The sequence below is a fragment of the Bradyrhizobium sp. ISRA430 genome (assembly GCF_029909975.1).
In the GTDB taxonomy this organism is placed as follows: domain Bacteria; phylum Pseudomonadota; class Alphaproteobacteria; order Rhizobiales; family Xanthobacteraceae; genus Bradyrhizobium.
Genome location: NZ_CP094516.1, coordinates 1,618,756 through 1,841,986 on the forward strand (window position 1 = coordinate 1,618,756; position 223,231 = coordinate 1,841,986).

Annotated in this window: 217 protein-coding genes, 1 tRNA gene and 6 pseudogenes (2 of these 224 running past the window's edge); 84 read left to right on the forward strand and 140 right to left on the reverse strand. The window is 64.3% G+C overall.

Annotation, left to right across the window (positions count from 1 at the left end; translation table 11 throughout):
- Together MTX21_RS08325 and MTX21_RS08330 are read left to right on the forward strand one after the other, a co-directional pair.
- Positions 1 to 151 carry the 3' portion of a ribokinase gene (locus MTX21_RS08325; RefSeq protein ID WP_280964319.1) on the forward strand. Its footprint begins 767 nt before the window's first position, so 151 of the gene's 918 nt are visible here — the last part of the coding sequence; the start codon falls outside the window, past its left edge; it ends in the stop codon at positions 149 to 151.
- A gap of 332 nt (positions 152 to 483) precedes the next feature.
- Entirely contained in the window at positions 484 to 1,212 is a 729-nt protein-coding gene (locus MTX21_RS08330) for a sulfite exporter TauE/SafE family protein (protein WP_280964320.1), read from the forward strand.
- 8 nt (positions 1,213 to 1,220) lie between these two features.
- On the opposite strand, the gene MTX21_RS08335 is transcribed toward MTX21_RS08330, so the two are convergent.
- The gene (locus MTX21_RS08335) at positions 1,221 to 3,290 is read right to left on the reverse strand and encodes a GGDEF domain-containing protein (protein ID WP_280971005.1); all 2,070 of its coding nucleotides are present in this window, start codon (positions 3,288 to 3,290) and stop codon (positions 1,221 to 1,223) included.
- Positions 3,290 to 4,444 (reverse strand): ABC transporter substrate-binding protein, encoded by a 1,155-nt coding sequence (locus MTX21_RS08340; RefSeq protein WP_280964321.1) that lies wholly within the window; start codon positions 4,442 to 4,444, stop codon positions 3,290 to 3,292. The genes MTX21_RS08335 and MTX21_RS08340 overlap by 1 nt, the downstream gene beginning before the upstream one ends.
- A 225-nt stretch (positions 4,445 to 4,669) precedes the next feature.
- Between MTX21_RS08340 and radA the strand changes: the two genes are divergently transcribed.
- The 6 genes from radA (at position 4,670) to MTX21_RS08370 (ending at position 11,922) form a co-directional block, all read left to right on the forward strand.
- Positions 4,670 to 6,115 carry a DNA repair protein RadA gene (gene radA, locus MTX21_RS08345; protein ID WP_280964322.1) on the forward strand — a complete coding sequence of 482 codons (1,446 nt, stop codon included), beginning with the start codon at positions 4,670 to 4,672 and terminating at the stop codon, positions 6,113 to 6,115.
- A gap of 168 nt (positions 6,116 to 6,283) precedes the next feature.
- Positions 6,284 to 6,913: a CvpA family protein gene (locus MTX21_RS08350; RefSeq protein ID WP_280964323.1), complete on the forward strand. Its 630-nt coding sequence runs from the start codon at positions 6,284 to 6,286 to the stop codon at positions 6,911 to 6,913.
- Positions 6,914 to 6,936: 23 nt separating this feature from the next.
- Complete coding sequence (gene purF / locus MTX21_RS08355) at positions 6,937 to 8,448, forward strand: amidophosphoribosyltransferase (protein ID WP_280964324.1); 1,512 nt, start codon at positions 6,937 to 6,939, stop codon at positions 8,446 to 8,448.
- Positions 8,449 to 8,607: 159 nt separating this feature from the next.
- Complete coding sequence (locus MTX21_RS08360) at positions 8,608 to 9,348, forward strand: SDR family NAD(P)-dependent oxidoreductase (protein WP_280964325.1); 741 nt, start codon at positions 8,608 to 8,610, stop codon at positions 9,346 to 9,348.
- Positions 9,349 to 9,423: 75 nt separating this feature from the next.
- Positions 9,424 to 10,572 carry a hypothetical protein gene (locus MTX21_RS08365; protein WP_280964326.1) on the forward strand — a complete coding sequence of 383 codons (1,149 nt, stop codon included), beginning with the start codon at positions 9,424 to 9,426 and terminating at the stop codon, positions 10,570 to 10,572.
- 123 nt (positions 10,573 to 10,695) lie between these two features.
- On the forward strand, positions 10,696 to 11,922 hold the full coding sequence (locus tag MTX21_RS08370) for an ABC transporter substrate-binding protein (RefSeq protein WP_280964327.1): 1,227 nt from the start codon (positions 10,696 to 10,698) through the stop codon (positions 11,920 to 11,922).
- A 138-nt stretch (positions 11,923 to 12,060) separates the two neighbouring features.
- Here the strand turns inward: MTX21_RS08370 and MTX21_RS08375 are convergent, their stop codons facing one another.
- The 9 genes from MTX21_RS08375 to MTX21_RS08415 all read right to left on the reverse strand — a co-directional run bounded on the left by MTX21_RS08375 (position 12,061) and on the right by MTX21_RS08415 (position 21,680).
- Complete coding sequence (locus tag MTX21_RS08375) at positions 12,061 to 13,311, reverse strand: TCR/Tet family MFS transporter (protein WP_280964328.1); 1,251 nt, start codon at positions 13,309 to 13,311, stop codon at positions 12,061 to 12,063.
- Positions 13,308 to 14,687 (reverse strand): ribosome biogenesis GTPase Der, encoded by a 1,380-nt coding sequence (der, locus tag MTX21_RS08380; RefSeq protein ID WP_280964329.1) that lies wholly within the window; start codon positions 14,685 to 14,687, stop codon positions 13,308 to 13,310. Before der ends, MTX21_RS08375 begins: the two co-directional genes overlap by 4 nt.
- A 49-nt stretch (positions 14,688 to 14,736) precedes the next feature.
- A complete protein-coding gene (locus MTX21_RS08385) occupies positions 14,737 to 15,300 on the reverse strand; it encodes a hypothetical protein (protein ID WP_280964330.1) in 564 nt (187 codons plus the stop codon).
- Between the two features lie 41 nt (positions 15,301 to 15,341).
- Complete coding sequence (locus MTX21_RS08390) at positions 15,342 to 15,995, reverse strand: tetratricopeptide repeat protein (RefSeq protein WP_280964331.1); 654 nt, start codon at positions 15,993 to 15,995, stop codon at positions 15,342 to 15,344.
- 162 nt (positions 15,996 to 16,157) lie between these two features.
- Positions 16,158 to 17,753 (reverse strand): class I adenylate-forming enzyme family protein, encoded by a 1,596-nt coding sequence (locus MTX21_RS08395; RefSeq protein ID WP_280964332.1) that lies wholly within the window; start codon positions 17,751 to 17,753, stop codon positions 16,158 to 16,160.
- An 11-nt stretch (positions 17,754 to 17,764) separates the two neighbouring features.
- Positions 17,765 to 18,586, reverse strand: a complete 822-nt coding sequence (panB, locus tag MTX21_RS08400) for a 3-methyl-2-oxobutanoate hydroxymethyltransferase (RefSeq protein ID WP_280964333.1) — start codon at positions 18,584 to 18,586, stop codon at positions 17,765 to 17,767.
- 2 nt (positions 18,587 to 18,588) lie between these two features.
- The gene (locus tag MTX21_RS08405; protein ID WP_280964334.1) at positions 18,589 to 19,173 is read right to left on the reverse strand and encodes an NnrU family protein; all 585 of its coding nucleotides are present in this window, start codon (positions 19,171 to 19,173) and stop codon (positions 18,589 to 18,591) included.
- A gap of 105 nt (positions 19,174 to 19,278) precedes the next feature.
- Positions 19,279 to 19,845, reverse strand: coding sequence for a hypothetical protein (locus MTX21_RS08410; protein ID WP_280964335.1), 567 nt, complete (start codon positions 19,843 to 19,845; stop codon positions 19,279 to 19,281).
- A 215-nt stretch (positions 19,846 to 20,060) separates the two neighbouring features.
- On the reverse strand, positions 20,061 to 21,680 hold the full coding sequence (locus tag MTX21_RS08415) for a peptide chain release factor 3 (RefSeq protein WP_280964336.1): 1,620 nt from the start codon (positions 21,678 to 21,680) through the stop codon (positions 20,061 to 20,063).
- 157 nt (positions 21,681 to 21,837) lie between these two features.
- On the opposite strand from MTX21_RS08415, the gene sugE reads away from it, so the two are divergent.
- Complete coding sequence (gene sugE / locus MTX21_RS08420; protein WP_280964337.1) at positions 21,838 to 22,152, forward strand: quaternary ammonium compound efflux SMR transporter SugE; 315 nt, start codon at positions 21,838 to 21,840, stop codon at positions 22,150 to 22,152.
- On the opposite strand, the gene MTX21_RS08425 is transcribed toward sugE, so the two are convergent.
- The 7 genes from MTX21_RS08425 to MTX21_RS08455 form a co-directional block, all read right to left on the reverse strand.
- Positions 22,145 to 23,149 carry an inorganic phosphate transporter gene (locus MTX21_RS08425; protein WP_280964338.1) on the reverse strand — a complete coding sequence of 335 codons (1,005 nt, stop codon included), beginning with the start codon at positions 23,147 to 23,149 and terminating at the stop codon, positions 22,145 to 22,147. The genes sugE and MTX21_RS08425 overlap by 8 nt on opposite strands.
- Positions 23,150 to 23,163: 14 nt before the next feature.
- Positions 23,164 to 23,808, reverse strand: coding sequence for a DUF47 domain-containing protein (locus MTX21_RS08430; RefSeq protein ID WP_280964339.1), 645 nt, complete (start codon positions 23,806 to 23,808; stop codon positions 23,164 to 23,166).
- Positions 23,809 to 23,963: 155 nt separating this feature from the next.
- Positions 23,964 to 24,932, reverse strand: a complete 969-nt coding sequence (locus MTX21_RS08435; RefSeq protein WP_280964340.1) for a branched-chain amino acid ABC transporter permease — start codon at positions 24,930 to 24,932, stop codon at positions 23,964 to 23,966.
- A 1-nt stretch (position 24,933) separates the two neighbouring features.
- Positions 24,934 to 25,797: a branched-chain amino acid ABC transporter permease gene (locus MTX21_RS08440; RefSeq protein ID WP_279370353.1), complete on the reverse strand. Its 864-nt coding sequence runs from the start codon at positions 25,795 to 25,797 to the stop codon at positions 24,934 to 24,936.
- A gap of 72 nt (positions 25,798 to 25,869) precedes the next feature.
- Positions 25,870 to 27,093 (reverse strand): ABC transporter substrate-binding protein, encoded by a 1,224-nt coding sequence (locus tag MTX21_RS08445; RefSeq protein WP_280964341.1) that lies wholly within the window; start codon positions 27,091 to 27,093, stop codon positions 25,870 to 25,872.
- 37 nt (positions 27,094 to 27,130) lie between these two features.
- The gene (locus MTX21_RS08450) at positions 27,131 to 27,877 is read right to left on the reverse strand and encodes an ABC transporter ATP-binding protein (protein ID WP_280964342.1); all 747 of its coding nucleotides are present in this window, start codon (positions 27,875 to 27,877) and stop codon (positions 27,131 to 27,133) included.
- Positions 27,870 to 28,625, reverse strand: coding sequence for an ABC transporter ATP-binding protein (locus tag MTX21_RS08455; protein WP_280964343.1), 756 nt, complete (start codon positions 28,623 to 28,625; stop codon positions 27,870 to 27,872). The genes MTX21_RS08450 and MTX21_RS08455 overlap by 8 nt, the downstream gene beginning before the upstream one ends.
- A 317-nt stretch (positions 28,626 to 28,942) precedes the next feature.
- Between MTX21_RS08455 and MTX21_RS08460 the strand changes: the two genes are divergently transcribed.
- Positions 28,943 to 29,170, forward strand: coding sequence for a hypothetical protein (locus MTX21_RS08460; RefSeq protein WP_280964344.1), 228 nt, complete (start codon positions 28,943 to 28,945; stop codon positions 29,168 to 29,170).
- 9 nt (positions 29,171 to 29,179) lie between these two features.
- The gene (locus MTX21_RS08465; protein ID WP_280964345.1) at positions 29,180 to 29,623 is read left to right on the forward strand and encodes a hypothetical protein; all 444 of its coding nucleotides are present in this window, start codon (positions 29,180 to 29,182) and stop codon (positions 29,621 to 29,623) included.
- 3 nt (positions 29,624 to 29,626) lie between these two features.
- Here MTX21_RS08465 and MTX21_RS08470 read toward each other — a convergent pair whose 3' ends face one another.
- Positions 29,627 to 29,986: an ArsC family reductase gene (locus tag MTX21_RS08470; protein WP_280964346.1), complete on the reverse strand. Its 360-nt coding sequence runs from the start codon at positions 29,984 to 29,986 to the stop codon at positions 29,627 to 29,629.
- Positions 29,987 to 30,098: 112 nt separating this feature from the next.
- Here MTX21_RS08470 and MTX21_RS08475 point away from each other — a divergent pair, with 112 nt between their 5' ends.
- From MTX21_RS08475 to MTX21_RS08485, 3 genes are all read left to right on the forward strand, one after another.
- Positions 30,099 to 30,470 carry a tRNA-binding protein gene (locus MTX21_RS08475; RefSeq protein ID WP_280964347.1) on the forward strand — a complete coding sequence of 124 codons (372 nt, stop codon included), beginning with the start codon at positions 30,099 to 30,101 and terminating at the stop codon, positions 30,468 to 30,470.
- A 208-nt stretch (positions 30,471 to 30,678) separates the two neighbouring features.
- Complete coding sequence (locus MTX21_RS08480; protein ID WP_280964348.1) at positions 30,679 to 31,311, forward strand: TetR/AcrR family transcriptional regulator; 633 nt, start codon at positions 30,679 to 30,681, stop codon at positions 31,309 to 31,311.
- 17 nt (positions 31,312 to 31,328) lie between these two features.
- Complete coding sequence (locus MTX21_RS08485) at positions 31,329 to 32,111, forward strand: sulfite exporter TauE/SafE family protein (RefSeq protein WP_280964349.1); 783 nt, start codon at positions 31,329 to 31,331, stop codon at positions 32,109 to 32,111.
- A 2-nt stretch (positions 32,112 to 32,113) separates the two neighbouring features.
- Here MTX21_RS08485 and MTX21_RS08490 read toward each other — a convergent pair whose 3' ends face one another.
- The 8 genes from MTX21_RS08490 to MTX21_RS08525 all read right to left on the reverse strand — a co-directional run bounded on the left by MTX21_RS08490 (position 32,114) and on the right by MTX21_RS08525 (position 39,848).
- The gene (locus MTX21_RS08490) at positions 32,114 to 32,818 is read right to left on the reverse strand and encodes a glutathione S-transferase N-terminal domain-containing protein (RefSeq protein WP_280964350.1); all 705 of its coding nucleotides are present in this window, start codon (positions 32,816 to 32,818) and stop codon (positions 32,114 to 32,116) included.
- Between the two features lie 102 nt (positions 32,819 to 32,920).
- Positions 32,921 to 33,220, reverse strand: coding sequence for a hypothetical protein (locus tag MTX21_RS08495; RefSeq protein ID WP_280964351.1), 300 nt, complete (start codon positions 33,218 to 33,220; stop codon positions 32,921 to 32,923).
- On the reverse strand, positions 33,192 to 33,857 hold the full coding sequence (locus MTX21_RS08500; protein ID WP_280964353.1) for a DUF429 domain-containing protein: 666 nt from the start codon (positions 33,855 to 33,857) through the stop codon (positions 33,192 to 33,194). The genes MTX21_RS08495 and MTX21_RS08500 overlap by 29 nt, the downstream gene beginning before the upstream one ends.
- A gap of 14 nt (positions 33,858 to 33,871) precedes the next feature.
- Positions 33,872 to 35,056, reverse strand: coding sequence for a serine hydrolase domain-containing protein (locus MTX21_RS08505; RefSeq protein WP_280964354.1), 1,185 nt, complete (start codon positions 35,054 to 35,056; stop codon positions 33,872 to 33,874).
- An 89-nt stretch (positions 35,057 to 35,145) separates the two neighbouring features.
- Complete coding sequence (locus MTX21_RS08510) at positions 35,146 to 35,838, reverse strand: GNAT family N-acetyltransferase (protein WP_280964355.1); 693 nt, start codon at positions 35,836 to 35,838, stop codon at positions 35,146 to 35,148.
- Between the two features lie 6 nt (positions 35,839 to 35,844).
- Positions 35,845 to 36,192, reverse strand: a complete 348-nt coding sequence (locus MTX21_RS08515) for a Lin0512 family protein (protein ID WP_280964356.1) — start codon at positions 36,190 to 36,192, stop codon at positions 35,845 to 35,847.
- Positions 36,193 to 36,216: 24 nt separating this feature from the next.
- Positions 36,217 to 38,043: a chloride channel protein gene (locus MTX21_RS08520; protein WP_280964357.1), complete on the reverse strand. Its 1,827-nt coding sequence runs from the start codon at positions 38,041 to 38,043 to the stop codon at positions 36,217 to 36,219.
- 134 nt (positions 38,044 to 38,177) lie between these two features.
- Entirely contained in the window at positions 38,178 to 39,848 is a 1,671-nt protein-coding gene (locus MTX21_RS08525) for an acetolactate synthase large subunit (protein WP_280964358.1), read from the reverse strand.
- A gap of 469 nt (positions 39,849 to 40,317) precedes the next feature.
- Here MTX21_RS08525 and MTX21_RS08530 point away from each other — a divergent pair, with 469 nt between their 5' ends.
- The 6 genes from MTX21_RS08530 to MTX21_RS08555 all read left to right on the forward strand — a co-directional run bounded on the left by MTX21_RS08530 (position 40,318) and on the right by MTX21_RS08555 (position 46,646).
- Complete coding sequence (locus MTX21_RS08530; RefSeq protein ID WP_280964359.1) at positions 40,318 to 40,608, forward strand: hypothetical protein; 291 nt, start codon at positions 40,318 to 40,320, stop codon at positions 40,606 to 40,608.
- Positions 40,609 to 40,724: 116 nt separating this feature from the next.
- Positions 40,725 to 42,467: a type I secretion system permease/ATPase gene (locus MTX21_RS08535; protein WP_280964360.1), complete on the forward strand. Its 1,743-nt coding sequence runs from the start codon at positions 40,725 to 40,727 to the stop codon at positions 42,465 to 42,467.
- Positions 42,464 to 43,786 (forward strand): HlyD family type I secretion periplasmic adaptor subunit, encoded by a 1,323-nt coding sequence (locus tag MTX21_RS08540; protein WP_280964361.1) that lies wholly within the window; start codon positions 42,464 to 42,466, stop codon positions 43,784 to 43,786. Before MTX21_RS08535 ends, MTX21_RS08540 begins: the two co-directional genes overlap by 4 nt.
- 15 nt (positions 43,787 to 43,801) lie before the next feature.
- Positions 43,802 to 44,755: a hypothetical protein gene (locus tag MTX21_RS08545; RefSeq protein WP_280964362.1), complete on the forward strand. Its 954-nt coding sequence runs from the start codon at positions 43,802 to 43,804 to the stop codon at positions 44,753 to 44,755.
- 280 nt (positions 44,756 to 45,035) lie between these two features.
- Positions 45,036 to 45,719: a VOC family protein gene (locus MTX21_RS08550; protein ID WP_280964363.1), complete on the forward strand. Its 684-nt coding sequence runs from the start codon at positions 45,036 to 45,038 to the stop codon at positions 45,717 to 45,719.
- Positions 45,720 to 45,773: 54 nt separating this feature from the next.
- Positions 45,774 to 46,646, forward strand: a complete 873-nt coding sequence (locus MTX21_RS08555) for a bifunctional helix-turn-helix transcriptional regulator/GNAT family N-acetyltransferase (protein ID WP_280964364.1) — start codon at positions 45,774 to 45,776, stop codon at positions 46,644 to 46,646.
- 123 nt (positions 46,647 to 46,769) lie between these two features.
- On the opposite strand, the gene MTX21_RS08560 is transcribed toward MTX21_RS08555, so the two are convergent.
- The 4 genes from MTX21_RS08560 to MTX21_RS08575 form a co-directional block, all read right to left on the reverse strand.
- Positions 46,770 to 47,990 (reverse strand): MFS transporter, encoded by a 1,221-nt coding sequence (locus MTX21_RS08560; protein WP_280964365.1) that lies wholly within the window; start codon positions 47,988 to 47,990, stop codon positions 46,770 to 46,772.
- 354 nt (positions 47,991 to 48,344) lie between these two features.
- On the reverse strand, positions 48,345 to 48,848 hold the full coding sequence (locus tag MTX21_RS08565) for a hypothetical protein (RefSeq protein ID WP_280964366.1): 504 nt from the start codon (positions 48,846 to 48,848) through the stop codon (positions 48,345 to 48,347).
- An 11-nt stretch (positions 48,849 to 48,859) separates the two neighbouring features.
- On the reverse strand, positions 48,860 to 49,693 hold the full coding sequence (locus tag MTX21_RS08570; RefSeq protein WP_280964367.1) for a methyltransferase domain-containing protein: 834 nt from the start codon (positions 49,691 to 49,693) through the stop codon (positions 48,860 to 48,862).
- A 37-nt stretch (positions 49,694 to 49,730) separates the two neighbouring features.
- Entirely contained in the window at positions 49,731 to 50,693 is a 963-nt protein-coding gene (locus tag MTX21_RS08575; RefSeq protein WP_280964368.1) for a crotonase/enoyl-CoA hydratase family protein, read from the reverse strand.
- A 79-nt stretch (positions 50,694 to 50,772) separates the two neighbouring features.
- Between MTX21_RS08575 and MTX21_RS08580 the strand changes: the two genes are divergently transcribed.
- Together MTX21_RS08580 and MTX21_RS08585 are read left to right on the forward strand one after the other, a co-directional pair.
- The gene (locus tag MTX21_RS08580; protein ID WP_280964369.1) at positions 50,773 to 51,747 is read left to right on the forward strand and encodes a LysR family transcriptional regulator; all 975 of its coding nucleotides are present in this window, start codon (positions 50,773 to 50,775) and stop codon (positions 51,745 to 51,747) included.
- Positions 51,748 to 51,816: 69 nt separating this feature from the next.
- Positions 51,817 to 52,278: a cupin domain-containing protein gene (locus tag MTX21_RS08585; RefSeq protein ID WP_280964370.1), complete on the forward strand. Its 462-nt coding sequence runs from the start codon at positions 51,817 to 51,819 to the stop codon at positions 52,276 to 52,278.
- Positions 52,279 to 52,295: 17 nt separating this feature from the next.
- Here the strand turns inward: MTX21_RS08585 and MTX21_RS08590 are convergent.
- Positions 52,296 to 52,391: pseudogene (locus MTX21_RS08590) on the reverse strand (DUF308 domain-containing protein); the annotation flags it as partial.
- A gap of 37 nt (positions 52,392 to 52,428) precedes the next feature.
- Between MTX21_RS08590 and MTX21_RS08595 the strand changes: the two are divergent.
- The gene (locus MTX21_RS08595; RefSeq protein WP_280964371.1) at positions 52,429 to 52,926 is read left to right on the forward strand and encodes a peptide deformylase; all 498 of its coding nucleotides are present in this window, start codon (positions 52,429 to 52,431) and stop codon (positions 52,924 to 52,926) included.
- 93 nt (positions 52,927 to 53,019) lie between these two features.
- On the opposite strand, the gene MTX21_RS08600 is transcribed toward MTX21_RS08595, so the two are convergent.
- Together MTX21_RS08600 and MTX21_RS08605 are read right to left on the reverse strand one after the other, a co-directional pair.
- On the reverse strand, positions 53,020 to 53,406 hold the full coding sequence (locus tag MTX21_RS08600; RefSeq protein ID WP_280964372.1) for a RidA family protein: 387 nt from the start codon (positions 53,404 to 53,406) through the stop codon (positions 53,020 to 53,022).
- A 241-nt stretch (positions 53,407 to 53,647) separates the two neighbouring features.
- Positions 53,648 to 54,322, reverse strand: coding sequence for a TetR/AcrR family transcriptional regulator (locus tag MTX21_RS08605; protein WP_280964373.1), 675 nt, complete (start codon positions 54,320 to 54,322; stop codon positions 53,648 to 53,650).
- A 103-nt stretch (positions 54,323 to 54,425) separates the two neighbouring features.
- On the opposite strand from MTX21_RS08605, the gene MTX21_RS08610 reads away from it, so the two are divergent.
- Together MTX21_RS08610 and MTX21_RS08615 are read left to right on the forward strand one after the other, a co-directional pair.
- The gene (locus MTX21_RS08610) at positions 54,426 to 54,791 is read left to right on the forward strand and encodes a VOC family protein (protein WP_280964374.1); all 366 of its coding nucleotides are present in this window, start codon (positions 54,426 to 54,428) and stop codon (positions 54,789 to 54,791) included.
- Complete coding sequence (locus MTX21_RS08615) at positions 54,788 to 55,297, forward strand: hypothetical protein (RefSeq protein ID WP_280964375.1); 510 nt, start codon at positions 54,788 to 54,790, stop codon at positions 55,295 to 55,297. Before MTX21_RS08610 ends, MTX21_RS08615 begins: the two co-directional genes overlap by 4 nt.
- 91 nt (positions 55,298 to 55,388) lie before the next feature.
- On the opposite strand, the gene MTX21_RS08620 is transcribed toward MTX21_RS08615, so the two are convergent.
- On the reverse strand, positions 55,389 to 56,195 hold the full coding sequence (locus MTX21_RS08620) for a helix-turn-helix transcriptional regulator (protein WP_280964376.1): 807 nt from the start codon (positions 56,193 to 56,195) through the stop codon (positions 55,389 to 55,391).
- A 138-nt stretch (positions 56,196 to 56,333) separates the two neighbouring features.
- Between MTX21_RS08620 and MTX21_RS08625 the strand changes: the two genes are divergently transcribed.
- A complete protein-coding gene (locus tag MTX21_RS08625) occupies positions 56,334 to 57,872 on the forward strand; it encodes a carboxylesterase family protein (RefSeq protein WP_280964378.1) in 1,539 nt (512 codons plus the stop codon).
- A gap of 201 nt (positions 57,873 to 58,073) precedes the next feature.
- Here MTX21_RS08625 and MTX21_RS08630 read toward each other — a convergent pair whose 3' ends face one another.
- Together MTX21_RS08630 and MTX21_RS08635 are read right to left on the reverse strand one after the other, a co-directional pair.
- Positions 58,074 to 59,219, reverse strand: coding sequence for an alpha/beta hydrolase (locus tag MTX21_RS08630; protein WP_280964379.1), 1,146 nt, complete (start codon positions 59,217 to 59,219; stop codon positions 58,074 to 58,076).
- A 13-nt stretch (positions 59,220 to 59,232) separates the two neighbouring features.
- Positions 59,233 to 59,661, reverse strand: a complete 429-nt coding sequence (locus MTX21_RS08635) for a hypothetical protein (RefSeq protein ID WP_280964380.1) — start codon at positions 59,659 to 59,661, stop codon at positions 59,233 to 59,235.
- Between the two features lie 162 nt (positions 59,662 to 59,823).
- Here MTX21_RS08635 and MTX21_RS08640 point away from each other — a divergent pair, with 162 nt between their 5' ends.
- Positions 59,824 to 60,729, forward strand: coding sequence for a LysR family transcriptional regulator (locus MTX21_RS08640; RefSeq protein WP_280964381.1), 906 nt, complete (start codon positions 59,824 to 59,826; stop codon positions 60,727 to 60,729).
- A gap of 388 nt (positions 60,730 to 61,117) precedes the next feature.
- Here MTX21_RS08640 and MTX21_RS08645 read toward each other — a convergent pair whose 3' ends face one another.
- A complete protein-coding gene (locus tag MTX21_RS08645) occupies positions 61,118 to 62,029 on the reverse strand; it encodes a LysR family transcriptional regulator (RefSeq protein ID WP_280964382.1) in 912 nt (303 codons plus the stop codon).
- A 65-nt stretch (positions 62,030 to 62,094) separates the two neighbouring features.
- Between MTX21_RS08645 and MTX21_RS08650 the strand changes: the two genes are divergently transcribed.
- Positions 62,095 to 63,183: a dienelactone hydrolase family protein gene (locus MTX21_RS08650; RefSeq protein ID WP_280964383.1), complete on the forward strand. Its 1,089-nt coding sequence runs from the start codon at positions 62,095 to 62,097 to the stop codon at positions 63,181 to 63,183.
- A gap of 114 nt (positions 63,184 to 63,297) precedes the next feature.
- Complete coding sequence (locus MTX21_RS08655) at positions 63,298 to 64,200, forward strand: SDR family oxidoreductase (RefSeq protein WP_280964384.1); 903 nt, start codon at positions 63,298 to 63,300, stop codon at positions 64,198 to 64,200.
- Between the two features lie 53 nt (positions 64,201 to 64,253).
- Here the strand turns inward: MTX21_RS08655 and MTX21_RS08660 are convergent, their stop codons facing one another.
- Complete coding sequence (locus MTX21_RS08660; RefSeq protein ID WP_280964385.1) at positions 64,254 to 64,886, reverse strand: TetR family transcriptional regulator; 633 nt, start codon at positions 64,884 to 64,886, stop codon at positions 64,254 to 64,256.
- A gap of 95 nt (positions 64,887 to 64,981) precedes the next feature.
- On the opposite strand from MTX21_RS08660, the gene MTX21_RS08665 reads away from it, so the two are divergent.
- The 4 genes and pseudogenes from MTX21_RS08665 (at position 64,982) to MTX21_RS40055 (ending at position 67,924) form a co-directional block, all read left to right on the forward strand.
- The gene (locus MTX21_RS08665; protein WP_280964386.1) at positions 64,982 to 65,638 is read left to right on the forward strand and encodes a class I SAM-dependent methyltransferase; all 657 of its coding nucleotides are present in this window, start codon (positions 64,982 to 64,984) and stop codon (positions 65,636 to 65,638) included.
- 95 nt (positions 65,639 to 65,733) lie between these two features.
- A complete protein-coding gene (locus tag MTX21_RS08670; protein WP_280964387.1) occupies positions 65,734 to 66,591 on the forward strand; it encodes an SDR family oxidoreductase in 858 nt (285 codons plus the stop codon).
- Positions 66,592 to 66,810: 219 nt separating this feature from the next.
- Positions 66,811 to 67,398: pseudogene (locus MTX21_RS40050) on the forward strand (MFS transporter); the annotation flags it as partial.
- Positions 67,399 to 67,693: 295 nt separating this feature from the next.
- Entirely contained in the window at positions 67,694 to 67,924 is a 231-nt protein-coding gene (locus MTX21_RS40055) for a hypothetical protein (RefSeq protein WP_341510383.1), read from the forward strand.
- A 119-nt stretch (positions 67,925 to 68,043) separates the two neighbouring features.
- Here the strand turns inward: MTX21_RS40055 and guaA are convergent, their stop codons facing one another.
- On the reverse strand, positions 68,044 to 69,642 hold the full coding sequence (guaA, locus tag MTX21_RS08680) for a glutamine-hydrolyzing GMP synthase (protein ID WP_280964389.1): 1,599 nt from the start codon (positions 69,640 to 69,642) through the stop codon (positions 68,044 to 68,046).
- Positions 69,643 to 70,052: 410 nt separating this feature from the next.
- Here guaA and MTX21_RS08685 point away from each other — a divergent pair, with 410 nt between their 5' ends.
- Together MTX21_RS08685 and MTX21_RS08690 are read left to right on the forward strand one after the other, a co-directional pair.
- Positions 70,053 to 70,385: a DHCW motif cupin fold protein gene (locus MTX21_RS08685; RefSeq protein WP_280964390.1), complete on the forward strand. Its 333-nt coding sequence runs from the start codon at positions 70,053 to 70,055 to the stop codon at positions 70,383 to 70,385.
- Between the two features lie 269 nt (positions 70,386 to 70,654).
- The gene (locus tag MTX21_RS08690; protein WP_063700132.1) at positions 70,655 to 70,864 is read left to right on the forward strand and encodes a cold-shock protein; all 210 of its coding nucleotides are present in this window, start codon (positions 70,655 to 70,657) and stop codon (positions 70,862 to 70,864) included.
- 294 nt (positions 70,865 to 71,158) lie between these two features.
- On the opposite strand, the gene MTX21_RS08695 is transcribed toward MTX21_RS08690, so the two are convergent.
- Together MTX21_RS08695 and MTX21_RS08700 are read right to left on the reverse strand one after the other, a co-directional pair.
- Entirely contained in the window at positions 71,159 to 72,460 is a 1,302-nt protein-coding gene (locus MTX21_RS08695) for an RsmB/NOP family class I SAM-dependent RNA methyltransferase (protein WP_280964391.1), read from the reverse strand.
- A gap of 35 nt (positions 72,461 to 72,495) precedes the next feature.
- A complete protein-coding gene (locus MTX21_RS08700; protein WP_280964392.1) occupies positions 72,496 to 72,918 on the reverse strand; it encodes an MAPEG family protein in 423 nt (140 codons plus the stop codon).
- A gap of 190 nt (positions 72,919 to 73,108) precedes the next feature.
- Here MTX21_RS08700 and MTX21_RS08705 point away from each other — a divergent pair.
- Positions 73,109 to 73,947 (forward strand): annotated as a pseudogene (locus MTX21_RS08705) (metallophosphoesterase).
- Positions 73,948 to 73,956: 9 nt separating this feature from the next.
- On the opposite strand, the gene MTX21_RS08710 reads toward MTX21_RS08705, so the two are convergent.
- From MTX21_RS08710 to guaB, 3 genes are all read right to left on the reverse strand, one after another.
- On the reverse strand, positions 73,957 to 74,253 hold the full coding sequence (locus tag MTX21_RS08710; RefSeq protein WP_280971006.1) for a hypothetical protein: 297 nt from the start codon (positions 74,251 to 74,253) through the stop codon (positions 73,957 to 73,959).
- A 172-nt stretch (positions 74,254 to 74,425) separates the two neighbouring features.
- Complete coding sequence (locus tag MTX21_RS08715; RefSeq protein ID WP_280964393.1) at positions 74,426 to 75,448, reverse strand: NADP-dependent oxidoreductase; 1,023 nt, start codon at positions 75,446 to 75,448, stop codon at positions 74,426 to 74,428.
- Between the two features lie 260 nt (positions 75,449 to 75,708).
- Complete coding sequence (gene guaB, locus MTX21_RS08720) at positions 75,709 to 77,205, reverse strand: IMP dehydrogenase (RefSeq protein ID WP_280964394.1); 1,497 nt, start codon at positions 77,203 to 77,205, stop codon at positions 75,709 to 75,711.
- 545 nt (positions 77,206 to 77,750) lie between these two features.
- On the opposite strand from guaB, the gene MTX21_RS08725 reads away from it, so the two are divergent.
- Positions 77,751 to 79,244, forward strand: a complete 1,494-nt coding sequence (locus MTX21_RS08725; RefSeq protein WP_280964395.1) for an MFS transporter — start codon at positions 77,751 to 77,753, stop codon at positions 79,242 to 79,244.
- 104 nt (positions 79,245 to 79,348) lie between these two features.
- Here the strand turns inward: MTX21_RS08725 and MTX21_RS08730 are convergent, their stop codons facing one another.
- Both MTX21_RS08730 and MTX21_RS08735 read right to left on the reverse strand, forming a co-directional pair.
- Positions 79,349 to 80,035: an RlmE family RNA methyltransferase gene (locus tag MTX21_RS08730; protein WP_280964396.1), complete on the reverse strand. Its 687-nt coding sequence runs from the start codon at positions 80,033 to 80,035 to the stop codon at positions 79,349 to 79,351.
- Position 80,036: 1 nt separating this feature from the next.
- Positions 80,037 to 81,116, reverse strand: coding sequence for a Ppx/GppA phosphatase family protein (locus MTX21_RS08735; protein WP_280964397.1), 1,080 nt, complete (start codon positions 81,114 to 81,116; stop codon positions 80,037 to 80,039).
- Between the two features lie 210 nt (positions 81,117 to 81,326).
- On the opposite strand from MTX21_RS08735, the gene MTX21_RS08740 reads away from it, so the two are divergent.
- Positions 81,327 to 83,696 (forward strand): xanthine dehydrogenase family protein molybdopterin-binding subunit, encoded by a 2,370-nt coding sequence (locus MTX21_RS08740; RefSeq protein ID WP_280964398.1) that lies wholly within the window; start codon positions 81,327 to 81,329, stop codon positions 83,694 to 83,696.
- Between the two features lie 458 nt (positions 83,697 to 84,154).
- Here the strand turns inward: MTX21_RS08740 and MTX21_RS08745 are convergent, their stop codons facing one another.
- Positions 84,155 to 84,955 carry a hypothetical protein gene (locus tag MTX21_RS08745; protein WP_280964399.1) on the reverse strand — a complete coding sequence of 267 codons (801 nt, stop codon included), beginning with the start codon at positions 84,953 to 84,955 and terminating at the stop codon, positions 84,155 to 84,157.
- Between the two features lie 121 nt (positions 84,956 to 85,076).
- On the opposite strand from MTX21_RS08745, the gene MTX21_RS08750 reads away from it, so the two are divergent.
- The 3 genes from MTX21_RS08750 to MTX21_RS08760 are packed head-to-tail and all read left to right on the forward strand — an operon-like array spanning position 85,077 to position 88,464.
- Positions 85,077 to 85,568 carry a YaiI/YqxD family protein gene (locus tag MTX21_RS08750; RefSeq protein ID WP_280964400.1) on the forward strand — a complete coding sequence of 164 codons (492 nt, stop codon included), beginning with the start codon at positions 85,077 to 85,079 and terminating at the stop codon, positions 85,566 to 85,568.
- Positions 85,569 to 85,570: 2 nt separating this feature from the next.
- Entirely contained in the window at positions 85,571 to 87,382 is a 1,812-nt protein-coding gene (locus MTX21_RS08755) for an ATP-binding cassette domain-containing protein (protein ID WP_280964401.1), read from the forward strand.
- 2 nt (positions 87,383 to 87,384) lie between these two features.
- Positions 87,385 to 88,464, forward strand: coding sequence for a D-TA family PLP-dependent enzyme (locus MTX21_RS08760; RefSeq protein WP_280964402.1), 1,080 nt, complete (start codon positions 87,385 to 87,387; stop codon positions 88,462 to 88,464).
- On the opposite strand, the gene MTX21_RS08765 is transcribed toward MTX21_RS08760, so the two are convergent.
- Positions 88,461 to 89,363, reverse strand: a complete 903-nt coding sequence (locus MTX21_RS08765; protein WP_280964403.1) for a LysR family transcriptional regulator — start codon at positions 89,361 to 89,363, stop codon at positions 88,461 to 88,463. The two genes, MTX21_RS08760 and MTX21_RS08765, sit on opposite strands and share 4 nt — an antisense overlap.
- A gap of 91 nt (positions 89,364 to 89,454) precedes the next feature.
- On the opposite strand from MTX21_RS08765, the gene MTX21_RS08770 reads away from it, so the two are divergent.
- Entirely contained in the window at positions 89,455 to 90,672 is a 1,218-nt protein-coding gene (locus MTX21_RS08770) for an MFS transporter (RefSeq protein WP_280964404.1), read from the forward strand.
- Positions 90,673 to 90,721: 49 nt separating this feature from the next.
- On the opposite strand, the gene MTX21_RS08775 is transcribed toward MTX21_RS08770, so the two are convergent.
- The 8 genes and pseudogenes from MTX21_RS08775 to MTX21_RS08810 all read right to left on the reverse strand — a co-directional run bounded on the left by MTX21_RS08775 (position 90,722) and on the right by MTX21_RS08810 (position 100,131).
- Complete coding sequence (locus tag MTX21_RS08775; protein ID WP_280964405.1) at positions 90,722 to 91,954, reverse strand: TIGR03862 family flavoprotein; 1,233 nt, start codon at positions 91,952 to 91,954, stop codon at positions 90,722 to 90,724.
- 178 nt (positions 91,955 to 92,132) lie between these two features.
- Entirely contained in the window at positions 92,133 to 93,050 is a 918-nt protein-coding gene (locus tag MTX21_RS08780; protein ID WP_280964406.1) for an SDR family NAD(P)-dependent oxidoreductase, read from the reverse strand.
- A 229-nt stretch (positions 93,051 to 93,279) separates the two neighbouring features.
- Complete coding sequence (locus MTX21_RS08785) at positions 93,280 to 93,759, reverse strand: MaoC family dehydratase (protein ID WP_280964407.1); 480 nt, start codon at positions 93,757 to 93,759, stop codon at positions 93,280 to 93,282.
- Positions 93,760 to 95,475 carry an AMP-binding protein gene (locus MTX21_RS08790; RefSeq protein ID WP_280964408.1) on the reverse strand — a complete coding sequence of 572 codons (1,716 nt, stop codon included), beginning with the start codon at positions 95,473 to 95,475 and terminating at the stop codon, positions 93,760 to 93,762.
- Positions 95,475 to 96,380: pseudogene (mmsB, locus tag MTX21_RS08795) on the reverse strand (3-hydroxyisobutyrate dehydrogenase); the annotation flags it as partial. The gene MTX21_RS08790 and the pseudogene mmsB, both read right to left, overlap by 1 nt.
- 19 nt (positions 96,381 to 96,399) lie before the next feature.
- A complete protein-coding gene (locus tag MTX21_RS08800) occupies positions 96,400 to 97,470 on the reverse strand; it encodes an enoyl-CoA hydratase/isomerase family protein (protein WP_280964410.1) in 1,071 nt (356 codons plus the stop codon).
- Positions 97,467 to 98,612, reverse strand: coding sequence for an isobutyryl-CoA dehydrogenase (locus MTX21_RS08805; protein ID WP_280971007.1), 1,146 nt, complete (start codon positions 98,610 to 98,612; stop codon positions 97,467 to 97,469). The genes MTX21_RS08800 and MTX21_RS08805 overlap by 4 nt, the downstream gene beginning before the upstream one ends.
- Positions 98,613 to 98,634: 22 nt before the next feature.
- On the reverse strand, positions 98,635 to 100,131 hold the full coding sequence (locus tag MTX21_RS08810) for a CoA-acylating methylmalonate-semialdehyde dehydrogenase (protein ID WP_280964411.1): 1,497 nt from the start codon (positions 100,129 to 100,131) through the stop codon (positions 98,635 to 98,637).
- A gap of 100 nt (positions 100,132 to 100,231) precedes the next feature.
- Between MTX21_RS08810 and MTX21_RS08815 the strand changes: the two genes are divergently transcribed.
- Entirely contained in the window at positions 100,232 to 101,140 is a 909-nt protein-coding gene (locus tag MTX21_RS08815) for a LysR family transcriptional regulator (RefSeq protein ID WP_280964412.1), read from the forward strand.
- 107 nt (positions 101,141 to 101,247) lie between these two features.
- On the opposite strand, the gene MTX21_RS08820 is transcribed toward MTX21_RS08815, so the two are convergent.
- Entirely contained in the window at positions 101,248 to 101,874 is a 627-nt protein-coding gene (locus tag MTX21_RS08820; RefSeq protein ID WP_280964413.1) for a TetR/AcrR family transcriptional regulator, read from the reverse strand.
- Positions 101,875 to 101,932: 58 nt separating this feature from the next.
- On the reverse strand, positions 101,933 to 102,472 hold the full coding sequence (locus tag MTX21_RS08825) for a PaaI family thioesterase (RefSeq protein ID WP_280964414.1): 540 nt from the start codon (positions 102,470 to 102,472) through the stop codon (positions 101,933 to 101,935).
- A gap of 157 nt (positions 102,473 to 102,629) precedes the next feature.
- Between MTX21_RS08825 and MTX21_RS08830 the strand changes: the two genes are divergently transcribed.
- The 3 genes from MTX21_RS08830 (at position 102,630) to MTX21_RS08840 (ending at position 106,300) form a co-directional block, all read left to right on the forward strand.
- A complete protein-coding gene (locus MTX21_RS08830) occupies positions 102,630 to 103,400 on the forward strand; it encodes an enoyl-CoA hydratase (protein ID WP_280964415.1) in 771 nt (256 codons plus the stop codon).
- A gap of 292 nt (positions 103,401 to 103,692) precedes the next feature.
- Positions 103,693 to 104,889 carry an acetyl-CoA C-acyltransferase gene (locus MTX21_RS08835; RefSeq protein WP_280964416.1) on the forward strand — a complete coding sequence of 399 codons (1,197 nt, stop codon included), beginning with the start codon at positions 103,693 to 103,695 and terminating at the stop codon, positions 104,887 to 104,889.
- Between the two features lie 115 nt (positions 104,890 to 105,004).
- Positions 105,005 to 106,300: an MFS transporter gene (locus tag MTX21_RS08840; protein WP_280964417.1), complete on the forward strand. Its 1,296-nt coding sequence runs from the start codon at positions 105,005 to 105,007 to the stop codon at positions 106,298 to 106,300.
- Between the two features lie 174 nt (positions 106,301 to 106,474).
- Here MTX21_RS08840 and MTX21_RS08845 read toward each other — a convergent pair whose 3' ends face one another.
- Entirely contained in the window at positions 106,475 to 108,040 is a 1,566-nt protein-coding gene (locus MTX21_RS08845; RefSeq protein WP_280964418.1) for a winged helix-turn-helix domain-containing tetratricopeptide repeat protein, read from the reverse strand.
- 163 nt (positions 108,041 to 108,203) lie between these two features.
- On the opposite strand from MTX21_RS08845, the gene MTX21_RS08850 reads away from it, so the two are divergent.
- Entirely contained in the window at positions 108,204 to 109,124 is a 921-nt protein-coding gene (locus MTX21_RS08850) for a DUF1127 domain-containing protein (RefSeq protein WP_280964419.1), read from the forward strand.
- Positions 109,125 to 109,204: 80 nt separating this feature from the next.
- Here MTX21_RS08850 and MTX21_RS40060 read toward each other — a convergent pair whose 3' ends face one another.
- The gene (locus MTX21_RS40060; protein ID WP_348637475.1) at positions 109,205 to 109,546 is read right to left on the reverse strand and encodes a hypothetical protein; all 342 of its coding nucleotides are present in this window, start codon (positions 109,544 to 109,546) and stop codon (positions 109,205 to 109,207) included.
- A gap of 608 nt (positions 109,547 to 110,154) precedes the next feature.
- Between MTX21_RS40060 and MTX21_RS08860 the strand changes: the two genes are divergently transcribed.
- Complete coding sequence (locus tag MTX21_RS08860; protein WP_280964421.1) at positions 110,155 to 110,388, forward strand: hypothetical protein; 234 nt, start codon at positions 110,155 to 110,157, stop codon at positions 110,386 to 110,388.
- A gap of 473 nt (positions 110,389 to 110,861) precedes the next feature.
- Here the strand turns inward: MTX21_RS08860 and MTX21_RS08865 are convergent, their stop codons facing one another.
- Positions 110,862 to 112,421 (reverse strand): carboxyl transferase domain-containing protein, encoded by a 1,560-nt coding sequence (locus tag MTX21_RS08865; protein WP_280964422.1) that lies wholly within the window; start codon positions 112,419 to 112,421, stop codon positions 110,862 to 110,864.
- A complete protein-coding gene (locus tag MTX21_RS08870) occupies positions 112,351 to 113,325 on the reverse strand; it encodes a helix-turn-helix domain-containing protein (protein ID WP_280964423.1) in 975 nt (324 codons plus the stop codon). The genes MTX21_RS08865 and MTX21_RS08870 overlap by 71 nt, the downstream gene beginning before the upstream one ends.
- Positions 113,326 to 113,367: 42 nt before the next feature.
- Between MTX21_RS08870 and MTX21_RS08875 the strand changes: the two genes are divergently transcribed.
- From MTX21_RS08875 to glsA, 4 genes are all read left to right on the forward strand, one after another.
- A complete protein-coding gene (locus tag MTX21_RS08875; RefSeq protein WP_280971365.1) occupies positions 113,368 to 113,643 on the forward strand; it encodes an acetyl-CoA carboxylase biotin carboxyl carrier protein subunit in 276 nt (91 codons plus the stop codon).
- Positions 113,644 to 113,789: 146 nt separating this feature from the next.
- On the forward strand, positions 113,790 to 114,953 hold the full coding sequence (locus MTX21_RS08880) for a TAXI family TRAP transporter solute-binding subunit (RefSeq protein WP_280971366.1): 1,164 nt from the start codon (positions 113,790 to 113,792) through the stop codon (positions 114,951 to 114,953).
- A gap of 41 nt (positions 114,954 to 114,994) precedes the next feature.
- Positions 114,995 to 117,070 carry a TRAP transporter permease gene (locus MTX21_RS08885; protein ID WP_280964425.1) on the forward strand — a complete coding sequence of 692 codons (2,076 nt, stop codon included), beginning with the start codon at positions 114,995 to 114,997 and terminating at the stop codon, positions 117,068 to 117,070.
- Positions 117,071 to 117,092: 22 nt separating this feature from the next.
- Entirely contained in the window at positions 117,093 to 118,940 is a 1,848-nt protein-coding gene (gene glsA, locus MTX21_RS08890; protein WP_280964426.1) for a glutaminase A, read from the forward strand.
- A 15-nt stretch (positions 118,941 to 118,955) separates the two neighbouring features.
- Here glsA and MTX21_RS08895 read toward each other — a convergent pair whose 3' ends face one another.
- From MTX21_RS08895 to ugpC, 14 genes are all read right to left on the reverse strand, one after another.
- Entirely contained in the window at positions 118,956 to 119,258 is a 303-nt protein-coding gene (locus MTX21_RS08895; RefSeq protein WP_280971009.1) for a nucleoside triphosphate pyrophosphohydrolase family protein, read from the reverse strand.
- Between the two features lie 25 nt (positions 119,259 to 119,283).
- The gene (locus MTX21_RS08900) at positions 119,284 to 119,811 is read right to left on the reverse strand and encodes a carboxymuconolactone decarboxylase family protein (protein WP_280964427.1); all 528 of its coding nucleotides are present in this window, start codon (positions 119,809 to 119,811) and stop codon (positions 119,284 to 119,286) included.
- A 495-nt stretch (positions 119,812 to 120,306) separates the two neighbouring features.
- Positions 120,307 to 120,672: an OB-fold domain-containing protein gene (locus MTX21_RS08905; RefSeq protein ID WP_280964428.1), complete on the reverse strand. Its 366-nt coding sequence runs from the start codon at positions 120,670 to 120,672 to the stop codon at positions 120,307 to 120,309.
- Positions 120,669 to 121,805 (reverse strand): thiolase family protein, encoded by a 1,137-nt coding sequence (locus tag MTX21_RS08910; protein WP_280964429.1) that lies wholly within the window; start codon positions 121,803 to 121,805, stop codon positions 120,669 to 120,671. The genes MTX21_RS08905 and MTX21_RS08910 overlap by 4 nt, the downstream gene beginning before the upstream one ends.
- A 176-nt stretch (positions 121,806 to 121,981) precedes the next feature.
- The gene (locus MTX21_RS08915; RefSeq protein ID WP_280964430.1) at positions 121,982 to 123,181 is read right to left on the reverse strand and encodes a CoA transferase; all 1,200 of its coding nucleotides are present in this window, start codon (positions 123,179 to 123,181) and stop codon (positions 121,982 to 121,984) included.
- Positions 123,182 to 123,305: 124 nt separating this feature from the next.
- Entirely contained in the window at positions 123,306 to 123,506 is a 201-nt protein-coding gene (locus MTX21_RS08920; protein ID WP_280964431.1) for a hypothetical protein, read from the reverse strand.
- Between the two features lie 123 nt (positions 123,507 to 123,629).
- Positions 123,630 to 124,799 (reverse strand): acetyl-CoA acetyltransferase, encoded by a 1,170-nt coding sequence (locus MTX21_RS08925; RefSeq protein ID WP_280964432.1) that lies wholly within the window; start codon positions 124,797 to 124,799, stop codon positions 123,630 to 123,632.
- A 56-nt stretch (positions 124,800 to 124,855) separates the two neighbouring features.
- On the reverse strand, positions 124,856 to 125,506 hold the full coding sequence (gene eda, locus MTX21_RS08930; RefSeq protein ID WP_280964433.1) for a bifunctional 4-hydroxy-2-oxoglutarate aldolase/2-dehydro-3-deoxy-phosphogluconate aldolase: 651 nt from the start codon (positions 125,504 to 125,506) through the stop codon (positions 124,856 to 124,858).
- A gap of 10 nt (positions 125,507 to 125,516) precedes the next feature.
- Complete coding sequence (locus tag MTX21_RS08935) at positions 125,517 to 126,491, reverse strand: sugar kinase (protein WP_280964434.1); 975 nt, start codon at positions 126,489 to 126,491, stop codon at positions 125,517 to 125,519.
- Between the two features lie 29 nt (positions 126,492 to 126,520).
- Entirely contained in the window at positions 126,521 to 127,507 is a 987-nt protein-coding gene (gene denD / locus MTX21_RS08940) for a D-erythronate dehydrogenase (protein WP_280964435.1), read from the reverse strand.
- Between the two features lie 91 nt (positions 127,508 to 127,598).
- A complete protein-coding gene (locus MTX21_RS08945) occupies positions 127,599 to 128,525 on the reverse strand; it encodes a carbohydrate ABC transporter permease (protein ID WP_280964436.1) in 927 nt (308 codons plus the stop codon).
- The gene (locus MTX21_RS08950) at positions 128,518 to 129,471 is read right to left on the reverse strand and encodes a sugar ABC transporter permease (protein WP_280964437.1); all 954 of its coding nucleotides are present in this window, start codon (positions 129,469 to 129,471) and stop codon (positions 128,518 to 128,520) included. Before MTX21_RS08950 ends, MTX21_RS08945 begins: the two co-directional genes overlap by 8 nt.
- Positions 129,472 to 129,536: 65 nt before the next feature.
- The gene (locus MTX21_RS08955) at positions 129,537 to 130,856 is read right to left on the reverse strand and encodes an ABC transporter substrate-binding protein (RefSeq protein ID WP_280964438.1); all 1,320 of its coding nucleotides are present in this window, start codon (positions 130,854 to 130,856) and stop codon (positions 129,537 to 129,539) included.
- Between the two features lie 48 nt (positions 130,857 to 130,904).
- Complete coding sequence (ugpC, locus tag MTX21_RS08960; protein ID WP_280964439.1) at positions 130,905 to 131,972, reverse strand: sn-glycerol-3-phosphate ABC transporter ATP-binding protein UgpC; 1,068 nt, start codon at positions 131,970 to 131,972, stop codon at positions 130,905 to 130,907.
- Between the two features lie 203 nt (positions 131,973 to 132,175).
- On the opposite strand from ugpC, the gene MTX21_RS08965 reads away from it, so the two are divergent.
- The 5 genes from MTX21_RS08965 (at position 132,176) to MTX21_RS08985 (ending at position 137,260) form a co-directional block, all read left to right on the forward strand.
- Positions 132,176 to 133,252, forward strand: coding sequence for a LacI family DNA-binding transcriptional regulator (locus tag MTX21_RS08965; RefSeq protein WP_280964440.1), 1,077 nt, complete (start codon positions 132,176 to 132,178; stop codon positions 133,250 to 133,252).
- 148 nt (positions 133,253 to 133,400) lie between these two features.
- Entirely contained in the window at positions 133,401 to 135,230 is a 1,830-nt protein-coding gene (locus tag MTX21_RS08970; RefSeq protein WP_280964441.1) for an IlvD/Edd family dehydratase, read from the forward strand.
- A gap of 128 nt (positions 135,231 to 135,358) precedes the next feature.
- Positions 135,359 to 136,090, forward strand: coding sequence for an SDR family oxidoreductase (locus MTX21_RS08975; protein WP_280964442.1), 732 nt, complete (start codon positions 135,359 to 135,361; stop codon positions 136,088 to 136,090).
- Between the two features lie 23 nt (positions 136,091 to 136,113).
- Entirely contained in the window at positions 136,114 to 136,860 is a 747-nt protein-coding gene (locus MTX21_RS08980) for an SDR family NAD(P)-dependent oxidoreductase (RefSeq protein WP_280964443.1), read from the forward strand.
- Between the two features lie 7 nt (positions 136,861 to 136,867).
- Positions 136,868 to 137,260 (forward strand): GFA family protein, encoded by a 393-nt coding sequence (locus MTX21_RS08985; RefSeq protein ID WP_280964444.1) that lies wholly within the window; start codon positions 136,868 to 136,870, stop codon positions 137,258 to 137,260.
- A 10-nt stretch (positions 137,261 to 137,270) separates the two neighbouring features.
- Here MTX21_RS08985 and MTX21_RS08990 read toward each other — a convergent pair whose 3' ends face one another.
- Entirely contained in the window at positions 137,271 to 138,182 is a 912-nt protein-coding gene (locus tag MTX21_RS08990; RefSeq protein WP_280964445.1) for a DMT family transporter, read from the reverse strand.
- A gap of 90 nt (positions 138,183 to 138,272) precedes the next feature.
- On the opposite strand from MTX21_RS08990, the gene MTX21_RS08995 reads away from it, so the two are divergent.
- From MTX21_RS08995 to MTX21_RS09005, 3 genes are all read left to right on the forward strand, one after another.
- Positions 138,273 to 139,139: a LysR family transcriptional regulator gene (locus MTX21_RS08995; RefSeq protein ID WP_280964446.1), complete on the forward strand. Its 867-nt coding sequence runs from the start codon at positions 138,273 to 138,275 to the stop codon at positions 139,137 to 139,139.
- 75 nt (positions 139,140 to 139,214) lie between these two features.
- The gene (locus MTX21_RS09000; RefSeq protein WP_280964448.1) at positions 139,215 to 139,895 is read left to right on the forward strand and encodes a site-2 protease family protein; all 681 of its coding nucleotides are present in this window, start codon (positions 139,215 to 139,217) and stop codon (positions 139,893 to 139,895) included.
- Between the two features lie 62 nt (positions 139,896 to 139,957).
- Entirely contained in the window at positions 139,958 to 140,380 is a 423-nt protein-coding gene (locus tag MTX21_RS09005) for a hypothetical protein (protein WP_280971010.1), read from the forward strand.
- Positions 140,381 to 140,404: 24 nt separating this feature from the next.
- Here MTX21_RS09005 and MTX21_RS09010 read toward each other — a convergent pair whose 3' ends face one another.
- The 7 genes from MTX21_RS09010 to MTX21_RS09040 all read right to left on the reverse strand — a co-directional run bounded on the left by MTX21_RS09010 (position 140,405) and on the right by MTX21_RS09040 (position 149,122).
- Positions 140,405 to 141,169, reverse strand: coding sequence for a TonB family protein (locus MTX21_RS09010; RefSeq protein ID WP_280964449.1), 765 nt, complete (start codon positions 141,167 to 141,169; stop codon positions 140,405 to 140,407).
- 16 nt (positions 141,170 to 141,185) lie between these two features.
- Positions 141,186 to 141,659: a TonB system transport protein ExbD gene (gene exbD, locus MTX21_RS09015; protein ID WP_280964450.1), complete on the reverse strand. Its 474-nt coding sequence runs from the start codon at positions 141,657 to 141,659 to the stop codon at positions 141,186 to 141,188.
- 3 nt (positions 141,660 to 141,662) lie between these two features.
- Entirely contained in the window at positions 141,663 to 142,694 is a 1,032-nt protein-coding gene (gene exbB, locus MTX21_RS09020; RefSeq protein ID WP_280964451.1) for a tonB-system energizer ExbB, read from the reverse strand.
- Entirely contained in the window at positions 142,691 to 143,380 is a 690-nt protein-coding gene (locus tag MTX21_RS09025) for a Fe2+-dependent dioxygenase (RefSeq protein WP_280964452.1), read from the reverse strand. Before MTX21_RS09025 ends, exbB begins: the two co-directional genes overlap by 4 nt.
- 20 nt (positions 143,381 to 143,400) lie before the next feature.
- Positions 143,401 to 145,944, reverse strand: a complete 2,544-nt coding sequence (locus tag MTX21_RS09030; protein WP_280964453.1) for a TonB-dependent receptor — start codon at positions 145,942 to 145,944, stop codon at positions 143,401 to 143,403.
- Positions 145,945 to 146,234: 290 nt separating this feature from the next.
- Complete coding sequence (locus MTX21_RS09035) at positions 146,235 to 148,649, reverse strand: TonB-dependent receptor (RefSeq protein WP_280971011.1); 2,415 nt, start codon at positions 148,647 to 148,649, stop codon at positions 146,235 to 146,237.
- A gap of 233 nt (positions 148,650 to 148,882) precedes the next feature.
- Positions 148,883 to 149,122 carry a hypothetical protein gene (locus MTX21_RS09040; protein ID WP_279370469.1) on the reverse strand — a complete coding sequence of 80 codons (240 nt, stop codon included), beginning with the start codon at positions 149,120 to 149,122 and terminating at the stop codon, positions 148,883 to 148,885.
- Positions 149,123 to 149,510: 388 nt separating this feature from the next.
- Between MTX21_RS09040 and MTX21_RS09045 the strand changes: the two genes are divergently transcribed.
- From MTX21_RS09045 to MTX21_RS09055, 3 genes are all read left to right on the forward strand, one after another.
- Positions 149,511 to 150,692, forward strand: a complete 1,182-nt coding sequence (locus MTX21_RS09045) for an efflux RND transporter periplasmic adaptor subunit (protein WP_280964454.1) — start codon at positions 149,511 to 149,513, stop codon at positions 150,690 to 150,692.
- Positions 150,689 to 153,835 carry a multidrug efflux RND transporter permease subunit gene (locus MTX21_RS09050; protein WP_280964455.1) on the forward strand — a complete coding sequence of 1,049 codons (3,147 nt, stop codon included), beginning with the start codon at positions 150,689 to 150,691 and terminating at the stop codon, positions 153,833 to 153,835. Before MTX21_RS09045 ends, MTX21_RS09050 begins: the two co-directional genes overlap by 4 nt.
- 69 nt (positions 153,836 to 153,904) lie before the next feature.
- Complete coding sequence (locus MTX21_RS09055) at positions 153,905 to 154,471, forward strand: invasion associated locus B family protein (protein WP_280964456.1); 567 nt, start codon at positions 153,905 to 153,907, stop codon at positions 154,469 to 154,471.
- A 38-nt stretch (positions 154,472 to 154,509) separates the two neighbouring features.
- Here MTX21_RS09055 and MTX21_RS09060 read toward each other — a convergent pair whose 3' ends face one another.
- The 5 genes from MTX21_RS09060 to MTX21_RS09080 all read right to left on the reverse strand — a co-directional run bounded on the left by MTX21_RS09060 (position 154,510) and on the right by MTX21_RS09080 (position 159,151).
- Positions 154,510 to 155,229, reverse strand: coding sequence for an ABC transporter ATP-binding protein (locus tag MTX21_RS09060; RefSeq protein WP_280964457.1), 720 nt, complete (start codon positions 155,227 to 155,229; stop codon positions 154,510 to 154,512).
- A complete protein-coding gene (locus tag MTX21_RS09065; protein WP_280964458.1) occupies positions 155,226 to 155,993 on the reverse strand; it encodes an ABC transporter ATP-binding protein in 768 nt (255 codons plus the stop codon). The genes MTX21_RS09060 and MTX21_RS09065 overlap by 4 nt, the downstream gene beginning before the upstream one ends.
- Positions 155,983 to 156,957 carry a branched-chain amino acid ABC transporter permease gene (locus tag MTX21_RS09070; protein WP_280971367.1) on the reverse strand — a complete coding sequence of 325 codons (975 nt, stop codon included), beginning with the start codon at positions 156,955 to 156,957 and terminating at the stop codon, positions 155,983 to 155,985. Before MTX21_RS09070 ends, MTX21_RS09065 begins: the two co-directional genes overlap by 11 nt.
- Positions 156,958 to 156,967: 10 nt before the next feature.
- Positions 156,968 to 157,831: a branched-chain amino acid ABC transporter permease gene (locus tag MTX21_RS09075; protein WP_280964460.1), complete on the reverse strand. Its 864-nt coding sequence runs from the start codon at positions 157,829 to 157,831 to the stop codon at positions 156,968 to 156,970.
- 66 nt (positions 157,832 to 157,897) lie between these two features.
- The gene (locus MTX21_RS09080) at positions 157,898 to 159,151 is read right to left on the reverse strand and encodes an ABC transporter substrate-binding protein (protein WP_280964461.1); all 1,254 of its coding nucleotides are present in this window, start codon (positions 159,149 to 159,151) and stop codon (positions 157,898 to 157,900) included.
- A gap of 94 nt (positions 159,152 to 159,245) precedes the next feature.
- On the opposite strand from MTX21_RS09080, the gene MTX21_RS09085 reads away from it, so the two are divergent.
- Positions 159,246 to 159,380, forward strand: a complete 135-nt coding sequence (locus tag MTX21_RS09085; protein WP_280964462.1) for a hypothetical protein — start codon at positions 159,246 to 159,248, stop codon at positions 159,378 to 159,380.
- 141 nt (positions 159,381 to 159,521) lie between these two features.
- Here the strand turns inward: MTX21_RS09085 and MTX21_RS09090 are convergent, their stop codons facing one another.
- The gene (locus tag MTX21_RS09090; RefSeq protein WP_280964463.1) at positions 159,522 to 159,884 is read right to left on the reverse strand and encodes a DUF1428 family protein; all 363 of its coding nucleotides are present in this window, start codon (positions 159,882 to 159,884) and stop codon (positions 159,522 to 159,524) included.
- Positions 159,885 to 160,143: 259 nt separating this feature from the next.
- Here MTX21_RS09090 and MTX21_RS09095 point away from each other — a divergent pair.
- Positions 160,144 to 160,217 (forward strand) — tRNA-Gln (locus MTX21_RS09095).
- 28 nt (positions 160,218 to 160,245) lie between these two features.
- Here the strand turns inward: MTX21_RS09095 and MTX21_RS09100 are convergent.
- Positions 160,246 to 160,464, reverse strand: a complete 219-nt coding sequence (locus MTX21_RS09100; RefSeq protein ID WP_280964464.1) for a hypothetical protein — start codon at positions 160,462 to 160,464, stop codon at positions 160,246 to 160,248.
- Between the two features lie 95 nt (positions 160,465 to 160,559).
- Between MTX21_RS09100 and MTX21_RS09105 the strand changes: the two genes are divergently transcribed.
- On the forward strand, positions 160,560 to 161,282 hold the full coding sequence (locus MTX21_RS09105) for a DUF72 domain-containing protein (RefSeq protein ID WP_280964465.1): 723 nt from the start codon (positions 160,560 to 160,562) through the stop codon (positions 161,280 to 161,282).
- Between the two features lie 12 nt (positions 161,283 to 161,294).
- On the opposite strand, the gene MTX21_RS09110 is transcribed toward MTX21_RS09105, so the two are convergent.
- The 7 genes from MTX21_RS09110 to MTX21_RS09140 all read right to left on the reverse strand — a co-directional run bounded on the left by MTX21_RS09110 (position 161,295) and on the right by MTX21_RS09140 (position 167,721).
- On the reverse strand, positions 161,295 to 161,468 hold the full coding sequence (locus MTX21_RS09110) for a hypothetical protein (RefSeq protein ID WP_280964466.1): 174 nt from the start codon (positions 161,466 to 161,468) through the stop codon (positions 161,295 to 161,297).
- A gap of 46 nt (positions 161,469 to 161,514) precedes the next feature.
- The gene (locus tag MTX21_RS09115) at positions 161,515 to 161,865 is read right to left on the reverse strand and encodes a hypothetical protein (protein ID WP_280964467.1); all 351 of its coding nucleotides are present in this window, start codon (positions 161,863 to 161,865) and stop codon (positions 161,515 to 161,517) included.
- Positions 161,866 to 161,943: 78 nt separating this feature from the next.
- Positions 161,944 to 162,144 (reverse strand): hypothetical protein, encoded by a 201-nt coding sequence (locus MTX21_RS09120; protein ID WP_280964468.1) that lies wholly within the window; start codon positions 162,142 to 162,144, stop codon positions 161,944 to 161,946.
- A 1-nt stretch (position 162,145) separates the two neighbouring features.
- Complete coding sequence (locus tag MTX21_RS09125) at positions 162,146 to 162,352, reverse strand: hypothetical protein (RefSeq protein WP_280964469.1); 207 nt, start codon at positions 162,350 to 162,352, stop codon at positions 162,146 to 162,148.
- Positions 162,353 to 163,058: 706 nt separating this feature from the next.
- A complete protein-coding gene (locus MTX21_RS09130; protein ID WP_280964470.1) occupies positions 163,059 to 163,274 on the reverse strand; it encodes a hypothetical protein in 216 nt (71 codons plus the stop codon).
- 539 nt (positions 163,275 to 163,813) lie between these two features.
- The gene (locus tag MTX21_RS09135) at positions 163,814 to 164,560 is read right to left on the reverse strand and encodes a Crp/Fnr family transcriptional regulator (protein WP_280964471.1); all 747 of its coding nucleotides are present in this window, start codon (positions 164,558 to 164,560) and stop codon (positions 163,814 to 163,816) included.
- Entirely contained in the window at positions 164,560 to 167,721 is a 3,162-nt protein-coding gene (locus tag MTX21_RS09140; protein ID WP_280964472.1) for a CheR family methyltransferase, read from the reverse strand. The genes MTX21_RS09135 and MTX21_RS09140 overlap by 1 nt, the downstream gene beginning before the upstream one ends.
- Before the next feature lie 180 nt (positions 167,722 to 167,901).
- Here MTX21_RS09140 and MTX21_RS09145 point away from each other — a divergent pair, with 180 nt between their 5' ends.
- Positions 167,902 to 168,162, forward strand: coding sequence for a hypothetical protein (locus tag MTX21_RS09145; protein ID WP_280964473.1), 261 nt, complete (start codon positions 167,902 to 167,904; stop codon positions 168,160 to 168,162).
- Positions 168,092 to 168,391 (forward strand): hypothetical protein, encoded by a 300-nt coding sequence (locus MTX21_RS09150; RefSeq protein ID WP_280964474.1) that lies wholly within the window; start codon positions 168,092 to 168,094, stop codon positions 168,389 to 168,391. The genes MTX21_RS09145 and MTX21_RS09150 overlap by 71 nt, the downstream gene beginning before the upstream one ends.
- Here MTX21_RS09150 and MTX21_RS09155 read toward each other — a convergent pair.
- The gene (locus MTX21_RS09155) at positions 168,350 to 169,357 is read right to left on the reverse strand and encodes a chemotaxis protein CheB (RefSeq protein ID WP_280964475.1); all 1,008 of its coding nucleotides are present in this window, start codon (positions 169,355 to 169,357) and stop codon (positions 168,350 to 168,352) included. The genes MTX21_RS09150 and MTX21_RS09155 overlap by 42 nt on opposite strands.
- Before the next feature lie 80 nt (positions 169,358 to 169,437).
- Between MTX21_RS09155 and MTX21_RS09160 the strand changes: the two genes are divergently transcribed.
- On the forward strand, positions 169,438 to 169,842 hold the full coding sequence (locus MTX21_RS09160; protein WP_280964476.1) for a response regulator: 405 nt from the start codon (positions 169,438 to 169,440) through the stop codon (positions 169,840 to 169,842).
- A gap of 527 nt (positions 169,843 to 170,369) precedes the next feature.
- Here the strand turns inward: MTX21_RS09160 and MTX21_RS09165 are convergent.
- A pseudogene (locus MTX21_RS09165) lies at positions 170,370 to 170,441 on the reverse strand (cysteine hydrolase); the annotation flags it as partial.
- An 87-nt stretch (positions 170,442 to 170,528) separates the two neighbouring features.
- Between MTX21_RS09165 and MTX21_RS09170 the strand changes: the two are divergent.
- Entirely contained in the window at positions 170,529 to 170,810 is a 282-nt protein-coding gene (locus MTX21_RS09170; protein WP_280964477.1) for a DUF3551 domain-containing protein, read from the forward strand.
- Positions 170,811 to 170,879: 69 nt separating this feature from the next.
- On the opposite strand, the gene MTX21_RS09175 is transcribed toward MTX21_RS09170, so the two are convergent.
- Complete coding sequence (locus MTX21_RS09175) at positions 170,880 to 171,482, reverse strand: TetR/AcrR family transcriptional regulator (protein ID WP_280964478.1); 603 nt, start codon at positions 171,480 to 171,482, stop codon at positions 170,880 to 170,882.
- A 200-nt stretch (positions 171,483 to 171,682) separates the two neighbouring features.
- Between MTX21_RS09175 and MTX21_RS09180 the strand changes: the two genes are divergently transcribed.
- Together MTX21_RS09180 and MTX21_RS09185 are read left to right on the forward strand one after the other, a co-directional pair.
- A complete protein-coding gene (locus tag MTX21_RS09180; RefSeq protein ID WP_280964479.1) occupies positions 171,683 to 172,921 on the forward strand; it encodes an efflux RND transporter periplasmic adaptor subunit in 1,239 nt (412 codons plus the stop codon).
- Positions 172,922 to 173,093: 172 nt separating this feature from the next.
- Positions 173,094 to 176,282, forward strand: coding sequence for a multidrug efflux RND transporter permease subunit (locus MTX21_RS09185; RefSeq protein ID WP_280964480.1), 3,189 nt, complete (start codon positions 173,094 to 173,096; stop codon positions 176,280 to 176,282).
- Between the two features lie 64 nt (positions 176,283 to 176,346).
- Here MTX21_RS09185 and MTX21_RS09190 read toward each other — a convergent pair whose 3' ends face one another.
- The 7 genes from MTX21_RS09190 to MTX21_RS09220 form a co-directional block, all read right to left on the reverse strand.
- Positions 176,347 to 176,841: a hypothetical protein gene (locus MTX21_RS09190; RefSeq protein ID WP_280964481.1), complete on the reverse strand. Its 495-nt coding sequence runs from the start codon at positions 176,839 to 176,841 to the stop codon at positions 176,347 to 176,349.
- A gap of 95 nt (positions 176,842 to 176,936) precedes the next feature.
- Positions 176,937 to 177,383: a MaoC family dehydratase gene (locus MTX21_RS09195; protein ID WP_280964482.1), complete on the reverse strand. Its 447-nt coding sequence runs from the start codon at positions 177,381 to 177,383 to the stop codon at positions 176,937 to 176,939.
- A 448-nt stretch (positions 177,384 to 177,831) separates the two neighbouring features.
- Entirely contained in the window at positions 177,832 to 178,254 is a 423-nt protein-coding gene (locus tag MTX21_RS09200; RefSeq protein ID WP_280964483.1) for a hypothetical protein, read from the reverse strand.
- 12 nt (positions 178,255 to 178,266) lie between these two features.
- Positions 178,267 to 178,488, reverse strand: coding sequence for a hypothetical protein (locus MTX21_RS09205; protein ID WP_280964484.1), 222 nt, complete (start codon positions 178,486 to 178,488; stop codon positions 178,267 to 178,269).
- Between the two features lie 113 nt (positions 178,489 to 178,601).
- On the reverse strand, positions 178,602 to 179,420 hold the full coding sequence (locus MTX21_RS09210; RefSeq protein ID WP_280964485.1) for a lytic murein transglycosylase: 819 nt from the start codon (positions 179,418 to 179,420) through the stop codon (positions 178,602 to 178,604).
- A 126-nt stretch (positions 179,421 to 179,546) separates the two neighbouring features.
- Positions 179,547 to 180,356, reverse strand: coding sequence for a shikimate dehydrogenase (locus tag MTX21_RS09215; RefSeq protein WP_280964486.1), 810 nt, complete (start codon positions 180,354 to 180,356; stop codon positions 179,547 to 179,549).
- Positions 180,357 to 180,361: 5 nt separating this feature from the next.
- Positions 180,362 to 182,218, reverse strand: a complete 1,857-nt coding sequence (locus tag MTX21_RS09220; protein ID WP_280964487.1) for an NAD(P)/FAD-dependent oxidoreductase — start codon at positions 182,216 to 182,218, stop codon at positions 180,362 to 180,364.
- Between the two features lie 174 nt (positions 182,219 to 182,392).
- Here MTX21_RS09220 and MTX21_RS09225 point away from each other — a divergent pair, with 174 nt between their 5' ends.
- The 3 genes from MTX21_RS09225 to MTX21_RS09235 all read left to right on the forward strand — a co-directional run bounded on the left by MTX21_RS09225 (position 182,393) and on the right by MTX21_RS09235 (position 186,486).
- Positions 182,393 to 184,018, forward strand: coding sequence for a long-chain fatty acid--CoA ligase (locus MTX21_RS09225; RefSeq protein ID WP_280964488.1), 1,626 nt, complete (start codon positions 182,393 to 182,395; stop codon positions 184,016 to 184,018).
- 107 nt (positions 184,019 to 184,125) lie between these two features.
- Positions 184,126 to 185,244, forward strand: a complete 1,119-nt coding sequence (locus tag MTX21_RS09230; RefSeq protein WP_280964489.1) for a glycoside hydrolase family 172 protein — start codon at positions 184,126 to 184,128, stop codon at positions 185,242 to 185,244.
- 30 nt (positions 185,245 to 185,274) lie between these two features.
- Positions 185,275 to 186,486 carry an acyl-CoA dehydrogenase family protein gene (locus MTX21_RS09235; RefSeq protein ID WP_280964490.1) on the forward strand — a complete coding sequence of 404 codons (1,212 nt, stop codon included), beginning with the start codon at positions 185,275 to 185,277 and terminating at the stop codon, positions 186,484 to 186,486.
- 679 nt (positions 186,487 to 187,165) lie between these two features.
- Here MTX21_RS09235 and MTX21_RS09240 read toward each other — a convergent pair.
- From MTX21_RS09240 to MTX21_RS09255, 4 genes are read right to left on the reverse strand one after another with little or no spacing between them, the layout of a single operon-like run.
- A complete protein-coding gene (locus MTX21_RS09240) occupies positions 187,166 to 188,032 on the reverse strand; it encodes an HlyD family secretion protein (RefSeq protein ID WP_280964491.1) in 867 nt (288 codons plus the stop codon).
- Positions 188,029 to 188,235 carry a DUF1656 domain-containing protein gene (locus tag MTX21_RS09245; RefSeq protein ID WP_280964492.1) on the reverse strand — a complete coding sequence of 69 codons (207 nt, stop codon included), beginning with the start codon at positions 188,233 to 188,235 and terminating at the stop codon, positions 188,029 to 188,031. Before MTX21_RS09245 ends, MTX21_RS09240 begins: the two co-directional genes overlap by 4 nt.
- Positions 188,232 to 190,283: an FUSC family protein gene (locus MTX21_RS09250; RefSeq protein WP_280964493.1), complete on the reverse strand. Its 2,052-nt coding sequence runs from the start codon at positions 190,281 to 190,283 to the stop codon at positions 188,232 to 188,234. Before MTX21_RS09250 ends, MTX21_RS09245 begins: the two co-directional genes overlap by 4 nt.
- A 2-nt stretch (positions 190,284 to 190,285) precedes the next feature.
- Positions 190,286 to 190,759 carry a MarR family transcriptional regulator gene (locus MTX21_RS09255; protein ID WP_280971012.1) on the reverse strand — a complete coding sequence of 158 codons (474 nt, stop codon included), beginning with the start codon at positions 190,757 to 190,759 and terminating at the stop codon, positions 190,286 to 190,288.
- Positions 190,760 to 190,850: 91 nt separating this feature from the next.
- On the opposite strand from MTX21_RS09255, the gene MTX21_RS09260 reads away from it, so the two are divergent.
- Positions 190,851 to 192,077 carry an MFS transporter gene (locus MTX21_RS09260; RefSeq protein WP_280964494.1) on the forward strand — a complete coding sequence of 409 codons (1,227 nt, stop codon included), beginning with the start codon at positions 190,851 to 190,853 and terminating at the stop codon, positions 192,075 to 192,077.
- Between the two features lie 10 nt (positions 192,078 to 192,087).
- Here the strand turns inward: MTX21_RS09260 and MTX21_RS09265 are convergent, their stop codons facing one another.
- Together MTX21_RS09265 and MTX21_RS09270 are read right to left on the reverse strand one after the other, a co-directional pair.
- Positions 192,088 to 192,996, reverse strand: coding sequence for an amino acid ABC transporter substrate-binding protein (locus tag MTX21_RS09265; RefSeq protein WP_280964495.1), 909 nt, complete (start codon positions 192,994 to 192,996; stop codon positions 192,088 to 192,090).
- Between the two features lie 113 nt (positions 192,997 to 193,109).
- A pseudogene (locus tag MTX21_RS09270) lies at positions 193,110 to 193,256 on the reverse strand (amidohydrolase); the annotation flags it as partial.
- A gap of 102 nt (positions 193,257 to 193,358) precedes the next feature.
- Here MTX21_RS09270 and MTX21_RS09275 point away from each other — a divergent pair.
- A complete protein-coding gene (locus MTX21_RS09275; protein WP_280964496.1) occupies positions 193,359 to 194,615 on the forward strand; it encodes an amidohydrolase family protein in 1,257 nt (418 codons plus the stop codon).
- Between the two features lie 72 nt (positions 194,616 to 194,687).
- On the forward strand, positions 194,688 to 195,893 hold the full coding sequence (locus MTX21_RS09280) for an amidohydrolase family protein (protein WP_280964497.1): 1,206 nt from the start codon (positions 194,688 to 194,690) through the stop codon (positions 195,891 to 195,893).
- Positions 195,894 to 195,925: 32 nt separating this feature from the next.
- Here MTX21_RS09280 and MTX21_RS09285 read toward each other — a convergent pair whose 3' ends face one another.
- The 8 genes from MTX21_RS09285 to MTX21_RS09320 all read right to left on the reverse strand — a co-directional run bounded on the left by MTX21_RS09285 (position 195,926) and on the right by MTX21_RS09320 (position 203,128).
- Complete coding sequence (locus tag MTX21_RS09285; protein WP_280971013.1) at positions 195,926 to 196,849, reverse strand: DUF1932 domain-containing protein; 924 nt, start codon at positions 196,847 to 196,849, stop codon at positions 195,926 to 195,928.
- A complete protein-coding gene (locus MTX21_RS09290) occupies positions 196,846 to 197,715 on the reverse strand; it encodes a hypothetical protein (protein ID WP_280964498.1) in 870 nt (289 codons plus the stop codon). Before MTX21_RS09290 ends, MTX21_RS09285 begins: the two co-directional genes overlap by 4 nt.
- Positions 197,716 to 197,745: 30 nt before the next feature.
- Complete coding sequence (locus MTX21_RS09295) at positions 197,746 to 198,429, reverse strand: 4-carboxy-4-hydroxy-2-oxoadipate aldolase/oxaloacetate decarboxylase (protein WP_280964499.1); 684 nt, start codon at positions 198,427 to 198,429, stop codon at positions 197,746 to 197,748.
- The gene (locus MTX21_RS09300) at positions 198,426 to 199,139 is read right to left on the reverse strand and encodes a PIG-L deacetylase family protein (RefSeq protein ID WP_280964500.1); all 714 of its coding nucleotides are present in this window, start codon (positions 199,137 to 199,139) and stop codon (positions 198,426 to 198,428) included. The genes MTX21_RS09295 and MTX21_RS09300 overlap by 4 nt, the downstream gene beginning before the upstream one ends.
- Before the next feature lie 64 nt (positions 199,140 to 199,203).
- Positions 199,204 to 200,508: a C4-dicarboxylate transporter DctA gene (dctA, locus tag MTX21_RS09305; protein WP_280964501.1), complete on the reverse strand. Its 1,305-nt coding sequence runs from the start codon at positions 200,506 to 200,508 to the stop codon at positions 199,204 to 199,206.
- Entirely contained in the window at positions 200,505 to 201,389 is an 885-nt protein-coding gene (locus MTX21_RS09310; RefSeq protein WP_280964502.1) for an amidohydrolase family protein, read from the reverse strand. The genes dctA and MTX21_RS09310 overlap by 4 nt, the downstream gene beginning before the upstream one ends.
- Positions 201,389 to 202,345 (reverse strand): amidohydrolase family protein, encoded by a 957-nt coding sequence (locus tag MTX21_RS09315; protein ID WP_280964503.1) that lies wholly within the window; start codon positions 202,343 to 202,345, stop codon positions 201,389 to 201,391. Before MTX21_RS09315 ends, MTX21_RS09310 begins: the two co-directional genes overlap by 1 nt.
- Before the next feature lie 72 nt (positions 202,346 to 202,417).
- Positions 202,418 to 203,128: a TetR family transcriptional regulator gene (locus MTX21_RS09320; RefSeq protein WP_280964504.1), complete on the reverse strand. Its 711-nt coding sequence runs from the start codon at positions 203,126 to 203,128 to the stop codon at positions 202,418 to 202,420.
- A gap of 118 nt (positions 203,129 to 203,246) precedes the next feature.
- On the opposite strand from MTX21_RS09320, the gene MTX21_RS09325 reads away from it, so the two are divergent.
- Together MTX21_RS09325 and MTX21_RS09330 are read left to right on the forward strand one after the other, a co-directional pair.
- Positions 203,247 to 204,224: a tripartite tricarboxylate transporter substrate binding protein gene (locus tag MTX21_RS09325; protein WP_280964505.1), complete on the forward strand. Its 978-nt coding sequence runs from the start codon at positions 203,247 to 203,249 to the stop codon at positions 204,222 to 204,224.
- Positions 204,225 to 204,237: 13 nt separating this feature from the next.
- Positions 204,238 to 205,044, forward strand: a complete 807-nt coding sequence (locus MTX21_RS09330; protein ID WP_280964506.1) for an ABC transporter substrate-binding protein — start codon at positions 204,238 to 204,240, stop codon at positions 205,042 to 205,044.
- Positions 205,045 to 205,058: 14 nt separating this feature from the next.
- Here the strand turns inward: MTX21_RS09330 and MTX21_RS09335 are convergent, their stop codons facing one another.
- Positions 205,059 to 206,201 (reverse strand): mechanosensitive ion channel domain-containing protein, encoded by a 1,143-nt coding sequence (locus MTX21_RS09335; RefSeq protein ID WP_280964507.1) that lies wholly within the window; start codon positions 206,199 to 206,201, stop codon positions 205,059 to 205,061.
- Positions 206,202 to 206,328: 127 nt separating this feature from the next.
- On the opposite strand from MTX21_RS09335, the gene MTX21_RS09340 reads away from it, so the two are divergent.
- Positions 206,329 to 207,573, forward strand: coding sequence for a DUF763 domain-containing protein (locus MTX21_RS09340; protein WP_280964508.1), 1,245 nt, complete (start codon positions 206,329 to 206,331; stop codon positions 207,571 to 207,573).
- Positions 207,574 to 207,617: 44 nt separating this feature from the next.
- On the opposite strand, the gene MTX21_RS09345 is transcribed toward MTX21_RS09340, so the two are convergent.
- The 8 genes from MTX21_RS09345 to MTX21_RS09380 all read right to left on the reverse strand — a co-directional run bounded on the left by MTX21_RS09345 (position 207,618) and on the right by MTX21_RS09380 (position 211,554).
- Positions 207,618 to 207,863 carry a hypothetical protein gene (locus MTX21_RS09345; RefSeq protein ID WP_280964509.1) on the reverse strand — a complete coding sequence of 82 codons (246 nt, stop codon included), beginning with the start codon at positions 207,861 to 207,863 and terminating at the stop codon, positions 207,618 to 207,620.
- 33 nt (positions 207,864 to 207,896) lie between these two features.
- Positions 207,897 to 208,160, reverse strand: a complete 264-nt coding sequence (locus tag MTX21_RS09350; protein ID WP_280964510.1) for a hypothetical protein — start codon at positions 208,158 to 208,160, stop codon at positions 207,897 to 207,899.
- 17 nt (positions 208,161 to 208,177) lie between these two features.
- Positions 208,178 to 208,405, reverse strand: a complete 228-nt coding sequence (locus MTX21_RS09355) for a hypothetical protein (RefSeq protein ID WP_280964511.1) — start codon at positions 208,403 to 208,405, stop codon at positions 208,178 to 208,180.
- A gap of 3 nt (positions 208,406 to 208,408) precedes the next feature.
- Positions 208,409 to 208,609, reverse strand: a complete 201-nt coding sequence (locus tag MTX21_RS09360; RefSeq protein ID WP_280964512.1) for a hypothetical protein — start codon at positions 208,607 to 208,609, stop codon at positions 208,409 to 208,411.
- Between the two features lie 14 nt (positions 208,610 to 208,623).
- Positions 208,624 to 208,809: a hypothetical protein gene (locus tag MTX21_RS09365; RefSeq protein ID WP_280964513.1), complete on the reverse strand. Its 186-nt coding sequence runs from the start codon at positions 208,807 to 208,809 to the stop codon at positions 208,624 to 208,626.
- Positions 208,810 to 208,959: 150 nt separating this feature from the next.
- On the reverse strand, positions 208,960 to 210,234 hold the full coding sequence (locus MTX21_RS09370; RefSeq protein ID WP_280964514.1) for a cytochrome P450: 1,275 nt from the start codon (positions 210,232 to 210,234) through the stop codon (positions 208,960 to 208,962).
- Positions 210,235 to 210,347: 113 nt separating this feature from the next.
- Complete coding sequence (locus MTX21_RS09375) at positions 210,348 to 210,674, reverse strand: hypothetical protein (RefSeq protein ID WP_280964515.1); 327 nt, start codon at positions 210,672 to 210,674, stop codon at positions 210,348 to 210,350.
- Between the two features lie 106 nt (positions 210,675 to 210,780).
- Positions 210,781 to 211,554, reverse strand: coding sequence for a ferredoxin--NADP reductase (locus MTX21_RS09380; protein ID WP_280964516.1), 774 nt, complete (start codon positions 211,552 to 211,554; stop codon positions 210,781 to 210,783).
- A 158-nt stretch (positions 211,555 to 211,712) separates the two neighbouring features.
- Here MTX21_RS09380 and MTX21_RS09385 point away from each other — a divergent pair, with 158 nt between their 5' ends.
- Positions 211,713 to 212,909, forward strand: a complete 1,197-nt coding sequence (locus MTX21_RS09385) for an amidohydrolase family protein (protein ID WP_280964517.1) — start codon at positions 211,713 to 211,715, stop codon at positions 212,907 to 212,909.
- A gap of 164 nt (positions 212,910 to 213,073) precedes the next feature.
- On the opposite strand, the gene MTX21_RS09390 is transcribed toward MTX21_RS09385, so the two are convergent.
- The 8 genes from MTX21_RS09390 to MTX21_RS09425 all read right to left on the reverse strand — a co-directional run bounded on the left by MTX21_RS09390 (position 213,074) and on the right by MTX21_RS09425 (position 221,298).
- Entirely contained in the window at positions 213,074 to 213,529 is a 456-nt protein-coding gene (locus MTX21_RS09390) for a MarR family winged helix-turn-helix transcriptional regulator (protein WP_280964518.1), read from the reverse strand.
- Between the two features lie 13 nt (positions 213,530 to 213,542).
- The gene (locus MTX21_RS09395) at positions 213,543 to 214,247 is read right to left on the reverse strand and encodes an ABC transporter ATP-binding protein (protein WP_280964519.1); all 705 of its coding nucleotides are present in this window, start codon (positions 214,245 to 214,247) and stop codon (positions 213,543 to 213,545) included.
- On the reverse strand, positions 214,244 to 215,035 hold the full coding sequence (locus MTX21_RS09400) for an ABC transporter ATP-binding protein (protein WP_280964520.1): 792 nt from the start codon (positions 215,033 to 215,035) through the stop codon (positions 214,244 to 214,246). Before MTX21_RS09400 ends, MTX21_RS09395 begins: the two co-directional genes overlap by 4 nt.
- Positions 215,032 to 216,921, reverse strand: coding sequence for an ABC transporter permease (locus MTX21_RS09405; protein ID WP_280971014.1), 1,890 nt, complete (start codon positions 216,919 to 216,921; stop codon positions 215,032 to 215,034). Before MTX21_RS09405 ends, MTX21_RS09400 begins: the two co-directional genes overlap by 4 nt.
- Before the next feature lie 199 nt (positions 216,922 to 217,120).
- Entirely contained in the window at positions 217,121 to 218,326 is a 1,206-nt protein-coding gene (locus MTX21_RS09410; RefSeq protein WP_280964521.1) for an ABC transporter substrate-binding protein, read from the reverse strand.
- A gap of 21 nt (positions 218,327 to 218,347) precedes the next feature.
- Positions 218,348 to 218,932 (reverse strand): amino acid synthesis family protein, encoded by a 585-nt coding sequence (locus tag MTX21_RS09415; RefSeq protein ID WP_280964522.1) that lies wholly within the window; start codon positions 218,930 to 218,932, stop codon positions 218,348 to 218,350.
- A 15-nt stretch (positions 218,933 to 218,947) separates the two neighbouring features.
- Positions 218,948 to 219,844: a UPF0280 family protein gene (locus MTX21_RS09420; RefSeq protein WP_280964523.1), complete on the reverse strand. Its 897-nt coding sequence runs from the start codon at positions 219,842 to 219,844 to the stop codon at positions 218,948 to 218,950.
- Positions 219,841 to 221,298, reverse strand: a complete 1,458-nt coding sequence (locus tag MTX21_RS09425) for a 6-hydroxynicotinate reductase (protein WP_280964524.1) — start codon at positions 221,296 to 221,298, stop codon at positions 219,841 to 219,843. Before MTX21_RS09425 ends, MTX21_RS09420 begins: the two co-directional genes overlap by 4 nt.
- A 254-nt stretch (positions 221,299 to 221,552) precedes the next feature.
- On the opposite strand from MTX21_RS09425, the gene MTX21_RS09430 reads away from it, so the two are divergent.
- Positions 221,553 to 222,035, forward strand: a complete 483-nt coding sequence (locus MTX21_RS09430; RefSeq protein WP_280964525.1) for a (2Fe-2S)-binding protein — start codon at positions 221,553 to 221,555, stop codon at positions 222,033 to 222,035.
- On the forward strand, positions 222,035 to 223,231 hold the beginning of the coding sequence (locus tag MTX21_RS09435; RefSeq protein WP_280964526.1) for a molybdopterin cofactor-binding domain-containing protein. It continues 2,331 nt past the right edge of the window; only the first 1,197 of its 3,528 coding nucleotides appear in the window; its start codon is at positions 222,035 to 222,037; the stop codon falls past the right edge of the window. The genes MTX21_RS09430 and MTX21_RS09435 overlap by 1 nt, the downstream gene beginning before the upstream one ends.

Consider the following 223,231-nt stretch of genomic DNA (forward strand, 5'->3'; position numbering starts at 1 on the left):
CTTTGTCGGCGCATTCGCTGCCATGCTGAGCGAAGCCATGCCTCTGCAAGCCGCGATGCAGGTCGGATGCGAAGCCGCAGCGCAAAAATGCCTCAAGCCGGGCGCGCAGGCCGGCATGCCAGTTCGGGCCGAGATTCCGTCCCTCACCTGATCGGTGCACTGCTGCCGATACTTCGTCATTGCGAGCGCAGCGAAGCAATCCAGAATCGTTCCGCGGTGATAGTCTGGATTGCTTCGCTGCGCTCGCAATGACGACGTTGAAGCAATTTCGTATGATGTTCCTCAACGTCGTCCTGACGAAAGCCGGGACCCATTACCCCAGGGAGTGGTTTGGCAAAGACTGATAACCACCATCTCGCGCCACAATTCAATCCTGTGGTTGTGGGTCCCGGCCTTCGCCGGGACGACACTGAATCTTTGGTACGATCATTCGCCCTTCTCGCCTCCTCCGGCTACACTCTGTCGATTCCCGGAGCGCATCTCTTGGCCTTCCTCTTCGTCCTCAGCGTCGGCCTCCTCGCCGGCACCATCTCCGGCATCGTCGGCACGGGATCGTCGATCATGCTGATGCCGGTGCTGGTGTACGCTTACGGCCCGAAGGAAGCAGTGCCGATCATGGCGGTCGCGTCCGTGATGGCGAATTTTTCGCGGATCCTGGCCTGGTGGCGCGAGGTCGACTGGCGGGCCTGCGCGGCCTATTCGGTCACGGGAATACCGGCCGCAGCCCTTGGCGCGCGCACGCTGCTGGCGCTGCCCTCGCACGCCGTCGATCTCTCCATCGGCCTGTTCCTGATCGCGATGGTGCCGGCCCGGCATTATCTCGCGCGGCACCACCTCAAGGCCAATCTATGGCACCTTGCGATCGGCGGCGCCGTGATCGGCTATCTCACCGGCATCGTGGTCTCGACCGGCCCGCTCAGCGTACCGCTATTCCTGTTTTATGGCCTCACCAAAGGCGCCTTCCTCGCGACCGAGGCCGCCGCCTCGCTCGGTCTCTACTTCGCCAAATCAGTGACCTTCGAACGCTTCGGCGCGCTGACGCAGGATGTTTTCGTCAAGGGCCTGATCGCGGGCTCCTCGCTGATGTCAGGCGCGTTCATTGCAAAGCGTTTCGTGCTGCACCTGAAGCCGGACGTGTTCCGCATGGTGATGGACGCGATCATGATCGCGGCCGGGCTGTCCATGCTCTGGAACGCGACACAGTCACCGTAACGCGGCGCTCACGCCGCGAATTCGGGCACGACCGACGGGCTGTCGGCAAGCGCGAGGCTCTCGCCGGCCGCCTCTCCATCAAGCCATTGCAGCACGGCATCGAGCGGCTGCGGTCTTTGATAGAGGTAGCCCTGCCCGAACCTCACCCCGATCTCGCGCATGGCCTGCGCCTGCTCGGCCCGTTCGATGCCTTCCGCGATCAGGGTGAGTCCCAGCGTGTCCGCGAGCGACGCGATGACGCCGACGATCGCCTTGTCCTCGGCGCTTGCCGGGATCTCGCTGATGAACGCCTTGTCGATCTTGACCTTGTCCAGCGGAAAGCGGCGCAGATGGGCGAGCGAGCTGTAGCCAGTGCCGAAATCGTCGAGCGCGATCGTGGCGCCCAGCCGCCGCAGGCGGCGCAAGGTCTCGGACGCGCTGGCGATGTTGTTGATCAGCGACCCTTCCGTGATTTCGAGCTCGAGGGACGAGGCGGCAACGCCGAAGCGCGCGCAGGTCTCGCGGATCTCGCCGGCGAGCGAATGGTCCGCCAGCTCTGACGGCGGCAGATTGATCGCGATCCGGATCTGCGGTTTGCCGGCCACAGCGAGGCGCTGCAGGGCGCGGCAAGCATCGGTCAGCACATAACGCGTGAGCCGGGCATTGTTGCCGCTGCGCTCGATCAGCGGAAGGAACTCGCCGGGGCCGATGAGGCCGTGCTCGGGATGGCGCCAGCGGATCAGCGCCTCCAGGCAGGCGACGCCCTGGCTTTCGAGGTCGACCTGGCTCTGGTACCAGACCTCGAACTGTCCTTCGGCAAAACCGGCCGGAATGGCCAATTCGAGATCTCTGCTCCGACGGTAATCGTGCTGAAGCGTCTCGTTCAGCACCGCGATGGTGCCCGGCGCCTTGCTCTTGGCGTGGTAGAGCGCGATGTCGGCGAGCGCCGGCAGATGCGACAGTTCGGGATCGTCCGCGTGGCGCACGGCAAGGCCGATGCTGGCGCGCGGCATGACGAGCTTGTCGTGCAGGCGTATCGGCTCGGAAATCGCGTCCAGCAATCGCCGTGCGAACGCCTGCGCGGCCGCCACGTCCGTCACCTCGGGCCGAATGACCACGAATTCGTCGCCGCCGAGCCGCGCGACCCAATCCTCCGGTTCGACCGCACTGCGAAGCCGCTCCGAAATGTGAACCAGGAACTTGTCGCCGGCATCATGGCCGAAGGTGTCGTTGATGCCCTTGAAGTCGTCGAGATCGATGAAGCAGAACGCGACCAGCGCGTCGTGTGCGCCGGCATCGCTGCTCAGGACGATCAGGCGCTCGGTCAGAGAGCGCCGGTTCGGCAAGCCGGTGAGCGGATCGTGCGAAGCCATATGGCCAAGACGGTCGAGCGCGCCGGAGGTCGTATGCTGCATGGCGTTGAAGGCGCGCGCGAGCTGGCCGAACTCGTTCGAGGACCGGACATCCGCGGGATAGGCGCGGCCGTCCTGCTTGCTGCGCTGGATCGCCGACATCATGGCGGCGAGCGGCCGGCCGATGAAGACGTTCGCCGAGATCCGCATCGCGATCACGGTCGCAAGCGTTGCGAGCACGCCGACGACGAGAAGCAGCTTCAGCCGGCTGCCCGTATCCGCATAGAGGGAAGAATAGGAATAGGCGATCGCGATCCGACCGGCTTGAACGGCCATGTTGCCGTTGCTGTACCTGATGGGACGGGAGACCTCGGCGACCGACTGCCCCGTCGACCGCGCCTCAACGCGGGCAATCGCAACGCCGGTGTCGTCATAGACGGTCGCCGCAGCGATCGACTCGTCCTGCATGACCTCGTTGAGCACGCTCGTGACCTGGTCGTAGCGCATCTTCCACAGCGGCTCGGCAATCAGCTCGGCGCGACTGTCGGCAACCCGGGCGATACGGGCGTCGAGCTGCCTGATCTGCGACCAGAAGCTCGAGACCTCGACGCCGGCCGAGGCGAGGAGCTGAACCAGCAGCAGCACCGGCACCGTGGCCCAGATCATCGCGCGGACGACCGAGCGCGACGTCGCGGGCTTCGCCAGCCCGGTCCGATCCGGTTCGCTCATCCCGTCATCTTTCTTCATCATTCACCGGCGCCGTTCAGGGGCGACAGCGACGAGATGAGCGCGTCGATGGAGAAGTCATAGTGACCGCAGGCGCCAGCCTTCGCCCTGAAGCGCGCGAAGTCTATCCGGTCGAAGGCGCGATTCCTGATCAGGTCGCGGACGGAGACGAGGTTGTCGCGCGTGATCGCGGACGTCTTGACCTCGATGTGGGTTGAAGCGGCCGCGAAGTCGCAGCCATCGGCATAGTCGCGCAAAAGGACAATCGACCAGCCGCCGAGCAGGAAGTGACCGCCGTCGCTCAGGAGGAGGCGACCCGCCTTGATCTCGCGCAGCGCTTCCTCCGACCAGTTGAGGCCGACCACCTCGATGTCCCGGCCCGGCGCGAGGCCTGCGGCAGTTGCCGCGCGCAGCGCTCCCAGCGCCATCGGATCGTTTCCGGCCCATATGCCTGCCGGGCGGATGCCCTTGCGGGACGCCCAGCTCAGATAATTGGCCGTGACGTGCTCGGCCTCCGATTTCGTCCAGTTGGCGAACAGCATCCGGTCCACTACCACGTCGGGCGCGGCGGCCACGGCAAGATCGAGACCCACGTTGCGCGCGATCGAGGCCGGCGTGATCTCGTCGCCGCCGATTCCGAGAATGTGGATTTTGCCGTCCTGGCTCTGCCATTTTTCGGCTCGTGCCGCGCCGATCAGTGCATTCGCCATCCGCGCGCCTGCCGTCGTGAGGTCGGTCGTGATGTCACCGAGCCACGTCTTGAGCTTCTGGCGCGGCGGCCCCAGACGCGCGGCGTCCTCGCCGATCAGCGTGTTCGACAGCAACAGCGTCTTGACGCCCGCGGCTTCGGCCGCCTCCACGATCGGCACCGCCGCGGATTCTTCGTTCGACAGAATGAGGAAATCGGGCTTCTCGGTACGGGCGAGCACACCAAGGCCGAGCTCCTGCATGATCCGGTAATTTCTCTCGCTGGTCAGCACCTCGATGTTCGCGTTGAGCTTGCGCCCGGACGCCTGCATGGTCTGCGAGACCATGTCCCAGAAGACCTCGCCGGTCTTGCCCGGATTGACGAAGACGATGTTGAGGCGCCTTGCCTCGGCCGCAATGCCGCTGCTGGCCGGCGCAAGGACGCCGCAGGCCAGGCTCGCGGCCAGCAATATGCGCAGGAATCTCATTGTTCTCTTCGCCACCCCCGATTGGTTCCGAGGGTGGACCGGCGTCCGCTAACACTTCGCAAAATCCGGCTGGCCACGGCGGCGCAGGGCTAACAAAGGGTGTATCCGATCCCCTGAATTGCGATATTGACCGGCGCGGGTGGCGCCGGATCGCCGGCCGGCGAAGCTCTCCCGCCTTCCCGTTCCGTGCTATCAGCAAATCTGAACCCCCGACTCGCTCTCGACATGGCCAAGAACACGCTTTCCTTCGTCTGCCAGAACTGCGGCGCGGCCTATAACCGCTGGCAGGGCAAATGCGACGCCTGCGGCGAATGGAATACGCTTGCCGAGGAGGACACGACCGGCAGCGTGCCGGTGTCGATCCGCTCGAAGCGCAAGGGACGGACATTTGCGCTGGAGAGCCTCGCTGGAAAAAGCCCGGACGCTCCACGCCTCTCCTCAGGGATGACCGAGCTCGACCGCGTCACCGGCGGCGGCTTCGTGCGCGGCTCGGTGCTGCTCGTCGGCGGCGATCCCGGCATCGGCAAGTCGACACTGCTCACGCAGGCGACCAGCATGCTGGCGCGGGCCGGCCACCGCATCGTCTATATCTCCGGCGAAGAGGCGGTCGCGCAGGTGCGCTTGCGCGCCGAACGGCTCGGGTTGTCGGATGCGCCGGTGCAGCTCGCCGCCGAAACCTCGGTCGAAGACATCGTTTCCACTTTGTCGGAAGGCGCAGTCCCCCGGCTGATCGTGATCGACTCGATCCAGACCATGTGGACCGACACGGTGGAATCCGCGCCCGGCACGGTGACGCAGGTGCGCGCCTCCGCGCAGGCGCTAATCCGCTTCGCCAAGAAGACGGGAGCCGCCATCATCCTGGTCGGCCATGTCACCAAGGACGGCCAGATCGCCGGCCCGCGCGTGGTCGAGCACATGGTCGACGCCGTGCTGTCTTTCGAGGGCGAAGGCTCGCAGCAATTCCGCATCTTACGTGCCGTGAAAAACCGCTTCGGCCCGACCGACGAGATCGGCGTATTCGAGATGACGGGCCTCGGCCTGCGCGAGGTCACCAACCCGTCGGAGCTGTTCCTGTCGGAACGTGATCTCGGCACCCCGGGCACGGCGGTGTTCGCCGGCATCGAGGGCACACGGCCCGTGCTCGTCGAGCTGCAGGCGCTGGTGGCTCCGACCTCGCTCGGAACTCCGCGCCGAGCGGTGGTCGGCTGGGACCCGAGCCGGCTCTCGATGGTGCTAGCGGTGCTGGAGGCCCATTGCGGGGTGAAGCTGTCGGGCCATGACGTCTATCTCAACGTCGCCGGGGGCTTACGCATCCACGAGCCCGCGGCCGACCTCGCCGCCGCGGCTGCGCTGGTGTCCTCCCTGGTTAATGCGCAGTTACCCACGGATGCGGTCTATTTCGGTGAAATCTCGCTCTCCGGCGTGGTCCGCCCCGTTGCCCAGACGCCGGCCCGGCTGAAGGAAGCGGCCAAGCTCGGTTTCAGCCGCGCCGTGCTGCCCGAATCGGCCCGGGGCGAGGCCGGCGGGGACGCCGGGCTGGCGCTCAATGCCGTCGGCAGCCTGACCACATTGGTGGCCGAGATCGCCGCCCGCGGCTCCCGCCGGGGCGACGCGAACGCACCGGCAGAGAAAAATGCCACACCGGCAAGATTCCGCCGTGGGGAGGGCTAGCCGGAGGTGACGTCCTGCGCCCCCGCCGCTATACACCCGTCACAAAAGCAGCATGGGATTGCGTGGTTCCGGCCTTGCCGGACGCGCCGTCGGCCCGTCATTTAGGGCGGCGGCCAAGACACCGATTCGCTGAGCACCTTTGAGAGTACGAGCGGACCTGACCAGCCGATGCCGATTACACTCCTCGACCTGATCCTGCTCGGTGTGATGCTGATTTCGGGCCTGCTCGCCATGGTCCGCGGCTTCATGCGCGAAATCCTGTCGATCGCAGCCTGGGGCGCGGCCGCGATCGTGACGCTGTACTCGTTCTCCAAGCTGCTGCCGACCGCAAAGACCTATTTCAACAACGATACAGTCGCGAGCGTGGTCGTGGTCGCCGGCGTGTTCGTGGGCACCCTGATCGTGGTCTCCGTGATCACGGTGCGCATCTCCGACATGATCCTGGACTCGCGGATCGGCGCGCTGGACCGCACCCTCGGCTTCCTGTTCGGGCTGGCTCGCGGCCTTTTGATCGTGGTGGTCGCCTTCCTGTTCTTCACGTGGCTGGTGCCGGACAAGCAGCGCCCGGACTGGGTCACCGGGGCCAAGTCCCGGGTGGTGCTCCAGGGAACCGGAGATTGGCTGATGTCGCTCTTGCCGGATGACCCCGAGAACACCATCTTGAAGAGATTCAAGAAAAACAAACCAGATGATGATCAAGCTGATTCCGAGCAGCAGCCTTCGGGCGGCGGCGACGGATACAGTAAACCGGCTCGTGACAGCCTGAAAAAGCTGATCGAGAAACCCGCGGCGCGTTGAGCCCAGAGAGAGGCGCGAACGAGATGCGAAACCCTGACCAGGACGCCCAACTTGATCTCGATCTCGGCCCAGCCGCGCTAGAGCTTCAGGACGACCTGGAGGGAGATACGCTGCGCGAGGAATGCGGCGTGTTCGGCATCTACGGCCACCCTCAAGCCGCCGCTATCACCGCACTCGGCCTCCACGCCCTTCAGCACCGCGGCCAGGAAGCCGCCGGTATCGTCTCCTACGACGGCAACCGCTTTCATTCCGAACGCCGGCTTGGCCTCGTCGGCGACACTTTCTCCCGCCACGAGGTGATCGACCGCCTCCCCGGCAATGTCGCGGTCGGTCATGTCCGCTACTCCACGACCGGCGCCACCATCCTGCGCAACGTGCAGCCGCTGTTCGCCGAGCTCAATGCCGGAGGCCTTGCCGTCGCCCACAACGGCAACCTCACCAACGGCCTGACGCTACGCCGCGAGCTCGTGAGGAACGGCGCGATGATGCAGTCGACCACCGACACCGAAGTGATCCTGCACCTGGTCGCACGCTCCAAGCGTAACCGCTTCATCGAACGCTATATCGACGCGCTGCGCGAGATCGAAGGCGCCTATGCGCTGGTCTCGCTGACCAACAAGAAGCTGGTCGGCGCGCGCGATCCGCGCGGCATCCGCCCGCTCGTGCTCGGCGAGCTCGACGGCTGCCCGATCCTGACCTCGGAGACCTGCGCGCTCGACATCATCGGCGCGCGCTTCATCCGCGACATCGAGCCCGGCGAAGTCATCGTGTTCGACGAGAACGGCCAGGACGTCCACAAGCCGTTCCCGCCGATGGCACCGCGCCCCTGCATCTTCGAATACATCTATTTCTCCCGTCCGGATTCCGTCGTCCACGGCCGCTCCGTCTACGAGGTGCGCAAGGCCTTCGGCGCCCAGCTCGCCAGGGAAAGCCACGTGCCGGTCGACGTGGTGGTGCCGGTGCCTGATTCCGGCGTGCCCGCCGCGGTCGGCTACAGCCAGCATTCCGGCGTGCCGTTCGAGCTCGGCATCATCCGGAACCACTATGTCGGCCGCACCTTCATCCAGCCGACGCAGGCGATCCGCGAATCCGGCGTGCGCATGAAGCATTCGGCGAACCGCGCCGCGATCGAAGGCAAACGCATCATCCTGATCGACGACTCGCTGGTGCGCGGCACCACCTCGAAGAAGATCGTGCGCATGATGCGCGATGCGGGTGCGACCGAAGTGCACTTCCGCCTCGCCTCGCCCCCGATCCTCTATCCGGACTATTACGGCATCGACCTGCCCGATCGCGGCGGCCTCCTGGCCGCGACGCATTCGCTGGAGGAGATGCGCGAGATCATCGGCGCAGACTCGCTTGCCTTCCTGTCGATCGACGGCATGTACCGCGCCATGGGCGAGCCCGGCCGCGACCCGGCCAATCCGAAGTTCTCGGATCACTGCTTCACCGGCGCCTATCCGACCCACCTCACCGACCAGACCCAGACCGAGCCGCAGCCGCGGCAATTGTCCCTGCTGGCGGAAGCGAGCTGACGCCGAAGGCGTTATCCCGGGGCGATGCGAAGCATCGAACCACAATGCGCAATTGCGCATTGTGGGATCTTGAGATTCCGGGTTCGGTCCTGCGGACCGCCCCGGAATGACGGGCTCATGAGGGCTTGTCCCGGACGCTAACGCCTGTAAAACCCAGCCATGACAAAACCCCTCGCCAATCGCATCGCTCTCGTCACCGGCGCCTCGCGCGGCATCGGCTTTGCCACCGCCAGGGCGCTGGCGAAGGCCGGCGCGCACATCGTGGCGGTGGCGCGCACGCAAGGAGGGCTCGAGGAACTCGACGACGAGATCCGCAAGGACGGCGGCACCGCGACGCTAGTGCCGCTCAACCTCACCGATTCCGACGGCATCGCCCGGCTCGGCGCCGGCTTGCACGAGCGCTACGGCAAGCTCGACATCCTCGTCGGTAATGCCGGCGTGCTCGGCCCCTCCTCGCCGCTCGGCCATATCGAGCTGAAGACCTTCAACGACGTGATGGCGGTCAACGTCTCCGCGAACTTCCAGCTCATCCGCTGCATGGAGCCGCTGCTCAGGCAATCCGACGCCGGCCGCGCTCTGTTCATCACCTCGGGCGCGGCCAACAAGGCCACCGCCTATGTCGGCCCCTATGCCGCCTCCAAGGCCGCGCTCGAGACGCTGGCGCGCGCCTGGGCACAGGAGACCGCGAACACGGCGCTGCGCGTCAACCTGTTCAACCCGGGTCCGATCCGCACCCGCATGCGCGCCACGCTGATGCCGGGTGAGGATCCGATGACGCTCGATACGCCCGAGCAGGTCGCCGAATTCATCGTACCGATGTGCGCACCGGATTGGACCGAGACCGGTAAGTTCTACGATTACAAGACCCGCACCCTGATGAGCTTCCGCTCCCCGGCCTAATTGACTTCGCAACCTTCCCGCGATTGACTGCCGCGCTCAAGCGGCAGCAAGCCGCAGAAAAAATGGGAGGTCGCCATGGCGCCATGGCATGATCGCGCAGGCCTTATGCGTGCGCTGGCACGTCTCTCTCACTCCATTTCAATCCTCATCGTGGCGATGATGCACGCGCTGCCCGGCGCAGCGATTGCGGGCGGCGTCCCGACATTCGCGGTCGATGCATCCTGGCCAAAGCCGCTGCCGAACAACTGGATCCTCGGCCAGGTCGGCGGCATCACCGTCGATTGGCAGGGCCACATCTGGGTGATCCATCGGCCGCGCTCGCTGACGGATGACGAGAAAGGCGCCACTCTCAACCCGCCGCGCTCGAAATGCTGCGTGCCGGCGCCGCCAGTCCTCGAATTCGATACCGACGGCAATCTGCTGCGCGCCTGGGGCGGTCCCGGCGAAGGCTATGAATGGGTCGGCCGCGAGCACGGCATCGAGGTCGACGAGCGCGGCTTCGTCTGGATCGGCGGCAATGCCGACAACGACAACGCCATTCTGAAATTCACGCTCGACGGCAAGTTCGTCGCGCAGATCGGCAAGATCGCGCCGAGCCTCGGCAGCAACGACACGACCCAGCTCGGCAAGCCTGCCGAAACCGCGATCGACAAGGAGGCGAACGAGATCTACGTCGCCGATGGCTATGGCAACCACCGCGTCATCGTCTTCGATGCGAGCACGCTCGCCTACAAGCGCCACTGGGGCGCCTACGGCAACAAGCCGAACGACGACAAGCAGGCGCCCTACGATCCCAAGGCGCCGGTTGCCCAGCAATTCGGCAATCCCGTCCACTGCGTCAAAATAGCCAATGACGGCCTCGTCTATGTCTGCGACCGAATCAACGACCGCATCCAGGTCTTCAAGAAGGACGGCACCTTCGTTAACGAGTGGTTCTACGAAAAGGCCACGCTGGGAAACGGTGCCGTCTGGGACATCGCGATCTGGCCCGATGCGAAGCAGACCTATCTCTTGAGCGCCGACGGGGAAAACAACGAAATCAGGGTGTTAAAGCGTCAGGACGGCAGCGTGGTCGGCAGCTTCGGCCGCAGCGGCCGCAACGCCGGGCAATTCCACTGGGTCCATGCGATCGCGGTCGACGCCAAGGGTAATGTCTATACCGCGGAGGTCGATAACGCGAAGCGAATCCAGAAATTCAGGCTGACCTCGGACGCCCTACCTTAAGCGCATTGCGGCATACCCCGAGACAGGCTATCGGGAACCCGGAGATCGTCACCGATCGCGCCGATGGCCAAAAAGCCCCATTCAAGAGGGCAGTCCGCGGCATCACCAGTAGGAGGGAACACAATGAAGAACGCTCGTGCGTGGCGCTATGCCGCGTTGTTGACCTGTGCCGGCCTCGGCTTCGCCACCTCGGCTTTCGCCCAAGACAAGACTGTGAAGATCGGCGTGTTGAACGACATGTCGAGCCTCTATGCCGACATCGGCGGCCCGAATTCGGTAGCCGCAGTCAACATGGCGGTGGAGGATTCCGGCCTGCGCGCCAAGGGCTGGAAGATCGACGTCATCAGCGGCGATCACCAGAACAAGCCCGACATCGGCGTCAACATTGCCCGCCAGTGGATCGATGCAGAGAAGGTCGATGTCATCGCCGACACGCCGAACTCAGGCGTCGCGCTCGCGGTGAGCAACGTCGTCAAGGAAAAGAACGCGGTCCTGCTCAACTCGGGCGCCGCGACCGCAGACCTCACCGGCAAGGCCTGCAACGCCAACACCATCTCCTATACTTACGACACCTACATGCTCGCCAATGGCACCGGCAAGGCGCTGACCAAGGCGGGCGGCGACACCTGGTTCTTCCTGACCGCCGACTATGCCTTCGGCCATGCGCTCGAGCGCGACACCAGCAACGTCGTCACCGCCAATGGCGGCAAGGTGCTCGGCGGCGTCAAGCATCCGCTCAACACCTCGGACTTCTCCTCCTTCCTGCTTCAGGCGCAGTCCTCGAAGGCGAAGGTGGTCGGACTTGCCAATGCCGGCGGCGACACCACCAACGCCATCAAGCAGGCGTCCGAATTCGGCATTGTCCAGGGCGGCCAGAAACTCGCCGCGCTTCTGCTCTTCATCACCGACGTGAATTCGCTCGGCTTGAAGACGGCCCAGGGGCTCACCTTCACCGAGTCGTTCTACTGGGACCTCAACGACAAAACTCGCGAATGGTCGAAGCGCTTCCAGAAGGTTTCGCCGAAGAACGCGATGCCGTCGATGACGGTGGCCGGCAACTACGCGGCCGTCCTTCACTATCTGAAAGCGCTCGAAGCGCTCGGCGGCAATCCGCATGACGGCGCCAAGATCGTCGCCAAGATGAAGGAAATCCCGACCGACGATCCCCTCTTCGGCAAGGGCCCGCTGCGCGCCGACGGCCGCCGCCTCATCCCCGCCTACCTGTTCGAGGTGAAGAAGCCGGAAGAGTCAAAGTATCCGTGGGATTACTACAAGCTGATCGCCACCATCGCCCCGGAAGACGCCGCCAAGCCGCTCGAGGCCAGCGAGTGTCCGCTGGTGAAGAAATAGAGCGACGCTGTCGTAGGGTGGGTTAGCCCAACGGGTCCGCGCGCAGCGCGGCCCGATGACAGGCTCCGGCGTAACCCACCGCTTCTCTCACGGCGATTGGAGTGGCGGATTACGCTTTGCTAATCCGCCCTACAGTCGCTACGACCTGGCGCCAGCCAGCGTTCGCATCGCGATGACCACGCACACGACCATCAGCACCGCCGCGAGCAGGAAGGGTGCGCCGGGCAGATGCAGCGGCGCGGTGCTGCCGATGAAATACGAGAATGTCAGCGTGAACAGGAACGGGCCGACAAGCTGCGACACGCTCTGCACGCTTGCGACCGCCCCCTGCAACTGACCCTGCTGATCGGGCGCGACGAGCCGTGTCGTCAGCGATTGAGACGCGGCACCGGAGACACCCCACAACGCCATCACGGGAATGCCGATCCAGGACAGCGGTCCGGTCGGGGCGCAGCCGAAGATCACGAAGCCGATCGCGGCGCAGACCAATCCGAGCAGCAACGCGTTCTGCTCACCGAGCACGCGCACGATCGGGCCGATGGCGAAGCCCTGCACCACCACGGCGGAGATGCCGACCATGGCGAGGGTCAATCCAACAGTCTTGGAATCCCAACCATAGCGATAGCTCGCGTAGAGCACGAAGGTCGACGGCAAGACGACATGAGCGACCTGCGCGATGAAAGTGACCACCGACAATCCCGCCAGGACGGGGTGGGAGCGCAGAAGATTCAGCGCGCCCAGTGGATTGGCGTTCTTCCAGCGGAACGGCGCGCGCTTGTCGGGCGTGAGGGATTCCGGAAGGATCAACAGACCGTAGAGCGCATTGGCAAGACTCAAGCCCGCCGCCGCCCAGAACGGCAGCCGGGGGTCGATGTCGCCGAGCAGGCCACCGAGCGCCGGCCCCATGATGAAGCCGGCACCGAAGGCTGCGCCGACCTTGCCAAAGATCGCCGCACGACGCTCGGGCGGCGTGATATCCGAGATATAGGCGAGAGACGTCGAGATGCTGGCCGAGGTGATACCGGAGATCACCCGGCCGACGAACAGCCAGGCCAGGGACGGCGCAAGCGCCATCAGGACATAGTCGGCACCGAGCCCGAAATTCGACAGCAGCACCACCGGCCGGCGTCCGAAGCGATCCGACAATGTGCCGAGAAGCGGCGAGAACACGAACTGCATCAGCGCCCAGGCGGTGCCGAACGCGCCGAAGATCCTCGCCGCCTGTGCGGTGTCGTTGTCGACAAAGCTCTCCACGAGCTTCGGCAGGATCGGCATGATCACGCCGATCGCGAGCATGTCGAGCAGGATGGTGACGAAGATGAAGGCGACCGCACCGCGCCGGACCGGCGCGGCATCTGGTGCGAAGGCCCCGCTCGTCCCCTCGCTCACGACAATCGCTTGCGCTTGTGCGCGAAGGGATTGGCCTTTTCGCGCAGCGTGATCCGGACCGGCGTGCCCGGCAGCTCGAAAGCCTCGCGCAGGGAGTTGGTGAGATAGCGAAGATAAGCCTGCGGGACCGCGTCCGCGCGCGAGCAAAACAGCACGAAGCTCGGCGGGCGCGCCTTGGTCTGGGTGATGTAGTTCAGCTTGAGCCTGCGGCCCGAGACCGCGGGCGGCGGATTGGCCTGGATCGCCTGCTCGAACCAGCGGTTCAGTGCAGAGGTCGGCACGCGCCTGTTCCAGACCGCGTAGGCGTCCTGGATCGCCTGCATCAGGCGGTCGATGCCCTCGCCCATCAAGCCGGAGACGGCAACGATCGGCACGCCCTTGACCTGCGGCAGCCAGTGGTCGGCATCACGACGGAGGCCGGAAATGGCGCCGCCGCCCTTGGTCTCCATCAGGTCCCATTTGTTGACCGCGAGCACGACCGCACGGCCCTCGCGCTCGATCAGATCGGCGATGCGCAGGTCCTGCTCCTCGAAGCGGTTCTGCGCGTCCATCATCAGCACGACGACTTCCGCAAACCGCACGGCGCGCAGCGCGTCCGCAACCGAGAGCTTTTCCAGCTTCTCCTCGATGCGCGACCTGCGGCGCAGGCCGGCGGTGTCGAACACGCGGAAATCGCGCCCCTTCCAGTTGATCTCGACCGCGATGGAATCGCGCGTGGTGCCGGCCTCCGGGCTCGTCAGCAGGCGCTCCTCGCCGAGCAAATAATTGATCAGCGTCGACTTGCCGGCATTGGGCCGGCCGACGATCGCAACCCTGATCGGGCGCGTGGCCGCCTCTTCCTCGGACAGCGGCTCGTCGTCCTCGGCCTCGTCCTCGACGGGCTCCGGCATCACCCCGCTCAGGGCGTCATAGAGCTCGCCCATGCCCTCGCCGTGCTCGGCCGAGATCTGGATGGGATCGCCGAGGCCGAGCGCAAAGGCCTCCATCGCGCCGGCATCACCGTGCTTGCCCTCGCTCTTGTTGGCGACCAGCAGAACCGGCTTGTTGGCGCGGCGGGCGAAATCGGCAAAGGCGCGGTCGGTTGGCGTGAGGCCGACCCGGGCATCGATCACGAAGAACAGCGCGTCGGCGTGCGCGATCGCGGTCTCCGTCTGCTCCTGCATGCGTGCGGTGAGCGAGCCCTTGGCGCCCTCGTCGAGGCCGGCGGTATCGATCACCGTGAATTGGAGGTCGCCGAGCTTGGCCTCGCCCTCGCGGCGGTCGCGCGTGACGCCGGGCAAATCATCGACGAGCGCAAGCTTCTGTCCCACCAAGCGGTTGAACAGCGTCGACTTGCCGACATTGGGCCGGCCGATGATGGCGATCGTGAAGGACATCGGTCATTCGTGCGCTGCGGGGGCTGCGCCTGTCAATGCAATGAAATGATCAGCGCGAGAAGCTGCCGCTTGGCAGCGGAGCCGGGAAGGCCCCTTGCGACTGCTGTTGCTGCGTGGTCTGTGCCGATTGAGCCGCCTGCTGGGCTGGCTGATCGGGCGGCGGCGCGGTGGTGCGCTTGCGCACGATCTTCTGCTTCGGCGGCGGGGCAGCCGCAGGCGGCGCGTCCGCAGGCTGGGCTTCGCCATCGACCTCGCCGGCCGGCGCCTCAGCCGGTGCGGTCGCTGCGGTTGCCGGTGATCTGCTCTTCTTGCCCTTCGCGGACTTCGACGGCGGGGCCGGCTCAGGCGGCGGCGCCGCGGGCGCAGCCGCAACGGCCGCGTTCGGATCCTGCTGTTGTTGCTGCGCGCCCTTGTACATGTCCTTGGGCACGCCCTGCTCGAGGCCCGGCACGCCGTCGGGGAAGACCGGCTTGCGATCGCCCGGCAGCTTCTTCTTGGTATCGAGGAAATCGAGCATGTCGGCCGGATCGAACCCGCCGCTGGAGCAGCCGCCCAGAAGGCCGGTAAAGGCGACCAGGACGGCGGCTGCGATCAAACGTGGGGTGCGGCGCATATGGATGTCTCGTCTAAGCTCTCGGGGCCGTCAGCACTGACTCAGCTTTTGGCGACGGGCGGCAGCAAGGCCTGGAGCGCCTCGGCGCGCGACCGTAGACCCGGCGGCGTCTCGCCGTCCTCCGCAATCGCGTCCAGCCATTTGCGGGCCGCGCTCGTGTCACCATTGCGCCAGGCCGACAGCGCCAGCATCTCGCGGGCGGTGTGACGGAAGGTCGAGCCGGCCGAGGCCGAGGCCTCCAACCGCTGCTGTATATCGGCGTAGCTCGCGCCGTCGAGCAGCAGCCCGGCGGCGCGAATCTTGGCGAGATCCTGCCACTCGGCACCAACGCTGCGATCGGCGGCGATGTCGTCATACATCTTGGCAGCAGCCTTGGGATCGGCGACCGCGGCCTCGGCCGCGGCACGCAGCCGCGCCAGCGTGCGATAGCCCGACGGCGCCTTGGCAGCGACCTCCGTGAAGGCCTTCTCCGCGTCCGCGTGCTTGTCCTGATCCGACAATTCCACGGCCTTCTCGAAGGCGGCGCCGGCCTCGGCGGCCTTCTTGGCCTCCAGGTACTGGTAGCCGCGCCAGCCGCCGACGGCCGCCACGATCAGCACCATCAGCGCGATGAAGTAGATCGAATATTTATCCCACAGCTTCTTGAGCTGTTCGCGACGTACTTCCTCGTCGACTTCGTCAAATAATTCAGACACTTAAGCTAATCCCATGCCCGGTCGGGAGCGCGCGCCGGATCGCTCGCGTCGGAAATCCCACCCCCCGCGTGGCGGCGGCGTACCCTATCGGTATGGCGGTGGCAAGGCAAAGCCAGCCCGATCAAGGCGTTAACCCAACCATCTTGGGGCCGCCTGCCCGGCTCAGGTTCCTGTGAGCTGCTCCCGCAATTGCCGCTTCAGCACCTTGCCGTTGGCATTGCGCGGCAGCGGCTCGGCAGTGATCGCCATCGTTTCCGGCACCTTGTAGTCGGACAGCCGTTCCGCACACCACGCGCGTAGGACGTCGCCGGCAACTGGTGTCCGCGTCACCACCACCGCGTGGACGCGCTCGCCCAATACGGGGCAAGGCTTGGCGATGATCGCACTCTCGACCACGGCGGGATGGCCGGCCAGCACGGATTCGACCTCGGCGGAATAGATCTTCAGGCCGCCGCGGTTGATCATGTCCTTCTGCCGGTCGAACACGCGGACGAAGCCGTCCGCATCGACCGAGCCGAGGTCGCCGGAATGCCAGAACCCGCCGGTGAAGCTTTCGGCCGTGGCTTTCGGGTTGCTCCAGTAGCCCTTGATCACGGAGGCGCTTTGGATCCAGAGCTCGCCGATCTCGCCACGCGGCAGCTCGCGCCCATCCGCCGCCACCGCGACGATCCGCGCTCCGGGGCACGGCAGGCCGACGCTATCGATATGGCTTGCGGTCAGCTCGCCCGGCATGATCGTCGACGGCGACGTCGTCTCGGTCGAGCCATAGCAGTTCATCAGCTTCAGGCCGGGAATCTTCGCCTTGAGCTTCTCGATGGTCGCGATCGGCATCGGCGCGCCGCCGAAACCGCCGATCCGCCAGCTCGAAAGATCGTAGCCGTCGAAATCCGGCTGGAGCAGGCAGAGATTGTACATCGCCGGCACCATCACCGTGTAGGTGACGCGCTCGCGCGCGGCGAGCTGGAGATAATCCGCCGCTTTGAACTCCGGCATGATGATCAGCGTGCCGGCGCAACGGATCATGGTCGTGATGTTGGCGACGACGCCGGTGACGTGGCCGAGCGGCACGGCCGCGATCGAACGGTCCGCCGCCGTCAATTCCAGACACGACACGAACACCATCGAGGAATGGATGATGTTGCAGTGGGCGAGCATCGCGCCCTTCGGCTTACCGGTCGTGCCCGAGGTGTAGAGGATCATCGCTGTATCCTCCTCCGCGACCTCTACTGGCGCCGGTGCCGGTGCGTTGTCCGCAAGGATCGCGAAGCGCGAGCGCTGCGGATCATTGTCGATGGCGATACGATCGACGATATCCGGAATATCCTGCGCAGCAGGCAGGCGGTCGGCAAGCGCGGCCTCGTGGATCAGTATCCTGGCGCCGCAATCGGTGAGCACATAGGCGATCTCAGGCTTCTGCTGGCGCGTGCTGAGCAGCACCGTCACCAACCCCTCATGCGCGGCGGCAAACAGGAGCAGCGGAAATTCGATGCGATTGCCGAGCAGGATCGCGACGCGGTCGCCGCGCTTGAGGCCGAGCTTGCGAAACCCCGCCGCGATCCGCGCGGCCTGGTCCACGACCTGGCGCCAGCTCAGCCGCACATTGCCCCAGATCAGTGCCTCGCCATCGCCGTTGCGCGCGCAGGCCTCCGCGATCATCGCCCAGACGCTGGCCGGCCGCTCGCAAAATGCCGGCACCACGCGATCGCCGAAGCGGGCCTCGAGTCGCATGGGTGGAAGTGAGTGCTGCGACCAGTCCATGCGCTTCCTCGTCAATTCTTCTTCATCGCGTAGACGTGCTCCGGGCCCGGGAAGGCACGGCTCTTCACGTCGCGCGCATAGGCCGCGATGGCTTCCTCGATCGCCGGCCCGAGATTGCCATAGCGGCGCACGAATTTAGGCGACCGCGGCGACAAGCCGAGCATATCCTCCAACACCAAAATCTGGCCATCGCAGGCTGCGCTCGCGCCAATGCCGATGGTAGGAACGGCGATCGATTGCGTGATCTTGCGCGCCAGCGGCTCGGCGACCGCCTCGATCACGATCGAGAAAGCCCCCGCCTCTGCGATCGCCCTGGCGTCGTTCTCGATCGGCGCCCAATTCGTCTCCTCGCGGCCTTGTGCGCGGAACGAGCCAAGCGCGTTGATCGATTGTGGCGTCAGCCCGATATGGCCCATCACGGGAATGCCGCGCTCGGCGAGAAATGCCACCGTCTCCGCCATCCGCGCGCCGCCCTCGAGCTTGACCGCACCGCACTGCGTTTCCTTCATGATCCGCACCGCCGACTGGAAGGCCTGCTCCTTCGAGCCTTCGTAGGAGCCGAACGGCATGTCGACGACGACGAGCGCCTGCCGAGAGCCGCGCATCACCGCGCAGCCCTGCAGGATCATCATGTCGAGCGTCACGGGCACCGTGGTCTCGAATCCGTGCATGACATTGCCCAGGGAATCGCCGACCAGGATCGCGTCGCAGTGCCGGTCGACCAGCGCGGCGGTATGCGCGTGATATGAGGTCAGCATCACGATCGGCTCGCCATTCTTGCGAACGCGGAGGTCGGGCGCGGTCTTGCGCTTGACGGCGGATTGGACGGACATTGTCAGGATCCCATGACAGGCACGCCGATCACGACGGGATGGAACGCGAAGGCGAGCGCGAGGTAGGCGACGACCCCAACCGCGACCGCGATCAGGTCGTTGGTGGCGCCGCCGATCGGAATCGGCGGGGCGCCGCTATCGGTGCGGTGTTTCAGCGAGATGCGGTCATAGACCGCCCAGCCCAGGAACGAACCGAACAGAATGATGGAGCCGAGATCGCCGTTCGCCAACAGATGCGCCGCGGCCCACAGTTTGATGCCGGCCAGCATCGGATGCTTCAACGTCGCATAGATGCGGCCACGAATGTAGGATGCAACCACCAGAATGACCGCGGGCAGCATCAGCGCAACGGTGATGTGCTTCAGCGCCTTCGGAGGATACCACACGTCGATCCAGCCGGTCGCTCGATAATGGCCAAAGCCCCAGACGATCAGCGCAAGACCCGCCAGCGACACCAGCGCATAGAGGATCTTGTAGGTCCCCTCACCCAGCTTCGCGATCGCCTGTGCCCGCGCCTTGCGTTTCGTGGTGAATACATGGGCCGCGAAAAACAGCACGAGCCCCAGGATCATGACGAGCAGACCCACGACATCCTCCCCTTAACAAGCGCCCCCGCCTCTGACGTATCATCGATCGGCCGAAGGCCGCAACGGGGCTCCTCAGGTGGCCGGAGCATCGCGCTATTTGCGAGGCTACCGATTATCGACGTATCTGATCGCGATCGGCCGCCCGGCAAGCGCACCGCCAAGACCGCTCGTGAACCTCAGCGGCAGACAGGCGTTCAGCGACGCGTTGATCGCGCTGAGATAGCTCGTCCGGGTGTCGGCCGGGACGCCTGCAGTCGCAAAAGTCAGGCGCGGCGGTCCGATCAGGCCGCCCGCCTTATTGAAGCTGAAGCGCACCGACATCTGCATGCCCGTGCGCACATTGTTGGTCGGCGGTGACCAGCAGGAGCGCAGCTCGGCGAAGAGGTCGCCGATCGTATCGAGGTCGTGATCCGGCTTCTGATACTTGGCGCGATCGGCCTCGGACGGAACGCTCTCGACCGTGAGCTGGAGATTTTGGCCGTAGGGATAGTAGATTTCGGGAATGCAGGGTCCGCGCTCGAGCACGCTGCAATAGGACGGCGTACAGGGGCGATTGTCGAGCACGCTGCACGGCTCGTGCGAGAACGGAATTGGGTTGATCTGGCGACGCCGCGCGTCGGCAGCGCTAACGGCCAAGAGGGTCAGCAACAGAACAAGGATACCGCGCCACATGATGTGAGCTCGCAACGCCACCTGTGCGAAACGTGGCATCGGCCCTGAACACGTCAAGCCCACGGGCGTTCACATGCTCGCGCTCAGCTTCTTGTCGTCGCCCGGCTTGAACCGGGCGACCCAGTATTCCAGAGACGGCGAACGATACGGAGAAGCCGCGGCGTACTGGATGCCCCGGTCAAGCCGGGGCATGACAGCGGAGGTTGAGGCTGCCCCTACCCCTTCTTTTTCACGTCCTTGACGTTGGCGAACGCGATGCCTTCGGCGCGCTCTTTGGTATAGCCGAGATAGAATTCGTTCCTGGCGAGGTACACGGGATCGCCATCGACATCATCGGCGATGCTCGACGTATTGGCGGCGATGAAGGTATCGAGCGTCTTGCGGTCGTCCGAGGAGATCCAGCGCGCAAGCTGGAACTCGCTCACCTCGAATTCGACCGGCAGTGCGTATTCGGCCTCCAGTCGCGCCTTCAGCACGTCGAGCTGTAGCGGGCCGACCACGCCGACAAGCGCCGGCGCACCATCGCGCGGGCGGAACACCTGCACCACGCCCTCTTCCGACATCTGCTGCAGCGCTTCCTTGAGCTTCTTCGCCTTCATCGCATCGGTCAGCCGGACGCGACGGACGATTTCCGGTGCAAAGCTCGGCACGCCGACGAACGTGAAATCCTCGCCCTCGGTCAGCGTGTCGCCGATGCGCAAGGTGCCGTGATTGGGGATGCCGACGACGTCGCCGGCGAAGGCTTCGTCCGCGACCGAGCGGTCCTGCGCGAAGAAGAACTGCGGGCTCGACAGCGGCATGCTCTTGCCGGTGCGCACCAGCTTGGCCTTCATGCCGCGGCTGAGCTTGCCCGAGCACAACCGCGCAAAGGCGATGCGGTCGCGATGGTTCGGGTCCATGTTCGCCTGGATCTTGAACACGAAAGCGCTCATGCGCGGCTCGGCCGCCTCGATCTTGCGCTGGTCGCTCTCCTGTGCCCGGGGCTCGGGCGCGAACTTGCCGAGGCCTTCAAGCAGGTCGCCGACGCCGAAATTGCGCAGCGCGCTGCCGAAATAGACCGGCGTCAGGTGACCTTCGCGGAAGGCCTCGAGCTCGAACGGCTTGCAGGCCTCGGTGACGAGCTCGAGCTCGTCCTTGACCGCCCCGACATCGAGGTTCGCATTGAGCTTCGCCAGCTCCTCGATCTCGATCTGCTGCGCCGCGCCGGTCTTGGCGCCGCCGCCTTCGAGCAGGCGCACGCCGCCGTTGACGATGTCATAGGTGCCGAGGAAGTCGCGACCGCGGCCGACCGGCCAGGTCATCGGCGTGGTGTCGAGCGCGAGCGTCTTCTCGATCTCGTCAAGGAGCTCGAAGACGTCGCGGCTTTCGCGGTCCATCTTGTTGATGAAGGTAATGATCGGTATGTCGCGCAGGCGGCAGACCTCGAACAGCTTTCGCGTGCGCGCCTCGATGCCCTTCGCAGCGTCGATCACCATCACGGCGGAGTCGACTGCCGTCAGCGTGCGATAAGTGTCTTCCGAAAAGTCCTCGTGGCCCGGCGTGTCCAGGAGGTTGAACACGAGCCCCTCGAACTCGAAGGTCATCACCGATGTCACGACCGAGATGCCGCGCTCGCGCTCGATCTTCATCCAGTCCGAACGCGTGTTGCGGCGCTCGCCCTTGGCCTTGACCTGGCCGGCGAGATTGATGGCGCCACCGAAGAGCAGGAGCTTTTCGGTCAGCGTGGTCTTGCCCGCGTCCGGGTGGGAGATGATCGCAAAGGTGCGCCGCCGCGCCACTTCAGCGGCAAGCGGGGAACGGGCCGGCGATTCGGCTGTAATGGCGATGTCGGACATGGCGGGAGCGTTTGGCAGGGAAAATGGGCCTGATCAAGCTTCATTTGGTGATTGCGGAGCCCTCTCGCCAGCCCCATATCGGCCTTGGGAAGGACGACCTTCCCCTCTTCAGCAACGTCAGCCGCGGGGACGACCCTGCCTTGAATGGAGGGTCGTGATGGCCTGGACCATATTGTTCGTCGCGGGTTTGCTGGAGGTCGCCTGGGCGATCGGACTGAAATACACCGAGGGTTTCACCAAGCTCGTTCCGTCGGTCCTCACGCTCGCCGCGATGGCGGGAAGCATCATCTTGCTCGGGCTCGCGCTCAAATCGCTTCCGATTGGAACCGCCTATGCGGTCTGGACCGGCATCGGCGCGGTCGGCACCGCGGCGCTGGGGATCATCCTGTTCGGCGAACCGGCCGCCGCATTTCGCCTCGCCAGCATCGGGCTGATCGTCGCCGGCATCGTGGGGCTGAAGCTCGTTACTTGAAGATCTGGACCGCCCACCAGCTCAGCGCCGCCACGATCGCTGACGCTGGGATCGTGATCACCCAGGCGTAGACGATCGAGCTTGCGACGTTCCAGCGCACCGCCGAGACACGGCGCGCGGCGCCGACGCCGACGATCGCGCCGGTGATGGTGTGGGTGGTCGAAACGGGAACGCCGAGGAACGTCGCCATGAACAACGTCGCGGCACCGCCGGTCTCGGCGCAAAAACCCTGCATCGGCGTCAGCTTCGTGATGCGCAGGCCCATGGTGCGGACGATGCGCCAGCCGCCCATCAGCGTGCCCAGCGCCATCGCCGCCTGACACGACAGCACCACCCAGAACGGCACGGAGAATTCGCTGCCCAGATGCCCCTGCGAATAGAGCAGCACGGCGATGATGCCCATGGTCTTCTGGGCATCATTGCCGCCATGGCCGAGCGAATAGAGCGAGGCCGAGGCGAATTGCAGGATGCGGAAGGCGCGGTCGACCGCGAACGGCGTCGAGCGCACCGAGGCCCACGACACGATCGCAACCAGCATCATCGCGAGCAGGAAGCCGACCAAGGGCGACAGCACGATTGCCAGCACGGTCTTGGACAATCCGCTCCACACCGCCGCCGAGATTCCTGCCTTGGCCATGCCGCCGCCGACGAGACCGCCGATTAGCGCATGCGACGACGAGGACGGGATTCCGAGCGCCCAGGTGACGAGGTTCCAGACGATGGCGCCGACGAGGGCGGCGAAGATCACCTGGGCATCGACGATCGAGGGTTCGATGATGCCGGTGCCAATCGTCTGAGCCACGTGTAGGCCGAACACCATGAAAGCCACGAAATTGAAGAAGGCGGCCCAGAACACGGCGAATTGCGGCCGCAACACGCGGGTCGAGACGATGGTCGCGATCGAATTGGCGGCGTCGTGCAGACCGTTCAGAAAGTCGAACAGCAGCGCGACGGCGATCAGTGCGACCAGGACGGGAAGACCCAACGCGACATCCACGGCGCGGCCCTGCCCTAGACCTGCTCGATGACGATACTGTTGATCTCGTTCGCCACGTCATCGAAGCGGTCGGCGACCTTTTCGAGGTGGTCGTAGATCTCCGCGCCGACGATGAAGTCCATCGCGTTGCCGTCCCGGTGCTTGAGGAACAATTCCTTCAGCCCGATGTCGTGGAGATCGTCGACCCGACCCTCCAGCTTGGTCAGCTCTTCGGTGATGGCGGTCAGCATGGCGACGTTCGGGCCGATCGACTGCAGCAGCGGCAGCGCGCGGCCGACCAGATTGGCGCATTCGATCAGAAGCGCACCGATCTCGCGCATAGGCGGCTCGAAAGCGCGGACCTCGAACAGCATCACGGCCTTGGCCGTCTGCTGCATCTGGTCGATGGCGTCGTCCATGGACGTGATGAGGTTCTTGATGTCACCGCGGTCGAACGGCGTGATGAAGGTGCGGCGCACCGCCGTCAGCACCTCACGGGTGACGTTGTCGGCATCGTTCTCAAACTGACTGACGCGCTGGCAATAGACCGGGGTCTCCTCGCCGCCGTTCAGCATCCCCTGAAGCGCGACGGCGCCCTGGATCACGGTCTGGGCATGACGGTCAAACAGGTCGAAGAACCGTTCTTCCTTGGGGAGGAAATTGCGAAACCATCGCATCATGGGAATTGCTGCCGCTTGGAAAATGGCCGGCCCGAATGGGCCGTCATGAAACTGTCATAGACCATTTTCGATCCGCGCGCGTGCCATCGCACGCCCGCGGAGGGGCATCATCCACCGCTTTCGCAAGACCTACAAATCGCAGTTGTATCAATAACTTAGAGCGATCTGCGGAGATAATGGGCGATTTCACCGATGGCGCCGCGACGGAAGGTGAGCACGCAGATTACGAAGATCGCGCCCTGGATCACCGTCACCCACTGGCCAAAGCTCGCCAGATATTGCTGCATGGCGATGATCACGAAGGCGCCGACCACCGGGCCAAAGATCGTTCCGAGGCCGCCGACCAGCGTCATCAGCACGACTTCGCCGGACATCGACCAGTGCACGTCGGTGAGCGAGGCATTCTGCGCCACGAACACTTTCAGCGATCCGGCAAAGCCGGCCAGCGTACCCGACAGCACGAAGGCCAGGAATTTGTACTGGTCGGTGCGATAGCCCAGCGAAATCGCGCGTTGCTCGTTCTCGCGGATCGACTTCAGCACCTCGCCGAATGGCGAATTGATGATGCGAAATATCAGCAGGAAGCCGGCGAGGAAGCCAATCAGCACGACATAGTAGAGCACGGTCGGCTTGGACAGATCGAAGAGGCCGAACATGTGGCCTTGCGGAATGCCCTGAATACCGTCCTCACCATGGGTAAACGGTGCCTGGAGGTAGATGAAGTACAGGAGCTGCGACAGCGCCAGCGTGATCATCGAGAAATAGATGCCCTGGCGGCGGATCGAGACGTAGCCAGTCACGATCGAAAGCAGGAAGGCCGCGGCGACGCCGACGAGGATACCGAGCTCTGGCGGCAGCCCCCACACCTTCAGTGCATGCGCGCTGCAATAGCCGGCGGTACCGAGGAACATCGCGTGGCCGAACGACAAGAGGCCACCATAGCCGATCAGCAGGTTGAAGGCACAGGCGAGCAGCGCAAAGCACAGCGCCTGCATCACGAAGAACGGATAGATACCGCTGAACGGCACGGCGGCCAGCAGCAGCGCCATCACCACGAACACGATCATCTCGTCGCGCATCGCGTGCGGGGTCGTCGGCAGCGTATCGTCTGTCAAGGCTGTCATATCAGGCCGCCCTTCCCGTCAGTCCCGTCGGCTTCACCAGCAGCACCAGCACCATCAGCACGAAGACGACGGTGTTGGAGGCCTCGGGGTAAAAATACTTGGTCAGGCCCTCGATCACGCCGAGCGCAAAACCGGTGATGATCGATCCCATGATCGATCCCATGCCGCCGATCACGACCACCGCGAACACGACGATGATGAGGTCGGCGCCCATCAGCGGCCGCACCTGGTTGATCGGCGCGGACAAGACGCCGGCCAGCGCAGCAAGGCCGACGCCCAGGCCATAAGTGAGCGTGATCATACGCGGCACGTTGATGCCGAAGGCGCGCACCAGCGTCGGATTCTCGGTTGCGGCACGCAGGTAAGCGCCAAGCCGCGTCTTCTCGATCAGGAACCAGGTGGCCAGGCACACGACCAGAGAGAAGATAACGACCCAGCCGCGATAGACGGGCAGGAACATGAAGCCGAGATTCATGCCGCCCTTGAGCTGGTCCGGAATCGCGTAGGGCAGACCAGACGAACCAAAGTAGTTCTGGAACACGCCCTGCACGATTAGCGCGATGCCGAAGGTCAGAAGCAATCCGTAGAGATGGTCGAGACCCGTCAGCCATTGCAGCATGGTCCGTTCCAGGATCATGCCGAAGATGCCGACGATGATCGGCGCGATGAGCAGCGCCCACCAATAGTTGATGCCACCAAGGTCCAACAGGAAATAGGCGACGAACGCGCCCATCATATAGAGCGCGCCATGAGCGAAATTGATGATGTTGAGCATGCCGAAGATCACGGCAAGCCCGAGACTGAGCAGCGCGTAGAACGAGCCGTTGATCAGTCCCACCAGTAGCTGTGCATAGAGAGCCTGCATCGATCCCGCACCCAGTCCCTTCGGCGTTCCCTGGAGTTGCCCGCAGGCCGATAAGGCCTGCGGGCTGTTAGCTTACTTCTTCAACAGCGCGCACTTGCTTTCCGACAGCGGCGTGAAGGCCTGGTCGCCCGGCACAGTGCCGACCAGCTTGTAGAAGTCCCACGGCCCCTTGGACTCGGAGGGCTTCTTCACCTCGAACAGGTAGGCATTGTGGATGGTGCGGCCGTTGGGCTGTATCTCGCCCTTGCCGAACAGCTCGTCTTGCGTCGGCATCGACTTCATCTTCTCGACAACCTTCGCCCCGTCATGCGGGTTGCCGCCAAGCGATTCCAGCGCCTTGAAATAGTGACGCAGGCCCGCATAGACGCCGGCCTGCACCATGGTCGGCGGCGCATTATTCTTCATCCGCTCGGCGAAACGCTTCGAGAACGCCCGGGTCTGGTCGTTCATGTCCCAATAGAAGGTCTCGGTGAAGTTCAGCCCCTGTGCAGTCTCGAGACCGATCGCTTTGACGTCGGTGAGGAACAGGAGCAGCGCCGCAAGCTTCTGGCCGCCCTTGACGATACCGAACTCCGCCGCCTGCTTGATCGAGTTGGTGGTGTCGCCGCCTGCGTTGGCAAGGCCGATGATCTTGGCCTTGGAGGCCTGCGCCTGGAGCAGGAACGAGGAGAAGTCCGGCGTGTTGAGCGGATGCTTGACGCCGCCGACCACCTTGCCGCCATTGGCGGTAATGACCGCCGTGGTGTCGCGCTCCAGCGCCGCACCGAAGGCGTAGTCTGCCGTCAGGAAGAACCAGGTGTCGCCGCCGGCCTTCACCAGCGCCTGGCCTGTGGTGTGGGCGAGCATGTAGGTGTCGTAGGTCCAGTGCACGGTATTGGGCGAGCACTGCGCATTGGTGAGATCCGAGGTCGCCGCGCCGGAATTGATGTAGACGCCGTTTTTCTCCTTCACGACGTTGTTGACGGCGAGCGCCACGCCGGAGTTCGGGACGTCGACGATGACGTCGACCTTGTCGACGTCGAACCACTGCCGTGCGATTGCGGTGCCGATGTCGGGCTTGTTCTGATGATCGCCCGAGACGATGTCGATCTTCCAGCCCTTCGCCGTGAGACCGGAGTCTTCCGCAGCCATTTGCGCGGCCAGGGTCGAGCCGGGTCCGCCGAGATCAGCATAGAGGCCGGACTGATCGGACAGCGCGCCGATCTTGACGGTCTTGTCCTGCGCGGAAGCGACGCCTGCTGCAGCGAACGTCAGAGCTGTGGTCAACAGAAACGACGCAATCGACCTGGTCTTCATGCAACTTTCCTTTTTTGAAGTTTCTCGTTTGGCAGTTCTAGACGCCGAGATAGGTGTGGAGCTTGTCCATGTTGGCGGCAAGCTCCGCATTGGAAAATCCGTCGATGATCTTGCCGTGTTCGACCACGTAGTAGCGATCCGCAACGGTGGATGCGAAGCGGAAGTTCTGCTCGACGAGGAGGATCGTAAAGCCCTCCTTCTTGAGCCGTGCAATGGTATGCCCGATCTGCTGGATGATGACCGGGGCCAATCCTTCCGTAGGCTCGTCCAGCATCAGGAAGCTTGCGCCGGTGCGCAGGATGCGCGCGATCGCGAGCATCTGCTGCTCGCCGCCGGACAGCTTGGTGCCCTGGCTGGCGAGGCGTTCCTTCAGGTTCGGAAACAGGTCGAAGATCTGATCGAGCGGCAGCCCCCCTGACCGCACCACCGGCGGCAGCAGCAGATTTTCGCGCACGTCGAGGCTGGAGAAGATGCCGCGCTCCTCCGGACAGAAGGCAATGCCCATGCGCGCGATCTTGTCCGAGGTCGCGCGGATGATCTCCTGATTGTTGAATCTGATCGAGCCGGCGCGTTTGCCGATGATGCCCATGATCGACTTCAGCGTGGTCGTCTTGCCGGCGCCGTTGCGCCCGAGCAGGGTGACGACCTCGCCCGCGTTCACGTCGAAGTTGATCCCGTGCAGGATGTGGGACTCGCCGTACCAGGCTTCCAGGTTGCGAACCTGGAGGATGTTGCCGCCCGCCGCAGACCTGGCCGGAGCTTCCGCAATCGCAGTCTCAGGCATGACCGGCTCCCAGATAGGCTTCCTTGACGCGCTCGTCCTTGGTGAGATCGGCGTAATTGCCCTGCGCAAGAACCTGTCCGCGCGTCAGCACGGTGATGATGTCGGAGAGGTTGGCCACGACGCTCAAATTATGCTCGACCATCAGGATGGTGTACTTCGCCGAGATGCGCTTGATCAGCGCCGCAATCTTGTCGATGTCCTCGTGGCCCATGCCGGCCATCGGCTCGTCGAGCAGCATCATCTCCGGGTCGAGCGCCAGCGTGGTTGCGATCTCCAATGCGCGCTTGCGCCCATAGGGCATCTCGACCGCGGGCGTATTGGCAAACTCGCTGAGGCCGACATCGTTCAACAGCTCGAGCCCGCGATTGTTGAAGCGGTTGAGCGCGGACTTCGAGCGCCAGAAATCAAACGAGCTGCCGTGCTGGCGCTGAAGCGCGACACGGACGTTTTCGAGCGCGGTGAGATGCGGAAATACCGCCGAAATCTGGAACGAACGCACCAGTCCCATGCGGGCCACGTCGGCCGGCGCCATCGCGGTGATATCCTGTCCCTTGTACAGGATTTTCCCGGCGGACGGCTTCAGGAACTTGGTCAACAGATTGAAGCACGTCGTCTTCCCGGCCCCGTTCGGACCGATCAACGCGTGAATGCTCCCACGGCGGACCTTGAGCGCAACGTCGCGGACGGCAAAGAAGCCCGCGAACTCCTTGGTCAAGCCTTCCGTCTCGAGAATGAACTCATCGGCCAAATAGATTTCCCCCTGCCCGCACGACGCGTAGGTCGCGCGTGGCTGTCCTTGTTACTTCGGCTTTCCGGAGGCATTGGACCCATCCCGGAACGCCGCCTCCGGGCGCGGAATATGCCGGAGGTGACGGGGGTTAGGCAAGGCGGAAAGCTGAGCAGATCAAGGCTCCGCCTGGGATACACATGCTCCCTTAGTCGGAGAGATTTGATGTCGCGCCTGCCCGGCTTCCCGGTTCGCAAAGCACCGGTCATCAAGCTGTCGTTAACGGTCTTTCGTGCGGCGCGCCAGCCTTCATAGAAAATTTTCCCGCAGCAACGATCATGCGCGAGCTTCTGTTCGCCGGGAATATTGCTTTGGATTTCGCAAGCGCCGCTCCCTCCATCGTCAAGTCGATCAAGCAGCGTGATCTCCTGAACTCGTGGCTGCGACTTTATGCGCGCGCGCAGGTCGCGCCGGCGATCTGGGAGTATCAGCCCGCGCGGCTCGAGGAAGAGCTGTCTGATCTCATCTACTACACGGTGGATACGTCGGCGCCGACGCGCGTCTGACGATCCAGAGTGACGGCTCGCGCATCTCGCGCGCCCTATGGACATACCGGCAAGGGCGTTTTTCTGGACGATTATGTCGGGCCGCGGCTCGCGCCCTTCGTGATGCCGATCTACCACGAATGCGTGGCGCGCGGCCTTCCGGTCTACAGCGTTGCCGATGTCGACGACATCTACGGACGTGTCGTCGCCTATGAACGGCTGCTGCTGCCGTTCCTGACTGATGATAAAATCAGCCACGTCATCGCATCGCTAAAGACGTTCTGCGAGGACGGCGGATTCGAGATCAAGAACCTGATGCGCGGAAATGACGCGCTGCCTCGCCCGAAGTTGCGCGCCGTGATCGACCGCGATCTCTTCCACCGCGCACCCGGCCGCATCGCCGCTGCGGATGTCGTCGAATTCGCCGACCAGTCCAGCTCCGGCGTCGCCACCGAGATCATCGAACTGAACTAGCCTCTAGCGCAATTTGGCGCCGACTTCCTTCGCGTAAATGTCGGGCTTGAAGCCAACCAGGAGCTTGCGGCCGATCTCGAGGACGGGCCGCTTGATCATCGATGGTTGCGCTAGCATCAATGCCAGCGCCTTCTTCTCGTTCAGACCCTCTTTGTCGGCATCGGGCAGCTTCTTGAAGGTCGTGCCGGCACGATTGAGCAGCGCTTCCCAACCAACCTCGTCGCTCCACTGCTTGAGCCTGTCCTGCTCCACACCCGCAGTCTTGTAGTCGTGGAACTCATAGGCAACGCCATGAGTCTCGAGCCAGGCGCGCGCCTTCTTCATGGTGTCGCAGTTCTTGATGCCGTAGATGATGTTGGGCAAGACTCGATCCTCGCGCATGCGTGGTGTGATGCTGTAGTCGTGGCGTTGTACGAAACTCCGGTTCCCGCCACAATATTTTGAGCGAAGCTGTGAATTCTCGAACGGACATACCATGCACGTCACCCACGATCCCGCCGCGGCCGCATCGCCGACCATCGACTTCAACACCTTCCTCGCGGTCGACATCCGCGTCGGCACCATCATCGATGCCAAGCCGTTCCCGGAGGCGCACAAGCCGGCCTGGCGGCTGTGGATCGACTTCGGTCCCGCAATCGGCGTGCGCAAAAGCTCGGCACAGATCACAGAAAATCATCCGCTGGAGACGCTGGTGGGGCAACAGGTCGCGGCAGTCGTCAATTTCCCGCCGCGCCAGATCGGACCGGTCGTGTCCGACGTGCTCACGCTCGGCTTCCCGGATGCCGAGGGCAAGGTCGTGCTGATGCAGCCGAGCAAGCCCGTGCCCAACGGCGGCCGGCTGTTCTAGCGCTGCGGCTCCGGGCACCGGGGGCACCGTTGGGCGCCCGATAATTCCCTCCGCTTGCACCGCGCCGACCACGCGGACGCCTTGACGAACCACATCTTTGCCCCTAAATCTGACTGATCGATCGTTTTTTATTTAACTGTGCCACCCATCATTCCTGGCTTCGCCGAGATTAAACCGATCAGTTGGTCACTTATCCCTGGAGCGACCCGTGCCGAAAATCAGCGAGAAAAAACGTGAAGGCCGCCGCCAGCAGATTCTCGACGCTGCACTCGCCTGCTTCTCCGAAAACGGCTTTCACCAGACCGGCATGGCCGACATCGTGAAGCGATCGGGACTGAGCCACGGTGCCGTCTATCTCTACTTCCAGAGCAAGGACGATCTGATCGAGGCACTGGCGGACGACCGCCATCGCCGCGAGGCCGTGCTCAATTCGGTGGCGCAGGCCTCCGGTGATCCGCTCGAAGCGCTTCACGCGCTTGTCCGCGTCTACGGACATTGGCTCACCGATCCCGTGGGCGAAGCGCGGCGACGCGTCGGAATCCATGGCTGGGCGGAGGCGCTGCGCAACCGCCGGGTCCGCACCAGCGTCGTCGAAGGCATCGACATGCCGCGCGCGCTGATCGTGGCGCTGATCGAACGCGCCCAACACGACGGCCTCATCCAGCGCGACATCAGCGCGGAGGCAACCGCACGCGTGCTGATCGCGATCTTTCAGGGCTTTGTGCTGCAGAAGTGCTGGGGCGAGGAGATCAACGTCGGGGCCTGCATGACGGCTGTCGCTGGCATGATCGAAGGATTTCGCACGACCAAGCCGGACGTCAGGCGCCGGACCAAGGCATGAACGACAAGGCATGAGCGATGTCCTGGATCCATGAACTGCTCGCCGGCATCGGCGTCGGTCTTGCCGGAGGACTGACATCGGGCTTCATGGGCGTGAGCCCGGGTGGCGGCCTCGTGATCTTCTCCGTACTGCTGCTCGGCGCCGAGCAGCACGTGGCGCAAGGCACCTCGCTGATCGCGCAAGTACCGCCGACGGGCCTTGCCGGCGTCCGCAGCTATTGGCAGAGCGGCAATCGCAGCCCGCTGCGATGGATCATCTGGATCGGACTCGGATTTCTCGTCGGCGGCGTAAGCGGCGGCTATGCGGCGGTCGCGGTCTCCGACTCCCTCCTGCAATGGGCCTATGTCGTCTACCTCGCTGCGCTGATCGCAGCGCTGATCCTGCGCCGCGAGCGCGAGGATGGGACGGACGAGATTGGCAAGCCGCGCGAGTTGCCCTGGCTGCCACTGCTCCTCGTCGGCACGCTCGCCGGCTTCTCCTCGGGCTTCATGGGCATTGGCGGCGGACTTGCGATCACGGTCGGCCTCGCGGCGGGCCTGCGCGTTCCGCAGCATCAGGCCCAGCTCGTCAGCCTCATCTTCTCCGTGATCCCGACCACCATTCTGCCGGCTTCAATCTACTGGAGCAAAAGCCTGGTGGTCGGCTGGCCCGCCATCATCGGAATCCTTGCCGGCCTCTGGGTCGGCACGGATCTCGGTGCACGAATGGCCAATGGCATCAGCAAACCGGCGTTGCGGCGGATGATGATCGGCTTCGTCTCGCTGATGGCTCTCTACATGACTTACAAGGCGCTGAGCTGATCTTACGGCCGCTTGGGAATGTTGAGCCCGCGCTGCACGGCCGGACGCGCCAGCCCACGTTCGAGCCAGGCAGCGACCGACTTGAATTGGCCGAACGCGACGAGGTCGCCTGCCCCGTAGAAGCCGATGAGGTTGCGCACCCAGCCGAGCATGGAGATGTCGGCGATGCTGTAGTCGTCGTCCATGAACCATTGCCGGCCGGCGAGATGTGATTCCATCACGCCGAGCAGACGCTTGGACTCGCCCACGTAGCGCTCGAGCGGCCGCTTGTCCTCAAAATCCTTGCCGGCGAATTTGTGGAAGAAACCGACCTGGCCGAACATCGGCCCGATGCCGCCCATCTGGAAGTGCAGCCACTGGATGGCCTGATAGCGCCGCGCGGCATCCTGCGGCAGCAGCTTGCCGGTCTTCTCCGCGAGGTATTGCAGGATCGCACCGGACTCGAACAGCGGCAGCGGCCTGCCGCCGGGACCGTTGGGGTCGAGGATCGCCGGAATCTTGCCGTTCGGATTGAGCGAGACGAACTCCGCGGTCTTCTGATCGTCCTTGCCGAAGTCGACGAGATGGACCTCATAGGGTAGTCCGATCTCCTCCAGCATGATCGAGACCTTCACGCCATTGGGCGTCGGCAGGGAATAAAGCTGAAGCAACTCGGGATGTTTGGCCGGCCAGCGCTTGGTGATGGGAAAGGCGGACAGATCGGACATCGGGACCCCGGCTTCATTCGTGAGACATGGCCTAATCTAGGCGAGCCGTCGAATGGCGCAAGGTCGAGCGACCATCATACAACTTCAGTAATCGAAGCCCTTTCACAGTGGCCGCAACAAATGGCTCGTCGTGTAAACGATATCGCGCTGTGCGCGTTGCTCGATGAAGAGCTGCCCGGTGACGAGCAGTGTTGCGGTGAAGACGAGTGCGATCATCGCGGTCGCGAATTGACTGGCATGGTTCATCGCGAGGACTTCCGTCTGTTCAGTTCGCAACGTGAACGCGCGCAACCAGTCGCAGTTCCTGTCCATTTCGAAGAAAGTTGCCGTTTTTTCCCGGAATATCTCGCCGTGCCTGCCGACGCCGATGGGCTCAATAGTTGATCTCCATCCGAAGGCCACGCGGATCGATCTCGCCACCGTCGACACGCTCGGTGCTGTCGCGCGCCGCGACCGCACAGGCGCAGGCGTCGATGAGATCGTCGCAGCCGATGCCGGTGCCATGACGCTGCGTCAGCCATTTCGAGAGCTTTGTGAATCCTCGTTGCTTCAGGAGCGCCATGCGCTGCTTCCGGCCGCGCGCCGACGTCTTCCGCTCGAGCCGGATGCGGCCAGCGAGATTCCAGAAGATCAATTCCGGATGCGCCTCGCCGACGATCGCTTGTCGCGCGGGCGTCATGACATCGTCGACCTCCCTGATCTTGTCCCTGATATTCCAGAGCTGAGCCGACACGCCCCTGCCCTTGCCTTCGTGCTCCCAGTAGTGCCGATTGGCCGTAGCCATGTCGGGAAACGCCCAGAGGTTTCGCCGCGCACCGAGGAACACGCCTGCGCCGACCAACGCGCGGGCGCGCACGTCGCAGATGCGATAACCGTCAGGCTTCAAGCCGATCGGCATGTCGATCATCGCCCTCGCATGCGGCATCGCGAGCAACCGGGTCAGACCCGGCGAGTAATCGAAGCCGTGATCGCCGCCATCGTCGATCCAGGCCGCGACCCAGCCGAAACGAAATCCATCGAGGCCGAGATAGGTGGGCACGCAATTTCTTGAGATCAGCCTCCGACCGCCTGGTAGGCCAGACGCTTGAACTCGAAGAAGAAGGGATTCCAGAAGCCCATGTAGCGCTGGGTCATCAGGACGCCCGCGGTATTGGCCGTTGGACAGATCCACCAATGGGTCCCGGCAAGGCCACCCCACTGGAATTCGCCGGCCGAGTTTACGGGATCAAAGGGCGTCGGAGCGAAGGTGACGGCGCCGCCGAGGCCAAATCCCTTGCCGGGGATCGGTCCGAGATTGGCGAAGCGGATCGTCTGGCCTGCAGGGAGCTGGTTCGTCATCATCTGCCGCAGCGTCTCGGGCTTGAGGAGCGCGTCCGACCCCGGCAGCAGCGCGCGCACCAGCGCGAGCATGTCCGGCAAGGTCGAGACCAAGCCACCGCCACCCGACAGCCGCGGAAATAGCCGTCGATAGGCTTGCGGATAGGGCAGATTGTCGGCGCGCGTGAGGCCAGGCTTCATCGGGTCAAGCACGTCGGCGCCATTATAGAGACCGACCAGCCTGCCCTGTGCAGCCTCGGGCACGTGGAAGCCGGTGTCGGCCATGCCAAGCGGATCGAAAATGTTCGCCTTGAGGAAGGCATCGAGCGACTTGCCCGAAACGACCTCCACGACACGGCCGAGCACGTCGGTGGCGACCGAATATTCCCAGGCGGTGCCGGGATGATAGGACAACGGCAGATCGGCAAGCTTGTCGATCATGTCGGTGAGCGGTGTCAGCGGATCGAGAACGCGTGCCTCGTTGTAGCCCTTGAACAGCACCGTGCCGGGATCGAAGATGCCATAGCTCAGGCCGGAGGTGTGGGTCAGGAGTTGGCGGATCGTGACCGGCCCCCTCGCCGGCTCGACATCGGTGAGGCTCGCCGCGCCCTGCTTCAGCACCTTCCGATTGCCGAGCTGCGGCAGGAATTTTTCGACGACGTCGTCAAGCCCGACGCGGCCCTCCTCCACCAGCAGCATGATCGCGCAGGTGACGAAGATCTTGGTGTTTGAGAAGGCGCGGAAGATGTGGTCCGGACGGAGCCCGACGTTCGCCTCGCGGTCGGCCAAGCCGACACATTGCTGATCGACGACATCGCCCCCGCGCAGCACTGCCCAGGATGCGCCAGGGATGATCTCCTGATCGACATAGCGCTGCATCGCCGTCCGCACGGCGGAAAAATCGCTGACCCTCGCGTCCATCTGCTGCTCCCCAATGTGGCTGCGGACGATATAGCGCGAATTTGCCGGATATGAAGGCCCGCTGGCGACCGAACGACGATGTGCGACGTTCACGCCTGCTTCATCAGCGCAGTAACGTGCAAGCGGCGCCGAATCCGCATCCCCTGCCTCTGGTACAGCGCGATCGCTGATGCGTTGTTGGAGAAGACATGCAGGAACGGAACTTCGCCGCGCGCCTCGATCTGGCGCGCGATGGCCCCGAGCAGCGCCTGCGCGTAACCCCGTCCACGATGAGCAGGATGCACGCAGATCGCGGTCATCTCGGTGAAATTGCCCGGCTTCATCCGCTCCCCGGCCATCGCAACCAGTTCACCGCCAACACGGATGCCGAGAAACGTGCCGAGCTCATGCGTTCGCGCCGAGAACGGACCGGGCTTCGTCAGCGCGGTCAACGCCGTCATCGCGGGAACGTCGGCGGCGCCCAGCGTCACGATCTCGGCGCCCCGCAATGTGCTGTCGCCAGGCGCACCGATCATCTGCTCGCCGGTCTCCGCGAGCACGACCTTGAAGCCCGTGGGCGGTGTCACGACGTCCGGCGTAAACAGCACGGCCACTTGTGAAGGTGACATCAAGCCGCCGAGATCAGCAAAGCTTGCCGCCGACATGTCGACCATGTCGGCAAAGGGCGTCATCGCCACGGGGTAGCGCAACGCTTGAGGCCCGCCCTCCGCCAGATGCTTCTGGCGGGTCGTCAGCGCGCTCCAGATCGGACGATCCAGCAGCGTTTCGTCGCCGTCGGACACCTCGTCCTACTCCTTGTCGAAGCTGACGATGACGGCCGCGTTGGCGATGAGGATGGGGTCGTTGGCCTGCTCCGTGGCCGAGGGAATCTCCAGCCCGCCCTTGACCGCATTGACCGTCACCGTGCCGTAAGGAAGCTCCTTCGCGACCGCGTCCTTGTCGACGGCTTCGGGATTCGGCACCGCGATGGTGACCTCAACGAACATGTCGTTCGCGGTCTTCCCGATCATCCGGAAGAATCCAAGGCTCGAATGCCTGATCGCGTCCGAGACGGCGCGCTTGGCCGCCTTGGTCGCATTCCTGCCGTGGACGTCGACGCCCATGCCCATCTCGGTAACGCAGCGAACGCGGGTCATTTCCATTCCTGTGAATGCTGGAGTTCAGAGGGGCTGACCTTCCGCGATCCGCGCCTCCGGCACAAGCGTCTTTTCACGCAGGAAATATGCGTTGCGGTGTTCCTCCTGGGCAATCACGACCGCGCGAATACGCAACAGATCCTTGCGCGCGACCAGACCCACGACGCGATGGCTGGCGCGGTCGACCACCGGCAGGCGGCCGAGGTCGGAGGCAACCATGAGATCGGCCACCCGCCCCAGCACATCGTCGGGATGCGCCATCACCGCTGAAGTATCCGAGACGACGTCGTCGAGCGTCGCGGCCTGGTGATCGCCCTCGGTACGCCAGCGCAGCACGTCGGCACGGGTGACCATCCCGGTCAGCCGGCCATCGGCGGCGACGACGGGATAGGATTTGTGACGCCGCTCCTCCGAGGTGAAGAAGGCAACGGCCGCGTCGATGGGCAAGTCGACTGGAAGCGTGTCGACGCTCTTCACCATGACGTCGGCGGCGCGCAGCAGCTCGAACGGATCGATCGAATATTCGCGCGTGATGTGCTGGCCGCGGCGCGCGATCTTCTCGGTGAGGATCGAGCGCTTCAGCAGCAGGACGGTGACGGCGTGCGCGGCTCCTGTCGCCGCCAGCAGCGGCAGCAGCATGTCGATGTTGCCGGTCAGCTCGATTGCGAACATAACGCCGGTGAGCGGCGAGCGCATCGTGCCGCCCATCATCGCGGCCATGCCGACCAGTGCCCAGAACGAGGCACCACCGGGCAGCACCAACCCCTCCATCCAGCCCGCCGTGCCCCCGAGAATGAGCAGCGGCGCCAGCACGCCGCCCGACGTGCCCGAGGCCAGCGCGACGACCCATATGGCGGACTTGACCAGCAACAGCCGGATCGCCTCCTCGCGCACCATGTGGCCGGACAGCAGATCGGCGATGACGTCGTAACCGACGCCAAGCGCGCGCGGATCGACGAGACCTCCGAGGCCGACCACCAGCCCGCCCAGCATCGGCCACCACATCCAGTGCAGCGGCACATGATCGAACAGATCCTCGGCCGCATAGAGCAGCCGCGTCATCAATCCGGATTGCAGGCCGGCGACGACGCCGACGCCGATCGCAGCCGCCAGTCCCCACCAGGGCAGGTCCGGCCGCTCCGCGAACGGAAACAGCGGTCCCGTTCCGAACAGCAGCGGACGCCAGGCCGCGGAGACCACGGCGCCCGTCACCACGGGCAGAAAGCTGCGCGGCTTCCATTCGAACAGCAACAGCTCGACCGCGAGCAGCACTGCCGCGATCGGCGTTCCGAAAATCGCCGTCATGCCGGCGGCCGCGCCCGCGACCAGCAGCGTCTTGCGCTCGGCGGCGGTGAGATGGAAACATTGGGCGAAGATCGAGCCGATGGCACCACCGGTCATGATGATCGGCCCTTCGGCGCCGAACGGACCGCCGCTGCCGATCGACACTGCCGAGGACAGCGGCTTCAGGATCGCCACCTTCGGCTGCATCCGGCTGCCGCCGATCAGGATCGCCTCGATCGCCTCGGGAATGCCGTGCCCGCGGATCTTCTCCGAGCCGAAGCGCGCCATCAGCCCGATCACGAGTCCGCCGAGCGCCGGCGCCAGCACCATCCAGATTCCCGGATGGGCATTCGCCAGCGCGACGTTCTCGGTGCTGACATGGCCGAACCAGACCAGGTTCGTAACCAGCGCGATCAGCTTCAGCAGCACCCATGCTGCCCCGGCCCCGAGGCTCCCGACCAGTATGGCCATCCCGATCAGGATCAGCACACGGCGGTCGGCGGTGAAGTCTCCGGGCTTGCCGCGATGACGCGGAAGCCCGCCGGTTATGTCCAGGGTCTGGCGCATGTTTGCTCTTGTCGGGAGAATTCTCGCGCCTGCCAATATATCGTGACCCGATATATTTCAAGGAATGGCTGGTATTCGCCCTGCCTCTAAATCAGGCAGATGTTGTCTTTGAAAAAGCCGGTTGGCCGCAAAAGTTAATGGCCACCGCCCTGCCTGTCTCGGGCCCGCAGCTCGTCGACCAGCACCCGCACGTTCTCGGAATAGTCTATCGGGATCGAGATCAGGTGCACGCCGCCGTCCTTGAATGCGGCATCGAGCGTCGGCACGAAGCTGTCGATACTCGCGATCCGGTGCCCTTGCGCGCCATAGGCCCTGGCGTACATGACGAAGTCGGGATTGCCAAAGGTCATGCCGAAATCCGCGAAGTGATCGACTGCCTGCTTCCAGCGGATCATGCCGTAGGCGTTGTCCTCCAGTACCAGCACGACCAGGTTGAGCTTGAGGCGGACGGCCGTCTCCATCTCCTGGCTGTTCATCATGAAGCCGCCGTCGCCGGCGACCGCGAGCACGCGGCGATCGGGATAGAGCATCGCGGCCATCATTGCCGACGGCAGGCCGGCGCCCATCGTCGCCAGCGCATTGTCGAGCAGCAGCGTGTTGGCGACGCGGGTGCGGTAGTTCCGCGCGAACCAGATCTTGTACATGCCGTTGTCGAGCGCGACGATGCCGTTCTCCGGCATCACCTGCCTGATGTCGTGCACGATCCGCTGCGGTGTCGGCGGCCAGCGTGCCTCGGTGGCGCGATCGGCGATGTGGCTGAGGATCTTTTCGCGCAATGGCAACAGCGCCGCCGCGTGCGGCAGCTTGCCCTCGACGCGGTCGGCGAGCAGCTCCAGGCTGGGGCCGACGTCGCCGACGACCTCTGCATCCGGAAAATAGACCTGCTCGACGCTGGCGGGCGTGTAGCTGACGTGAATGACCTTCGGACCCGACGGCCCCATGATGAAGGGCGGCTTCTCGACGGGATCATGACCGATCGCGACGATCAGGTCGGCCGCATCGATCGCGTCATGGACGTAGTCGCGCTCGGACAGCGCTGCAGTGCCCATATAGAGGTTGGTGCCGCCGGGTACCGTGCCCTTCCCCATCTGGGTGGTGAAGAACGGAATGCCAGTGCGGCGCACGAAGCTCGCAATGCCGTGGGTCGACCTCGGCCGGCTGGTCGCCGCTCCCATCATCACCAGCGGCCGCTTCGCGGCCAAGATCATCGCGGCGGCACGGTCGAGTGCGGCACGATGGGCAACGGGGATTTCGATCGGATGGGTCGGCACCACCGGGACGGAGGCCACCTCCTCCCCCGCGACGTCCTCGGGCAGCTCGAGATGTACCGGTCCCGGCCGCTCCTCCATCGCCGCGCGGAAGGCGTCGCGCACCACCGTCGGGATGCTGGAGGCACTGACAATCTGCCGCGACAGTTTCGTCAGCGGCTTCATCGTTGCGACCACGTCGACGATCTGAAAACGCGCCTGACGGCTGCTCATGATCGCTTTCTGGCCGGTGATCAAGATCATCGGCATCGCGCCGAGATGCGCATAGGCCGCACCGGTGGACAGGTTGAGCGCGCCCGGGCCGAGCGTCGAGAGACACACGCCCGGCTTGCCCGTCAGCCGTCCATGGGTTGCGGCCATGAACGCGGCGGCCTGCTCATGCCGGGTCAGGATCAGTTCGATTTTGGAGTTGCGCAACGATTCCACCAGATCGAGATTTTCCTCGCCGGGAACGCCGAAGATGCGGTCGACGCCTTCGTTCTCCAGCGCCGCGACAAGCAGATCCGATCCCTTCACCTTGCGCTCCTGCCCGCTCATGTCGCCTCCAGCATATTTCGGCTCCCGCGCACCGCTGTAGCAGACGCATCGTAGCCGCCCGAGGCGCCGGCACAACTCACAAAGCGGCGCGTGAGGAGCTCTAGAGCTCGCTTAACATGGTCGTCCCGGCGAAGGTCGGGACCGATAACCACAGGCAGTTGTTGTTCGGTGGCCCAGCGAGCTTCGACAACGCTGACCGGGGTAATGGGTCCCGCCCTTCGCCGGGACGACGTCGGGAGATGGTCTGTATTCTACCTCAACAAACACCGTCATTGCGAGCGCAGCGAAGCAATCCAGAATCTCGCCGCGAGTGAGATGCGCTGTTCGTCTCGCGCGGGCCTCCGAAGTTCCGCGTCCAAGAAATCAGCACGAAATGGCCTCATGTGAGTCCGCAACTTTTCGCGGCGGCATGACTTCTTGGGCAGCGACTCTTCTGTCGCGATCTCAAATGCCAACCAAAGGAGTTCACATGGCTCTTCTCGGAAACCTGCTCGGCACGGTCGATGGCTTGCTTGGAACAGCTACAGGCAGTGTCGATGCAGGTGGAAGTGCAACGGCCGGCGCCAGCGGCGCGGTCGATCTGTCGCACACGCTCGATCTCGGCGCGCTGATCGAAACCAACCCCAGCATTGACGTATCCGCGTCGGGCCTCGCGGGAACCGGCGGCATCGAAGCCTCGATCTCCGCACCAACCGCGGTCGGCCTCAGTGCAGACGTCGGCCATCTCGACGTCGGTGGGCTCCTTCACGGCCTGGTTTGAGTCGCTGTTCCCTCACTTCATGACGATGCGTGGCGTGGGGCGACAGCCCCACGCAATTCAACGCGTAAGCCCGCCAGCGTCTCGGCGCGCACTCTTTATTTCCAGGGATCACACATATGGCGGCAGGGGCTTTGACGGTCGCGGATGAGGCGGCAGGGTCGTCTCGTCGTCACAGCGACGACGTTCGCGAGGCGTTACTCAAACTCTGGCCGCATTTCCTCTTTGCCGGACTGTTTTCCAGCGCGATCAACCTGCTCTATCTCAGCTCGCCGCTCTATCTGATGCAGGTCTATAACCGCGTCCTGCTCAACGAAAACATCTCCACCCTCGTCCTTCTCACCCTGATCCTCGCCATCGCGCTGCTGACCATGGCGGGGCTCGACGCAGTGCGCTCCTGGATCCTCATTCGCTGCGGCATCCGGCTCGACATGGAATTGTCGACGCGCGTGTTCGAGGCGCTAGTGGTGCGGTCGGCCGAGCGCGGTGCCTCGCGCGGCGCCCAACAGCTCCGCGATCTCGACCAGTTCCGCACCTTCGTGACGGGGCCTGGCATCTATTTCGCGTTCGACCTGCCCTGGATCCCGATCTACCTGCTGCTGCTCTTCTTCATCCATCCCCTGCTCGGTCTCGTCGCGACCATCGGCGCATTGCTGCTGCTGGGGCTCGCCGGCGTGAACGAGGTTCTGACCCGCGCGCCGATGAAGCAGGCTGAGGCGTCTGGAAATCAGTCCTACGTCTTCACCGAGAACGTTCTGCGCCACGCCGACGTGATCCGCGCCATGGGCATGCAGCCGGCGGTCGAGCGCAACTGGCAGAGCCAGCGTTCCGCGATGCTGGTCCAGCAGGCGATCGCCAGCGACAAGAACGCGGTGATGACGTCGTCGATCCGCTTCTTCCGCCTGCTGCTGCAATCCCTGATGCTCGGCACCGGCGCCTGGCTCGCCATCGACCACGCGATCATGCCGGCAACCATTTTCGCCGCCAGCATCGTCATGGGTCGCGCGCTGGTGCCGGTCGAACAGGCGGTCGGCACCTGGAAGCAGTTCATCGGTGCGCGCGACGCCTACACGCAAGTGCGAGACCTGCTCGCCACCATCGATCTGACGACACCTCAGACCATCGTGCCGAAGCAGCGCAACACCGTCGAGGTGCGCGAGCTCGTCTGCGAGCTGCCGTCGCGGCAAGAGCCGGTGCTCAAGGGCCTGTCCTTCGAGCTCGCCGGTGGAAAGGCCCTCGGCATCGTCGGTCCGAGCGGATCCGGAAAGAGCACGCTGGCGCGCCTCCTGGTCGGCGCGATGGCGCCCGCCACAGGGCGGCTGCGTTTCGGCGGCCTCGACTACAATCACTGGGACCCGGTCGAATTCGGCCGCCATGTCGGTTACCTGCCGCAGGACGTCGGCCTGTTCGCCGGCACCGTGCGCGAGAACATCGCGCGCTTCGGCGACGCCTCGACCGACGAGATCATCGACGCCGCCATCCGCGCCGGCATCCACGAGATGGTGCTCGAGCTGCCCCGGCAATACGACACGCGGCTCGGTGTCGGCGGCGTCGGGCTGTCGGGCGGACAACGCCAGCGGCTTGGCCTGGCGCGTGCCTTGCTCGGACGGCCACCGCTGCTCGTGCTGGACGAACCCAATGCCAATCTCGACGGCCCCGGCGAGGAAGCGCTGAAGGCCGCCCTGCTCCAGGCCAAGGCCGACGGCGCCGCCGTCATCGTCATCACCCACCGCACCACGATCCTCGACATCGTCGACGTCATGATGGTGCTGCGCAGCGGCATGCTCGACATGCTCGGGCCACCCGGCGAGGTCTATCAGGCCTTGCAGCAGCAGGCCGCTGCAAAGGCCACCGCGTCATGAGCACGCTCGGCGCAACTTATGTCACCAGCCGCGAGCGCGCCTTCTATGCGCGGCCGGGGCGGCCGGCGCTGGTCGGAGCAATCGTGGTAGGCGCGTTCACATCCGCGATGACGCTGTGGGGCACGCTTGCTCCGATCTCGGGGGCCGCGATTGCCAGCGGCAATCTTCAGGTCGAGGGGCGGCGGCAGAGCGTGCAGCATCCCTATGGCGGCGTGATCCGCCAGCTTCTAGTCCGCGACGGCGCCCACGTCGAAAAGGGACAGCTCCTCGTTGCGCTCGACGACAGCGATCCGCGCGCCAAGCTGGAGGTGCTGGTTGCAGATCGTGATGCGGCACGCGCTGCGGAGGCGCGGCTGATCGCCGAGCGCGACGGCCGCACTGCGCCGGACTTCGGCGTCGATGCGCAAGGCGCGAAGCCCGCGCTGCGCCAGGCGATGGCGAACGAGATCGCGATGATGGCCGCGCGAAGACACCAATTCGAGGCAGAGACCGCCGTGCTCAAGGGTAAGATCGCGGAACTAAACGCCCAGATCGGCGGCACTCAGGCCCAGCTCACCGGCACCGAGAAGCAGCGCGAGCTGCTGTCGGACGAGATGGGCGGTGCGCAGCGCCTGTACGAACAGGGCTATACGCCGAAGACCCGAATCCTGGCGCTCCAGCGCGAGGACGCCAAGCTGCAGGCCGATATCGGCGCACAGCGCGCCACCATCGCCGGCATGCAGCAGCAGATCTCGCAGAACGAGCTCGAGATCGCCAAGGCCGAACGCGCGAGGATGAGCGAAATCACCGATCAGCTCCGTTCCACTGAGAACAAGCTCGCCGAGCTTGCACCGAAGATCGAGGCCGCGACCGACGTCGTGACCCGCACGGAGATCAGGGCGCCCGCGACCGGCTCGGTGGTCGGGCTCGACGTGTTCACCGAAGGTGGCGTGATCCAGCCCGGCGCCAAGCTCATGGACATCGTGCCGTCGGACAATCCGCTGATCGTCGATGCGCAGCTAAAACTCTCCGACATCAACGACGTCACGGTCGGGCGCCGCGCCGAGGTCCGGCTGACCGGCGTCAACTACATCGAGCGTCCCCGTCTCTACGGCATCGTGCGAACGGTCTCGGCCGATCGCGTCACCAACGACAAGTCCGGGCCCGGCTACTACGCCGTCGAAGTCTCGCTCGAGCCGGAGGACGTGAAGAAGTCGCGCATCGAATTGCAGTCGGGCATGCCGGCCGAGGTGATCGTGCCGACGCGCCCGCGGACGCTGTTCGAATATCTGTTCGGTCCGCTGCGCGACGAGCTGACGCGCGCCTTCCGCGAACGCTGACGAGGAGCAAGGTCGATGTCTGCATCCAAGCAGAACAACCGCCGCGCCGAGAAGGCGGAGCTGGCGCGCCATATCACGACGGACGAGACCGTCGCGTTCATGACCGCGCTGATCGCCTTCCTGGACGAGGCTCACGCGGGTCGGCTTCACGACGCCATCGCTGCCCAGCCGCTTCCGACGGATTCCCACTCGACACCCGAGCACCCGACCGAGCCTGCGCCCGCCGAAATGGCTCCGAGTGAACAGCAACCTGCATCCGGCGATCAGCATGCCGATGCGACCGATCCGGCATCGCACGATGTCGCGCCGGTGCTGCACACCGACGCAACGATGGGCAGCGGCGCCTCGGACGCCCGTGGAGGCGCGGACGTTGCGGTCGGAACGCAGGGCCACGACTCCGCGCCGGTCGCGGCTGAAAGTCACGCTGACGCCACGAGCGTTCCCCACGCGTCTGATCACGCCGTGAGCGCCGGAGACGCCTCCACCCACGCCGATGCTGCGATATCCACCGCGATCGATCCGGCGACGTCCCTCCACCAGCTTGGCGATACCATCACAAACCTCGTCGACACCTCGCTCGCGGCGGTGTCGCATACGCTGGACAGCCTGAGCACGACCGTGACGGAGCTGACGTCCACGGTGACCGGGACAGTCGGACAACTCGTGGATGGTGTCACCGGCATCGTCGGCGGTCTGCTGCACTCCGTCGGAGGCGGTGCAGACCATGCGCCAGCCACCGATCTGGTCAGCGCGCTCGTCACCGACATCGTGAGTTCGCCGCTGGCGACAGCGCATGACGGTGCGGCGACACACGATGTCGATATCGGCGGCCTCGACACCGCCGGCGCGGTACCGATGGCGGCACTGCCACCACTCACACTGCATCTCGGCTTTCTCGGCCAGCCGACGAGCGAAGGCCACGACGTCCATGACGGCGCGTTCTCCGCGCTCGGCGTGCATCATTTTTAGCGAAGAGGCCTTTGCGCCACCTTCAGCGACAGCTCGGTGCCGCCCTCGGTCGGCGGGCGTCCCCGTCCCACGGACGTAGCAACGCATTGATCGCGCACTGATTGTCGGCGACGCGGTAGCATCCGACCGTTGATGTGGCGAAGAGACCGCCCCCAAGAAGCACTCCAGCTTTGCGGACGAACGGCGTCGCGCGCGCTATTCTGATTGCGGCATCACGCAAGCTGACACATTTGGCGCGCAAGATGCGCATCGCCGGTTCACCGACATCAGGGAGGACTCCATGGCCATCACCGAGAACAGCAAGGCTGCCGAGGCGCCGAAACCGGGCAGCATCGACTTCAAGCTCGAGATCGTCGTCGTGCCGGTGTCCGACGTCGATCGCGCCAAGGCGTTTTACGCGAAGCTCGGCTGGCGGCTCGATGCCGACTTCGCCTCGGACGACGGCTGGCGCGTGATCCAGGTCACCCCACCGGGCTCGAACGCCTCGGTCATCTTCGGCAGGAACGTCACGGCGGCAGCGCCCGGCTCCGCGCAGGGCCTGTACCTGATCGTGTCCGACGTCCAGACGGCCCGTGACGAGCTCGTTGCCCGCGGCATCGAGGTCGGCGAGGTCTTTCACGGCAGCGGCGACACGCATACTGGCCCGGACGAACCCTACATCTCCGGCTCGCGTCGCGTGAGCGGCCCGGATCCTGCGCGCGGCAGCTATCGCTCCTTCGCCTCATTCCGCGATCCCGACGGCAATGGCTGGCTGCTTCAGGAGATCACGACGCGCCTGCCCGGCCGTGTCGAGGCCGACACGACATTCAAATCGACCGCCGATCTCGCAGGCGCGCTGCGCCGCGCGGCGGTCGCGCATGGCGAGCACGAGAAGCGCACCGGCGGCAAGTACGATGACAACTGGCCGGACTGGTATGCCGACTACATCGTGAAGGAACAGGCCGGTGCATCGTTACCGAGCTGAGGCGCCGCCCCAGCCCGATTGACCTGAAAATAATATCTGACTAAAGTCAGATATATGCTCGACCCCGTCTCCCGCGTTCGCCGCTTCAACCGTGCCGTCACCTCCGCCGTCGGCGCGCTCGATACGTCGTTCCTCGGGCGCGGCCGGCCGCTGGGCGCGGCGCGCGTGCTGAACGCGATCGGGCATGGACGCTTCGACGTCGCGGAGATCCGCGATTATCTCGGCCTCGATTCCGGGCTGATGAGCCGGCTCTTGCGCAGCCTCGAGGACGAAGGGCTGATCGAGACCACGGCGCATGAGGATGACGCACGCCGCCGCGTCGCGAAGCTGACGCGCGCGGGCCGGCGCGAGTTCGCCGCCTATGAGGCGCTCTCGAATGCACAGGCAGAGGACTTCATAGGCCGTCATTCGCAAGCGGACGCCCTGCTCGCGGCGATGGACCTGATCGCGTCCGCGCTGACGCGCGACCGCATCGCGCTGGACGAGATCGATCCGCGCAGCGATGAGGCACGCTATTGCCTCGGCGAGTACTACGCTGAGCTCGGCCGCCGCTTCAAACAGGGCTTTGACGTCACGCTGTCGCGTGATCCCGATGCCGCCGACATGCGCCGCCCGCGGGGAACGTTCATCGTCGCGATGTCGGACACGCTGCCGATCGGCTGTGTCGGGCTGAAGGGCACGGACCACGGCTACGCGGAAATCAAGCGGCTGTGGGTCGCGCCCGCTGCGCGCGGACTCGGCCTCGGCCGGCGCCTGATGGATGCAACTGAGGCAGCCGCGCGCGAACTCGGCATCGCGCTGCTGCGGCTCGACACCAACAGCGCGCTGCCGGAAGCCGGCCAGCTCTACCGCAGGACCGGCTGGAGCGAGATCCCGCGCTTCAACGACGATCCTTACCCGGATTTGTTCTTCGAAAAGCGGCTTTGAAGTTCGGCGTCGCTTTCCCGTCATTCCGGGACGCGCAACAGCGCGAACCCGGAATCCACAAGTTGTGCCGCGAGATTCTGGGTTCGATGCTCCGCATCGCCCCCGGAATGACGGCTTCCTTTCTCACGCCGCCACCGGCGCCACTTCGCCTTGCGGCTTCGCAAACGGCCTGAACATCATCGCCATCAGGAACGCGCCGAGGCCCATCGCCCAGGAGCCGATATAGAGCCAGGCGTAGCTCGAAAACGCGTCGTAGATCAGGCCGCCGGCGAGCGGACCGGTCGCCATGCCGAGGCTGCCGGCCATCGCCGTGCCGCCGATCACCGTGCCCATCATTCGCAGCGGAAAGTTTTCGCGCGCCAGCACCGCGTAGAGCGGCATCGTGCCGGCATAGATGAAGCCGAAGACGGCCCCGACCGCGTAGAACGTGGTGAGCTGATGCGCGAAGACATAAGCGAGCGCGCCGAACGCCTGCAACAGCAGACCCGAGACCAGCACGCGCTTGGCGCCGAAGCGATCGCCGAGGAGCCCGAAGGCGATGCGGCCGCCCATGCCCGCAAAACCCTCGACGCTGTAGATCGTCACCGCAGCGATCAGCGGGATTCCGCAGCTCACGGCATAGCTGACGGTGTGGATGATCGGACCGGAATGAGTGGCGCAGCAGAAAAAGTTGGTCGCGAGTAGGATGAGGAATTGCGGCGAGCGCAGCGCCTCGCCCATCGACATCTCGGCTTGCGGCGCGCCCTCGCCCGACACCGCGGCCGGCGCATGCGCGAGCGCGGGCGGACGGCGGACGAGGAGCGAGACCGGGATCATGATGGCGCCGACCACCAGCGCCACAATCTGCATCGAAGTGCGCCAGTCATGGTTGGAGACGAGCCAGGCCGCGAGCGGCGACATCGTCATCGGCGCCATGCCCATGCCGGCCGACACCAGCGACACGGCGAGGCTCCGATGGGTATCGAACCAGCCGGTGACGGTCGCCATCATCGGCGCGAAGATGGCCGCGCAGGAGGCGCCGACCAAAAGGCCGAAGACGAACTGGAACGCGAGCAGTGACGTCGCATGGCTCGCCGCGAACAGGCTCAGGACCAGCACCGTCGACCCCGTCAGCACCACCGGCAGCGGTCCGAACCGGTCCGACAGCGTGCCCCAGACCATGCTGGTGAAGGCCATCGCCAGAAAGCCGATCGTCATCGCGCTGGAGATGCCGGTCACCGACCAGCCGGTATCCTTGGCGATCGGCTGGAGGAACACCGGTAGCGAAAACATGCCGCCGATGGCGACGCAGCCGAGCAAGCCGCCCGCGGCGACGATCACCCAGCGATAAGGGAAAGGGGTCATTTTGGTCTCCCGTCAGGTCTGTCTGGGTGGAAGACGAATGGGAACGGCGGGGGCCGACACCGGCAACAATCGGACACGAAATAATTTTGTGCGCGGGTTCCGCGGGGGTCAGGCGAAACACCCATACTATTTCGGATTTCTTGTAACCGAATTCATTGTCAATGATGGATCGATGTCCAGGACTGCGGATGAACCAGCCGACTTGAGGCTTTGGGCCCCAGACAAAAATCTCGAAAACAACCCCATGCAAAGTAGCCGGCATCTGCCGGATCAACGACTTACGATGGCTGGAAGCAATTTGACACGTCGGACAAAACACCGGCACGATGTCATCATCAGCCGCACGCGATCTCATCACGCCGCAGACGCCTGCCGATCGGCGGAATACACCAGCAAATAGAACGCAGCCGCGTGCGTGATCATCAGCAGCGGCACATAGATGATCGGGATCGCGTAGGCGCCCCCCAACTCCCCCGCCTGCGGCGGAAGGCCAAGCTGAATGCCATGATAGTAGTCGACGAGGATGTCGCCTGCCCCGACGAGATTGAAGGCAACGACGAACGGCCAGAACAGCGCACGCAGCCTTACCGTGACAAACGCCAGCATGGCCAATAGCCCGGTTGCGAAATCGGCGTAGGCGGCCGTGGTGGCGAACCCGGCGGGCAGATGCGGCCCGACCACACCGGGGACCAGGAAGACAAGCCCAAAGAAGCGGAAGCTGTGAAGAGCGGCAATGGCGCGCTGCGCCTCGACCGGCTCCATCGACTTGAGCCAGGGCCACCCATACGCACCGAAGAGAAGCAGCCACGGCACGTAACCAAGCGCGAGATGGATTTGGAAGATGGTTGCCGGCGACATCTGGCATCCTCTCAGGAGTCGGTCGGTGCGGCCTCGAACACAGCAGTCAGGATGCCGAGCCGGCCTTCCCCGATATTGCGTCCCAGGTTGGCGGCGAGCTGGGCGAAGTCCGGCCCCATGACCACGCCGAGATTTGGCGACGGCGGCGGCCCGGACGCGCGGAGCTGGGCAGCCCAAGCCTTGGCGGCTTCGGTGTCGTCCAGCCAGACAAGCGTGCGGAAGCCGGCCGCCTCGACCGCCTCGCGCGTGGCAACGGCCGACAGCAGAAAGCTCGTTGCCGGCGTTCGCGCCCACGGCACCGGATAGTGCGGTTCGCGGCTGTCCGACACGACCACGTCAAAGGTCGCAAACCTACCCCCAACCTTCAGCACGCGCCGTATCTCACGATAAAGCCGCGTCCGGTCAGGAATGTTCATGGCGACATGCTGGAGCCATGCGAGGTCGAAACGACCGTCATCAAACGGCAGCTCCAGCGCGCTGGCGATCTCGAACGACACGCGCTCGCTCTGTCCTGTGCGCGCTGTCAGATAGCGGGCGGCATCGATGAAGGGATCGCTGAGATCGACGCCGATCACCCGGCAGCCATAAGCTGACGCGAGAAAGCGTGCCGGCCCGCCAATGCCCGCGCCGACGTCGAGAACCGACATCTCGGCCGTGACTCCAGCGAGCTTCGCAAGGTCGGCAGTCGCTGCGAGCCCGCGCGTGTGAAACTGGTCGAGGGCAGCGAGTTGCTGCGGCGTGAGCCGCTGTTCCTCTGGCCCGAAGGATGCGAGCGCTGTCTTCAGCCGCTCGGTGAGGCCGATTGCGCGATAGTGGTCGCGCACGCCATCCAATACTTCTGTCATTGCGAAGCTCCTCGCGTCGGGGTTTCCTCGACCGCCATCAGCGGCCACGGTAGGCGGGAGCGCGCTTTTCCTGCAGCGCTCGGAAATATTCTTGGTGGTCGTCGCTCTGCGCCAGTCGACCAAGTTCGGGGAGCAGCGCCGTGAAGGCGGCTTCCTGACCATCGAAGAGGGCACGATTCGCTGAACCGAGGGTCGCTCGAACGCCGAGCGGGGCTGCCGTAGCGATCTTGCGCGCCACCTCGATCGCGCGATCGAGCTGCTTGCCGGGCGGGGTCACGTATTGAACGAGACCGAGACGGTAGGCTTCGTCGGCCCCCCAATCATCGCCGGTCAACATGTAACGCATCGCATTGCCCCAACCTGCCTCGCGGACGAATCTGATTGTTGCGCCACCGGCCGGGAAGTGACCTCGGTTCACTTCTCCCTGGCCGAATACGGTATCGCTGGCGGCAACCCGGACATCGGCCGCGAGGAAAAGCTCGTGGCCTGCCCCCTGGGTCTTGCCCTGAACGGCGACGACGACCGGCTTCTCCCGGCGCGGTGGCACCGTACCGATCGGATTGACGAACTCGCGGGTTTCCGGGAAGCGACCGGTGCGCAGGACTGGTGCCCAGGTTGCGGGATCGAGGATCCCTCCTACAAAGTCGGGGCCTTGGGCATAGAGCACCCCGACGCGCAACGCGTCATCGTGATCGAGCAAATAGTACGCACGGCCCAAGCCGATGAAGGCTGAAAAGTCGATACGGTTCGACTGCTGCCGATCGATGCCGATCAGCAGAATTGAGCCATCCAGCCGGTCGACTTTGACCGTGCTGGGCATCGCTGCCTCGCTCATCGGAGCGGGCGCATCCACCGGCTGGTTCTGCGCGAGGGCTGTACGGCTGCCGGCGAGCACTGTCGCGGCTGCGCCGGCAGCCAGAAAGGCTCGGCGATGCATACCGATCACATCCTTCTCGGAAGCTTGCCGGGGGGACTGCTGATGGTGTTCTACTCGGGGCATGTCGCGACCCTCCTTGGGTTCTGTCCCAGACATACGGCCGCTTCCGCCGCGCGACTATCCGCGATAATGTCGACGGGCTATGAAGCAAGACTTCACAATCAGGCAGGGTGCGCTCGACGGCGTCGAGGCTTTTCTCGCCGTTGCCAGGCACCGCAATTTTCGGCGCGCGGCCGCCGAGCTCGGCGTGACACCTTCGGCGATGAGCCAGGCGGTACGCACGCTCGAGGCCCGCATCGGCGCGGCGCTGTTCACCCGCACGACGCGGAGCGTCGGATTGACCGAGGCCGGCGAGCGCTTCCTGTCGCGCGCAAAACCCGCCTTCGAGGAGCTCGTTGCCGCCAGCGAAGCCGCGCGCGACCTCGGCCAGCGGCCAGCCGGGCTGTTACGCCTCGCCGTGCCCCGATCGGTCGTGCCACTGATCCTCGAGCCGGTGATCGCTGCCTTCTGCCAGGCCTATCCCGAGATCGAGGTGGAGATCGCCGCAAGCGAGGAGATGGTGGATCTTGCCGCAGCCGGCTTCGATGCAGGCATCCGTCTCGGCCAGCTCATCGCGCCCGACATGATCGCGGTGCGGCTGACGCAGCCGTTCCCGTTCATGGTGGTCGGCAGCCCCAACTATTTGCGCGGGCGGAAGCGGCCGCAACGCATCGACGATCTTCGCCAGCACGCCTGCCTGCGCCTGCGCCGCGCCAACGGATCGATCGCACCCTGGCCTTTCGTGGATGGCAACAAGTCCGTCGAGGCGATCGTGACAGGCCCGCTCATCGCGCACGACTATGCCACGCTGCTCGGCGCCGCAATCCAAGGCGTTGGCCTTGCGCAGGTGCCCGGTCCGCTCGCGAGGGCGCCGATTGCCGAGGGACGGCTGCAGGCGCTGCTGACGCCGTTTGCCGTGACCGGGCCAGGGGTGTTTCTGTACTATCCGGGGAAACGTCAGGTCCTGCCCAAACTGCGCGCGTTTATCGAGCACGTGAGATATCGCGGCGCCGATGTACCGCGAGGCGCAGCGAACCCGCGGGGATCGAGCAAGACCCAGCGTGCACGCAGGTCTTGATTGTTACCGCTGCAGCTTCATCAAGGGCGAGTAAGCTGGATAAGTCGGCACGAAACGGCAGGAGAAACCATGCCCAAGATCGACATCTCAACTGTTCCGCAACGCAAGGGATCCGGATATCCGGCTGAATTCAGCGCGCCATGCGCCGACCGCATCCGGCAGCGGCTCGGAAATGCCGGTGGACTCAGGGATTTCGGGATCAATCTCATGCGTCTGCCGCCAGGCAACTGGTCGAGCCAGCGCCACTGGCACTCGCACGAGGACGAGTTCGTCTATGTGCTCGAAGGCGAAGTAACGTTGATCGAAGATGACGGCGAAACGGTGCTGCGCGCCGGCGATTGCGCCGCTTTCCCGAAAGGCAGCGGCAACGGCCATCACATGATCAACAGGTCGGACGCGACGGCGGTCTATCTCGAAGTCGGCTCGCGCTCGCCCGACGATCTCATCACCTGCTCCGACATCGACATGATGAGCCCGGCGTCCGACGGCCGGTTCCTGCACAAGGACGGCACGCCGTATCCGGGCCAGTGAACGGAAACGGCGAGGCCTCACATCGCTGCGCTGCGGCGCCACTCGCTGACAGCGAGCCATGCCGCCGAGACGAAAAAGTAAAGTGCACCGACCGCAGCATAGCCTGCGATGTTGTTCGCTGATCGACGCCGGCAAGTGTTAGGAGCCTGCATGACCATTCGTCCCATCGTCCGCTATCCCGACCGCCGGCTCGCGATCCCGGCCCGGCCCGTGACCGCTTTCGACGCCGGCCTGCGGGAGCTTGCAGCGGATCTGCTGGAGACGATGCGCGCTGCGCCCGGCATCGGCATCACGGCGCCGCATATCGGCATCCCCTTGCGCGTCGTGGTGCTCGAGCTCGACCCCAAGGACGGCGCGCGGACCTACGTCAATCCACAGATCGAATGGGCGTCACCCGAGATGATCCTGCATCGCGAAGGTAGCGTCTCCATGCCCGGCGTCAACGACGAGGTCCAGCGCCACGCCCGCTTGCGGATCAGCTATCAGGATCTCGACGGCAACATGCAGACCGAGGAGTCGGAGGCCCTGCGCGCCGTCTGCCACCAACACGAGATCGATCAGCTCAACGGGATGTTCTGGATCCAGCGGCTGTCGCGGCTGAAGCGAGAGCGACTGATCAAGCGGTTTGAGAAGACCTCGCGGGGATAGTTGGCGATCGCAGGATGGGTAGAGTGAAGCGATTTCGACCGCCCGCCGTCAGATATCTCGCTGCTTTCAAACGGCGGCTGGTCTTAGGCCTCATCATCGAACGGCGACGACCATCTCCAGTTCGATGGGCGCGCCTCTCGGCAACTCGGCGACCCCGATAGAGGTGCGCGCGTGGCGACCCCGCTCCCCGAGCCGTTCGATGAGTCGGTCCGAAGCTCCGTTCATGACTTGCGACTGTTGGATGAATCCCGGTGCCGAGGCGACATATCCGACGACCTTCAGGACCTGAACGATCTTCTCCTCGCCGCCCGCGGCATGGCTGACGGCGGCTATGCAGAGATCAACGCAGAAAGCGGCAGCCTCCTGGGCAGCCTTAACATCGACATCTGCACCGACCTTGCCGGAACAAAGGAGATCCTCGCCACGGCGCGGCAACTGGCCGCTCACATAGGCCAGTCCATTGTGAATGATGACCGGCACATAGTTTCCTCCGGGCCTGTTCAGATCGGCAGAGCTATTCGTGGACATTTCAAGGCACCTTTCCCATCACAGATTCAGCAAGTTCATCCGGGTTACCGTAACACCCTCGGCACTACCATTCCCGATCCACGGAGGCTGACTGCACCGTCACCGCAATTCTTCTCTCACGCCGAAGCTGCCGCGTCTATGGGTTCGCTTCGCTCTACCCGTCCTACATGCTTCCAGTCACAACCGGATCCGCTCACCGCTTTCGCCCGCGCGTCTTGCCGTATGCTGCGAGGAACGTGCGCACGCCGGCCGCAGCGTGACGTCGGAGCTCCGCCGGCTTGGGAATCGCCTCGTCACCGAGCAGCATTGCCCGATTCAATGGCTCCGCCATAACCAACCAATTGAACTGGCAGGCGGCGACAGCCGGATCATCGATCGCCAGCAGGCCACGATCGGCCAAGCGCTTGAACAACGATGCGAGCACCGCCATCGCGCGCCTGGGTCCGTCATCGAACAAAGTCTTCGCCAGTTCGGGGAAGCGGCCGACCTCACCAATCACCAGACGGCGTAGTTGCATGACGCGCGGCGTCAGCACGACAGTAAGCTGTCGGTACGCATAGCGCTCAAGATATTCGGAAATATCTTCGCCCGCGGCTATGTCCGGCATCTCGTTGTGGACCTTATCCCCGGCTCGGGTGCTCACACTTCTCACGATCTCCACGAACAGCGCTTCCTTGCCGGGAAAATTCTTGTAGACTGTCTGCTTCGATACGGCCGCGAGCGCCGCGATCTCATCCATATTCGTGGCCAGATAGCCTTTTTGCAGGAAGACTTCCGTAGCTGCGTCGATGATCGCCCGCCGCTTTCGCGCCGAGCGGCCCTGCTCTTCGAACTCTCTTGAAGCACCTGCTGACGGCGTCGTGGTCATACCCATTTGCTCGATTGACGTATGGAACTGGACAGTCTAGTTTGATATCGGTACTAGACAGTCTAGTTTGCCTGCAGCCCGGACGCAATGTGAGGGGTCGATAATGCACGTTCAGTTTGCCGAGCTTCCAGTATTAGACCAGGAGCGGGCCAAAGCCTTCTACGTCGCTCATTTCGACTGCCGCGCCGTCGCCGATCAGCCCATGGGACGGGACGGATGGCGATGGATCGAACTTAAATTTGCAGACGCCGAAACGACGCTGCATTTCGTTAGGCGCAAGGATCCGGCGCCGTCCGCCGAACCCGTGCTCGTGCTGGTGGATGCAAACGTCGAAGCGACGGTCGAGAGACTCAAGACGCGCGGCGTGGAAATCGTCACGGAACCAATGGAGGCTCCCTGGCAACCCGGGCGCACGGTCGCTGAATTTCGCGACTGCGAGGGCAACCGTATGGTGATCGCCAGCAGATGACACGCTCCCCCACCATGATCGCAACGTGCTCCTGCGGCAGCGTCGAACTCAAAGCGTTCGGCAGCCCGATCGTAAGCAACGTGTGTTATTGCGACGACTGCCAAAAGGGAGCCGAACAGATCGAAGCTTTGCCAAATGCTGGCGCCGTACGCGATCCCGATGGCGGGACGGCATATATCCTCTATCGAAAAGACCGCATCGAGTGCTCCAAGGGAGCCGACCTGCTGAGGCGTTACAAACTCAAGCAAAGTTCGGCGACAAACAGGGTTGTCGCTGCGTGCTGCAACTCGGCGATGTTCATGAATTTCGATACAGGCCCGCACTGGGTCTCAGCATACAGAGCGAGATTTCAAGGAGAACTCCCGCCACTGCAGCTCCGGATTTGCACGAAATTCAAGCCGGATGGCGTTGCACCTGCAGACGATTTGCCAAGCTATCGCGGCTATTCTCCAGGCTTCATGTTTAAGCTACTCGCATCGCGCATCGCGATGGCACTCGGTATGTAAGCTCGCAGGATGGGTGGAGCGAAGCGATAACCATCGATTCCGCTTCTCAATCGCAATGGGTTCGATTCACTGTTGATTGTCGCCCCCCTCTTCAATCGACGATCGCAGAACCGGCATCAGCGATACTGGCGAGATATTTTGCCGGCGGTCTCCCAAGCGCCTTCTTGAACATCGTGATGAAGGCCGCGACGGATTCATAACCGAGATCGGCCGAAACCTGCTGCACGCTCGCACCGGAGGTCAGCTCTCGTATAGCTACGATCAGGTGCAGTTGCTGACGCCAGCGCCCGAAGGTCAGCCCCGTTTCCTTGGCGACGAGGCGTGCGAGGCTGCTCTCGCTGAGGGCGACGCGATTGGCCCATTCGGCCAGGGTGCTGCGGTCGGACGGGTCTTCCGCCAGCGCTGCAGCAATCCGCTTCAACCGCGGCTCGGGCGAGAGCGGCAGATGTAACTGCTGAACGGGCATGCGGGGTAGCTCACGCAGAAGGACGCTCGCCAGGAGGTCCACCCTCGCCTCATCATCTGCAACCTGATCGGACAACTCGACGATCAATTCACGCAGTAGCGGCGAGATCGAAAGCGTGCAGCATTGATCCGGCAGGTCGACAATATCCGGCTCGATGTAGACGAAAAAGAGCCGGGCATTGGCTGTCGCGAGGTTGCTGTGCTGCATGCCGCCCGGAACCCACACCCCGCAATGAGGTGGCACCATCCATAGGCCACTGGGAACGCGACAGGTGACGCCGCCTCCCAGCGCGAAGATAAGTTGCCCCTTGCGGTGCCTGTGATCGGGCACCTCCACCCTGGATCCGAGAACGTCAACGCGCACGGCGATAACCGGCGCGGAGAGATCGTCCACATCGAGATTCGGCCACGGAAAGCGAAGAGGCTGCCGCATGACGATTGCATGTTTCTAGTAATTGATTGGCTGAATATCTAAATTCAGCAGGGGCGAAAGTCCATAGGTTGCCGCCTGAACCTGTCTGGCGGCGGCCAGGCGCTCACGCGATCAAGAGAGACGACCATGCATGGCTTCATGACCTCGAAAGCAGCCGAGCTCGGACGTGAGGTCCGCACGCAAGCAGGTCTCGTGCGAGGTCTCCGACGGGATGCGAGCGGCGTGCTGGCGTTCAAGGGCATTCCCTACGCAGCACCCCCGGTCGGACCTCTGCGTTGGTGTGCACCGCAGCCCCCGGCGCCCTGGGGCAGCGTGCGCGATGCGCTTGTCTTTGGCGCGGGGTGTCTTTCAGCACTCGAAAATGACCATCGGCCGGGACCGCGCGACGAGGATTGCCTCTATCTCAACATCTGGACCGCAGCGAAGCGCGCGGACGAGAAGCGGCCAGTGATGGTGTGGATTCATGGCGGCGGCTTTCAATTCGGCTCCTCGGCCAACCCCGCCACCGACGGCGGCGCGTTGGCAGCCGAGGGTGTCGTCGTCGTCAGCTTCAATTATCGCCTCGGCGTCTTCGGCTTTTTCGCCCATCCCTATCTCGATACGGAGGCGCCGTCAGGCAACTACGGCCTGCAGGATCAACTGGCAGCACTACGCTGGATCAAGGCCAACATCGCCGGCTTCGGCGGTGATCCCGACAACGTCACCCTGTTCGGCGAGTCCGCCGGTGCCATGGCCGTCGGCATTTTGATGGCCTCCCCGCTCGCACATGGACTGTTTCACAAGGCCATTGGACAGAGCGGCGCATTCTGGGATGGCAAACACGGACCACTCCAGGGTTTCGAAGAATCCCGCGCGCGCGGCATCGCTTTCGCCCGGCAACAGGGCGATGCATCCATCGCAGCTTTGCGCACCATGCCGGCCGCCCTGTTGAATGCAGCCGCGCCGTGGAGCTTCAAGACCAGCCCCGTCGTTGCGGCATTCTCACCGAGTATCGATCGCTATGTGGTGCCGGACGTGCCTGCTCGGCGATTCCTGCGCGGCAAACAGATGCACATCCCCTTGCTGGCGGGTTGGAATATCGCCGAGGAATTCCCTTTCCCTGCGCAATCACTCCCCGATCAGTCGGCGCCCGCCTTTCTCGCCGCGGCCGAGAAGATGTTCGGCAAGGAGCGCATGGCCGATTTCCTGAAGGTCTACCCGGCCGGGACCGACGCGGAGGCCAAGGCTTCCGCGGCTGCACTCACGGGCGACTATGTGATCAGCGAGCAGGTCTGGCAATGGCTGCGGCTACATCGACGCGGCAGGCGTGCGCCCGTCTACGGCTACCTGTTCAGCTATACGTCGCCCTACACGCCCATCGCCTCGCACGTCACCGAGATCCCCTTCGTCTTCGGCACACTGACACCGCAACAAGTGATCGGCAGTACAACGCCACCGGCTGAGGAGGACCGCGCTCTGGCGCGGACGATGATGAGCTATTGGGTGAATTTCGCGACGCACGGGGATCCGAACGGATCCGGTCTGCCAGCTTGGCCCCTCTATGATGAGAACGACGTCGTGCAGATCCTCGACACAACGATCCAAGCCCGCCCCAATCCGCAAGCCGCTCGCTTCCGCTTCCTCGACAGTTTCAGGCAGAATGGCATCCTGCCGATGCGCTGGCGCGAAATGCGGTAAGCGGCTCAACATCGTAATTTCGTAGGGCGGGTTGGCAAAAGCGTAACCCGCTATCTATGAGCGCGGCGCGATGAGAGAGATGCTGGATTACGTCCTCACGACGGAAAAATTACCGACGACAACCTCCAACGGCCGGAGATTCAAGTGCATCGGTCATTGCAAGGTTACTCTCAGCCTTCAGGCGGTTTTCGCGAACTTCGCCTACATGCTCCGAAGGAAGTCGATCATCGCGGTGCTGACCTCAGCCGCACGTTCCTGCTGGGTCCAATGGCCGCAAGCCGCGAGCATGACTGGCGGTCGGAGTTTGGGAACGAAGCTCGACTGCTTGGCTATGGCCTGTTCAAACGCAGTAGCAACGAAGTCGCGGTCGCCCACGATGTAGAGCGCCGGGACAGATACCGCCGTCCCGTCAAAGGGGGCCATGAGCTCCCAGCCGCGATCAATGTTGCGCCACCAGGCGAGCGGACCGTGAAACCCGCTCCGCGTGAATGCTTCGACATAAACATCGATGTCCGAATCCGTGATCCAAGCCGGCAAGGATGCCGGATCGGATAACAAAGCACCCTGGCGGGGCATCATCCCGCCAGCAAACCCGCCGCCCGGCGGCCTGTCACCCGAGAGCGAGTAGAACTGACCACGGAATGTGCGCCGCAAGTCCTTCCCGAGAGCCACTTCAGCCTGGGGGGTTTGGAGGAAGAGCTGGTAGAACACCGCATCTTTGGTCCGCGGCATGAGCGTCGTTGGTGGCCCCGAACTGCCAAACGCGCGCGGCCGGAACGGTGGGCTGAGAGCGATGACGGCCCGGAAGATGTCGGGGCGCAGAAGCGCCGTTTGCCATGCTATCGCGGCGCCGATGTCGTGGCCGGCGATCACCGCTTGCTTAGCACCCAGACCATCGACGAGACCCACGATGTCGCCGATGTCATCGAGAATCGTATACTTCTCCGCCTCCTCCGGACGGTCGCTGTGCCCATAGCCGCGCAAGTCGGGTGCCACCGCACGGAACCCGGCCTTCGCCAGCGCCGGGAGCTGATGCCGCCAGGAATACCAGCACTCGGGAAAGCCGTGGCAGAGGATGATGAGCGGACCGTCACCCTGCTCGGCAACGTGCAAACGGATGCCGTTCGTCTCGATCATGCGATGCGTCACCTCGGGCATCGTCGAATCCGGCCAAGATGTCGACTGAGCGCTGGCCCCGCTCGATTCGGGGGTGGCGGCGCTTGACCGCTCCGCGAACGCGGCACCGACGGTGAGCGCGCCTGCCGCCCAAAGCATGTCGCGTCGCGATAGCGTCGTGTCTCGTATTGCGCTGCTCCCTTCATCGTCGCTCGGCTGCAGCTTCGGCATCACCATGACTCCTTCATTGCGCTGGTGCGGGATTGGCCATGAGCAAACCGAGCGGCACGAGTGGACCGACTGCGATGTACTCCTGGTCCATGAGATTTGCCTTGCCCAGCGGCAGGCCTTCCATGATCGTCTGCGCCTCGGCGACGTCCTTTGTATCCAGCAACAAGACGACTCCACGGCCATCGCCACGCGAATACCATTGGCGAATCTTGCCACTGAGATAGAGCTGCACGGTCGCCCGGATTTCAGCAGGCATGACGGCCATCACCTGTTCGCGCGCGACACCGGCCTTCACGCCAAGGATGACGATCACGCCGGTGGCTGTGGGCGAGAAGGTCTGAGCCTTGACAGCGGATGTGATGGACGTAGCTCCCATCAGCGTCAGGGCGAGTGCAAAGACGACGTGACGGAGGGGGTTCGCCGTTCTCTTTTCTGCGATCATTGCGGGCTTCCTTCCAGGTGGCCGCTCGCTGGCTGCATTCTTGGTGACTTGCGCTGTTTTGGCGTCCGAGCTCTGGCCGTTCACATAGAAGCTCGAGATGTCGTTTGCCTCATCGATTTGTTCACATATGGTGTTCACAAATGAACAGGGATGATGATGCCCATGACCTGGCAGTGGGATGACGTACGCTTCTTCCTGGCCGTAGCGCGCGCCGGCAGCCTGTCGGGAGCTGCCCGTGCCTTGGGCGTGGGTCATGTGACGGTTGGGCGGCGGGTTGCGCTGCTCGAGGAGCGGCTCGGGGTGACACTGCTGAACCGGACCCCGGATGGCTTTGTGACCACGTCGGCCGGGGAGGCCATCCTGCGCCAATGCGCGACAATGGAGAGCGCCGCCATGGATCTTGAGCGCATTGTCGCCGGACGCGACGCGCTGCTCACGGGCTCGGTTCGGATAACCACGACCGAGGCGCTCGCCTATCAGTTGGTAGCGCCTGCCATTGCGGCGCTGCGCGAAACCCATCCAGAGCTGCGTGTGGATTTGATCGCCGGCGTTCGCTCGCTCGACATCGCGCGCCGCGAGGCCGACCTTGCGATCAGATTTAGCCGGCCGTCGGCTTCGGACCTCGTTTGTCGCAAGTTAGGCGAAGTCGCCTTCTCACTTTACGCGTCGAAGCACTACCTGGCGAGCACAGGAGTCCCGAAGCAGGGCCAGGGATTGGCGGATTTCGACCTGATCACCTTCACAGCGCCGCCAACCGCGATGAAGCCTTTCATGGGCGAGTCGCTCGAAGGTGCGCGGATAGCGCTTCGCTGCGACAACCCTCTCATCCAGCTTCGAGCCGCGGCGAGCAAAGCGGGCATTGCCGAAGCTGCCTGCTTTCTCGGCGATTCCGCGCCGGATCTGGTCCGCGTTTGGCCCGACAGGGCGCCGGCACGACGCGTGCTGTGGCTGATCGTGCATCAGGACATGCGGCGCGCCGCCCGCATCAGAGCCGTCTCAAGCGCAATCGCCGAGGCGTTCCGCCGCCAGAGACGAATTTTGGAGCACGGCAGCCTCACCCCGACTTAGGTGCGCGAAGTATTGCATCGTCCTGCCTCACTCCCACTCGATTGTTTTAAATGATGATAACGCGCTGAATTTTCGCCGCAATTTTTTCTGTGCCCGATGAAGAACCGTCTCACCGATCCGTCAGAAATTCGCGCTCTTGAATTCAAAAGCAAATTTCGCCGATTTGGATTCTGTCCGGTTTCAGCGACTATCGACAACGATCGGTCGATATTTTTGCAATCTCCAATGATAGTGGCATCACCGACCGGCTGAAAAAAAGACCGTCAGCGCTGTAGCGCATGACGCGCAGCCCCTCCGCCTCCATGGTTCACGTCGCCCGGGGCGACCTCAAGCACGAGATCGAGAAGGCTTCGATAGCGGAAACGAGTAACGTGAACGAAACTGCGCCCTAGAAGCGGATGAGGCTCCTGATCCATCGCATGCCAGGGTCACGGTGCATCCGCTCGTGCCAGATCAGGCGGAAAGAGATGCTTGGGCTGTTCGGCAGTGGCCGAACTTCAAGTCCCGCGATACTTGCAAGCCTCTCGGCCGCGCGCCGGGGGACGCAAATGACGAGATCGGTCTCGGCGATTATCCAGGGTATCGACAAGAAGTAAGGCGTGCGCAAAGTTGTCATGGTCGGCACAACCCCAAGCTCCCGCAGCACCTCGTCGGGAAGCAATCGGTTGCCTTCGGGATACATCATGATTGCCTGGGGCGACGCGGCAATGCGCTCCAGAATGTTTCCCCGCTTCGAAAGGGCAGGATGACCTCGCCGGGCAAGACAGGCGTAATCGTCCCGGAACAACTCGCGATAGTGAAAGTCCGGCGGGAGATCCTCGTCGGCATCGAGTGCACAGTCGAGGCCGCCGCTCTCAAGGTCCGAAAACGTGTTGGATCCGAAGGGCACCACGTCGAGGCACACGCGCGGCGCATCACGCGCGACCTGCGCGGCAAGCCGGCCCAACACTGTCACTGAGCCGTAGTCTGTTGCGGCGATGCGGAAGGTGCGCCGCGCCGTTGCAGGATCGAAGCCGCCTCCCTCGAACATCAGCCCGATCGCAGCCAGAGCGTCGGCCACGCGGGGCTTGAGCGCCTCGGCTCGGGCAGTCAGCGCGTACCCCTTGCTGGTGCGAACGAGCAGCGGATCGCCCAGCGCCCGCCGAAGGCGCGCAACAGCACGACTCGCGGCAGGCTGGCTCAAGCCCAGCATCTCACCGGACTGAGTGACGCTCGCAGTGTCGAGGAGTGCCGCGAGCATGCGCAGGGTTTTCAAGTCAATCTGGTCGAGTTGTGCATCCGGTTCGCGCATGTTGAGCATGCTAGCTGCGGCGTTTTCCGAATACAACCGCATGGATAAGTTGGGGGCCAACCAGGAGATGCCCCATGCACACCGCCCCCGCACTTGCCCTTGCCATCGCCACGACCACCACACTCGCGAGCGTGCCTGCTCTCGCTCAGGCGGGCGGACCGGCCGCGAGCCGTCCAGCCGCCACCCTAAGCGGTCCGTTCGAGACGCAACCTTGGGGGCCGCATCGACGGCTTGAGACCCCACGCTACTCGGTCGAGCGCGTTACATACCTGAGCGAGGGTACGGAGGTGGTTGGCAACTTGTTCACGCCAGCCGGTCCCGGCCGCAAGCCAGCGATCATTGTCATCGGCCCGGTCGCCTTCGTGAAAGAGCAGTCCCCGATCCAGTATGCCTCACGCCTCGTACGCGACGGTTACGTCACCCTCGTCTTCGATCCGCGCCACCACGGCGAGAGCGGGGGCGAGCCGCGCCGGCACGAAAGCGGGGCGGCGAAGATCGACGACCTGCGCGCCTCCGTCGACTTCCTGATCGCCCGCGGCGACGTCGACCCGGAGCGCATCTTCATCCTCGCCATCTGCCAGGGCGTGAACTGGGGTATCGAGGCCGCTAGCCTCGACCCGCGTGTGAAGGCGCTCGCCATCGTTGCCGGACATTATCTGACGCCCGAGGTGGCGAGGATGTATGTGGGCGATACGGCGGAGGCGCGCATAAGCCGCTCTCGCGAGGCCGAGGCCCGGTTCAAGGCAACGGGCGAAGTCTCCTATATTCCCGTCGTCTCGGCTCAGCCGACGCCGCCCGATCCGACCGCGCTGCTGACCGCGCCTCCGATCCACCAGTTCTACATCCGCTGGGCGGACCGCGGCCCGTTCTGGAATTTCCACGGCCTGTGGGAGAACCGGATGACCGCCATGTCCGAGGCGGCGATCTGGAGCTACGACGTACGCACGACGATGGCGCGCCTCACCACGCCGACCCTCATGGTCCATGCCGATCGCGCGGCCTCTGGCCCGCAGATCCCGCGAGACCTCTTCGAGAGCATTCCGGCGGCCCACAAGGAACTCGTCTGGCTGGGATCGCAGAACCAGCTCCAGTTCTATGAGGATCCGATCACCATCGATCAGGTGGTACCCCACGTCGCCCGCTTCTTCTCCAACCGCTCCTGAGGCGCCGGACTGAAGTGACGCTGGCGCCGTGCACATGAGGCTCGCCGAAGAAAGGCCCTGCCGTGCCGGCGCCGGATCGCAAGCAACATGACCCGAACAATTAGGAGACTTCCCATGCGTGTCTTCCTGACCGGCGCGACCGGCTTCATTGGTTCTCACATCGTGCCCGAACTCATCGGCGCCGGCCATCAGGTGCTCGGGTTGACCCGCTCCGACGCCGGTGCGCGTTGGCTCGAGGAAGCGGGCGCCGAGGCACACTGCGGTACGATCGAGGATCCGGACCGCGTCGCTCGTGGTGCTGCGCAGGCGGATGCGGTGATCCACACCGCCTTCGATCATGATTTTTCGCGCTACGCCGAGAATTGCGAAAAGGATCGGCGGGTGATCGAGGCAATGGGCGGCGTACTCGCCGGCTCGGACCGCCCGCTCATCATCACGTCGGTCATCGGGATGGGTAGTACAGGACTTGGCGAGCCCGCGATCGAGCAAACGGTCGACTGGCACCATGCCAATCCCCGCGCCGCATCCGAGCAGGCGGGTGCCGAGATGGCGGCAAAGGGTGTTTCGGTGCTGGTGATACGCCTGCCGCAGGTGCACGACACTGCGAAACAGGGACTCATCACACCACTGATCGAAGTCGCGCGCGCAAAGGGCGTATCCGCCTATGTCGGCGATGGCGCGAACCGCTGGCCGGCAGCACACGTCAGTGACGTAGCCCGCCTCTATCGCCTGGCACTGGAGCAACACGAGGCCGGCGCGCGCTACCACGCGGTCGCCCAGGAAGGTGTGCCGATGCGTGAAATTGCCGAAGTTGTCGGCGCAGGGCTCGGTGTGCCGGTCGTGTCGCTGTCGCAGGAGGCGGCGGCGGACCACTTCGGCTGGCTGGCGATGTTCGCCCGGCTCGATATGCCGGCGTCGAGCACATGGACGCGTGGACGTCTCCGCTGGCAACCCGCCGGTCCGAGTCTTGTCGCCGATCTCAGGGAGTGCGCCTACCGTCCCGCAGCCGCCGAATGAGAATTCGCGGGACACGCGGTCTCGCCGTATCGCCAGACCGCCTCTGGCAACGCTCAGACGCGCTGCAGGTCTCTCAGGTAGGCGCAAAACATGTCAGCCATGGCGTCCGCATAGGCTTTAACCTCTCCGGGAGTTCGGGGAGCCTCCGAGAACTGCTTTCCAACCGCACTGAACGTCGCCGTGATCAGGTCGGCGGCCAATGCGCGGGTCGCTTCCGAGGCCTTGGGCAAGACCTCTCGCATAAAAACCTGGACGATACGCTCGCCCGAAGCCGTCGCCTCCCGCGCTTCGGGCGCGTCACGATAAAGGGGCGCGGCATCACCGAGCGCGACGCGCACCGCGGCCTCATCGCACTCCGAGCGGATGAAAGTGTGAACGAGTGTGCGTAGCCGTTCGAGCGGCGGTCGCCGGACGTCCTCGAGTATGCCGCGCAGCAACTCCGTCGTCTGTCGCCATTCGTCGCTCTGGAGTCGGAAGAGGATCGCCGCCTTGTTCGGGAAATATTGATACAGCGATCCGACGCTGACGCCGGCTTTCTCGGCCACCCGTGCGGTGGTGAAACGCTGCGCGCCTTCCTTCGCCAAAACCTGAACAGCAGCCTCCAAAACCGCGGCGACGAGCTCATTCGAACGGACCTGCTTGGGCTGTTTTCGTGAGGAAATCTGGGCTCTTCGACGATTGGGCATGGCGGCGCCTGGCAATGCGAATAGGAAACACGACGAATTAGTCGTATTTCTACTCCAACGGAAGAACGCAACTCAAGTCAAGTCGGAGAACCTCCATGACCACCTTGACCACCACGCCGGTCGCGCCGCTGCTCGCTGGCTTGTTCGAAAAGGCGGCCGCGGCGACCAGCCCGGCAATGGCTGATTTGTCGTCCGATGAACAGGCGCGCCTGATCCGGAGCAAGACAGAATATCTCGACCTCTATGGACGCCTGAAAGATCTTTGGCTTCCCGTCTCACCGCAGACGGGCGTGCTGCTCTACATGCTGGCGCGGGCCTGCCACGCACGGACGATCGTCGAGTTCGGAACGTCGTTCGGCATCTCGACCCTGCACCTCGCCGCGGCCCTCAGGGACAATGGCGGCGGCCGTCTCATTACCAGCGAGTTCGAGCCGTCCAAGGTGGCGCAGGCCCGTCGACACCTGACGGACGGCGGTCTCATCGACCTAGTGGAGATCCGGGAGGGAGACGCGCTCAAGACGCTGAGCGTCGATCTTCCTGAGACGATCAACCTGCTGCTGCTCGACGGCGCCAAGGCGCTCTATCCCGAAATCTTGGCCCTGATGGAGAGCCGCCTACGGCAGGGCGCCCTTATCGTCGCCGACAACGCCGACTTTTCTCCCGAATACTTGGCGCGCGTCCGCTCGCGCGCGGCCGGCTACTTGTCCGTGCCATTCGGCGAGGATGTCGAACTATCGATGCGGACCGTCTAGCGCCAGCCGTCGGCGGCTGCGCCGCCGAGCAAACCCAACGATCGACAGAGCCAATGCCGAGCCCGCTGGGCCGGGCACAGGAAAGGAGTCTCGAAATGCGTGTCTTCGTAACAGGCGCCACCGGATGGGTCGGTTCCGCCGTGGTCAACGAGTTGATCAGCGCCGGCCACCAAGTCACCGGCCTCGCGCGCAGTAAGGAAAAGGCGACCGCGCTGGCCGCGGCAGGCGCGGACCCGCTCTGCGCCACGCTCGACGACCTCGACGCCTTGCACGGCGCGGCGTCAGCAGCGGATGCGGTGGTCCACACTGCATTCAATCACGATTTCTCCAAGTTCCCCGAGAGTGCTGCTCAAGACCAGCGCGTGATCGAGACGCTCGGAAGCGCCCTCGAAGGATCGGGCCGACCGCTGCTCGTCACATCGGGCCTGTCAGGACTGCCGCGTGGCGCGACCGAGGCTGACATGCCCAACCCGGCTTCGCCGCGGAAATCAGAAGCGGCCGCACAAGCTCTGGTGGAGCGCGGCGTGCGCACAGCCACGGTCCGGCTCGCACCATCGGTCCATGGTCTCGGCGACCACGGCTTCATCCCCATTGTGATCCGCATGGCGCGCGAGAAGGGCGTGTCAGCCTATCTCGGCGAGGGTCTGAACTGCTGGTCCGGTGTACACAGAGCGGACGCTGCACGCGTCTACCGGCTTGCGCTCGAGAAGGGCGTAACGGAGCGGGTCTACCACGCGGTTGCGGACGAGGGCGTGCCATTCAAGACAATCGCCGAGGTGATCGGCCGTCGGCTTGGTCTGCCGGTCGAGCCGCGGGAGCGCGACCACTTTGGCTGGTTCGCCAACATGGCGGGCGCCGAGATGTCTGTATCGAGCGAGCATACACGCGCGCTGCTCGACTGGAGACCGACCGGTCCGGACCTGCTCAACGACATCGCTGACCCCGGATACTAAGCCGGGTGAGGAACTCCGCCAGTCGCACTGGCCGTAAGCGTTCACGTCAGCCAACGCACTCAACGATCCTCGTCGATCGGAGTGCGTCTATTTCCGCACGCCGTCGATTGAGGAACAACATGGAGAATAACCATGTCTCTCCAATCGACACGCGACCCGGCGCAGGCTCGCCTGCTGCTGCTGACCGCCATTCTCTTCGTTTCTTATCTCTGCGTTGCGATGCCCCTTCCAATCGTGCCGGTCTATGTGGCCGAGCAGCTTGGGCTCGGCAACGCCTGGGCCGGGCTCGGCGTCGGCATCGCCTTTTTCGCGACGATCGTGACGCGGGGCTACGCCGGCACGCTTTCTGATCGTCGTGGCGCCAAAATCGCCGTAGCGCAGGGTCTCGCCTATTACGTGGCAGGAGCGCTGATCTCGTTGATAGCAGGCCTTCTATCGCAGACGCCCCTGGTCTCTTTCCTGGTCCTCCTCGCCGGCCGGCTGCTCGTCGGACTCGGTGAAAGTCTCGTTGGAGTCGGCGTGATTGCCTGGGGCATCGGGCTGGTCGGTCCGGCTCGCTCGGCCCGGGTCTTGGCGCTGATCGGCACGGCAATTTACGGCGCACTCGCCGTCGGTGGTCCGATCGCCCTCATATTGCTTGAGCGATTCGGCTTTGTCGGCGCGATGGCGATCAGTGCGGTTCTGCCTTGTCTTGGGCTGCTGGCGATCTGGCCCATGGCCGGTGTTGCCGCGCATCCGGATGCCGAACGGCTGTCGTTCCGGAGCGTGATAGGAAGGATCTGGTGGCACGGGTTGATTGTCTGTCTTCAAGGCATCGGCTTCGCCGCAATCGGCGCGTTCTTCGTGCTCTACTTCCTTAACCGAAACTGGAGCTATGCCGGGCTAGGCCTGACCGCCTTCGGCGGCGGATTTGTTTTGGTTCGCGTGCTGTTTGGCCACCTGCCGGATCGCATTGGCGGCCTGCCAGTGGCGATAGGGTCGCTCGCGATCGAGGCCATCGGCCAAGCCCTGATCTGGAGCGCCCCCAGTCCGGCCTTTGCCCTCATCGGCGCATTCCTGACGGGGCTCGGGTGCTCGATGATTTTTCCGGCCATGGCCGGCCATGGGGCGGGAGGTCGTGCATCTTGTCGAACCGCATCTGCGCGGCACTGCGCTCGGCGGGTACGCGGCGTTCCAGGATCTCGCCTACGGCCTGACCGGACCTTTGGCTGGGCTTCTGGCAGACAGGGCCGGATATGGCAGTGTCTTCCTGATTGGCGGAGCCGCTTCGCTGGGAGGTCTCTTAATCGCACTCACCCTTCGCCGAACCCAGAGAGCCTTGTTCCAGGGATAGTGAACGTGAGCGTTCGAGCTAACACGCTGTCAGCCGTCCGAAACTATCGACTACTATCGGTGAGACAGCATCGCCTGCTGTACTCTGCACTGTCCGATTTTACTCTACAGCACTCCCCCTCACTCCCACTCAATCGTCCCAGGCGGCTTGCTGGTCACGTCGTACACCACCCGGTTCACGCCCTTCACCTCGTTGATGATGCGTGTCGCGGTCTCACCTAAGAACTTCATATCGAACTGGTAGAAGTCCGCGGTCATGCCGTCGGTCGAGGTGACGGCGCGCAAGCCGACCACGTAGTCGTAGGTGCGGCCGTCGCCCATGACGCCGACGGTTTTTACGGGGAGCAGCACCGCAAAAGCCTGCCAGATTTCGTCGTAGAGACCTGCTTTCCGGATCTGGTCGATGTAGACGGCGTCGGCCTGACGCAGGATCTCGAGCTTCTCCCTGGTGATCTCGCCGGGGCAGCGGATGGCAAGGCCCGGGCCCGGGAACGGGTGGCGGCCGACGAAGATCTCAGGCAGGCCGAGCTCGCGACCGAGCTTGCGCACCTCGTCCTTGAACAGCTCGCGCAAGGGCTCGACGAGCTTCATGTTCATGCGCTCGGGAAGACCGCCGACATTATGGTGCGACTTGATCGTCACCGAGGGACCGCCGGTGAAGGAGACGCTCTCGATCACGTCGGGATAGAGCGTGCCTTGCGCGAGGAAGTCGGCGCCGCCGATCTTCTTCGCCTCTTGCTCGAACACCTCGATGAAGAGGCGGCCGATGGTCTTGCGCTTCACTTCCGGATCGGTGACGCCTTCGAGCTCGCCGAGAAACTGCTTCGAGGCGTCCACGTGCACGAGCGGGATGTTGTAGTGGTGGCGGAATAGGTCGACCACCGTCTCGGCCTCGTTGAGGCGCATCAGGCCGTGATCGACGAAGACGCAGGTGAGCTGGTCGCCGATCGCCTCGTGGATCAAGACGGCGGCGACCGCTGAATCGACACCGCCGGACAGGCCGCAGATCACCCTGCCCTTGCCGACTTGCGCGCGGATCTTCTGGATCTCTTCCTCGCGGAAGGCGCGCATGGTCCAGTCGCCGGAAAGGCCGGCGATCTTGCGCACGAAATTGCGGATGAGTTTTGCACCATCGGGCGTGTGCACCACCTCGGGGTGGAACATCAGGCCGTAATATTTGCGCTGCTCGTCCTGGATCACCGCGAACGGCGTGTTCGGCGAGGTGCCGGCGACGGTGAAGCCCGGCGGCATCTTGGTGATGCGGTCGCCATGACTCATCCAGACCTGATGCTTGCCGCCGAGCGACCAGATGTCCTCGAACAGCTTGCTCTCGGCCTTCACCTCGACGTCGGCGCGGCCGAATTCGCGGTGGTGGCCGCCCTCGACCTCGCCCCCTAACTGGGCCGCCATGGTCATCTGGCCGTAGCAGATGCCCATCACTGGCACGCCGGAGGCGAAGATGAGCTGCGGCGCGCGGGGCGAACCGGCCTCATGCACCGATTCCGGGCCGCCGGAGAGGATCACCGCTTTCGGCTTCATCTCCTTGAAGGCCTCTTCGGCCTTGTTGAACGGAACGATCTCGCAATAGACGCCGTCCTCGCGCACGCGACGGGCGATGAGCTGCGTCACCTGGCTGCCGAAATCGATGATGAGAATCTTGTCGTGCGCCGAGGCCACCGAGGGCGTCGACGACTCGCGGGCGTTCTGTGCTGCTGTCATGGCAAGCAGATACGCGACGAGGGCCCTCCCCGCAACAGCGCGGGCGGGCACGCCCACATTCTTCTTTGGGCATGGACACAGCAGCAATAGGGCAATATTATTGACCTAATTTTTTGCCGCTACGTCGGCGGCTAGCCTGTCGTGCATGTACACGCGCGGGAGGCGCCTTCCCACCCACCGCTGTCATTCCCCGCGAAAGCGGGGAATCCAGTACGCCGCGACCTATCCGTATCCCATCGCTGCCTTTGGAATACTGGATCGCCCGCCCCAGTGCGCAATTGCGCACAAGGCGGGCGATGACAGCGAGAGTGAGGTACGGTCGTTCCGCACACTGTCATTGCAACGACGGAAACTATGGCGGCGGCGTGCCATAACAGCAGCACGGCCGCCGTCGGAACAGGATCACCGCCATGAAACTCCCGACCTCCCCCTTTACTGTCACCGACTGGGGCCAGGTTGCGCCGGCGGTGCATCCTGGCGAGACCGGGCAGGCGTTGTGGCGGACGCTCAACATCGGTGATCTCCGCGTGCGGATGGTCGAATATTCGCCGGGCTATCTCGCCGATCACTGGTGCGACCGCGGGCACGTGCTCTACGTGGTGCAGGGCGAGCTCGACACCGAGCTGCGCGACGGGCGCAGGTTCAAGCTCACGGCGGGGATGAGCTACCAGGTCTCGGATTTCGGCGATGCCGCGCATCGCTCGTCGACCGCCACCGGCGCGACGCTGTTCATCGTAGATTGAAGCACGCCGCGAAGCCTATGAGGCGAAGTTGCAGCGCAAAATAGAAAACTGATGCGATGTCGCGATGTGCGGGCAGTGCCTTGAAGTAGCCCCATTATCTCTCTAGATTGTGAACATCGATCATTGGCCAAACGACTGGGCCGCTTCGCCTCGTCCCTGACGGGCGCGCACGTTTCAGAGATTTCTCCAAAATCGACCAATCGGACGTTGGGCGTGAAGCATTCGCGCGCGAGTCCTCGTGCGTACATTGTCATGGAAAGGAAAACATTATGGCTATGGGTACCGTGAAGTGGTTCAACAACCAAAAGGGTTTTGGCTTCATCCAGCCAGATGACGGCAACAAGGACGTGTTCGTCCACATCAGCGCGGTGGAGCGCGCCGGCCTCAGCACCCTCAACGAAGGCCAGAAGATCTCGTTCGACATCGTCGCAGACCGCCGGAGCGGCAAGTCCTCCGCTGACAATCTCCGCGTCGGCTAATCCGCCGCGCCACGCTCTGACCACGGACGTACTGGCAGGGCGCAATCTAACAGGCCCCGCGACCGAGCTTCGGTGCGCGGGGCTTTTGCTTGAGTGGGACAGCGTGGCCTGGCCCGCGCTGCCGTAGGGTGGGTTAGCGAAGCGTAACCCACCACTTCTGTCGCCGCGAGAAAAGTGGTGGGTTACGCCTTCGGCCCTCGCTCGTGGAAGCTACGGCAGATGTAGTCGGCTAACCCACCCTACGAGTTCGTCATTCCAGGGCGCGTAGTGAGTCCCGGAAATGACGATGGACGATCAACCAGCCTTCTTCATCACCGAGACGAAGAACCCATCCGTCCCCGTCCGGCGCGGCGTCATCAGCCAGCCTTCGCCCGACTGCAGCGCGGCCTTCGCGAAATCCTCGGCCTTGTCCCAGAGCACGCTTGCGGTCTGCTCCGGTGGCACGACGGAAAATTCGGGATGGCGTTCGACGAACGCCCTCACCTGCTCGCCGTTTTCCTCTGAAAGCACCGAGCAGGTGATGTAGGCGATGCGGCCGCCCGCCTTCACCAGCGGCACGGCGCGCTCCAGCACCTCGGCCTGGTCGCGCAGGCGGATCTCCAGCGCGCCGGGGCGCATGCGCCATTTGGCGTCGGGGTTGCGGCGCCAGGTGCCGGTTCCCGTGCAGGGCGCGTCGATCACGACGAGATCGGCCGAGCTGCGGATGTCGGAGAGCGGATCGGCCTCACCCTTGGGCGTGCGGACATCGGCGTTGTGGACACCGGCGCGCGACAGCCGCTCGTGGATCGGGGCGAGCTGGCGCTTGTCGCGGTCGGTCGCGATCAGCCGGCCCTTGCCCTGCATGAGGGCCGCGAGCGCCAGCGTCTTGCCGCCGGCACCGGCGCAGAGATCGATCACCTGCTCGCCGGGTTTTGCCGCGGTGAAAGCGGCCGCAAGCTGCGAGCCTTCATCCTGCACTTCAATGCCGCCCTTGATGAAATCCTCCTCGGCCTGGATGCCGGGATTGCGCGAATCGGCCGAAAGCTCGATGCGCAGGCCGGTCGCCGACCACGGCGTCGGCTTCGCATGAAGATGAGCAAGCGCGCGCAGCGCCTTGTCGCGATTGGATTTTAGCGTGTTGACGCGCAGATCCAGCGGCGCCCGGCTCGCCATCGCGGTCGCTTCCGCGGCGCGGTCCTCGCCGAACACTTTTGCAAAATGCGGGTCGAGCCATTCCGGATAATCGCCGGCGACCGCGGCCGGGGCACCCTTCAGGGAACGCGAGGCCAGCGCCGCCTGCTCCGCCTCCGTCAGCGGCGCCGGCGCAAAGCGGCTGCCGTCGAACAGCGCGGCCATCGTCGCCGTATCCACGTTGCGCTCGAGACGCAGCATGCCGATCAGCCGCGCCCGCGCGGTGTCGGCGTCCATCAGGAACGCGCTCGAGGCGTAGCGGCGCAGCACATCCCAGACGAGGCCGGCAATCGCGGCGCGGTCGCCCGAGCCGGCAAAGCGGTGCGCGGTGCCCCACTCCTTCAGCGCCTTGGCCGCGGGCACGCGGTCTTTCTCTATGGTGTCGATCAGTTCGATGGCCGCGGACAGCCGGGCAGCGGGGGTCATTTGAATCTTTCAGATAAGAATTGGCGCTTAAGCGCTCAGATCAGCAACAAAATCCGCAGCGCGAAGTAGATCCACATCGCGAGCAGCACGAGCACGCCGGCAAGCCAGATCGTCGAGCGCCGGCCGAGATCGTTCGTGGAGACGAAGACGGCGGCATGGGCAAAGCGCGCCACCACGAACACCCAGGACATCAGCACGATGAAGAGATCGGCATGGCGTAAGGGAAGCGCCAGCGCAATCAGGGCATAGAACAGCACCGGCAGCTCGAACTGGTTGCGGTAGCAATTGGCGATTTGTGTGGCACCCTTCGGCCAGTTCGGCTCGCCCAGCGCAATGTCGCGGATCTTGGTTTCGCCAGAGACCAGCGCGCGCCGGCGCGCCAGCACCATCCAGATCAGGAGCGCGAAGGTCAGGGCGACCTGCACGAAAACCGGCAGCAGAACCATCTGAACGGACATTGAAATTTTCCCAACCGGCGGGAGCCGCCACTCCGTCAATTAGCCGTCACCGTTGTTCCTGACAATCAACGAGTTGAAGCGGCGTTCCCGGCGCAACGCCCAACTACCTATAGTTAAAGGGATTTCACCCTCATCCGGGCATGGTTCCTAGCGTCATCGTTCGGTCTCGCGGTCGGGCTATGCTTGGAGCATGCCCGAATTCCGCCTGACGCAGATTTCCGACACGCATCTTGGCCGGCGCTTTCCCGGCCTGGTCGCGAACTTCCACCGCATCAGCGAGCATATCGACGCCGACAGGCCCGATCTCGTCGTCAACACCGGCGATGTCGCCTTCGACGGGCCGAGCGAGCCGGATGACGTCGCGTTCGCCAAAAGCCTGCACGACGCCCTGCCCGTCGACTGCCGCTACCTGCCCGGCAATCACGACATCGGCGACAATCCGACCGCGATCGGCCCTGCGCCCGAGCCGCCGGTCAGCGAGGCGCACCGCCAGCAGTTCTGCTCGGTCATGGGCGAGGACCATTGGGCATTCGAAGCGGCCGGCTGGCGCTTCATCGGCCTCAACTCGCTGGTGATGAATTCTGGCCTCGCCTTCGAGGCCGAGCAGTTCGATTGGCTCGCCTCCGAGATCGCGCGCATAGACGGCAAGCCGGTCGCGCTGTTCCTGCACAAGCCGGTGTTTCTCAACCTGCCCGACGATCCTGAAGCACCCGAAACCTCGATCCGCTACGTGCCGCAGCCGGCCCGCGCGCGCCTGATCGAGATGTTTTCCGGCGTCGATCTGCGCCTCATCGCCAGCGGCCACGTGCACCAGCGGCGTGACTTCACCTATCGCCACACCCGTCACGTCTGGGCGCCGTCGGCGGGCTTTGTCATCAACGACAAGCGCCAACAGCGGATCGCGATCAAGGAAGTCGGCCTCGTCGAATACCGCTTCCAGCCGACAGCCTCGAGGTCCGCCACGTCCGGGCGCCGGGCCAGGTCGATATCGACATCGAGGAAATCCTCGCCCAGATGGGCGGACACTAGCGATGAGCGTCAGGCGACGCCCTTCAAATCCTGCTGGATCGCTGCCAACAGCGATTGCAGGGTGGCACTGCTCACCGGCTTTGCCTCATCATTTACAGGCTGGACATCGGCAGGCCTGATGGTCTTGACCGGACGCTGCGGAAATGGCGGTGGCGGAGTCGGCATCTGTGCCGGCGCGAATTCGGCCTCATCGTCGGCATGAACGAACTTGCCATGGATCACGTCGGCACGACGGCCCATGACATACATCGCGGTCCAATAGCCGACGGCCAGCAATATTACGCAGAAAATACCGGTCTCTAACATCATCGCACCTGAAAATGCGCGATGATTCAATGCCTTCGCTCAGAGGTCAATGAACTGACGGTCACACCCGGAGCTTTTACGGGCCGGGTGTTGCCGATCAGTGACTCCTTCTTAACCACTCGCTCTACCCCGAGGGAGCCGAAGACGGCCCCTCGGGAGCGAAAGACGCCGGCTACGTCTTGTCCGGCCCGACCCGGACGAGCTGCTTGCCGAAATTGGCGCCCTTGAGGAGGCCGATGAAGGCGACAGGCGCGCTCTCCAGGCCCTCGGTGACGAACTCCTTGTACTTGACCTTGCCCTCGCGGACCCAGGTCGACATGTCGCGCAGGAAGTCGCCATGGCGTGCCGCGAAATCACTGACGATGAAGCCGCGGAAGGTCAGCCGCTTGGTCAGCGTTGCACGCATCATGCTGGCGGCCCATTTCGGCGGCTTGGCTTCGGTGTCGTTGTAGTGCGCGATCAGGCCGCACACCGGTACGCGCGCGAACGGATTGAGCAACGGGAAGACCGCCTCGAACACGGCGCCGCCGACATTCTCGAAATAGACGTCGATACCCTTCGGGCAGGCGTCCTTCAGCTTGGCCGCCAGATCAGCGTCGCTATGATCGATGCAGGCGTCGAAGCCGAGTTCTTTCACCACGTAGTCGCACTTGTCCTTGCCGCCGGCGATGCCGACCGCGCGTGCGCCCTTGATCTTGGCGATCTGGCCCACGGCAGAGCCGACCGCGCCAGAGGCGCCGGCGACGACGACGGTCTCGCCTGCCTGCGGCTTGCCGATGTCGAGCAAGCCCGTGTACGCGGTCATGCCGGGCATGCCGAGCACGCCGATCGAGGTTGAGATCGGCGCCAGCTTCGGATCGACCTTGATCAATCCCTTGCCGCTCGAGATCGCGTGCGTCTGCCAGCCCGCACGGATGCGCACGATGTCGCCCTTGGCGAAGTCCGGATTGTTGGAAGCCGCGACCTCGCTGACCGTCTCGCCCTCCATGACACCGCCGACCGGCACGGGTGCGGCGTAGGATGGTCCCTCGCTCATGCGTCCGCGCATATAGGGATCGAGCGACAGCCATATCGTGCGCAGCAGGACTTCACCTGCCGCAGGCGTCGGGATCGCGAATTCCTCGATGCGGAAATCAGACGGCTTGGGCTCGCCGACAGGACGCGCGGCGAGAACGATGCGTTTGCCTTGGGGCATAGGGGCTTCCTCCGAATTGTCTTTCGACGCGAACGGAAGCGGAGGGAGCGGAGCGCGTCAATACAAAAGCACTGGAGTGCGTGGCCGCAGATGCTTCTTGCAACGAAGAGAGGCGGCACGAACGAGCCGCCCCCTCGCCGTCATCGCCCGCGGAGGCGGGCGATCCAGTATTCCAGAGACGGCGACGAATACGGATCGGCCGCGGCGTACTGGATGCCCCGCTTTCGCGGGGCATGACAGCAGAGTGTGGATGAGCCGACCTAACCCCCGCCGGGATAGTTCGGGCTCTCGCGCGTGATGGTCACGTCGTGGACGTGGCTTTCGCGCAGGCCCGCGCCCGTGATGCGGACGAACTGCGCCTTGGCATGCAGCTCGTTGAGGTCGCGCGCGCCGACATAACCCATCGCGGCACGTAAGCCGCCGGCGAGCTGGTGCATGACGTTGGCGACCGGGCCCTTGTAGGGCACCTGGCCCTCGATGCCTTCGGGCACGAGCTTCAAGGTATCCTTGATGTCCTGCTGGAAGTAGCGGTCCGCCGATCCGCGTGCCATCGCGCCGACCGAGCCCATGCCGCGATAGGCCTTGTAGGAGCGGCCCTGAAACAGGAACACCTCGCCCGGCGTCTCGTCGGTGCCGGCGAGCAGCGAGCCGACCATGGCGATGTCGGCACCGGCGGCGAGCGCCTTGGCGAGGTCGCCGGAGAACTTGATGCCGCCGTCGGCGATCACGGGAATGTCGGCTTTCTTCGCCGCCTCCACCGCATCCATGATCGCGGTGAGCTGCGGCACGCCGACGCCCGCGACGATGCGCGTGGTGCAGATCGAACCCGGGCCGATGCCGACCTTGATGCAGTCCGCGCCCGCGTCGATCAGCGCCTGCGCGCCGTCTTCGGTGGCGACGTTGCCGGCGACGACCTGCACCGAGTTGGAGAGGCGCTTGATCCGGTTCACCGCATGCAAAACGTGCCGCGAATGACCATGCGCGGTGTCGACTACGACGAGGTCGACGCCGGCATCGATCAGCCGTTCGCTGCGCTCGAAGCCGGTGTCGCCGACCGTGGTCGCGGCGGCGACCCGCAGGCGGCCGTGCGCATCCTTGCAGGCGAGCGGATGGGCGACCGCCTTCTCCATGTCCTTCACGGTGATCAGGCCGACGCAGCGATACTGGTCGTCGACGACGAGCAGTTTTTCGATGCGGTGCTTGTGCAGCATCCGCCTCGCCTCGTCCTGGCTGACATGCTCGCGTACCGTGACGAGGTTTTCGTGCGTCATCAGCTCGGAGACTTTTTGCCGGCGGTCGGTCGCAAAGCGCACGTCACGGTTGGTGAGGATGCCGACCAGCTTGCCCGGCGTGGCCTTGCCTGCGCCGGTGACGACGGGAATGCCGGAGATGCCGTGATCGCTCATCAGCTTGAGCGCATCGTCGAGCGTCGCCTCCGGGCTGATGGTCAGCGGATTCACCACCATGCCCGACTCGTATCTCTTGACCTGCCGCACCTGCGCGGCCTGGCCCTCGGGATCGAAATTGCGGTGGATGACGCCGAGGCCGCCGGCCTGCGCCATCGCGATCGCCATCCGTGCCTCGGTGACGGTGTCCATGGCGGAGGCCATGATCGGGATGTTGAGCGGAATGGCGCGGGTGACGCGGGAGCGGATGTCAACTTCGGAGGGAAGCACGTCCGACAGGCCCGGCTTCAACAGCACGTCGTCGAACGTAAAGGCTTCGCGGATGCCTTGAAGACCTTGCACCGTGGCCATCTGCCAACTCCTTCCTGCGGCCATGCCGCAAATGCTTATGGATGAGCGCCGCCCTCGGCGTACCTTGCGGCATCGCCGTCGAATCGGAGCCCATCGGTGGGGTTGACGCCGGTCGATAGCACGACCGGGTGACGAATCAAAGCAATTCGGACCGGTTGCCAGCCATGCACAGGCTTTTTTTGCGTCAGATCAGCGTGGACAGCCCGGCGGCGGACCACCACCGTCATTCCGGGGCGCGACGAAGTCGCGAGCCCGGAATCCATCCGGCAGCGGTCTCTGCGGCCTAGTGGATTCCGGGCTCGCGCCAAGAGGCGCGCCCCGGAATGACGAGGGAGCGAGAGTCCCTGCCAGCTCACGCCTCGCCGCGCCCAGCAGCGCGAAGGATGTAGATCATCACGGGACCTCCGGCGTCCGGCGCAACCACGGGTCACACCGTTGTTACGCGGGATTTAGGTGCTATGCGTGGTTCCGCAATGGTCTCGGCCCGGCGGCGGTGATAAGCCGCAAGTCCCACCTTTCCTTCTGATTTCCATTACCAATCCGTCATGTCGATCGACAAGCAACGCGTGATTCCGCTGATCGTGGCCACCGCACTGTTCATGGAGAACATGGACTCGACGGTCATCGCCACCTCGCTGCCGGCGATCGCCGCCGACATCGGCACCAGCCCCCTGACGCTGAAGCTCGCGATCACCTCGTATCTGCTGTCGCTCGCGGTGTTCATCCCCGCGAGCGGTTGGACCGCCGACCGGTTCGGCGCGCGGCTGGTTTTTGCGATCGCCGTTTGCGTGTTCATGGTAGGCTCGGTCGGTTGCGCGCTGTCAACCTCGGTCACCGATTTCGTGTTCGCGCGCATCCTCCAGGGCATGGGCGGCGCGATGATGACGCCGGTCGGACGCCTGGTGCTGCTGCGCTCGATCGACAAGAGCGCGCTGGTCAATGCCATGGCCTGGGTCACGGTCCCTGCCCTGATCGGTCCCGTGATCGGGCCGCCGCTCGGCGGCTTCATCACGACCTACGCGTCGTGGCACTGGATCTTCCTGATCAATATCCCGATCGGACTCCTTGGCATCTTCATGGCCCTGCGCTTCATCGATCCCATCAAGAGCGAGACGCAGGAGAAGTTCGATCTCTACGGCATGGTGCTGGCGGGCATCGGGCTCGCCGGCATCGCGTTCGGACTGTCGGTCGCCGGGCTCAACCTGCTGCCGTGGAGCACGGTCGCGGCCCTCGTCGTGGGCGGATCGATCTCGATGACTCTCTATGTGCTTCACGCCCGGCGGACGGGATCGCCGGTGCTCGACTTCTCGCTGCTAAAGCTGCCGACCTTACGCGCCGCCGTCCTCGGCGGCTTCATGTTCCGGCTCGGCATCGGCGCGCTGCCCTTCCTGCTGCCGCTTCTGATGCAGATCGGGTTCGGGCTGACGCCATTCCATTCGGGCCTCGTCACCTTCGCCTCCTCACTCGGCGCCATGGGCATGAAGACGCTGGCCGCGCGGATAATCCGCACCTTCGGCTTCCGCAACCTGATGGCGGTGAACGCGATCGTCAGCGCATTCTTCCTCGGCGTGTGCGCGCTGTTCACGGTGACGACCCCGCTGCTCATCATCATGGTCATCCTGGTGGTCGGCGGCTTCTTCCGCTCGCTGGAGTTCACCGCGATCAACACGGTCGCCTATGCCGAGGTCGAAACCGCGCAGATGAGCCGCGCCACCACGCTCGTCAGCGTCAACCAGCAGCTCGCGGTCTCCGCCGGCGTTGCCGTCGGCGCCGCCTCGGTGGAGACGACGATGTGGCTGCGCCATGTCAGCGAGCTCGACGCGACCATGTTCGCACCGGCCTTCGTCGTCGTCGCGCTGACCTCGGCGGCCTCGAGCTGGTTCTTCTGGCAGATGCCTCATGATGCGGGCCACGAGATCTCCGGCCGCAAGGCGGTCGAGATCTCCAGCCGCAAGGGCGCGGCAAAGAGTGCGGCGAGCGCCGCCGTCAAGGCGGCGACTGAGGATACGCAGGACATGCGGGATCAGCGGCTGGGGTAGTGCCTCGCCTCGTCATTGCGAGCGAAGCGAAGCAATCCAGAATCTTTCCGCGGAGACTCTGGATTGCTTCGTCGCTTCGCTCCTCGCAATGACGGAGTTTGGGGCTAGGCCTTCGCCTCCCCCCGAAATCCCGTCGCCAGCACATAGCGCTCCGAGGAATCCTGCCGGCTCGCGGCCGGCTTGACGTGACGTACGGTGGCGAAGTCGCGCTTGAGCTGGGCGAGCAACTCGGCGTCAGCACCGCTCTGGAACGTCTTCGCCAGGAACGTGCCGCCGGGCTTGAGCACGTCGCAGGCAAAGGCTGCGGCGGTTTCGACCAGGCCGACGATGCGGAGCTGGTCGGTCTTGCGATGGCCGGTGGTGTTGGCGGCCATGTCGGACATCACGACGTCGGCGCCGCCTCCTAACATCGCGGTGAGCCTCGAAGGCGCGTCATTGTCCATGAAGTCGAGCTGCGCGAAATCGACACCGGGGATCTCCGGCATCTCCAAGAGATCGATGGCGACGACCTTGCCCTTGCCGTCGACCGAGCCGACGCGCTTCGCCGCGATCTGGCTCCAGCCGCCGGGCGCAGCGCCAAGATCGACCACCGCCATGCCGGGCTTCAGCAGACGAAACTTGTCGTCCATCTCCAGCAGCTTGAACGCGGCGCGCGAGCGATAACCTTGCGCCTTGGCCTTGGCGACATAGGGATCATTGAGTTGCCGCTCCAGCCAGAGCTTTGACGACAGCTTGCGCTTGCCGCCGGTCTTGACCTGGACGTGCAAGCGGCCGGTGGTGTCCTTCGCCATCTCACCAGCTCCTGAGCGCGCCGTCCTCGCGCATCATCTCGACCAGCATGCCTTCGCGTAAGCCGCGGTCGGCAACGCGCAGGCGCGGCAGCGGAAAGGCGCGGCGGATGGCGTCGAGGATGGCACAGCCGGCCAGCACGAGGTCGGCGCGCTCGACGCTGATGCAATTGTTGCCGGCGCGTTGCTCATAGCTCATGCCGAGCAGCTTATTGATGGTCGCGGTGATGTCGGCATCGTTCATCCAGATGCTGTCGATGCGGCGGCGATCGTAGCGCGGCAGGTTGAGATGGATGCCGGCGAGCGTCGTCACGGTGCCGGACGTACCCAAAAGGTGCATGTCGGCGAGATCGCGCCCGTGCTCTTCCGCGAACGGCGCGACATGGTTCGCGACCTCCTGCTCCATCGCAGCATAGATCTCCGGCGTCACGTCGCGGCCGCCGAAATGCTCGGCCAGCGTCACCACGCCGAGCGGAATCGACATCCAGGCCTTGATGCGCGGCTGGGGATTTTCGTCCGTAGGATCGCGCTCGATCCGAACCAGCTCGGTCGAGCCGCCGCCGATGTCGAACAGGATCGCACCGCGCCCCCTGGGATCGACCAGCGGCGAGCAGCCGAGCACGGCCAGCGCCGCCTCGGTCTCGCGGTCGATCACCTCGAGCTCGATGCCGGTCTCGGCCGCGACGCGGCTGCGAAAGCCTTCCGCGTTCGAGGCCGCGCGGCAGGCTTCGGTGGCGATCAGCCGTAGCCGTCTTGCTTTGCGCAGGTTGATCTTGTCGCGGCAAATGCTGAGCGCCGCGATCGCGCGCTCGATCGCCGCCTCGCTGATGCAGCCGGTCGCCGAGACGCCCTCGCCGAGCCGGATGATGCGCGAGAAGGAATCGACCACGCGAAAACCATCGCTGGTCGGACAGGCGATCAACAGCCTGCAATTGTTGGTGCCGAGGTCGAGCGCCGCATAGACGCCGGTTCCCGGCGCCGGCGCGGGGACGGCCGATGCGGCGGCAAGCGCCACCGTCGCCATCGACCCCTCCAGGCCCCCGTCCGGCGCATGGCCGTTGTGGAGCCGCGTGTGGTCATTCATACAAACGTCTTTCCGCGGCCCGCTGGGCCGATCTGGAATTGCTTTTTCGCCTGAAACTTTAGCAGCGCATTAGGCCTGCGCAACAACGCATCACATAGGACCATGCCCATTCGTGCGTTGTCGTGAACGGGGCCGTGGGTTATCTGAACGGGGTCGGTCCTTCAGGCGCCCGCGAAACCCGCGCAAATGCCGGCTTTTCAGGACATTTCCATGCAAGAACACACCAAATCGTCGACGCTCGAAAACGCTATTGCACTGCAAAAATACGGCGTTGGACAACCGGTCCGCCGTAAAGAGGACGACACGCTGGTGCGCGGCAAGGGCCGCTATACCGACGATTTCAACCTGCCCGGCCAGGCCTACGCCGTGATCGTCCGCTCGACCCATGCCCATGGCGTGATCCGCGGCATCGGCACCGAGGCCGCCAGAGCGATGCCGGGCGTGCTGGGGGTGTGGACCGGCACCGACCTTAACGCCGCCGGCTACGGCCCCTTCACCTGCGGCCTGCCGCTGAAGAGCCGTGACGGCTCGCCCCTGCTCCAGACCAACCGCCAGCCCCTCGCGACCGACAAGGTCCGCTTCGTCGGCGATCCCGTCGCCTTCGTGGTTGCGGAGACGCTGGCGCAGGCGCGCGACGCGGCCGAAGCGGTTGAGGTCGATGTCGAGCCCTTGCCGGCAGTGACCGACCCCGAGGAGGCCGCAAGACCCGGCGCGCCACAGCTCTACGACCACATCCCGAACAACGTCGCACTCGACTATCACTATGGCGATGTGGAGAAGGTGAACGCCGCCTTCGCCGGCGCCGCCCATGTGACCAAGCTCGACATCGAGAACACCCGTGTCGCCGTGGTCTCGATGGAACCGCGCGTGGGGCTCGCGTCCTACGACAAGAAGACCGAGCGCTACACCATCCAGGTGCCGACGCAGGGCGTCGCTGGCAACCGCGCCAACCTCGCCAAGAACCTGAAAGTACCGAACGAAAAGGTGCGCATCCTCACCGCCAATGTCGGCGGCTCCTTCGGCATGAAGAACATCAACTACCCCGAATATATGTGCATCCTCTATGCGGCCAAGGAACTCGGCCGCCCGGTGAAGTGGCTCGACGAGCGCTCGACCAGCTTCCTCTCGGACAGCCACGGCCGCGCGCAAAAAATCCATGCCGAGCTCGCGCTGGATGCCGAGGGACATTTCCTCGCGGCAAAGCTCGAAGGCTACGGCAATCTCGGCGCCTACATCACCGGCGTTGCGCCCGGCCCGCTCTCGCTCAACACCGGCAAGAATTTCTCCAGCGTCTATCGTACGCCGCTGATGGCGGTCGACATCAAGACGGTGTTGACCAACACCACGCTGATGGGCGCCTATCGCGGCGCCGGCCGGCCCGAGGCGAACTACTACATGGAGCGCCTAATCGACCGCGCCGCGGACGAGATGGGCATCAACCGGCTGACGCTGCGCAAGCGCAACTTCATCAAGCCGAACCAGATGCCGTTCCCGGCCTCGTCCGGCGTCACCTATGACAGCGGCGACTTCCAGTCGGTGTTCAACAAGGCGCTCGAGATCTCCGACCACGAGAACTTCGCCAAGCGCAAGAAGGAGAGTAAGAAAGCCGGCAAGCTGCGCGGCATCGCGGTCGGCTCCTATCTCGAGGTCACCGCGCCGCCGAGCGTCGAACTCGGCAAGATCGTGTTCGATCCGGACGGCACCGTGCAGCTCATCACCGGCACACTCGACTACGGCCAGGGCCACGCGACGCCGTTCGCGCAGGTTTTGTGCGCGCAGCTCGGCATCCCCTTCGAGAGCGTCAGGCTGGTGCAGGGCGACAGCGACATCGTCCACACCGGCAGCGGCACCGGCGGCTCGCGCTCGATCACGGCGAGCGGCATGGCGATCGTGGAGGCCTCCAAGCTCGTGATCGAGAAGGGCAAGCGCGCCGCCGCGCACATGCTGGAAGCTTCCGAGGTCGACATCGAGTTCGCCGATGGCAGCTTCACCATCGCCGGCACCGACCGCAGCATCGACATCATGGAGCTCGCAAAGCGCCTGCATGAGGGCAAGGTGCCTGAGGGCGTGCCTGACTCGCTCGACGTCGATCACACCAGCGACGTTGTGCCGTCGGCCTTCCCGAACGGCTGCCACGTCGCGGAGGTCGAGATCGATCCGGACACCGGCGTGGTGCAGATCGTGCGCTACAGCGCCGTGAACGATTTCGGCACGGTGATCAACCCGATGCTTGTGGCGGGCCAGCTCCACGGCGGTGTCGTCCAGGGCATCGGCCAGGCGCTGATGGAGCAGATCCGCTACGACGAGAGCGGCCAGCCGATCACGGGCTCGCTGATGGACTACGCGCTGCCGCGCGCCGAGGACGCGCCGTTCATGACGGTCGGCGATCACCCGGTGCCGGCCAAGAGCAATCCCTTGGGCACCAAGGGCTGCGGCGAAGCGGGCTGCGCCGGCAGCATGTCGACGGTGGTGAACGCGGTGCTCGATGCGCTCTCGGACTACGGCGTCAAGCATATCGACATGCCGCTGACGCCGGAGCGCGTCTGGCGCGCGATCCAGCAGGCGAAGGGCGGGGCGTAGGGGCGACTTCCTGCTTCCACAATCATCACTGTCATCGCCCGCGAAAGCGGGCGATCCAGTATTCCAGAGACGTCGGAGGGGTACGGAGAAGCCGCGGCGTACTGGATGCCCCGCCTACGCGGGGCATGACACCGTAATTTGGGTTAGATGCGCTCGCTGCCGCCACACCCGCAATCGTCATCGCCCGCGAAAGCGGGCGATCCAGTATTCCAGAGACGTTGGAGGGATACGGAGAAGCCGCGACGTACTGGATGGCCCGCATTCGCGGGGCATGACACCGTAATTTGGGTTAGACGCGCTCGCTGCCGCCACACCCGCAATCGTCATCGCCCGCGAAAGCGGGCGATCCAGTATTCCAGAGACGTTGGAGGGATACGGAGAAGCCGCGGTGTACTGGATGCCCCGCTTTCGCGGGGCATGACACCGTGTTTGCGGCGACGCGCGTGCCCCTTACCGCCCTACGCCGCCGCCTGCTCGCGCGGCTGGTAGATCGCGGTGTGGTGGCAGTGCGCCAACGGCGTTTCCCCGTTGGCGACGACCAGCGCGTCGAGCTCGACGAAGCGATGGCCCTTCTTCTCGTAGTTCGCGATGACCTTCGCCCGCGCGGTGATCTCGTCGCCGGCACGCGCGGCCGACAAGAGCTGCATGCGGCTGCCGACATGGATCCACGGGCCCAAAATCGTGTTGTCGACCAGCACGCGGTTCATGACCCGCTGGATCAGGCCTGGATGGCCAAGCCCTTCGCGCGCGAACATCGGATCGGCCTCGCGGATGTCGGCGAGATAGTCGGCAGCGTCCTGCCCGGCCCAGCGGCGCGGCACTGTCCCGAGCCATTTGCCCGCCTCGAATGTCGCGGGGCTGATCGGCTTGCGCTCGGTCACGGCCGGGACCGCGACATAGTCGTTCAAAGCCACCGCCGGCGCGGCAGCCGGCAGCGAGGCGGTGCCGGTCGCGCAGAGCTCGGTGCGGCTGAACACCTCGATCGTGAGCAACTCGTTGTGCTCGGTCGCATCGATATCGGCGGCCTCGCCGTCATAGACCGGCTTGATGAAGCGCGCCTCGATCAGCCCACGCGCAAGGAAATCGCGGCCCCAGCGGGCGATCGGCACATGCATCATGTAGGCGAAGACATCGGCGCCGGGCACCAATCCACCGGAAAAGCCGAAGCGGCGCGCCACCGTATCGTCATGCATCTTGTTTTCGGACTGCTTGGCCGTGTTGTAGGCCTGCACGCGATAGGTTTCGAGCCGGTTCGGCATGGGGTTCACCTTCCCTAATTTCTTGCCCTGAATTCTTGTTGTTTCGGGCGCGATGGTAGGGCCTGAGGAACCGGGGTCAATCCCCTCGCCTTTGCGGCCCGAATGGGGTACCACGCCGCCGATGACTGACACCACCACCCGCATCTATGTCGACGCCGACGCCTGTCCGGTGAAGGACGAGATCTATCGCGTCGCGATCCGGCACGGCGTGCCGGTGAGCGTGGTCGCCGGCAATTTCATCCGCGTGCCCCAGGATCCGCTGATCGAGCGTGTCGCGGCGGGCGCCGGCATGGATGCGGCCGACGACTGGATCGCGGAGCGCGCCGGTCCCGGCGACGTCGTCGTGACATCAGACATTCCGCTGGCAAGCCGCTGCGTGAAGGCGGGCGCGGACGTCATCGCGCCGAACGGCAAGCCGTTCACGGAAGAGTCGATCGGCATGACGCTCGCGGTGCGCAACCTGATGACTGACCTCCGCTCGGCGGGCGAAGTCACCGGCGGTCCCAGATCCTTCGCGCCGCGCGACCGCTCCGCGTTCCTCTCGGCGCTCGACCAGACACTGCGCCGGATTCAGCGTCGCCGCCCCGAGCAGGCCATAGCGAGCGAGGGCTGATCGTGGCGCCGCCGCTGATCCAACTGAAGGACATCAGGCTGACCTTTGGCGGCACCCCGCTTCTGACCGGCGTCGAGCTCAACGTCGCGCCAAGCGAGCGCGTCTGCCTGATCGGCCGCAACGGCTCCGGCAAGTCGACGCTGCTGAAGATTGCGGCGGGACTCGTCGAGGCCGACGCCGGCACGCGCTTCGTGCAGCCGGGCGCGACGGTTCGCTATTTGCCGCAGGAGCCGGATTTCGGCGACCACAAAACCACGCTTGCCTACGTCGAGGCCGGGCTCGCGCCCGGCGATGACCATCACCAGGCGCGCTATCTGCTGGAGCAGCTCGGGCTGACCGGCGAGGAGACTCCCGCAAATCTCTCCGGCGGTGAAGCACGGCGCGCGGCGCTCGCGCGCGTGCTGGCGCCCTCGCCCGACATCCTGCTTTTGGACGAGCCGACCAATCATCTCGACCTCACCACCATCGAATGGCTGGAGAAGGAGCTCGACAGCCGGCGCAGCGCGCTGGTCTTGATCAGCCATGACCGCCGTTTCCTCACCAACCTCTCGCGCTCCACGGCCTGGCTCGATCGCGGCAAGATCAAGCAGATCGACCGCGGCTTTGCCGCATTCGAGGCCTGGCGCGACGGGGTGCTGGCCGAGGAGGAGCGCGACCAGCACAAGCTCGACCGCAAGATCGTCGACGAGGAGCGTTGGCTGCGCCACGGCGTCTCCGGCCGGCGCAAGCGCAACGTCAAGCGGCTCGCCAATCTGCACGCGCTCCGCGCGCAGCGGCGCAACTATCGCGGCACGGCCGGCAGCGCCAGTCTCGCGGCGGCGGAAGCGGAGCAGTCCGGCAAGCTGGTGATCGAAGCCAAGGGCGTCAGCAAGGCCTATGGCGAGCGCAACATCGTCGAGAATTTCTCCACCCGGATCCAGCGCGGCGACCGCCTCGGCATCATCGGGCCGAACGGCGCCGGCAAGACCACGCTGGTCAATCTGCTCACCGGCGGCGCGCAGCCCGACTCCGGGACGGTGCGGTTAGGGGCCAATCTGGAGATGGCGACCCTCGACCAACACCGCGAAAGCCTCGATCCCAAATCGACGCTGGCCGAAGCCCTGACAGGCGGCCGCGGCGACCACGTCATGGTTGGCGGCAAGCCGAAGCATGTCGTCGGCTACATGAAAGACTTTCTGTTCGCGCAGGAGCAGCGCGGCACGCCGCTCGAAGTGCTTTCGGGCGGCGAGCGCGGCCGGCTGATGCTGGCGCGCGCGCTGGCCAAGCCCTCGAACCTTCTCGTGTTGGACGAACCGACCAACGATCTCGACCTCGAGACGCTCGACGTGCTGGAAGAGATGCTCGGCGACTACGAAGGCACGGTGATCCTGATCAGTCACGACCGCGACTTCCTCGACCGCGTCGTCACCTCCGTGATCGCACCCGATGGCGACGGCAGATGGATCGAATATGCCGGCGGCTACAGCGATATGCTGGCGCAGCGCGGCGCCGACCTGAAGCGCGAGACGGTCAAGGGGCAGCCTGTCGCGGAAAAGAAGGAAGAGCGGCCCGTTGCTCCGACGTCGGCGCCGAAACGCCGGTTGAGCTTCAACGAGAAGCACGCGCTCGAAACGCTGCCCAAGAAGATCGAGACGCTTCACGCCGATATTGCAAAACTGCAGCGCGTGCTCGACGATCCCGGTCTCTACGCCAAGGATCGCAAGACATTCGACGATACGTCCGCCGCGATCGCCAAGGCCCACGAAGAACTTTCCGCTGCTGAAGACCGCTGGCTCGAACTTGAAATGCTCCGCGAAGAGATTGAACAGGCTTAACCATGACAACGACTCTCGCCGCCAAGATCGCCCGTGAATATGGCACGCCCTGTGCCGTCATCGACATGGACAAGGTCGAGCGCAACATCGCGCGGATCCAGAAGGCCTGCAATGAGGCCGGCGTCGCCAACCGGCCGCACATCAAGACACACAAGAACCCGACGCTCGCCAAGATGCAGATCGCGGCGGGGGCCAAGGGCATCACCTGCCAGAAGCTCGGCGAGGCCGAGATCATGGCCAATGCCGGCATCGACAATATCCTGATCAGCTACAATCTGCTCGGCGAGGAGAAGATGGCGCGTCTCGGCGCGCTGCAGGCGAAGGCCAACATGACGGTGGCCGCCGACAATTCGACCGTGGTCGCCGGCCTGCCCAAGGCTGCGGCCGCCTCCGGCCGTCCACTGTCGGTCGTGGTGGAATGCGACACGGGGCGCAAGCGCGCCGGCGTCGAGACGCCGGCCGAGGCGGTGGCGCTGGCACGCGAGATCGCGGCATCGAAGGGGCTGCAATTCGCCGGGTTCATGATGTACCCGACCGAGACCGGCTGGGCCGAGGCGCAGAAATTCTACGATGAGGCGCTGGCGGGCGTGCGCGCGCACGGGCTGGAGGCCCCGATCGTGTCGACCGGCGGCACGCCCAACCTCGTCAATCTCGGCAAGCTCAAGGGCGGCACCGAGCACCGCTTCGGCACCTACATCTACAACGACCGCATGCAGGTCGCGGCCGGCTCCGCCACCTGGGACGACTGCGCTCTGCACATCTATTCGACGGTCGTCAGCCGCGCGGCGCCCGAGCGCGGCATCCTCGATGCCGGCTCGAAGACGCTGACGACGGACACCGGCGGCCTCGACGGCCACGGCCTGATCCTGGAGCATCCCGAAGCCAGGATCGCGCGCTTCGCCGAAGAGCACGGCTTCCTCGACCTCTCCCGCAGCAACACCCGCCCGAACGTCGGCGACGTCGTGCGCATCGTGCCCAATCACGTTTGCGTCGTCGTCAACATGATGGACGAGGTGGTGATGGTCCGTGGCGAGGAGATCATCGGCGCACTGCCGGTGGCGGCAAGAGGCAAGCTGCGCTAGGCGCCGATCAGCGCCTGCAGTTCGCGATCCAGCCCGTCGCGGAACAGCTTGATCGGACGCGCCAGCCGGCCGGCGGGCGGGCGATGCACGATCCACGCGCGCACCGCGGGATTGAAATCCCGCGCCGCGACCGGCTTGAGCTTGTCGCGAAACGCGCTCCGCTTCAGCCCGATCGGCGTCACAAGGCCGACGCCGAGGCCGCGCGCGACCAGAGACAGGCGAAGCTCGCTGTCGAGCGCCTCGACGGCAATGTTGAACGGCAGATGCTCGGCATCGAACCGGCGCTTGAGCGTGTCGCGAAAGCCGCAGCCGTCCTGGTTGATCACCCATGATATTTGCGACAGGCGCTCCAGATCGACGATGCGCGGGATCTTCATGTCGCGCGCAACGACGAACACCACCGGCTGCGCGCCGAGATCGTCTGCGACGAGGTCGGCTGGCGGTACTGCGCCATCGGGCAGGCAAATCGCGGCCGCGTCGAGTTCGTTGCGGCAGACCCGCTCGACCTGGTTGGGCGACCAGCCCGAGACGATGCGCACGCTCAGCGCCGGAAATTCGGCGCGCACGGCATCGAGCGGTGCAGTGAGCCCGGCCTCGGAGAGAAACGGCGTGAGCCCCAGCCTGAACTCGCCGCGCACTACGCCGTCATTGGCGACTCCCGACTTGAGATCGTCCAGCATCCTGAGCAGGCGGCGGCCCTGCTCATAGGCCTCATAGCCCGCGGCCGTCGGCTTCAGCGGCTTCGAGAGCCGATCCAGGAGCTGCGCACCCAGCATCTCCTCGAGATTCTGGATGCGCCGTGTCACGCCGGGCTGGGTGAGGTTGAGGCGCGCTGAGGCCGCAACGATCGATCCGGTCTCGACCACTGCGACGAAGGCGACAAGGTCATGGGTGTTCATAACGAACTCGCATATTCTTTATAGGCTTATTTGAATTGTAGCATATTAGGGAGCCCGCTTAAAGGACCCGCATCACAGCCTGCGAGGTCCCATGACCATCTTCGAAACCACCAAGCTTGCGCCCGCAAAGCAGCGTGCCGAGCGATCCCTGATCTGGCTCGGCGCCGTCACCACCGGCGTCGTCGTCACCAACCTGTTCGCGCCGCAGATTCTGGTTGGCCTGATCGGCCGGTCGCTGGCCATGACCGCCTGGCAGGCGGGCCTCGTCAGCACGCTCACGCTGCTCGGCTATGCGCTCGGCCTGTTACTACTGGTGCCACTCGTCGACCTCATCGAGAACCGGCGCCTGATCCTGCGGACACTCGGCTGCGCCATTCTCGCTGCCCTTGCGACGGCGCTCGCGCCGACGCCGTCGCTTCTGCTGCTGGCCACCTTCGTCCTCGGCGCCTCCTGCGCGGCCATCCAGATGATGGTCCCCCTCGTGGCGTCCATGGTGGCGCCGGAGCGTCGCGGCCAAGCCATCGGCGAGGTCATGAGCGGATTGATGATCGGCATCCTGTTGTCGCGCCCCGCGGCGAGCCTCATCGCCGATCTCTGGAGCTGGCGTGCCTACTACCTCCTCTCGGCCATCCTGATGGCGTTACTTCTGGGCGCGCTCGGCCGCTATCTGCCGACGCTGCAACCGGCGGCCGGTGAAAGCTACGGCGAATTGCTGCGTTCCTTCCCAAGGCTCCTGCGGGAAGAGCCTGTGCTGCGCGTGCGGGCCTGGACCGCGGCGCTGGTCATGGCGTCCTTCACTGCGTTCTGGGCCGCGGTCGCGCTGCGGCTGCCGGACGTGCCATTCGCCCTCGACGCCAAGGGAATTGCGGCTTTCGCCCTGATCGGCGTGGCCGGCGCAGCCGCGACATCGCTGGCCGGCCGCTGGGGCGACAAAGGCTGGGCGCGCCCGATGTTCCTTGCGGCCCATCTGCTCATCATCGCCTCGCTCGCGCTCTGTGCCTGGGCCGGTGTGATGGAATCACGAATAGTCGCCCTGCTTGTATTGAGCCTCGGCACGATCCTGCTCGATGTCGGCATCACCACCGACCAGACGCTGGGCCGCCGCGCCATCAACCTGCTGCGTCCCGAAGCGCGCGGCCGCATCAACGGCCTGTTCGTTGCGCTGTTCTTCATCGGCGGTGGCGTCGGCGCTGCCGCGGCGTCGCTGGCCTGGACTTACGGCGGCTGGACCATGGTCTGTGTCGTCGCCGCGAGTTTTGGCGTGCTCGGTCTCCTCACCGATCTCATGACCAGGACCGGTACGTCATGACGCGCCCGCGCCATCCTTCGAGGCTCGCAGCGAAGGCCTCGGCGGCGTTCTAGGAACGTTTCAGCCACTCCAACGCACCCCGCCCCGCGGCGGCGCCAGTCGCAAACGAGGCCTGAAGCAAGTAGCCACCAGTCGGCGCTTCCCAGTCGAGCATCTCACCGGCTGCGAACACGCCCGGCAGCTTGCGGATCATCCAGCTCGCGTCGATCTCACTGAAGGAAATGCCTCCGGCACTCGAGATCGCGCGCGCGATTGGCGCAACGCCGGTGAGCTTGATCGGCACGGCGTTGACGAGCTCGGCCAATCGCTCGGCCGGCATTGCCGATAATGATTGGCCTGCCCCGATCGCCGCTTCCTGCAACAATCCGAGCGCAACGGGCGAAAGCTGCACGGCTTTGCGCAGAAAGTTGGAGAACGACTGCTTGCCGCGCGACACGGACAGACGGCGGACCAGCTCGGCGCGATCGAGGTCAGGCCGCAAGACGACCTCGAGAGCAGCCTCGCCTCTCGCCGCGATCGCCTCGCGCAACTCAGCCGACAGCGCATAGATCGCGCCGCCTTCGATGCCGGTGCGCGTGATGGTCGCCTCGCCGCGCACGCGGTGCGGGCCGCAGCTCAGGCCAATGCCCTTGAGCGGCTGGCCTTCGAAGCGCGTGCGGAAGACATCGGACCAGGCGATGGTGAAGCCGCAATTCGCGGGCCGCAGCGGCGATATCGCAAGCCCTTTGTCGACGAGGATTTGCGTCCAGCCGCCGTCGGAGCCGAGCCGCGGCCAGCTTGCGCCGCCGAGCGCCAGCACGGTGAGGCGGGCTGCAACAGCGGACGTGCCGCCGGGTGCCCGAAACAGCAACCGTCCCTCATCATCCCAGCCGGTCCAGCGCTGGCGAAAGGCAAAGCGCACGCCGCTGGCATCAAGCCGGCGCAGCCAGGCCCGCAACAAGGGCGATGCCTTGAACGCCTTCGGAAAGACGCGGCCACTTGAGCCGATAAAGGTCGGCTCGCCCAACCCTTCGCACCAGGCACGCAACGCATCCGGTGGGAAGGCCTCGATCGCCGCTTGCAGGTTCGCCGTCGCCTCGCGATAGCGCGCCATGAACAGCGGCACTGGCTCGCTGTGCGTGAGGTTGAGCCCACCGCGACCGGCCATCAGGAATTTGCGGCCAGCCGACGGCATCGCATCGTAGACGGTGACGTAAGCACCGCCTTGCGCCAGCACCTCCGCCGCCATCAGTCCGGCGGGACCGGCACCGATGACGGCGACGTGGTTTTCGGTTGAGGTCATGGCGTGAGTTTAGGCCAGATTCTCGCGCCACAAACAGGCTCGTCATTCCCGGGCGCGTCCGCTTGGGCACGAGCCCGGAATCCACTAGGCAACGCGCTGTGCGGCACGATGGATTCCGGGCTCGATGCTCCGGGCCGCTCTCGCGCAGTCCCGTCGCATCGCCCCGGAACGACGGCGGTTAGAGTTTGATGCCGGCGCGGGCCGCGGCCTGCGCCACATATTTCTGCGTTTGCTCGAACGCGCCCGTCAGCGCCTTGGCCTTCGACATATCGCTGATCTCGGCGAAACGCGCGGCGACGGCGTCGGGGGTCCATTCGGACTCCGGCAGGTTGATGCCCTCGCTCTCCAAAATCTTGATCACCGCGAAGGAGCCGGCACCGGCGCCCATGATGGTGCGGGTGGGCGCATCCTCGCTGAGGAGATATTCGACCGCCGGCGTGATCGCGTTCGGCTTCATGAGCTGCAGCGCCTGCGGCGGCAGCAGCTCCTCGGTCATGCGGGTGGCCGCCGTCGGCGAGATGATGTTGACGCGGATGTCGTTCTTGCGGCCCTCTTCGGCCAGCACGTTCATCAGGCCGACCATGCCGGACTTCGCCGCGCCGTAATTGGCCTGGCCGAAATTGCCGTAGAGACCGGAGGACGAGGTGGTCAGCACGATGCGGCCGTAGTTGCGGTCGCGCATGCCGGCCCAGGCCGCCTTGCAGCAATAGAAGGTGCCGACGAGGTGCACGTCGAGCACCTTCTGGAAATCGGTGGTCTCCATCTTGCCGAACGACTTGTCGCGCAGGATGCCGGCGTTGGCGCAGAGGAGATCGACGCTGCCCCACTCCTTGGTGGCGCGCTCGACCATGGCGGTGACCTGCTCGAAATTCGACACGTCGGCGCCGTCGGCCATCGCCGTGCCGCCGGCCTTGCGGATCTCCTCGACCACGGCCTCAGCCGGCGAGAGCGAGCCGCCGGTGCCGTCGCGCGCGCCGCCGAAGTCGTTGACCACGACCTTGGCGCCGCGGCTCGCCAGCCCCAGCGCATGCGCGCGCCCCAGACCATTGCCCGCGCCGGTGACGATGGCGACGCGTCCGTCAAACCTGATTGCCATGAGTGAAGTCCTGTTCTTCCGTTTCCTTCTCCCCTTGTGGGAGAAGGTGGCGCGAAGCGCCGGATGAGGGGTCTCTCTCCACAGATGCGCTCGCGGAGAGAGACCCCTCACCCGCCTCGCGTTCCGCGAGGCACCCTCTCCCCCAAGGGGAGAGGGTCCGAGTGCATCGATTGGAGAGCTTTTGAGCAGCGATGGATTGCCGGGTCAAGCCCGGCAATGACGGGCACGCTCAGGCGAAATAGATCAACCCGAGCCACTCGGCGACCAGCGCCGGCTTGTCCTCGCCTTCGATCTCCACCGTGACGTTGGTGCGGGACTGCAATTCGTTGGGCTTGCGCAGCTTGGCTTCAGTCAGCACGAAGCGGCCGCGGACGCGCTTTCCGGCGCGGACCGGCGAGATGAAGCGCAGCTTGTCAAAACCGTAGTTCACGCCCATCGTGGTGCCGGCGATGACCGGCATCACCTCGTAGGACATGATCGACAGCAGCGACATCGTCAGGAAGCCGTGCGCGATGGTGGTGCCGAAAGCCGTCTCCTTCTTCGCACGCTCGGGATCGACATGGATGAACTGGTGATCCTCGATCACGTCGGCATAGCTATTGATGCGGGGCTGGTCGATCAGGTGCCACGACGACACGCCGACCTCCTTGCCGACCAGGGCCTGATAGGCCTCAAGGGAAATCGGCGGCTTCTTCCAAACTTCGTTCACTTAGGTCTCACTCCGGGTTTTCGGCAGCTCCGGAAAGTCCTCTTCCCGGAATTCGCGACCGCGCAGGGGATCGGTGCGATCGTCGTCGCGTTCGAGCCGGCGTAGCTGCACGCGGCGAATTTTTCCAGAGATCGTTTTCGGCAGCTCGGTGACGATCTCGATGCGGCGGATGCGCTTGAACGGCGCAAGGCGCGTGTGCAGATGCTTGAAGATCGACAACGCGGTTTCCGGCGTCCGCTCCGCGCCCGAGGTCAGCAGCACGAACGCCTTGGGGATCGCGAGCCGGATCGGATCCGGGCTCGGCACCACGGCGGCTTCCGCGACCAGCTCATGCTCCAGCAGCACGCTCTCCAGCTCGAACGGGCTGACGCGGTAGTCGGAGGACTTGAAGACGTCGTCGGACCGCCCGACGAACGTGAGATAGCCTTCCTCGTCCGCGAAAACGACATCGCCGCTGCGATAGAGCGTGCCTTCGGCGCCCGACAATTTGCCGTCGTCGCCCTGGTAGCCCTGCATCAGGCCGGCGGGACGATCCGCGCCGAGCAGCAACGTCACCTCGCCCTCTTTCGCCGGATGACCGTCGGCGTCGCTGATCTGGACGCGATAGCCCGGCAGCGGCCGGCCCATCGAGCCGACCTTGACCTTCTGACCCGGCGAGTTGCCGGCGAGCGCGGCGGTCTCGGTCTGGCCGTAGCCGTCGCGGATGGTGAGACCCCAGGCTGCCTGGACCTGGTCGATCACCTCCGGATTGAGCGGCTCGCCGGCGCCGCAGACTTCGCGCAAGGCCACTTTGAAGGACGAAAGGTCCTCCTGGATGAACAGCCGCCACACCGTCGGCGGCGCGCACAGCGTGGTGACGCCGCAGCGGCCGATGGTGGCGAGCAGGCCTTTCGCATCGAAGCGCGGCTGGTTGACGACGAACACGGTGGCACCCGCATTCCATGGCGCGAAAAAACAGCTCCAGGCATGCTTGGCCCAGCCGGGCGAGGAAATGTTGAGGTGAACGTCGCCGGGCTTCAGCCCGATCCAGTACATCGTGGAGAGATGGCCGACGGGATAGCTGCGCTGGCTGTGTCGCACCAGCTTTGGCTTGGCCGTGGTGCCGGAGGTGAAATAGAGCAGCATCGGGTCGTCGGCGTTGGTCGGACCATCGGGCACAAAGCTCTCCGACGATTTCGCCGCCTCATCGTAGGCACGCCAGTCATCGGTGGCCGCGCCGACCACGATGCGGACGAGATTTTCGGTGCCGAGCCCCGCGAACTTCGCGACCTGGTCTTGCGCCGCCACCACCGCCCTCGCCTTGCCGCGATCGAGCCGGTCGCGCAACTCATCGGCGGTGAGCAGCGTGGTCGCAGGAATCACGACGACGCCGAGCTTCATCGCGGCGAGCATGGTCTCCCACAGCGGAACCACATTGCCGAGCAGAAGCAGAAGATGATCGCCGCGCTTCAGGCCTTGCGCGCGCAGGAAGTTCGCGACGCGATTGGAGCGGCGCGACATCGTCTCGAAAGACAGCTTGGTCTGCTGGTCCTGCGCGTCGACGATCCAGAGCGCGGGCCGGTCCTTGCTCTCCGCATTCGCCGCCAGCTCGGCGTCGAACCAGTCGAGCGCCCAGTTGAAGGGAACCGGATCGGGCCAGCGGAAACCCTTGACCGCTGTCTCGTAGTCCGTGCGGTGCTTTAGCAGAAAGGCGCGCGCTTCCTGAAATGTCGTCATCAAGCTTTCCCGGCCAACTCCCTAACGTGCTTGATAATTCCGGAAAAATCCACCCCGCCATGGCCGGCTGCATCGAAAGACTGATAGATCTCCTGCGCATGCTTGCCGAGCGGAGTCGCGGCGCCCGCCGCCTTCGCGGCGTCCTGCGCGAGCGTCAGGTCCTTCACCATCAGTGCCGAGGCGAAGCCCGGCTTGTAGTCGTTGTTGGCGGGCGAGGTTGGCACCGGGCCCGGCACCGGGCAATAGCTCGTCAACGACCAGCACTGGCCCGACGAAGTCGAGGCGACGTCGAACAGCGCCTGATGCGAGAGCCCGAGCTTCTCTGCGAGCGCAAAGGCCTCGCTCACCGCGATCATGGAAATGCCGAGGATCATGTTGTTGCAGATCTTCGCCGCTTGTCCCGCGCCGGCACCGCCACAATGCACGATCTTCTTGCCCATCTTCTCCAGCACGGGTTTTGCCGTCGCAAACGCTGTCTCCTCGCCGCCGCACATGAAGGTGAGCGTCGCGCCCTTGGCGCCGCCCGTGCCGCCGGAGACCGGCGCGTCGACCGACAGCACGCCGTGCTTGGCGGCAAGCGCATGCGCCTGCCGCGCGCTTTCGACGTCGATGGTCGAGCTATCGATGATCAGCGCGCCCTTGGCCATCGCGGGAACGACCTCGTTCCAGACGCCGAGAACATGCTTGCCGGCCGGCAGCATGGTGACGACGATGTCGGCCCCCTTCACGGCCCCTGGCGCACTGTCGGCAATGCTGGCGCCATCGGCCTTGGCCTGGTTGCGGGAGGCCTCGACCAGGTCGAACGCAACGACCTTTTGGCCGGCTTTGACTAGATTGGCCGCCATCGGGCCGCCCATGTTGCCGAGACCGATGAATGCGATCGTGGCCATCTTCGTCTCCTCCGCTGATGCGCGTTTCGCTCTGTCAGTTGAATTTCAGCTCGTCGGCGCCGATCTCGGCGAAATACGGCGCCACCATGTCGGGCGTGACGTCCTCGATCCGCGGCGGTGACCAGGTCGGATTGCGGTCCTTGTCGATCACGGCGGCGCGCACGCCCTCGCGGAAATCGTCGCTGCGGAAGACTTCGAGCGCGGCGCGATATTCGCGCACCAGGCACTCCTCCAGACTTGACGCCTGACGTGCGAGCCGCAGCAGCTTCAACGTCACCACCATGCCGCGGGGCGACTTCTCGCCAAGAGTCTTCAGCGTGGCTATCGCGAAGTCCGAGCCGTCGCGCTTGAGCGCAGCGACGATGTCTTCCATGCGGTCGAACGCAAACAGCGCGTCGGTCGTCGCCTGCTTGGCGGCCACGGGTCCGGCGGTCCCGCCGGTCGCAAATCCGTCGATGAGCTTACTGACCTCGGCCGCGGTCGCGCCCGGGCGAACTTTCGTCAGCGCCTCGCGCAGCGCCGGCAGCTTTGTGGCGGGGACCACCGCATCGGCAAACTTCGCGTGGATCGCATCCGGGCCGTTCATGGTCTGGCCGGTCAGGCCAAAATACGTGCCGATCTCGCCGGGCGCGTGCGACAGCAAATAGGTGCCGCCGACATCGGGGAAGAAGCCGAGGCCGACCTCGGGCATCGCAAGCTTGGTACGATCGGTCACGACGCGATGGCTTGCATGCGCGGAGAGACCGACGCCGCCGCCCATCACGATGCCATCCATGAAGGCGACGTAGGGTTTTGGAAATTTCTTGATTCGGGCGTTGAGGATGTATTCCTCGCGCCACAGGATCTTGCCGAGATCGCCGTTGACCTTGGAGCTCTCCCAGAGCGCGCGGATGTCGCCGCCGGCGCACAGGCCGCGCTCGCCGGCGCCTTCCAGCAGGATCACGGCAACCGCGGGATCGGTCTCGAATCGGTCGAGCGCCTTTTCGATGTCGCGAAACATCTCCAGCGTGACGGCGTTGATCGCCTTGGGGCGGTTGAGCCGGATTACGCCGGCAAAACCTTCGACGCGCGCAACCAGATCGCCTTCTTCCACCATCGCCGTCATCGTGCGCCTTCGATCAGTTTGCGCGCCACGATGAGCCGCATGATTTCATTGGTGCCTTCGAGGATCTGGTGCACGCGCAGGTCGCGCACGATCTTCTCGATGCCGTATTCGCTGAGGTAGCCGTAGCCGCCGTGAAGCTGCAGCGCATGGTTGGCGACCTCGAAGCCGATATCGGTGCCGAAGCGCTTGGCCATCGCGCAGAGCATGGTGGCATCGGGGTCCTTGCGGTCCAGCGCCGCCGCGGCGCGCCACAAGAAAGTGCGTGCGGCCTCCAGCTCGATCGCCATATCGGCGAGGCGGAATTGCAGCGCCTGGAATTCGTCGAGCCGCTTGCCGAAGGCCTTGCGCTCCTTCATGTAGGCGCGCGCCTTGTCGAGCGCGGCCTGCGCGCCGCCGAGCGAACACGCCGTGATGTTGAGGCGGCCGCCGTCGAGCCCGGCCATCGCGATTCTGAAGCCGACGCCCTCCTCGCTCAGCCGGTTGGCCACCGGCACGCGCGCGTTCTCGAACATCACCGCGCGGGTCGGCTGCGCGTTCCAGCCCATCTTGCGCTCATTGGCGCCGAACGAGACGCCCGGCGTCTTGCCGTCGATGACGAGAGTCGAGATGCCGCCGGGCCCGTCGCCGCCGGTCCGCACCATCGCAACGAGAATATCGCTGCCGCCGGCACCCGAGATGAACTGCTTCTGGCCGTTGAGAACATAGTGATCGCCGTCGCGCACCGCGCGGGTGCGCAGCGCCGCCGCGTCCGAGCCGGCGCCCGGCTCGGTCAGGCAGTAGCTTGCGATCAGCTCCATGGTGCAGAGCTTCGGCAGCCACTTCTGGCGCTGGCTGTCGCTGCCGTAGGCATCGATCATCCACAACGCCATGTTGTGGATGGAGATGAAGGCCGAGGTGGTCGGGCAGCCGGTCGCGAGCGCCTCGAAGATCAGCGCCGCGTCGAAGCGCGTCATGGCGGAGCCGCCGACATCGTCGCGGATGTAGATGCCGCCCATGCCGAGCGTGGCGGCCTCGCGCATCACGTCGACAGGAAAATGCTTCTCCTCGTCCCAGCGCAGCGCATGCGGCGCGATCTTCTCCGCCGCAAACGCCAACGCCATGTCGCGAACCGCGATCTGATCCTCGTTCAGAGCGAACTGCATCATCGCCTCGCTCTAAAAAGAATTACTTCATCAGCGGGATCGAGAACTCCGCACCCTCCTTGACGCCGGACGGCCAGCGCGAGGTCACCGTCTTGGTCTTGGTGTAGAATCGGATCGAGTCCGGGCCGTGTTGGTTGAGATCGCCGAAGCCCGACTTCTTCCAGCCGCCGAAGGTGTAGTAGGCGATCGGCACCGGAATCGGCACGTTGATGCCGACCATGCCGACGTTCACCTTGGCCGCGAAGTCGCGCGCGGCGTCGCCGTCGCGGGTGAAGATGGCAACGCCGTTGCCGTAGTCATGGTCGGACGGCAACGCCAGCGCTTCCTTGTAGTCGTGTGCGCGCACGACCGAGAGCACCGGGCCAAAGATCTCTTCCTTGTAGATGCGCATGTCCTTGGTGACGTTGTCGAACAGCGAACCGCCGAGATAGAAGCCCTTCTCGTAGCCCTGCATCTTGAAGCCGCGGCCATCGACGGCGAGCGTCGCGCCTTCCTTGAGGCCGATGTCGATGTAGCTCTTGACCTTCTCGACCGCCTCACGCGTCACCAGCGGACCGTAATCGGCCGACGGATCGATCGAGGTGCCGATCTTCAGCGACTCGACGCGTGGAATCAGCTTCTCCATCAGGCGATCGGCGGTGGTCTTGCCGACGGGAACGGCGACGGAGACCGCCATGCAGCGCTCGCCGCCCGAGCCGTAGCCTGCGCCGATCAGCGCGTCGACGGTCTGGTCCATGTCGGCGTCGGGCATGACGATGGCGTGGTTCTTGGCGCCACCAAAGCACTGGCAGCGCTTACCGGTCTGCGCGGCGCGGGTATAGATGTATTCGGCGATCGCGGTGGAGCCGACGAAGCCGATGGCCTTGATGTCGGGATCGTCGAGGATGGCGTCGACCGCCTCCTTGTCACCGTTGACGACGTTGAGGATGCCGGCCGGCAGGCCCGCTTCGATCATCAGCTCGGCAAGCTTCATCGGCACGCCGGGATCGCGCTCCGACGGCTTGAGGATGAAGGCGTTGCCGCAGGCGATCGCGGGCGCGAACTTCCACATCGGGATCATCGCCGGGAAATTGAACGGCGTGATGCCGGCGACGACGCCAAGCGGCTGGCGCAGCGAGTAGATGTCGATGCCGGGACCGGCGCCTTCGGTGTACTCGCCCTTCATCAGGTGCGGAATGCCGCAGGCGAACTCGACCACTTCGAGACCGCGCTGGATGTCGCCCTTGGCGTCGGGAACGGTCTTGCCGTGCTCGCGGGCCAAGAGCTCGGCGAGCTTGTCGTAGTCGCGCTGCACCAGCTCGAGAAACTTCATCATGACGCGGGCGCGGCGCTGCGGATTGGTCGCAGCCCATTCCGGCTGCGCGGCGCGCGCGTTCTCGACGGCGGCGCGGACTTCAGCCTTCGACGCCAGCGCCACCTTGGCCTGGACGTCGCCGGTCATCGGCTCAAAGACGTCGGCGGTGCGGCCCGACGTGCCCTTCACTTCCTTGCCACCGATGAAATGTCCGACTGCGCGCATGAATACCTCCCACGGAACGGGTTAGATCGCTTTGACAAATCCTATTGACCTGCATTTTATAGGATTCAAGTCTGAGATATTGCACCATAGATGTGCGAAAATGCTGGATCAAGGCGCGATCGACTGGGATGATTTTCGTTTCGTGCTGGCCATCGTGCGGGGCGGCTCGGTCTCGGCTGCGGCCAAGCAACTCGGCGTCGACCATGCCACGGTGATCCGCCGCGTCGACCGGCTCGAACGGCACCTCTCCGCAAAGCTGTTTGACCGGCGCAAGACCGGCTATCTCCTCACCGAGGCCGGCCAGCGCGTCGCCGACAGTGCGGAAGCGATGGAATCCACCATCGTTGCCAACCAGGAGCAGGTCGGCGGCTCGGTGGCGCGCCTGACCGGCACGGTGCGGATCGGCGCCCCCGACGGCTTCGGCACCGCCTTCCTGGCGCCGCGGCTTGTGGCCTTTGCCGATCGCTATCCCGATCTCGATCTGCAACTTGTGGCAACCGCGCGGCTGTTCAGCCTCTCCAAGCGCGAAGCCGACATCGCCATCAGCCTGACCATGCCGAACGAGGGTCGGATCGTTGGCCGCAAGCTCTTGGACTACCGCCTCGGGCTTTATGCCGCACCTGCCTATCTCGACCGCCACCCCAGGATCACCTCGCGCGAGGTGCTCCCGCAGCATCGCTTCGTCGGCTATATCGAGGAACTGCTGTTCACGCCGGAGCTGGACTATCTGCCGCAGGTCGCGCCGCGCCTTTCGGCGCGCTTCCGCAGCGCCAATCTTATAGCGCAGCTCAACGCCACGCTGGCCGGCTTCGGCATTGCCGTGCTGCCGCACTTCATGGCGAGCGACTATCCGCAGCTCATCCCGGTGCTGCGGGACGAGGTCTCGATCACTCGAACGTTCTGGATGCTCATGCACGCCGACAGCAAGGATCTCGCGCGCATTCGCGCGGTGGCGGATTACATCAGCGAGATCGTGGAACAGGAGCGGGGACTGTTTTCGGGGCGATGAATTGGGGCCACCTCTTCTCTCGCTCCTTGCTACAGAAGCGGTGGGTTACGCCTAACGGACTGCGCTTCGCGCAGCCGCGGGGCTAACTCACCCTACGGCAGCTCGCGCTAATTCTGCTTCTCGCGCGGCTTCTTCGCCGATACCTTCGCCGGCTCGCGGCGGGCGCCATCGAGCGCGCTGTCCCTGCCCGCCTTCAGCACCTCGTCCGACAATTCGCTGGAACCAGAAATGCGCGCCAGCAGCATGGTGCCAGCCATGGTCGCCAGCGTCGCGATCGCTTGCTTGCGCGCCGCCTTGCGCGGCAGGTTGGGGATGAAGTCGGCCATCATCTCGATCATCTCGTCGAGCTTGCCAGCAAAGGCCTTTCGTGTCTTCGGGCTCTCGCGCGCGATCTCGGCGCCGAGCGAGGGGATCGAGCAGCCGTGCCCGGGATTGTCACGATGAAGCGCCGAGAGATAGCTCTCCGCGATGAGCGCCAGCCGCTTTTCGGGAGCGGCCTCGTCCGTGATCTTGCGCCAGTGCTCCATCGAGCGGTCCATGGCGTAGGCAAAAGCCTCGATCACCAGCGCCTCGCGGGAATCGAAATGCGCATAGAAGCCGCCATGGGTCAGGCCGGCTTCCTTCATGAGGTCGGCAACGCCGATGCCGTGGGCGCCCTTTTCGCGCAGCCGTACGGAGGCCTTCCTCACGATGCGGTCGTGGGTTTCCTGCTTGTGTTCCCTGGAGTAGCGCATGCTGATCCCATTGGATGTCGGAAATCATCTAATACACGACAATTGCCCGATTGGCGCATTAATTCGCAGTTAAGTTGTTGCCGATCATCGAAAAGGTTGCAGTTGCATGGACCGCCAGCGCCCCCTTCCCGTCGCGAACGAAGCCTTCGGCGTAGCTGCTCTGGCGTCCCAACTTGATCACCTTACCTTCGGCCGAGATCAGCCCGGACCGGATCGAGAGCGGGCGCAGGAAGGTCAGCTTTAGATCGAGCGTGACGGACCCTTGCCCGGCCTCCAGCCTGGTCGAGATCGCGCATCCCATGGCGGTGTCGAGCAGCGCCGCTGCGGTCGCGCCGTGCAGGAGGCCGATGGTGTTTTCGAGATCCTCGCGCGGCTCGAGTTCCATGACGATCCGGCCGGGCTCGACTACGGCCATGGTGAAGCCAATCAGCTTGGCGAAAGGCGGCGGCGGCAGGCGGCCGTCGCGAATGCCCAGCATGGCGTCCATGCCCGAGAGTCCCATGGCCGCCTTCGCAACCGGTGCCGGCACCTGCCAGTCCACCACGCGCTCGCGCCGGTGCGCGGGCGAGAACAGGTCGAGTTGATCCGTGTCGGTCATGGGGTGCCTCTTTGTATGATACGCATCATACTATCTGACGGACTTCGTGTTGGCAACTCAGTCGCCCTGCCCGCTTGACAAGCGGAGCATTTCAGCCCGGAAGTGGATCCGACCGATGCGCACGGCGCGCACGTCCACAAAGCTTCGAGATCCCGCTATGGAAATGCTCAATCATCACTGCGGCGTGGCGCGCGATGGGCGCGGCGTCGTTCATGTTGCAATCTGCAATGCCGGCTCGCTCAACATCCTCGGCTCGCCCGTCACCGATGCGGTGCGCGAAGGCCTGCAGCAGCTTGCCGCCGACCGCAGCATTCGCGTGGTGGTGCTGCGCGGACAGAGCGAGAAGAGCATGATCGGCGGCGCCGACATCAAGGAAATGGCGAAGCTGGACCAGAAGTCGGCCGAAGCCTTCATCAGCCGCCTGCGCGATCTCTGCGAAGCCGTGCGCGCCTTCCCTGCCCCGGTGATCGCGCGCATGCCGGGCTGGTGCCTCGGCGGCGGGCTCGAAGTCGCAGCCGCCTGCGACTTCCGGATCGCCGCGCACGATGCGCATTTCGGCATGCCGGAGGTGCGTGTCGGCATTCCCTCGGTGATCCATGCCGCGCTCCTGCCACGCTTGATCGGCTGGGCTCGCGCGCGCTGGCTGGTGATGACGGCCGAGAACATCGACGCGCCGACGGCGCTGGCCTGGGGACTGGTGGACAGGGTCGCCGCGCCGGACGAACTCGACGCTGAGGTCGAGCACACCATCGAAAGCCTGCTCGAATGCGGCCCCGAAGCGCTGCGGTCGCAGAAGGCGCTGCTGCGTCAGTGGGAAGAACTGCCGCTGACGGAGTCGGTGAACCTCAGCGTCAAGGTGTTCGGCGAGTCGTTCCTGAAGGATGAGCCGACCCGGCTGATGCAGGCGTTCGTCAATCGGAAGCGGTAGGCTATCTCCGCGGGAGCGGTGTCATGCCCCGCGAAAGCGGGGCATCCAGTACGCGGCGGCTTCTCCGTATCCTTGCGCTGCCTCTGGAATACTGGATCACCCCCCTTCGCGGGTGATGACAGCGTCGCATGGGGCAAGATCTGCGCCAACAGCAGCAAGCTCCGCTGATCACTCCAACAAAAATCTCATTCGAGTCACGACAATTTCTCATGCCGGGTGCCGTTGCAATTTTTGCGTCGCATCATATGATGATCATAATCTTACAGATGCATCATCTTTAGGGAGCCCCGTCATGGCCGAAGCCGCCGATCCCGTCGTCATCGTCTCCGCTGCCCGCACCCCGCTCGGACGTTTCATGGGCGAGCTTTCGCCACTCGCCGCGCACAAACTCGGATCGCACGTGATCGGAGCAGCGCTCGAACGCGCCAAGCTTGCGCCGGAGAAGGTCGACGAGGTCTTCATGGGCTGCGTGCTGCCGGCCGGCCAGGGCCAGGCACCGGCACGCCAGGCGGCGCGCGCGGCCGGCCTGCCCGACGCCACCGGCGCGACCACCATCAACAAGGTCTGCGGCTCCGGCATGAAGGCGACTATGCTGGCGCACGACATCATTCGTGCCGGCTCGGCCGAGATCGTCGTCTCCGGCGGCATGGAGAGCATGAGCAATGCGCCGTATCTGCTGGCAAAGGCGCGCGGTGGCTATCGCGCCGGCCACGACCGTATCATCGACCACATGATGATGGACGGGCTGGAAGACGCCTACGAGACCGGCCGCTCGATGGGCGATTTCGGCGAGGCGACGGCCGAGACCTATCAGTTCACCCGCCGCGACCAGGACGCCTACGCGATGGAGACCCTGACCCGCGCGCGGAAGGCGGTCGAGGGCGGCGCGTTTAGGGCCGAGATCGCGCCGATCACGCTGAGCGAAAAGGCAGGTCCTCGCGTCATCGCCAATGACGAGCATCCGCTGAAGGTCGATCCGACGAAGATCCCAGGGCTGAAGCCGGCGTTCCGCGCCAACGGCACCATCACGCCGGCGGCCTCTTCTGCCAATGCCGACGGCGCCGCCGCGCTCGTGCTGACGAAGCGCTCGCTCGCCAATCGGGGCGGCCTGCCGGCGTTGGCCGAGATCAAGGGCCACGCCACCCACAGCCAGGAGCCGCAATGGTTCACCACGGCGCCGATCCCGGCGATCCGCAAGCTGCTCGACAAGGTCGGCTGGAGCGTCGGCGACGTCGACCTGTTCGAGATCAACGAGGCCTTTGCCGTCGTGGCGATGGCGGCGCAGCGTGATCTCGGCATTCCCCGCGACAGGCTGAACATCAACGGCGGCGCCTGCGCGCTCGGCCATCCCATCGGCGCCACCGGTGCACGGCTGATCGTGACGTTGCTGCATGCGCTGGAGGCGCAGAACCTCAAGCGCGGGGTCGCGGCGCTCTGCATCGGCGGCGGCGAAGCCACCGCGATCGCAGTGGAGCGGCTCGCGCGCTGAACGACGATGACGTCCGAAATTGAGGGAAGTCTGGCATTTTAGACTTCCGACTCCTGTGCCAGACTGCAATGATGACGCGGGCCTCCCGGCGCCCGCCAACCACGATTGAGGGGCTATGATTTCGAACTGGCTCGCGGCAGCACTTTCCCGCCGTAATATCCACTACGGCTGGGTGATGGTCGGCGTGACCTTCCTCGCCGCGCTGATCAGCGCCGGCACGGTCGGCGCGCCCGGCGTGTTCATCGTGCCGCTGCAGAAGGAGTTCGGCTGGAGCACGGCGCAGATCTCGTCGGCGTTGTCGATCCGCTTCATCCTGTTCGGGCTGATGGCGCCGTTCGCCGCTGCATTATTGAACCGCTACGGCCTGCGCAACGTGACGCTGGCCGCGCAGCTCATCGTGGTCTCCGCGCTGGTGGCATCGCTCGGCATGACCGAGGTCTGGCAGCTCGTGCTGCTGTGGGGCGTCGTGATCGGCATCGGCACCGGCATGACCGCGCTGGTGCTGGGCGCCACCATTGCCACGCGCTGGTTCGCGGCGCGGCGCGGGCTCGTCGTCGGCATCATGACCGCGAGCGTCGCCACCGGCCAGCTCGTATTCCTGCCGCTGCTTGCAAGCCTCACCGACCGCTTCGGCTGGCGGCTTGCGCTCGGCTTCGTCTGCGTCATGCTCGGCGTCTCCGCGCTGGCCGTCGCGCTCGCGATGCGCGACCGCCCAAGCGATCTGGGCCTGCGCCCGTTCGGCGACGAGGGCACCGAGCCCCTGCCCGCGCCGCCCGTCAGCCACGGCTCGATCACGGCCGTTGCGCTCGGCACGCTGCGCGACGCCTCGAAGTCGAGCGCGTTCTGGATCCTGTTTGCGACCTTCTTCGTCTGCGGCGCTTCGACCAATGGCCTCGTTCAGGTGCACCTGATTCCGATGTGCCTCGACTTCGGCATCCCGCAGGTGCAGGCGGCGAGCCTGCTCGCGGCGATGGGCATCTTCGACTTCTTCGGCACTATCTTCTCGGGCTGGCTGTCGGACCGCTACGACAATCGCTGGCTGCTGTTCTGGTACTACGGCCTGCGCGGGCTCTCGCTGATCTTCCTGCCGTTCAGCGACTTCTCGTTCTACGGCCTGTCGCTGTTTGCGATGTTCTATGGACTCGACTGGATTGCGACGGTGCCGCCGACGGTGCGCCTCACCGCGCAGAAGTTCGGCCCCGAGCGCGCCAACCTGGTGTTCGGCTGGATCTTTGCCGGCCATCAGCTCGGCGCCGGAACCGCCGCGTTCGGAGCAGGCCTGTCGCGGACGTTACTGGCGAGCTACCTGCCCGCGTTCTTCGTCGCCGGCGCGCTCTGCGTGTTTGCATCCCTGATCGTGCTGGCGCTCTCGCGCCAGCCGAAGCCGAAGCCGCAACCGGCGATGGCCTGAGCGAGCGTATTGGGCCGGCCCGCGCCGGCCTAATACCTGATCGTAGTGGTCACCCCGAAGACCGCAGCGCCGCCGATCTGCGAGCCAGCGTTTTGAAGGCGTCAGAGGTCAGCAGTTCGTTCACATCGAATGCAGTGACCACGAGCGCGTTAACGCTGCCATCCTTCGCATGGTTTATTCTGGTAGCCCTGCCTTGCGGAGCCCTTCGCGCATCGTCTTGGCGTTCGATTGTCCGCCCCGAGCAATCCATGTGGATATTGTGAAAGCGGGATCGAGCTCAAGCAAACGCGCTGCCGCCTCATGCGCCTCGGCGTCTCGTCCAGCGTGGGCAAGCGCGGCGGCCAAACAGCCGAAAGCTGGCCCAAATGACGGGTTCTGACGCAGGGCTTTCCTGGCCGCGGCGATGGCCTCCTCAAAGCGACGAAGCTCGATGAAGGCCATCCCCATTCCCACAGACAGCCGGTCCATCAGCGGGTCAACCGGGCTCATGCGCATGGCCCGTTCGAAGCACCGGATCGCCTCTTCGGGCACTCCCGCGGTGTGATAGACCCAACCCCTGTCGAGCCATACCCAGTACGAATTGGGATTGAGCGCGACCGCTCGGTCAACCATTTCGATACTGCCTTCGTAATCGCCGAGCATGAACGCCGAGACGACGGCAACTATTGACAGCGTTTGAGGATCACCATCGTCGACCCTAGTCGCCAAGCGAAGGAACCGAGCAGCCTCCCTCCGATCGAATTCAGGATCGCTGGCAAAGCCCACGGCGACGTTGAGCATGTGAGAGAGAGCCGCCAAAGCCGCGACAAAACCGAGCCCCGGGTCAAGCTCCAAAGCGCGATTGGCAAGCCTTATCGCCTCAGCCAAGCCTTTGGGGGTCGCTTTGGAATACTGAGACATGGCACGGAGCTGAAGATCATAGGCGGTGAGGTCCTCCGGTCGCCGTCGCGCTGCCGCCACGATTTCGGTTCGCATCAATTTCGGCAGGATCGCGCAGACGACCGCGGCCGCTATCTCGTCCTGGAGCGGGAAAATATCGCTCAAGTCTCGTTCGTAGCTATTTGCCCAGACATGCGCGCCCGTCACCGCGTCGATCAACTGTCCCGCGATGCGGACTCTCCCCGATGCCTTGCGCACGGATCCCTCAAGGACATAGCGCACGCCAAGCCTGTGGCCGATTTCCTTGATATCGACGGCTCGGCCCTTGAAAGTGAAACTCGAATTTCGAGCAATGACGAACAACCACCTGAAACGCGAAAGCGCGGTCGTGATCTCCTCAACCATTCCGTCCGCGAAATACTCCTGCTCCGGATCGCCAGTCATGTTCGCGAACGGTAACACGGCAATCGAGGGCTTGTCGGGCAGTGCCGGTGCAGCATCCAACAAGTGAATCCGGCTGTCCAAAGCCATCGCGCTGTCGGAAGCTCCATCTCTTTCGTGCACCACGCCGACGAAGCGGAAACCCTTGCGTGGCAGAGTCTTGATCAGGCGCTGTTGCTCTCCGCAATCACCGATGGCGGTGCGGGCGGCATTCAGCCGGGTCGTCAACGCAGCCTCGGAAACGATGCGCCCCTTCCATATCGCGTTCATGAGGTCGTCTTTGCTGACAACGCGCTCCCTGTTGCGGATCAAGTAATCGAGAATGTCGAAGACTTGCGGTGCAACGGAAACAGCATTAGCCCCGCGATGCAGCTCGCGTCGATCTGTGTCGAACACGTACTCCTCAAAGAGATAGCGCAAATTGCCAATCCCTGTCGGCGACCACCGCTGCGCGGAGCCGTCTTTGCACGCGTATGAAGGTAAAGAATAAGCCGCCGGTTAGGAAAATGTAAGCCGCGCGTCAAGCGTGTCTGGCCGAGAGCTGGCAGCCTCACTCGGGTAGAAATGCCAAGGAAAACACCCGATGAGCGCAATCTACAGCGCTGCGCGGATGCGGCGGACTGCCGCATCCCCACAGCAGGCTATCAGCCTTTTCCAGCGGCTCCGGAGCGCATGGCAGGAACGCCGCAGGCGGCGAGGCGTACAAGCCGACCTAAGTGCCCTCAGCGACAGGGAGCTCATGGATATCGGCACGACGCGCGGCGAGATCGACTACATCGCCTCGCAGCGAAGCATCGCGAGGCCGCATCGCTCGTCAGCCCAGCGCATTGGCGATGCACTTGTGATCCTGTTGCTCTTTAACGTGTTTAGCCTGATTTCCGCAGATCGCGCCCGCGCTCAATGCACTGCACAGGATGTTCTGCGCAATCACTTGGCGGTCAAGGCTGCTCCGGCGGCTCCCGGATCGCAGATTCCAATCAGCTCCGCTGCCGATGTCTCGGTTTGGAAGACGATCCTGATCGGGACGTTCGCGGATTCATTCGCTCTACGCCGCGCCATGGATGCAATAGGGTGCGGCGTCGGAAACTCGGCTGACGAGATACTCGCTCGACCCGCCTTTAGCCTGAGCGACAAGAAAGCCGAAGTCCAGCTTGTTGCCGTGTCGGTCGCCGAGCTTGGCTTCCAAGGTGAGACAGCGTCGTTGCGAGACATCTATGCGCGTGCACAAGGGCTCGGCTTTGGACTTGCTGCCGCCGAAATCGCGCCTCAGCTCAGGCTCCAGTATCTGGATCAGCCAATCGGTGAGTTTCTCACCATCGGGATGGAGCCTATCAGAACATGGGCGGGTGAACCGGTTCTCCTAACGGTCGCCAATGGCGGAGCAGGCCTCATCCTGATCGGCCAGGATGGCCACGACGACGCCCAAATATCGGTGATATCCCGCTTTGTGTTCGTGCGACCCGATAAACCCGCTTCTGCGGAGGCCGCAGCGATGGCCAGGTAATTCGGTTAAATGCTTAGGCCCGCCGCCACCTGCACAGCAGGCAGCGGCGAGCCGGTCACGGTTGTGCCGTGTACCTCAGCTCACCCGCGCGGGTTGACGACCGTGTAACCCCGCAGTGAACGCGCGTGCATTCGCGTTGCGTGTCCGCCCGAGTTGGATTCATAGGCCATCCAGACGTCCCTTCCGAGGTGCTGCTCCAGGATGAAGACATGGCCGCGTCGTGCCGCCACCATTCCCGGCGCCGGCGATGTCCGCGGAAAGCGTAGCCAGTTGGAGGCAAGATTCAATTCCGGCACGATACGACCGAACACGCGCAGGGCCGCGCCACAGCCGCAGAACGACGACGGGCAACCAGCCGGCCTGCCGCCGACGCGAACGCCAGAGATGTTCACCGCCGTAGCGGCGCTACCAGTGTCGGTCACTGTCAGTTGCGTTGAACGATACGCTTGTAGTGAGTCCCGCGAAACTTGCTCGCGGCGCGTTTGCGAATACGAGAAGTCACAGGGCATGGTCACATTGCATCCGGGTGCTTGTGCTTGATGAATGCGATAGGGCCGTGCTTCCGAGGCGACAGAGCTAACGATAACCAGAAGACACGTAGAAACAACTTGCCTGAACATCGCAGGACTCCGAATTGATGGTCCTGCCCCGGGCAATGAGGAACCAATAACAGTTTGGCTGAAATGGGCCTAAACAACGGCCGAAAATGGCTGCATCTGCGCGCCGCTCGCTGTCCAAATGGTAAACGGGCAATTCCACCGTCGTCCGTCACAAAATTGCAAAGCATCCTCGTGATACTGATGGCTTGGCCAGCGCTTTCTTCATCAAGACGCATTTCGAGTGGCTAGGGCCGTCGATAGGAGGCGCGTGCGGCCGCCCCGACCATCGCTCTCATCGCCATTGCGTCAGGCGGAAACCAATGAGCTTGCCACCGCCAAAAATCGATAGCGGGTGGCTTTGATTGTCAGCTCAGATTGATTATCGTGAGGCCTTATTTCAGGAACTACTCATATTTTCAGGAGCACCCATTGTGTCATCGACCATCGAATCGATCGTTTCCGCTTATGTACGTTTGAAGAACCAGCGAGCGCTGGAGGACATGCAGGACCTTCGACGCCAGTTGCTTGGAAACCTGCAGTCTACGTCCAGCATCGATCCCCGTAAGGCTCTCGACGTCGTGCGTGAGGATCTGCGAGTTATCGAGCAAGGGCTGGAGCAACTCCGACCGCAGCCTGGGACGCTGCCCGATACCGAGTGGCGCTAAATTAGTCGCGCCGAAGCCGCCGCTGTTCAGGCAGTCATGGATTCCTTAGCGCTGAGTTTGGCGCGGGATCTCCCATTGCTCGAGGCGATCGATTGACGCCTGCCGTTCGTGCTGGCCTAGCCAAATCGTGAGGAGAACCAGCGCGGCGGCGAGAGCGCCGATGCCGAAATACAGGTTCCTCATGCGCGTTGAATGCGGAGCGCCGAAAATGGTTCCTGCATCGGGCCTTTCAGCGGATGCTACAGGGCAAGATCGGCAATGTTGGACTGAACAGATTCGGAAGGAGCCGGCACACAACCGGTGTCGTCCCGGCCTAGTGCGCAATTGCGCACGGGGGCCGGGACGACGGCGGAGATTGTGGGGCGCGTCCCCATCCGCCTCGTCATTGCGAGCAGCGGAGCAACGAACCAATCCAAACTGTCCCCGCGGAAGAATTCTGGATTGCTTCGCTGCGCTCGCAATGACGCCAGTAGCTACGGCCTGATCGTCATATTCCCCGGTGGCCCCGGCGTGCGCAGCGGCTCGGCGAGCCGCGCGAATTCGCAAAGCAGCGAACGCGTCTTGCGGGGATCGATGATCTCCTCGACCCAGAATTTCTCGGCCGAGCGGAACGGCGAGCGCAGCTTGTTGAGGCGCTCCTCGATCTCCTTAAGCTTGGCGACCCCATCCTCCGCCGCGTCGATATCGGCGCGGTAGGCGGCCTCGATGCCGCCTTCGAGCGGCAGCGAGCCCCAATAGGCCGAGGGCCAGGCGTAGCGGATCGAGAAGCGGTCGGCGGGCTGATGCACCACGCCTGCAACACCGAAGGCGTTGCGCAGGATCACCGTGCACCAGGGCACCGTGGTCTGGTTGACCGCGGCCATGGCGCGGACGCCGTGCCGGATGGTGGCTGACTTCTCCGCATCCAGGCCGATCATGAAGCCGGGGCAGTCCATGAGATAGACGATAGGCAGATGGAAGGTCTCGGCGAAATCGACCCAGCGCACCACCTTCTGGCACGCATCCGCCGTCCAGGAGCCGCCATAGTGAAAACTGTCGCTGGCGAGCAGCAGCACCGCCCTGCCCTCGAGCCGCGCGAGCCCGACGATGATCGGCTTGCCGAAGTTCCTTGCGACCTCGAAGAAGGAGCCCTTGTCGACGACCGACTCGATGATCGGCCGCATCTTGTAGACCTGCTTGCGGTTGCGCGGCACCGCGTTCATCAGCGCTTCTTCGGTGCGCTCGGGATCGTCGGTGCAGGGCAAGGTCGGCGGCAGCTCGTAGACCGACGACGGCAGATAAGAGAGGAAGCGGCGCGCGCAGGCAAACGCCTCCTCCTCGGTCTCGACGGCATGATCGATCGCGCCGGCGCGGGTCTGGATGTCGGCGCCGCCGAGATCCTCCTTCGAGAGATCCTGTCCGAGCGCCTTCACCACAGGCGGCCCGGCGACGAACATCGCCGAGGACTTTGTCATGATGGAGTAATGGCTGGCGGCAAGACGCGCTGCGCCAAGGCCCGCGACCGAGCCGAGGCCGAGCGCAACCACCGGCACGCGGGACAGATTTTCCGTCGTGAAGCGATACCAGCGCGTGCCGCCTATGCCACCCGGCAGATTGGCCGCGCCCTTGGTTTCGATCGTCTTCACCGAGCCGCCGCCGCCGGAGCCTTCGATAATGCGGACGATGGGCAGACGGAAGTCGTGCGCCATCTCCTCCGCCATCAGCGGCTTTGCGGAGATCGACGCATCGGCCGAGCCGCCGCGCACGGTGAAGTCGTCGCCGACCACGACCACGGTACGGCCATCGACGCGCGCGCGGCCGAACACGCAGTTCGCCGGCGTCACGTGTTTCAGCTCGCCCTTTTGATCGTATTCACCGATGCCGGAGACGGCACCGATCTCGTGAAAGCTGCCCTTGTCGGTCAGCTTGTCGATGCGCTCCCGAACAGTCAGCCGGCCCTGGTCATGCTGTCGCTTGACCTTGTCAACGCCTCCCATCTCCCGCGCGAAGGCTTCGCGCCGAGCGAGCTCGTCGAGTTCCGGCTTCCAGTTCATTCACTCCCTCCGACCTGATGGGCTTGTTGTTGTTTTGAACTGCCATCGCGATCGGCTTGCGTGCGAGACGGTTGTTGAACACATCAGCTTCCGCGCCCTCAAGCAGGCTGCCCAGCGACCTGCCAAGCCCGACCATCAGCGGCGCGACCTCGTCATGCAAACGCTGCTCGTCATACATCGCGGCCAACAGGCCGATCGTGACGACGACGAAGGTCTGGTATTGCGGCGACCACATCGGCACGGCGAGGCCGTTGATGTGCGGGCTCCACAGACCACAGGCCACGACATAGCCATGCTCGCGCAGGAACTGGCGGTTGGCCTCGATGCGAGGCCTCAAGATCTTGGCGGTCTCGGGAGCTTCGCGTTCCATTTCCGCAATCAAGGCATCGCCGACTTCCGGCGCCAGTGCTGCCGTGTAGGCCGCGCCCGCGGCGGTCGACGCCATCGAGATGCGGCTACCGGTCCCCTCATGCAGACCGAGTGCGGACGCCGAGCGCGCGAATTGCAGATAGACGAGATGAAAGCGATCCGGCACGACGAAGCCGACCGTGCCCGGCAGTTGCTCGGCGACCTCCTGGAGGCGCTGGCGGATCATGGAGCGCAACTGGGCGCCCTTCATCATCGAGGCGCTCATCGCCACCGCGCTCGGACCGATGCGATACTTCTGATCGCGCGGCAGGTAAACGAGCTGTCCCATCCGCGTCAGCGTGTGGGTGAGCCGCGACACCGTCGATCGCGGCAGACCGCAGCGATTGGAAATCTCGAGATTGCCGAGTCGGGCCTCATGGCCCTCGAAGCATCGCAACACGTCGAACGCGCGCGAAACCACCTGGATGACATCGCTCTCACCGGCATCACCAGCGAGCACTCCTTGCCTACTCAACCGCTCCGAACGTCGTCCCATTGATCCCTACCGTTTGTTCCGCTCTGCGGAATTAAATTCCACTTGCAGACGAAGCTACCTCAGGCATTTTGCGACGACAACAAAAAGGCGATTGGCATGCCAGATATTAAGATCGTCACCGAGGTTGCAGGACGCGTGTGTGCGATTCCCGTGCAGGTTGGAGGAAGCGTCGCGGATGGCGATGACGTTGCAGTTGTCGAAGCGATGAAGATGGAGATACCGGTGCCCTCGCCTGCGGCCGGCACGATCAAATCGCTTCTCGTGAAACTCGACGATGTCGTCGCCGAAGGCCAGGCCATAGCGATCGTCGCGAGTTGAAGCGCACTTCGTGGATATCTTCCGCGACAATCTGTCAGTCCGACTTTCGCATTCGTGGTACGGCGTTGCCATCGCCGATTCTCGATGACATGATCCGCGCCAAGCAAGAACGTCTTCACAACAAGGGGAGACGATTGGAGGGAAACATGCTTCGTGGGCTGCTCATGCTCGCGCCTGCCTTGGTTGCGGGCTTTTCTTTTGCGTCTACACGCTACGCCTCGGCTGAAGACATCAAGCTGCCGCCTAGTCTGACCTTCACCGCCTATGACACCGGAACCGCCGGCTTCAACATCGCGGTCGGCGTCGGCAAGATGATGAAGGATAAATACGGCACCGATGTGCGCGTGCTGCCCGCCGGCAACGACGTCGCCCGCCTCGCGCCGCTGCGCGCCAAGCGCGCGGCCTCGTCGGCGATGGGATCGGGCACCTATTTCGCACAGGAAGGCGTGTTCGAGTTCGGCAGCAAGGAATGGGGCCCGCAGCCGCTTCAGCTCATGCTCTCCACGGTCGACTGCAATTGCGGATCGCTTGGCGTTGCCGCGGATGCCGGCGTGAAGGAGCTCAAGGACCTCAAAGGCAAGCGGGTCGGCTTCGTGGTCGGCTCGCCGGCGCTGAACCAAAACTCGCTTGCCGTTCTCGCCTTCGCCGGTCTCACGAAAGACGACGTCAAGGTCGTCGAGTTCGCAAGCTACGGCGCGATGTGGAAGGGCCTGATCAACAACGATACCGATGCCGCCTTCGGCACCACCATCACCGGCCCCGCCAAGGAAGCCGAGACCTCGCCGCGTGGCCTGGTCTGGCCTCCGCTGCCCGCCAAGGACAAGGAAGGCTGGGCGCGCATGCAGAAGGTCGGCTCGTTCTTCTTCCCGCAGCTTGCGACCTGCGGCGCCGGCATCTCGCCGGAAAAGCCGGTCGAACTCGGCAATTACCCCTACCCGATCTTCGTCGCCTACGCCTCGCAAGCAGCGGATCAGGTCTACGCGATGACCAAGGCGATGATCGTGAACTACGACGCCTACAAGGACTCCGCGCCCGGCGCCGGCGGGCTTGCCGCCGACCGCCAGACCAAGAACTGGGTAGTTCCGGTGCATCCCGGCGCGGTCAAGGCGCTGAAGGAAGCCGGGCAATGGACCGACGCGCAGGAGTCCCACAACAACAAGCTGTTCAAGCGGCAAGAGGTGCTCGCGGCCGCCTGGGCCGACTACGGCAAGTCCAACCCGCCATCGGACGACAAGGCATTCCTCGACGGCTGGATGAAAGCGCGCGCGGCCGCGCTTGCCAAGGCCGACATGCCGAACGGGTTTGATTAGTCTGCAAGAAGCGCAGCCAGCCACCACGCGCGGGGTCGATCATGTCGTCTGTTTCAGTTTCACCCGGCCCGCAGGAGCAAGCCAAGCGGGTCGTATTCGACGACCCTCACGGCGCTGCCGGCAACATGCAGGAAGCCGAGGTGACGCGCGTGCGTACGTTGCGCGGCGCCTGGCGCTGGACGCTGGTGGCTGCGACCGCGGCAACGATCCTGCTCTGCATCAACCAGCAATTCTCGCTGCGCTTCTTCGTCGGCTACACCCAACTCAACACGGAGTACTTCTATCTCCTGATCGCCTTGATGCTGCCCTTCACCTTCCTGATCTTTCCGGGCAGCGAGCGCGCGCCGCTCGACCGGATTCCCTGGTATGACCTTGCGTTCTTCGTCGTGACCTTCGCGGCGGCGCTGCTGCTGATGTCGAACGTGCGCAAGGCGGCTGAAGCCGGATGGGAATTCGGCGGCGCGCCCAACAGCGTGATCGTCGCGGGTCTCGTGATGTGGGCGATGCTGATGGAGGCGCTGCGCCGAACCGGCGGCTGGAGCCTGCTGCTGAGCGTGCTGCCCTTCACCGTCTATCCTCTGTTCGCCGAATCCGCGTGGCTCGGGCCGTTCCGCGGCACGCAATCGACGCTGGAACAGGCGACCGCCTATCACGTGCTCTCGGGCGAGAGCCTGCTCGGCATTCCGATCCAGGCGTTCGCCGACACCGTGATCGGCTTTCTCGTGTTCGGCACCGCGCTGATGATGACGGGAGCCGGCAAGTTCTTCATCAATCTCGCCTTCGCGCTGTGCGGCACCTTCCGCGGCGGCGCCGCGAAAGTCTGCATCTTCGCGAGCGGCCTGCTCGGCATGATGTCGGGCTCGATCATCTCCAACGTGCTCACCGCCGGCACCATGACCATTCCGGTGATGAAGAAGAGCGGTTTTCGCGCCTCCTATGCCGGTGCAATCGAGGCTTGCGCCTCGACCGGCGCGGTGCTGGCGCCGCCGGTGATGGGCGCGACCGCGTTCGTGATCGCACAGTTCCTCAACATCAGCTACGCCGAGGTCGCGGTCGCCGCGATCATTCCGGCCGCGCTCTACTATGTCGGCCTGTTCATGCAGGTCGACGCCTATGCCGCGCGCCACGGGCTGAAGGGCATTCCGCGCGCCGAGCTGCCGCGGGTAATGGATACGATCAGGGACGGCTGGTACTACGTTTTCGTCATCGCGCTGCTGATCGTGATGTTGCTGTACTTCAAGCGCGAGAGCCATGCGCCATTCTATGCCACCGCGCTGCTGCTCGTTCTCAACCAGATCTTCTCCAAGGACACACGCTGGACCGCGGCGACGATCGGCAAGTTCCTCGAGGTCAACGGGCGCACCTTCGTTGAGCTCGTCGGCATCCTCGCCGGCTGCGGCCTCCTGATCGGCGCGTTCTCGATGACCGGCGTGGTGTCGAGCCTTGCCAACGACCTGCTGCGGCTTGCCGGCGACAACGCGTTTCTGCTGCTTGCGATGTGCGCCTTCACCAGCCTGATCCTGGGGCTCGGGCTGACGACGACGGCCTGCTACATCTTCCTCGCCATTCTGGTCGCACCGGCTTTGGAAAAGCTCGGGCTCAACCGCATGGCCGTGCACATGTTCATCTTCTATTGGGGCATGCTGTCGTCGATCACGCCGCCGGTCGCGATCGCATCCTTCGCGGCCGCGGGCATTGCCGGCTCGCCGGCGATGAAGACGGGCTGGGAATCGATGTGGGTCGGCAGCATCATCTATTTCATCCCGTTCTTCTTCGTGCTCAATCCCGCGCTGGTGCTGCAGGGACCAAGCCCGTATCTGCCCGGCCTTGGCCTGATGGCGCTCGCCGCGTTTGGCACGCTATTCATCTGCGGCGGCATCCAGGGCTACCAGGCCTTCGTCGGCGACCTCCGCGGCGCGGGCGCGCTCGAGTGGCCCATCCGCGTGCTGCTGGTGATCGGCGGATTCGTCGTTGCCACGCCCGGCGGCGGGATCATGCCGCTGTCGCAGATGCAGATCACGCTGCTGGGGCTCGCGATCCTGGCGCCGACGAGTTTGCTCGCCCTTCTCCTGGTGCGACGGCAGAGCCCGGTGCCAGACGGGTTGCGCGTGCCCTGATTGCGTTGCACAAAGAGAGGCGATGAAACCGCTATCGCCTCCCGCTTCCGCCTGGACCCGCTCGAAACCGCCCTTGCTGCGGTTTCTGGACAATTGCCTCAGCGAATTCTCCGCCGAGAACTCGGGCGCGGTCGCCGACTACATTCCCGAGCTCGGCAAGGCCGATCCTGCCCATTTCGGGATCAGCCTCGCGACGCTCGACGGGCATGTCTACGAGGTCGGCGACAGCCGGGTGCCCTTCACCATCCAGTCGATGTCCAAACCATTCGTGTTCGCGCTCGCGCTGGACCTGCTCGGCGCGGCACAGGTTGAAAGCACGATCGGTGTCGAGCCCTCGGGCGATCCTTTCAACTCGATCCGGCTCAACGCCGAGAACCATCCGTTCAACCCGATGGTCAATGCCGGCGCGATTGCCTGTACCGGCCTGATCCACGAGAGCAAGGGCGTTGATGCGTTCGAGCAGATCCGCGTTGCGCTCGGCCGCTTCGCCGGGCGCGATCTCGACGTCGACGAAGCCGTCTACGCTTCCGAAAGCCAGACCGGCGACCGCAACCGCGCCATCGCCTATCTTTTGCGCACCAACGCCGTGATCAAGGACAATGTCGCGGCCGTGCTCGACGTCTATTTCCGGCAGTGTGCGGTGCTGGTGACCGCGCGCGATATTGCGGTCATGGCGGCAACGCTCGCCAACCGCGGCCTCAACCCGGTCACGGGCGAGCAGGTGATGACGCCCTATGCAATCGCACGGACGCTGTCGGTGATGACGTCCTCGGGCATGTACGACTATGCCGGTGAATGGATCTACCGGATCGGTATCCCCGCCAAGAGCGGCGTCGGCGGCGGCATTCTCGCAGCGCTTCCCGCCCGCCTCGGGCTCGGCAGCTATTCGCCACGGCTCGACAAGCACGGCAATAGCGTGCGCGGCATCAAGGTCTGCGAGGCGCTGTCCTCGCATTACGACCTGCACATGCTCAACCGCAGCGACGACGCCCGCAACGCGATCATTGCCGACTACGACATCGGCAAGAGCCCGTCGCGGCGCGTGCGACGTCCGCAGGAGCGCGAGATCCTGGCCGCCCGTGAGCACGAGGTGCGGGTGATCGAGCTGGTCGGCACGCTGTCGCTGTCCGCCGTCGACTACGTGTCGCGCCGGCTCGCCGGCGGCCCGCGGCCGCAATTCGTCATCTTCGATCTCCATCGTGTCACCTCGACCACGCGCGCCGGCGCGCGGCTGGTCGCGGAAGCCTTCGAGGAGCTGGCCGCGCTCAACGTCACGGTGATCCTGTCCGGGGTCAAGCGCGCCTCCAGGGAGTGGAATGCTTTGCGGGAATGGACCGCGGAGCTCAAGAACGTCCGCGACTTCTTCCTGCTCGACACCGCGATCGAATGGGCGGAAGACCAGATCGTCTATCGCTACGGCGGCTCGATCGACTTCCACGAGACCACCGAGCTTGCCGAACAGCCGCTGCTCACCGGTCTGAGCGCGGAGGAGCTGACCGATCTGGCTTCGCTCTGCACGATCCGGACCTATCAATCCGGCGCGAAGATCCTCACGACCGGTGATCCCGCCGATGCCCTGTTCTTCCTGCGCAGCGGCGCCGTCCACGTCACGCTGCCGGACGGGGTGCGGCTGGCGACGCTGACCGCGGGCATGGCGTTCGGCGAGATGGCGCTATTGGAGCCGACCCGCTCCGCCGATGTGTTCGCCGACATGGCCGCGACCGCGTTCGAGGTGCCGCTTAGGGATTTCGAACGCTTCCGCAAGCAGCACCCGCGCGCCGGCGAGCGCATCATGCGCAATTTGGCGCAGCTCCTCGCCGATCGCCTGATCGTGGCCAACGCCAAGGTGGACATCCTGACGTCGATGTGAGCGCCAGGTTGCGGCTCAGCGGCTCGCGGCCTCGCTCAGCCGCCGGTTGATCTTGGCTGCGCTTGCCTTGAGCACTTCGGATGGCCTCTGGCCAGTCGCCGCGCACAGGCAAGCCCAGTAGTAGATGACGTCGCCGAGCTCATCGACGAGACCCGCCTGGTCGAGCCAGCTATCACGCAACAGCTTCTTGATGTGTTCGGCGACCTCGCCGGCCTCGCCGGCGAGGCCAAGACCAAGATAGGACAACCGCTCGTTCGACGGATGCTCATCGACTTTCGCAACGCTCGCGGCCCAGGCCGCATATTCATCGATCGTCATCGGCATCCTTGCTGCTCCTTTCGGATCAGCCCACCACTTCCGTGACAGGCTGCAGATCGATCTCGAAGGTCTCGAGAAATTTCGAGGTCATGATGTAGAAGCCGACAGAGAGCTGCAGCTCGACCAGCGCCGCAGGCGTCAACCTGGCGGCGATCGCCTTGAACGTCGCGTCCGTCGGCTTGTTCAGCTTGACGATCTCGTCGGTGAAGGCGAGCGCGGCGCGCTGCGTCTCGTCAAAGCAATTCGCGGCCTGCCAATTTGCGAGCGCCACGTTCTGCTCGTCGGTGACGCCGACATTCCTGCCGATGCGCTTGTGCGCGACGATCTCATACGGCGCTTCGCACAGGATGCCGGTGCGCGTGATCGCGAGCTCGCGCACGATCGGATCAAGCTCGCCCTTGTGCCGAATGGCGCCGCCGAGCCGGCAATACTGCTCAAAATAGCTCGGCGAATGCGCCATCATGCGGAAGATGTTGGCGTGGCGGTTCTTGTCGAGAATCTCGCGGGTGCGGTCGGACGCCTTGGACGGATCGCTGTAGTCGATGCGGGCCATGATTTTCCTGAAGATTTTGCCCGAAGAGCTTCCCTAAGATTTTCCTCGGACTTTCGATGTTTTTGTCGTTGTCGGCGAAAGTTCCGGGAAACTCTATTCGCGCACCGACGCAGGAGCAACATTATCGAGTCAAATTGCCGCCGCATTGCTGATCGACCTTGGCACAGTCGATATTCGCCGCGTGGGGACAAATCGCGGCGAATAATCGAAGTGGGGTGTTCCGAGTAAAAAACAGGACCGTCGATTGCGCAGCGCGCGCAACGATGAATCACGCCCAAGTCTAGGGAGAAAAGGCATGAAGGAAGCCACCAGGAGGGCGGCCTCGGGAGCGTTCGCGCATATGCTGGCGGTAACGGCGATGCTCGTCATCGCCAGCATATTGTTCTACGGGCGCTAGTACTGCGTATCGTCATTCCGGGGTGGCTCTCGCACAAGCCAGACCCAGAAGCCCGTCCAGGTTCGGTCCTTTGGACCGCCCCCGAATGACGAATTCCACTAGGCCCTCTTGGTGAAGAACGGCACGAGCCTTCCCGCAAAGGACTTAAAGCTCGCATCGACCTCGTCGCCGATAGCAAGACCGGACTCGCCATGCGCCATCATGCGAAAACCCTCGGCGCAATCGACCAGCACGATGTTGTAGGGCACGTGCGCGCGCGTCTCGGGCGTGGCGGCACGGCACACCAGCGAGGTCGCATAGACCGTACCCTTGCCGCTCGCGCGCTGCTGGCGCGGTGCGGATGCTCCGCACGCCGCACAGAAGGCGCGATGGAAATACTGCACGGCCCCGCATGAGCCGCAGCGCTGATAGGTGATGGCCTGCTCGCCTCCGGTCCACTCGCCGATTCGCCCGTTGCCGCTCATCGCACCCGCTCCAGGAACATGCTGACATGGGAGGACAGCACGCCGCCGTCGCCGTGGAGGAGCGCAATGGAGGCATCGCGCACCTGGCGGCTCGCTGCCCTCCCCGTCATCTGCAGATGGGTCTCGACCAGATGCGCCATGGCGCCGCCGACGCCGCAATGGCCATAGCTGAGAAGGCCGCCATGGGTGTTGAGCGGCATCGCGCCATCGCGGCCGAAATGGCCGGCGCGCACCCGCGCGGCCGCCTCGCCGCGCTTCGCGAGGCCGAGGTCTTCAAGCAGCATCGCGAGCGTGATCGTAAAACTGTCGTAGACCGCGGCGTAGCGCACGTCCGAGATCGCAAGGCCTGTCGCCTCCCTGGCGCGCGCGATCGAGATCTCGGCGCCGAGCTCGCTCAGGGGCGGCGCCGCCGTGACATGCTGATGGGTGTGAGCCTGGGCGCAGCCGCGAATGCGCACGCCGGCCTCGCCCGTCCGCTCGCGGCTGACGACGAATGCCGCCCCGCCGTCGGACACCGGGCAGCAGTCGAGCAGCTTTAGCGGCATCGCGACCGGCTTCGAGGCCATGACGTCGGCGACCGTGATCGGGTCGCGGAACTGTGCGCCGGGATGTGTGCGGGCGTGCTCGCGCATCAGCACCGCGAATTCGGCGAGGTCCTCTTCGGTCACGCCATATTCGTGCATGTAGCGGGAGGCGACGAGACCATAGTAGGCGGGAATGGTCGGCCCCAGTGGCACCTCGTAGTCGGGATGGCCGACCTGCGCCAGCGCCTGGATCGAGGCATCGCGGCTTTGTCCGGTGAGACGGTTTTCTCCGGCCACCACGAGCACATGCCGCGCGACGCCGGCCTCGACGAGATGATGCGCAAGCATGGTCATCGCGAGCCCCGTCGCGCCGCCAACCTGGACGGCATGGGCGTAAGCCGGGCGAATGCCGAAATGCTCGGCGAACACGGTCGCCAGCATGATATGTGGCGAGACGGTCGAATAGCCGCAGAGGATACCGTCGATCTCCATGCGCTTCAGCCCGGCATCGTCGATCGCGAGCTGGGCTGCCTTGCTCATCAGGTCGAGCGAGGACGAGCCTTCGTGCGTGCCGAAAGACGTGAGGCCGACGCCGGTGATGAAGGTCATGGTATCATCTCTCCGTCGTCATTCCGGGGCACGACGAAGTCGCGAGCTTTGATGCGCAATTGCGCATCTGAGAATCATAACCACCATCGTGAGTGTGGATTCCGGGCTCGCGCCCAAGGGAGCGCGCCCCGGAATGACGGATGAGGACGGATGAGAGTGTCATCGCGTTTCCTCCTCTATTCCGGCGACGAGCGCGTGACACCATCGCGCACCAACGCCGCGATCTCGTCCGCCGCGTATCCGATCTCGCGCAAAATCTCTGCACCGTGCTCATTGAGCCGCGGTGCGAGCCGAACCGGTTCGGCCTCGGTCTCCGACCAGCTCGCAGTGACTTTCATGCTCCGGATCGGACCTTCAGTGGGATGATTCACGACCGGGAAGAAGCCGGTCGCCTCCAGATGCTCATCGTGCAGGATCGACGCGAGGTCGTGCATCGGCATCACCGGCACGTCGGCCCTGGTGAGCAGCTCGATCCATTCGGCGGTCGGGCGAGTCTCGAAGATGCGCGCCAGTTCGGCATAGACGAAGTCGATGTTGGCGGCGCGGCCGGCAAAAGTAGCAAACTTCGGATCAGCCCGCAGATCGTCGCGGCCGGTCGCCTTGAAGAAATTCTCCCACTGCTTGTCGTTGTAGACGATGACGCTGAGATAGCCGTCTGACGTCTTGTAGGGCCTGCGGTCGCGCGAGAGGTGACGGGCATAACCGCCCTTGTCGAGCGGCGGCTCATAAGTGAGCCCACCCATGTGGTCGCCCATGACGAACCCCGCCATGGTCTCGAACATGGGGATATCGACGCGCTGGCCGCGGCCGGTGCGGTCGCGATGCACGAGGCTGGCGCAGATCGCGCCGACCGCGGTTAGCCCGACGATGCGATCGACCAGCGCATTCGGCACGTAGCGCGGCACGCCGTCGCCGGTCTGCGCCATCAGGGCCGGTAGTGCGGTCGCGCCTTGGATCAGATCGTCATAGGCGGGCTTGGCCGCATAAGGCCCGTCCTGACCGAAGCCGAACACACCGGCATAGACGAGGCGCGGATTGATCTCGGAGACGACGTCATAACCGAGTTGCAGCCGCGCCATCGCCTGCGGGCGAACATTGTAGACGAGGACGTCGGCGCGCTCGAGCAGCCGCAGCACGGCCTTCCGGCCGGCGGGCTTCTTGAGGTCGAGGCAGATCGAGCGCTTGCTGCGATTGGTATTGAGGAAGACCGGCCCCATGCCGGCATGCCGCATCGGACCGATCAGACGGGTGACATCGCCCTCAAGCGATTCCACCTTGATGACGTCGGCGCCATAGTCGCCGAGCATCTGGGTCGCATAAGGCCCCATCAGCACGGTCGTCATGTCGATGACCTTGATGCCCTTCAGCGGCCCCATCGTTCACTCCCGATCCGCGCGGGCTCAGTCGCGGCCCGCGATTTCGGTCCAGCTAACGGCAGCGGCGCAGCTCAGGCAAGCGCGAGCCGCGTATGGCCGTATGCGCTACGCGGCGATACAGGCGCTATTTCTTCTGGCGGGATTCGCGGATCTTGAGCAGCCGTTCGAGCTCTTCGTTCTGCTGATTGATGCGATCGGCGATGCGCGCCTCGTTCTGCTCGCCCGAAGCGGCGGCAGCCTGCTCGATGAGCTGCCTGATATTGCTCTCGAGGATCGCAATTCGATCGTTGATTTCGTCGAGTGAGAGTGACGTGTCATTGCTCATGATGCGTATCCTGCAAAATCAATCAAGAGCAGTAGGGTGGGCAAAGCGAAGCGCGCCCACCATGACTTAGCGCAAGAAAAAGGTGGGCACAGCGCTTTGCGCCCTTGCCCACCCTACAAGATTCTACTTCAAAGGCTCCAGCACGGAAACGTAGTTGGCGACGGCGGCGCCGCCCATATTGAAGATGCCGCCGAGCTTGGCGTTCTTGAGCTGCATGCCCTCGGGCGCCTGGCCCGCAAGCTGCATCGCGGTCATCACATGCATCGAGACGCCGGTGGCGCCGATCGGATGGCCCTTGGCTTTCAGGCCGCCGGACGGATTGACCGGGAGCTTGCCGTCCTTGAGCGTCCAGCCTTCCTTGATGGCGCGGGCGCCCTGCCCCTTCGGCGTCAGGCCCATCGCTTCGTACTCGATCAACTCGGCGACCGTGAAGCAGTCATGGGTCTCGACGAAGGACAGGTCGGAGAGCGAGACGCCGGCCTTCTCCAGCGCGCGCTGCCAGGCAACGGTGCAGCCCTCGAACTGGAGGATGTCGCGCTTGCTCATCGGCAGGAAGTCCTGCGCATGTGCGGTGGCGCGGAAGCCGATCGACTTGCTCATGCCCTTGGCGGTCTCGGCATCCGCGAGTACCAGCGCCGCAGCACCATCGGAGACGAGCGAGCAGTCGGTACGCTTCAGGGGACCGGCGACGTACGGGTTCTTCTCGCTTTCGGAGCGGCAGAACTCGTAGCCGAAATCCTTGCGCATCTGGGCGAAGGGGTTGGCAACGCCGTTCTTGTGGTTCTTGGCCGCGATCAGCGCCAGCGCATCGGACTGGTCGCCATATTTCTGGAAATAGGCGCTGGCGATCTTGCCGAACACGCCTGCGAAGCCGCCGACAGTGTCGCCGTCCTCGGGCAGATAGGACGCCTTCAGGAGATTCTTGCCGATCTCCGGCCCCGGCGTGCGCGTCATCTGCTCGACGCCGACGACCAGCACGATCTTGGCAGCCCCTGCGGCAATCGCGCGCAGGCCCTGGTGCACGGCGGCGGAGCCGGTGGCGCAGGCGTTCTCGACACGGGTTGCCGGCTTGAAGCGGAGCTGCGGGTCGGCCTGGAGCACCAGCGAGGCGGTAAAATCCTGCGGCGAGAAGCCGGCATTGAAATGGCCGAGCACGATCTCGTCAACGTCGGAGGCGGCAATGCCGGCATCCGCCAACGCCTCATTGGCGACGCGGGTGACGAGGCTTTCGACAGTCTCGGTGTCGAACTTGCCGAACGGCGTATGCGCCCATCCGACGATGCTGGCGGTCATGGTCATTCTCCCTAGATCTTACCTGACCTAAGTCTTAGCCCATCGATCGCAAGACTTCACGCGGCTTTCAGGGCCTTGAGCGTGCGCTGGCAGATGGCAGTTATGCCGGCCCAGTTCCCGGCCCTGATCTCCGCCGTCGGGCACAGCCAGGAGCCGCCGACCGCGACCACGTTGGGCTCGGCAAGCCAGGCCGCCGCATTGGCCTCGCCGACGCCGCCGGTCGGGCAGAACCGCACATTCGGGAACGGCCCGCCGAGCGCCCGCAGCCCCTTGATGCCGCCGGCCTGCTCGGCCGGGAAGAATTTTACGATGTCGAAACCCTGCGCCAGGGCCATCATCAGCTCGGATGCAGTCGCAATGCCCGGCGCGAAGGGCAAGGCGCTGTCGGTCGCGGCCTCCAGCAGATCGGGGGTCAACCCCGGGCTGATGCCGAACTTGACGCCGAGCTTCTCGACACGGGCAAAGTCCGCTGGATTGAGAATCGTGCCGATGCCGACGATCGCCTCGGGCACTTCGGCCATCATCGCCCTCGCCGCCTCGATCGCAACGGCGGTGCGCAGGGTCACCTCCAGCGTGCGGACGCCGCCGGCGACCAGCGCACGTGCCAGCGGCACGGCATCCTGGATACGCTCGATGGTAAGGACGGGAATGACGGTCGCGGCCTTGAACAGCGCGGCGAGTTGGTTCTGTTGGGCAGTCGTGGTCATGACTTTCGCTTCACTTGGTCGCTTGGCGTGAGGTTGCCGGCCGGTGCCGTTTCTTCGGCGGCATGGCATAGCCCGGAATAATGGCGCCGGGATAGCAGATCACAAGGCTCGCGAGGCGATGTCCGGCCTGGGCGGCCTCGACCGGATCGGAACCGCCGAGCCGGGCCGCGATATAGGCCGCGGCAAAGCTGTCGCCGGCCGCGGTGGTGTCGACCACCGGCTTGGTCATCGGCTCGGCGCGGACCTCGCGGGTCCCGCCGGGAAAGCGCAGGAGGCTGACGGGCTCGGCGAGCCGGAACACCAGCTCGGGGCTGGGAATGCGTGCCATCAGTTCGGCATGGCCTTCGCCGGGATGGAGCGCGAGCAGGTCCTCGGTCGAGGTCAGCACGATGTCGGCGGTCGCGAAGGCCGCGGCGAAGACTTCGCGGGCGACGTCGCGGTCGGGCCAGCCGCGCGCGCGAAAATTGGTGTCGAACACGAAGCGGGTGCCGAGCAGCCGCGCACGCTTGATCGCCGCGAACAGGCGCTCGCGCCCCGCCGCGTCGTAGATCGAGAGCGTGATCGCCGAAAGATAGATGAAGTCGTAGCTCATCAGCGAGTTCAGGATCTCGTCCGTCTCCGGCAGATCCATCAGCCGGCGTGCCGCCGCACTGTCGCGCCAGTGGAAGAACTGCCGCTCGCCCTTGCCGTCAGTCTGGATCATGTAGAGACCGGGCAGCTTGCCCGGCAGGCGCACGACGCGCCTTGTGCCGACGCCCTCCGCCGCCCAGGCCGCGACCATCTCATCGCTCAAGGCGTCATCGCCGAGCGCGGTGAAATAGTCGACCTTGACGTCGAGCCGCGCGAGATAAACCGCCGTGTTGAGGGTGTCGCCGCCGAAACCGCGCGAGTAGAGGCCGCCGCCCTGCCCCTGCCCAGTGGAATGTCCCCCCTGGGCCTGCCTGAGCTCGACCATGCACTCGCCGACGCAAGCAACGCTCGCCATCTCTCGACCCACACTGTTCACCGGTTACGTCAGGCGACGAAATTGCCGCCCAGCTCATCTTCGATGTGAATGCGGATAATATCGTCGAAGGTTTTCTCGGCCGTGGTGAAGCCTAGCTCGCGCGAGCGCTTTGCATCGAAATTGCGCGGCCAGCCGCCCACGATGCCGACGATGAAGGGATCGGGCTCGCGCTTGATGCGCGCAGCAACCTTTTCGCCCGCGACCCGCTTCAAGGCCGCGATCTGCTCGCCGACGGTTGCGGACAGGCCGGGCATGGTCAGATTGCGGCGCGGCCCAACCGTCGCGAGATCCATGGTGCCGGCGTGCAGCAGGAAGCCGACGGCAGAGCGCGGCGTGGCGTGCCAGTGGCGAACATCCTCCGAGACCGGAAGCACCGCTTCCTTGCCTGCGAGCGGCTCGCGCAGGATGCTGGAGAAGAAGCCGGAGGCCGCCTTGTTGGGCAGGCCGGGCCGGATGCAGATGGTCGGCAGGCGGATGCCGATGCCGTCGAGGAAGCCGCGGCGGGAATAATCGGCGAGCAGCAATTCGCCGATCGCCTTCTGCGTGCCGTAGCTCAACAGCGGCGTATGGAAGAACTCGTCGCCGATCGCATCCGGGAACGGCGCGCCGAACACCGCGATCGACGAGGTGAAGACCACGCGCGGCTTGTAACCACCGCCCATAAGCCGGATGGCGTCGAGCAGCATCCGCGTGCCGTCGAGATTGATGCGGTAGCCCTTGTCGAAATCGAGCTCGGCTTCGCCGGAGACGATGGCGGCCAGGTGGAAGATCACGTCGGGGCGGCCGGCGATCAGCTTCTCGGCCGCACCCGCCACGGCGAAGTCGCCCGACACGGTCTCGACGGGAAAGCCGGCCCTCTCCGGCTTTTTGGGCTCGACCACGTCGTGCATGGTCAGCCTGGTGATATCGCTCTTGCCGAGGCGGCCGTCGCGGAGCAGCCGTTCACAGAGTTTGCGGCCGACCATGCCGGCGGCGCCCAGAACCAGAATGTGCAAGAGCCTACTCCTTCTTATTGGTTAGCACGCGCCGCTCTTGGTACGTTCTCTTGATACGTCCCTTGGCGCGTTCTCGTGGCAGGCCCGCTGGTCACTCCTTCACGGCGCCGGTCATCGCCGACACATAATGCTCCACGAAGAAGGCGTAAAGGATGACGAGCGGCAGCGAGCCGGCCAGGGCTCCCGCCATCAGCGAGCCCCAGCGATAGATGTCACCGTCCACGAACTCGTTGACGATCGCGACCGGCACGGTCTTGTTGCTGGTCGATTGCAGGAAGGTCAGCGCGTAGATGAACTCGTTCCAGCACAGCGTGAAGCAGAAGATGAAGGCCGAGATCAGCCCGGGCACCGCGAGCGGCAGCACGATCTTGATCAGGATCTGCCAGCGGCTCGCCCCGTCGATCAGCGCGCACTCCTCGAGCTCAAAGGGGATGGTCTTGAAATAGCCCATCAACAGCCAGGTCGAGAACGGGATCAGGATCGTCGGATAGGTCAGGATCAGCGCCAGGGGCGAGTCGAACAGCCCATACTGGAACACGACGGTGGCGAGCGGAATGAACAGGATCGACGGCGGTACAAGATATGCGAGGAAGATCAGTCCCCCGACGAGATTGGCGCCCTTGTAGCGCAACCGCACGATGGCGTAGGCGGCCAGCACGCTCGCAAAAATCGAAAGCACCGTGGCGCAGACGGCCACGTACATCGTATTCCAGAGCCAGTGCGGGTAGTAGCTCTCGAACAGCAGCTTGTGGAAGTGCTTGAAGGTCGGATTCCAGGTCCAAAACGGGCTGTAGGTTTCCATATCGAGGAGCTGCTCGTCGGGCTTCACCGACGTCAGCGCCATCCAGTAGAACGGAAACAGCAGGATGACGACGATGATCGTGAGCGGCAGATAGAGCGTCACGATCCGGCGCGGCACCGACTGCAGATAGCTCATACCCTCGCTGTGATCGGCCGTAGGCGCCGAACCCGACAGCACATTCTTGAGATCGATGGATCTGGTGGGCAGGTCAGTCATTGCTCTCTCCCTGCTGCCACTTGCGGCGCTGCAAGCCGAACCATGAGATCATGATGGCCGCGAGCAAGAAGGGAATCATCGCGCTGGAGATCGCGGCACCCTCCCCGAGCTGCCCCGCGATGATCGCGCGCTGGTAGGACAAGGTTGCCATCAGATGCGTCGCATTGACCGGGCCGCCACGTGTCATCGCCCAGATGAGCTGGAAATCGGTGAAGGTGAACAGCACCGAGAAGGTCATGACGACGGCGATAATCGGGGTGAGAAGCGGATAGGTGATGTAGCGGAATCTCTGCCAGCTCGAGGCGCCGTCGAGGGTTGCGGCTTCGTAGAGCGACGGGGACACAGTCTGTAGTCCTGCGAGCAACGTGATGGCGACGAAAGGCACGCCGCGCCAGATATTGGCGAAGATCACGCAAATCCTGGCCCAGGTGGTGTCACCCAGGAAGTTGATGTTCTGACTGATCAGTCCGAGATGCTTCAGCGACCAGGAAATGATCGAGAATTGCGAATCGAAGATCCACCAGAATGCCAGCGCCGACAGCACGGTCGGCACGATGAAGGGGATCAGGACCATCGCGCGCAACATCGCCTTGAACGGCATGTTCTCGTTCAAGAGCAGCGCGAGATAGAGCCCGATGCCAAATTTGAACGCGCTGGCGAGAAAGGTGTAGAGCAGCGTGTTGAACACCGAAAGCCAGAAGATCGCGTCGTCCCACAACCACTCGTAGTTCTCGGTTGCAATGTATTGGCCGACGCGCCCGATGCGGGTGTCGGTGAACGACAGCCAGATCCCGAGCCCCAGCGGGTAGGCCAGGAAGAAGATCAGGAACGCCATCGCCGGCAGCATGAACCAGAAGCCGAGCCAGTTACGATTGTGCTTGAGCTGTTCCCAGGCGCTGGCCTCGCTCATCTGAGGCTTGGCCCGGGGAACGACGACATCAGCCATGCCCGATATCCCTGATCGAAGTGTTGACGGGCGGGCGGCCAAGACGGCCGCCCGCCCCGTGACCGTTAGCGATAGATGCGCTTCAACTGGCGCTCGGCTTCCGCCATCGCGCCCTTCGCATCCTTGGAGCCGGTGCAATAGTTGGCGAACATGTCGACGACGATGAAGTCGGCGATCGCGGTTGCCGCCTTTTCGCCGACCGTGCCGATGCCGGACGCCGGCAGGGTGCGCTTGGAGGCCTGCGAGAACACGGTGTTCTTGGGATCCGCAGTCCAGATCGGCGCCGACTCATAGGCGTTCAAGGTCTGCGTCAGATAGCCTTGGGCGCCGTCCAGCCACTTCTCGTAGTTTTCCTTCTCCAGCATGAAGGCGATGAAGGCCTTCGCCGCGTTCGGATATTTGGTGAAGTTGAAGGCGAGGATCGGCAGCGCAAGCTGCAACTCGGTCGGCTTGCCGATCGGCCCGACCGGCCAGAGCGCATGATAGGTGTCCGCGGCAAGCTCCTTCTTGGTCGCATCGGTCTTGGCGGCCACGTAGATCGAGATGCCGTTCGACGTGCAATAGAGCTCTCCGGCGAGGAACGCCTTATTGTTGGAGGAATCGTTCCAGGACGGCGTGCCCGGAATGAAGCTCTCGTACAGCGCCTTGCAATACTCCAGTGCCTTCGCCGTCTCCGGCGAATTGATGACGATCTTGTCGTTCTGGTCGACCGTGTACGCGCCGTGCCCCCAGAGCACCCAGTGCAGCCACGAATTCGCGTCGCCCGACGCATGCCCGAGAGCGAAGCCGGCCGGCGTGTTGTTGGCCTTGAGCGCCTTGCACATCTCGAGGAAGCCCGGGAAGTCCGTCGGGAACTCCTTGAAGCCCGCCTTGTCAGTCGCCGACTTCCGGTAGGTCATGTAACCGCCGTTGGTCGCGACGGGAATGCCGAGCCAGTCGTTGCCGAGCTTGCAGGTCTTGGCGGCCGCATCCGTCCAGCCGCCATATTTCTTGCCGAGATAATCGGCGACGTCGTTCATCTTCAGCACTTTGGTGGGGAAGAGCTGCGGCAGCGTGTGCAAGCCCCAGGCGAGATCGAGCCCGGAGCCGGTATTGGCCGCAACCGAGGCCTTCGGCTGCACGTCCTCGAAGGATTCGCTGAACACGTTCATTTCGGTGCCGGTCGCAGCCTTGAACGCCGCGACCATTGCGTTGAACGCATCATCCTCCTGCGGCACGAACCGCTTCCACCGCATCACGGTCAGCTTGGCGCCCGGCTCCGCCTTCCAAGGCGCGCTCTGCGCCCAGGCCTTGGCGAATTCGAACAGTGCCGGCCCGGTCAGCATGCCGGTGGCAGCCAAAGCCGTTCCCCCTTGAAGCAGAGCCCGGCGGGTAAAGTCTTGCATGTCGTCCTCCCTGTGATGCTTTTTATTGTCTTGCGTAATTGTGTTGCGCTACGCGTTCAGCCGTTTTCCTGTCGCCTCGTCGAACAAGTGGACCAGGCCCGGATCCGGCTTCAACCGGACCTTGTCGCCCGGGTTGAACAGGTGACGTTCACGGAACACCGCGACGACCTGCTCGCCGCCAACCTTGGCGAACACCTGCGTTTCGGAGCCGGTCGGCTCGACCACGATGATCTCGGCCTCCGCGCCGTCGTCGGCGATCGTGAAGTGCTCGGGCCGGACGCCATAGACCGCGGGGCGGCCGTCGGACGCCGTCGGCGCGGTCTTGAGCGGCAGCTTGACACCGTTCGGTCCCTCGAAGGTCGCAACGCCGTTCGAGCGCACATGACCTTTGAGGAAGTTCATCGCCGGGGAGCCGATGAAGCCCGCGACGAACTGGTTGTCCGGCTTGTCGTAGAGCTCGAGCGGCGTGCCCATCTGCTCGACGATGCCGTCATGCATGACGACGATCTTGTCGGCCATGGTCATGGCCTCGATCTGGTCGTGGGTGACGTAGACGGTGGTCGTCTTGAGCCGCTGGTGCAGCTCCTTGATCTCGGTGCGCATGGCGACGCGCAGCTTGGCATCGAGGTTCGACAGCGGCTCGTCGAACAGGAACACCTGCGGGTCGCGGACGATGGCGCGGCCCATGGCGACGCGCTGGCGCTGGCCGCCAGAGAGCTGCCGTGGATAGCGCTCGAGCAGCGGCGACAAAGCGAGAATCTCGGCGGCGCGCTTGACGCGCTTGTTGATCTCGTCGGAGCTCGCACCGCGCAGCTTCAGCGAGAAGCCCATATTGTCCGCAACCGTCATGTGCGGATAGAGCGCGTAGTTCTGGAACACCATCGCAATGTCCCGCTCCTTGGGCTGGACATTGTTGACGACGCGATCGCCGATCGAGATCGTGCCCGAGGTGATGTTCTCGAGACCGGCGAGCATGCGCAGAAGCGTCGACTTGCCGCAGCCGGAGGGGCCAACCAGGACGACGAACTGACCGTCCTCGATCGGAATCGTCACGCCGTGCAGGACTTCAAAATTGCCGAACGATTTCCGCACGTCGCGGATTTGCACAGATGACATCTAGCTCCCTCCTCACGAGTCCACGACGCCTCTTGCGCCGCGACCGTCTTGTTCTTTCAGACTTCACCAACCGAAGCCCGAACTTAACGGGCGACATTGTCAGCAGTTTGTGCGGTTTTGGCAATTTCGTCTTTGGTTAGTCTTTGCTGGTAGCGCTGTCAACGTTCCTTTGTTTGCGGGAGTGCCTGTGCTAAGAGCAACAAATGGGTCGAAAACGCACCAAGTCAGGCAAAATCCGGTTGGCGGAAGTCGCCGAGCTTGCCGGCGTCAGCCCGATCACGGCGTCCCGCTTTTTCCGCAACCCCGAGGCGCTGTCGGTTGCCAAGCGGGCCCGGGTCGAAAGCGCCGCCAAGGAGCTCGGCTATGTGCCGAACCTCGCTGCCCGCGCGCTGGCCTCGCAGCGTACCGAAGTGATCGGTGTGCTGATCCCCTCGCTCACCAATAACGTGTTCTCTGACGTGCTGCGCGGCATCTATGATGCCTCCGAAGGCAGCCGCTATTCGATCCAGCTCTCCAACACCCGCTACAGCATCCTCCAGGAGGAAAGGTTGTTGCGGCTTTTTCTCGCACAGAAGCCGGCCGGACTGATCGTGACCGGGATCGACCAGACCGCGGAATCGCGGGCGATGCTGGAGGCGGCCGACTGCCCGATCGTTCAGATCATGGAGATCGGGCCCAGTCCCGTCGACATGATGATCGGCTTTTCGCACTACGATGCGGCGCGCGCAGCGGTTGCGCACCTGTTCGCGCAGGGTTGCCGCCGGATTGGCTTCGTCGGCGCGCGAATGGACCCGCGGGTGCAACGGCGGCTGGACGGCTATGTCTCGGCCATGAAGGAGACTGCGCTGTTCGAGCAGCGTCTCGTCGTCACGACCGCCACACCGACCTCGGTGACGCTCGGCGGAGCCCTGTTTGCCGACCTCCTCGGGCGAGAGCCTGATATTGATGCGGTGTTCTGTGCCAACGACGACCTTGCGCTCGGCGTACTCTTCGAGTGCCGGCGGCGGGAGATCGTTGTGCCCGAGCAGATCGCGATTGTCGGCTTCAACGATCTCGAATTCATGGCAAGTGCGGTCCCCACCCTGACCAGCGTGCGCACCAACCGCTACGAGATGGGTCGCGCCGCCGCCACGATGCTGATCGACGCGATCGAAGGACGACGTCCGGAGGAGCCGGTGCTGGATCTCGGCTTCAAGGTCGTCGAACGGCAGAGCTCGCTCGCACAGCGCGCAGAGAGCCAGCCGATAGTATCCGAATTGGTGGTGGATCGAACAAAATGATAGCGTTACCAAGCACCCATGACTAGTATCGCACTTGTGAGGAAACGACCCGCCAGCGGGGCAACGATCGATCGTTCGCGCCGTTGGGCATCGCACAAGCCGACACCGTAAGACCGACGCCAGTGCGTTTGCATTGCAGGAGAGACCAATGACAAAAAAACCAACCAACGGGCACGTGCCCGCCAGCAACGGCAGTCGCCGGCACCTTCGCTCCCAGGAATGGTTCAACAACCCGCATAATCCGGGCATGACCGCGCTCTATATGGAGCGCTACCTCAATTACGGACTCACCCGCGCCGAGCTGCAGTCCGGCAAGCCGATCATCGGCATCGCCCAGACCGGCAACGACCTCTCCCCCTGCAACCGCCACCATATCGAGCTCGCCCATCGCGTCCGCGAAGGCATCCGTGAGGCCGGCGGTATCGCCATGGAATTCCCGACCCATCCGATCCAGGAGACCGGCAAGCGCCCCACCGCGGCGCTCGATCGCAACCTCGCCTATCTCGGCCTGGTCGAAATCCTGTACGGCTACCCGCTCGACGGCGTGGTGCTCACCACCGGCTGCGACAAGACCACGCCGGCCTGCATGATGGCTGCCGCTACCGTGAACCTGCCCGCGATCGTGCTGTCGGGCGGCCCGATGCTCAACGGCTGGCATGACGGCGAGCGCACCGGCTCCGGCACCATCGTCTGGAAGTCGCGCGAGCGGCTTGCCGCCGGCGAGATCGACTATGAGGAGTTCATGGAGATCGTGGCCTCCTCGGCGCCCTCGGTCGGCCACTGCAACACCATGGGCACCGCTTCGACCATGAACTCGCTGGCCGAAGCGCTCGGCTTCTCGCTGCCGGGCTGCGCGGCGATCCCGGCGCCCTATCGCGAGCGCGGCCAGATCGCCTACGAGACGGGCAAGCGCATCGTCGAGATGGTCTGGGAGGATCTGAAGCCCTCGGACATCCTGACCCGCAAGGCGTTCGAGAACTGCATCGTGATCAATTCGGCGATCGGCGGCTCGACCAACGCGCCGATCCACATCAACGCCCTCGCCCGCCACATCGGCGTGGAGCTGTCGATCGACGACTGGCAGAAGTTCGGTCACGACGTGCCGCTGCTCGTCAACATGCAGCCGGCCGGCTTCTATCTCGGCGAGGAATTTCACCGCGCCGGCGGCGTGCCCGCCGTGGTGCGCGAATTGATGCAGCACAAGCGCATCCACGAGGACGCGATCACGGTCAACGGCCGCGGCATCGGCGAAAACTGCGCCAATGCGCCGAAGCCCGACAACGACGTGATCTGGAATTACGACAAGCCGCTGGTGAAGGACGCGGGCTTCCTGGTGCTGAAGGGCAACCTCTTCGATTCAGCCATCATGAAGACCAGCGTGATCTCCAAGGAGTTTCGCGACCGCTATCTCAGCAACCCGAAGGACCTCAACGCCTTCGAGGGCCGCGCCATCGTGTTCGAGGGGCCGGAGGACTATCACGAGCGGATCGACGATCCCTCCCTCGACATCGACGAGCGCTGCGTGCTGTTCATCCGCGGTACCGGTCCGATCGGTTACCCCGGCGGCGCCGAGGTCGTGAACATGCAGCCGCCGGCGGCACTGATCAAACGCGGCATCCTGTCCCTGCCCTGCATCGGCGACGGCCGGCAATCCGGCACGTCCGGTTCGCCGTCGATCCTCAATGCCTCGCCGGAGGCCGCCGCCAATGGCGGGCTCGCGATCCTCAAGACCGGCGACAAGGTGCGCATCGATCTCAACAAGGGCAGCGCCAACATCCTGATCTCCGATGACGAGCTGAAGAAGCGCCACGCCGAGCTGAAGGCGAATGGCGGCTTCAAGCATCCGCCGAACCAGACGCCGTGGCAGGAGATCTATCGCAACACCGTCGGCCAGCAGTCGACCGGCGCCTGCATGGAGCTCGCCACGCGCTATCAGAACGTCGCCGGCGCGTTCGGCGTTGCGCGGGATAATCACTAGTCACTCGTCATTGCGAGGAGCGACGCGACGGAGCAATCCAGACTGTCTCCGCGATGAGATTCTGGATTGCTTCGCTTCGCTCGCAATGACGACGCAGCAAAGCAATTCAAGGTGAGGAGAATAAGAAAATGGCAGACCGCCTCAAGGGAAAACGCGCCGTTGTCACCGCCGCAGCCGCGGGCATCGGACGTGCATGCGCGATCGCATTTGCGCGTGAAGGCGCAACCGTGATCGCCACCGACATCAACGAAAGCGGCATCGCCACGCTTGGCAAGGAAGGAATCGCCGAGACGGCAAAGCTCGACGTTCGCAACACCGCCGATGTCAACGCCTTCGCCAAGCGGGTCGGCAAGGTCGATATCCTGCTCAATGCGGCGGGCTTCGTGCACCACGGCACCATTCTGGACTGTTCGGAAGAGGACTGGGACTTCTCGTTCGACCTCAACGTCAAATCCATGCACCGGACCATCAAGGCGTTCCTGCCGGCGATGCTGGCGGGCGGCGGCGGCAGCATCGTCAACATCTCGTCCTGCGCGGCGTTGCGGCCGCCTGCCAACCGCTATGTCTACAGTGCGTCCAAGGCGGCGGTATCGTTGCTGACGCGCGCGGTTGCGCTCGACTTCATCACCCAAGGCATACGCTGCAACAGCATCTGCCCCGGCACCGTCGAGACCCCCTCGATGCTCGACCGCGCCGCCGCTCAGGGCCCGCAGGGCAAGGAGATGTTCATCGCCCGCCAGAAGATGGGCCGGCTCGGCACGGCCGAGGAGATCGCGGCCATGGCGGTCTATCTCGGCAGTGACGAAAGCGCGTTCACCACCGGCGTCGACCTCGTCGTCGACGGCGGCTACATGCTCTGACGTCAGGATCAAAGGCTGCCGGCATGAACAAGATCGATCTGAACGGCCGCGTCGCCATCGTCACCGGCGGCGCGCAGGGCTTTGGTCGCGCCATTGCCGAGCGTTTTGTCGCCTCAGGCGCAAAGGTCGCGATCTGGGATTTCGACTCGAGCCTCGCCGAGAAGACGGCCAAGGCCATCGGCGGCGACGTGCGCGACTTCAAGGTCGACGTCACCGACACCGCGGCCGTCGAGACCGCCCGCGACGCCACGCTTGCGGCGTTCGGCAAGATCGACATCCTCGTCAACAATGCCGGCATCGCCGGCGTCAACAAGAGCGTCTGGGAGACCGATCTGGAGGAATGGCGCAAGGTGCTGCGCATCAACCTCGACGGCCCCTTCATCTGCTGCAAGGCGGTCGTCCCCACCATGCTCAAGCAGAAATACGGGCGGATCGTGAACATCGCGTCGATCGCCGGCAAGGAAGGCAATCCGAACGCGGCGCACTACTCGGCCTCCAAGGCCGGGCTGATCGCGCTGACGAAATCGCTCGGCAAGGAGCTCGCCACGCATGACATCCTCGTGAATGCAGTGACGCCGGCCGCGGCGAAAACCGCGATCTTCGACCAGATGACGCAGCAGCATATCGACTTCATGCTGTCGAAGATCCCGAAGGGCCGCTTCGTGCTGGTGGAAGAGCTCGCCGCTATGGTGGCCTGGCTGTCGTCGGAGGATTGCGCCTTCTCGACCGGTGCGGTGTTCGACATCTCCGGCGGACGAGCAACCTATTGAGGAAGCCATGATACGGGAAGGCGGATGCCTGTGCGGCGCGGTGCGGTTCAAGGCGGAGGGCGAGCCGCTCAATGTCCGGATCTGCCACTGCCGCAAGTGCCAGAAGGCGATGGGCTCGCCCTTCTTCGCCCGCGCGCAGTTCGATCAGAAGGCGCTGACGGTCGAGGGCGAAACGGGACGTTATGCCTCGTCGGAGAACATCGATCGCGTGTTCTGCACACGTTGCGGCACGCGCCTGTTTGCCTGGCGGCGCAACGGTACGCTCGCGGGCGTGGCGCTGGCGACCTTCGACGATCGCAACGCCTTTGCGCCGACAGAGCACATCTGGGTCTCGGAAAAGATCGCCTGGTTGAAGCTCGACGACGGCCTGCGGCAATATCCGACGACGATTCCGACCTGATCGCGCAATATCAGGATCGGTTTGAGGCGGAGGCGCCGGCAGTCTGAATGCGCGCGCCCGTTGTCGTGGCGATCCAGATCCCGGCAAACACCGTAACGATGCCGGCCGCCAGATTCCAGCGCAACGGCTCGTGCAGAAGGTAAGCGCCGACCAGCGATGCCGTGATCGGATTGACCGTCACCGAGATCGCCACCCGCGTCGGCGTCGTTCGTTCGAGCGCGAAGGCCCAGAGATAGAACGTCAGCGCGGCACCGAAGGCGCCGAGATAGAAGGCCGCCAGCCATTGCGGCGCGCCGAAGCCCGCGACCGGCGCGAAACTGCCGCGGAGATAGGAGAGCACGACGAGACAGGCCGCGCCTGCTGCCATACTCATCGTCGTGAAGGCGATCGGACTGGAGCGCCGGATCAGCGGCTTCGACCAGATACCGTACAGCGCCATGCACAGCGCGGCAGCGACCATCAGCAGATCACCACGCCAGGCGCCTGATGGCGCCGAAGTCAGGTCGGTGAGCAGCGCGATCGCAACGCCCAGCGTTGCAACGACGACGCCGATAGATTTGCGCAATGTCAGCGCTTCGCTGCCGAGCGCGGAGCCGATCGCCAGCGTCAGCAGGGGAAGCGTCGACAAAGCGAGCGCCCCGCGCGCTGCGGTCGTGAAGATCAGCGATGCGTTGAACAGAATCGGAAACAGGGCGAAGAACAGAACACCGAGCGCGGCCGCGGCGGCCCAGTCTGCTCGCTGCGGCCAGCGATCGCCGCGCAGGATCGTCAACGGCAACAATAGCAGAAAGCCGATGCCGAAACGGAACGAGCCGATCGCAAGCGGGTCGATGCTACTCACGAGATAGCGCGTGGCGCCGATCGAGGTGCCGCCCAGCGCACTCGACAGCACGGCGGCCAGGACGCCGGAGATCTCGCCCATGTCCCTCCCCATTTGCGATTATGCAAACAGCATAAGAGGAGCGCCGAAACAGGGAATGGAATTTCCGTCATGCTGGGATAACGTTTCGTCATGACCGCACCCGATCTCGATCCCGACCTTCTGAAGGCCTTTCTCGCCGTCGCGGAGCATCGCTCGTTCACCCGTGCCGCGGCGGTGCTCAACCGGACCCAATCGGCCGTGAGCGTTCAGATCAGGCGCCTGGAAGAGCGGCTCGGCACAAGACTATTCCACCGCACGAGAGCGGGCGTAGCACCAACCTCGGCCGGTGAAGAGCTGCTCGGATATGCGCGCCGCATTCTCGCGCTCAATGCCGAGGCGGTCGGCGCTGTCCGCGCGCGCAAAATCGACGGCGTGGTCCGCCTCGGCGTGATGGATGATTACGGCACCATCGTCATTCCGCCATTGCTGGCGAGCTTTGCCAAGAGCCATCCGCAAGTCCGGGTCGAGATCGAGACCGGATTGACCGCAACGATGCCGGCCCGGCTCGGCGAGGCCTACGACCTCGTCATTGCCATGCATCCGCAAGGCCGCGGTGACGGCGAGCTGCTGCGACGCGAGCAGGCGGTCTGGGCGGCCACCGCCTCGTATCCCGCCCAGGCGAAGGTTCCGCTGCCCGTTGCGCTCTACCCGCCGGGATGCCTGTTTCGCCAATGGGCCGCGGAGGCCCTCGATGCCGCCGGCCGGCCCTGGCGCCTTGCCTTTGTCAGCCGAACCCTTGCGGCGGTGGAAGCGATCGCGGCCCAAGGCCTCGCGGTGACAGTGGTGAAGGCCGGTACCCTGCCTGCCCGCCTTCGGCGCCTCTGCGAGCGTGATGGCTTGCCGCCGCTGCCTGCGGCGGACATCCGTCTTCACCGTGCGCGCAACCTTTCGCGCTCAGGCGCGCTCTTGGCGGATCATTTGTGCTGGAGCATTTCAGAATCGGCTCCCATATGTTGACCTGAAGCGTCGCTGCACCGCCGGATTGGCCGGATCGGCTGCAAGGCCGCGAGGCACAACCAGGACGGACGAGCCGTGAACATCTCCTTCTATGACCTTTCGGTCTGGGTGCTGCCGCTGGTGATCGCCATCACCTTCCACGAGGCGGCACACGGCTTCGTAGCGCACCGTCTCGGCGACGACACGGCCTGGAAACTCGGCCGCGTCAGCTTCAATCCGCTCCGGCATATCGACCCGTTCGGCACCCTGATCCTGCCGGCGATGCTGCTGTTTGCCCACTCGCCGTTCCTGTTCGGCTATGCCAGGCCGGTGCCGGTGAATTTCCGCAAGCTCAACAATCCAAGGCTCGACATGGTCTGGGTGGCGCTCGCGGGTCCCGTCACCAACATCCTGCTGGCGCTCGCGGCGGCCCTCGCGTTCCATGCCCTGCCCTGGGTGCCGGCCAGTTCGGCGAAATGGGTGGTCGACAACCTCAAGAACGCACTCGTGATCAACGTAGTGCTGGCGGTGTTCAACATGATGCCGATCCCGCCGCTCGATGGTGGACGGGTCGCGGTCGGGCTGTTGCCGCGTCCGCTCGCCCTGCCGCTGGCGCGGCTCGAACCATTCGGCATGCTGATCCTGATCGGACTGCTGATCCTGCTACCGCTGGCAGGTTCGCAGTTCGGTCTAAATCTTGATGTTATTTCAGCAATACTGGGAACGTTGACCGGTTATGTGATTCAGGCTGTTCTCTTGCTGACCGGCAATGCGTAGTTGAATTACACACCTGAAGACGAGCCGAAGGGCTAGAGGCCAACTTGGTCAAAGCTGCCGACATGCTGATCGCGCGACGAGCCGATACCCGCGCCCGCGCCGATTTTGCGACCTGGAAGATGATGGCCAAGCTCAACGGGTTGTCGGCCCTGCCCCCGGACGCGCAGGGCTTTCTCGCCAGCTACAAGGACCTCTTGGAGCAGATGAGCGAGGCGGAGGCGACCGAAACCACCATCGCCGCGGTCTACAAGGCCTATTACGCCGAGATGGGAGGCGCGGGAACCGCACCGGAAGTGCCCCCGCGTGCAGCCCCGCCTGTCAGCGACAATGTGACCGTGTTCCGGCGTCCCGCCCCGAAGCCGAAGAAGACCGCTCCGTTCGGGGCGGCTGCATACAGTGGAACCCAGAAGCGGCCGCTTCCGGTCGCCCTGATCTTCGCCTGTCTGATCGTTGTCTACGTCGCGATCCGGTATTACTGGCGCTGAGACTAGGGCCGCCCGCCGCAGCCCTTAGCTCTTTCCCGCAGTCTTCTCGTTCTTCCTGAAGATCACCGGCAGGACGAATGTCAGCCCCTCGTCCGCGACCAGCGGTGGCGGCTGCGGCACGGGATCCGACCGTTTGACCATTCCGATCGCCGCGTCGTCAAATATCGGGTCGCCCGAGCCCTTCTCGATGACAACCGAGACCACGTGCCCGAGCCGGTCCAGCGTCATGCGAACCGAGAGCTCAACCGATTTGAACAAACCCTTCGGATAGCGCTTGTGCCGGTCGAGATGCGCGACGAGGTCCTTTTCCCAGCCCTGACGAATGCGGACCGAGCGATCGCTCTTCTTCTCGGCGTTGGACGTCGGCATCGCAGTGGCTTCGGCGGCAGGCGAAGGCGTCGAGGCGTTGGTGGGAACGACGGCCTCCTTCGTTTCCTCCTCGGTCGGCTTCTTGGTCTCGTTCGGCGTCACGGCCCGGTCGGCCTCTTCAGCCTGGGTTGGAGTATCCTTCGGAAGGCTGCTCTCCTTGAGCTCCGCCTTCTGCTCCGTCAATTCAGGCGACGCGACCGACTCGTTCGAATCCGGGCCCGGCGGCAGCTCGCTGGGCTCGCCCTTGGGGGACATCGCCTCGAGCCCGACCTCGATCCCTTGCGGGTCCGCGATGACGTCGGGGTCGTCCGTCCGCAGATTTGCGAGCGCGAGCGCCGCGCCGCCGAGATGGAGCCCAAGCGCGACCACCGCGGCAACGATCCACAACGTTCGGGGCGACTTCTGCTCAAGATCGGACATCGGCTTCAGGCCTTCGTCACGGCTTCGGCTCGGCCGGCGCACCCTGTGGTGCGGTCGCCCCCGGAACGCCTTCCAGTGCCACCAGCTTGATCCTGGAATAGCCCCCCTTGTTCAGGAACTCCAGCACGTCCATCAGCTCGCCATACGGCACCGCACGATCGGAGCGCAGGAAGATGTATTTGTCCTTGCTCATGTCGGGCGTGGCATCGAGCGCGCTGACCAGATCGACCCGCTTCACGAAGGTCTCGCCGATCGCGATGGAAAGATCGGGCTTGATGGTGACGTAGGTCGGCTTGTCCGGCTTCTTCTGCGGCGTCGAGGTCGACGTCGGCAGATCGATCGGGAGATCGACCGTCGACAGCGGTGCCGCGACCATGAAGATGATCAGCAGCACCAGCATCACGTCGATGAACGGCGTGACGTTGATGTCATGCGTCTCGGAGAAGTCCGCATCGTCATCGAGATCATTGTCTGCGATCGAGGCGCCCATTGCTCACTCCGCCGCGCGCGAATGCATGGTGCCGTGGGTGCGATCGAGATCGCGCGAGAGCAGACGGCCCGATACGCCGGAGGCGCGGCTGACCAGCTCGAGATAACTCTTCGTCACGCGCGAGAAGTGGTTGTAGATGATGACCGCCGGGATCGCGGCGACGAGGCCAATCGCGGTCGCCAGCAGCGCTTCGGCGATGCCGGGCGCAACGACGGCAAGGTTGGTCGTCTGCGACTTCGAGATGCCGATGAAGCTGTTCATGATGCCCCAGACCGTGCCGAACAGGCCGACGAAGGGCGACGTGGAGCCGATGGTCGCCAGCACGCCCATGCCGATGCGGATGCGCCGCTGCTCCGCGCGCACGATCTCGGCGAAGCTCGAGGCCGCACGCTCCTTGATGCCGGCATCGCTCGAAAGGCCGGCCGACATCCGCGCCTCGCGTAGCGCTGCCGCCAGGAACGACGGCAGGATCCCCTGCTTGGTGCCGAGCGCCATCTGCGCTTCAGCCAGCGAACGCGCCTCCGCTACCTTCTTCAGCGCCGAACGAAGCTTGCTTGAGGCGACCGACAGCTCGATCGACTTGGCGATGAAGACGGTCCAGGTCACCAGCGAGGCGAAGGCGAGCCCGATCATCACCGCCTTCACGATGACGTCCGCCGACATGAACATCACCCAGGGTGACAATTCCTTCATGGCGGGCGCGGTCGATTTCAGCGTCCGGCTGCCGGGATCGGCCGAGGCCGCCTCGGGCGCCGGGGCCGCCGGTGCATCCGCTGGGGACGCGGCAGGCGTGGCGGCCGCAGGAGTCGAGGCAGCAGGCATCGGGGCAGCGGGTGCAGCCGTCGGGGGCACTGCCGGCGCAACCGCGCTCGGCTGCGGTGCCGTGGGAGCCGGGCCAGCGGCGGGCTGCGGGGCCGTCGCTGGTGCCGGCGCCGCCGGCTGGGCTTGTTGCTGGGCAGAAACAGGGGACGCGAGCCACGTCGCCGCCATCAGCACGGCTGCGGCAAGGCTTGCTTGGAGAGATGAGGTCTTCATACTTCGGCCCAGTAGCGAATGAGATTGTGATAGATGCCCGTCAATTTGACCGTTTCGGGATCGTCGCGCCCGAGTCGTTCCACCAGCGCCTGAATGGCGGTTTCGAGGTCAAAGATCATGCTGCGGGCGTGATCATCCCGTATCATGCTCTGAAGCCAGAAGAAAGACGCAACCCGGGCCCCCCGGGTCACCGGCGTGACGAGGTGCAGGCTGGTCGAGGGATACAACACGCAGTCGCCGGCCGGCAACTTGACTTCATGCGAGCCATAGGTGTCCTCGATCACAAGTTCGCCACCGTCATACTCCTCCGGTTCGGCCAGGAACAGCGTGACCGACAGGTCGGTGCGGATGCGAAGGCCGGTCAGGCGGTCGCCGCGGATGGCGTTGTCGACGTGCAGGCCGAAATGGTGGCCGCTGCTCGCCGCATAGCGGTTGAACAGCGGCGGGAAGATCTGCAGCGGGATCGCCGCGGCGAGGAACCGCGGGTGCGAGGTCAGCGCCGAGATGATGCGGTTGCCGAGCTTGCGCGCGACCTCGCCGTCCGGCGGCAACTGTTCGTTGCGCTTGACCATCGCCGACTGCGCGCCCGCGGTGGAACGGCCGTCTTCCCATTCGCTGGCGTCCATGATGCGGCGGAAGTCCGCCACATCATCCTTGCTCAGGACGCCCTCTATGCATGTCAGCATGGCACCTCGTTGTTACTCCATCAGTAGCGCGCCGAGAGCACCACGTAGGCGGCGCGCCCCGGTGCTTCCAGCACGAACGGCGCAGCGCTCTGGTACAGCGCGTCGTAGTAGCGCTTGTCGAAGATGTTGTTCACGAACAGCTTGACCTGCCAGTTCTTGTTGATCTTGGCTTCCGCGAACACGTCGAAGCGCCAATAGCTCGGGATCGACGTGCCCTGGTTGGCCGCGAGGAATGTGCCGCCATAGATTTTCGAGCGGTACACCGCCTGGCCACCAAGCTCCCAGACATCCGTAAGCTGATATTTACTGAGCAGGCTGAAAGATTGGTGCGCCACGTTCGCGAGAGGCAGGCCAACGTTCGTAGTGTAGAGAGTCGTGTTGGCCGGAGGAATCAATGATTTGGTCACCTCCGACTGCATCAAGACGAGGCCGCCAAAGACGCTCCACTTGTCAGTGATCTTGCCGCCCAATTCGAGGTCGATACCGCGGATGCGGTAGGCCGCGCCCGCGGTGATGCAGGAAACGGTCCCCGTTGTACCAGCAGGGTAAGGGCACGCTGCAGTCGCAGTTGCGGCTGTGATGTTGCGCGATTCTCGCGCGTTCTCCTTTTCCGTTTGGAACAGAGCAGCCGTCAACAAAAGGTGGCGGTCAAACAGCTCCCACTTGGTACCAAGCTCAATCGCCTTGTTCCTCTCCGGCCCGAATATCTGGCTCGGATTGCCGTTGAGGACAGGCGCAAGGCCACCATACTGGACGCTCGTGCCGTCAAACTCCGCGCCGACTGGATTGGAGGACGTCGCATAGGCGGCGTAGACGCTACCGTTCGGCAAAGGCTTGAGGGTCACACCGAGATTGAAGTTCGGCATGCCGTACTCTTGCTGTTGCTGACCGAAGACGCCGGACACACCATTGACCGTGCCATAGCCGCTGGTCTTGATGTTGTAGTCGTCGTAGCGGACACCGCCGTTGAGGATCAGGAGATCGTTATAATTGGCGGTATCGAGGGCATAGACACTCTTGGTGTCGATGGTGATCTTGGTCGGCAATCCGGACAGGCCCGAGGGTATCCCGAAGGGCAAGTTCGTGAATTGCGGATTGAATACGCTAACGCCCGACAGCGATCCGCTGCCGCTGAAACCGCCGGGGAGCGCCTCCGAGCTCAGACCAAGATATTTGTCGATCGACGATCTTTCATGGTCATACTCGAACCCAGCCAGCGCCGTGTGCTTGAAGCCGGCGCCGTCGTTGAACTTGTAGGTCGCCTCGGTCTGGTTGGCGATCACATCCGTGACCTGATAGCGGCTCTGCGGATTAGCCGTCAGCGTCGACGCCGAAAGCGGATTCGCAATCACCGGGGCTTCCGGCAGCGTGCCGATGTAGTTTTGCGTGGAGTGAGAATCGCGGAACCTGTTGGTGATCAGCAGGTCCGGCGTGACCTGCACTTCGGCATTGAGCGAGCCGATATCCTGGCCGGTCCGATAGAAGTCGCGGTTGACGAAGCCATACCAGTTGTTCCGGTTCGAGCCGAAGTCCGGGAACGGGCCGCCAGCAGTGCTGGCAGTGCTCGGCCGGTAGTAGGGCACGCCGAAATCCGGGAAGCCCGTCAGTTCGGTATGGATGTAGCCGGCGGTGATCTTGACTGCATCCACCGGCTTCCAGGTGGTGGCGACAAATGCGCCGTCGCGATTGTCTTTCACATAGTCGCGCCCGGCGACGCCCGCGTCCTGAAAGAGGCCGCCGGCGCGCACCGCCCAGGTCGGATTGATCACCTGGTTGACATCGAGCACCACGCGCTTGGTCATGTCGGTGCCAAACGTGGTGTCCATGTTGTAGAAGTTGCCTGCCGTCGTCGCCTGCTTGGTGACGATGTTGATCGCGCCGCCGGCGGTGCCGCGACCGGCGAAGGACGACGCCGGACCGCGCAGAATCTCGACCTGCTCGGTGAAGAAATTCTCGCGCACGCTGACGCCGGAATCGCGAACGCCGTCGATGAAGATGTCATTGCGGGCGTCGAAGCCGCGGATAAAGAAGCGATCACCGAAGGCGTTGCCGCCCTCGCCCGTGCCCAGCGTCACGCCGGCCGTGCTGAGAATCGCCTGCTTCAGCGTCGTGGCGTTCTTGTCCTCCAGGACATCCTTTGTGAGCACTGTGATCGATTTCGGTGTGTTCAGGATCGGCTCAGGAAATTTACCCGACGCCTGCACGCGGGTGGCCATGTAGGGCGCCGCCGGATTCGCGTATGGATCAGCATCCGGCGCAACAGCATTTGCGGAAGGCGCCTGCGCCGCCTGCTGACGCTGAGCCGCACGCCGCAGCGCGTTACGGGCGCGGACCTGTTCGGGCGACGGCTTTGCCGCTGCCGGACGCGGACGCTCCTTGGGCGCATCGACCGTCACCGGGGGCAGATTCGACTGCTGCGCCTGCGCGCCGCTCGAAACCGACGCGACGGCAATTAGGCTTGCAACGGCAGATACCGTCTTGCCCGCTGCGGCATCGAAACTGTTGTCAAAAGAACTTCTCGCCGCAGCCGAACGCAACGACCGCGGAATCCGAACACTGCCCATTTCACGACCCACCTTAAGACGACGATTGGTCGCATTGCGACAACGCGACGCGGCGTAGGTATCGAGCGAGGCAAACTGGGTCAACGCGATCACGGCAGTGACACTTTTGAATCGGTCCAGATCAAAACGATCCTAAATTCCAGTTTGAAACCGTTCTAAACTGGAGTTTGTAAGCGTTCTAAACTGTCCTTCGGATGGTCGATCGAGGCGCAGATCTCGCGCGCCTCGAACGATTGCTGAGACGTTGGGATGGCTGCCACCGGCAGACATCCCGATTTGAATCGGCGGACTCAGAACTTCGCCGTCGTCACGAGGTAGAATGCCCGCCCCGGTGCGACCGCCACGAATGGCACGGCGCTGCGATAGAGCGTGTCGTAGTAGAGCTTGTTGGTCAGGTTCTGCGCGTAGAACTTCATGGTCCAGTTCGCGTCGATCTTCTTTTCGATGAACGCGTCGAAGCGCCAATAGCTCGGCAGCAAGTTACCGGTATTGGCCGCGAACGTGCCGCCATACACCTTCGAGCGGTACACCGCCTGCCCGCCGAGCTCCCAGCCGCCGTCGAACTTGTACTTCGAGAGCATGCTGAACGACTGGTGGGCAACGTTGGCAAGCTGCAGGCCGATGTTGGAGGGGATGTTGCTCTGCGTGACCTTCGACTGCATCAGCACGAGACCGCCGAAGATGCTCCAGCGGTCGGTGAGCTTGCCTTCCGCCTCGATGTCGATGCCCTGGATACGGTAGGCCGCATTCGAGGTGAGCAGGCCCGCGGCATTCGTCTCGCGTGCGTTGTCCTTCGTCGTCTGGAATAGTGCAGCGCTGACCAGCAGGTGGCGATCCACCAGCTCCCACTTGGTGCCGAGTTCGGCCGCCTTGTTGCGCTCGGGCCCAAGCAAAATGGGCGTATTGGCCGGAACGCCACCGTAATCGGTGCCGGTCGCATCAAGCTCCGACCCGAACGGGTTGGCGGAGGTCGCATAGGCCGCATAGACGCTGCCGATCGGCATCGGCTTGTAGACCACGCCGACATTGTAATTGAACAGATCGGCGTTGAGCTTCAGATATTTCGGCGAATTGGTCGACGAGCTCATGTTGTAGCCGTCGTAGCGGACACCACCGTTCACGATGATGATGTCGCGCCAGTTGGCGGTGTCCATGGCATATAGGCTGTTGGTGTTGACACCATAGCGCGTCGGGTTTCCGGCCAACGACGGGATACCGAAGGGAATGTAGGTGTACTGCGGGGAGTAGAGATTGACCCCCGTCACGGCGCCGTTGCTCGTGAAGCTGCTTCCGGACAGTTCCGACGCGAGGCCAGCGTAACGGTCGATCGAGATGTTCTCGTTCGAGATTTCGGCTCCGACCACCGCAGTGTGCTTGATGCCGCCGGTGTCCAGCTTGACCGTGGCCTCGTTCTGGTTGGCCCACACATCCACGTTCTGATAGCGGCTCTGTGCGCTCGCCGTCGTCGTCCAGAACAGCGGATTGAGGCTCGTCGTATTCGGGTTCTGCGGCAGCGTGCCGATGTAGTTCAACAGCGAGTGCTCGCCGCGCACCTTGCTGCTCAGCGTGATGGCATCGTTCACCCTGTACTCGATCGTGCCGGTGCCGAAATCCTGCCGCGCGGTCTGGAAGTCGCGGTTGAGGAAGCCGTACCAGTTTCCGCGCGGAATGCCGGCCGACGTCACCGGCACGTTGCCCTGCTTGTAGTAGGGCACGCCGAAATCAGGGTAACCGCTGAGGTCAGTGTGGACGTAGTTCGTCGTGATCTTGAGATCGGTGGTCGGGGTGTACTTGGTCGAGATGAAGGCGCCCCAGCGATCGTCGGTCACGTAGTTGCGGCCGGCGACGTTGGCGTCCTGGAACAGGCCGCCGGTGCGCACCGAGAAAGTCGGGTCGATGACCTGGTTGACGTCGAGCGTGACGCGCTTGGTCCTGTCGGTGCCGAACTCGGTATCCATCCGCTTGAAGTTGACGTCGCCGGCCTGCTTCGTGACGATGTTGATGGCGCCGCCGGCGGTGCCGCGGCCGGCGTAGGACGATGCCGGCCCGCGCAGAATCTCGATCTGCTCGGTGAAGAAGTTCTCGCGGATGGAAACGGCGGGATCGCGGATGCCGTCGATGAACACGTCGTTGCGCGCATCGAAGCCGCGGATGAAGAAGCGATCGCCGAACGCATTGCCGCCCTCGCCCGATCCCAGCGTCACGCCGGCTGTCGAGCGCCCGATCTCCTTCAGCGTCGTGGCGTTCTTGTCTTCGAGAACCTCCTTGCTGAGCACCGTGATGGTCTTCGGCGTGTTCAGCAGCGGCTCGGGAAACTTGCCGGACGCCTGCACGTGATCGACTTTGTACGGGGCCTCCGGATCGGCATAGGGATCACGGTCTACGGCGCCGCTTGCCGAGCCCGGAGTCACGGCAGCAGCCTGCTGCGCGGCCTGCTGCTGCGCGGCGCGGCGAAGCGCATTGCGCGCGCGGACCTGCTCCGGCGTGGGCTTTGAGGCCGCAGGACGCGGCCGCGCGACCGGCGCGTCCACCGTCACCGCCGGCAGGTTCGATTGCTGCGCCTCGGCCTGCCCCGAAAACGATGCCGCCGCAATCAAGCCGGCAACAGCCGAAACCGCCTTGCCGGAATTCCCGTCGAACCTTTCGCCGAACGATTCACTTCCCGCGATCGAACGCAGTGATCGCGGCACCATCGCCAACCCCATTACCAATGCCCCCATCTCGAATTCGTCGATGCGCGACGTGCGTGACGAACGATGGGGCGGTGCTATCGATCGAGGAAAGTCAGGTCAACGCGACGTGACACGTCGGAGCACTTGAATCGATCCAGTTCAAAGCAATTCTAAAATTCGATTCTGAAATCGCTCTAAACTCGCGCGACATATTGATGCAGCAAGGCCGTGCAGCACTTGCTCTCATGCGCGATGTTTTGCAGCGATCAATCGCTGCTCGGCGGCTTCATCAGCGAGAACAATTCGTCGACGGTGCGCTGGGCGACAGCGCGCACACGATCGGTGTTGTCCATGCCGGCGATGTTGACGCCGTTGACGACGGCTTTGATCTCGTCGCGGAAGTCGGTGAGGAAGCGCAAGGGATCGCGCTGCTCGTTGGCGACGCGCGCGATCAGGCCCGTGATCAGAATCTGACACGCGATCATCCTGCCGTTCAGCTCGTCCATTTCTGCGCTCCCGTTGTGGCGGCGCTGATATGAACGAGCCCGATTTTCCTGACAACCGAAACGCCACAGCGCCAGTTTAGAACCGTTCTCGCCAGGGCCATGTCGGCGACCTCCCGCGAGCTGCATGCGTCCACGCGGGGCGTCGCGTGGGAGCCTGCGCGAGCATTTCGGATACTCTGCAGCAAGGCCATTTGCGTGCGGAAAATGCAGTGCTGCACGATGCAACGCCAGCCCGCCCGAAGCAGGTGCAAAGCTTTCCAATTGTTTAGGATTCTCAAGCCATAGTGTTGTTTACACTGGAACTTGGCGTGTATTATACAGGCGCGCTGGAACCCTTTAATTGCCCCAAAATTCGTTAGATTCGGGCATACAAGCCGACACGCCTCATATGAAAAAGTCACGGCCGATCCTGTGGATTCTGATCATCGCGGCCGTGGGCTCAGCGGGCTATTACGGTTGGCATCGATTCTCGGCATCGAATGCCGGTAAGGCCCAGACCGCTCAGAAGGCGGCGCCGCGGACGGCCGCTGTGCCCGTGAGCATCGCGCCGGTACAGAAGACCGATTTTCCGGTCTATTTGACCGGCCTCGGCACGGTTCAGGGCTTCAACACCGTGCAAGTGCGGACCCGCGTTGATGGCCAGATCGACAAGATCGCCTTCACTGAAGGCCAAATCGTCAATCAGGGCGATCTCCTGGTTGAAATCGATCCGCGCCCGTTCCAGGCCGTGCTCGACCAGGCCAAGGCCAAGAAGCAGCAGGACGAGGCCAATCTCGCCAACGCCAATCTCGACTTGCAGCGCTACACCAAGCTCGGCGAATTCGCGACGCGGCAGCAGACCGACACCCAGCGCTCCACCGTCGCTCAGCTCACCGCCCAGATCGCCGCCGACGAGGCCGCGATCGCCAACGCCCAGACCCAGCTCGATTACACCCAGGTAAAGTCGCCCATCACCGGCGTCGCCGGACTGCGCCAGGTCGACATCGGCAACATCGTCAACGCCTCGACACAGACCGGTATAGTCACCATCTCCCAGATCGAGCCGATCTCCGTGATCTTCACCGCGCCGGAAGACCAGCTTCCCTATATCAGCGAGGGACAGAAGGCCGGCGCGCTCAAGGTGATCGCGCTCACCACCGACGGCAAGAAGACGCTCGCCGAAGGCAAGCTCGCCGTCATCAACAACCAGGTCGACACGACCAGCGGGACTATTCGCCTCAAGGCGGTGTTCGACAACAAGGACCACACGCTGTGGCCGGGGCAGTCGGTTTCGACACGGCTGCTGGTGCGCACCCTCAAGGATGCGACCGTGGTTCCGGATGACGCGGTCCAGCATTCGACCAATGGCCTCTACGCCTATACCGTCAATCAGGACAACAAGGCCGAGCTACACAAGATCAAGGTCAGCTACTCCATCGACGGACGTTCGGTCGTTGATGAAGGCCTCACTCCAGGGCAGCAGGTGATCACCGGCGGTCAATTCAAGGTCCAGCCGGGGAGCCTCGTCACCACGGCCGTTGCGAGTTCGGATCCCGGCCAGAAGCAGAATAATAAGGTACGACAGGAATGACCTACGGCGGGATTTCGGCACCTTTCATCCGTTATCCCATCGGCACCTCGCTGCTGATGGCCGGCATTCTCTTTGTCGGTCTCGTCGCCTACCCCCTGCTGCCTGTCGCACCGCTGCCGCAGGTGGACTTCCCGACCATCCAGATCACCGCGAACCTGCCGGGCGGCAGCCCCGAGACCATGGCCTCGTCGGTGGCGCAGCCGCTGGAACGGCAATTCGCCCAGATTCCCGGCATCGCCCAGATGACCTCGACGAGCTACCTGGGCACGGCGTCGATCACCATCCAGTTCGACCTCAACCGCAGCATCGACGGCGCTGCGAACGACGTGCAGGGCGCGATCAACGCGGCGAGCGGCCAGTTGCCGAAGAACCTGCCCTCGCCGCCGACCTACCGCAAGGTGAACCCGGCGGACTCCCCAATCCTTCTCCTGTCCGCGACGTCCGAGACGCTGCCCCTGACAACCGTGAGCGACGCCGTCGACGCACAGCTTGCCCAGCAGATCAGCCAGATCTCGGGGGTTGCTCAGGTCCTCATCGGCGGTCAACAGAAGCCGGCCATCCGGGTCCAGATCGACCCGGCCAAGCTCGTGGCCAAGGGCTTGTCGATGGAGGACGTGCGCAGCCAAATCGCAATCACGACAGTCGACAGTCCCAAGGGCAATATCGACGGCGAAAAGCGCGCCTATACCATCTACGCCAACGACCAACTCACCCAGTCCAAGGATTGGAACGACGTCATCATCGCCTACCGCAATGGCGGCCCCTTGCGGATTCGCGACATCGGCCAGGCCGTCACCGGCCCCGAGGACGCCAAGCAGGCGGCCTGGGCCAACGGCAAGCGCGGCGTGTTCCTGGTGGTGTTCAAGCAGCCGGGCGCCAACGTCATCGAGACGGTCGACAAGATTAAGGCCGCCCTGCCCCGGCTCGTGGCTGCGATCCCTCCCGCAATCAAGATCGATGTCATCAGCGATCGCACCCAGACTATCCGTGCCGCGGTCGAAGACGTCCAGTTCACACTGCTCCTGACCATCTTTCTGGTCGTGATGGTCATCTTCATTTTCCTGCGCAGCTTCTGGGCCACGGTCATTCCGACCATCACGGTTCCCCTGGCGCTGCTTGGCGCCTGCGCGCTGATGTGGGTGTTCGGCTACACGCTCGACAATCTCTCCCTGATGGCGCTGACAATCGCGGTCGGCTTCGTGGTCGACGACGCGATCGTCATGCTCGAGAACATTTCCCGCTATGTCGAGGAGGGCGAATCCCCGCTCGCCGCCGCTTACAGGGGTTCCAAGGAGATCGGCTTCACCATCGTGTCGATCAGCATCTCGCTGGTCGCCGTGCTGATCCCGCTCTTGCTGATGGGCGGCATCATCGGACGCTTGTTCCGCGAATTCGCCGTCGTGCTGGCGATGACAATCTTTGTCTCGATGTTCGTGTCGCTGACCCTCACCCCGATGATGGCGTCCCGCTTCCTGCGCGCACATGGCGAGGTCAAACACGGACGCTTCTATCAATGGAGCGAGAGTGCCTTTGATGCGATGCTGCGGGGTTACGAGACAGTGCTCGACCTCGCATTGAGCTGGAGGCGAACCACTCTTTTGATCTTCTTCGCAACGCTCGGCTTGTCCATCTACCTCTTCGTCCTGATTCCCAAAGGCTTCTTCCCGCAACAGGACAATGGGCTCATCACCGCGACCTCCGAGGCCTCGCAGGACATCTCCTTCGCGGCCATGAAGGACCGTCAGGAGGCTCTCGGCAAGATCATCCTCGCCGATCCGGGCGTTGCCAGCGTCGCCATGGCCATCGGCGGCAGCGGCAGGGCCGGCAACAACGGCAACTTGTTCATCACCTTGAAGCCGCGCGACCAGCGCGATGCGTCGGCACAGCAGATCATCGGCCGGCTGCGCCCGCAGCTCGAGAAGGTGTCCGGCGCGCGCCTCTACATGCAAGCCGCCCAAGACGTCCGGCTCGGCGGTCGTCCGACGCGTACGCAGTTCGAGTTCACGCTGCAGGATGCCGATCTCAGCGAGCTCAACGAATGGGCGCCGAAGATCCTCGCCAAAATGCAGACGCTGCCTGAGCTGCGCGACGTCGCGACCGACCAGCAGACGCAGGGCACCACCGTCCAGCTCAAGATCAACCGCGATACCGCATCCCGCTACGGTATCCAGCCGCAACTGATCGACGACACCCTCTACGACGCGTTCGGCCAGCGACAGGTCACGCAGTATTTCACCCAGCTCAACACCTACAAGGTGATCATTGAGATCCTGCCGGAGATGCAGGGCAATCTGGATAGCTTGAACAAGCTCTACCTGAAATCGCCGCTGACCGGCGACCAGGTTCCGCTGTCGACATTCGCGACCTGGACCACCGATCCGGTCCGGCCGCTCTCGATCAGCCACCAAGGCCAATTCCCGGCGATCACGATCAGCTTCAACCTCGCCCAAGGCGTCGCGCTCGGCCAGGCCACCGAGGCCGTGCAGAAGGCGATGGCCGATCTCGGCGCGCCGGCGACGCTGAATTCGAGCTTCCAGGGCACCGCGCAGGCGTTCCAGCAGTCCCTCGGCACAGTGCCGCTCCTGATCCTCGCGGCGCTCGTCGTGGTCTATCTGATCCTCGGCATCCTCTACGAGAGTTACATCCATCCGATCACGATTCTGTCGACCCTGCCCTCGGCCGGCGTCGGCGCGCTCGCGATCCTGATGGCCGCCGGCTTCGACTTCAGCCTGATCGCGCTGATCGGCATCATCCTGCTGATCGGCATCGTGAAGAAGAACGGCATCATGATGGTCGACTTCGCCATCGCCGCCGAACGCGACGAGCACAAGACGCCGGAGGAATCGATCCGCCAGGCCGCAATTCTGCGCTTCCGCCCGATCATGATGACGACGATGGCTGCGCTGCTCGGCGGCGTGCCGCTGATGCTCGGCCACGGCACCGGCGCCGAGATCCGCCAGCCGCTCGGCTATGCCATGGTCGGCGGCCTGATCGTCAGCCAGGCGCTGACCCTGTTCACCACCCCGGTAGTCTATCTCTATCTCGACAAGTTCTCGAACCTGTTCTCGAGCTGGGGCCGTTCGGGTGATGGCGACGAGGACGAGGCGGCTGAGCGCCGCGCCGTCAAGGAAGCCGCCGAGTAAGCTTGCGCTGCCCGTCCTGCGACGGTAACAGCGGGGCTCCCATTTCCCCCAACGCGATATTTCACGCCCATGCGATCCCAACTGATTGCCCTCACCGCCGCTGCCCTGTTGTCGACGGGTGCGGCGTCCGCTCAGCAAGCCGCCAGGAAGAACGGGGCGCCGCCGCAGCCCGCCGCAACGCCGGCCCCTGCGCAGCAGCAGCAGGGCGAGGCCGCGCAAGGCAACGCACAGGCCGGCTGGATCGCGCGCTGCACCAGCCCGAGCCGCGAAGCGCCGCTCGAATGCGCGATCGAGCAGAACGCCGTCCTGACCAAGACCGGTCAGACCGTCGTGCTGATCAACATCCGTGTCGCTCCCGATACCCGCACGCCGGTGGCGCTGCTCCAGTTGCCGCTCGGCCTCAACATTCCCGTCGGCGCAAAGCTTCAGATCGACGAGGGCAAGACGGTCGACCTTCAGATCCAGACTTGTGAAAGTCGCGGCTGCTACGCCTCGGCGCCGATCGCCCCTGATCTGCTTGCGACCCTGAAGTCGGGCAAGCAATTGAAAGTCTCCTTCCAGAACATGGCCAAGGAGACAATCACGATCCCGATGCCACTCAACGACTTCGCGGCCGCCTACGACAAGATCAAGTAACGGGCGCTCGTCCCGCTTGGTGTCGCGCCATCCGGCAATCACTCCACGCCCAGATAGGCCTTCTGCACCTGCGGATCCTCGGCCAACGCCGCCGCCGTGCCGGACAGCACGCTTTTGCCGACCTGAAGCACGGTCGCAAAATCCGAGACTTCGAGCGCGAGCTCGATTGACTGCTCCGCGAGCAGGATGGTCAGGCCCTCGCGATGCAGGCGGCCAAAGGTCTCGTACATGGATTCGACCACCGCCGGCGCGAGGCCGAGCGACGGCTCGTCCAGCATTAGGAGCTTTGGATCGCTCATCAGCGCGCGGCCGACCGCGAGCATCTGCCGCTCGCCGCCCGACATGGTGCCGGCGCGCTGGTTGCGGCGCTCCTTCAGCCGCGGGAAGATCTCGTAGACGCGCTCGAGGAGCGCCGCCTTGCGCGACTTGTCGTGCAGAGGTGTCGCGCCGAGCAGCAGATTGTTCTCGACGCTCTGCTGCACGAACAGCCGCCAGCCCTCCGGCGACAGCGCGAGGCCCTTGCGCACGATCGCGAAGGCATTCTGGCCGGCGATGTCCTCGCCACGAAAACTGATCGAACCGGAATGCACCGGGATGAGACCGGCGATCGCGTTCAGCGTCGTGGTCTTGCCGCCACCATTCGAGCCGAGCAGCGCGACGACGCTGCCCTCGGGCACCTCCAGCGACACGTCGGATATGCCGATCAAATCGCCGTAGCGCACCTCGAGGTGCTCGATCCTGAGCAACAGCCCGCTCATGTGATCGGTCCGCCCATCAGCTCGATCGGCGTGTGGCCGGCGGCCGCCTTGGCCGCACGGGTGCCGAGATAGGCCGCGATCACCTCAGGGTTGGACGTGACATCACGCGGTGAGCCGCGGGCGATCTCCTTGCCCTGGTGGAACACCATCACGCGGCTCGCGAGCGACATGATCACTTCCATGATGTGCTCGACGATGACGAGCGTGATTCCGGAGCGGTGAATGTCGCGCACGAGGTCGATCGCCCGCTTCACCTCGTTGGCGTTAAGGCCGGCCATGGCTTCGTCGAGCAGCAGCACTTTCGGCTCGGTCGCAAGCGCGCGGGCGATCTCCAGCCGCTTGCGGCCGGGCGTGCCGAGCGAGCGCGCCGGCGCCTCCGCAAGCCCGCTCATGCCGACGCGCTCGAGCACGGCGCGCGCCTTCGTCTCGGCTTCTGCACGATGGGAGGCGCGCAGGAAGGCGCCGATCATGACGTTCTCGAGCACCGTCATGCCCTCGAATGTCTGCGGCACCTGGAACGTGCGGGCGAGTCCGAGTTCGGCACGCAGCTCCGGCGCGAGATCGGTGATGTCGCGGCCCTCGAACAGCACGCGGCCGGAGGTGGTCTTGAGGTCGCCGGTCAGGCAATTGAAGAACGTGGACTTGCCGGCGCCGTTCGGGCCGATCAGGCCGAGAATATCGCCCTGCTCCAGCGTCACGGAGGCATCATCCACCGCCTTGAAGCTGCCGAACGCCTTGGTGATGCCGCGTGCCTCAAGGAGCATGGCTCGCTCCCGCATCAGTGCCCGGCTTGCTGCGCCGCTTGAACAGGCTGAGGATGCCGCCCGGCTGGAAGCGCGCGATCAGCACGATGATCGCGCCATAGACCACGAAGGTCAGTCCCGCGCCTCTGCCGCCGAGCCAGCTATTGGAAATCTCCTCCAGCGGCACGAGGATCGCGGCGCCGACCAGCGGCCCAAACAAGAGCCCCGCTCCGCCCAGCGCCGCCATGATCAGGATTTTGACCGAGATCAGGATGCCGAGCCCGGACTCCGGATCGACGAAGCCGAACATCATCGCATAGAGTGCGCCGGCGACGCTGGTCAGCGCTGCGCTCAGCATGAAGGCGTAGAGTTTTGTCCGGCTCGCGGGCGCGCCGAGCGAACGCGCCGCACGCTCGGAATCCTTGATCGCGCGCAGGTAAAATCCCACCCGGCTGTTGGCCATCCACCAGGTGATGAGAAGCGTGATCACGAGGATGACGAGGAACAGATAGTAGTACGGCAGCGACGACAGGAACGACAGATCGAAGATGTTGCGCGGCACGGTCGGGCCGGAGAGACCCACGGCCGCGCCGAGATAGTCGGTGTTGGTGACGATCAGGCGCATCGTCTCGGCGACCGCGATCGTGGCCATGCTGAAATAGTGGCCCGATAGCCGTAGTGTCGGCACGCCGATGATGGCGGCGAGCCCGACCGCCAGCACGATGCCGCCGGGAATGCCGAACAACGGCGACAGGCCGAACTTGGCGTAGGATCCCATCGCGGCATAGGCGCCGCAGCCGAAGAACACGACGTGCCCGACCGAGACCTGGCCGGCGTAGCCGCCGACGATGTTCCAGGCGGACGCCGCAATCGCGTAAAGCAGCACCAGCGCGCCGAGGCGCTGCTGGAACGGCGAGGACAGAAGCAGCGGATAGGCGATCGCCACTGCTGCGATGACTGAGAGCCAGATCAAGCGCCGCATCATGTCTTCCCCATCAGATCTTGCCCATCAGACCTTGCGGCCGGAACCAGAGGAAGAACAGGAACAGGACGTAGACGACGATATCCTTGTAGACGGCGCCGATCAGATAGCCGGACAAGGACTCGATCACCCCGATCAGGAGCCCTGCGACGAGCGCACCGGGCACGCTGCCGAAACCGCCGAGCGATACCGTGACGAAGGCGACGATGGCGAGCGTCTCGCCGACGGTCGGCACGATATAGAAGAAATTAGCAATCAGCGCGCCGGCAAGCCCCGTCGCGCCAGCCGCGATCGCCCAGGCCATCGCCTGCATGGTATCGGGCCGGATGCCCATGAGTTGGGCTGCCGTCGCATCCTCCGCCACCGCCAGCATCTTCGAGCCCAGCGAGGTGCGCGTCAAAAGCAGATGCAGGCCAAACGTCACCAGCAGCGCGACGACGCCCGCAAGCAATCGCGAGGCCTCGATGCGCAAGCCCGCAAACGCATAGGTGCCGCCGACGATGTCCTGCGGCATCGACAGGAAGTTGGCGCCGAACCACCAGAACACCGAATAGCGCAACAGCAGCGCAAGGCCGAAGGTGCCGAGAATCTGCGCCAGCATCGGTCCCTTCATGATGTCGCGGATCAGGCCGAAATAGACGACGACGCCGAGGGTCGCGAGCACCAGGGTTGCGAGCGGCGCACCTATGATCGGCCCTCCCCCCATGAGCGTGTACACGACGTAGGCGACATACATGCCGAGCATGACGAAATCGCCATGGGCGAAATTGACGATGTTCATCATGCCCCACACCAGGGTGAGGCCCGAGGAAAACAGGGCGTAGACCGCGCCAAGCAGCAGCCCGCCGACGATCACCTGCACGAGAACAAAGGACATCGGCTAACGTTGCTCTGATCGAATTCCAAAAGGAAGGGCAGGACCAAAGGCCCCGCCCTTAGGAGATCACCAGCCCTTGTAGGGCAGCATCGGCGCCTTTGCGGCATTGGCCTTCGGCCACACCGCGACGTAGTTCTCGCCGTCCTGGAGCTGGATGATCAGGCCGGAGGCGAGAACGTTCTGGCCCTTGTCATCGAACTTCACGCCCTTGTAGCCCATCATGAGCTGCTCAGGCTTGAGATCCGTCGCCTTCAGCGCCGCCTGGATCTTTGCCGGCTCGGTCGAGCCGGCGCGGTCGATCGCGTCAGCCAGCACGAAGAAGCCCTGCATCTGGCGGCCGACGGTGTCGTCCATCTCCTCGCCGCTCTTCTTCTTGTACATGTCGGCGATGATGGCGGAGGGCGAGCCGGACGGCCCGACCGACCAGGACGAGCGATTGAAGACTCCCAGCGAGATCTTGCCGACCGCCTTGATGAAGGACGGGTCGGAATAGCCGGCGTCGTCGGCGAGCAGCACGGGCGGCTTGTAATCGAGCGACTGCATGGTCTTGGCGAAAAGGATCGCGTCCGACGTGTAGCTGATCATGATGATCACGTCGGGCTTCTTGTCCTTGAGCTGCAGCACCTGCCCCTGCACGTCCGTCGCATTGACGGGGTAAGCAACGTCGACCGCGATCGGCTGTCCCTTCTCCTTGAAGGCGGCGCTGATCGTGTTCGCGACTGAGGTGCCGTACTCGGTGTTGTCATGGACCAGCGCGACGCTGTCGGTCTTGGCACCTTGCGCCTTCAGGTCGGCCAGGAATTCCGTGTAGATCTTGGCGAAGTCGGTGGCGATCGGCGTGGTGCGGAAGAACCATTTGAAGCCGCGCTCGGTGAGATTGGCGGCGACCGATTCCGAGTTCAAGTAGGGAACGCCGTATTTCTCCGCGATCGCGCTCGAGGTCAGCGTGATGCCGGACTGATAGGCGCCGAACACAGCCGCCACCTTGTCTTCCGTGATCAGGCGCAGCGCCTGGTTCTGGCCCGTCGCCGGATTGCCCTGGTTGTCCGCGAAGACCGCCTCGATCTTGGCACCACCGAGGCCGGCAAGCCCGGCGTTCTTCGCCAGCGGCAGATTGCCGAGCTCGGGATGCGCGTTGTTGATGATGTCCATGGCGACCTCGATGGCCGCCTTGGCATGCGCGCCGATCGAGGCGGTGCCGCCGGACATCGGCATGATCACGCCGATCTTGACGACCTTGTCCTCAGCCCGTGCGCCTGCCGCGAGCGCAATGGACATCGCGGCCGCGCAAAGCAGCCCGGTGACGTGCTTCAATGTCATGAAATCAGACCTCCCAAAGGGTTTCCCCGACCAAGGTTTTTTGGAAGCTTGCGCGAGGTGCGCTTCCGTTTGATTGTTCCTGGCGGCCGGGAGGATGGCATGGCAGCCAAGAGCCGGCAAGGTGAAACGGATTGCGACGATGCTGCATGGGCAGGGCTACAAGAGGGCGCCGCTCAATCTGGCGTCGATCATTGCAGGCAAGACAACTGCTGCTGCATTTTCGGTGTGATCGCCGCGACATGGCTGCTCAAACGCGTAGGTACAGGGTGGATTAGCGAAAGCGTAATCCACCACTTCTCTCGACGCGAAGAGCAAAGAGGTGGGTTACGCTACGCTAACCCACCCCACGATTCCTACGATTCCAACGGCGTCAGCCCGCGGAGTCGCTCGCCTGGAGCAGCGTTTCGAAACCGCCATAGATCATCCGCTTGCCGTCGAATGGCATGTCGCCGCCCTTCAGCCGCAGGTCCGCCATCACCTGCTTGTTGACGGCATCGCGATGCTGCCGGTCGCGGTAGACGATCCAGGAGAACACCACGACCTCGTCCTCCTTCGCCATCACTGCGCGCGGAAAGGATGTGAGCTCGCCGTAGGGAACGTCATCGCCGATGCATTCGACGTAGTTGAGCGCGCCGTATTCCATCCAGACCGCGCAAGCCGTTCGCGCGAGCGCCTTGTAGGCCTCGATCTTGTCCTTCGGCACGGCCAGCACGAAACCATCGACATAGGGCATCACGGATCTCCTTGGGTGACGTTGAGCCCCAAGGACGACGCAGGAGCCAGCGATCCGACAGGCGATGACCGTTTCGGGATGAGGCAAACCGTCGCGAGCGCCGCCGACCCGTCCCGAAACACCCCTGCACCACAGCGCTTGCCAGCTCCAGGCCGAGCGGGTAGAACGCTGCCACGCCTGAGCCGTGATTTGCGCGAGACGCGCTTCCGGCCACAGTCGGACAAATCAGTAAGACATTGAATTTGTTCGGCTATTCCGTTGGGGAATGGTGTAACGGTAGCACAACAGACTCTGACTCTGTTTGTCTTGGTTCGAATCCAGGTTCCCCAGCCAGCCGCGCGCTCCTGAACAGAACGCATCCCTACGATATTTCGCGCGGCAGCTTCCACTCCGGCCGTGGATCGCAGGTCTCGTCCAGCCTCCGGACGCGATATCCGGCCGGAAGGATCCGACCGCCGCCCTCCTCGTCCGCCACGGGCACGTCGGTCACCAGCCCCTCGATCAGGGCCGCTTCCCACACCTCTTTCTCGGTCGGGAAAGGATCGCCGATCTGTTTGTCACCTTCGAACAGCGCGTACATCGGCTCGGTCCTCGTCAATCTCTCTCGCAACGTATCCGCTGCAAAGACGTTCCCCCTCGACAAGGAACATTGACTCGCGACAGACGGCACCAAGGATGGCACGGGTTCTGATCGGCACCTCCGGCTGGCACTACGCCTCCTGGCGAGGACCGTTCTTCCCCGACGGCCTGCCGCTCAAACAGCAGCTTCGCTTTTACGCCGGCCAATTCGAGACCACCGAGCTGAACGGCGTGTTCTACCGCACGCCGACGCCCGCGGCGGTCAAGGGATGGCGGGAGGAGACCGGCCGCGATTTCGTCTTCGCGTGGAAAGCCTCAAAGTTCATCACGCACTGGAAGCGCCTGTCTGACCGATCCGAGAACAGCCTCGAGCTGCTGGAGGATCGCATTTCCCTGCTGCGCGGCAAGGTGGGGCCGATCCTGTTTCAGCTCCCGCCGCAATTCGAGGCGAATGCCGACCGCCTCGCCGCCTTCTTCAAGCTGTTGTCGCGCAAGCGCCGCTACAGTTTCGAGTTTCGTCACCCGAGCTGGTATCAGCCGCACATCCTGCGCATGCTGGCCGACGAGAACATCTCGCTGTGCCTCTCCGACCATCACGATGCACCAGCGCCGTGGAAACGCACCGCGGATTTCGTCTACGTCCGCGGCCACGGCCCGAGCGGACGTTATCAAGGTCACTATTCGCAGCCGACGCTCGCGCAATGGGCGCGGCGCATCAAATACTGGAAGCGGCAAGGCTGCGACGTGTATGTGTATTTCGACAACGACCAGAAGAGCGCGGCGCCGGCCGATGCGCTCAAGCTCAAATCGCTGCTGTGACCCGCCGGCGACTCACGGCCCACCCGCGACCGATCCCGCGATGACCATGACAAGCGCCTCAAGGTCGATCTTGCCGTTGACGATCAGCTCTTCCTCCGAGCCCTCGACCTTCAGCGATTGAGGCCGGTTGGCGGCCTGGCGCTGCAACTCGCCGATGATGGCTTCCTTGAGCTTCTCTTCGAACATGGGCATTCTCCTCTTCGGTCATCCCGACGAAATTGCAGGCGTTTCCTCAAGAGCGCCCTCCTCGGCGCTTCGCCCGAACGGCGTGATAGCGCGCGTTCGTCTGCGGCTTGATGTACAGGGCTGCGACGCTCGGATGGCGTTTGCAAATCTCGCTCTCGAGCGAAATCACGCATTGCTCGATGTCATCGGCACGCTTCTCGTCGGCGGCCCGCCTTCCGCGTGACCGGCGCCTTGCGCGCGTGGCTGTAGGCGTCCCATGCAACTGCGATGATTGCATCGAGCTCATCCTGCAGCGGTGCGAAGCGGGATCGATGAACTGATGCCTGTAGCGGCTTTCGAACTCGTCGCGCGACAGCCTGACGGGCGGCATCCCCTTGCGAATGTCCGGTTCCGGCATGCTGGCTCCGTCCGCGAGATCGGTTGTCCGACCAACCCGGGGCGCTACGTACGGTTCCCAACGCGGCCAGGGACGGCTTTACTGGCGGGCGATCTCGCGCGGCAGATCGAATTGCGCGATCCGCGTGTCCAGGCGCCACAGCTCGATGCGGTGGAGCAGCACGAGCGCGGCAGCCTCGCGCTTGGCTTCCTCGTCGTCGCCGCAGACGAGATTGATGCATCCGAACACGTGACCGTCCGGATCGATCTGGAAGGCACGGTAGTGCTTGATGCTCCGCATCTCAATGTCCTCGTGGTCTGAAGCCGGGAGCGCTCAGCCAATCCGTCAGGCTCGAGGTCACTTCATTCTGCTTGGCGCGCCGCAACAGCATCTCGCGCTCCTTGCCCGCGGGCATGCGGCGCGCGAGCTCGCGCGCCTTTTCGGCCGATGCTTGCAAGCGCTCCTGGAGCGATTGCGTCTGTTTCCTGCGATTGCGTTTGGTCGTCATCACTTCTCACGTCGAAGTTCTGAAAACGGGAAAATTGGCCCCGGCGGGAGGTATGGCGCCGGGGCCCAACATGCTGCCGGCTTGGGGCGGCCCAAACCGCAGTGTCTGTAGCTTCCAGCGCAAATGTAGGTTCCAGCATTTCAATAGGTTAACCCCGCGCGATATTGCGTCTGCACCCCTGCCCCTGCCCCTTCGGGGAAGGGGTGCAGGTGATCCGTCGACCCGGCGCTTGCGTGTTTTGCCCGACGCGAAATCCGGCTACAGACGAGTTCGATACTTCTCTTTCCGATGGAACGATCGAGCGCTTGCCAAGTTTTCCCGACACCCTTCCCCAAGGGTATTGATGGTTGGCCCCAGCTCCTCCCAAGCCCCCCAAGAGCTGGGGCCCTTTTTTGTTTGGCGTTCAGCAATGGCGCCGGCAAGATTGTCGGCGCGTCCTTTGCATTCGCTCAATCGTCCCAGATGCGTTCGCCGCACCGGCACAGTCGTACCCTTGCGGGTGTCCAGAAGGGCATGAGTTAGCCGCGGGAATGCGGTGCATGACGGGCAGCGCGGCCCGCGATCCTGCGTCGGCTGCTTCGGCAGCCCCTCTTTCCTTTCGCCGACCACTCAACTCTCCCCAGAGTCGAGCTTTTCAAGTGCCGAAAGGGACAATCGTTCCGGCGCGACGTCCACACCTGCCCGATTGTGGTAAACGAGGCGCCCCTTATTGCTCCAGCTCTCTGCGAATGAGGTCGCGGTGGGCAACATGCGTTGCCCGGAGCATTCGATAGGTATGGAGCACGTCGACGGCCAGATCGGTCGGGCAGCCGGACCGTTTCAGATCATTGATGATCTCGATTTGCCGCGCGATATGCCTGTCGCTTATCGCCACGTGGCGATCTGCTTCGGCAAGATGTTCCCGGGTGAGCCGCAGGTCCATGCAGGAACCCTACGCCTGGTTGGGACACCAGGGAATTCAAAATTCGTTTGCCGCCGCCGATTTGCGCCAGGTCCGCCTGGTAAACGACCCCGGCAAGAGCCGAGGTCGCCAACCTTGTGGGAAGGTTTTCTCCCGGCTTGGGGGCTATTGAGGGGCATTTCCGGGAGCACAGAGTCGACGCAGCCGCGCGAGCCTGGTTCCTATGGGCAGGCCATTGCGAAAAGGGATATCATCGCGTTCATCACCGGCTAGGCTCTGCCCGTAGGCACCGGTGGTTGAGAGACCGATTGCGCTCCCGCCTGCATGACCAGGGGAACGGGCCATGGCGAAGCCGACTAAGTATCCATTGCAATCTGACGCAGAGCACGCGGAGCAGATACGCAAGACCATTCAGGGTTCGTGGAAGGTCCTTGCCCTTCCTCAACCCGATACCTTCCTCGGCCGAAAAACCTACGAGCCGTTTCCGAGAGAACGAGACGCCGAAGGTCACGTCTTCGTCCGCGCAAAACTTGCGATCGACGAAACGCGACGAAGCGCGATCAGCCGCGTCGATAGGCTTGGAGATAGCTCGGCGAATACAACGCCGCGTCTTTCAGCGCGCCGAGGTCGCTGATGGTCAAAGTGCGCTCCCGCAGTACGATCAGGCCGGACGCCCTGAGCTCCTGAAGCGTTCGGTTCAAATGCACGACGGAAAGGCCGGTGGCATCCGCGAGGTCCATCTGCGTGACCGGCATGACGCACGAATTTCCGTCGACCATCCCGACCGGGCGAAGCCGCTCGAATATCTCGCAGAACAGATGCGCCACGCGCTCCAGCGCCACGCGGCGGCCGAGATTGATGGCCCATTCGCGCTGGATCGCGTTGCTCACGAGAGTCTCGCACCAGAACGCTTCCGTGAGCGAGCGATCGTTCGCCAGGAGGCTCTCGAAGCGCGCGCGCTTGATTTCGCTATAGACGACCGGCGTCATCGTCGCGATCGAGTGATCCATCAGCGACAGCAGGAACGCATGCGCGTCGCAGCTCTCACCCGGAAAGATGAAATTGACGATCTGGCGGCGGCCGTCCTCCAGCGTCTTATAGCGGCACAGCCAGCCGGACAGCACGATGCGAACGCTGTCGATGGGATCGCCCTCGGAGATCAGGTCTTCGCCGGACCCCGCGCGCTGCATCCCTTCGAGCATGGCGCGCTCGAGCGCGGCGGAAGCTTCGGCTGACAACGGCCGTAGCGCATTCAGGCGGCGGATCGCTGGCTCCGTCACGCTTCGATCGAGGGTTGAGAAGGGCATTAATTACCGCCCCCCGGTGTATGGAACGCACGCTTGCTCACAGGAATGATGATCGTGCATGTCAATCCGGATGAATTGAACGACATCGTCGTCTGCGCCTTGAACTCGAACGCCAGCGTGCGCTCCAGCAGCTCCGTGCCAAACCCTTTCCGCGGCGGCGGCGTGACTTGCGGCCCGCCCCGCTCGCGCCATTCGAACAGCAGCTCGGCGGGAGCGGCGCTCTCATCGATACGCCAGGAGATTTCGATCCGCCCCGTCGGCCGGCTCAATGCACCGTATTTCAGCGCATTGGTCGCGAGCTCGTGGATGGCGAGCGCAAAGGTTTCCGCGGCCTTCGGCTGGAAGCGCACGCGCGGACCCGAGACACGCACCTGCTCGCCTTCCCTGGCATTATAGGCCAACAGCTCCTCGACGACGAGATATTCGAGATCGACGCCGCCCTCGGGATCGCGGGTCACCAGCGCCTGGGTGCGGGCGAAGGCATTGAGGCGGCCGTCGAGATGCGAAGCGAATTCCTCGACGGTCGCGCTCGAATCCGCGGTGCGGCGGGCGATCGAGCGCACCACGCCGAGCGTGTTGCGGACGCGATGCTGAAGCTCGGCGAGCAGCAGCCGCTGCCGCTCTTCGGCGCGAGTGACCGCCGTGACGTCGATGAAGGTGATGACGACGCCGGCGATGAAATTATCGATGCTGCGATAGGGCAAGATGCGCACGATGTAGCGCGTGCCGCTGTCCGGCGCGCTCAGCTCGCGCTCCACGCTTGCGAGCGTGCGCAGCACGCGGCGGACGTCATCATTGAGCTCCTCGATCGGAATGCGCGCCTTGATGTGGGCGACGGGACGGCCGACGTCGGTCTCCACCAGGTGCAGAACCTGCGTGATCGCCGGCGTGAAATTCATCACCTTGAGATCGTTGTCGAGGAACACCGTCGCGATCTGCGTGCTCTCGAGGAAGTTCTTGAGGTCGCTGGTGGCACGCGTCAGTTCCTGGACGCGATGCGCCAGCTCGCCGTTGACGGTCGTCAGCTCCTCGTTGACCGACTGCAACTCCTCGCGCGAGGTTTCGAGCTCCTCATTGGCCGACTGCAGCTCCTCGTTGAGCGACTGGTATTCCTCGTTGGAGGATTTCAGCTCCTCGTTGGTGCTCTCCAATTCCTCGATGGTCGCCTGCAGGCGCTCGCCGGTCGCCCGCAGCTCGCTCTCGAGACGCTCGACATGCTCGGTTCGCACCATTGCATTGCTCTGGTTGGCCTCGATCACGCGGACGGGGCCATCCTTGAACAGCACGACGAAATTGCGGTGGCCGCCTGCGCCCTCCTGGATCGGCTCGACGGTGATGTCGACGAGCACGCGGTGACCGTTCAGACCGAGTTGCACATGATCGGCATGGGCGGGCTCGTTAGTCTCGGCCGCGCGGGCGAGCGCGGTGCGCAGCTCGATCCTGAGATCGCGGTGCACGAGCTGAAGCAGGTCGAGCGTGGCGGTCCCCGCCGTCGGCTCGATGTAGCGCCCGGTGCGGCCCGAGAAGTGCAGGATATGAAAATTGTCGTCGGTGATGACATAGGCCGGTGCATAGCGCTCCGCGATCCGCTGCGCGCGGCGTTCCAGGCCGACGTCCGGACCGAACGAGCGAACCGGCCGCAGGTCGACCGGCGCCCTGCCCGCCGCCGTCGTGATCGGAAATTCCGGCGGCAGCCGCGTTCCGGTCTCGAGCCTCTTGAAGATGCGGGCGCGGCGATCGATCGGCGCGAACAGCTTTGGATGCCGCGTCACGTTCTCGGAGTTGCCGAGGAACAGGAAGCGGTCAGGCAGCAGCGCGAAATGGAACAGCGGGATCACGCGGTTCTGCAGTTCGCTATTGAGATAGATCAGCAGATTGCGGCAGGAGACGAGATCGAGTTTGGAGAACGGCGCGTCCTTGATGACGTTGTGCTGCGAGAAGATGCACATCTCGCGCAGCTCCTTCACCACGCAATAGGTGTCGCCCTCGCGCACGAACCAGCGCGCCAGGCGCTCGCTGGTCATGTCCGCCTCGATGTTGGTGCGGTAACGGCCGACGCGCGCGGCCGCCAGCGCGCGCCCGTCGATGTCGGTCGCGAAGATCTGCACCAGCGGCGCGGAATCCAGCCGCGCCATGTGCTCGCGCAGCAGGATGCCGATCGAGTAGGCCTCCTCGCCGGTGGAGCAGCCGAGCACCCAGACGCGAACCTGCTGACCCGAGCCCTTGCCTTCGAAGATCTTCGGGATGATCTGGGTCTCCAGCACCTCGAATTCGCGCTTGTCGCGAAAGAACTCGGTGACGCCGATCAGGAGGTCATTGAAGAGATGCTGGGCCTCGTCCTTGTCATTGCGGAGAAAATCGACATAGGCGGGGATAGCGTCGATCTGCACCACCTGCATGCGCCGCTGCACGCGACGCAAGAACGTGTTCTGCTTGTAGCCGTGGAAATCGTTGCCGGTCTTGTTGCGCAGGATGTCGGCGATGCGCGACAGCGAGGTCGCGGCGGCGGCCAGAACCTCGTCAAAACCGTGCTTCTCCTCGAGCCGCCGTAAGTGGCGGGCATAGACCTGGATATGCTCGGGGATCTCCTCCGGCGGCAGCACGTAGTCGGCGATGGCGGCGGGCGTATTGCAGTCGAGCAGATGTTCGGCCTTGTGGGTCTCGACTTTTTCGGCGATGGCGAGTCCGCCATGGTCCTTGAGCGTCGCGGTGCCCAGCGTGCCGTCACCGCCGGTGCCGGCCAGGATCACGCCGATCGACTGCTCGGCACGCTCTTCCGCCAAGGAGACCAGAAAGCTGTCGATCGTGGCCCGCTCGCCGGGCGCCTGTTCGGCCTTGCGAAGCGTAAAGCGATCGCCCTGGATGGTCGTGATCATCGCCGGCGGGCACAAATAGATCGTGCCGCCCTCGATCGCCTGAGCATCGCCGATATCAGCGACCCTGCCGCCGTTCGAGCCCTGGACAATCTGGAGCAACCGATTCCCGTCAAAGGCCTCATGATGCTGAAGCGCCAGCACAATGGCCTGGTCGGCTGCCAACGTCAGCTTGGCGAAGAAGCGCTCGATGCTGTCGAGGGCACCGGGCGATGCACCCACCCCGATGATGAGCGGGGATTTGACCTGACGCTCTCCCTCGATGGGCTGTTCGCCGACTTTACTCATGGTCCGTTAGCTCTCACGGGCTGGCCGGGCGCGACGGGCCCGCTCCCTGCAAATAGCAGAAATCGATGTTATCCCAAGAGACCAACGGCGAAAATGCGATGCTACGTTCCATGCGGAGAACCGGCCGTTGTCAGCCCGCTGCGAAAGGTCCATAGTCGCCTGGATCCGTAGGAGCCCGCGATGCAGATCTCTGATGAACTCGCGGCCCTGATCCAGCGCGCCGAGAGCGCGATCACGACCGCCCGCCTACTTGTCGACGAGAACAACCGCTTGCGCCGCAACATCGAGCGGCAGCTCGACCATATGTTCGAAATCGGCGTGGAATTCGCGCGGCCACCGGTCAGCCTCCCGGCTAACCCGCATCCACCTGTTGCTGAAGATAAGAGACGCGCTGCTCGATCAGGATACGGTGACGCTGCCATTCGATCAGGGTCTGCCTGAGCAGGTCAACCAGCCGTTCGGCCTGGCGCGTGTCGTGGCCGCCGGCTTGAAGATCACGGACCCGCTCCTCCTGATCGCGGATGCGCTGAGAGCCCTCCTGTATATCCTGGTCGGCCTTGATCAGAAGGCGCTGCTCGGCATGGAGCTGCTCGGTACATTCGGCAAGGGACGGGGCCATGGCGGTGCCTCAAGCTTCCCATTTTCGGACCGGAGGATCGAGCGATTGTAGCACGACGCGCCGGATCATATCGGCATATTCGCGATATTCGGCGGCCCGCGCCTCGTACATCTCGGCGACGGCGAGCCGGCCGCTGCGCCGGCCGTCCGACGCCATGCGCTGCACCAGTTCGGCTCGCTCCTCGATGATGCGCAAAGCGACGCGCAGGGCTTCGTCGACGCGCCCCTCCTGCTCTTTGGCGAGCACATCGGCCGTGTAGGCGTGACCGACTTGGCAACGGAAGCGCATCGGCCGCGCGTCCTTGATCTCCGACAAGACGCCGCCACAGCCTGGACAGGTCAGCGCGACCGGATCGGCCAAGGAGGCAAGCTTGTCGCTGCCGACCCGGTCGCCTGCCGCAATCTCGACCTCGAGCTTGATCTCCGGCGGGATCGGCAGCGCCGCCCCGGGCGGTTCCTTGACGAGTTCGGACAGGACGTCTCCCATGGTGGCGCCGGGCACGCAGAGATCGATGGTCGTCGCCTCCATGGCGCGCCGCGGCATCTCATCGGAAATGGCATCCATGGGATCCTGCACCACAGTCATTCCGCCGCAGCGCTTGATGGCGTTGAGGCCGGCGGCACCATCCGACAGCAGGCCGCTGAGGAGAACGCCGATCACGCGCGGGCCGTGATGCAGAGCGGCAGAGCGAAACAGCGCATCGATCGCCGGCCGCACCATGTTTTCGCGAGGACCACGCCCGAGGAACACACGATCCTCCGACAGCAGCAAATGGTGGTCCGGCGCTCCCAGAATGACCTGGCCGGGCTCAATCTTCATGCCGTTTTCGGCCTGCCGGACCGGAAGCTTGCCGGCGCTGCTGGCGACCGTGGAGAGGATGCCGATACCTTGCGCCGGAATGTGCAGCACGATGAAGATGGCGGCCGGCAGGTCCACCGGCAGGCGGCCAAGGATCTGCTTCAAGGGCGTGGTCGCTCCGGCGGAGCCCCCGATGACGATGATGTCGTGGTTGCTCATGGAACCCGCCTTCGATTGCATCGTTTGGACCAAGGCGGCCGATCGCCTTAAGTTCCTGTCTGGAGGACCCTGGAGGGATCATGTCCGTATCGCCCACGCTGCCTCGTGAACGCACTCTGCTGAAGGGTCGCCGTATTCTCGTGGTCGAGGACGAATATTTCCTCGCCGATGACATCGACAAGGCGCTCCGCTCGCTCGGCGCCGACGTGGCGGGCCCGGTGGGCCATATTGAAGGCGCGGTCGAACTTCTGCACGACGGCGGCAGTCTAGATGCGGCCGTGCTCGACGTGAACGTTCGCAGCGACATGATCTTTCCCGTTGCCCGCGAGCTGAGGGCGCGCCAGGTGCCGTTCGTGTTCACCACGGGGTACGAGAAGATTGCCATCGGCGCGGAATTCCAGGACGTGCCCCTCTGGGAAAAGCCGATCGACATTGTGGCAATGGCCCGGAAGCTCGCTGCGATCATCGACAATCGGCAGGCATGACACGCGAGGCGCCCTCACCGACCCGTTGAATGAAACTGAAGAGGCATTCGATGATCTACTCACCGAATTCCGCGCTCGACGCACAGCTCCTGAACCATTCGCGCGAGCTGGTTTTCAAGGCGCTGAAACTGCTCCGCAACAGCGATCATCTCGTGAGCGGGCAGCGCCTACGCGATGAGTTAAGTCGCGAAACTCCGCGCAACGAAGATCAACCGTCCGGACATGACGCCTCGAGGTTCACGGCAAATTGACGATCAGAACAGATGCGCGAAGGCAAGCCAAGCGGTCACCGCGAGGCACAGGATCACCGCGGCGTAGGGCAGCGCGATGCGCAAGATTGGTCTCCCCGCGCCGGTCAGTCCAGCATCATCCACACGATTGCCACCGTCATCACGATAAAGCCCGTGACAGCGGTCGCGACAAACGCCTGCTCGATGCGATCCATCGCCATCGCAGCCCCCTTTTCCAGTCCGCTCACTTTGACGGTTGGGGGAACCGCGCGCATTAGGCTATGTGAATCGCCGCGCAACGATCGTCGGCAGGACTCTTTCCATCCATGGGGTTGCCCAAAGACCGCCGGGCGCAAAGATGTTCGGCATGTCGATGCAGAGATGAACGGCATCCCGGATCTCGGCGACCTCTGACTTGCCGTGCGGTCGGGGAACGAGCCAGACGGGAAGAGGTTGATGCGTCGCGATCTCCTCAAACTACAGGAGTGGTCGGTGCAACGATTGTCATTCCTCGCTGCCTTCATCATCGCGATCAGTGCGTTCGCCGGATCGGCGCCAGCCCGCGCCCAGGATTATCCCTGGTGTGTCCAGGGCAAAGGCCTGGGTTATCCCGGCGATTGCAGCTATCGCAGCCGCGCACAATGCCTGGCATCCGCGTCCGGACGCAACGTCTACTGCGGCCTGAACCCCCGCGCGGCGTACGGCCAGCAACGTCGCGGCCGGGACTATCGCTATTGACTCGGGCGACAGCGCGCCGCTGTTGCACAGGCTGCTTTGAAGCTTGATTTTGTCCTGATTGGCCGCGGACTACTTGCGGCGCGACTGCGCCTCAACAGCCTGCACCGCCACGCTCGCCACTTGCCGCAGCGCCTCGCGGTCCGCGCCTGACGATGCCATCACGCCCATGCCAACGGAGACGGCCGAGACGTAACGCGCAAGGGCTGCGGGATCTGACGTCTCGTTGAGATCGCCTTCGGCCTTGGCGCGGATGAAGCGGTCGCGGAGCTGGTCTTCGTTCTGGGCGCGGCGGGCGGCGAGCTCGAAGGGGACGTTTTCGGAGCCGGTGCCGCAGGCGATGCCGCCCTGCACGAGCAGGCAACCAGGCGGATTGGCGGGATCGGTCTGCTTCTCGGCGATGCCCATCAGCATGCGCTCGGCGACCTCGCGGGCGGTCGGTGCTGCCACCACCTCCTCCATCCAGGCGCCGCGCAGCTTGGTATAGCGGTCGAGCGCGGCCTTCAGCAGCCCTTCCTTGTTGCCGAAGCAGGCATAAAGGCTCGGCGGATTGATGCCCATGGCCTCGGTGAGCTGGGCGATGGTGGCGCCCTCGTAGCCGTGGCGCCAAAACACTTCCATCGCCTGGTCCAACGCCGTGTCGGCGTCGAATTCACGGGGGCGTCCCATGCCCATGTGCCTGTCTCCTCGGAATCGGCGTCGCCTATCGCTCTAACGCCTGATCCTATCTATTTGTTCTAGCTTTCTTTTCTGTGCCGGCTTCCAATTCTTGCGGTAAGTGGCTACGATTTTCTTAGTGAATGGTACATAAGTATCTTGCACTGCGGCGTCCAGCTCCACATCTGTAGTGAACACTACATATCTGGAGCGCGCAAATGCCCCCATCCCAAAATACCCGTAATGGCCGTTTCCGCCGCCTTCTCGGCGGTGTCGCTATCGTCGGCGCCCTCGCGGCGGCCGGTTCGATCGCAACCGGCCGCTATTTTCATGCCGCGCAGGCGACCGCGACGGCGGCGCCCGAGCAGGCGGTGTCGGTCACCGTCGCCATGATCGAGCCGCGGCAGACTGTGCTGTGGGACGATTTCTCCGGACGGTTAGAGGCCATCAACCGCGTCGAGCTCCGCCCGCGTGTCGCCGGCGCGATCCTTGCGACCAACTTCACCGAAGGCGCGCTGGTGAAGGCCGGTGACGTGCTGTTCAAGATCGATCCGGCGCCCTACGCGGCCGAGGTCGACAAGGCCGCGGCCCAGCTCGAGGCCGCCAAAGCGCGCGTGGTCTTCACCACCAGCGAGGTCGAGCGCGGCGCACAGCTCGTAGGCAACGCCGTGGTCACGCGGCGCGATTTCGACCAGCGCGAGAACGCCAATCGCGAAGCCGTCGCTAACGTGAAGGCGGCCGAGGCGACACTCCAGACCGCAAAGCTCAATCTCGATTACACCGAGGTGCGCGCACCCGTGGACGGTCGCGTCGGCAAGATCGAGGTTACCGTCGGCAATCTCGTTGCCGCCGGCACCGCCTCTCCCGTCCTGACCTCGCTGGTCTCGGTCAATCCGATCTACGCGTCCTTCGACGCGGATGAAGAGGTGGTGCTGCGGGCGCTCAACTCGATCGCAGATGCCTCCGGCAAGCGCGGCAATCTCGATCAGATTCCCGTCGAGATGACCACATCAGGCGGCCTCTCGGCGAAGGGCCACATCCAGCTCATCGACAACCAGGTCAACGGCCAGAGCGGCACCATCCGCGTCCGCGCGGTGTTCCGCAACGACGACGGCCGCCTCATCCCCGGCCAGTTCGCCCGCGTGCGCATGGGCCAGCCGAAGCAGCAGACGCTGGTGATGATCGACGAGCGCGCGATCGGCACCGACCAGGACAAGAAGTTCGTGATGGCGGTCGGTGACGATAGCCGTGCCGTCTACCGGCCGATCACGCTCGGCGGCGCGGTCGACGGCCTGCGCATCGTCACCTCGGGGCTGAAGTCGGGCGAGCGCATCGTCGTCAACGGCCTGCAGCGCGTGCGTCCCGGCGCCCTCCTCAAGACGGAGGTCGCCGCGATGGGCGCGCGCGGACCGCAACAGGCCTCCAACCACAGCAACCAGGACATCGTGCAGCGCTAGCGTTTGCGTCATTCCACATTGCGCAATTGCGCAATGGGGGCACGCGCGGCGGGCCCCCGGACTCTCGAAGTTACTGAACTCCGAAGACATTACTTCTGGATTCCGGCTTCGCGGGCCTCGGCCCGCGAACCCGGAATGACGGGAGAGCTGTCTCTCGCGCAGGGGCAAAGCCATGAATCTCTCAAAGTTCTTCATCGATCGGCCGATCTTCGCCGGCGTGCTCTCGGTCCTGATCTTCCTCGCCGGCCTGATCTCGCTGTTCGCGATGCCGATCTCGGAATATCCGGACGTCGTGCCGCCCTCCGTCGTGGTGCGCGCAACCTATCCCGGCGCCAATCCCAAGGTGATCGCCGAGACGGTGGCGACCCCGATCGAGGAGCAGATCAACGGCGTCGAGAACATGCTCTACATGTCGAGCCAGGCCACCACCGACGGCGCGATGACGCTGACGGTGACGTTCCGGCTCGGCACCGACCCCGACAAGGCGACGCAGCTCGTGCAGAACCGCGTGCAGCAGGCCGAGCCGCGGCTGCCGGCCGTGGTGCGCCAGCTCGGCATCATCACCAAGAAGTCGTCGCCCGACCTCACCATGGTCGTGCACCTGCTATCACCGAACAACCGCTACGACATGACGTATTTGCGCAACTACGCGGTGCTCAACGTCAAGGACCGCCTGGCGCGGATCGACGGCGTCGGCGACGTCCAGCTCTACGGCGCCGGCGACTATTCGATGCGGGTCTGGGTCGATCCGCAGAAGGCGGCCGAGCATGGCCTCACCGCGAGCGACATCGTCAAGGCGATCCAGGCGCAGAACGTCGAGGCCGCAGCCGGCGTGGTCGGCTCCTCGCCCAGCGTCAAGGGCATCGACCTGCAGCTTTCGGTCAATGCCGAGGGACGGCTTGCAAGCGAAGAGCAGTTCGGCGACATCGTGGTCAAGACCGGCGCACGTGGCGAGGTGGTGCGGCTGCGCGACGTCGCGCGCATCGAGCTCGGCGCCTCCGAATACGGCCTGCGCTCGCTGCTCGACAACAAGCAGGCGGTGGCCATCCCGATCTTCCAGGCGCCGGGCTCCAATGCCCTGCAGATCTCCGACCACGTCCGCGCCACCATGGCCGAGATCAAGAAGAACATGCCGGAAGGCGTGTCCTACCAGATCGTCTACGATCCCACCCAGTTCGTGCGCTCGTCGATCGAGGCGGTGATCCACACGCTGCTCGAGGCGATCGCGCTGGTGGTGCTGGTCGTGATCCTGTTCCTGCAGACCTGGCGCGCCTCTATCATTCCGCTGCTGGCGGTGCCCGTGTCGATCGTCGGCACCTTCGCCGTGATGCACGTGTTCGGCTTCTCCATCAACGCGCTCAGCCTGTTCGGCCTGGTGCTCGCGATCGGCATCGTTGTCGACGACGCCATCGTCGTGGTCGAGAACGTCGAGCGCAACATCGAGGCCGGCCTGTCGCCGCATGATGCCACTTATCAGGCGATGCGCGAGGTTTCCGGCCCGATCATCGCGATCGCGCTGGTGCTGATCGCGGTGTTCGTCCCGCTCGCTTTCATCTCGGGCCTCACCGGGCAGTTCTACAAGCAGTTCGCCCTGACGATCGCGATCTCGACCGTGATCTCGGCGGTCAACTCGTTGACGCTGTCGCCGGCGCTGTCGGCGCTGCTCCTCAAGGGCCATAATGAGCCGAAGGACCGGCTGACGCTCATCCTCGAAAAGGCCTTCGGCTGGTTCTTCCGCGGCTTCAACCGCGCCTTCACGCGCTCCTCGGCGAACTACAGCGGCACCGTCACCAAGGTGATATCCGGCAAGGCCGCGGTGATGGGCCTTTATGTGCTCCTGGTCGGCCTCACCGCCCTGCTCTTCCAGCAGGTGCCGAGCGGCTTCGTCCCGGGCCAGGACAAGCAATATCTCGTCGGATTCGCACGCCTGCCCGATGGCGCGACGCTCGATCGCACCGAAGAGGTGATCCGCAAGATGAGCGACATCGCGCTGACCCAGCCCGGCGTCGAGAGCTCGGTCGCGTTTCCGGGCCTCTCGATCTCCGGCTTCACCAACTCGTCCAATGCCGGCATCGTGTTCTCGACGTTAAAACCGTTCGATGAACGCAAGGATCCTTCGCTGAGCGGCCCGGCGATCGCCGCCGAGTTGAACAAGAAATATGCCGGGATCCAGGAAGCCTTCATCGCCATGTTCCCGCCGCCGCCGGTCAACGGCCTCGGCACCATCGGCGGCTTCAAGCTCCAGATCGAGGACCGCGCCGGTCTCGGCTATGAGGCGCTGAACGATGCGACCAAGGCGTTCATGGCGGCGATGCAGAAGGCGCCGGAGATCGCCGGCGTGTTCTCGAGCTTCCAGGTCAACGTGCCGCAGCTCTTCGCCGACATCGACCGCACCAAGGCTCTGCAGCTCGGTGTACCCGTGACGGAGGTGTTCAACACGCTCCAGATTTATCTGGGCTCCTACTACGTGAACGACTTCAACAAGTTCGGCCGCACCTATTCGGTCTATGTCCAGGCCGATGCGCCGTTCCGCGCGCGCGCCGACGACATCCGCCAGTTGAAGGTGCGCTCGTCCTCCGGCGACATGGTGCCGCTGTCGGCGCTGCTCAAGATCCGCCAGAGCGCGGGTCCCGAGCGCGCGATCCGCTATAACGGATTCCTGTCGTCCGACATCAACGCCGCCGCCGCGCCCGGCTACTCCTCCGGCCAGGCGCAGGAGGCCGCAACGCGGATCGCTGCGGAAGTGCTGCCGCCCGGCTTTGCCTTCGAATGGACCGACCTGACCTACCAGGAGTTCATCGCCGGAAATTCCGGCATCTGGGTGTTCCCGCTGGCAATCCTGCTGGTGTTCCTGGTGCTGGCCGCGCTCTATGAGAGCCTGACGCTGCCGCTCTCGATCATCATGATCGTGCCGATGGGCCTGCTCGCGGCCATGTTCGGCGTCTGGATCTCCAAGGGCGACAACAACGTCTTCACCCAGATCGGCTTGATCGTGCTGGTCGGCCTGTCGGCGAAGAACGCCATCCTGATCGTCGAATTCGCGCGCGAGCTCGAATTCGCCGGACGTTCGCCGCTCCGCGCCGCGATCGAGGCAAGCCGGCTGCGGCTGCGCCCGATCCTGATGACGTCGATGGCGTTCATCATGGGCGTGCTGCCGCTGGTGCTCTCCACCGGCGCCGGGTCCGAGATGCGCCGCGCCATGGGCGTTGCGGTGTTCTCCGGGATGATCGGCGTCACCGTGTTCGGCCTGTTCCTGACCCCGGTATTCTATGTGCTGCTGCGCACCGTCACCGGCATGAAGCCGCTGGTGCATCACGGCAGCGACACCAGCGCGGCGCCAGTCCAGGGTCTTGCCGAATGATCCAACGAAAGTCCCGTCGCGCGCTGAGCGCGGCGGGGCGAAGCAGATGGTATCGTGCGCCGATTTATTTCCTGTTCTCCTCGCATAACTTCAGCGCGGCCAGCGCTTCGCCGGCGCGGGGAATCTGCATCTCGATGCTGTCGTCGTCATCATCCTCGAAATCGAGCGCGAGGTGCTTGGCCTTCGACAGCCGGTCCATGATCGATTGGTCGTACTCGAAGATGCCGCGCAGGGTGGTCTTGTCCATGACCTCCCACTTCGCTTTCTTCATGATGTCGGCATCGTCCGTGCTGAAATCCGCTTTCAGGATCTCGCCGACCTTGTCCCATTCCCAGCCGTCGTAGATCATCACGATGACGATGGCCTTGTCGGAATAGGTGATCACGATCACGTAGTCGCGGTTTTCGTCTTCCTTGTTCTTATAGCCGCGGCTCGCATTGCAATGCGTGTCCTGACTGCGCTTCTCGATAGTCCAGTCGCCGACTTTGCTCTGTTGTGCGAGCGTGGGCCCACCCATGACACCAGCGAGAAGGCCAGCGGCGAGAAGCAACCGTCTCATGTCAGCCTCCACGTGTCCTCGGGCAAGCTGACCACCTCTCCTGGCAGGCCGCAAGAGCTTCTCGCGGCGCGGCCGACGGTGAACAAGGCTGACGCCTATCCTCGTCGCGGCACGATCGCGATCGGGGTGAAGGTGTAAACCTCCTCGCCGTTCTGGTTGAACATGGTCCATTTCACCAGCGCGATACCTTGCGGCTTGGATTTCGACGGCGTCAGGCTGATCACCTCGCCCTCGAGGTGAAGCCGGTCATTGGGCCGCACCGGCCGCGCCCAGCGCAGGCCATCGACGCCGGCGCCGATCAGCGGATGCGGGCCGAACGGGCGAGCCTGGATGGCAAGATTCATTGCGATGGCCGCGGTGTGCCATCCTGAGGCAGCAAGGCCTTTGAACAGCGTCGCTTTGGCGGCCTCATCATCCAGATGCATCGGCTGCGGATCGAATTCGGCTGCAAAGCGCTTGATGTCGGCTTCGGTGACCTGGCTCTCGGGAGATTTGAAACGCATTCCAACGATGAGATCGTCAAACCATTCGATCGACGTCATTATTTTGCCTCGCAATGCGATGTGCCGCCGGAGGAAGCCCGCGGCTAAAAGGCCAGACAATGCCAGGATGTAGCGAGCCTGCGGCGCACAAACCAGCCCGCGGTTCCCCACGAAACCCGTTTCCCAAACGCACGAAACACGCCTGAAACAGATGGCCGGTTATCTAGTTGTCAAAAGCAAACAGGGACGGCCACGATGCAGTTCTTCCTCGACCTGATCCGCGATTATTCCTGCTGCCAACATCTCGTCGCCCTCCCGCCAAGGGAGCATGAGCTATGACCGAGGTGATTTCCGCACTGCTCGCGCTTTGCAGCATCGGCGTTTTTGCGGCGCATGCGCTCGACGCCTATCGGACGACGCACTCCTGACCCTCGCGGCTCTGATCAAATGGCCGCCGGCGAAGAGCTTCACCTCTCCCCGCAGGGAGAGGTGAATATCGAGCGTCGATCTAGAACGGCCGCCGGTAGAAATGCTCCGAATGCGGCGCCGGCGGAAACCGGTTGGCGAGGGCCAGAGCTGCCCGTTCGTCGGTCTCGAGCGCGATCTTTTGCGCCAGCATTACATCGCCCGGCACCAGGAAGCCTGATGGGACGAAGCACCATCCCATCGTCGCATTCCCGGCTTCATTGATCTCGTGGACGTTGGCAGCCGTGCCGTAGTGAATGCGGTACCGCTTGCCGCTATGACTTCCGACCACATCGAAATACCGGTGCTGCTCGAACTGCGCGAGCTGCGCCGGCGTCAGCCATTCGGACAGCAGCCGTCGGCCCCGGGCGTCCGGCGTGTTCTCTCCGAAGAAGCGCCGGTAGAGCTCCCGCAGCGCATGCAGGCGCGCCCGCGCCGGCGCGCCGAGCCTAAAGACCGCGATCATGAGCCGTTCTGATCAGCCGCCGACAAGGCGGGGATAGAACAGTGTTTCCTGCGCGGTCGGGTCGAATGCCCGGACCCGGGTCACCTCACCGGGTGCGGTTCTGACGGCAGCGGTAAAGCCTAAGCCGGTCAGCTCCCGAAAGCGTCGTTCGGCTCGCGCCAACGCTTCCGCGTTGCCGGGATCAAACTCGTGGCGCGTATCGCCGGTGTGATCCATCACGATCTGGGTTGCCATGTTGAGCTCCTCGTGCCCCGCCCCTGCCCCCGATCAAAGCAAACCTCGTACCGTCGGTTCCGTCCCGACGGCAACTTTCTCGCGCGCGACCGGGGCACTCCCCGTGAAGCGCCTCAGCGGGCCGCGGACGCCCCGCCGCCTTCGTCGATCTGCCGCCCCATCAGCGCAATCGCTTTCTGATAGACGCCTGCGGCATTCCAGGCCTCAATGGCGGCAAAATTGGGTTCGCCCGGCTGGTAGCCGGCACCCGCACGCCAGCCATGAGCCTTGAGGAAATTGGCTGTCGAGCTCAACGCGTTGGCAGCGACGTCGAGATTGCCGACACCGTAGGCAAGGATGTTCTTGGGCATGAACTGGGTCTGGCCGACCTCGCCATGCATGGAGCCGCGGGTCGCTCCCGACAGCGCGCCCCGGTCGATCAGCTTCAGCGCCGCATAAAGCTGGTCCGTGAAGAATTCGGGGCGGCGGCAGTCATAGGCGAGCGTTGCGATTGACGACAGCATGTTCTGGTTGCCGCGCTGGCTGCCGAAACCGGTCTCCATGCCCCAGATCGCGATCAGCGGTCCGGGCGGCACGCCGTAGCGCTGTTGGATCGAGGCGAACAGGGCCGCCTGCGACTGCTTCAGCGACCGGCCGCGCGCCACGATGGTGGTGGCACCGCGCTTGGCGAGAAACTGGTCAAGCGAAAGTGAAAAACTGCGCTGGCCGCGGTCCGCCGCAATGGTGGCGCTGGCGTAATGGGCCTGCATCAGCGCCGAGATCGCGGTCGGGCCGATGCCCTTGGCGCGAGCCTCCTCGCTGAACTCGCGTTTCCAGGCCTCGAAGCCGGCCGGCGAGCTGCCGCATTGCGCGGCATCGGCCACGGATATCAAAGAGAGGAGCAGCGCGGTGGCTCCGATCATCGCAGTCGCAACTGTCCTGCCCTTGCTCATTCCGCGGTCCTCTCTCTGGATGCGCGACCGGCTCGCGCGGGCACATGATCCTACGTCACTTGCCATTGCTCAAGCCCTGCCGGGCGCAATCGGCGCCGGCTGGGCTCTTGACACCCCGGCAATCTCCTAATTTCCGCCGTCGTCGTGGCCGAGCAGGAAATCCACCATGATGCTCTGGTGCTGCTGGTACATGTCAGTGCCGGTCGCGGTGACGCAGCCGCGCTTGCGGGCTTCCGCGATGAAAGGCGAGACCTCGGGCTTGGTGATCACGCAGCCGCAATAGGCCGATGGCGCAAGCCGCGCGACATCGACCGGCAGCGGATCGCCGTCTTTCATCCCGGCCGGCGTCGCATTGGCGACAAAATCGAAGCCGGCGGGATCCACTGTGCCGACCCGGGCGGGCGCCCTGCCGAGCCGGTTGAGCTGATAGATCAGCGCGTCGCGGCGCCCCGGCTCGCTGTCGTGAATGGCGATCTCGCGGACGCCGGCTTCGACAAGCGCAAGAGCGATGGCCGATCCGGCGCCGCCGGCGCCGACGAGCAGCGCCCGCATACCGCTGGGATCGATCCCCTTCGCCCGCGCGGCGCCGACGAAGCCGAGGCCGTCCACCATATCGCCATGCCACGCGCCGTCAGCGCGCCGGCGCATCAGGTTCACCGTACGCAGAAAATGCGCCCGCTCCGTCGCGCTCGCGCAGGCCTGGTAGCAGGCGAATTTGTGGGGAATCGTCACGACGATGCCGTCGAGATTCTTCAGCCGTGCTGCAACCAAGAGAAAGTCTGGCACATCGTTTGGCGTGACCTGAACAGGCACGAGAATGCCGTCATGGCCGCGCGCGGCGAAGGCGGCCGTCACGCCCGCAGGCGAGCGCACCTGCGCGATCGGATCGCCGACGATGACATAGAGCCGTGTTGCGCCGCTGAGTGTCGGGATCATGCCGTTCACGCCAGAGTCGGAGAGCTGCCTGCCCCGGCAGGCTCGTGGGTCAATTCCAGCCCATCCAGGCCGCCATCCGCGCGCCATCGTTTCAGCAGCCGCAGGAACGCCACCGGGCCGCGCCAATATTGGCTGTTTCTCGCCGCGATCGGATCGAACACGCCTTCATTGTTGTAATAACCCGGCGTGCATTCGGCGAGATAGGTCTGGCGGCCGAGCGCGGCCTTGACGACCTCGTCGACCCAGGCGTTCTCCGCGGCAAGCGTCGGCTCCAGGGTCCGGGCTTTGCGCTTGCGCGCTTCTGCGATCACATAGGCGATGTGGCGCGACTGCGCGTCGATGATGTGCGGGAAGTTGGCGCTCTGGCCCGCCTGGACCGTGACGATCAGGAAGCAATTGGGAAAGCCGCGGCTGTAGAAGCCATGCAGCGTCTTGACGCCATCTTGCCAGCGCTCGGTCAGGCTCGTGCCGCCGCGCCCATAGACCTCAAAGCCCATGCGGCGGGCGTAGTCGGTGCCGACCTCGAAGCCGCTGGCATAGATCAGGCAGTCGAGCTCATAGGCCTTGCCGTCGACGATGACGGCACTCTCGGTGATGCGCTCGACGCCCCTCCCCTTGGTGTCGACGAGGTGCACGTTGGAGCGGTTGAACGTGCCCAGATATTCGTCGTGGAAGCACGGTCGCTTGCAGAATGCCTTGTACCAGGGCTTTAGCGCCGCCGCGGTCGCCTCGTCCTTCACCACCGCATCGACGCGGGCGCGGATCTCCTCCATCTTGCGGTAGTCGGCCTGCTCGATCAGCTTCAGCGCCTCCTCCATCGAGGTCACCGGCTGCGGCTGGCGGCGCGGCGCCAGCAGGATCTCGCCGAGCAGGTCGGTCCAGCCGTCCTGCACCAGATCTTGCTCGAACGGCTCGCCGGAGATCACCGCGGTGAAATTGTCCATGCGCTCGCGCTGCCAGCCTGGTCTCAGGCTCTTTGTCCAGGTTTCGTCCGTCGGCCGGTCGTCGCGTATGCCGATCGCGGATGGCGTGCGCTGGAAAACGTAGAGCTCCTTCGCGGAACGGCCGAGATGCGGCACGCATTGCACTGCGGTCGCGCCGGTGCCAATGATGCCGACCCGCTTGTCGGCGAGCCCCGTGAGACCGCCTTCGGCATTGCCGCCGGTATAGGCATAGTCCCAACGGCTGGTATGGAAGCTGTGGCCCTTGAATGTCTGGATGCCGGGAATGCCCGGCAGCTTCGGCCGGCTCAGTGGGCCGCCTGCAAGAATGACGAAGCGCGCGCGGATGCGATCGCCGCGATCGGTCTCGACCAGCCAGCGCGCCTCATCCTCCTGCCATGCCATCCGCGAGATGACGGTCTGGAACAGCGCGCGCTCGTAGAGGCCGAAGTGACGGCCGATGCGGCGCGAGTGCTCGTAGATCTCCGGTGCACGGGCATATTTGCGCACCGGCATGTAGCCGGTCTCCTCCAGCAGCGGCAGATAGATGTAGCTCTCGGTATCGCAGGCCGCGCCCGGATAGCGATTCCAGTACCAGGTGCCGCCGAAGTCGGCGGCCTTTTCCACGATCCGGAAATCATCGATGCCGGCTTCGCGCAGGCGCGCGCCGCACAAGAGGCCGCCGAAGCCGCCGCCGACGATGAGCACTTCGGTCTGTTCGCTGACGGCCTCGCGCGCGAATGCGGCATCGGCCCAGGGATCGTCGAGATAGCGTGCAAAGCCGCCGGTCACCTCGACATATTGCGCCTTGCCTTCAGTGCGCAGGCGAAGGTCGCGCTCGTCGCGATAGCGCGCGCGCAGGGCTGCAATGTCGATTGTAGACGCGCCGGCTGCGTCGATCTTGTGTTTTTCCGCTGACATCCATTTCCCTCCACGGCGCGCTGCTTCGCCGGCAGCTCACATCAATTAGCCCTGAAAAAGTGACGCATGCAATCACGCCGCTCGCTTTTTGCGTGAACGCGGCGTGACCTTCCGCTAGCTTGCACGCAAATCAATGCGCGCGCCGAGCAACGACGTGGCGATCCGGAGGAGACAATGCAGGGATTGATGATGGACATGCCGCTCCTGATCAGCGGCCTGATCCAGTATGCGGCCGACTATCACGGCGAAGCGGAGATCGTCGCGCGCGAGATCGAGGGTGACATCCACCGCTACACCTATGCGGACGCCCATCCGCGCATCAAGCGCATGGCGCTGGCGTTGAAGCGGCTCGGCATGACGCCCGGCGACCGCGTCGGCACACTCGCCTGGAATACCCATCGCCATTTCGAGATGTTCTATGCCGCGCCGGGCATGGGCTATGTGCTGCACACCGTCAATCCCCGGCTGTTTCCGGAACAGCTCGTCTACATCATCAACCATGCCGAAGACCGCCTGCTGTTCATCGATCGCGCCACGTTGCCGATCGTCGAGGCGATCGCGCCGCAGCTCAAGACGATCGAGGCCTACGTCGTGATGTCCTCGCGCGAGCGGATGCCGGAGACGAAGCTTTCAAACGTGCATTGCTACGAGGACATTCTGCAAAAGGAGAGCGAGGACGGCTTCGCCTGGCCGCTGTTCGATGAGAAGTCGGCTTCCACCATCTGCTACACCTCAGGCACGACGGGGAATCCCAAGGGCGTGATCTATTCGCACCGCGCGGCGATTTTGCAAACCATGACTTGCTGCAACTTCGACTTCCTGCCGGGACATGTCGAAGGCGTGCGCGAGGTGATGATGCCGATGGCGCCCCTCTTCCATGGCAACGGCTGGAACATGCCGTTCACCGCGCCCTATACCGGCTCCAAGCTGGTGCTGCCCGGCCGCAACTACGAGCCCGACAAGCTCTATGAGCTGCTCGAAGGCGAGAAGGTGACGCTGTCGGCGGGCGTGCCGAGCTTCTGGCTGATCCTGCTCGACTGGCTGGGCCGCACCGGCAACAAGTTCTCGAACTTGCGCGCAACGCTGTCGTCAGGCTCGGCGCCGCCGCGCGCCATGGTCGAGAAGCTCAAGCGCGAATACAATGTCGACTACATCCAGGCCTGGGGCATGACCGAGGCCCTGGGCTGCTCGATGCCGGGCTTGCGGCCCGGCTCGGAGCACCTCAGCGACAAGGAGAAGTTCGACCGGCGCGTGGTGTCGGGGCGCGCCTGCTTCGGCACCGCTTTGCGCATTGTCGATGACGCCGGCAACGAGCTGCCGCGCGACGGCAAGACCGTCGGCCATTTGCGCGCCCGCGGACCGTGGGTCGCCTCCGGCTACATGAAGCTCGACGAAGGCCTCGACCGTGACGGCTGGCTGATCACCGGCGACATGGCCGTGATCGACGCCCAGGGCCATGTCACGCTGACCGACCGCTCCAAGGACGTGATCAAATCGGGCGGCGAATGGATCTCCTCGATCCAGCTCGAGGACATCGCGCTGTCCCATCCCGAGGTGCTGCAAGCCGCCGTGGTCGCGATCGCGCACGAGAAATGGCAGGAACGCCCCCTGCTCCTTGTCGTCCGCAAGAAGGGATCGACACTCGACGGCCAGACGCTGCTCGCTCACTTGCGCCCGAAGGTCGCGAGCTGGTGGATGCCGGACGCGGTCGAATTCCTGGACGAATTCCCGATGACCGGCACTGGCAAGGTGCTCAAATCGGCGCTGCGCGAGAGGTTCAGGGAGTATCGCATCGCATAGCCCGTGACGCCCAGCGCAGGGCGCCCTCTCGTGCACGACCGTCTTCATCTTTTGGTAGATTCGCCGGCGGTATATCGGGGCATAGCCAACGCTGGATCGAGGACACCATGGCGTTTTCCGGACTGGGCCTGCATCTCGGCAATCTGTCGCGCCTGTCGCATGCGCTGACGCGCTCGATCAGCCCAGAGAATTTCACCGGCGACAAGGGCAAGGGCGGCATGTCCCTCGACGGCCCGGCGGCCCGTCAGGCGCGCGATCTCGGCCAAGGCTGGAAGGTCTCGCCCTATGTCGTCATCGAGCCCGGCGCGACCTTCACGCTTGCGGAGATCCAGGGCCAGGGCGCGATCCAGCAGATCTGGATGACGTTGGCGCGCGGACGGCTCCGCCATTCGATCCTGCGGATCTACTGGGACGATCAGGAGCAGCCCAGCGTCGAATGCCCGGCCGGCGATTTCTTCGCCTGCGGATGGGAGGAGTTCGCACAGGTGTCCTCGCTCGCGGTCTGCGTCAATCCCGGCCGTGCGTTCAACTGCTACTGGGAGATGCCGTTCCGCAAGCGCGCGCGGCTTACGCTCGAGAACCGCAGCGAGGAGCGGCTCACCATCTATTACCAGATCAACTACACGCTGACCGACGTGCCCGAGGACTGCGCCTATTTCCATGCGCAATTCCGCCGCACCAATCCGCTGCCCTACAAGCACGTCCATACGCTGCTCGATGGCGTCGTAGGCCACGGCCACTATGTCGGCACCTACATGGCCTGGGGCGTGCACAACAACGGCTGGTGGGGCGAAGGCGAAATCAAATTCTTCATCGATGGTGACGGCGAATTCCCGACGATCTGCGGCACCGGCACCGAGGATTATTTCTGCGGCGCCTACAATTTCGATCCCTATGTCGCCCACTCCGGCCAAGGCCCGGCGCAGCAGTCGCACTACCAGGAATTCACCACGCCCTATGCGGGCCTGCCGCAGGTGATCCGCCCCGATGGCGTCTACAAATCGCAGCAGCGGTTCGGCCTATATCGCTGGCACATCCCGGATCCCATCCGCTTCCGCGCCGATCTGCGCGTGACCATCCAGGCGCTGGGCTGGCTTCCCGGCGTCAAGGAGCCGAAATATCGTCCGTTGCAGGACGACATCGCCTCGGTCGCATTCTGGTACCAGACGCTGCCGACGGCGCCGTTCGCGAAACTGCCCGATCCGGACTACCTCGAAATCGGCTAGATCGCCCTTCATCGATCAAGGAGACCAAAGATGCTCTATCCGATGTCGCCCAAAGTCGTCGAGCTCAAGCGCAAACTGGAGAGCTTCATGGACCGGCACATCTACCCAAACGAGGAGCGCTTCTATCGCGAGGCGGAAGAGCTCGGGCCATGGAAGGTCTACCCCGTCGTCGAAGAGCTGAAGCCGCTCGCGCGCGCCGAAGGCCTTTGGAACCTGTTCCTGCCGGACTCCGGTCACGGCGCCGGTCTCACCAATCTCGAATACGCACCGCTCTGCGAGGTCATGGGCCGCTCGCACCTCGCGCCCGAAGTGTTCAACTGTTCGGCGCCCGACACCGGCAACATGGAGGTGCTGGAGCGCTACGGCACGGAGAAGGACAAGGAGCGTTGGCTTAAGCCGCTGCTCGCCGGTGAAATCCGCTCCTGCTTCGCCATGACCGAGCCCGCGGTCGCATCATCCGATGCGACCAACATCGAGAGCTCGATCGTGCGCGACGGCGACCACTACGTCATCAACGGCCGCAAATGGTACACCACCAATGCGACGGACCCGCGCTGCAAGATCTGCATCTTCATGGGCAAGACCGATCCGGACAATCCGGACCGCCACAAGCAGCAATCCATGATCCTGGTGCCGATGGACACGCCGGGCATCGAGGTCAAACGCCCCCTCCCCGTATTCGGCTTCTATGGCGTGCCCGACCGCGCCTCGGAAGTGGTCTTCACAAACGTGCGCGTGCCGAAGGAAAACATGCTGCTCGGCGAAGGCCGCGGCTTCGAGATCGCGCAGGGCCGCCTCGGGCCCGGCCGCATCCACCACTGCATGCGGCTGATCGGCCTTGCCGAACGCACGCTGGAGAAGATGTGCCGGCGCACGCGCAGCCGCGTCGCCTTCGGCAAGCCGGTCTCGGAGCAAACCGTGACGCAGGAACGCATCGCCGAGGCCCGCATCATGATCGAGCAGGCGCGGCTGCTGACGCTCAATGCGGCCTCCGCGATGGACACCGTCGGCAACAAGGTGGCGAGGACCGAGATCGCGATGATCAAGGTCGCCGTGCCCAACATGGCCTGCCAAATCATCGACTGGGCGATCCAGGCCCATGGCGGCGGCGGCACGTCGAACGATTTTGGGCTGACGCAGGCCTATGCCACCGCGCGTTTGCTCCGCCTCGCCGACGGGCCGGACGAGGTTCACAGGAACCAGATCGCGCGGTTGGAGCTGAAGAAATACTCGAATGCCTGAGTAAGCGCTGGCTTCGGCAGACGCCCAAGCCGACGCGCTGGGATGGTGACCTAATCGAAGCTCGGCGGCTCCTGCTCATCGATGGATGCCGGCACATCCTGTTTCGACATTGCATCGAGCATCGCTTCGAAAATTATGATCGGCAGGTAAAACATAAGCATGATCGTATTCCTCCTGCTGTGACAACCTCGGCTTGCAGCGCCGAGTTCCTCAAATTGAGACCCGCCGGTCTTGGAACATTCTCGTCATTTACCGGACTACCGACGAGAACGAGCCACAGCGAGTATCAGGAACGCATCGCGTCAATCGCATGGGCGATCAAAACCACTGCGCTCGCGGCAATGAGAAACACAAACAACCAACTCACGTCCGCCTCCAATGCCGGAAGTGAACGCGCTCATCCATGCACAGTCAAAAACCATCGGACTGGAACCGCGATTCAGCGGCTCGCTGATGCTTCGCAGCAACAACTGCATCCGCTGTCGGTCCTATCGGCAGAATGCCAAAAGGAGCAACGCGCCGACCACGCAGGCTGCGAGGACTAAAAACCAAACGCCCAATACAGCTCCCCCGACTCACAGGTGAGTCAGGATTAGCCCCGCCGTTTGGCATTGAAACGTTGGATGCCAGTTTTTCCCCAAGCCAGACGCGGCCCATCTGCTATCGCTGCGCAGTCGCGTTAATCCAATACCTCTACCGTCGCCGAGCGGCCGGCGACGAGCGACAAGTTGCCCGGGACATTATCCAGCGCGATGCGCACGGGGACACGCTGGGCGAGACGTACCCAACTGAACGTCGGGTTGACGTTGGCGAGCAGGCTCGCGCCTTCGGCGCGGTCGCGGTCCTCGATGCCGGCGGCGATGCTCTCGACATGGCCGGTGAGCGTGACCTTCTCGCCCATCAGGCGGATCTGCGCCTTGTCGCCGACGCGGATGCGCGCGAGCTTGGTCTCCTCGAAATAGCCTTCGACATGAAGCGTGTCGGTGTCGACCAGCGCCATCACGCCCTTGCCGGCCGTGACGTAAGCCCCCGGCCTCAGGTCCATATTGGTGATCACGCCGTTGACGGAGGCGCGGACCTCGCTGCGATCGAGATTGAGCTGAGCGACGGCGCGGTCGGCGACGGCCTGATCGAACGCCGCCTTGGCCTGGAGCTGCGTGGCCAGCACCTGCTCCTGCTTCTGTTGCGACACCGCATCGGTCGTCAGCGCGCTGTAGCGCTTCAGGTCGGCGTTGGCCTGATCGAGAGTCGCCTGATGACCGGCGACCGCAGCGCCCGCCTGTCGCAAAGCCAGCGCGAAACGCTCGCGATCGATCCGGAACAGGACGTCGCCGCGGCGGACCTTCTGGTTGTCCTTGACCAGCACCTCCGTGACGAAGCCGGATACGTCCGGCGCGACCTGGACCACGTCGGCGCGCACGCGGCCGTCGCGCGTCCAGGGCGATTCCATGTAATAGACCCAAAGCTCGCGGCCGACGGCGAGCGCCGCGATGACGACAATCACGGTCAGCGCGAGGCGGCCGAGCCAGCCAAGATTCCCTTTCATGCGAGATACTCCGAGAGATAGACGACGCCGCCGAGCAGGCAGACGAACAGCGCGAAATCAAACAGCGCGCGATGCCAGACCAGCCGATAGAGGTCGAAGCGCTGCATGAGCCGGCGAAGCAAGGCGCTCAGCACATAGGCGATGATGATCCACACCAGCAGCGCGGGCACGAGCACACCGTAGATGTCAATCTGATATCTCATGCCGCTACACTCTCCCCTGCGCGCGGCCGATACGCCGGCGCATCCGGAAACAGGCCGCGCCGGATGCCGACGAGGCCGATCAGGGCATCTTCGCGCGCCTTGTCATTGGGGTCCTTCACCGCCCGGGCCAAGGCCCGATCGACGCTCGTCAGCAGCTCGGCCGGCATTCCGCGGCCCGCATAGCTGCGGCAGGCGATGGCGAGCTGATCGAGCATGTCGTCGATGACGTGAATGGTGGAGGCCGCAAGCCCATAGCGGGCGCGCCGCAGGTCGATAATGTTGATCCCGATGCGAAGCTGGGCCAGGCTGTCGGCGTCGCGGCGGTCGCTCTCGGAGAGAAAGGCGATGCGCTGCACGAGCAGCCCGAGCCGATGCAGCATCAGGCCTGCGAATTCGGCGCGGTCACGCCTGCCGCGACGTTCAGCGGCGACCGCGAGCGTCTTCCAGCTCGACAGCACGAGACGATTGGCGATCCATTCCGCGCCCACGCCACGCGCGATCCGGGTCACGAGCTCGGCGAAGACCACGCCGACGAAGAAAGCAACGGCGGAATTGGCGTAAGAGGCGAAATCCGCGCTGTAGGTCGACTGCAGCGCGAGCAACGTCGCGGTATTGGCCGCGAGCGCCATGCCGGTTCCCGCCGTCGCCGGCCGTGCGATCAAGAAGCCATAGAGCAGGAAGGTCGGCGCCAGCGCGATGACCAGAACCTCGAGATGGGAGATCGCGGGCACCAGTGCGAACAGATAGATCGCGACGACCACGATGGCGACCAGCGACCACAGGCCGAAGCTGCGGATGAAGCGTGCGGGCTCGTCCTGCGCAGCGAAGAACGAGCAGGCGACCGCGGCCATCATCGGCGCTGACGCGCCGTCCGGCCAACCGGTCCCGATCCAGAACGCGCAGCAGATCAGGATGGCGATGGCCGCACCGGCCGCCGACCACAGGGCCAAGCCGCGATCCCGATGACGCACGGCAGCGGCTCCGGCCTCGGAATGGAAGGCCAGATCGACGGTGGAAATGTTGCGGCTTTCCGCGATCGCCTCGCTCAGCGCACGGCAGTCGCGCGAGAGGTCGACCAGTTCCCGCAGCCGCGACAACAGACTGGTGGTGATGATCCGCTCCCAGGATGCGCTGTCATCGAGAACCGCCTGCCGCTCGGCGATCTTCGCGCGGATCCGATCGGCCGGTTGCCGTGCACTGACGTCGCTGGTGATCCATTGCGCCAGATCTTCGAGAAGTTGCCTCAACTCGGGTTGCCGGCGCAACGCCTCCTCCCCGAGCGCGGCCAGCCGGTCCTCGAGCGAGGCGATCACCGGCAGCAGCATCAGCATGCGCAGGCGGATCTCGCCGAGACCACGCACGGCGTTGCTGTCGGTCAGCCGGTCATAGGCGAGATGGGTCGAGAGCGTGTCGATCTCGACGATGTCGGTCGCGAGCTTGAGGCGGCTGCCGCGGCGCGTATCGCCGGTGCCTTGACGCAGCAGCACGACCTGGCTGAGGCGGCGTGCATCCGATAGCCAGGCATCGACACGGCCAGCTACGGCAGGCGCGACGCTGCGCGGGAAGACGATGGTGGAGACGAGGCTGGCGCAGATGATGCCGAGCGAGATTTCCTCGACCCGCGCCACGGCCGTATCAAAGATGTTGCCGGGCTCGGATACGGAGGGGAAGCCGATCAGCGCGACCGTGTACCCGGCCAGCATGAAGACATAGCTGCGTGGCGTGCCGTCGAGCAGCGACAGATAAAGACAGAGCCCGACCCAGAGCGCGATCGCCAGGCACAGGAGTTCGGGGGCATCGATGAGATTGGGCACCAGCGCGACCGTCATCGTCGCGCCGACCAGCGTCCCCATCACGCGGAAGAACGCTTTCGAGCTGGTCGCCCCCGCCAGCGGCTGGGATGTGATGTAGACGGTCGCCATCGCCCAATAGGGCCGCGGCAGATCCATCGCCAGGGCAATGACGAGCGCCAGCATCGACGCAGCGAACGTCTTCAAAGCAAAAATGAGGTCCGCGTGGCGGACCAGGAACGGCTCTTCCGCGCGCATGGCTATTTTGCCTCTGGAACGGTCTTCGCGGCATACAGGCGATTGGCCCGCTGCTCGATGCGCTGGAGTGTCTCGAAGGTTACCGCAAGTTCCTCGGCTCCGATATCTTTCAACAGGCTCGCCCGCACCCGGCGCAGCACCCGGTTGGTCTCCTCCACCTTGGCCTCGCCCGCCTTCGTGAGATGTAGCGTTTTGGCACGCCGATCGGTCGGATCCTCGCGGCGCTCCACCAGCCCTTCAGCCTCGAGCAGGTCGATCAGGCGGACCAGCGAAGGTCCCTCGATGCCCAATTCGTCGGCGAGTACGCCCTGCCGGACGTTTTCGCCCTGGCGTGACAGCACCAGCAGCGGAATCGCGGTCGCATAGGACAGGCCGTGATCGGACAGCGCCTGGTCCGACTCGCGGCGCCAGACACGGCCGAGGCGCGTGATCAGCCGGCCGATCTCGGCGTGGATATGAGCCTGCGAGGGAGCCATGCAAATTAGATAGGACACGAACTATTAGCTTGCAACTATATAGCGCAGCATAGGTCGGACGATCACGCGAAAGCGAACGAGGCAGCACGGTATGGACGCGAGTTCCACGGCAGCGGCGCGGGAGGCGGTTGCGGGCGAAAGCGCGCTGACGCTCGTCCCGACCTTCGTCGTCGTGGCCGTGGATGCCACGGGGATGGGCATCATTCTGCCGCTGCTGCCGTTCTATTCGCAGCGGCTCGGCGCCACGCCATTCATGATCGGCGCGCTGATCTCGGCCTATGCGGTCTGCCAGCTCATCGCCGGCCCCGTGGTCGGCATGCTCTCGGACCGCTATGGCCGCCGGAACGTTCTGGTCGTGAGCCAGATCGGGACCTTCGTCGGCTTCGTCCTGCTCGCGCTCGCCGGCAACCTGACGCTGGTGTTTTTGGCGCGCATCATCGACGGCTTGACCTCAGGCAACATTTCGGTCGCCCACGCCTATGCCGCCGAGCACAGCCCGCCCGCAACGCGCAAGCAGGCGCTTGGCATGACCAGCGGCGCGATCGGAACGGGGCTGCTGGTCGGTCCTGCGCTGTCGAGCCTCCTCGTCCACTACGGGGAAACTGCGCCGGTATGGGCCGCAGCCGCGCTCTCCTTGATCAGCATTCTCGCGACGATCGCCCTGCTTCCGCCGGACCATCCGGCCTCCGAGCCGCTCTATCAGCACCGTGTGCCCGAGCCGACGCTAACCCGCTCCGTGCTCGGCGTGCGCTACGCCTGGCGCCTGCTCGGCCTGCTCATCGTGTTCTTCTTCGTCAACTCGATGTTCCTGTCGCAGATCGGCCTGTTCCTGTCGGCGCGGTTCACCTGGGACGGACATCCCTTCGGCGCGCGCGAGCTCGGCTGGATGTTCGCCTATGCCGGCTTCATCAACATGGTCGTTCAGGGCCTTCTGATCACCCGCGCGAACCTGATCGCTTCCGACCGCAGCCTCGTCATCGCTGCCTTCGCCGGCATGGGGCTTGGATTTGCCGGCCTTGCGGCGGCGAGCAGCATCGGCCTGCTCGCGATCGAGCTGACGCTGATCATCGTCGGCACCATGTTCGCCCGCAGCACGCTGACGGCAGAATTGTCGCGCAGCACCGCGATCAACCGCCAGGGCATGATCATGGGCCTCAATCAATCCTTGATGTCGGGCGCAAATATCAGCGCCCCTCTCGTGAGCGGCGCGCTGATCGGCCATCGGCTCTTCGTCGCCTGGGCGCTGGGGATGGCCGCGATCGCGGCGATTGGCGCTGCGCTCGCGGGACAGTTGCTCGACACCCCGCGGACACGCTAGCGCTCCTGCCTCAGTTCACCGCGTACACGTCCGGATCGAAGCTCGAGCTCGGCTTCTTGAAGGCGTTGCGTAGGGACGGCGACATCGGGACATTGTAGTTGAGGCCGTTCGGTGGCGTCGGCGATTGCAGCCACTTCTTGTAGAGCACCTCGATCTCGGGGCTCGCATAGAGTTCTGCGGTTGCGCGATCGGCCAGCGCCTTGAACGGAGCGTCCTCCCTGCGCAGCATGATCCCGTACGGCTCCGGCTTGGAGAAGGTTTCCTCGCTGATCATGAACAGCGCCGGCTCCTTCGACCGGGCGATGGCGACCGCAAGCTGCACGTCGTCCAGCGCGTAGGCCTGTGCGCGGTCGGTCTCCAGCATCAGGAAGGCCTCGGCCTGGTCCTTGGCCGGCAGGATGTTGATGCCGAGATTGCGCTCGGTGTTGACCTTGGCGAGTTGCGTCAGGTTGACCGATCCCGCCACCGCCGTGACCGACTTGCCCTTGAGATCGTCGATGGTGTTGATCTTTGCAGCCTTCTTGGCGGCGAACCGCGTTGCGCTCAGGAAATGCGTGTTGGTGAAAGCCACCTGTTTCTGTCGATCGGCGTTGTTGGTGGTCGCCGAGCAGTGCAGATCGAGAGTGCCGTTGACCATCAGCGGAATGCGGTTCGACGACGTCACCGCGATGGTGTCCACCGCGATGTCGGGCATGCCGAGCTGCTTCTTCACGGCATCCACGATCTTGAGGCAGATATCCATGGCAAAGCCGACCGGCTTCTGGTTGCCGTCGAGATAGCTGAAGGGAACGGACGCCTCCTGGTAGCCGAGCGTGATCTTCTTCGTCTCCTTGACCTTCTGGAGCGTGCCCGAAAGGTCTTCGGCCGAGGCGGCGCTCACAAGACATGTCACGGCCAGGACAACGGTGGGTAATCGCATCGATTGCTCCTAAAGGGGGCATGGACTCGCGCCATGGTATCGAAGCGCGGGCACGGAGGTGATAGCCCAGCACCGGGACAATCGCCAGACGAGGTTACGTCTACCAGCTATCGCGATTTTCTATGTATGTTCGAGCTGAAATTGGTGACGATGCGCGCGCCCGAGGCCGCGATCATCTCAAGCTCATCAGGGCGCGCGTGAATGCAATGTGCGAGCGTCAGCCGCTCCGAGAGAAGGCCGATGTCGCGGAGCCAGCGCACTGCATGCATGTTTTTTGGACAATTCTGCGATATGATTGCACACAATCTGGTGCTGCCTTCACGCGCAGCCTGCACTAGGCTGCCCCACCTAAATCCGACTCCATGACCACCGAGCCCCCTCTCGACCTGATCTTCCGCAACGCCCTGTTGCGATCATCCGCCGCGCCGGTCGATATCGGCGTGAAGAGCGGCCGGATCGCCGCCATTGCGCCCAGGCTCGCCTGCGAGGCCGTCGAAATCGATGTCGGCGGCCGGATCGCGCTGCCCGGCTTCGTCGATACCCATATCCATCTCGACAAGGCCTGCCTGCTCGGCCGCTGCGGGCACGATCATGGCAGTCTCGGCGATGCCATCCGCGCCGTATCGGCGATGAAGCGCGACTTCACCGCCGAGGATGTCTATGCGCGCGGCGCCAAGGTGATCGAGCGCGCGATCGTGCATGGCACGACGCGCATGCGCACGCATGTCGAGATCGATCCGCGCATTTCCTTGCGCAGCTTCGAGGCGGTGAAGGCGCTCAAGCGCGACTACGCCTGGGCACTCGATCTTTCGCTCTGCGTCTTTCCGCAGGAGGGCCTGACCAACGATCCCGGCACCGAGGAGCTCTTGATCCAGGCGCTGCGCGACGGTGGCGAGGTTATCGGCGGCTGCCCCTATACCGACGCCGACCCAAACACGCATCTCGAACGCATCTTCGATCTTGCCCAGGAGTTCGACGTCGATGTCGACCTTCATCTCGACTTCGATCTCGATCCATCCTGGTGGCACCTCGACGAAGTCTGCCGGCAGACCGAGCGGCGCAACTACGGGGGGCGCGTTGCGATCGGCCATGCCACAAAGCTCTCGGCGCTGCCGCCGGAACGTCTGAGATCGGCCACCGCACAATTGGCGAAAGCCGGTGTCGCCGTCACCGTGCTCCCGGCCACCGATCTCTACCTGATGGGGCGCGAGGCCAGCCACAACGCGCCGCGCGGACTGACGCTCGCTCACAAACTCGCGGGCGACGGCGTCGTGTGCTCGGTCGCAACCAACAACGTGCTCAACCCTTTCACGCCGTTCGGCGATGCCTCGCTGCTGCGGATGGCGAATTTCTACGCCAATGTCGCGCACGCATCCGTCGCCGACTTCGATACGTGTCTCGATCTCGTCACCGAGCTGCCCGCGCGCCTGATGAATCTGACGGACTACGGCATCAAGCTCGGCAATCCCGCCGACCTCGTCGTGCTCGATACACAGGATAGCAGCTTCGCCATCGCCGAGCTTCCGGACATCGTGATGGGGTTCAAGAACGGCCGGAAGACGTTTGAGCGGCCCCAGGTGATCCTGTTTGGTCCCTCCGGCCCGAGCCGCTGCGCCTGATTGCGAGGCGCATTGCGCAGCAGCCAAGGCCGCGCGACTATTGCAGCGATCGACAAAATGAGGACGAACAGGATGGCCTTTGACACGATCTTCCTGAATGCCCGCTTCGACGGCGGCACCACGCATCACATCGCGGTCGAGAGTGGCCGCATCGCCGCGATCACGACCGCCAACGATCATCCCGCCGCGACGGAGACGGTCGACCTCGGCAATGCCTTGGTCGTCCCCGGCTTCGTCGAGGGTCATATCCATCTCGATACCAGTTTCTATGGCGACGCCTGGCGGCCGCACAAGCCATGCACCAACGGCTTCGACGTGCGCGAGCGCGTGGCCTTTCAGGCCCAGAATATGGCGGACGCGGCTCCAATGGACGTTCGCGCCCGCAATCAGCTCGACCTCTGCATCGGGCACGGCTCCACGCAAATGCGCAGCCATGTCATGGTCGACGGCTCAGTCGGCCTGAAGTCACTCGAGACGATTTTGCGCGTGCGCGAGGAATACCGGGGCCTGATCGACATCCAGCTCGTCGCCTTTCCGCAGAGCGGCATTCTGGCGAGCCCCGGGACGCCGCAATTGCTGGACGAGGCCGTCGGGCTCGGCGCCAACGTCGTCGGTGGGCTCGATCCCGCAAGCTTCGACCGCGACGTCGAGAAGCATCTCGATGTCGTCTTCGGCGTGGCGGGGAAGCACGGCGTCGATGTCGACATTCACCTGCACGACAGCGGCACGCTGGGCGCTTTCGAGATCGAGCAGATTGCGGCGCGCACGCGCGCACTCGGCATGGAGGGCCATGTTGCCGTCAGCCATGCCTACGGGCTCGGCGACATCACGCCCGATCATCTTAAGAAGATCGCCGACACCCTCGCCCGCTCCGGCGTCGCCATCATGACGAATGCGCCGGGGGCTCGTCCCTTCCCGCCGGTCCTTACCCTGCGCAGGGCCGGCGTGACCGTCTTCAGCGGCAACGACAACATTCGCGATTCCTGGTGGCCATATGGCGACGGCGACATGCTGCGCCGCGCGGCAACGATCGGATATCGCTCGGGGTTCAATATCGACGAAGAGCTGCGCCTCGCCTTCGATCTCGTCACCGAAGCCGGCGCAAGAGCGCTACGGCTCGAAGGCTATGGCCTGAAGGTCGGCGCCAAGGCCGATTTCGTGACGTTGAATGCGGAGCACGTCCCCGAGGCGGTCGTCGCTTCGCCGCAGCCGCGCTCCGTCTACAAGGAAGGCAAGCTCGTCGCATCGAACGGTAAGATTGTCGGGAAGCGCAAGTGACGGTCGGGCTAACGGCAGGGCGTTGAGGCGCGTCACGTCTTTCGCTCGATCTTCGCCAGGATGCGGTCCGCCTCGGTACGCCAATCGGCGCTGCGGGCGAACTCCTGTGTTCCTTTCATGCCGAACAGACCTTCGTCGGCAAGATCGGCGACCCAGGCTTGTCGCTCGGCGGTGCCCTGCGCCGACCATGGGGTCAGCCCCGCCTCGCGCACGGTCTCGGCAACTTCCCGCACCTCCTCAGCGCGGCGGCGACCGTGCTCGATCACGCGCTGGAAGAAATAGGCGCCCTGCTTCTCCCAATTGATGCCGGGAAAGGTCTCGGCCAGCGAAGCCAGCACGGCATCCTCGACGCCATAGGCGCGCGCAGTCGTAAAGCTCTCGATGACCATGGCCTCCAGGCCCTTGATCATAATGCTACGGCACATCTTGACCGCCGATGAAACGCCAAGTTTGTCGCTCGCGACCTTGGCCGCAAAACCGATCGCATTCAGCAGCGGCTCCAGCTCCTTCGCGCCGGGGCCGCCGAGCAAAAGCGGTACCTTGATGCGATAGGGCGGCACCGAGGTCATCACCGCGCCCTCGACATAGCGCCCGCCGGCGCCATCGATCAGCGCGGCTGCGCACTGCTTGGCGCCGGGCGAAGCCGAGTTGAAATCGAGGAACCAGGTGCCCTGGTTGACCGCGGCAGCGCACGCCTTGGCCACCGGAACGGCCTGACTTGCCGTGACGGCGGAGACGATGAAGTCCGATTTCGCGGTCAGCTCGGCATGCGAACTTGCAAGCGTCACGCCGAATTTCGCTGCATGATCCCTGAGCGGCACGCCCTGCTCGCCGCCGAGCTTGATGTCATAGGCTGAGACCTTGATGCCCTGCTGGCGCAGATCCTCGGCGAGGATCCTGCCGACCTCCCCGTAGCCGACCAGCCCAATCTGCCATCGCCTCGGATCCGTCATCAGTTCAGCCTTCCAGTGGTGTCGTCAAAGAGCTCGTCGACGGCAAGGCGATGCGGGATCAGCGCCTGCTGGAACGCGTAGTCGATGATCAGCTCCAGCGGCTTGCGATTGGCCTCGACCCCGAACGGAACGAGATCGGGCACCGCGGCGGGTCCGATCTGCGTCTTGCTCTGCTTGAGAAGATCATAGATCCCTGCGACGACGTCCGGGTGCGATTTTGCGAGCCGCTCGGTCACGACCACGAGATGGTTGACCGGAACGACGCCCCGGCGCGCGTACCACTTCGCGGCCTCCGCAGCCGGATCAGGGAATAGCGGCTTGAGGCGCGGATCGTTCGAGGTCTCGCCGAGAACGGCGTCGAGCTCGCCATCGAGCAGCATCTGCAGGATCTTCTTGTCCTTCGGCGCCCGCTCCGTGGTGTCGACATATTCGGCGACATGCGGATCCTCGAACGTCACCCAACGGATGCTGTCGAGGTTGACGCCGTAGTCGTTGGCGAGGATGCCCCTGATCCAGGCGCCCGTCGTCGTCGTGAACGAGCGGATGCCGACGCGCTTGCCATCGAGGTCGGAAGGCCCGAGCATTCCGCGCTCCGGATTGTACAGTGCGTACGAATGTTGGAAGCGGCCTAACATGGTCGCGGGCAGCAGCACCAGCGGCTTGCCGTGCGCCTTCGCCATCAGATAGGTGACGATCGCCATCTCGCAGACGTCGAACGCCTGCTCGCGCACCATCGGCTTGAACGCCGTGTTGGTCGGCGTGTACTCGATGAAGTCGAGATCGAAGCGGTCGGAGCGGAGCTCGCCGCTCCTCACCGCCTTGACATGCGCGTGACTGCCGAGCACGGCCTTAAGCTTGAGACGATCCATCCGTCCGCTCCGCTTCTCTTGCCTAGCCGCTCAGGCATCCTCGGGATTGTCGACATAGACGAGCCCGGCTTTCGCCAGAGCCTCGCGCATGTTGTACATGTCGAGGCCGAGCTCACCCGAGGCGAGGCGCTTGCGCTTGCCGCCCTCGTCGGCGTCCCGCCTCTTCGCCTTTTCGGCGACTTCGGCCGCGTAGCGCTTCGGCACCACCACGACGCCGTCATCATCGGCCACGACGATGTCGCCGGGTTCGACGTTGACGCCGGCGCAGACCACGGGAACATTGACCGAGCCGAGCGTGGCCTTGACCGTGCCCTTGGCCGAAACGGCGCGCGACCACACGGGAAACTTCATCTCGTGCAGCGCTTTGACGTCGCGGCAGCCGGCATCGATGATCAGCCCCTGCACGCCGCGCGCCTGGAGCGAGGTCGCGAGCAATTCGCCGAACATGCCGTCGGTATTGTCGGTGGTGCAGCCGACGACGAGAACGTCGCCCTTCCTGCACTGCTCGACGGCGACATGGATCATCCAGTTGTCGCCGGGCTGCGCCAGCACGGTGACGGCGGGGCCGGCAATCGCCGCGCCCGGCCAGACCGGCCGAAGATAAGGCTTCATCAGACCGAAGCGTCCGTAGGCCTCGTGCACGGTGGAGACGCCGTACTCCGCCATTCCGGCGGGATCAGCGCGCTCGATGTTACGAACGACGACCGGCTTCATGCCAGGACCTCCTCGACGGTCGGGAACAGGCGCTGATAGGCCTCGCCATAGGTCATGGGCACGCCGGTGTTGCGGCTGCCCTGGATGCCGCGGTTGAGCGCGACGCGCTCGTAATAGCCCCAGAGATGCTTTTGCGCGGCGAGGATCTGGAACGCCTCGTACTTCTCTTTCCAGACCTCGTCGATCTTGAGGATCAGGTTCGGCTTGAAGTTGCACATCTCCGGCTGATGCGGCTCGAACAGGAAGACCGGCGGCGCTGCGTATTTGTACTGCGCGCCGGGCTTGTGACCCATGGCCTGCGCCACGACGCGGGTCTCCTGCGCGAAATGCGCCGCGCTCGGATGATCGAAATTATAGGGGTCTTCCAGCGCGTGCGTCAGCACGAAGCTCGGATTGAGCTCGCGGTAGATGTCGACCATGCGATCGAAATGCGTCTCGTTGAGCTTCAGCGGATAGTCCCCGCAGTCGAAGAACTCGATCTCCGCGCCGAGCAGTTTGGCCGCCCGCTCAGCCTCGTCCTTGCGGCCGGCCTTGACCGATTCCAGCGTCGCACCCTTCTCCTTCCAGGCAAACTGGCTCTCACCGCGCTCGCCGAAGGACATGCAGACGATCTTCATCCGGTAGCCCTTCTTGGCGTGCAGCGCGATGGCGCCGCCGGCGCGCCAGACGAAGTCGCCCGGATGGGCGGTGATCACGAGACCTGTCTTCATGGGACAAACTCCCCTCTTTCATTCCTTGGCATCATAGGCTCCCTGCTTTGGGCAGGCAGCAGGTTCATCGGGCCGCGGCGACTGCAGGTTCCTCTCCGTCGAGCACGCGCTGCAAGCGCTCGCGGTCGAGCGCGCCCTCCCATTTGGCAATCGCGATGGTCGCAACCGCGTTCCCGATCAGATTGGTCGGCGTCAGCCCCTGTGACATCAGGCGATGGATGCCGAGCACGAGCGCGACGCTGGCAACGGGAATGGTGCCGGTGGCCGAGAGCGTCGCCGCCAGCACGACGAACGCGGCCCCCGCGATCCCCGCCGCGCCCTTCGAGGTGACGAGCAGGATCAAAAGCAACTCGATCTGTTCGGCGAGCCCGAACGGCGTGTTGGTCGCCTGCGCCAGGAACACCGAGGCGGCGGCGAGGTAAAGGCAGGTGCCGTCGAGGTTGAAGGAATAGCCGGTCGGGATCACGAGCCCGACGACGCTGCGCTCGCAGCCGGCCTTCTCCAGCTTCGACAGCATGCGCGGCAGCACGGTTTCCGAGGAGGTCGTGGCAATGCAGATCAACAGCTCTTCCCAGATGTAGCGGATCAGCTTGAACAGGCTGAAGCCGCACAGCCGCGCCACCGGGCCGAGCGCCACGACGATGAAGACCACGCAGGTCAGATAGAAGCCGCCCAGCAGCTTGCCGAGGGAAGCCAGTGAGCCGACGCCGAACTTGCCGACGGTAAACGCGATGGCGCCGAACGCGCCGATAGGCGCGGCCCACATCACGAAGCCGACGACGGCAAACACCATCTTGGCGGCGACATCGATCAGATTGACCAGCGGCGCCGCACGCTCGCCGAGCTGCACCAGCGCGAAGCCGCAGAGGACGGAGATGAACAGGACCTGGAGGATGTTGCCTTCGGCAAAGGCGCCGATAAACGTCGACGGCACAATGTTCATCAGGAACGGCACGAAGCCGATGGCGCCGGTCTGCTTGACGTAAGGCTCGATCGCGCTGGCGTTGATGGTCGCCGGATCGATGTTCATGCCGACGCCGGGCCTCAGCAGGTTGACGGCGATGAGGCCGATCACCAGCGCGATCGTGGTCATGATCTCGAAATAGACGATGGCCTTGACGGCGACGCGCCCCACACGTGCCATGTCTGCCATATGGGCGATGCCGTGCACGACGGTGCAGAAGATGATCGGCGCGATCAGCATCCGGATCGCCTTGATGAAGGCGTCGCCGAGCGGCTGCATCTTCGCACCCGCTTCGGGATTAACGATCCCAAGCGCGATGCCGGCCGCCATGGCGATGAGCACCTGGATCCAGAGCTCCTTCCACCAGGCGCGGCCGCGCGGCTTGTCGATCGCAAGCGCCGTCATGCGTCGAACCCGAACAGGCGTGCGGGATTGCTGACAAGGATCTTCTGCTGGAATTCGGCCTCCGGCGCGAACAGCGGGATCAGGTCGACGAGGTCGCCGTCGTTCGGCATGACCTTGACGTTGGGATGCGGCCAGTCCGTGCCCCAGATGACGCGGTCGGGCGCAGTCTCGACGATCTTTCGCGCGAAGGGCACGGCATCCGTGAACGGCGGACCAGTCGACGACACTCGCTCCGAGCCGCAGATCTTGACCCAGCACTTCTCGTCGCGCTGCATCAGCTCGATCAGAACCTTGAACGGAAGCTGGTCGAGCCCGTCGGAGGCCTTCACCCGGCCCATGTGATCAATGGTGTAGCTCAGCGGCAGCCGGGCCAGCAGGTCGGCATATTCGGGCAGATCGATCGCATCGAAATGCAGGTCGATGTGCCAGCCGAGCGGCGCCACCATGGCGATGACGCGGTCGAACACGCGCTTGTCGGGAACGCCGCCGAGATGACGGACGAAATTGAAGCGGCAGCCGCGAAAGCCGCCCTCGTGCAGCTCACGCAAGCCCCGCTCGGTGATGGTGTCGTCGATATTGGCGACCGCGCGATAGGCCCCATTGCTCTGCGCAATGGCATCGAGCGCGACCGTATTATCGGTGCCGTGCACGCTGGCATTGACGATGACGGCGCGCTCCACGCCGAGCTTGGCATGCAGCGCCCTGAAATCCTCGAGCGGCGCGTCGGGCGGCGTGTAGGAGCGGTCCGGTGCATACGGATATTTCGCGCCGGGCCCGAAGATATGGCAATGCGCGTCGCAAGACAGTTTTGGCAGCTTGAACTTCGGCGTGCGCGTGTTCGGATCGGGCGGCGGAATGGTCGGCGTGTACATCATCGTCATCAGGTGAACTTGAATAGTCGCGCCGGATTGTCGACCAGCAGCTTCTGCTGGACTTTCGCATCGCGCGCATAGAGGGGGATCAGGTCGACGATTTCGCCGTCATTCGGCATGACCTTGACGTTGGGATGCGGCCAGTCGGTGCCCCACAGCACGCGATCGGGCGCGTTGTCGATCAGCGCCTTGGCGAACGGAACCGCGTCGTGGAACGGCTTGCCGGCGCTGGAGGCGCGCTCGAGGCCGGTGATCTTGACCCAGCACTTCTCGTCCTTCTTCTGAAGGTCAAGCAATGCGGTAAAGCCGGGATCGTCGAGCCCCTTGCCGGCCTGGACCGTTCCCATGTGGTCGATCACATAGGGCGTCGGCAGCGCGGTCAGGATAGGCGCGAATTCGGCGATCGTTCCCGGCTCGAAATAGACGTCGACGTGCCAGCCGAGTTCGGCAACGCGATGCACGATGCGCTGGAACTTGGCCATGTCGCCGACGCCGCCGAGGCGCTTCAGGAACGCAAAGCGGCAACCGCAGATGCCGCCCTTGTCCAGCGCCGCGAGTTCGTGATCGGACATCTCGTCATTGACGTTGGCAATGCCCTTATAGGCGCCCTCGCTCTGCGCGATGGCGTCGGTGACGACGCGATTGTCGGTGCCGTGCACGGTCGCATTGACGATCACGCAGCGCTCGACGCCGACCTTCTCGTGAACGCTGCGGAACGCCTCCAGCGGTGCGTCGGCGGTGTTGTAGGGCCGGTTCGGCGCAAAGGGATAGCGGGCTACGGGTCCGAAGATATGGGTATGGGCGTCGCAGGATTTCGGCGGCAGTTTGAACGACGGCGTCTTGGGATCAGGATCGGGCGGGTTGATCGTCGGGATCACCTTCTCGGCGCCTTGCGCGCACGCCTCACTCGCCCAAGCGGCGCCGGCGATCCCGGTCAATAGATGCAAGCACTCCCGCCTGTTCATGTCCTCAACACCCAGTCACATGGTCCGCTTGCGAGCCGAAACGCGACCCGCGCTTCCCCTCGACGGTTTCTTTCAAGTCTTGCTGCTTGCGACCGTGCGCCGTCGGACCGGCGCGGTCTGATCGAGCGCCGGCGCCTGTAACGCGGCGACTGTGGCCCGCACGAGCTGCTCGATGGCACTCGCGGCATCGCTGCCGTCGGCCTCGCCGCGCGACAGGCGCGAGACGCGCTCCGGTGTCACCAGCGAATAATAGAGCGCGCCGAGCAGGAAGTGGCTGCGCCAGACGATCTCGGTGCGCGGAATGTGGGGCAGGCTCTCGTGGATCGCATCGATGAAGGCATGGCTGGTGTCGTCGAAGGTCTGCGCGATGATCCGCCGCGCGACCTCGTTGCCTTCGGCCGACATCACGGCGCGCAGGCGCGTGAAGCGCGCACCGCCGCCGGCAAGATCGCTGCCCGAGGTGAAGGCCGGCACCACATAGGCCCGCACGATCGCCTCGAGCCGGTCCTGCAGATCGCGCACGCGCTTGGCGGCCGCCAACAGCTCGGAACGACGCAGGTTCATCGGCCCGCAATGACGCCGGTAGATCTCCAGCAGCAGGCCGTCCTTAGTCTTGAAATGATAGGTCACGCTGCCGGGATTGGCCCCGGCGGCGTGTGCGATGTCGCGCACCGACACGGCGTTGAAGCCGTTGGTGGCGAACAGCTCCTCGGCCGCCGCGAGGATCGCCTCGCGCATGTTCGGCTTGCGGGCCGTTTCCTTGCTTGTGGGTTTGCGTACCATGTGATTTGTACTATCGTACAAAAGATCAGGTCTCGTCAACAAAAACCATGGGCAACGTCCGGGACGGCTAGAAAAGACCGCCGCTAGGACGCAAATGCCCTTAAGGAGTGCTGGGAAAATGCTGGGTTTGAACAAGAAGATCGGCGGTTTGCTGCTCGGTGCCGGTTTGCTGCTGGCCGGCAGCGCCGCGCAGGCCGACAACTATCCGAGCAAGCCGGTCCACATCCTCGTGCCCTACGCGGCCGGCGGCGCGGTCGATGTGCTCGCCCGCACGCTCGGCCAGGCGCTGGCAAAGACCTGGGGCCAGCAGCCCGTGGTCGACAACCGTCCCGGCGCCGGCGGCATCGTCGCCTCGCAGGCGCTGACGCAGGCAGCTCCGGATGGCTACACGCTGATCCTGGTCGCCAGCGGCCATCCGCTCAACCAGTTCATCTATCCGAGCGTGCCCTACGACACGTTCAAGGATTTTACCGCGATCACCGAGGTCGCCTCGTCCCCGCTCGCGATCGTCGTCGCCAAGGACAGCCCGTACAAGACGCTTGGCGATCTCCTTGCCGCGGCGAAGAAGGAGCCGGACAAGCTCTCCTACGGCATGTCCGGCAATGGCACCTCGGCCCATCTCGCCGGCGAGCTCCTGAAATACATGTCCGGCACCAAGATCGTCGCGATCCCCTACAAGGGCGGCGCGCCGGCGCTGACCGCCGTCATTGCCGGCGAAATCCCGCTCAGCATCAATCCGCTCGCGGAAGCCATCGGCCAGCTCGAAGGCGGCCCGGTGCGCGCGCTCGCCGTGACGTCCGCCCAGCGCTCCAAGGCGCTGCCCGATGTTCCGACCGTCGCCGAGTCCGGCGTGCCGGGTTACGACGTCTCCGTCTGGTGGGGCGTCCTTGGCCCTGCGAAGATGCCGCCGGAGATCGTCTCAAAGCTCGAGACCGACTTGAAGGCGGCGCTGCAGGATCCGGCCGTGCAATCGACGCTCAGCAAGATCGGCGCCGCCCCGGTCGGCTCCTCCGCCAAGGATTTTGACGCCTACATGCACGCCGAGGCGATCAAGTGGGAGCCGGTATTGAAGGCCGCCAACATTCGCGCGCAATGAGACGGGCTCTGACATGACGACCTTGTCTCATCCGCGGCGCCTTGCAGGCGCGGCCCTGATCGCGCTTGCATTTGTAGGCCAGCTCGGCGCTCCCGCGAAGGCCGATGGCGAAGCGAAAATCCTGGCGCCGAGCGGCAGCTTGCGCGTCGGCGTCTATCCGGGCAGTCCGACTTCGATGGTGACCGACGCGAGCGGCAAGCCGCACGGCCTGAGCTACGATCTCGGAGGCGAGCTGGCGAAGCGGCTCGGCGTTGCCGTCGACTACGTCAGGTTTCAGCGCGTGGCCGACATCGTCAGTGCGATTCATGACGGCCAGGTCGACTTCACCGTGACCAACGCCACGCCGGCCCGTGCCAACGACGTCAGCTTCAGCCAGCCGGTACTGACGATCGAACTCGGCTATCTCGTTCCGGCGAACTCGGTAATCAACGCGGTCAGCGACATCGACCGGCCCGGCGTGAAGATCGGCGTCACCAAAGGCTCGACCTCCGAACGCACTCTCCCGGCGAAATTCAAGAATGCGACCATCGTTCCCGCCGAAAGCGTCAAGGTTGCGATCGCGATGTTCGGCCGCGGCGAGATCGATCTCTACGCGACCAACAAGCCGACGCTGTTCGAGATGTCCGACCAGATGCCGGGCGCGCGGATTCTCGAGGGCAATTGGGGCCTGGAGCACATGGCGATCGCAATTCCGAAGGGGCGCGAGGAGGCGCTCCCCCTGCTCAACCGCTTCGTAACGGAGGAGCAGTCGTCCGGCGCGCTGGATGCCATCCAGCAGCAGGCGGGCTTGCGCGGCGCGAGCAAGGCCACGCGCGAATAGCACCTGCTCGCGGGTTAATTGTGGGCGCCGACCCGCTTGTTCTTCTTGGAAACGGCGCGCCGCCAGAGTTCGGTGTCGTCGTCGCCTGACGGGATCAGGATCGCACGCTCGCGCGGCAGGGCTTCCGGCATCTCGTCGCGAATGAAGGCGATGAGCCTCTCTCTGATCTCGCAGCGCAGGTCCCAGGACTGTGGCGCGTTCCTGGCGCTGACCAGCGCCCGAAGCTCGATGGTGCGTGAGTCCGCGTCGATCACCTGGAGATTGACCACCGAGCCATCCCAGAGTTTGGACTGCTTCACCGCATCTTCCAGCCAGCGCCGGATGCGCGGCACGTCGGCCCGGTAGTCGACATGAAGCGCGATCACGCCGATCAGCGATGCGGTATCGCGCGTCCAGTTCTGAAACGGCCTTTCGATGAAATACGACAGCGGCACCACCATGCGGCGCCAGTCCCACAGCCGGATCACGACATAGGTCGAGGCGATGTCCTCGATCCAGCCCCACTCATTCTCGATGATTACTGCGTCCTCGATCCGGATCGGCTGGGTGATCGCGATCTGTACGCCGGCGATCAAATTGCTGAGCAGGGGCCTGGCGGCAAGACCGACGATGATGCCGGCGGCACCGGCGGAGGCGAACAGGCTGACCCCGTACTGTCTTACCGAGTCGAACGTGGTCAGCGCAGTGGAGACCGTGATGATGACAATAATCGTATCGGTCACCCGCTTGAACACGCGGACTTGTGTAACGTGCTTGCGGGCGATGAAGTTTTCCGTGACGTCGCGGAAATTCTGGAGATAGCGTGCCGCGCTCATGTCGACGACCCGGGTCGATATCCAACCGATCAGGGCGATGAAAGCCACCACGAACAGGCGCGTCAGCGGCGTCCGGATCGACTCGTTGAGCGGCGCGAGCGGCAGGACCAGTGCGACCGCAGCGAGACACAGTGCCATGCGAGCCGGCCCCGCCGTGCGCTCGACGAACATGCGCACGAGAGGGAAACGCACCCCGAACGCGCGATTGAGCAGCCAGACCGCGAGCCGATAGGCAGACAAGGCCAGCACGACCGCACCGGCGATCAAGCCGAGTCCGATGACCCAAGAGGGCACCCCGCCAAGCATCTCCTCGATGTCAGCCATCAAAGCCTGCCGATTCATCCCTGTCCCCGCATTCCATTCGCAACTGCCGCTCAACGCGGCCCAGCCAGCCTCTGCTCCCCCGCCCCATGCAACGCGGTATTCCCTCGGTGCAACCGTCGGCGAACTACGCTAGTTTGGGGCGGTCATGACTCGACGTACCGGCAGCGCCGATCTTCCCTTGCACAGTGGACGGGTTCCGCCGTGGCTTGCGACCCGCATGGCGTCGCTCGGCGCGATCGTCACGCAGGCGATCGTGCACCATTACGGGCGCGACGCGTTCCTGCAAAGGCTCTCGCACCCGTTCTGGTTCCAGTCGTTCGGCGCGGTGATGGGGATGGACTGGCACTCCTCCGGCATCACCACCTCCGTGATCGGGGCGCTGAAGCGCGGGCTCGGTCCGCTCCAGGACGAGCTCGGCGTCTATGTCTGCGGCGGCCGCGGACAGCATTCGCGCAGGACACCGGACGAGCTGTTGCAGCTCGGCGAGCGCGTCGGCTTCGATGGCGTGAAACTGACCCGCGCCAGCCGTCTGGTGGCGAAAGTCGACAGCGCCGCGGTCCAGGACGGTTTCGACCTTTATCTTCACGGCTTCTTCGTCACCGCCGACGGCAAATGGACGGTGGTGCAGCAAGGCATGAACGGCGACAAGCGCCAGGCCCGGCGCTATCACTGGCATTCGGAAGCGCTGAAGAGCTTTGTCGATACCCCGCACAGCGCGATCGACGGACCCGAGCAGGGCGAGATCGTCAATCTCACCGACCATCGCGCCGAACCCTCGCGCGCCGCCCAGCTCGAGCTGCTGACGGATCTCGGCCCCGACCGCGTCGTTTCGGAGTTCGAGCGGATCAACGGGACCGAACCGGCGCAGGCCCTGCTGCCGCATCTGATCATGCCCTCGCATCACGATGTCCGGCCAAAGGACGTGTTCGCACGGCGCCTGCACGGCACGCTCGCAGCAGCAGCCGAGCGCGGCCCGATCGATTTCCCCGAGCTGTTGCTGACGCCCGGCGTCGGCGCGCGCACCGTACGCTCGCTCGCGATGGTCGCCGAGGTCGTGCACGGCGCGCCCTACCGCTTCAGGGACCCCGCGCGCTTTTCGCTCGCCCATGGCGGCAAGGATCGCCACCCCTACCCCGTCCCGATCAAGGTTTATGACGAAACCATCCGCGTGCTGAAAGGCGCAATCCAGAACGCGAGGCTCGGGCGTGAGGAGGAGATGCAGGCGATCAAGCGCCTCGACGATCAGGCGCGACGGCTGGAGCGAACCGCGCGCGGGCCTTCGGTCGAATCTTTCATCGGGGGCGAACGCGCGGCATCTCCGGACCTCGACGGCCGATCCGTATTCGGCTGGGAGCGCGATCTCGTCTCGACAAAAAAGCGGACCGGCTAAGCACCGGTCCGCGAGTTAAGGTCGGGAGGAAACGACCCTTCTCCTCAGCTTTCGTCAGTCTCCGTGTCCTCGGCTCCGAGCCGGTTGGCCGCGTGGTCCTGATACTGCTCGGTCTGGATGAACTTGCCGTCCATGCCGCGGATGTCCGAGTGCTGGGCCTTGTCGCGGTTGGACAGGACCATGTTGTCGCCGATCTTGTCCTTGGGCACGTCGGCGAACGCGCCGGTGCCGTCGCTCTTGCCGTGCATCCCGGATCTGAAGTGCATCTTGCTGCCATTCCCGCCTGGCATCGATCTCTCCTGTTTGAATGATCGCCTCGAAACTCAGTGCTTTTGCTGTTGTGCCGTCGGTTTGGGCGGCTTGTGCCCGCTCTGGCCGGGATTGTTGTGCTTGTTGTGGTCGCTCTCCTGGTTGAGGCCGCCGCGGCTCACCGGAAACTCGCTCTGTCGCGCCTCCGGCTTGGCGCGATGAACGGCCGCATCCTGCGGATTGTGGCCGGAGGCCTGTTCGAGCTGCCGCGTATCCGGCACATCCGGTTCGCGTTGGAGAATGCGCACCTGCTGTTCGTGGGTTTTTCTGCCTTGCATCCGATATCTCCCGATTGTCACCGGCCTCTTCGGTGCGAGCCGCTGCGCGCGACGTCCTTGTCGATGCCACCGGCAACGTTCACGTCGTTCTCGAAGTCGCCCTCGATCGTGTTCTCGCCGAAGGCATCCTCGACGTCGTCAGGCGACGCGCCGGCCATCGACGCCCCCTTCGATCCGCCGATCAGGGGATTGTCGCGCAAATCCTTGCCGGACGGAGCGTACAGTTTCGGTTGCTTGCTGCTCATGATTTACCTGCCTCCGCCCTTGCCGGCCGCATCGTGCCGGTGATGGGAATCGTGCTCGCCACCGCCGCCGGAGACCCGGCTGTGGCTGCGCTGCGGATCGTCAGCCGGCGGCTTCTTGACCTCGAGCGGCGCCTTCGCATTCTCGTGCGATGCGCCGGGTCCGCCCTGGCGAATGCTGTTCGGTGTCTTGGTGGATGTCGACATGAACGTCACCTTCCTCAGCGATCTTGCTGGTATCCCTGATTGGTCGTGTTCTGCTTGATGTTGCCTTGTTGCCCCTGCTGCTCCGGATTTTCCGCGCGTTGTTGGCCATGCCGAGTCTGATCGGTCGGCATTTGCTTGGTGTCGCCAGTTCCCTTGTGGCTCTGGTTGTCCGGCGGAACAGGTGGCATTTTTCTGGTCATGATGCTGCCTCCTGCAAAGATGAGACGCTCGCGGTGAGCACGGAACCCGTGCCGACCTTCATCGCTGCGAGGTCTCAAGGACAACAGCCGTCACCGCGCACCGTTCCTGGTCGATCACGGGAACAAAGATTTTCCGAAGGACAGGAAATATCAGTTCGCCCGAGCGAGGGAACGATCGACCATCGCCGACGCGGCAGATGTCGCAGGTGTTCCCCGAGACTCTGCCGTGACGGGGAGCTGCTTGATCGCGCGAATCCCCGGGCGCTTGCGCCAATGAATTTGCGAAGGCTCGACAGCGAGACCAAGCTGCGGCCAGCGCGTGAACAACGCTTCAAGTGCACAGGCCCCCTCGATGCGCGCAAGCTGATGGCCGAGGCAGAAATGGATTCCCGTTCCGAAGGAGATGTGACGGTTTGGCTTGCGCTCGAGATCAAGCTCGTCGGGATGCTCATGCACCGCCGGATCCATGTTCGCGGCGGCGAGCATCACCATGACGCGGTCGCCCCTCTTCAGGCGCACGCCTTCAAGCTCGACATCCCGCCGAACATAGCGGGGCTTGGAGAATTGCACCGGCGAGACGAAGCGCAAGAACTCTTCGACCGCGAGCCCGACGCGGCTCCAATCCTGTTCCAGCCAATCGCGGAGGCCGGGGTTTTTGAGAAGCTCGTAAGCCGAGCCGCTGATGAGATGGGTGGTGGTCTCGGAGCCGGCCGCGAGCAGCAGAAACACCATCGACACCATTTCGTCCGGCGTGATCTGGCCGCCCTCGCGTTCGACCTGGACCAGTTCGGCAATCAGCCCTTCGCCGCCCCGCACGCGCGCGGCCTGCAATTGCTCTTCGAGATAGCTCCGCATCTTCCGGAACGCGAACAGCAGCCGAAAGAAGCTGGCCACGTTGGTCAACGAGGACATCGCATTGGCCCAGGCAATGAAGCGCGGGCGATCGGCCGGCGGCAGGCCAAGCAGTTCGGAGATAACCGATAGCGGCAGGATGCGCGCGTAGCGCTGGACGAGATCGGCCGGGCTTCCCTGCGCGAACAGCTCATCGGCCAGACCATCGGCGATGGCGCGAATGCGCGGCTCCATCGCGACGATCGCACGGCGGCGAAAGGCCTCGTCCACGATGCTGCGCAGCCGGGTGTGGTCCGGCTCGTCCATGGTCAGCATGTTGTTGGCGATGGTCCTGACCAGTCTCGGCATCCACCAGCGCAGACCCGCGACGTCGCCATCCTCCTTGCGCAGCGTGAAGGTCGTGCTGTCCTTCAGCACCTGCGCGGTCGCATCATGGGTCGTGGTGATCCAGACGTCGCCGACGAGCGGAAATCGCGTCGCGACCACGGGCCCCAAAGCTCGCAATTCCGCGATGGCCTTGGGCGGATCGCGAAAAAAGAAGGCCTCGCTGGTGAAATCGAGGCGCAGTGTCATGGGATCACCGGGATGGTTGGTGGCGCCTCACCCAGATGGTGCGCAGCGCTGCCGCCGCAAGTGGGCCGCCGTTGCTTACCTCGCCCCGCTTGCGGGGAGAGCGAGAAGAAAACCTACCCGCGCCCCGTCGAGCGCGAGCCGGTCTTGCGCTGCTGCTGATTGGTGTAGGCGTCCCAATGACTCCAGCTTCCGTTGCTGAGACTTTGCAGGTCGGTGGCGAGCGGACGGCGCGTGCGCTTCTCGTAGTCGGCGATCAAGCGCTCGGACTGCGCGATCTTGCGCTTGAGTTCGATGATCGCCTTCTGGGTCTGCCCGTTCCGCTTCGACGTGGCGATCTCGCCCATCGTGAAGCGCGCGGTCTCGAACGCCTTCAACTCAGCGCGATTCTTCTTCAACTGAACCCGGTGCCAGGCGATGTTGCTGTCGCTGTCCGCAACCATATGGGAACTCCGCTGATTCGCTCCCACATAGTATCGCGCGCTGAATCGGCGCCGCAACGGGCGCCGGGCGGCGAAAATGCGGCCTTATTGCGCAGGAATTCCGTGCCTACCGCTCCGCGAAGGCCTTTTCGACCACGAACTGGGCCGGCTCGCCGTGATTGCCCTCGACGAAACCGCGCTCGGCCAGGAGGACGCGGGTGTCCGCGACCAGCGCCGGGCTGCCGCAGATCATGACGCGGTCGTGCGCTGCTTCCAGCGGCGGCAGACCGATATCGCTGAACAGCTTGCCCGAGGTGATGAGGTCAGTGATGCGGCCGCGGTTGCGGAAGGGATCGCGGGTCACGGTCGGATAGTAGATGAGCTGGCCCCGGATGTACTCGCCCAGCAGTTCGTCGTTCGGCAGCGTCTCGGTGATCATCTCGCCATAGGCGAGCTCCCTGACGTGCCGGCAGCCGTGCAGCAGCACCACCTTCTCGAAGCGCTCGTAGGTCTCGGGGTCCTTGATCACGCTCAGGAACGGCGCGAGCCCCGTGCCGGTGCCGACCAGGTAGAGGTTGCGGCCCTCCTCCAGATTGTCGATCACCAGCGTGCCGGTGGCCTTGCGGCTGACGATGATCTCGTCGCCTTCCTTCAGATGCTGAAGGCGCGAGGTCAGCGGGCCGTCCGGCACCTTGATCGAGAAGAACTCCAGCGTGTCCTCGTAATTGGCGCTGGCGACGCTGTAGGCCCGCAGCAGCGGCTTCTCGCCGACCTTGAGCCCGATCATGGTGAACTCGCCGTTGCGGAAGCGGAAGGTCGGGCTGCGGGTGGTCTTGAAGCTGAACAGCGTGTCGGTCCAGTGGTGGACGCTCAAAACGCTTTCCTGATTGAAATTGCTCATCTCACCTTCCCTGTCGCTGCCGAGCGGTTCCGAGGCGATTGTCAGCTATGCGTCGTTTGTACACGATCATTCGTATACTAATGAATAATCCCGCTTGATCCCGCGGTCAAGGCTGCCCAAGATCGAAAGCGTTGCAGTTAGGAATGAGGAGCCCTTCCATGGCGCATGACGCACCCCAGGCCGCCGGACCGTCGAAGCTCGTGATCCGCAATATCGGCCTGATCCTGTCCGGCGCCCTGGAAAAGCCGATCCTGGATGGCGACACCATCGTCGCCGAGAACGGCAAGATCACCGCGATCGGCCGCTTCAAGGACGTCAACACCGAAGGCGCGACCACCATCGTCGACGCCAACGGCACCACGGTGGCGCCGGGCCTGATCGACAGCCACGTCCATCCCGTCGCCGGCGACTGGACGCCGCGTCAGAACCAGACCAACTGGATCGACAGCTATCTTCATGGCGGCGTCACCACCATGATCTCCGCCGGCGAAGTGCACATGCCCGGCCGCCCCCGCGACGTCGTCGGCCTGAAGGCCATGGCGGTGTTCGCGCAGCGCGCGTTCTGGACGCTGCGGCCCGGCGGCGTGAAGGTTCACGCCGGCGCCCCCGTGATCGAATGCGAGATGGTCGAAGAAGATTTCAAGGAGATGGCCGCCGCCGGCGTGAAACTGCTCGGCGAAGTCGGCCTCGGCGGCGTGAAAGACGGCCCAACCGCGCGGAAAATGGTCGGCTGGGCGCGCAAATACGGCATCCAGAGCACGATCCACACCGGCGGCCCCTCAATCCCCGGCTCCGGACTGATCGACAAGGATGTGGTGCTGGAGGCCGACACCGATGTGGTCGGCCACGTCAACGGCGGCCACACCGCCCTGCCCGATGACCAGATCCGCTGTATCTGCGAGGGCTGCAAGCGCGGGCTCGAGCTCGTGCACAACGGCAACGAGCGCTCGGCGTTGTTCACGCTGCGCACCGCGCGCGAGATGGGCGACCTGCATCGCGTCATCCTCGGCACCGATGCACCCGCCGGCTCCGGCGTGCAGCCGCTCGGCATTTTGCGCATGGTCTCGATGCTATCCTCGCTCGGCGAGTTGCCGGCCGAAATCGCGTTCTGCCTTGCCACCGGCAACACCGCACGGATGCGCGCGCTCGATTGCGGCCTGATCGAGGTCGGCCGCTCCGCCGACTTCGTCATCATGGACAAGGCGCAGCACTCGCCCGGCAAGAACATTCTGGAGAGCGTCCAGCTCGGCGACCTTCCCGGCATCGGCATGACCATCATCGACGGCATCGTCCGGACGCAGCGCAGCCGCAATACGCCGCCGGCGGGCAAGGTGCCGGAGGTGGTGGCGAAGTAAGCCGCCCCACACACCGTCGTCATTCCACATTGCGCAATTGCGCAATGGGGATGCGCCGCAAGGCGCAGGCCCGGAATCCATAACCCCGGCTCGTGGTTATGGATTCTCAGATGCGCAATTGCGCATCATGGCTCGCGACTTCGTCGCGCCCCGGAATGACGGGTTCATCGCAGCTTGTTCAGTAGCGCCATCAGCGTCTCGCGCTCCTTGGCATCGAGCGGAGCAAGCGTCTCGCGGGTGATTGCGAGTGCGTTCGGCGCGACCTTCTCCGCAAGCTGCTGACCGGCGCGCGTCAGGCTGACCACCAGCCGCCGTCCGTCTTCGGGATCCTGGCTCGTCTCCGTCAATCCGCGCGCGCTGAGACGATCGATCACGCCCTTGATGGTCGCGACGTCCATGGCCGTGAGCCGCCCGAGCTGGTTCTGCGAGCACGGGCCGGTCTCGGCGAGCTTCGACAGCGCCGCCCATTGCGTCGGCGTGAGATTGGTGCCGATGTCACGCGCGAAGATCGCGCTGTGGCGCTGCCAGACCTGGCGCAGGATGAACCCGACCTGCTCGTCGAGCACGTAAGACGGTTTGGCCGGCTTGACGCTCTTCTTGGCCGCGACGCTTCTCGCCATCCGCCCCCACCCCTCACAACGACAGATGCGCGTCGCGGATATCCGGACGCGCGTCGAGCTCGGCCATCGTGCCGCCAAAGCAGATGCGGCCGCGCTCGATGATGTAGGCACGATCGGAGATCAGCCGCGCAAAGTGCAAATTCTGCTCGGAGACGACGATGCTGACGCCCTCCTTCTTCATGGTCAGGATCGCATCGACCATCTGCTCGACGATCTTGGGTGACAGGCCTTCCGAGGGCTCGTCCAGCAGCACCAGCGACGGATTGCCCATCAGCGTGCGCGCGATCGTCAGCATCTGCTGCTCGCCGCCGCTCATGCGGCCGCCCGGACGATTGCGCATCTCGCTCAGGTTCGGGAACAGCGCGAACAGCTTCTCGCGCGTCCAGTATGGCGCGTTCGTCCGCTTCGGCTGGCGGCCGACCTCGAGATTCTCCTCGACCGTCAGGTCGGTGAAGATGCGCCGCTCTTCCGGCACATAGCCGAGGCCGCCGCGCACGATCTCATGCGTCGGCAGCGCCGTGACGTCCTTGCCCTCGAACATGATGCGGCCCGAGCGCTGCGCCACGAGGCCGACGATCGAGCGGAACGTCGTCGACTTGCCGGCACCATTGCGGCCGAGCAGCGCCACCACCTCGCCCTCGCCGACCTCGAAGCCGATGTCGAACAGGATGTGCGCCGGGCCATAGTGGCTGTTGAGGTCCTGCACCGTGAGCTTCATGTCGCGGCTCCCTCGCGGTGGCGGGCATCGTAGACGAGGCCCTCGCCGAGATAGACCGCCTGCACCTGCGGATTGCCGCGCACTTCGGCCGGCGAACCCTCGGCGATCAGCGTGCCGCGGTTCAGCACGATGATGCGGTCGGCATGCTCGAACACCACGTCCATGTCATGCTCTGTGAAGAGCACGCCGATCGACTTCTCCCGCGCGATATTGGCCGTGAGCCGCATCAGGTCGACCCGCTCGCGCGGCGCCATGCCGGCGGTCGGCTCATCCATGAGCAGAAGTCTCGGTTGGTTGGCGAGCGCCACCGCAAGCTCGAGCCGCTTGAGATCGCCATAGGCGAGCTCGCCGCAGGGCCGGTCCGCATAGCCGCTCATGCCGACCAGCTCCAGTAGTCGGCCGGCCTCGTCGCGATCGAAGCGCGGCGCCGAGCCCCAGAGGTTGAACAACTGCTTTTGGTGCGAGATCAGCGCGACCTGCACATTCTCGCGCACGGTCATGGTCGCAAAGGTCGCGGTGATCTGGAAGGTGCGCCCGACCCCGAGCCGCCAGATCTCGCGCGGCTTCTTTCCGGTGGTGTCCTCGCCGTTGAGGCGGACGTACCCTGAGTCCGGCTTGTTCTGGCCGTTGAGCATGTCGAAGCAGGTGCTCTTGCCGGCGCCGTTCGGCCCGATCAGCGCCAGAATTTCGCCGGCACGCAGCGAGAACGAGACGCCGCGCACGGCGTGGATGCCGCCATAGGATTTGGTCAGGCCTTCGACCGCGAGAAGTGGGGGTGCGACGCTCATTCGGCGGACTCGATCGGCTTGGCAAGCAGGGCTGATCCCGGCGGCGACGCGTTCCTGCGCCGCTGCGCGAGCATCTCCAGCATCCCGACGATGCCCTTGGGGAAGACGACCACGATCAGAACGATGAACGCGCCGAGCACCAGCTTCGACAGATCGGTCTGGCTGACCAGCCAGATGTTGAGCGCCTTGTAGACGATGGCGCCGATCACCGCGCCCGACACCGTTTCGACGCCGCCGAGCAGCACCATGACCAGTGCATCGACCGAAAGCGATATGCCGAGATTGTCTGGGAAGACGCTGCCCTTGAGATAGGCGAACAGCGCGCCGCCGATGCCGGCCGTCGTCCCCGCGATCACGAACGCGGTCCACTGGATGCGCTTGGCGTTGATGCCGATCGCCTCGCTGCGCAGGCCTGAGTCGCGCGTGGCCCGGAGCGCGTAGCCGAATGGCGAGAACACCGCGATCCGCAGGGCGATCGTCACAAGTGCCGCGACGCCGAGCGCCAGCCAGTAGAAGTGCGAGGGACTCGCGGCCCAGCTCGAAGGCCAGACGCCCAAAATGCCGTTGTCGCCGCCGGTCACGCTGACCCACTGGAACGCAATCGACCAGACGATCTGCGCGAAGGCGAGCGTCAGCATGGCGAAATAGACGCCTGAGAGCTGTACCGCGAAGAAGCCGAACACGGCAGCACCCAAGCAGCCGAGCAGCGGTCCGAGCAGAAGACACACGATCATCGGCAGCCCCGCCATCTTGGCGAGGAAGGCAATGCCGTAGGCCCCGAGGCCGAAATACGCCGCGTGGCCGAAGGACGCGAGACCGCCGACCGACATCAGGAAATGCAGGCTCACGGCAAAGATCACGAAGATCGCGATCTCGGAGCCGACGGTCAGCGCGTAGTTGCCGGCAAACAGCGGCAGCATCGCCGCGACGACGAGCGCGGCAAGCGCAGCCAGCCGCTCATTCGACGTCAGCGGCCGCCAAGGGTTGACGGTGAGACCGGGCGTCTTGCGCGCCGGCGCCTCGGGCCTGCCGAACAACCCCCAGGGCCGCACGATCAGCACCACCGCCATCACCAGGAAGACCAGGATGATCGAGATCTTCGGGAAGATCAGGATGCCGAACGCGTTGAGCTCGGAGACCAGCACCGCCGCGACGAAGGCGCCGACGATGCTGCCGAGGCCGCCGATCACGACCACCACGAACACCTCGACGATGATGCGCAAATCCATCGCGTGATGGACGGCATCACGCGGGATCTGGAGCGCGCCGCCGAGCGCGGCCAGGAACACACCGACTGCAAACACACTGGTGAACAGCCATTTCTGATTGACGCCGAGGGCCGCGACCATGTCGCGGTCCTGCGTCGCGGCGCGCACCAGCACGCCCCAGCGCGTGCGCTGGAACAGGAGCCAGAGAACGCCAAGCACGACCGGGCCGAGCACGATCAGGAACAGGTCGTAGCTCGGGATGTTCTGGCCGAAGAAATCGACCGCGCCCTTGAAGCCCGGCGCGCGCCGGCCGAGCAGATCGTCGGGGCCCCAGATCAGGACCACGAGGTCCTCGACCATCAGCGTCAGGCCGAACGTCGCGAGAAGCTGGAACAGTTCGGGTGCATGATAGATGCGCCGGAGCAGCACCATCTCCACGACGACGCCGATCAGCGCCACCGCCAGCGCCGCCGCGACGATGCCGCCCCAGAAGCCGAACGCCCCGGCGAAGCGATCCGTCAGCGTAAAGGCGATGTAGGCGCCGATCATATAGAAGGCGCCATGCGCGAAATTCACGATCCGCGTCACGCCGAAGATGATCGACAGGCCCGAGGCCACCAGGAACAGCGACGCTGCGCTGGCGAGACCGGTCAGAAACTGTACGACATAAAAGGCCATCGGCGGTCCGGGTTCGGTTTGCATGCCGTGATGTGCGGCAGCGAGATCTTGGTTCACCTCTCCCCACCTGCGGGGAGAGGTCGACGCGCGAAGCGCATCGGGTGAGGGGAGCCTCCGCGAAAACGTCTGTCACCGCCCTCGCGGAGACTCCCCCTCACCCCAACCCTCTCCCCGCTAGCGGGGAGAGGGAGACGAAACATCAATCCTTCGGCCGCAGCTTCTCGACTTCGGCATCGCTCGGCAGGTAGTCCGCACCCTTCTTGTAGGACGAGTCCACCATGATGCCTTTGCCGTCCTTGACCGAGGTCTTGCCGACATAGGCGCCCAGCGTCGACTGGTGGTCGATCTTGCGGAAGGTGATCTCGCCGAAGGGCGAGCCGAGCGACAGGCCTTCGGCCGCGGCGATCAGCTTCTCCGGATCGGTCGAGCCTGCCTTCGCAAGGATCGCCGCCGCCGACTTGATGGTCTGGTAGCCGACGATCGAGCCGAGCCGCGGATAGTCGTTGTACTTGGCCTGGTACGCCTTCAGGAACGCATCATGCTCGGGCGTCTTGATCGAGTACCAGGGATAGCCGGTGACGATCCACCCCTCCGGCGTCTCGTCCTTGAGCGGATCGAGATATTCGGGCTCGCCGGTCAGGAAGGAGACGACTTCGCGTCCCTTGAACAGGCCTCGCGTGTTGCCCTCGCGCACGAGTTTGACGAGATCGGCGCCGAAGGTGACGTTGAGGATCGCCTCCGGATTAGCTTGGGCCACCGCCTGCACCACCGGGCCCGCGTCGATCTTGCCCTGCGGCGGCCACTGCTCGTCGACCCACTGGATGTCCGGGCGCTTCTCCGACATCAGCTTCTTGAACACCGCGACTGCGGACTGGCCGTACTCATAGTTCGGCGCGATCGTCGCCCAGCGCTTTGCCGGCAGCTTGCTGGCTGCTTCCACCAGCATCGCCGCCTGCATGTAGTTGGAGGGACGCAGACGGAAAGTGTACTTGTTGCCCTTCGACCAGGTGACGGCGTCCGTCAGCGGCTCGGCCGCGAGGAAAAACACTTTCTTCTGGTTGGCGAAGTCGCTGACCGCAAGGCCGATGTTGGACAGGAATGTGCCGGCAAGCATCGCAACGCCCTCGCTCGACACGAGCTCGTTGGCCGCGGTCTGCGCGTCCGCCGGCTTGCCGCCGTCGTCCTTGGAGATGACGACGAGCTTCTTACCGTTGATGCCGCCGCTCGCATTGATCTCTTCGACCGCGAGCTGCCAGCCCTTGCGGTAAGGTTCGGTGAAGGCTGGCAGCAACGAATAGCTGTTGATCTCGCCGATCTTGATCTCAGCCTGCGCCATCGCCGAACTGGCCATGCCGCCGGCCAGCAGCGCGAACGCAGCGCCAACGAAATAATTCTTAGCTCGCATCCCAACCTCCACTGTGAAAAACTAACGCAGGCCGTCTTCGCCCTTGATCTCCGCAACCGTGAGCCCGCCGACGCGCGGCAGCGGACGGCCGCTGTCGGTGACGGCGACCGCGACCATGATCTCGTTGGCGCGCGGCGCATCGTTGATCTGCACTTCCATCCCGTCGAAATGACTGCGCACGAAGGCCGCATCCTTGTGCCCCAAGGGAATGTCGAGCGTCGTGCCCGGACCGCTGCGCTTCTTCGACGACGGGATCAGCGCTGCGCCCTTGCTCAGCACCTTCCGCACCGGCGCCCCCATCTTGGGATGGAGGATAGCGGCCGCGTGCTCCAGCTCGCCGTTCTCGCCGACGGCCGCCGCCTTGCCATAGCTCTGCACTTTCGACCCCTCGATACCGAGTGCGGCCACCGCGCGCTTCGACAGGAGGTCGCCAAGCTCCTCGCCGATCGCAATCAGCGGCGAGAGGTCTTCGACATATTTTCCGGCAAAGGGATTTTCGATCACGGCGATCGCCGCGGCGCGCCGGGTCGGCGGCGATACCTGCCGGCCCATCTCCATCTGCGTCTCCTCGACCACGGTGACGATCTTGCGGATGATCGCGCTCATGTTTCGCTTCCCTGTTCAGGCATGGACCGCGTTCTCCAGCACAAGCGGGCGCGATCGTTGCCGTTCTATATCCTTGGTTCCGATGACAAGCATATCACCACAAAGCTGCAAGACAGCCCCTTCGATCAATCCGCGATCGAACAATTGCCGTGCACATTCCGCGCCAGATTCGAGCGCCGTCGCAATCTCGGCCCGCGACAATCGACCGACGTCACAGGTGACGAGGCGCGCGCCGAGGTCGCTATCGGGCTGAAGCTCGTTGGCCGGCTTCCGGATGATGGCGGGGTGACCGGGCAGATCGACCGCATTGGCGATGACCGTCGCGGCCGCATCGGCCTGCGACGCCGCCCCGGCCAGCACCGTGACCGCATCGGCAATGCCGAGCGAGAAGCTGCGGCCATGCCGGCCGCTGGTCGCGATGCCCCGCACGGGATCGTCCGCATCGACCGTCATGGTCCGCATCACGCCGTCACGGTCGGGCCGGTCCATCAGGCCGATCGAAAAATGCTCACCGCGATCGAGATGCAGCGCGATATCGCCGCCATTGTTGACGTAGACCCGGTCGAGCGTCGCAGCGTTCAGCATCGCGCCCAGAATTTCTTCCGCCACGCTGCCGGCGACCGCAGCCATCGGCGTGATGAAGCATTCCGCGGCATAGGGCGCGACGGCAGCATGCATGCGACGTGCAACGACGCCGTTCAGCGACGTTCGCGCCGGATCGGCAGCTCTGCGCAGCTCCGTCAGCTCGGCGCAGAGCTCGTCGAGCAGGCCGGCGAGCCGCCGCGCCGCCGCCTCATAGGAAGCGTGCACCTCGCGCACATCTCCCCTCGCCTCCACGATCAGATCAATCGGACCATCCTGCAAATGCAGCCGCCGGCCATCAGACAGCAATGCGACTTGCGGAAGCCTCATGCGCGCCTTCCCGGGATGGGATTTTGCCAGGGCAACTGGCGGACATCATCGCCGCCCTTCACCTCGGACAGCGGCTTTACGTAATCCATGTGGCCGCCGAGCGCGGCATAGTCCGACAGTTTCATGGTGAACTCGATCGGCGCGACCAGCGCCGGGGTCGGCACATAGCCGAACGCCCCGGCGGGCATCTGCGTCACATCGACCATGTAAGTGATGCCGCCGCCGGGCCAGACATAGACCGGCGCGCCGCCGCTGGTGACGCGCGTCAGCGCATCCTTCACCGAGCGCGTCAGCCGCACCGGATTGTCGGTGACGCCCGCGCGCAGCGAGCCGCCGGCACCAGCCATGAACAGCACCGTGCACAGCGCCGGCTCGCAATTCTCCTGGATGCGCTCGACCGAAAACTTCAGATCGGCCGGCATCTCGGTCTCGACCGGCTTCAAGGCCTCGTCGAGCACGTAATAAGATGAGTGCTCGCCGGTGGTGGAGACCATCAGCATGCTCAGACCGGGCTTCGCCTCCTTGGCATCGAACGGCCCGAGAATCGCCAGGGGATCGGAGATGTTGGTGCCGCCCCAGCCCGTGCCGGGATCGGCGACCTGGAAATAGCGGCCGGGGGTCGAGCGGCGGCCCTTCATCTTGATGCCGGTGTCGGCGATGTCGAGCAGCTTGCCGGCCTGGTGCTCCGAGAGCACTCCGGTGATGTGGTCGTCGACGACGACGACCTCATCCACCTTGCCGTGCCATTGCTTTGCGAACATACCGATGGTCGCCGAGCCGCAGCCGACGCGCATGCGCTCTTCCTTGACGCCGTTGACGATCGGCGGCTGGCCGGCCTGCACCACCACGCTCGCACCGCCGTCGATCGTGAGCTCAACCGCCTTGCAATTGGCGAGATCCATCAGCGTGTCGCAGGTGACGCGACCTTCCTTCTTGGAGCCGCCGGTCAGATGATGGACCCCGCCGAGCGAGAGCATCTGCGAACCGTATTCGCTGGTAGTAACATGCCCCACCGCCTCGCCCTGCGCGCGGACGGTCGCGGTCTCCGGGCCGAGATAGCGGTCGGTGTCGATCTTCACCTTGATGCCGCAATAGGAGAAGATGCCCTCGGTAACCACGGTCACCATGTCGACGCCATCGACCTCGGCGGAAACGATGAACGGCGCGGGCTTGTAGTCGGGATAGGTGGTGCCGGCGCCGATCGCGGTTACGAAGGTCGAGGGTTCGTGGACGATCTTGCCGTCCCAATCTTCCGTGCGGCTGAACGGCACCAGCTTGCCGCCCTGCGAGACCGTGCGTTCGAGAATGATGTGCGGATCGACACGGACGAGCTTGCCGTCGTGATTGGCATAGCGGTCGCAGGCTCCCGCCGCGCCCGGCTTGATGTAGCACATCACCGGACAGGCATCGCAGCGGATCTTGTCGGAGACGGCGCTCGTCGTTTCAGTCACCATGTCAAAGCCAGCGGGTCACGACGGGTTATCATTCGTATACGAACGATGTTGCGCGCGACATTGATAGCTGTCAAGCGGCGGCGCGGGCGAAAAAGTGCCACTGCCGAATAAAACCTCATTTGCCTGCCGCCTCTGTCCACAAAGCGGGCAACCACGCTGCACTGCGGCATGCGCCGCTTGCACGTTTGTGTACAAACGGTATCGTCGGCGACATAGAATTTTTGCGACGCGTGGTCGCAAGGTTGGGAACGAGGATGACGCAGACACCGATCCGCCTCACCGTGAACGGCGGGATCCACGACGTCACCGCGGCGCCGCAGACGCCGCTGCTCTATGTGCTGCGCAACGATCTCGCGCTCAACGGCCCGAAATATGGTTGCGGCCTCGGTGAATGCGGCACCTGTACTGTCCTGATCGACGGCAGCGCCGCACGTTCCTGCGTCATCCCGATCAGCGGCTGTGAAGGCCGCGACATCGTGACACTCGAAGGGTTAAGCACGCGCGAGCGGCCTGATCCCGTGCAACAAGCCTTCATCGACGAGCAGGCGGCGCAATGCGGCTACTGCCTCAACGGCATGATCATGACCACCAAGGCGCTGCTCGCCATCAACCCGCACCCGACCGAGCAGGAAGCGATGGCGGCGCTGCGCTACAATCTCTGCCGCTGCGGCACGCATGTCGAAATCCTGCGCGCGGTGATGCGTGCATCGAGCCAGCTAGCCGAGGCCGGTGATTGATGGCCTGCCCTGTTCCGAATGGAGCTGAGCGGCAATCCGGTTCGCTCGTCGTCGTCCGCACGCTCGATGAGGGCGCATCCGAGACGTTCATCCGGATCACCGCGGATGGCTCGGTCACCGGCTATAACGGCCATGTCGATCTCGGCACCGGCATCCGCACCGCGCTCGGCCAGATCGTCGCCGAAGAGCTGGACGTCTCCTTTGCGCGGGTCGTGGTGGTGCTCGGCGACACCGCAGTGGTACCCAACCAGGGCCCGACGATCGCCAGCGAAACCATCCAGATCACCGCCGTGCCCCTGCGCAAGGCCGCCGCGCAAGCGCGACACTTCTTGATCGCGCGCGCTGCCGAACGGCTGGAGCTGCCGGCCGCGGATTTAAGGATCGAAGATGGTCTGGTTCGCGGGCATAACCGCAGCGTCAGCTATGGCGAGCTGATCGGCGATGAGACGATTCGTCTCGAGCTGGCGGACGACGTAGAGGTGAAGGCCGTCGGCGATTACACCATCGTCGGTCAATCCGTGCCCCGCGTCGATCTTCCAGCGAAGGCGAGCGGCGAGCTGACCTTCGTGCACGACATCCGCGTGCCCGGCATGCTGCATGGGCGCGTGGTGCGCCCGCCCTATGCCGGTGTCGATGCCGGCCCATTCGTGGGCACCAGCCTGATCGCGGTCGACGAATCCCTGGTGCGCGATATCCCTGGCCTCGTCGGCGTCGTGCGGATCGGCGACTTCGTCGGCGTGGTCGCCGAGCGCGAGGAGAATGCGATTCTCGCGGCCGCGCAGCTCAAAGTGAGCTGGAAGCCGACACCTGCCCTGACCGACCTTGCAGACATCGAGACGGCACTGCGCGCCAATCCATCGACGCCACGCACGCTGATCGACAAAGGCGACGTCGACGCGGCCATCACCGGCGCCACAAAGACGATGCAACGCACCTACGTCTGGCCCTACCAGATGCACGCCTCGATCGGCCCGTCCTGCGCAGTCGCCGATTTCAAGAACGGCAGCGTCCGCGTCTGGTCAGGCTCGCAAAATCCGCATCTGCTGCGTGCCGACCTCGCGCTGCTGATCGACCAGCCGGAGAACGAGATCGAAGTCATCCGCCTGGAGGCGGCCGGCTGCTACGGCCGCAACTGCGCCGACGACGTCACGGCGGACGCGCTGCTGCTGTCGCGCGCGGTCGGCCGGCCCGTGCGC

What these genes read in the sequence shown, in the direction of transcription:
- MTX21_RS08985 (WP_280964444.1), top strand. Translation starts at nt 136,868, where the DNA reads ATGATACGGGAAGGCGGATGCCTGTGCGGCGCGGTGCGGTTCAAGGCG.
- MTX21_RS09090 (WP_280964463.1), bottom strand. Translation starts at nt 159,884, where the DNA reads ATGCCCTATGTCGATGGTTTCGTGCTGGCCGTGCCGAAGGACAAGATC.
- MTX21_RS09065 (WP_280964458.1), bottom strand. Translation starts at nt 155,993, where the DNA reads ATGCTCCTTGAGGCACGCGGCATCACCAAGGCGTTCGGCAGCTTCAAG.
- MTX21_RS09100 (WP_280964464.1), bottom strand. Translation starts at nt 160,464, where the DNA reads ATGTACGCGCTGTTCGAAGGTGACAAACAGATCGGCGATCCTTTCCCG.
- MTX21_RS09420 (WP_280964523.1), bottom strand. Translation starts at nt 219,844, where the DNA reads ATGAGGCTTCCGCAAGTCGCATTGCTGTCTGATGGCCGGCGGCTGCAT.
- MTX21_RS08475 (WP_280964347.1), top strand. Translation starts at nt 30,099, where the DNA reads ATGCACGTCACCCACGATCCCGCCGCGGCCGCATCGCCGACCATCGAC.
- MTX21_RS40055 (WP_341510383.1), top strand. Translation starts at nt 67,694, where the DNA reads ATGGGGCGGGAGGTCGTGCATCTTGTCGAACCGCATCTGCGCGGCACT.
- MTX21_RS09195 (WP_280964482.1), bottom strand. Translation starts at nt 177,383, where the DNA reads ATGACGTCGATCGAATGGTTTGACGATCTCATCGTTGGAATGCGTTTC.
- MTX21_RS08750 (WP_280964400.1), top strand. Translation starts at nt 85,077, where the DNA reads ATGACTGACACCACCACCCGCATCTATGTCGACGCCGACGCCTGTCCG.
- MTX21_RS08540 (WP_280964361.1), top strand. Translation starts at nt 42,464, where the DNA reads ATGAGCACGCTCGGCGCAACTTATGTCACCAGCCGCGAGCGCGCCTTC.
- MTX21_RS08920 (WP_280964431.1), bottom strand. Translation starts at nt 123,506, where the DNA reads ATGAGCAATGACACGTCACTCTCACTCGACGAAATCAACGATCGAATT.
- MTX21_RS08650 (WP_280964383.1), top strand. Translation starts at nt 62,095, where the DNA reads ATGCACACCGCCCCCGCACTTGCCCTTGCCATCGCCACGACCACCACA.
- MTX21_RS09220 (WP_280964487.1), bottom strand. Translation starts at nt 182,218, where the DNA reads ATGTCAGCGGAAAAACACAAGATCGACGCAGCCGGCGCGTCTACAATC.
- MTX21_RS09250 (WP_280964493.1), bottom strand. Translation starts at nt 190,283, where the DNA reads ATGCGCGCGGAAGAGCCGTTCCTGGTCCGCCACGCGGACCTCATTTTT.
- MTX21_RS09210 (WP_280964485.1), bottom strand. Translation starts at nt 179,420, where the DNA reads ATGAGCAAGGGCAGGACAGTTGCGACTGCGATGATCGGAGCCACCGCG.
- MTX21_RS09425 (WP_280964524.1), bottom strand. Translation starts at nt 221,298, where the DNA reads ATGGTGACTGAAACGACGAGCGCCGTCTCCGACAAGATCCGCTGCGAT.
- MTX21_RS08370 (WP_280964327.1), top strand. Translation starts at nt 10,696, where the DNA reads ATGAAGAACGCTCGTGCGTGGCGCTATGCCGCGTTGTTGACCTGTGCC.
- MTX21_RS08700 (WP_280964392.1), bottom strand. Translation starts at nt 72,918, where the DNA reads ATGTCCGTTCAGATGGTTCTGCTGCCGGTTTTCGTGCAGGTCGCCCTG.
- MTX21_RS08935 (WP_280964434.1), bottom strand. Translation starts at nt 126,491, where the DNA reads ATGGCGAGCGTTGCTTGCGTCGGCGAGTGCATGGTCGAGCTCAGGCAG.
- MTX21_RS08970 (WP_280964441.1), top strand. Translation starts at nt 133,401, where the DNA reads ATGACAAAAAAACCAACCAACGGGCACGTGCCCGCCAGCAACGGCAGT.
- MTX21_RS09310 (WP_280964502.1), bottom strand. Translation starts at nt 201,389, where the DNA reads ATGACGATGATGTACACGCCGACCATTCCGCCGCCCGATCCGAACACG.
- MTX21_RS09175 (WP_280964478.1), bottom strand. Translation starts at nt 171,482, where the DNA reads ATGGGCATGGGACGCCCCCGTGAATTCGACGCCGACACGGCGTTGGAC.
- MTX21_RS09395 (WP_280964519.1), bottom strand. Translation starts at nt 214,247, where the DNA reads ATGAAGCTCACGGTGCAGGACCTCAACAGCCACTATGGCCCGGCGCAC.
- MTX21_RS08885 (WP_280964425.1), top strand. Translation starts at nt 114,995, where the DNA reads ATGTCGTCTGTTTCAGTTTCACCCGGCCCGCAGGAGCAAGCCAAGCGG.
- MTX21_RS08485 (WP_280964349.1), top strand. Translation starts at nt 31,329, where the DNA reads ATGTCCTGGATCCATGAACTGCTCGCCGGCATCGGCGTCGGTCTTGCC.
- MTX21_RS09075 (WP_280964460.1), bottom strand. Translation starts at nt 157,831, where the DNA reads ATGTCCTTTGTTCTCGTGCAGGTGATCGTCGGCGGGCTGCTGCTTGGC.
- MTX21_RS08740 (WP_280964398.1), top strand. Translation starts at nt 81,327, where the DNA reads ATGCAAGAACACACCAAATCGTCGACGCTCGAAAACGCTATTGCACTG.
- MTX21_RS08625 (WP_280964378.1), top strand. Translation starts at nt 56,334, where the DNA reads ATGACCTCGAAAGCAGCCGAGCTCGGACGTGAGGTCCGCACGCAAGCA.
- eda (WP_280964433.1), bottom strand. Translation starts at nt 125,506, where the DNA reads ATGACCACGACTGCCCAACAGAACCAACTCGCCGCGCTGTTCAAGGCC.
- MTX21_RS08990 (WP_280964445.1), bottom strand. Translation starts at nt 138,182, where the DNA reads ATGGGCGAGATCTCCGGCGTCCTGGCCGCCGTGCTGTCGAGTGCGCTG.
- MTX21_RS08595 (WP_280964371.1), top strand. Translation starts at nt 52,429, where the DNA reads ATGACCATTCGTCCCATCGTCCGCTATCCCGACCGCCGGCTCGCGATC.
- MTX21_RS08730 (WP_280964396.1), bottom strand. Translation starts at nt 80,035, where the DNA reads ATGGCGAAGGACACCACCGGCCGCTTGCACGTCCAGGTCAAGACCGGC.
- guaA (WP_280964389.1), bottom strand. Translation starts at nt 69,642, where the DNA reads ATGACAGCAGCACAGAACGCCCGCGAGTCGTCGACGCCCTCGGTGGCC.
- MTX21_RS08955 (WP_280964438.1), bottom strand. Translation starts at nt 130,856, where the DNA reads ATGCAAGACTTTACCCGCCGGGCTCTGCTTCAAGGGGGAACGGCTTTG.
- MTX21_RS08745 (WP_280964399.1), bottom strand. Translation starts at nt 84,955, where the DNA reads ATGCCGAACCGGCTCGAAACCTATCGCGTGCAGGCCTACAACACGGCC.
- purF (WP_280964324.1), top strand. Translation starts at nt 6,937, where the DNA reads ATGCGAAACCCTGACCAGGACGCCCAACTTGATCTCGATCTCGGCCCA.
- MTX21_RS08490 (WP_280964350.1), bottom strand. Translation starts at nt 32,818, where the DNA reads ATGTCCGATCTGTCCGCCTTTCCCATCACCAAGCGCTGGCCGGCCAAA.
- MTX21_RS08515 (WP_280964356.1), bottom strand. Translation starts at nt 36,192, where the DNA reads ATGACCCGCGTTCGCTGCGTTACCGAGATGGGCATGGGCGTCGACGTC.
- MTX21_RS08550 (WP_280964363.1), top strand. Translation starts at nt 45,036, where the DNA reads ATGGCCATCACCGAGAACAGCAAGGCTGCCGAGGCGCCGAAACCGGGC.
- MTX21_RS08620 (WP_280964376.1), bottom strand. Translation starts at nt 56,195, where the DNA reads ATGCGGCAGCCTCTTCGCTTTCCGTGGCCGAATCTCGATGTGGACGAT.
- MTX21_RS08775 (WP_280964405.1), bottom strand. Translation starts at nt 91,954, where the DNA reads ATGACCTCAACCGAAAACCACGTCGCCGTCATCGGTGCCGGTCCCGCC.
- MTX21_RS09260 (WP_280964494.1), top strand. Translation starts at nt 190,851, where the DNA reads ATGGACGCGAGTTCCACGGCAGCGGCGCGGGAGGCGGTTGCGGGCGAA.
- MTX21_RS09060 (WP_280964457.1), bottom strand. Translation starts at nt 155,229, where the DNA reads ATGAGCGGGCTGTTGCTCAGGATCGAGCACCTCGAGGTGCGCTACGGC.
- MTX21_RS08765 (WP_280964403.1), bottom strand. Translation starts at nt 89,363, where the DNA reads ATGAACACCCATGACCTTGTCGCCTTCGTCGCAGTGGTCGAGACCGGA.
- MTX21_RS08615 (WP_280964375.1), top strand. Translation starts at nt 54,788, where the DNA reads ATGACACGCTCCCCCACCATGATCGCAACGTGCTCCTGCGGCAGCGTC.
- glsA (WP_280964426.1), top strand. Translation starts at nt 117,093, where the DNA reads ATGAAACCGCTATCGCCTCCCGCTTCCGCCTGGACCCGCTCGAAACCG.
- MTX21_RS08555 (WP_280964364.1), top strand. Translation starts at nt 45,774, where the DNA reads ATGCTCGACCCCGTCTCCCGCGTTCGCCGCTTCAACCGTGCCGTCACC.
- MTX21_RS08430 (WP_280964339.1), bottom strand. Translation starts at nt 23,808, where the DNA reads ATGATGCGATGGTTTCGCAATTTCCTCCCCAAGGAAGAACGGTTCTTC.
- MTX21_RS08630 (WP_280964379.1), bottom strand. Translation starts at nt 59,219, where the DNA reads ATGCCGAAGCTGCAGCCGAGCGACGATGAAGGGAGCAGCGCAATACGA.
- MTX21_RS09265 (WP_280964495.1), bottom strand. Translation starts at nt 192,996, where the DNA reads ATGCGATTACCCACCGTTGTCCTGGCCGTGACATGTCTTGTGAGCGCC.
- MTX21_RS09360 (WP_280964512.1), bottom strand. Translation starts at nt 208,609, where the DNA reads ATGTCGACATCCACCAAGACACCGAACAGCATTCGCCAGGGCGGACCC.
- MTX21_RS08910 (WP_280964429.1), bottom strand. Translation starts at nt 121,805, where the DNA reads ATGACCTTCATCACCGGCGTCGGCCTCACGTCTTTCGGCACGCACGAA.
- MTX21_RS09280 (WP_280964497.1), top strand. Translation starts at nt 194,688, where the DNA reads ATGGCCTTTGACACGATCTTCCTGAATGCCCGCTTCGACGGCGGCACC.
- MTX21_RS08695 (WP_280964391.1), bottom strand. Translation starts at nt 72,460, where the DNA reads ATGACCCCCGCTGCCCGGCTGTCCGCGGCCATCGAACTGATCGACACC.
- MTX21_RS09415 (WP_280964522.1), bottom strand. Translation starts at nt 218,932, where the DNA reads ATGAGCGCGATCATCCGCAAGATCGTCACCGTGGTCGAGGAGACGCAG.
- MTX21_RS08340 (WP_280964321.1), bottom strand. Translation starts at nt 4,444, where the DNA reads ATGAGATTCCTGCGCATATTGCTGGCCGCGAGCCTGGCCTGCGGCGTC.
- exbD (WP_280964450.1), bottom strand. Translation starts at nt 141,659, where the DNA reads ATGGGCGCCTCGATCGCAGACAATGATCTCGATGACGATGCGGACTTC.
- MTX21_RS08415 (WP_280964336.1), bottom strand. Translation starts at nt 21,680, where the DNA reads ATGTCCGACATCGCCATTACAGCCGAATCGCCGGCCCGTTCCCCGCTT.
- MTX21_RS08975 (WP_280964442.1), top strand. Translation starts at nt 135,359, where the DNA reads ATGGCAGACCGCCTCAAGGGAAAACGCGCCGTTGTCACCGCCGCAGCC.
- panB (WP_280964333.1), bottom strand. Translation starts at nt 18,586, where the DNA reads ATGTCCGTCCAATCCGCCGTCAAGCGCAAGACCGCGCCCGACCTCCGC.
- MTX21_RS08365 (WP_280964326.1), top strand. Translation starts at nt 9,424, where the DNA reads ATGGCGCCATGGCATGATCGCGCAGGCCTTATGCGTGCGCTGGCACGT.
- MTX21_RS08760 (WP_280964402.1), top strand. Translation starts at nt 87,385, where the DNA reads ATGACAACGACTCTCGCCGCCAAGATCGCCCGTGAATATGGCACGCCC.
- MTX21_RS09255 (WP_280971012.1), bottom strand. Translation starts at nt 190,759, where the DNA reads ATGGCTCCCTCGCAGGCTCATATCCACGCCGAGATCGGCCGGCTGATC.
- MTX21_RS09365 (WP_280964513.1), bottom strand. Translation starts at nt 208,809, where the DNA reads ATGACCAGAAAAATGCCACCTGTTCCGCCGGACAACCAGAGCCACAAG.
- MTX21_RS08670 (WP_280964387.1), top strand. Translation starts at nt 65,734, where the DNA reads ATGCGTGTCTTCGTAACAGGCGCCACCGGATGGGTCGGTTCCGCCGTG.
- MTX21_RS09430 (WP_280964525.1), top strand. Translation starts at nt 221,553, where the DNA reads ATGACGCAGACACCGATCCGCCTCACCGTGAACGGCGGGATCCACGAC.
- MTX21_RS08350 (WP_280964323.1), top strand. Translation starts at nt 6,284, where the DNA reads ATGCCGATTACACTCCTCGACCTGATCCTGCTCGGTGTGATGCTGATT.
- MTX21_RS09080 (WP_280964461.1), bottom strand. Translation starts at nt 159,151, where the DNA reads ATGACATTGAAGCACGTCACCGGGCTGCTTTGCGCGGCCGCGATGTCC.
- MTX21_RS08965 (WP_280964440.1), top strand. Translation starts at nt 132,176, where the DNA reads ATGGGTCGAAAACGCACCAAGTCAGGCAAAATCCGGTTGGCGGAAGTC.
- MTX21_RS09385 (WP_280964517.1), top strand. Translation starts at nt 211,713, where the DNA reads ATGGCGCATGACGCACCCCAGGCCGCCGGACCGTCGAAGCTCGTGATC.
- guaB (WP_280964394.1), bottom strand. Translation starts at nt 77,205, where the DNA reads ATGGCCACGGTGCAAGGTCTTCAAGGCATCCGCGAAGCCTTTACGTTC.
- MTX21_RS09240 (WP_280964491.1), bottom strand. Translation starts at nt 188,032, where the DNA reads ATGAAAGGGAATCTTGGCTGGCTCGGCCGCCTCGCGCTGACCGTGATT.
- MTX21_RS09335 (WP_280964507.1), bottom strand. Translation starts at nt 206,201, where the DNA reads ATGAATCGGCAGGCTTTGATGGCTGACATCGAGGAGATGCTTGGCGGG.
- MTX21_RS09325 (WP_280964505.1), top strand. Translation starts at nt 203,247, where the DNA reads ATGCTGGGTTTGAACAAGAAGATCGGCGGTTTGCTGCTCGGTGCCGGT.
- MTX21_RS08925 (WP_280964432.1), bottom strand. Translation starts at nt 124,799, where the DNA reads ATGACCGCCAGCATCGTCGGATGGGCGCATACGCCGTTCGGCAAGTTC.
- ugpC (WP_280964439.1), bottom strand. Translation starts at nt 131,972, where the DNA reads ATGTCATCTGTGCAAATCCGCGACGTGCGGAAATCGTTCGGCAATTTT.
- MTX21_RS08410 (WP_280964335.1), bottom strand. Translation starts at nt 19,845, where the DNA reads ATGTGGCGCGGTATCCTTGTTCTGTTGCTGACCCTCTTGGCCGTTAGC.
- MTX21_RS08530 (WP_280964359.1), top strand. Translation starts at nt 40,318, where the DNA reads ATGGCTCTTCTCGGAAACCTGCTCGGCACGGTCGATGGCTTGCTTGGA.
- MTX21_RS09050 (WP_280964455.1), top strand. Translation starts at nt 150,689, where the DNA reads ATGACCTACGGCGGGATTTCGGCACCTTTCATCCGTTATCCCATCGGC.
- MTX21_RS09120 (WP_280964468.1), bottom strand. Translation starts at nt 162,144, where the DNA reads ATGCGGAGCATCAAGCACTACCGTGCCTTCCAGATCGATCCGGACGGT.
- MTX21_RS09410 (WP_280964521.1), bottom strand. Translation starts at nt 218,326, where the DNA reads ATGCGAGCTAAGAATTATTTCGTTGGCGCTGCGTTCGCGCTGCTGGCC.
- MTX21_RS09200 (WP_280964483.1), bottom strand. Translation starts at nt 178,254, where the DNA reads ATGATCGCGGTCTTTAGGCTCGGCGCGCCGGCGCGGGCGCGCCTGCAT.
- MTX21_RS08580 (WP_280964369.1), top strand. Translation starts at nt 50,773, where the DNA reads ATGAAGCAAGACTTCACAATCAGGCAGGGTGCGCTCGACGGCGTCGAG.
- MTX21_RS09320 (WP_280964504.1), bottom strand. Translation starts at nt 203,128, where the DNA reads ATGGTACGCAAACCCACAAGCAAGGAAACGGCCCGCAAGCCGAACATG.
- MTX21_RS08980 (WP_280964443.1), top strand. Translation starts at nt 136,114, where the DNA reads ATGAACAAGATCGATCTGAACGGCCGCGTCGCCATCGTCACCGGCGGC.
- MTX21_RS09025 (WP_280964452.1), bottom strand. Translation starts at nt 143,380, where the DNA reads ATGCTGACATGCATAGAGGGCGTCCTGAGCAAGGATGATGTGGCGGAC.
- MTX21_RS08360 (WP_280964325.1), top strand. Translation starts at nt 8,608, where the DNA reads ATGACAAAACCCCTCGCCAATCGCATCGCTCTCGTCACCGGCGCCTCG.
- MTX21_RS08905 (WP_280964428.1), bottom strand. Translation starts at nt 120,672, where the DNA reads ATGAGCGGCAACGGGCGAATCGGCGAGTGGACCGGAGGCGAGCAGGCC.
- MTX21_RS09205 (WP_280964484.1), bottom strand. Translation starts at nt 178,488, where the DNA reads ATGGCAACCCAGATCGTGATGGATCACACCGGCGATACGCGCCACGAG.
- MTX21_RS08715 (WP_280964393.1), bottom strand. Translation starts at nt 75,448, where the DNA reads ATGCCCCAAGGCAAACGCATCGTTCTCGCCGCGCGTCCTGTCGGCGAG.
- MTX21_RS09295 (WP_280964499.1), bottom strand. Translation starts at nt 198,429, where the DNA reads ATGAAGCCGGTCGTCGTTCGTAACATCGAGCGCGCTGATCCCGCCGGA.
- MTX21_RS09145 (WP_280964473.1), top strand. Translation starts at nt 167,902, where the DNA reads ATGCAGATCTCTGATGAACTCGCGGCCCTGATCCAGCGCGCCGAGAGC.
- MTX21_RS08520 (WP_280964357.1), bottom strand. Translation starts at nt 38,043, where the DNA reads ATGCGCCAGACCCTGGACATAACCGGCGGGCTTCCGCGTCATCGCGGC.
- MTX21_RS08805 (WP_280971007.1), bottom strand. Translation starts at nt 98,612, where the DNA reads ATGCAGTTCGCTCTGAACGAGGATCAGATCGCGGTTCGCGACATGGCG.
- MTX21_RS08685 (WP_280964390.1), top strand. Translation starts at nt 70,053, where the DNA reads ATGAAACTCCCGACCTCCCCCTTTACTGTCACCGACTGGGGCCAGGTT.
- MTX21_RS08710 (WP_280971006.1), bottom strand. Translation starts at nt 74,253, where the DNA reads ATGTTAGAGACCGGTATTTTCTGCGTAATATTGCTGGCCGTCGGCTAT.
- MTX21_RS09300 (WP_280964500.1), bottom strand. Translation starts at nt 199,139, where the DNA reads ATGAAGACAGGTCTCGTGATCACCGCCCATCCGGGCGACTTCGTCTGG.
- MTX21_RS08395 (WP_280964332.1), bottom strand. Translation starts at nt 17,753, where the DNA reads ATGGACTGGTCGCAGCACTCACTTCCACCCATGCGACTCGAGGCCCGC.
- MTX21_RS09245 (WP_280964492.1), bottom strand. Translation starts at nt 188,235, where the DNA reads ATGAGATATCAGATTGACATCTACGGTGTGCTCGTGCCCGCGCTGCTG.
- MTX21_RS09035 (WP_280971011.1), bottom strand. Translation starts at nt 148,649, where the DNA reads ATGGGGTTGGCGATGGTGCCGCGATCACTGCGTTCGATCGCGGGAAGT.
- MTX21_RS09330 (WP_280964506.1), top strand. Translation starts at nt 204,238, where the DNA reads ATGACGACCTTGTCTCATCCGCGGCGCCTTGCAGGCGCGGCCCTGATC.
- MTX21_RS08660 (WP_280964385.1), bottom strand. Translation starts at nt 64,886, where the DNA reads ATGCCCAATCGTCGAAGAGCCCAGATTTCCTCACGAAAACAGCCCAAG.
- MTX21_RS09105 (WP_280964465.1), top strand. Translation starts at nt 160,560, where the DNA reads ATGGCACGGGTTCTGATCGGCACCTCCGGCTGGCACTACGCCTCCTGG.
- MTX21_RS08815 (WP_280964412.1), top strand. Translation starts at nt 100,232, where the DNA reads ATGCTGGATCAAGGCGCGATCGACTGGGATGATTTTCGTTTCGTGCTG.
- MTX21_RS09185 (WP_280964480.1), top strand. Translation starts at nt 173,094, where the DNA reads ATGAATCTCTCAAAGTTCTTCATCGATCGGCCGATCTTCGCCGGCGTG.
- MTX21_RS08790 (WP_280964408.1), bottom strand. Translation starts at nt 95,475, where the DNA reads ATGACGACATTTCAGGAAGCGCGCGCCTTTCTGCTAAAGCACCGCACG.
- MTX21_RS09380 (WP_280964516.1), bottom strand. Translation starts at nt 211,554, where the DNA reads ATGAGCAATTTCAATCAGGAAAGCGTTTTGAGCGTCCACCACTGGACC.
- MTX21_RS09115 (WP_280964467.1), bottom strand. Translation starts at nt 161,865, where the DNA reads ATGCCGGAACCGGACATTCGCAAGGGGATGCCGCCCGTCAGGCTGTCG.
- MTX21_RS08735 (WP_280964397.1), bottom strand. Translation starts at nt 81,116, where the DNA reads ATGAATGACCACACGCGGCTCCACAACGGCCATGCGCCGGACGGGGGC.
- MTX21_RS08800 (WP_280964410.1), bottom strand. Translation starts at nt 97,470, where the DNA reads ATGACGGCGATGGTGGAAGAAGGCGATCTGGTTGCGCGCGTCGAAGGT.
- MTX21_RS09135 (WP_280964471.1), bottom strand. Translation starts at nt 164,560, where the DNA reads ATGCCCTTCTCAACCCTCGATCGAAGCGTGACGGAGCCAGCGATCCGC.
- MTX21_RS08645 (WP_280964382.1), bottom strand. Translation starts at nt 62,029, where the DNA reads ATGCTCAACATGCGCGAACCGGATGCACAACTCGACCAGATTGACTTG.
- MTX21_RS08640 (WP_280964381.1), top strand. Translation starts at nt 59,824, where the DNA reads ATGACCTGGCAGTGGGATGACGTACGCTTCTTCCTGGCCGTAGCGCGC.
- MTX21_RS08810 (WP_280964411.1), bottom strand. Translation starts at nt 100,131, where the DNA reads ATGCGCGCAGTCGGACATTTCATCGGTGGCAAGGAAGTGAAGGGCACG.
- MTX21_RS08610 (WP_280964374.1), top strand. Translation starts at nt 54,426, where the DNA reads ATGCACGTTCAGTTTGCCGAGCTTCCAGTATTAGACCAGGAGCGGGCC.
- MTX21_RS09350 (WP_280964510.1), bottom strand. Translation starts at nt 208,160, where the DNA reads ATGCAAGGCAGAAAAACCCACGAACAGCAGGTGCGCATTCTCCAACGC.
- MTX21_RS08770 (WP_280964404.1), top strand. Translation starts at nt 89,455, where the DNA reads ATGACCATCTTCGAAACCACCAAGCTTGCGCCCGCAAAGCAGCGTGCC.
- MTX21_RS09045 (WP_280964454.1), top strand. Translation starts at nt 149,511, where the DNA reads ATGAAAAAGTCACGGCCGATCCTGTGGATTCTGATCATCGCGGCCGTG.
- MTX21_RS09130 (WP_280964470.1), bottom strand. Translation starts at nt 163,274, where the DNA reads ATGGACCTGCGGCTCACCCGGGAACATCTTGCCGAAGCAGATCGCCAC.
- MTX21_RS09125 (WP_280964469.1), bottom strand. Translation starts at nt 162,352, where the DNA reads ATGACGACCAAACGCAATCGCAGGAAACAGACGCAATCGCTCCAGGAG.
- MTX21_RS08895 (WP_280971009.1), bottom strand. Translation starts at nt 119,258, where the DNA reads ATGACGATCGATGAATATGCGGCCTGGGCCGCGAGCGTTGCGAAAGTC.
- MTX21_RS09275 (WP_280964496.1), top strand. Translation starts at nt 193,359, where the DNA reads ATGACCACCGAGCCCCCTCTCGACCTGATCTTCCGCAACGCCCTGTTG.
- MTX21_RS09235 (WP_280964490.1), top strand. Translation starts at nt 185,275, where the DNA reads ATGCTCTATCCGATGTCGCCCAAAGTCGTCGAGCTCAAGCGCAAACTG.
- MTX21_RS08915 (WP_280964430.1), bottom strand. Translation starts at nt 123,181, where the DNA reads ATGGGGCCGCTGAAGGGCATCAAGGTCATCGACATGACGACCGTGCTG.
- MTX21_RS09340 (WP_280964508.1), top strand. Translation starts at nt 206,329, where the DNA reads ATGACTCGACGTACCGGCAGCGCCGATCTTCCCTTGCACAGTGGACGG.
- MTX21_RS08830 (WP_280964415.1), top strand. Translation starts at nt 102,630, where the DNA reads ATGGAAATGCTCAATCATCACTGCGGCGTGGCGCGCGATGGGCGCGGC.
- MTX21_RS08880 (WP_280971366.1), top strand. Translation starts at nt 113,790, where the DNA reads ATGCTTCGTGGGCTGCTCATGCTCGCGCCTGCCTTGGTTGCGGGCTTT.
- sugE (WP_280964337.1), top strand. Translation starts at nt 21,838, where the DNA reads ATGGCCTGGACCATATTGTTCGTCGCGGGTTTGCTGGAGGTCGCCTGG.
- MTX21_RS09400 (WP_280964520.1), bottom strand. Translation starts at nt 215,035, where the DNA reads ATGAGCGTCGCACCCCCACTTCTCGCGGTCGAAGGCCTGACCAAATCC.
- MTX21_RS09030 (WP_280964453.1), bottom strand. Translation starts at nt 145,944, where the DNA reads ATGGGCAGTGTTCGGATTCCGCGGTCGTTGCGTTCGGCTGCGGCGAGA.
- MTX21_RS08385 (WP_280964330.1), bottom strand. Translation starts at nt 15,300, where the DNA reads ATGCGCCGCACCCCACGTTTGATCGCAGCCGCCGTCCTGGTCGCCTTT.
- MTX21_RS09355 (WP_280964511.1), bottom strand. Translation starts at nt 208,405, where the DNA reads ATGAGCAGCAAGCAACCGAAACTGTACGCTCCGTCCGGCAAGGATTTG.
- exbB (WP_280964451.1), bottom strand. Translation starts at nt 142,694, where the DNA reads ATGAAGACCTCATCTCTCCAAGCAAGCCTTGCCGCAGCCGTGCTGATG.
- MTX21_RS09140 (WP_280964472.1), bottom strand. Translation starts at nt 167,721, where the DNA reads ATGAGTAAAGTCGGCGAACAGCCCATCGAGGGAGAGCGTCAGGTCAAA.
- MTX21_RS08585 (WP_280964370.1), top strand. Translation starts at nt 51,817, where the DNA reads ATGCCCAAGATCGACATCTCAACTGTTCCGCAACGCAAGGGATCCGGA.
- MTX21_RS09005 (WP_280971010.1), top strand. Translation starts at nt 139,958, where the DNA reads ATGCTGATCGCGCGACGAGCCGATACCCGCGCCCGCGCCGATTTTGCG.
- dctA (WP_280964501.1), bottom strand. Translation starts at nt 200,508, where the DNA reads ATGACGGCGCTTGCGATCGACAAGCCGCGCGGCCGCGCCTGGTGGAAG.
- MTX21_RS09315 (WP_280964503.1), bottom strand. Translation starts at nt 202,345, where the DNA reads ATGAACAGGCGGGAGTGCTTGCATCTATTGACCGGGATCGCCGGCGCC.
- MTX21_RS09290 (WP_280964498.1), bottom strand. Translation starts at nt 197,715, where the DNA reads ATGGATCGTCTCAAGCTTAAGGCCGTGCTCGGCAGTCACGCGCATGTC.
- MTX21_RS08450 (WP_280964342.1), bottom strand. Translation starts at nt 27,877, where the DNA reads ATGCCTGAGACTGCGATTGCGGAAGCTCCGGCCAGGTCTGCGGCGGGC.
- MTX21_RS08445 (WP_280964341.1), bottom strand. Translation starts at nt 27,093, where the DNA reads ATGAAGACCAGGTCGATTGCGTCGTTTCTGTTGACCACAGCTCTGACG.
- MTX21_RS08570 (WP_280964367.1), bottom strand. Translation starts at nt 49,693, where the DNA reads ATGACAGAAGTATTGGATGGCGTGCGCGACCACTATCGCGCAATCGGC.
- MTX21_RS09180 (WP_280964479.1), top strand. Translation starts at nt 171,683, where the DNA reads ATGCCCCCATCCCAAAATACCCGTAATGGCCGTTTCCGCCGCCTTCTC.
- MTX21_RS09215 (WP_280964486.1), bottom strand. Translation starts at nt 180,356, where the DNA reads ATGATCCCGACACTCAGCGGCGCAACACGGCTCTATGTCATCGTCGGC.
- MTX21_RS08840 (WP_280964417.1), top strand. Translation starts at nt 105,005, where the DNA reads ATGATTTCGAACTGGCTCGCGGCAGCACTTTCCCGCCGTAATATCCAC.
- MTX21_RS09190 (WP_280964481.1), bottom strand. Translation starts at nt 176,841, where the DNA reads ATGAGACGGTTGCTTCTCGCCGCTGGCCTTCTCGCTGGTGTCATGGGT.
- MTX21_RS09010 (WP_280964449.1), bottom strand. Translation starts at nt 141,169, where the DNA reads ATGTCCGATCTTGAGCAGAAGTCGCCCCGAACGTTGTGGATCGTTGCC.
- MTX21_RS08950 (WP_280964437.1), bottom strand. Translation starts at nt 129,471, where the DNA reads ATGGCTGATGTCGTCGTTCCCCGGGCCAAGCCTCAGATGAGCGAGGCC.
- MTX21_RS08545 (WP_280964362.1), top strand. Translation starts at nt 43,802, where the DNA reads ATGTCTGCATCCAAGCAGAACAACCGCCGCGCCGAGAAGGCGGAGCTG.
- MTX21_RS09070 (WP_280971367.1), bottom strand. Translation starts at nt 156,957, where the DNA reads ATGATGCGGCGCTTGATCTGGCTCTCAGTCATCGCAGCAGTGGCGATC.
- MTX21_RS08335 (WP_280971005.1), bottom strand. Translation starts at nt 3,290, where the DNA reads ATGAAGAAAGATGACGGGATGAGCGAACCGGATCGGACCGGGCTGGCG.
- MTX21_RS09160 (WP_280964476.1), top strand. Translation starts at nt 169,438, where the DNA reads ATGTCCGTATCGCCCACGCTGCCTCGTGAACGCACTCTGCTGAAGGGT.
- MTX21_RS09055 (WP_280964456.1), top strand. Translation starts at nt 153,905, where the DNA reads ATGCGATCCCAACTGATTGCCCTCACCGCCGCTGCCCTGTTGTCGACG.
- MTX21_RS09110 (WP_280964466.1), bottom strand. Translation starts at nt 161,468, where the DNA reads ATGTTCGAAGAGAAGCTCAAGGAAGCCATCATCGGCGAGTTGCAGCGC.
- MTX21_RS08900 (WP_280964427.1), bottom strand. Translation starts at nt 119,811, where the DNA reads ATGGCCCGCATCGACTACAGCGATCCGTCCAAGGCGTCCGACCGCACC.
- MTX21_RS09155 (WP_280964475.1), bottom strand. Translation starts at nt 169,357, where the DNA reads ATGAGCAACCACGACATCATCGTCATCGGGGGCTCCGCCGGAGCGACC.
- MTX21_RS09170 (WP_280964477.1), top strand. Translation starts at nt 170,529, where the DNA reads ATGCGTCGCGATCTCCTCAAACTACAGGAGTGGTCGGTGCAACGATTG.
- MTX21_RS08460 (WP_280964344.1), top strand. Translation starts at nt 28,943, where the DNA reads ATGCGCGAGCTTCTGTTCGCCGGGAATATTGCTTTGGATTTCGCAAGC.
- MTX21_RS08535 (WP_280964360.1), top strand. Translation starts at nt 40,725, where the DNA reads ATGGCGGCAGGGGCTTTGACGGTCGCGGATGAGGCGGCAGGGTCGTCT.
- MTX21_RS08560 (WP_280964365.1), bottom strand. Translation starts at nt 47,990, where the DNA reads ATGACCCCTTTCCCTTATCGCTGGGTGATCGTCGCCGCGGGCGGCTTG.
- MTX21_RS08525 (WP_280964358.1), bottom strand. Translation starts at nt 39,848, where the DNA reads ATGAGCGGGCAGGAGCGCAAGGTGAAGGGATCGGATCTGCTTGTCGCG.
- MTX21_RS08780 (WP_280964406.1), bottom strand. Translation starts at nt 93,050, where the DNA reads ATGGCAATCAGGTTTGACGGACGCGTCGCCATCGTCACCGGCGCGGGC.
- MTX21_RS08870 (WP_280964423.1), bottom strand. Translation starts at nt 113,325, where the DNA reads ATGGGACGACGTTCGGAGCGGTTGAGTAGGCAAGGAGTGCTCGCTGGT.
- MTX21_RS09345 (WP_280964509.1), bottom strand. Translation starts at nt 207,863, where the DNA reads ATGCCAGGCGGGAATGGCAGCAAGATGCACTTCAGATCCGGGATGCAC.
- MTX21_RS09390 (WP_280964518.1), bottom strand. Translation starts at nt 213,529, where the DNA reads ATGGCGAGAAGCGTCGCGGCCAAGAAGAGCGTCAAGCCGGCCAAACCG.
- MTX21_RS08850 (WP_280964419.1), top strand. Translation starts at nt 108,204, where the DNA reads ATGAGCGCAATCTACAGCGCTGCGCGGATGCGGCGGACTGCCGCATCC.
- MTX21_RS08725 (WP_280964395.1), top strand. Translation starts at nt 77,751, where the DNA reads ATGTCGATCGACAAGCAACGCGTGATTCCGCTGATCGTGGCCACCGCA.
- MTX21_RS09040 (WP_279370469.1), bottom strand. Translation starts at nt 149,122, where the DNA reads ATGGACGAGCTGAACGGCAGGATGATCGCGTGTCAGATTCTGATCACG.
- MTX21_RS08820 (WP_280964413.1), bottom strand. Translation starts at nt 101,874, where the DNA reads ATGCGCTACTCCAGGGAACACAAGCAGGAAACCCACGACCGCATCGTG.
- MTX21_RS09230 (WP_280964489.1), top strand. Translation starts at nt 184,126, where the DNA reads ATGGCGTTTTCCGGACTGGGCCTGCATCTCGGCAATCTGTCGCGCCTG.
- radA (WP_280964322.1), top strand. Translation starts at nt 4,670, where the DNA reads ATGGCCAAGAACACGCTTTCCTTCGTCTGCCAGAACTGCGGCGCGGCC.
- MTX21_RS08995 (WP_280964446.1), top strand. Translation starts at nt 138,273, where the DNA reads ATGACCGCACCCGATCTCGATCCCGACCTTCTGAAGGCCTTTCTCGCC.
- MTX21_RS08665 (WP_280964386.1), top strand. Translation starts at nt 64,982, where the DNA reads ATGACCACCTTGACCACCACGCCGGTCGCGCCGCTGCTCGCTGGCTTG.
- MTX21_RS08635 (WP_280964380.1), bottom strand. Translation starts at nt 59,661, where the DNA reads ATGATCGCAGAAAAGAGAACGGCGAACCCCCTCCGTCACGTCGTCTTT.
- MTX21_RS09375 (WP_280964515.1), bottom strand. Translation starts at nt 210,674, where the DNA reads ATGGTTGCGGACAGCGACAGCAACATCGCCTGGCACCGGGTTCAGTTG.
- MTX21_RS08435 (WP_280964340.1), bottom strand. Translation starts at nt 24,932, where the DNA reads ATGACAGCCTTGACAGACGATACGCTGCCGACGACCCCGCACGCGATG.
- MTX21_RS08655 (WP_280964384.1), top strand. Translation starts at nt 63,298, where the DNA reads ATGCGTGTCTTCCTGACCGGCGCGACCGGCTTCATTGGTTCTCACATC.
- MTX21_RS09085 (WP_280964462.1), top strand. Translation starts at nt 159,246, where the DNA reads ATGGCATGGCAGCCAAGAGCCGGCAAGGTGAAACGGATTGCGACGATG.
- MTX21_RS09225 (WP_280964488.1), top strand. Translation starts at nt 182,393, where the DNA reads ATGCAGGGATTGATGATGGACATGCCGCTCCTGATCAGCGGCCTGATC.
- MTX21_RS08825 (WP_280964414.1), bottom strand. Translation starts at nt 102,472, where the DNA reads ATGACCGACACGGATCAACTCGACCTGTTCTCGCCCGCGCACCGGCGC.
- MTX21_RS08440 (WP_279370353.1), bottom strand. Translation starts at nt 25,797, where the DNA reads ATGCAGGCTCTCTATGCACAGCTACTGGTGGGACTGATCAACGGCTCG.
- MTX21_RS08565 (WP_280964366.1), bottom strand. Translation starts at nt 48,848, where the DNA reads ATGTCGCCGGCAACCATCTTCCAAATCCATCTCGCGCTTGGTTACGTG.
- MTX21_RS08835 (WP_280964416.1), top strand. Translation starts at nt 103,693, where the DNA reads ATGGCCGAAGCCGCCGATCCCGTCGTCATCGTCTCCGCTGCCCGCACC.
- MTX21_RS09405 (WP_280971014.1), bottom strand. Translation starts at nt 216,921, where the DNA reads ATGGCCTTTTATGTCGTACAGTTTCTGACCGGTCTCGCCAGCGCAGCG.
- der (WP_280964329.1), bottom strand. Translation starts at nt 14,687, where the DNA reads ATGTCCTTCACGATCGCCATCATCGGCCGGCCCAATGTCGGCAAGTCG.
- MTX21_RS08575 (WP_280964368.1), bottom strand. Translation starts at nt 50,693, where the DNA reads ATGCCCCGAGTAGAACACCATCAGCAGTCCCCCCGGCAAGCTTCCGAG.
- MTX21_RS08505 (WP_280964354.1), bottom strand. Translation starts at nt 35,056, where the DNA reads ATGGACGCGAGGGTCAGCGATTTTTCCGCCGTGCGGACGGCGATGCAG.
- MTX21_RS08690 (WP_063700132.1), top strand. Translation starts at nt 70,655, where the DNA reads ATGGCTATGGGTACCGTGAAGTGGTTCAACAACCAAAAGGGTTTTGGC.
- MTX21_RS08605 (WP_280964373.1), bottom strand. Translation starts at nt 54,322, where the DNA reads ATGACCACGACGCCGTCAGCAGGTGCTTCAAGAGAGTTCGAAGAGCAG.
- MTX21_RS08865 (WP_280964422.1), bottom strand. Translation starts at nt 112,421, where the DNA reads ATGAACTGGAAGCCGGAACTCGACGAGCTCGCTCGGCGCGAAGCCTTC.
- MTX21_RS09370 (WP_280964514.1), bottom strand. Translation starts at nt 210,234, where the DNA reads ATGACACTGCGCCTCGATTTCACCAGCGAGGCCTTCTTTTTTCGCGAT.
- MTX21_RS08945 (WP_280964436.1), bottom strand. Translation starts at nt 128,525, where the DNA reads ATGACTGACCTGCCCACCAGATCCATCGATCTCAAGAATGTGCTGTCG.